We start from the raw sequence: 230,686 nt of genomic DNA, 5'->3' as shown, positions 1-230,686 counted from the left end.
ACTTACTTTCTAGATGAGTACAAGCGCGGGCGTACGCCTAACCCAGACGTTATGTGCAACCGCGAGATTAAATTTGGCGACTTCCTGCAGCGCGCCTTGGAGCTTGGAGCGGATTATTTGGCAACAGGCCATTATGCTCAAGTAGAACGTACCGAGGATGGCACAACGAAGCTCATTCGCGGAGTCGATTCAAATAAAGATCAGACGTACTTCCTTAGTGCTCTTAATCAGAAGCAGCTGGCTAAAGCGATGTTCCCGATTGGGCATCTGCCGAAGCCTGAAGTACGCCGAATTGCTGAAGAAGCTGGCCTTTATACCGCTAAGAAAAAAGACAGCACAGGCGTTTGCTTCATCGGGGAACGCAATTTCAAAACCTTCCTTAGCGGCTATCTTCCCGCTCAAGCCGGCGATATGATTGATATTAGAAACGGCGAGAAAAAAGGTCGTCACGACGGACTGATGTATTACACGCTCGGCCAGCGCCAAGGACTTGGCATTGGCGGATCAGGTTCCGGCGAGCCTTGGTTCGTAGCGGACAAGGATTTGGAGAAAAACATTCTTTATGTTGTACAGGGAGAGCAGCATGCCAGCCTTTACTCTGAGAGCTTGACGGCAACTGGAATGAACTGGATTCTACCAGTAAAAAGCGGAGATACCATTCGCTGCACCGCCAAATTCCGTTATCGCCAGCCCGATCAAGGCGTCAGCGTAACGATTGGCGAAGATGGAAACGCGCATATCGTGTTTGACAAGCCTCAGAAAGCCATTACACCTGGACAAGCTGTCGTACTCTACGACGTCAACGTTTGCCTTGGCGGAGGCACGATCGATAAAGTTAAGAAAGTCGATCCTGCTGCTGATTTTGCAAAGCGAGCATAACAACACGAAAAGCTGCCTGAAGCATCCGCTAATGATGCATTAGGCAGCTTTTTTGATTAAAACGTTCATTTTCAGCCAAAATATTGGCCGTTCTGTCCTTTTTTTCTCTCGCCAATCTTTCGAATCAGAAGCCTGGAGATCCGAAGATGATCCGTCTCTTCAATAATGAATTCATATTCTCCAGCGTGATCGACACGCTGATTATTGACAGGAGGTATGTTTATTTTGGAATACATCCAGCCCCCGATTGTATCATAATCATCCGTTTCGATATCGAGATTGAAGAAGCTGTTGACTTCCTCGATCAGCATGAGACCGCTAATGGAGTAGGTATTGTCGTCTTTTTTCTCAAGAGGCTCTCGTTCCTCGTCAAATTCATCTTGAATTTCGCCGACGATTTCCTCCATAATATCCTCCAGCGTTACTAAGCCGGAAGTGCCGCCGTACTCGTCAATCAAAATAGCAATTTGCGACTTTCGTTTTTGCATCAGCTTCAGTAGTGTACTAATTTGCATCGATTCGGGTACTGTCGTAATCGGTCTCGTAATTTGCCTTATATCCTGCAGATTGTGCATCGTGTCCTTCAGTAAATCCTTGATATGCACGAACCCAATGATATTGTCCTTGTCATTCTCACAAACCGGATAACGCGTCAGCATTTGCTCCAGCGCAATTTTTTTATTGTCGGCTAAAGTGCAGCTTGTATTCAGGCATATCATTTCTGTTCGAGGAATCATAATTTCACGCGCATTCGTCTCGGCAAAATCAAAAATGTTATCAACAAGCGTTAGCTCCATATTATCTATTAAACCGTTTTTGTGGCTCTCCTTCATCAAAATCCGAATTTCATCCTCCGTGTGCGCCGAATCCTTCTCGGTCACAGGCTCAATTCCAATTTTTCTAAGAAGCAAATTGGCTACCCCGTTAAATAACCAAATAAAGGGAAACATAATCTTATAAAAACAAACGAGCGGCAACGCTGTCAATCGCGTAATGGATTCAGCTTTGCGGATTGCAATCGTTTTTGGCGCCAGCTCTCCAAGTACTATTTGCAGCATCGTAATGAGAATAAAGGCAAGCAAAAATGAAAAGGTATGAACAAACCATTCACTGCGAATGCCGATGAAAGCCATAGCAGGCTTGATCACATTTGCAATAGCTGGACCGCCAACCCATCCGAGGCCAAGCGAAGCAAGCGTAATACCAAGCTGGCACGCAGATAAATAAGCATCTAAATTGCCTGTCATATGAGAGGCAAGCTTTGCTCTCGAATCACCATCTGCGATTATTGTATCTAAGCGGCTTCCTCTTACCTTCACCATTGCAAACTCGGCAGCAACAAAAAAACTGTTCATCATGATAAAAACAAAAATAAGCAGCAGAGACAAGCTGGTCGGTAATGGGTCAATCACTGGATTCCTGTCCTCCGCAAGAAATGAAACGGGATGCGATGACAGGTGCACCTCCTTTTGGAACAAAGATACGGCAATCTTTGTGTAGTGTGAGATCTCTCCTAGATGACAAACCGCCGCGTCAAACGGTAAAGCATACGAGCCATACCGCTCTCAAGACTGTAATTATGTCTATTCGCCATAGGCTAGCACTTATACGCGGATTTCCAGTCTTTCTAAGCGTTTTTTATAGGAAGCATCAAACGATCTTCAACAAATGTTCACTAAGCCGCAATGAATTGATCATTTTATTTGGCGCAACAGCGAATTGGAATCTGTTATAATGCAATGAGCTTACTAAGTAGGCTCGTTACAAAAATATGTAGGAGGTTTAAAAATGAAACGAATATTGCTTATTTTTCTTGCCGCTCTATGGCTCGTTCCGGGCGTAGCGATGGCCCATTCCAAACTAGAAAGCGCGGTGCCTGCGCGAGATGCGACGGTCGCTGCCTCACCAGAGCGTATAGAGATGACATTTAACACAAAGATCGAGAAGCTTAGTAATTTTAAAATATTAAATGCTGCTGGCGAGGAAATGGAAAAAGAAAAGGTCGAGGTTGACGGCATGACAATGACCGGATCAGTACCTAATGCTTTGCCTAATGGTATTTATACAGTTAAGTGGGTCATTATCGGAGCGGATGGTCATTCGGTGGAAGGCGATTATTCGTTTACTGTAGAAGCGCCTGTTGTTACTGAACAACCAAGCGAAGAACCAACAGCTACAGCTACTGAAGCACCAGCAGAGACAACGGCTCCTACTCCTTCTCCTGATGCTAGCACTAATACTGACGGAGGAAGCAGTGAAGCTACAACTAATGATGCTGGGACAAACTATACTCCTTATGTCGTTATCGGTGTCATTATCGTAGCAGCAGTTCTCTTATTCATGCGGAGGCGCAAATAATGATCTATATCAGCGAAGGCCTTCTATACATTTGCTTCGCCATTTTAACGGGCACCTTTCTATTGCGGCTTGTACCGGAGGACAGAAGGCCTTCCGTTCATGTACCGCATGGCCTGCTGCTCGCATGCGCAGTAGCAATACCGTTCTTATCCTACGTTCCTATTCATAAGCTTGCTATCGTATTTGCCAAAGATTTTGACATGAGCTACGGCGCTATTTTAAAGAGCATCCTGCTCGATGTTAATACAGGCAAAGCGTGGGTATGGACAACCATCGGATCAGCTGGACTCGCTTTTCTACTAGGGCTTAAAGCATTCCGGGGCGATAAGCATATGCCTAAGGTAGCTTTGTTTGTTACCTTTTTGCTAATTGTGTGGCTGGGTTATGCAGGACATGCTTCATCCTTGTATGGATTTAAAGGTTTAATTACACATTCTGCTCATTTTCTCGCAGTCAGCGTATGGATCGGCATTTTGTTTGTGATCAGTTGGTTTTCCAAAGACGATGCCAATTGGAATGCATTTCTGCGTTGGTTTTCGCCAGTAGCCATCGTTTCTGTTGTTGTAACTCTTCTTGCCGGCATTACGCTTATGTCATTCACAACTCCAGAATATGTAAACTCATGGATGCTTCCCTACGGTCAGATGCTGCTGATTAAACATCTACTGATTTTGCCTCTACTGCTGTTTGCTTTCTCAAATGGCTTCGGATACAAAAAAATAGCAAAAACCAATCCGAATTTCAATCCAAGACGCTGGCTAAAAGCAGAAAGCTTCATTGCTTTGCTCGTGCTTGCAGCCACAGGTGTGCTTGGTCAGCAAGCACCACCGCATAAGGTGAAGGAGACACTGCAATCGGAATCACCTTCTCCATTTTTCACTTCAATTTACAAAGGAAACTTCAGCCCTGACATCAGCTTGAAATTCACGCTGAACATGGAGTGCCTGCTTATGCTTGCGGCAGCTGCACTAATGGCGGTCGGTCTGCTTTGGATGTATCGCGTAAATAAGCTTATGCCAGCTTTTGTAATGGGTATTTTGACAGTGGTATTCGGCTATTTCGGCCTGATGTTTGCGATTGCTTAAAAGAATAACAAGAAAAACTCCTGCTAATATGGAGGTAAGCTTAGGAATGAGCTTACCTCCATCAAATTAGCAGGAGTTTTTTTTATTAATTTTCTTATCATTTACCTTGGCGTTTTTGCTGATTTTGCCTTATTTTATCTTCCATCCCTTGCTCGGTAGCCTTATAAAAGGTCATTCCCCCAAGCGTATTCGGCAAATATTGCTGCTTTACATAATGGTTCGGGAAATCATGCGGATATTGATACCCCTCGTGGCCAAGCTGCTGCGCCCCTTTGTAGTGGGTGTCGCGCAAATGCAGCGGTACCTCTGCACCGCCTGCTCGCTCGATTGCCGCCTCTGCATTGCCGATTGCAATGGCAGTAGCATTCGACTTAGGACTCTCTACCGCGAACAGAATCGCTTGTGAGATGTTATATTTCGCTTCAGGCCAGCCTATCTTATGATAGGCATCCATCGCTGTAACCGCTTGAATCATTGCTTGTGGATTAGCAAGTCCAATATCTTCGCTGCATGCCACAATCAGCCTGCGGATAAACGTCATCGGGTCCATGCCCAGCTTCTCCACAGCATATAAAAACCAAAATAACGCTGCGTCGCTTGAACCTCTTACACTTTTGTGAAACGCCGACAGCACATCATATTGTGTAGATAGGTCTGCGCGAATGGACGGCTTCCTTATGGACTCTTGAGCCACCTCAAGCGTCAACCGGACAGAACCATCCATCTCAGACGGCGTTGTCACCGCAGCCAGCTCAAGCGCATTAAGCGCCCTGCGGATGTCTCCGCCAGCCATTGCAGCGATATGCCGCAGCGCATCCTCATCTACTTGCAAATCCATAAAGCCTAAACCCCGCTCACGATCGGCTAGTGCTCTTATCATCGCCTCATAGGCGTGCTCCTCGCCAAGCGCTTCGAGTTGAAACAAGGTTGAACGTGACAATAGAGCCCCATTCACATGATGAAATGGATTTTCTGTTGTCGCCCCTATAAAAATAATAATGCCCTGCTCGACAGCAGGAAGCAGCGCATCCTGCCTAGCTGTATTAAAGCGATGCACCTCATCTAGAAAAAGCGTCGTCTTCTTGCCGTACATCGCTTTGTTGGTACGAGCCTGCTCGATAACTTCACGTACATCTTTTACCGACGCATCTACCGCGTTCAGCTTCACGAACTCGCCTGCTGTCCGCAAAGATATAATATGTGCAAGCGTCGTTTTACCGCAGCCCGGCGGACCATACAACAAAATTGACGACACTTGATCGCCTTCAATAGCCCGCCGCAGCAGCTTACCCGTTCCTACTATATGCTCTTGCCCGATATATTCGTCTAATGTTTGCGGCCGCATGCGATCTGCAAGCAGCCTGGCGCGAGGCGCTTCTTCCTCTTGATATGAAAATAAATCCATTCTGCTCCCCAACCTTCTGCCATCTGTTACTCCGATCATAGCATACAAGCACATTTGTTCGCCAGAAATGATGTGCTTGTATGCTAATCGCCGAAGCGTCCACGGCTTCGCTGTCTTTTCTGTTGCTATGTAAAGTGTTGAATCGATTTATTTTGTATTTCAGACAAATTGGAAGCAAGTTCATTCCTTTTTATGCTAGCATCATATAAAATAGCCGATTCGTAAAAAAGCTGAATACGCTTTTTTTCAAATCGGCTATTGTTTTGCTTCTTATTTGTCGAGTGGAGATCTATGGCCTCTCACCAGCTTACCGACAGTTATCGTTTACACCTCAATGCCGCCAGCAGCAAGCAAATCCTTCACGACGACACTAACCATGATCAGCCCCGCTACCGGCGGAACAAATGCATTGCTGGCCGGAGGCTGCTTCGCTTTGCGAATGTCAGGCGCATTCTCGGGAACGATTTTTTTCGTAACATCCTCACGCGGCTTCATTGGCAGCTCCGTTGAGAATACTACCTTAACGCCGCGTTTGATGCCTTCCTTACGAAGCTTAGTACGGATAACCCTTGCTAAAGGATCGGTATGTGTCTGCGAAATATCGACAACCTGAAATTTCGTCGGGTCCATCTTATTTGCTGCGCCCATACTAGAAATAATCGAAATTTTTCTTTCGAGACATTGCTTGATCAAATGAATCTTATACGAAATCGTATCGGACGCATCCACAACATAATCAAGCGGGTACTCGAAAAACTGTTCAAATGTTTCTTCCGTATAAAACATACGCAGGGCAATGACATCACATTCAGGATTAATCAGCTTAATCCGATCGCGCATTAGCTCTGATTTTACTTGCCCCACTGTTGTTGTGAGCGCATGTATCTGACGATTAACGTTCGTAATATCTACAACGTCCTTGTCAACGAGTATAATACGTCCAACTCCGGTGCGTGCAAGCGCCTCAGCTGCAATGCCGCCAACGCCTCCGATGCCGAGCACGGCAACCGTGCTCCCCTTCATTAGCGCTAGCCCCTCTGGCCCAATAGCCAGCTCTGTTCGTGAAAATTGGTGAAGCATCCGGCCGCCGCCTCCTTCGTATTGATTGCTTATTTTTCGCTAGTTTCTGTTGCTGCAGTTGCTGCTGCAACTGGTTGCTTCGGTTTAAGAACTGTACGGATATGCAATTGCTCAAGCTGCGAAAGCTCGACCTCGGACGGCGCATCGCAGAGAAGATCTGTTGCGCTTGCCGTTTTTGGGAATGCAATCGTCTCACGCAAATTCGTGCGGCCTGTAAGCAGCATCACCAGACGGTCGAAACCAAAAGCAATACCGCCGTGTGGAGGCGTTCCATATTCAAATGCATCCAGCAAGAAGCCGAATTTCTCTTGTGCTTCTTCCGCGTTAAAGCCAAGCGCTTTGAACATTTGTTCTTGTACTTCACGCTTGTAGATACGCATGGAGCCGCCGCCAACTTCATAACCGTTCAGAACTAGATCGTATGCTTGTGCGCGAATTTGACCTGGATCCGTATCGAAGAAATGAAGGTCGTCTTCATTCGGACGCGTGAACGGATGGTGTTCTGCAACATAACGCTTCGCATCCTCATCCCATCCAAGCAATGGGAAGTCTACAACCCAAGCAAACTTGAATTTCGATTCGTCGATCAAGCCTAGATCTTTACCAAGCTTAGAACGCAGGTTGCCAAGTACATCGCAAACCACTTTTTTCTTATCAGCAGAGAAAGTCAGCAAATCTCCGTCTTCCACTTGCAGACGCTCTGTAAGAGCCGCAATTTCTTCCGGTTTAAGGAATTTAACGATCGGCCCGCGCCATTCGCCATCCTTCACCGTAATCCAAGCTAGCCCTTTACCGCCGTAACGAGCAGCGAACGGCTGCAAGTCATCAAGCTCTTTGCGGCTCCAGCTTGCACAGCCCTTAGCGTTCAACGCTTTAACAACGCCGCCGCCTGCTGCAACGCTTGCGAATACTTTTACATCGCTAGTTGAAACGATATCGGTAATATCTTTAATTTCTAGGTCAAAACGAAGGTCCGGTTTGTCGGAGCCGTATTTGTTCATTGCATCTGCATAAGTGATACGTTGGAACGGAAGCTCAAGCTCTACGCCAACTGTTTCTTTCAGAAGCTTAGCTGTCAGCTCTTCCATCATAGCAAGCAATTGATCTTGCGAAAGGAAAGAAGTCTCGATGTCGACTTGCGTGAATTCCGGTTGACGGTCTGCACGAAGATCCTCATCGCGGAAGCAGCGAGCGATTTGGTAGTAGCGTTCAATACCGCCAACCATTAGAAGCTGCTTAAAGATTTGCGGCGATTGCGGCAATGCAAAAAACTCACCTTCATGCACACGGCTTGGCACCAAGTAATCACGCGCGCCTTCAGGCGTGCTCTTCGTTAAAATTGGTGTTTCTACGTCGATAAAGCCTTCTCCGTCTAGGAAATCGCGGAAAACCTTTGCTGCTTTCGAACGAAGCAACAACGTTTTTTGCATTTCTGGACGACGCAGGTCAAGGTAACGATATTTCAAGCGAAGCGACTCGTCTACTTCTACGCCATCCTCAATTGGGAATGGAGGCGTTTTGGCAGCGTTCAACACTTCAATTTTTGTAACACGAACTTCAATTTCACCGGTAGCAAGGTTAGCGTTGTAAGTTTCAGCATCGCGCTCCACTACTGTTCCTTGAATGGCAAGGACGAACTCATTACGAGCACGGTCAGCGATCGCTAGTGCGTCACCAGAGAAATCTGGGTTGAATACCGTTTGTACAATACCAGAACGGTCACGAAGATCGATAAATAGGACACCGCCAAGATCGCGGCGACGTTGTACCCAGCCGTTTAGAATAACTGATTGACCAACGTCCGCTTTCGTTAAGCGGCCGCAGTGATGTGTTTTTAACAACATTGTGTTCATTCTCCTCGTTTAGTTAGATTTATTTTTGTGTAGCAAACGAACTATTAATTTCTTCAGCGAGCTTATCCAGTGCAACAACACGCTGTTCGCCTTTTGTCATGTCTTTCAAGGAAATCTCGCCGCGCTCAAGCTCATCGTCGCCTAGTATAGCGGTAAAACGGGCTTGAAGACGGTCTGCCGACTTCATTTGCGCCTTCATTTTACGACCAAGATAATCGCGCTCTGCACGTATGCCTTGCTGTCTTAGCTGGTAAACGAGCTTAGTTACCTCACGCTCTGCAGCTTCGCCAAGCGCAACCACATACACATCGATTTGATTAAAAACCGGTAATTCTGTTTCTTGATGCTGAAGCAGCAAAATCGTTCTTTCAAGACCTAAGCCAAGACCGACTCCCGGCTGGTCAGGACCGCCGATTTCTGATACTAGGCCGTTATAGCGACCGCCGCCGCCGACAGTATCGATCGTACCGATACCCTCTGCCTTGTATTCGAAGGCCGTATGGGTATAGTAGTCGAGTCCGCGAACGAGGCGATGATTGATTTCATAAGGAATGCCCATGTCGCTCAAATACATTTTTACTTTATCAAAGTGAATTTGGCATTCCTCGTCCAGGCTGTCCAAAATTGACGGCGCATCCGTAAAATGCTCTTGATCGACCTTGCAATCAAGCACGCGCAGCGGATTGCGATCCATCCGTGATTGGCAATCCTTGCAGAGCAGCTCACGCTTAGGCTCTAAGAAAGCAAGCAGACGCTCGCGGAACACCGCACGTACAGCCGGTGTGCCGACGGAATTAATTTCTACGCGTACACCTTTTAGACCCACCTCTGTATAAAAGGTATAGCCAAGTGCAATGACTTCTGCATCTATAGCTGGATCAACCGAACCGATAGCCTCAACGCCAAATTGATGCAGCTGGCGATAACGGCCTGCCTGCGGGCGCTCATAACGGAACATCGGACCGATATAATACAATTTAGACACGTCTGGCTCGCCGTACAGCTTGTTCTCTACGTAAGACCTTACTACGCCTGCAGTTCCTTCCGGACGAAGCGTCAGACTGCGATTGCCGCGGTCTGTGAAGGTATACATTTCTTTCTCAACGATGTCGGTCGTTTCACCGACGCCCCGTTGAAACAGCTCAGTGGATTCAAATATCGGCGTACGAATTTCTCGGAAATTATAACGCTGACAAATATCCCGAGCCTTCTGCTCCACATACTGCCATCTCTCTACCGCGCCAGGCAAAATATCCTGTGTGCCCGGCATTTTCTGAAATGCCATTGAATAACCCCTCCTGCCCTCATAATAAACGGGTTAAATTTCGGAAAACGCAAAAAACTCCCGTTCCTAATAGCTTGCGCCATAAGGGACGAGAGTGAATCTCCCGTGGTACCACCCACATTTCGAGCCTGCATCCTATGCGTTCGGCTCGCTCAAAGACGGTTAACGTCCGTCATCCGCAGTCCAGCTACTGTGCATTAGCTGCAAGCCTAATTGCTTGCTGCCATCTGCCGTTCACCGTCTGTTCTCCGGGAAGTCTGTTCATTCTGCCAATATAAGGACGCTTGCAGCCAAGTGACGTCCCTCTCTGAATATAAGGCGTAGAATTACTTTGTCCCATCAACGAATCCATATCTATACTGAGGACTAATTTTACCTCTGACTAAGATTAAAGTCAAGATCGAACTGCCCAAGCAACGCCATACTGTTTAAAATAGGCAGAAAAAAACCTACAAAACGTATTTGTAGGTCCAAAAGTAAAATATATTTTAAAAAGGGGGTCGAGTACTATTATAGGTCAATGATATTAAAAAAAAGTTAGAGATTGATTACAGTAATATTACAATTTCGAAAGCGTTTTAATGGATACTTTGTGTAGATGCTATTTTCTCCATTTGTTTATTTCAAAAGATAACCGCCCCAGCTCTCGGCTTGGGCGGCGGTATGCTTATGCTATAGTTGACCCGAATTTTCGCGGCGCGGGTGCTGCGGGAAACCCGCCCACTCCTCCGCTGCTTCCATATCTTCCTCAAGCTCTGCAAAAATTTTAGCTTCTCTGCGATCGGAATGAAGCAGTCTGCGAGATGATCGTTCCATCCCTTGTTCCTTGCGTGATTGGTGCATTCGCGGTTTACCTCCAATATGGCATACTGCTTGTACAAGCTTCTAATGATGCGTGCACAGCCTACACTATATTGTTTCCCGCGTTGCCTTAGTTAAATACGGCTATCCAAAATTAACGTTATAGGCCCGGAATTCACGAGCTCCACGTCCATCATCGCACCAAAACGCCCCGTTTCCACGACCAATCCGGTGGAACGAAGCGTCTCATTAAACAAATCATACAGCTGCTCTGCTTGCTCGGGTCTGGCGGCTGCCATGAAGTTAGGGCGTCTGCCTTTCCGGCAGTCTCCATACAGTGTAAACTGAGAGACCGAAAGCAGCTGCCCGCCAACATCTGAAATAGAATGATTCATTTTGCCTGACTCATCCTCAAAAATACGCAGGTTAGCTACCTTATCAGCCATCCATTTGACATCCGCTTCTGTGTCCTCATGCGTCATGCCTACAAGAAGCACAAGCCCCGAGTCAATTGAACCTACTATTTCACCCTCAATGACTACCTTTGCTTGTTTACTGCGTTGTACGACAACCTTCACTGCTCAAAAACCTCCGATATTCGTTTTGATCTCGATGCCGCAAGAGCAAAACGTTTATTGCATAATCCGTTGAACAGAATAAATATCCTGCACTCGTTTGATTTTCTCAACAACCGAAGTAAGGTGCTCGACATTGCGGATAAGCACCGTCATATGAATATGCGACATTTTGTTTTTTACAGAACGTCCGGTTACAGCTGAAATGTTCGTCTTGCTTTCGGATACCGCCTGCAGCACTTCATTCAGAAGGCCTCTGCGATCGTGTCCGGTTATTTCGATATCGACGCTGTAATTGGCATCAATATTATCTTCCCACTCTACCTCTATTACGCGTTCGCCCTCTTCGCCCTGATCGCCGAAAGGAATGTTCAAACAATCCATTCGGTGGACTGAAACGCCGCGCCCTCGGGTAATGTACCCGATAATCGCGTCTCCCGGTACAGGGTTGCAGCAGCGTGCAAAACGAACGAGCAAATTGTCGATGCCCTTCACAGTCACGCCTTGATTCGGACGTGATTTGCGATTGCCCGGCGATTTTATTTCCTTGATTTCGCTTGTAAGCTCAATCTGGCTTGCCAGTTCGGCCTCTCTGCGCATCTTCTCGGTAAGCTTCGTGCAAATTTGTGCAGCCGTAATTCCGCCAAAGCCGATTGCGGACATCATATCCTCAATATCGTTAAATGCGAACTTCGCGGCAGCCTCCTGCAGCTTATCTTCCTGCAGCCATGCGGAAGGCTCAAGTCCTAAACGCTTCAGCTCACGCTCAAGCAGATCCTTGCCTTTTGCTACATTTTCTTCGCGACGCTCTTTCTTGAACCATTGCCGAATTTTGCTTCTAGCGTGTGAGGACTGCGCAATTTTCACCCAATCCTGACTTGGTCCATAAGAATGTTTCGACGTTAATATTTCAACAATATCCCCGGTTTTGAGCTTATGGTCAAGCGGCACAATTCGACCGTTCAGCTTCGCGCCAATCGTTCGATTGCCCACTTCCGTATGAATCCGGTAGGCGAAATCAAGCGGTACAGAACCAGCTGGCAGTTCAATGACTTCACCGCTAGGCGTAAATACAAATACGAGATCGGCAAAGAAGTCCATTTTTAGCGACTCCATAAACTCCGACGCATCGCGCGCTTCATGCTGAAGCTCTAAGATTTCTCGGAACCATGACATTTTATCTTCAAAGTTGCCGCCTGGTACAAGCGAACCCTCTTTGTAAGCCCAATGTGCCGCAATTCCGTATTCTGAGGTGCGATGCATTTCCCAAGTACGAATCTGTACCTCTGTAGGCTCTCCATTTGGCCCTATAACGGTCGTATGCAGCGATTGATACATATTCGCCTTCGGCATCGCGATATAGTCCTTAAAGCGACCAGGCATCGGTTTCCAGAGCGTATGAATAATTCCGAGCGTAGCATAGCAGTCCTTAATATTATCAACGATTATACGAATAGCAAGCAGATCATAAATCTCCGTAAACTGCTTGTTGCGATCGGTCATTTTTTTGTAAATGCTGTACAAATGCTTAGGGCGACCAGAAATATCACCTTCAATACCCATTTCTTCGAGCTTCTCGGTAATCCGGGAGATGACATCGTCAATAAACTGCTCGCGTTCCGCACGCTTCTTCTTCATCAGATTGGCGATACGGTAATATTGCTGCGGGTTCAAATAACGAAGAGCAATATCTTCCATTTCCCATTTGATAGCTGAAATACCGAGGCGATGAGCAATCGGACAAAATATTTCCAACGTTTCATAAGCGATACGACGCTGTGCTTCTTCCGATTGGAACTTCAGCGTGCGCATGTTATGAAGCCGGTCAGCCAATTTTATCAAAATGACGCGAATGTCCTGAGCCATGGCGACAAACATTTTACGATAGTTTTCGTTTTGCTGCTCTTCTTTAGAACGAAATTGAATTTTTTCGAGCTTCGTTAGACCGTCTACCAGCATCGCACAGGTTTCGCCAAATTTCGCACGCACCGTCTGCAAATCAACAGTTGTATCCTCAACGACATCATGGAGCAATGCTGCGATAATGGACAGCACGTCCATTTGCATATCAACAAGAATATCCGCCACCGCTACGGGGTGCAGAATATATGGCTCTCCCGATTTCCGTACTTGTCCGTGATGGGCTTGCTCCGCAAAGTCATAGGCTTCCTGGATGCGTATAAGGTCCTGCTCTTTCATATAGGCGGATGCCTTCTCGAGTAAATGCTCAATGCCCATGAAACGTCCCTTTCTGATTACACTCCTGGCGGATCCCATTCATGCGTTTTCCGAGTTTTTATAATATTATGCCTGTAATCACAGTACCGCGTCAACTACCAGAGACCTCCAGCAATAAAATAAAACCGCCTGGCCTTCTCGCAAAATGCGAATAAGGGGGATAGGCGGTCATTTTATAGAGCAATCTTGCTGCTTGAATTATGAGTAAGTCATTAGTGAGAATACGTCGATTCCTTTAAGCTTCTCACGGCCAGTTAAGTATGCAAGCTCAATTAGAAAAGCTGCACCTACTACTTCACCGCCAAGCTGCTCAATCAAATTGATCGATGTTGCGATCGTTCCGCCTGTTGCAAGCAGATCGTCAGCAATGAGTACGCGTTGGCCCGGTGTGATTGCATCCTTGTGCATAGCCAGTTTATCCTGTCCATACTCCAAGTCGTAGCTTGCTGTAATCGTCTCGCCCGGCAGCTTGCCGCTTTTGCGAATCGGAGCAAAACCTACGCCTAGCGCAATCGCCAGCGGTGCGCCTACTACGAAGCCGCGAGCTTCTGGTCCTGCAATGACGTCAATTTTCATATCCTGAACAGCAACTCGCATCTCTTCAATCGCAGCACGATATGCTCCTCCGTCTTTCAGAAGCGTCGTAATATCTTTGAAACGGATACCTGGTTGCGGGAAATCAGGAATTACCCGGATGTAATCTTTGAAGTTGTATTGTGTGTTGGACACTTGAGGTCAACCCTTTCCATTTCTAACTATTCATTATAATTTGTGTTGCTTCAAATTGTGCTTTTGCTTCTCGGTAACGTTCAGAAGTAGCTAAATCACGTTTCTGAGGTGAGGGTGCTGCCTGCATCAAACCATTGTCTCGGTTAATAAATTGCAGCTCCTCGAATACTGCCAGCATAAGCTCAACCGTCTCTAAGGATAAACCACTTTGCTTCGATAAGCGAGCATTTAATCCTTGAAGCGGAACTTGCCCCAGCTGTTTCAACAGTTGATACACTTTGCCGAATTGCTCGCGCTCTGGAAATTCGACAGCAGCAGGATCAAAATGCACATCATGCAGTTGAAGCTGAGGTTTGCGCTGCCCATTCCACTCATTAACAGATAATTCACCGACAACATCTATTTTGCTGCCCGGCTTTAATCCTTCTGCTAGTATTCCCATACTGAAGCCGATACCGTCTAATAAACGACGGCCGCTTCCTAGAGATAGCTTTAAGTGTCTTGACTCCTTGCCTATCGTACGACGATCTGCAAGCTCCGTCTTCTGAAACAGCAATCTTGGCGATGGATTTCCCATCCCGAACGGCTCAAGCTGTGAAAGCTCGGTAATCGTATCGAGAGTGGCTTCGCTAACCGAGCATACAAGATCAACAGACGTTTTGGGAATCCAATCGTCAGCGCTCAGCCATTCAGCAGCCAGCTCGCCAAGTTTCTGTTCAAATTCAGATAGTCGATCGCGATGAAGACTCATTCCAGCAGCGGCCTGGTGTCCTCCGTAATGATCGAGCAGCTCGTCGCAAGCTGTAAGGGCTGCATGCAGGTCGAAGCCTTCTATGGAGCGCGCAGAGCCTTTACACATCCCTGTCTGCTCATCTATCCCAAGTATAATAACAGGCTTATAATTGCGTTCAAGCAGTTTGGAGGCAACGATACCGATGACACCAACATTCCAGCCTTCACCTGAGAGCACAATAACTGGCGGAGGTGATGCATTCGCGGCTGCAGCATCGTCGCATTTGGTCTGCCACTGCAGCTCGGCTTCCTTCACGATACTCTCCACTACGCGCTGCCGTTCTTTGTTTAAACTGTCCAGTCCGATTGCAGTCAAAATCGCATTGTCATAATCGTCGGTTGTGAGCAGTTCGACTGCACGTTTCGCATGGTCGAGCCTTCCAGCTGCATTGATGCGCGGTGCCATTCCAAAAGCAATGCCTGTCGCAGTAATGCTGTCCAGCTCAATGCCGCCAGCCTCTGCCAGCGCTCGGAAGCCTACTCCTGCATGATTCTTCAATCGTTCCAAGCCGCAGCGAACAAAAATACGATTCTCGTCTTTAAGCGGCATTAAATCTGCTACTGTTCCAAGACTCACAATGTCGGCCCACTCAAGCGGAGGGCGCTCTAATAACGCATGTGCCAGCTTGAATGCAACGCCTACGCCTGCAAGCCCTTTGAACGGATAAGTGCAGCCTTCTTGCTTCGGATTAACGACTGCTGCAGCATTTGGGATTTGCTCTGGCGGCTCGTGATGATCAGTAACAACAACATCAATCCCGAGCTGCTTCGCATAATCAATTTCTTCAACAGCGCTGATGCCCGTATCAACCGTAACAATTAAACCGATGCCCTCTTCAGCAGCCAGCTCAATCGCTTTTTTGTTTAATCCGTAACCTTCCAAAGCACGATGAGGAATATAATAATCAAATTCATAATTTAATGATCGGAATAAATGTACCAATAAAGATGTGCTTGAAACGCCGTCCGCATCGTAATCGCCATAAATCCTTATTTTCTCATTGCTGGCTGCTGCTCGCTTTATGCGTGCAACGGCAGCCTCCATTCCAAGCAATAAATAGGGATCATGAAAATGCTCCACCCCGCCTCGCAAAAAACGTTCAGCCGCTTCGGTATCATCAAAGCCGCGCTGCACAAGAAGTCTCGCTACTAGCGGCGGCAAACTAAGATTCGCTGCCAAATCCTTCGCTTTTGCTTCGTCGTCCGCAGACCATGGCGCTACAGCCCATCTTGTCTTCCTTTGAATCATGCTGCTTGCTCCTCTCCTGCTGTTTGCTGTTCTTATTGCAGCAGTGTCGGCATCTGCTCCTGATTCGGATCATGATTAGACTTATAAGGATAACCAGGATCATAAGGCTCAACGAAAATCGATACATCCATGACATGTATAAAACGTTTCATGACGAGCTGCTTTACCCTTTTGGCAATCTCTTGACCCTCAAGAACAGAAATGCGTGGATTTACACTAATAACCATTTCTGCAATGACATAATGACCATGCTCTTTCGCTCGCAAGGTTTGCACAGTAATGACTCCATCAACACGTTGAATAAGCTGCATCAGCTCATCCGGATTTTCCTCTGAAGTCTTGCTATGTTCATCTTTTCGCATAAAGACTGTAGCCATTCTGTAGCCGTTTACGATAACAATGACCGCAATAACGATCGCTGCCGCCGGATCAAAATAATAGAGCACCGGCACATTCAGCATTTTGCCAATAATCGCTCCGCTTGCGCCCACTAATGCTGCGACTGAACAATAAAGTCCTGTCATTCGATCCTTCGATGAAAAAAACAGCTGCTGAACGATTAGAGCAAGCGCGATGGCCACTGCCGCACTCCAGTGCGGAGCGGTCGTTACACGATCAGAAAGGTCTCTAATGGCAGATATACCGATTTCGAGCCCAACGATGAGAAGGACGACTGACAACAATATCGTTGTCGCCGTCTCTCCTCTTAAATCTACTGGTACCGCTTTGGCACCCGGGTTTGCCATTTTCCGCTGCCGGCTTGCCCTCAAACCTGAAAGGGCAACAACTCCTGCAGCGACCTCAGCCGCTGTTCGAAATGCATCCGCGAGCAGCGCTTTGCTTCCTGACAACCATCCTATTACACCTTTAAATAGAGCCAGCAGCATGTTTCCCCATAAGCCGGCCCAGCTTGCGGACTCTGCTTTTACATATCGCTGTGTGGTTGACATTTATACCTCCTAAAGGTTTTGCGCATGCAAAACCACTTCGTAAGCATCTACTTAGGTTTTGCGAATGCAAAACCTACTTCGTAAGCATGTACTTAGGTTTTGCGAATGCAAAACCACTTCGTAAGCATCTACTTAGGTTTTGCGCATGCAAAACCACTTCGTAAGCATTCAACTGCTTATAGTTAAGCTGTTTTCTTAACAACAGCCTTTGGCTTTTGTCTGCCTTTAAGCATTAGCCATAGCGGGCTCGCGATACAAATGGACGAGTACGCACCGCTTGTAAGACCAATGATTTTTGCAAGGGCAAATAGCTTGATTGACTCGCTTCCGAAGATGAACAAACAAACTGCAACGATAAGCACTGCTAATACAGTATAGATATTACGCGCCATTGTTTGCCAGATACTTGCGTTAACCATCTCAGCGAGCTGCTCACGGTTTTTATATTGACCAAACCGAAGATTTTCACGAATCCGGTCAAAAATAACGATTTTATCATTGATAGAATAACCGATCGTTGTCAACACCGCCGCAATAAACGGAAGATCAACTTCCAGACGGAATATCGAGAACAACGCGACAACGACAAAGGCGTCATACAAAATCGCAATGTTCGCAGCTAGTGCAAAGCGCCATTCAAAACGAATCATGACATAAATCATAATGGCTACGCTGGCAATCAGTACTGCCCAGATCGTTTTGATCCCAAGCTCCTGCGCCATGTCCGGCGATACGACGTTAACCTCAGCCGATACTTGATCACCATACTTCGCTTTAAATAAGTCTTGAATTTCAGTGATTTTGGTTTGTGTAAGCACTTCGTCAAAACGAGCCGTTACACGTTCTTCACCTGTACCACCAACTGTAGGCGTGATGCCTTCGATTCCTGCTTTCACAAGAATTTCTTTCGCATCCTGTTGGGTTACTGCTTTGCCTACTGAAATATCCATATTCGTACCAGCCTTGAAATCAACACCGAAATTAAGGCTGAAAAAAAGCAAAGACAAGATGCCGATTACGGTTAACGTGATCGAGAACAGAAAGAACTTATTGCGGTTCCCGATGAAATCATAACGAATTTTTGTATTAAAGTTCACGGATTTCTGCCTCCTTCACACCATAGTAGCTTGGTTTTGTAAACAGGTTGCTCTTAATAAGGAGCATAATTAAAAAGCGGGACAAGAAGATGTTTGTCAGCATACTTACCAAAATACTGAAAATCATCGTCAATGCAAAACCACGAATCGCTCCATTACCGATAAAGTACAATACTGCACTTGAAATGATGTTCGTAATGTTCGCATCCATAATGGTACGGAATGAGTTTTTCGATCCAGCTTTAAGCGATGAAAGCAAGCTTTTCCCGCTTCGAATCTCTTCCTTAATCCGCTCATACATGATGATATTCGCATCAACCGCCATACCTATACCTAGCACAAAGGCGGCTATTCCTGGGAGTGTTAGGGTCGCATTCATTAAGTTAAATACTACGATCAAGAGCCAAGTATAAGTAATTACTGTAATACCAGCTACAATGCCTGGAATACGGAACAAAATAACAAGGAATATCAAAATAATGACTGTTCCGATAACACCCGCCTCAACGGTGTCTTTCAAGGAAGCTAGTCCTAGTTTAGCGCCAACGCTTTGCGTATATTTCTCAGTGAGCTTGAGAGGCAATGCTCCGAGATTAATCATATCGGCCATATCTCTCGCTTCATTTACGGTATATTCACCCGTAATTGTAGCTGATCCACCTGAAATCGGTTCTCTTACGGATGGTCTGGAAAGCTCTTTATCATCGAGATAGATCGCTAAATACGAACCGATCAACCGTGTCGTAATTTCCTCGAATTTTTTCGCATCCTTAAGTTCGATTGTAACAAAAGGTTTGCTTAAGTTGTCATAACCAACACCTGCACCATTTTGCTTAAAATCGCTGCCGTCCAGCTCGATCTTGCCGTCAGGTCCGCGGAACGTTAAATTAATTGGTTTGGCAAGAATGTCTCTTACTTCATTCTCGTTCGCAACTCCTGCAAGTCTCAAACGAATGCGGTTTGAGCCTTCAGTTGTAATCTCCGGCTCTACAATACCGAGTTCGTCAATCCGCTTTTCTAAGCTTTTTGCCGTTTCCTTTAGTGATTGCGGTGTTACAGCTTCTCCACCTTCAAGCGGCGTAGCTTCGTACAAAACCTCAAATCCGCCTTTCAAATCAAGGCCTAGCCTTACGTCTTTCACTAGCGATGGGCTTGTCCAAGCGATAACGCCAAACATAATGACTACGATCGCAAGGAAGGCAATTATTCTCTTCCCGAACATACGTCTAAATCCCCCTTATGATCTCAATATTCCTATTATACAGACGGGACAAAATCGAGTCAAAAAAAAAGAAACCGTCAATTTAAAATTGGGTTCCTTTGTATGCGCTTATCGTCATGAAATTCATAAATTTCATAACTTTTAAAGATAAAATATCATTTACTAATTCATGTAGTTCGGGCTGTCCCGACTTGTTATATTTCTGGCTAACGCATTCCCAAACCTCTTGACCCGTTACATGTTCGTAGCCAATGAGATGAAATTCCTCCGCTTTGCTGTTGCATAGCTCCTCGATCATACGATTTAATTCTTCGTCTGCCATGCTGCGCCTCCCAAAAGCTTATGACATAAAGCTGTATCCCATCTATTCGCTGTTCCTCTGCCTTTTTCCTGCCCGCTTCACTGCTAATCTATAAATTCACTGACATGGAACTGGACATGCCGCGCATAAAGATGATAGTACATGCCTGTCTAAAGACTTCGACTCACATCAGTAGAAGGCAGCATTTGGTTATTCCATGATAGAGAAGAGGGTTCATCATAATGACAAAACGATCGGATCAAACAAAGCAAAACTTTATAAAAGGCGCCATGATATTGCTTGCCGCAGGTTTAATTAACAGGCTGCTTGGTTTCATTCCTCGCATTGCACTCCCCCGTATTATGGGGGCAGAGGGTGTAGGATTATACCAGCTGAGCTATCCGTTTCTAACGGTCATGATAACCTTAATCACAGGAGGCATTCCGCTTGCCGTTGCCAAATGGATTGCTGAAGCAGAGTCGCAAGGTGATTCCAAACGAGTAAAGTATATTTTTCGAACAGCTATGCTCCTCGTAACTTCGCTAGGCATATTGTTGACCGCTCTCATGCTTCTTTTTGCACCTTGGATAACGAAGCATGTGCTGCCGGATGCCCGCGTATACCGCACCTTTATGGTTATGACTCCTATGCTGCTCATTATTGGCATATCATCGGTTTATCGAGGTTACTTCCAAGGCAAACAGAACATGATTCCCACCGCTGTATCTCAAATCGTAGAAACCTTGCTGCGCATTGTTGCATCGCTATCATTTTCTTTCATGCTCCTGCCTTATGGTCTTGAATGGGCGGCGGCTGGCGCCATGCTTGGAGCCGTGCTTGGAGAGATCGGGGGCCTCGCCGTACTGCTTTGGAAATACTACAGAGACAAATCCCGCATCAAACAAAAAGCTCTCAATCAGACAAATGAAAAATCAAACAAAAACATTCCTGTATTGCGAAAATTACTTAGCTTATCCATTCCCGTGACAGGCAGTCGATTGGTCGGCTCCTTCTCCTACTTGCTGGAATCCATCTTTACCGTCCGAAGTTTAGCAGCGGCAGGAATTACAACAGGCATCGCCACTGCGCAATACGGAGCATTGCAAGGAATGATCATACCGCTGCTTTTATTGCCAACTGCATTAACCTACTCTCTTGCGGTTTCACTGGTACCCTCCTTATCCGAAGCGGCTGCTCGCGGAGATCATGCGTTAATTCACAAACGACTGCATCAATCGATGAGGCTTGCACTTGTTTCAGGGGCGCCTTTTGTTGTTATTATGGCTTTGTTAGCTGAACCGATTTGCCGTATCGTTTATAACCATGCCGAAATAGCTCCGATGCTCCAGCTCATCGCTCCTGTTGGCATTTTCATCTATCTGCAGGCTCCCCTGCAAGCAGCACTCCAAGCACTAAATAAACCGGGAACGGCATTAATTAACACATTAATTGGTGCGGTGGTCAAGCTATTTCTCATCGTTCAACTTGCATCGAATGCTGATTTTGGAATATACGGTGCTTTAATCGCTATTAATGTCAATATCGTACTCGTCACATTATTGCACGGCATTAGCGTATTGCGGTTCATTGGCTTCCATATGAAAGTGCTTGATTTTGTAAAAGTTGGAACCGCTATGATTATTATGGGAGCTGCCGCCAGGTTTACGATGAATCATAAACCGCTCTCCATGGAATGGGTAAATTTACTTCTTGCATGCGCAGCTAGCGTAATCATTTATTTAATTTTGATGATCGTAATGAAAATCATTGATCGCCACGATATGGCGCGTTTACCATTGTTCGGAGCTTGGTTTAAATAACAATGGTAAGGTCATCGAATGATAAAAACCGCGGTAAAGAAAGGGATACGCCCTCTCTTTAACGCGGTTTTTTATCATGCGTATCAATAAACAACTTCCCTTTATAGTCAATCGTACAAAAAAACACGTCCTTAAAATCGAAGACGCCTCTTTCCTGCAAAACATTTTTTAACCAAAATCTTGTCTTTTCAAGATTTTCTAAGTTTTTGTCCTGCACCTTGCCATCCATAATAAGCGGGACAGGCAATATCTCAAAGCGATATTTCGGTGGAAAAATATTCGTTTGATTGTACTGCTTCAGCTTTTGGTCGGATCGCTCTGATTCCTGACCTTCATTACTGCCCTCTTCAGACTCATCAGCATTTTCCTTGGGTATGACGGACAGCTTGCCGCTCGTCTCCAAAATCGCAAATTCAACATCCGATACAGCACTGATTTTATTTTCCCTTAACTGCAGCATTAGATCATCCAGATTGTACCGCTGCTTGCGCATAACGTCACTATTCAGCTTGCCCTTGTCAATAATTACACTTGGTTTGCCATCAAACAGCAGTCTTAGCTTTCGACTCTTCATCGTCATAAAAGCACTGCCTACTTGAATAATCATCAAAACGACCATCGGTAAGATGCCTTCCCACATCGCCCGCTCCATGTCTTCAATAACAATGACTGCAATCTCAGCAATCATGACTGAAATAACGAGATCGAACACGGAAAGTTTACCGATTTCTCGTTTTCCCATAAAACGCATGATCAGAAATACGACGAAATAAATCATTATCGTCCGGATCAACAGGCCCCAAAATTCCAAAGGAAACCGCCTCCTCGTCTTTATCATTCGAGCTGATGCCAGCTGCGTTTTGTCCGTAAAGCTATTCTGACCTACGTGTTACAACATCATACTCCTGCTGTTTATACGAATATATGGCAATGCGGAATAAGCTGCTCATAAATACATACTGACAAGCTAATTCCTGTACTATTCTACCTAGCTTGACCATATGGATAAGTAATACGTTCATAACGCTGGGGGGAATATGATGAGTTCGGTTAAACAAGCACCTAAGCCGCCTTTAATCGCTTCACCTTTGCTTGCCGGAGTGCTTTTTTCAATCATTTGGCTAGCAGTAGGCGCATTGCTGCTCTCACTGCTTTTGCATTTTACGGCAATGAAGGAAAGCAGTTTGCCCTCTAACGCCATGCTGGTTCACGGTTTCGCAGCACTGGCGGGGGGCTTTACATCAGGAAGACGCTCTGAGAATAAAGGCTGGTATAATGGCGCATTGCTCGGTTTGCTTTATGGCGTAATCGTTATCATTATCAGCTTTCTTGCATCAAATGCTTCCTTATCCGTACATAGCATCCTTCTTCTAGGCGCTGCTCTCCTATCAGGCGCATTTGGCGGTATGATTGGCGTAAATATGAAGAAATGAACATTTACAAAAAAAAAAAAAAAACCGACTGACATGCAAGCATGTCAGTCGGTTTTTTTAATTATTTCTCTAAATCAACCGACGCTGGTGCGGAGTTGATAATTGTATTAATTGCGCTGCGCTCAAATGTCATTTTAGTTGTGTCGTTGACACGAATAACAACCGTATCGTCACTCAGCTCAACGACTGTGCCATGCAATCCACCAATTGTTGAAATTTTATCGCCTTTCTTCAATTGGTTAAGCATGCTTGCACGAGTCTTTTGTTTCTTCTGCTGCGGACGGATAAGCAAGAAATAAAAAACCGCAAACATAAGCACAAAAGGCCAAATCATTTGTAGGATATTTGTTGATCCTGCTTCACCTGCTGCTTGCAACATCGAAATCCCTCCTTTCAAAACCCTTTCTCATTATCGAACAGGCCGTAGCTTGTGAAGAAGGAATCCCGGAAATCCAAAAGCCGGTCATCCATGATCGCTTGCCGAACGTCCCGCATGAGTTGTAGCAAGAAATGCAAATTGTGATAAGTCGTCAGCCTCATACCGAACGTCTCATCCGCTTTAATTAAATGCCGGATATAAGCTCTGGAATAATTTGTGCATGTATAGCATGAGCACTCTGGATCCAGAGGACCATAATCCTCAGCGTACTTCGCGTTACGGATGACGAGTCTGCCTTGGCTTGTCATGGTTGTCCCATTGCGAGCAATACGCGTTGGCAGAACACAATCGAACATATCAATACCGCGGATAGACCCTTCAATTAATGCATCCGGCGATCCAACTCCCATAAGGTAGCGTGGTTTATTCGCTGGCAAAATGGGAACCGTATAGTCGAGCACATCATACATCAGATGTTTAGGCTCTCCAACACTCAGTCCACCAATAGCATACCCCGGGAAATCCATGGAAGTCAAATCATTTGCGCTTTGAATACGCAAATCTTTGTACATCCCCCCCTGAACGATAGCGAACAGCCCTTGGTCATGCGGTCTTGCGTGAGCCTTAAGGCAGCGCTCTGCCCAACGTGTCGTACGCTCCAACGATTTCTTCACATAGTCATGCTCGGCAGGAAATGGCGGACATTCATCAAATGCCATCATAATATCAGAGCCAAGAGCATTCTGAATTTCCATCGCTACTTCTGGTGAAAGAAATTTTTTGTCGCCATTGAGATGGGAACGAAAGTGTACGCCTTCCTCGGTAATCTTACGCATTTCACTAAGACTAAAAACTTGGAATCCGCCGCTGTCTGTTAGAATTGGACGATCCCAGTTCATGAACTTATGCAATCCTCCAGCATTTCTTACAATGTCATGTCCCGGTCTTAGGAACAAATGGTAGGTGTTGCTCAAAATAATTTGAGCATCCATCGCTTTCAGTTCTTCTGGAGCCATCGTTTTCACAGTAGCTTGTGTTCCTACCGGCATAAAGGTAGGCGTCTCAATCACACCATGCGGAGTGTGTACACGTCCTAGTCTTGCTCCTGATTGTTTGCATTGTTTGATTAATTCATATTTTACAGCCACAATTCACGCTTCCTATTCCTAATTAGTAAATAAACATGGCATCGCCAAAGCTGAAAAATCGATATTCATGAGCAATCGCTTCTTCATAGGCGTGCATGACAGCATCTCGTCCAGCCAGCGCACTTACAAGCATAACGAGCGTTGACTTTGGTAGATGAAAATTGGTGAGTAATGCATTGACAAGCTTAAACTCGTAACCTGGGAAAATAAAAATAGATGTCCAGCCGTTGCAAGCTTCGATTGCTTTTCCTTCAAAGCGAGCAGCAACAGTTTCCAGCGTGCGAGATGAGGTTGTCCCTACAGCGATAATACGTGCTCCGCTCCGTTTGGCTTCATTAATTATTGCGGCATTTTGTTCACTCAGCTCATAATACTCTGCATGCATTTCATGATCCTCAACGAGATCAACGGACATTGGACGGAATGTGCCTAGTCCAACATGCAGTGTTACGTAGGCGAGCTTAACGCCCTTCGCTTGCAGACGCTTAAGAAATTCTTCCGTAAAATGCAAGCCAGCCGTTGGTGCTGCAGCTGATCCCGCATGTTTGGAATACACGGTTTGATATCGCTCGCGTTCTTCAAGCCTTTCCTTGATATACGGAGGCAGTGGCATTTCTCCAAGACGGTCAAGCAGCTCCTGGAATATCCCCTCATATTCAAAACGTATCGTACGTCCGCCCATTTCGCCTTCTTGCTCAACAACAGCGCGCAGCAGCGGATTGCCTGCACCGTCATCTCCAAAGGATAGTGCGGTGCCGACCTTTAAACGTTTAGCCGGTTTTCCGAGCGCATCCCAGCTGCCATCCTCGAGCTGCTTCAATAACAACAGCTCAATCTTAGCACCCGTATCGCTCTTCATCCCCGTCAACCTGGCTGGAATAACTCTAGTGTCATTTAGAACTAGAACGTCTCCAGGCTTAACATACTGCTCTAAATCCGTAAATCTATTGTGTGTCAATTCGCCTGTTTGCTTGTTTAATGCAAGCAATTTCGAGGCCGTTCTGTCAAGCAATGGCGTCTGAGCAATTAAATGTTCCGGTAATTCAAAATCAAACCATTCTACGTTCATATCGATTCAATCATTCCTTAGCGATGGTGACATCTTTGTAGTAGTATTTCAAAATATATTGATAGTCATACCCTTGCTGAGCTAGGCTTAATGCTCCGTATTGCGATAATCCGACCCCGTGTCCGTTGCCAGACCCTACAAAACGGAATGAAGGCTCCTTCGTAGCTGCGCGAATATTACCGCTGCCATCTAATATAAACAAGTTAGCGTTAACCGCCTCTGTTTTTGTACCTCCGGCACTAATCATGTAAACAGGATTCGAATCCGACGGCTTCGTACGTGTTGTAGCTCCAGCACCAAGCATAGCAACCTTCGCGGTTTCCTCAATCTGGAACAACGTACTAGGCAAGGACCCTTGTACTCCTAGTGCAGCACGATAATCAATTGGATAAGTAACAGCTAGCTTTTGTCCATTTGCTGTAATTTCTGTCGCACGTCCTGAAGCGCCGCGCTGGCTCACTTCGAGTGATTTGAGCGGACCTGAGACGGGAGTTTTCACTTTGCCGTTAATCGTTGTTAACATTTCTTGTGCGCTGTAAGGACCACGTATCCAAGTCATTGAATTGGATTCTACACTTTTATCCAGCACAACGACCCGTGTTCCATTGTCAACCGTTGCAATGACAGGGATCGTATCCTGTATAAGTGGATGCTTGCGCACTTTTGTTCCGTTTGTATTTACTAGCATGATACGACTTCCTGCTGCTGTCGTTTCTCCTGTCTCGGCTAGTAAATCCTCTCTAATATAACCAATAGCTCCGCTAGGGACAACAACGCGGTACCAATTGTTCAAACCTACCTCCGATGAAGCGTCCGGGCTTTTGACAGCCTGCATATAAGGAACTGCGTTGCCCCATGCTTCTTTGGCATCAGCCGTAAATCCACCACTGTTGGCTGAATAGATCGCATCAATTGCTTTTCCATTGTACAATGCAACTTCGCCTGCTGTCTCTTCGACGGCAGCAATGGTTGATGGCCGCTCTGAGCCTACACCGTAATAAGCTTGGCTTAAAGTCGTATCCACGACATGTGCGATTTGGAAACCAAATCCTCGATTTAAAGCATAAGTGCGTGCAGCAACCGCTTGTGCCTTAAGTGCTTCGATAGGCCATGTAGGGTACATTTCCACACCTACAACGGAATATAAATATTGTTCAAATGGAAGTTCATTTACGACTGCCATCCGTCCATTTAATATACTAAGCTCAAATAGTCCTCTATAGCTGCGAGCGCTCCGCTCGTTTAGCTTAATTGGATCATTCCCGTTTGGAGACACCGTAACCTTCGTATCGTTGCCAGCAAACATATACAGCTCAGTACTGCTTTCTGCTTTGACAGTTACGGTATGATCATTTCTTATGAGCAAGTAAGCCGAACTAGCATCGGCCTCCTTCAACGCCGCTCCGCCTGAAGCATTTGCGGCAGCTGCTTTAACAATTTGCAGCTCAGCAGCTGATACAGCCGCCCCTACCATTACCGAGTAGTACGCTGATCCATTTTGCTGTGAACGAATAGCAACATAGGCATCGAGGCCAACTGCGCCGAAGCCGCTGGCTGCTGCTATTGCATCCGCTTTGCTGGTCAAAGGACCGCTCTCCAAATGAAGTGGGCCTTGAACTACCGAGTTCGAGCCGCCAACTAGCTTAGACAGCTCACTGTCACCCTTCCACTTCGTTTGCGCAGTAACAGCTTCTGCAACTGTTTTGTATGTACCTTCAATGACCTGATAGATGATTGCACCATTTTTTGAAAGGGAGGTTATAAAAGCAGTCCCCTTCAAAGCTTGCAAACGTTTCTGTACAGCTAGAGCTGAAGCAAACGTTGAGCTCTCGTACACTTTGACTTTAAAGCTGTCAACTGCGAATCGAGCTGTAGCTGCTCCATCTACATTAAACCAATTATTGATGCCATCAGGCTGCCTTACACCGATGCTCATTCCACCCGTTGATGAAAATGTGGCAGCTGCTGTCGTATCATCGTATTTCCCAGGCAATTGCATGAACAAAGCAACTCGGATATTGTCGAGCTTTGGTACTGCTGCCTGTGATGGAGAGCCTGTCCATGCTGTAGCAAGCAGTACAATTGCGATCGTCATAATTAAATAACGCTTCATATTCCGTTTAATTGACATTCCTAGTTCTCCTCCCTCTTCTGCGGCAAATCGCAGCCATTAACGGAACAGCTTTGTTCTGTAGATCCAAACCATTCATATCTTCTTTTGGCTACAAATTTGTACATACGATTAGCTATGCTTTTCATACCAGGTATTCGATAAATTACTGACAGCCAGCGAAAGCCCTTTACCGTTCTTAATATACGAACAATTCCATCCGCACCAGCAAAGAGCTGCCCCTGCTCATCAGCAACATGCATTTTCTCATACAACTCATCAAATTTCAACAAACCAACGGAAGGAATTAGCTGTTCCGTACTGCCTGCTGCCTCCAACTGTTGAATTTGAACATAATGCAAATCCGCTTTAGAGTGAAGCTCCTTCAGCTTCGCAATGGAACCCAGGCACAGATTGCAATGGCCATCATAGATAACATAAAGTTTCTCAGCGGCACCTTTGGCTCTGGAACTCATGGCGTACTACCTCCCCGGTATCGGTAGACCTAGGTGACGATAGGCGTTTTCCGTAGCAATCCGGCCTCGCGGCGTTCGCTGTAAAAAACCGATTTGCATTAAATACGGCTCATAGACATCCTCAATCGTTTGGCTTTCCTCGCCTATCGTTGCTGCAATTGTATCAAGGCCAACTGGCCTGCCGGCAAAAGTAGTCATCATCGCTTGCAGCATTTTGAAATCGATGAGATCGAGTCCCATTTTATCTACCTGCAGCAGCTCAAGCGCCGAACGCGCGATGTCATGTGTAATCACTCCGTCGCCGCGCACCTGCGCGAAATCACGCACTCGTTTAAGAAGACGATTCGCAATCCGCGGTGTTCCTCGAGACCGCATTGCAATCTCAGAAGCCGCTTCACCTACAATGCTGACGTTCAATATTTCTGCTGTTCTAGCCACGATAAACGCAAGCTCATCCATTGTATAAAATTCTAATCGGCTCACTACTCCAAAACGATCACGAAGCGGCGCAGATAAAAGCCCTGCCCTTGTAGTCGCGCCAATCAAGGTAAAAGGCGGCAAATCGAGTCGAACCGATCGAGCGCTCGGCCCTTTGCCAATCATAATATCGAGTGCAAAGTCTTCCATTGCCGGGTACAATACTTCTTCTACCGTGCGATGAAGGCGATGAATTTCATCAATAAAGAGTACATCGCCTTCCTGCAGGTTTGTGAGCAGTGCAGCAAGATCACCAGGACGTTCAATCGCAGGTCCGGATGTCGTGCGAAGGCTCACTCCGAGCTCATTGGCAATAATGTTCGACAAAGTCGTTTTACCAAGGCCCGGAGGACCATACAGCAGTACATGATCAAGCGCTTCTTTGCGCAATTTTGCTGCTTCAATATATATTTTCAAGTTTTCCTTGGCTTTTGTTTGCCCAATATATTCGGCTAAATAACGGGGACGCAAGCTGAGCTCAACTGCCTGATCTTCCATCATCAGGTTGGCGGAAATGATTCTATCATCCATCTGCCTTCATCTCCCTACTTTAACCTTTAAATAGCTGCTGCAAAGCCCGCTTCATCAAAGAATCGACTGATTCCTCCGCCGTAACGCTATGCTGCAATCCATTCCATGCTTTATCAAGCTCCGCTGCTGTGTAGCCCAGCGCAGCAAGCCCTTCCCTTGCTTCCTGCCAAGCGGTGCCTGCGCCTTGACCTGAATGCCTGCTCGATGTGAGATCAAGCGCAACACCTGCCGCAGTCAAAAGACCTCCATCCAGCCCCGCCCCGATCAGCTTGTCCTTTAGATCTAAAATCATCCGTTGTGCGGTTTTTTTCCCTATGCCCGGAAGCTTAATGAGAAACGCTATATTTTCCTGCTGAATAGCGGCTATAACCGCATCCGGTCGACCACCTGACAAAATGCCCAAAGCGACGCGCGGACCAATGCCGGATACCTCCAGCAGCTTGCGGAACAGCGTCTGCTCCTCTCTCGTCTCAAAGCCAAACAACAAAACAGCATCCTCGCGTACGTTATGATGAATATAGACGACGACAGGTTCTTCTTTTTTTGCAAATGCATACGGATTAGGAGTAAATACACGATAGCCGGTATCTCTTACGTCCAGAACGATATATTCGGATTCTAGATGGACGACATTGCCTCTTAAAAAATCGATCATGAACGTTTCACCTCATTTATTTTCTGATTGAGTACGACCGAGTGCGCATGACAGATCGCAACAGCGAGCGCATCGGCAACATCATCGGGCTTCGGCACTGCCGAAAGCTTCAAAAAAACCTTAACCATTTCTTGTACTTGTTTCTTCTCCGCTTTGCCATAACCAACAACCGCCTGCTTTACTTGAAGCGGCGTATATTCGCCAATAGGCAATCCGCGCTGCGCAGCAGCCAAAATAATAGCGCCCCTAGCCTGCGCCACATCAAAAGCCGTCGTCACGTTTCGATTAAAAAATAGTTTCTCTATGCCCACAGTATCCGGCTTATATTTATCCATTAAAGCGCCCGCAGACTCGTAAACTTGCAGCAAACGCTGCTCTGAAGGCGTATGAGCTTCCGTCTGAATCGCACCGTATTGCACGGGCGTAAGCTTGTGTCCGATCTTATCTATGAAACCAAATCCAACGATCGCATAACCAGGGTCAATTCCAAGAACGCGCAAACGGTCATCTCCTCAAAATAACTGCTTTCTCCACATACTCACTGAAAGTTGCTTCATCCATTATAGCAAAAGATGGCGTGAATGAGAACGCGCGTTTGATATTTCGGCCTTTAGACATAAAGAAAGGAGACCGCACGATGATGTGCGATCTCCTTTGTCACTTACTCTTGCTGATAGGCTGGGTTCATTACTTTCTGATTTTGCTCAATAGCATAGTCGCTATAGGTGGATAGAACACTATTATATTCTTCCATGTCGGTTATCCGAATCCCTTTGGTAAGCTGGTCCAGCTTATCCTGCGGCAAACTGCTCTCCATATAGCGAACGTCCAGCTGGAAAAAGGTTCGAACAACCTTTTCTTTTTTTGGAGCACCGTCATAAAGGGTAAGATTCCCTTTCTTGTCGACGCCCATATACGCATTCGCTTTACAATGCTCGGACAAATCCTCAATACGCTCTTCAAACTGAACGGTGCCCTGTTCTTGATTCAACATGACCTTCCACTCCGGATGTGCAAGCACTAGCTGAACAATCTCTTTACTCATCAATTGACCCAGAAGCTTCGATTCTTCGCCGCACACATATACGAGGCGCAGCTTTGCAGATAGCGCTCCATCAAGCTTCTCAAGCTCTTGAATAACGCTCGTTTGATTCGCTGATGGCTTGGGTGCAGCTGTGACAACATTTTTATTAGCGATAAAGAGCCAACCTGCTAGCAAGCAAAACATAATAACGCCTAACATCCAAACGGGACGCCGCTTTCTCTTTAAACGTTTCTTTAAGTTTTTCCAAAGGCTGAATTCCATCATAGGGAAGACCCCTTCTTTATATTTTTTGATAGTATGCGCCATAATTACATAAATATTCAAAACGATTTATTTGTAAGAATCCATAGTTTAAGCTGCTTGTCCGATACCTGTTTTTTCAAAAAAATGACTAGCATTATGTATTCATAACAAAGAAAGCCCCAAAGGATAGTAGACCTTTGGGGCAGCATACATTCATTTAACGATTGATCCAAGGCTGATTTCCACGTTTTTTCGGTTTATTAGGCCGTGTGGAAACTGTTCGAATAACTGCTTTTTTGTTCGATTTCTTTGGTACAACTATCTTTGCTGGTTTTTCAATTTGTACGTCAGCCGCCTTTGCAGTGTTTTGATCAGAACGATTTCCTTTGCAGCCGCAATCGTCTTGATTCATATTGCCTACACCGGCTGTTTGAGGCCAGCCTTGATTAGATGGAAACGGCTGTGCGTATGGGGAGAAACCAGCTACAGGATAACCATAACCGCCATCATTTTGCACTTGAACCGGCATTACATTCCCATGCCCGCCATGACCATAGCCGGAGCCATAACCATATTCAGGCTGCATGCTCGATGGGAAAGCCATCCCTTGGTTCGGCTGTGTTGCAAACGGCGATACCATGCCTTGGTTCGGCTGTGTTGCAAATGGCGATACCATGCCTTGGTTCGGCTGTGTTGCAAACGGCGATACCATGCCTTGGTTCGGCTGTGTTGCAAATGGCGATACCATGCCTTGGTTTGGCTGTGTTGCAAACGGCGATACTGCACCTTGGTTTGGCTGTGTCGCAAATGGCGATACCGCACCTTGGTTTGGCTGTGTTGCAAACGGCGATACCGCGCCTTGGTTTGGCTGTGTTGCAAACGGCGATACCGCGCCTTGGTTCGGCTGTGTCGCAAATGGCGATACCGCACCTTGGTTCGGCTGTGCTGCAAATGGCGATACCGCGCCTTGGTTTGGTTGCGTCGCAAATGGCGATACCGCGCCTTGGTTCGGCTGTGTTGCCAGCGGTGATACACTGCCTTGGTTCGGCTGTGTCGCCAGCGGTGATACACTGCCTTGGTTTGGCTGTGTCGCTTGAGGGGACACCTTACCTTTATTCGGCTTTGTTGCCAGCGGCGATACCATGCCTTGGTTCGGCTGTGTTGCCAGCGGTGATACCATGCCTTGGTTCGGCTGTGTTGCCAGCGGCGATACCATGCCTTGGTTCGGCTGTGTTGCCAGCGGCGATACCATGCCTTGGTTCGGCTGTGTTGCCAGCGGCGATACCATGCCTTGGTTCGGCTGTGTTGCCAGCGGCGATACCATGCTTTGGTTCGGGAAAGCAGAAGTTCCGGCTACCATTTGACCACTTTCCTGCATGCCATGGTGGAGTGGATTTATCATGGGATAACCATAACCCCATTCAGGGCCAACGCCCATTGGCATGCTGGATGGAGATGGGTAACTGCCGACAAATACCATCCCCGGCGGACACTCAAATGGCGCCTCGATGCCTTCATGCATTGGGCTTACCGTACTTCCGAATGGCACAGGTTGATGCCAATCTCCGTAACCGTAGCCATGTTCCATGTGAGCAGGCATGGTCATTGGTTGACCAAATCCATACCCCGACTGAATTGGCATGGTCATCGGTTGACCGTAACCATATCCCATCTGTGCCGGCATAGTCATCATTGGCTGATGATGCCCATATCCTCCGTAAGTAGGCTGCTGTGCAGCTGGCGAGATTGCTTCAGGTGCTTTTGGCAAATCATACAAGGATAATGCTTCGGTTGCTGGGATGCCATATTGCTTGAATAAATCAACATTTGGCTTGTATTCGGAATGAATCGGTTTTAGCTTTTTCTCAACAGGCTTTTCGATCGGCAGCGCCTTTTTGGCTGGCTCAACTGCTGCCGCCTTAGGGGCAGGAAGAGGAGCTGGTTCTACTGGCTTCACAATAGGTGCTGTTGGTTTTTTCTCTTGAACAGGTGCAACAGGCGTTTCAGGAGCAGGGGCTACCGGTGCTGGTGCAATAGGCGCAGTTGGCGTCTTGCCTGCAATTGGAGCTGTTGGTGTTTTTCCAATAATAGGCGCAGTAGAAAGCTTTCCGACCCAGCCCTGTACCCCTTGCATGATTGAGCTTGGGTGAAGGGCGTGATGACCTCCTGTGTTTTGTGCCACGCTCTGCCCAGCTTGTTGTCCAGTACCTCCAGTACCTTGGCCACCAGTTCCTTCAGTCATGGTTTCGCCTACTTTAGGGATATTCACAACTTCACCAGTAAGCAATACATTCGGATTTTTGAGCTGCGGATTCGCTTTAATCATATCCGCGAGCGGCACGCCCCAAGCTTTCGAGAGCTTCCAAAGGGTATCACCTTGTTTCACAATATGCTGATGCATGATGTCCATTCCACCTCCTGCGCCGCCCGCGATGCTTGAAGGAATTTTCAGCTTCATGCCAACATCAATGGCGTCCGGATTCGTAATACCCGGGTTCAGCTTCAAAAGCTCTTCGAGCGAAACATTATACTTTTGGCCGATAAAGTATAACGACTCGCCCTTCTTCACAATATGGATTTTCACTCGTTGTTAACCTCCTGTCACGTTCTGAATAACCAGGCACTGCTAATGCCTATTATCAATCCTTACATCCTATGCAGAATATGGGCAGGTGTCTCCACTTTCACAAAAAAAATAGTAAAAAGCCGAGTTCACCCAACAGAGTGAACTCGGCTTTCTATTCCAATATCGATTAAACCTAAGATGTAACGCACAACCAGCTATGCTTATTTCTTGAATTCAGTAAAGCTTGGATAGCTTCCTAATACGCGAACCTGACATCCGATTGCTTCAATTTCTTGAATGGCTGATGGAAGCAAAACGGTATCAAGAGCCATATCAATGTCGATGAAGAAATAATAATTGCCGAGCTTCTTCTTCGTCGGGCGCGATTCAATTCGGGTCAAGTTGATTTTGCGCCATGCAAAAGCAGAAAGAACCTGGTGGAGCGCTCCCGGGTAATCCTCTGGCAATGTAATTAAGATGCTCGTTTTTATTTTATCGGATTTACGATCGGTATAGGGCTCTGATCCGACCAGCAAAAACCGAGTGTAATTATTATCATGATCTGTAATCTCACTTGCGAGAACATCAAGCTTCTCGTTCGCAGCAGCAGTCATCGTGCCAATAGCTGCCAAACCGGCATTCGGATTGTTTTGAACGATTCTAACGCCCTCAGCTGTACTGCTGACATGTTCTGTAACCGCATGCGGAAGATGTGTACGCAGAAATTGCAAGCACTGTGCGATCGCTACAGGATGGCTGATCACTTTAGTAATACGTGAGTAGTCCATTTCCCCATTATCGTTTAACAGTTCAGATTGTCGGCCGATCAAATTTTGAATGGAGGGATAAACCCACTCCGCTTGAATCGGAATATCAACCTCATGTACAAGCCAATCCATATGAAGGCTAACAGAACCCTCAATCGTATTCTCGATCGGAATGATGCTGTAATCACTTATTCCATTGACAGTAGACAGGAACACATCGGATATTAGCCGATGATGCTTCCAGTTTATTTCTTCACCGCGGAATAAATGTCTTGCTGCCTCATCCGATACGGAGCCAGCAGGTAAAACCGCTATCGTCTTCATCGCTTCATATCTCCTTTAATTCGATCCGGAAGAGGAATCGCAGGCTGCGAAGAAATATCCTCTATCGTAATTTGAGGACCTTGAGCGCTTGGCGACAGCCATAGCGTATTTGCTTCAATGCCCTCCTGCTTTAGCGTATCAAGCAGAAATGTTTCAAGCATGGATTCGCCCGAGCTGTGTGCAGCACCGGCTTCCGTATCCTCAACAAATGCAATCAGCGTCGGCCCTGCTCCGCTTAGCGCAGCACCAAGCGCGCCGTGCTCTACCGCACGCTCCAGTATAGTTGCCATGCCGGGAATCAGGGCTGCACGGTAAGGCTGGTGCAGCCGATCCTTCATCGCATGGCGAATCATACCTAGCTCGCCGCCAGCAAGCGCTGCGACGAGCAAAGAGCTGCGGCTGACGTTAAATATGGCGTCAGCCATACTGATTGTAGACGGAAGCGCATGACGCGCCTTCTCCGTCGACAGCTGAAAGGCTGGAATCGCGACAAGCGTCTTCAGCTTGTGATGCGGCTCAATTCTAACATAATCTGCTCGCTCCCCATCCCAAGCCGAGACGACAATGCCGCCGTATAGTGACGCGCCGACATTGTCCGGATGGCCTTCCAGCGCTGTTGCCATTTGAAACAGCTTATCATCCGTGAGCGGACTGCCAATCAATGCGTTCGCAGCAACCAGAGCGCCTACGATTGCAGACGCGCTGCTGCCTAGTCCACGAGTGAGCGGAATATCGCTATGCATCGAAATCGAGAGCTCTGGCACGGATACGCCTGCTTCTTTGAACACAAGCTGCGCAACCTTATAGATTAAATTCGTTTTGTCCTTTGGCAATCCATTCATTTGATCGCCGTAAAACTGGAATTCCGTTCGTTCAGAGATGCTCATTTCAATCCAAGCGTATAGCGAAAGAGCCATCCCCAGCGTATCAAATCCTGGTCCGAGGTTTGCTGTACTTGCTGGTATTTTTACGATTACTCTGCGATTGTTCATAAGATTTATCCTTCTACGCGATAGACGCTTTTCACTTTATGAACGACATCCAGTGAGTCAAACTTAGCAAGCACCTTCTGGATAGCCGCTTTGTTCGCGTCATGAGTGATGATGATGATCTCAGCTTCCGGATTAGACGGTGTCGGCTGCTGCAATACCGACTCCAAGCTGACCTCAAAGTCAGCGAATACTTGCGTTATGCGTGCAAGAACGCCGGCACGATCTGCCACTTTAAGCAGAATGAAATATTTAGATGAGATCTGCTCGTCAGTCTTGAGCTTCTTCTCTTTATAAGCAAGGCTTCCTTGCATGCCGTTCACACCAAGCTTCAGGTTTTTCACAACGGCCACCAAATCGGATACGATCGACGTAGCAGTCGGAAGCTCACCCGCGCCTGCGCCATAGAACATCGTTTCACCAACAGCTTCGCCATATACATAAACCGCGTTAAACACGCCGTTTACCGATGCGATAGGATGCGATTGCTTCACCATCGTTGGTTGAACGCTGATGCTGATCAAATCATCCTGGCGCTCTGCGATACCAAGCAGCTTCACTTCATAGCCAAGACGCTTCGCGTACAAAATATCTTCTTTGGATACCGATGAAATGCCTTGAACGGATACATCCTCAAGCGCAACATTGGCACGGAATCCGATCGTAGCGAGAATTGTCATTTTGCGCGCTGCATCAAGTCCTTCGACATCTGATGTCGGGTCTGACTCCGCATAACCAAGCTCCTGCGCTTCTTTAAGCACATCTAGATACGAAGCGCCTTCTTGACTCATCTTTGTCAAAATAAAATTCGTTGTGCCGTTCACAATGCCCATAATTTTATTAATGCGGTCGGAGGCGAAACCTTCGACAAGTGTACGAATAATCGGAATACCGCCGGCTACGCTTGCTTCATACAAAACATCGCAGCGGTTTTCTTTGGCTTTGGCCAATATTTCAGGACCGTGCATTGCCATCAAATCTTTATTTGCCGTTACGACATGTTTGCCAAGGGACAGCGCTTCTAGTATATATTCTTTCGTAAGCCCAATTCCGCCCATAACCTCAACGATAACATCAATTTCAGGATGGCGGATGACTTCCCAAGGATCCTCAGTTAGCTTGCTTGCATCCACTGCAATATTACGCGATTTGCTTTTATCTTGAACGAGTACCTTTTCAATTACGATCGGCGAACCGACCTGACTTGCCAAATCATCCTGATGTCCCTCAACAATTCGAACTACACCTGTACCAACTGTACCAAGACCTAATAAACCAACTTTAACCGGCTTCATATATACCCTCCATTATCAATTCTGTTATCCTTGTCCGATGACCGAAGCTTTACGCACGCCTGGTTGACTGCGAAGCATTTCAACCAGCGATGACAGTTCTCCGGAAAGCTGCGAAATATCGACCGAAATGACGACATTAGCGAAACCTTGGAGCGGAATGGACTGATTCATCGTCAGCACATTGCCATCTTGGCTCGCCACCATGCTAAGTACGTTGGAGAGTACGCCTGAACGATGCTCCAAATCCATAGAAATGGTCGCAATACGTTCTCGTTCCAGCTCATTTAGCGCGTAGACACCATCTTTATACTTATAAAAAGCGCTTCGGCTAAGTCCAACACGTTCAACCGCCTCATGTACGGTTGCCGCATCTCCTCGGCCAAGCATCTCCTTCACTTGTATCGTCTTCATAATCGCTTCCGGTAAAATATCCTCTCGAACGACATAATAGCGTTTCGTCACTATACGTCCTCCTCAAAAAGACAATTGTTCACCTATAGTGGACATTATATCGAAATATACAGTTTGGGGCAATAGGCAAAACAAGAAAAGACGGCTTTCGCCGTCTTCATTTGTTAATATGTGCGAATGCTCTAGCCATTCGGATTATAGTCGCTGCCCTCGAAGAATTCAAAAGCAAAGTCGCCGATTTGAACCATATCGCCGTCTTTTGCCCCCATCTTGCGAAGCTCGGCATCGACACCCATTTTGCGCATCGTGCGTGCAAAACGCATAACTGCATCATAGGAAGTCAAATTCATCCGTTTCATGTAGTTGCTAATGCCAGCACTAACAATAACGAACACTTCATCTTCCTTATGGATGGTGAAAGTCGTTTCTTCGCGCTTCTCGTACGTATAAACTTTACGCTCAGCAACATCTTTCACATCCGCGATTTCAACTTCCTCTGAAACCGTATCAAGAATATCAGCTGCTTTATATAGTAGCTCCTGTACGCCTTTTTTCGTTAGCGAGGAGATTGGCAAAATTTCATATTGACGATCACCGCTAACTTCTGCGAGCTTTTGCTTGAATAACTCAAGCTGCTCCTCAGAATCCGGCATGTCCATTTTGTTTGCAGCAATAATTTGCGGACGATCTGCTAGCTTCTCATTATAGAGAACAAGCTCCTCGTTGATTTTCACCCAATCATCAAAAGGATCGCGTCCTTCGGACGCTGACATGTCGATGACATGAACGATAACCCTCGTCCGCTCTACGTGACGAAGAAACTCATGACCTAGACCAACGCCTTCATGCGCTCCTTCGATAAGCCCAGGCAAGTCAGCCATTACAAAGCTGCGGCTATCCCCAACGTCAACGACACCTAGATTCGGTGTAATGGTCGTAAAGTGATAAGCGCCAATTTTCGGCTTAGCGCCAGATACGACAGATAGCAGGGTTGATTTGCCTACGCTTGGGAAACCAACAAGACCTACATCTGCCATTACTTTAAGCTCAAGAACAACCCAGCGCTCTTGTCCTTCTTCACCATTCTCCGAAATATAAGGAGCTGGATTGTTTTGCGTAGCGAAGCGAATGTTGCCGCGTCCGCCGCGTCCGCCTTTTGCAATAACGATTTGTTGACCGTGACGAGTCATATCCGCAATAATTTCTTGCGTATCGTCATCAACGATTATTGTACCGGGTGGAATCCGTACGATTGTATCATCAGCACCCGCTCCGTGCATGCTTTTTACTTTTCCGCGCTCGCCGCGATCAGCCTTGAAATGCTTCTGATAGCGGAAGTCCATCAGTGTGCGCAGACCCTCGTCAACTTGAAATATCAAGTCGCCGCCTCGGCCTCCGTCGCCACCTGCAGGACCACCTTGTTCTACATACTTCTCACGGCGAAAAGAAACGATACCATCGCCTCCGTCGCCGCCTTTTACAAATATCTTCGCTTTATCGACAAACATGATGTGCCCCCGTTCATGCGCGCATTTCCGCCCTCAGCAACACCTTTGCATACGGCTGCTCGAAGTTGATCGGCTGCATTGGCGCGCCTTCCAACTGCTGTTGTATTTTTTGCTTCCATTGCTGTTCATTCATTAGTTCGCCATCATAATAGAAGGCTGCATACAGTGCATCCTCATCCAGCGATAGCTCCAGCGTAAGAACAGCAGCATTACCATAGCCAGGCTTAGCCGCAAACCGATATGCGTTAATCGTATGAATGAGCGTTTCGGCTATTTGATCGGCATCTGCCGTTATTTCGTTTAAATGAATGTCACCTTTAATTACAATTTGTAACTCCAGCGAATTCGATATCGTACGAAACGATTGAATATAACTAATCAGTGATGGAACCCCTAGCTTGGATATACTGCTCTCCACAGCCATCCGTTCACTTATTTTCTCCACATACTCGGCGGCTTTATCCAGCTTTTTGAGCCTAATATAGCCAAACACGACTTGCAGGTCGTTCATCCAGTCATGACGATGATGATTGAGAGTTCGTATTGCAGAGTTTTGCAACGATTGAATCGTTCGCGCAGTCCGCTCTGCGTGCTCTTTCCGTTCCGTTCGTATCCAGTAAGTCGCAACAGCTATAAGCCAAACGAGAAAGACAGCAGTTAACCACACTTGATTGGGCCAAATAAGTACAGCGGCGCATGGCAACAAAATGGTTGCCGCCGCGTAATATTTCACCGTTGTTAAGCGTCCCATCGATTAAACCTACTTTCTTCGTATTTCCCGAAAATATAACAACGAATATATTATATTTCCCCGTCAAAGCTGCTTCAGCGTCCAAGACGCCTTAGGCATTTTTGCTTGCTTATCCAGTATATCACGCAGCCGTCCTACGGTCATCAGCCATGGAATAAAAAAACCCGGCCAAGCGATGCAGGCCGGGGCTTGTTGCATATATAAGGTTGTATTAAGCTTCTACTGCTGCAGCTACCGGAGCAAGAACAGCTGGATACACGCTTACTTTTTTGCGGTCGCGTCCCCAACGTTCGAACTTCACTACGCCTTCTACTAATGCAAAAAGCGTATCGTCTTTCCCGATGCCTACGTTAGTTCCTGGGTGAATTTTTGTTCCGCGTTGACGAAACAAGATGCTTCCAGCAGATACGGTTTGACCGTCAGCACGTTTAGCGCCAAGGCGTTTCGACTGTGAGTCACGTCCGTTTCTAGTGGAACCTACACCTTTCTTCGAAGCGAAGAGCTGAAGATTCAGTTTCAACATAGTTATTCCCTCCTTCTAAAGGATTGGTGAGCAAAGCTGCACCGTAAGCATGAACTAGAGGCTTGTAAAACAAACCTGCACCGAATGCTTACGCATTAAGATGTTCATGAATAACGACATGCTTGCCGTATGATTTTGCAATAGTGTCAAGCATAACCGCCATCGATTCCAGCAGCAGCTGCATCCGGCCGTCTGAAGCCTCGTCTGCAAGCGTCGGAATATCCGACGATAGCCAGCCGTTCTTCATCTTGGCAGGGAGCTCCTCTCCCGCTAGAGCTTCGATCGCGTTAACGGTACCAACCGAGATGGCTGATACACCCGCACAAACGATATCTTTGCCGGGCTTCGCATATTTAGCATGTCCTTCGACCGCAAATGATACGATACGTCTGTCAGCGGCTCTTCGTACAAAGGTAACTGTTATCATAGAAATTCCTCTTACGCTTGGATTTTCTCGATTGTTACTTTTGTGAACGGTTGACGATGACCTTGCTTACGACGATAGTTCTTTTTGGCTTTGTATTTGTAAACGATGATTTTTTGGCCTTTGCCTTGTTTCTCGACTTTGCCTGTTACTGTAGCGCCGGAAACAACCGGAGTTCCAGTTACAAGACCGTCACCTTTAGAAACCGCCAAAACACGATCAAACGTTACGCTTTCGCCTGCTTCAGAATCCAGTTTTTCGATGTAGATTACATCGCCTTCCTGAACTTTGTATTGCTTGCCGCCAGTTACGATAATTGCGAACATTGTTGGTGCACCTCCTTATTTTCGAAGACTCGCCTAATTCAGGTGGCTCACGGCATGCGCCGCAAACGCTTGTTTACCCAATCGGAGCGGTACTTGTACGTCCCATTCCAATGAGGTACGAGACACACACCCAAAGATTGTACCATACTATGCAAGCTATATCAATTCATCCAACAAGAAAATTTAAACTATTTATACAACTCTGATCATTTTATGTGCGCTCCGCAGCTCTCACAGCGCTCGATCAGTTGATGGACTGCATTCTCACGAGCCTTTTTACGCGTCATTTCAATTAATCCGAGCTTTGTCCAGCCCAAAATCGTACATTTGGTTTGATCATTGCGCGCTTTCTCTACGAGTCTTTGCATAACCTGCTCGCGATGGTTGTCCTGCTCCATATCAATAAAATCAATAATAATAATGCCGCCTACATCTCGAACTCGGAGCAATCTTGCAATCTCGTCTGCTGCTTCCATATTCGTACGAAACACAGTGTCCTCAAGGCCAGATGTCCCAATAAATCTGCCTGTGTTCACATCAATAACCGTCAGAGCTTCCGTCTCTTCCCATATGAGGTGCCCTCCGCAGGTAAGCTGAATTTTGCGCTCGAACGCTCTCGTTACCTGCTCCGTCACACGATACGTATCAAATAAAGAATTGCCTTGCCTTGATTCAAAACATTTTAACCGCTCACGAAGCTGAGGGGTCATTTCCTCCAGCAGTGCTGACGCTTCCTCAAACCTCTCCGCATTGTCTATCCATATTTCATCCATATCCATCGTAAGCGTGTCTCGTACAGCCCTCCGCATGAGACCTGCCTCTCTGTGCAGCTCGCTTGGCGCACTCGCTTCCACGCTTCGTTCCGAAATGCTTTGCCAAATCTCTCTTAACCCAGCGACATCGGCATGCAAAGACAGCTCGCTTTCAGCTCCAGCCGCCGTTCTTAAAATAATGCCTTCCTCCAGCTCACGCAGCTTCTCGCCTATGGCTCGCAATCTCGACCGCTCGCTTTCGGAACTGATTTTTTTGGAAACGCCAATATAATCGGCATTTGGCATATAAACAAGAAACCGGCCAGGCAGTGAAAAATGTGTAGTGACACGGGCGCCTTTGCCACCCAGCGGCTCCTTCATAACTTGTACGAGCAATTCCTGTCCAGGCTTGACCATATTTTGAATGAGCGGCTTTTCAGCTGGCTGTTTTTCCAAATGAGGGTGGAGCAGCTCATCAATGTACAAAAATGCATTTTTAGCTAGTCCTACATCTACGAAAGCCGCCTGCATGCCAGGCAGCACGTTCACGACACGACCTTTATAAACATTGCCAACCAAACTGCTTGCTTTTGATTTTTCCATAAAAAATTCGACTAGGCGGCCATTTTCCAGTACAGCGGTTTGCAGCATTTCACCGTTAACGTGCATCAACATTTGCTTCATTCCTGAATATCACCTGCCCGTACGCTTTTCATCTATTTTAACTGAAAAGTTCCGACACTGCACGATTCGGATTATTTTCGGACAAACATCCTTCTACAATTTTCTGCTCCGGAAGCACTCTGACCTCCTTGCTGTGCGACTCCACCATGTATATCAAATGATATCGCTCCCTTTGAAAGAGCCTTGCTACCGAGATGATTGACTGCTTGCCGCTTACGATTATAGGACTTGCAATGTGTCCGAGCCTCAGCGCCTGCAGCGTGATCCTTTCCCGGTACATCAGAAAACGATAAAACAAATATGGAACATTACGATAATATGTCCAGTTCGTCATCACAAGAAATATGCCGACAATGAGCAGATTGAGTTGAATGCCATCCTTATACACTAACCATGGAAGCAAGGAGACGATGATCATCAGCACACTAAAAAACAAGCTGATTCGCGCGCTCCAAATAAGCATTTTATAATAGTTAACCGTATAGCTTAATGCCGCCTGCAGCAGCTTCCCTCCGTCTAGCGGGTGAATAGGCAGCAGGTTGAACAAGCCGATCATTAGATTTGCTTTCCATACATACTCCGCCCATGCTAAGTCCCATATGCCAAGCTGCCCGCAGCCCCAAGCAGCTAGTCCCATCCAAACGTTTTGCAAGGGACCCGCAATCGCTACAATTGCTTCTTCTTTTGCAGGTACACCGCCGGCTTCCTCAACCTCTACAACACCGCCAAAGGGCAGCAGCTTTACTTCCTTTATCGTCCAGCCATAGCCCCGAGCTACAATAACATGGCCGATTTCATGGACAAGCACGAGTAAAAACAAGGTAATCAGCTCGGCAAAATATCCTGTCATGACCGACCCAAGCATAATGATAACGAACAACGGATGGACCGACCATAGGATTCCTTTCCATTTAATCAATCGGTATCACGCCCACGGGATCGATATACAAATCATTTTGTTTAACAGCAAAATATAGCAGGCTTGGCTGCGTACCTTCAGCTTTCAGCAGGTTGCCGATAGAATCCCCTGCCTCAACCCAGTCATTTACTTTAACATTCGTTTTCCCAAGCATCCCATATACGGTTACGCGCTGATTGACATGCTGGATAACAATAGTCGAACCTTGCGTGCTCTGATCTGATAATAGCAATACGCGCCCCGTCTCTGCCGCAACAACCTCTGCTTCAGAGCTTCCAGCAAGCTCTATACCATTAAGCATCTCCGCAAACGTTCGAACAAGCGATCCTCCTTCCAATGGGGTTACGATAGGCAGCTTTACCGTTCCATCCGCGCCTACCGCAGGTTCAGGATTGTCCTGAAAAATAGGAATAAAGGATGGAGCCCCGGCAAACGTTTCCTTATACCAAGCAGCCGCAGCTGCAAAATCAATCTCATCCGTAAGCGCTTGTTTCACAAGCGCTTGTCCCTTGAGCGTGTATTCCGTATCATAGCGAAACATAGCCCATACCGCGCCAAATAACAGCAATGCTACTGCTAGCTTCCATTTCAGCTCCTTGCCGAAAGTATAATTATTTTTCCCGCCGCCTGATCTCGGATCGTTCCCATTCGATACAACTGGCCCTTTTACAAATCTTCTATTATCAACATACCCTTTGTCCTCGTTCCAATTTGCCCATGGATTAGGATTGGTTTTCCAAACGACCTCTGGATCAAGCTCCTCCGCCTCGTCTTCATCAAAATATTCGTGCTTGTATGGCATGCGAGGGTCTGAATATATGTCCTCTTCTTGTAAAGGCACAGAGTTCCGATCCCCTGTATTTTGATTTTTATGCTGATTGCGCCGCTTCTCATTATCCTTCATTAACATCTCATTTTTCCCCCGCTTCCATCGTCCTTGGGACAGCTTGTTCCTTTATACATGGATATGTGGGGATTGAGACAAGTATGCGAGCGCAGCTGATCATAAAAAAAAGCCACCCCAAGATCGGATAACATCCGTCTCAGAAGCAGCTTTCTAACTTGGCTAACCTTTAGTCAGCCATCTCATATTTTTCTTGATGTGCCTTAATGCTGAATACAAGTCCGATTGACAACATATTAAGCAGTAGAGATGTGCCTCCATAACTAATAAACGGCAGCGTAATTCCCGTAATTGGCATAATTCCAATCATCATTCCGATGTTTTGGAACACCTGGAACACATACATGGACACGATGCCAATAATAATGTACGAGGCTCGCAAATCATAACACTTAAAAGCAATAATAATCATCCGATATATGAGCAAGAAATACAGAAGCAATAAGATGGCTGCGCCTTGAAAACCAAATTCCTCGCCGATAACAACAAAAATCGAGTCAGAATACGGATAAGGTACAAAACCGCCATTTTTCATATCGCCTTGCATATAACCGTCACCGTTTAAACCGCCTGAACCGATTGCAATTTGTGCATTTTCCGATTGATGTTTATCATCTGCAGTTGCCGTCTCCGGATTAATGAATGTATTAATCCTTTTATGCCAATGTCCCATTTCATTATCTTTCAAGTAATTGTAAATTTCTTGATTGAATGTATTGAACAGAGAAACAAAAAGGACAAGACTTACAACAACGACGGTAATCCCTGTAATGACATGAGAATATTTGACATTCCCAATCCATAACATCCCTAACACGATGACTACGTATATGATCGCATTGCCGAGATCCGGCTGAATCATTACGAGCATAAACGGCAATAAAGCAAATGCTGCAATCGGAAGCAAGTCTTGTGTGAACGTCAGCCGATCGCCTTGCCGTCGTCCCATAATATAAGCGATACCGATAATGAGTATAATTTTGACCATTTCCGCAGGCTGAAACGATAAGGCTCCAAACTGAAACCATCCTCTAGCCCCATTGATTACCGCTCCAAAGAAATAAACAAGAATCAACAATGTAACCCCTATGCCATAAAGGACATGCCAGCTCTTGAGAACGATACGATAATCAAATAAGGTGGCTGCGATAGCTACAAAAAAGCCTAAGCCGTAAAACTTCAGCTGTTTGATCTCATGACCGGCGTACTTTGGATTATTTGCAGTTGCACTATAGACAAGTACGATACTGATAATCATAAGGAAAACTAAGATTATCAAAATTCCCCAATCCAGCTTTTTTAATTTGTTAAGCAAGTCGTAATCATCCTATTCCGAGGAACTTACGGAAACGTTTGAACGCTCCCGCCTTCTCATCAAGCAGCATGAGAGGAACCATGTCGCCAAGTATGCGGCGTGCGATGTTCCGGTAGGCGATTGCGGCACGTGAAGCCGGATTCATAACTGTCGGCTCTCCGCTGTTTGCAGCAGAAATAACTTTCTCATCATCAGGTACGATTCCGATCAAATCGACTGCCAGCACTTGACAAATTTCATCGATATCCAACATTTCCCCGGTTTTCATCATATTTTGACGAATCCGGTTAATGATTAGCTTACTTGGTATTTTCTCCTGCTCCAGCAGTCCGATTACACGATCGGCATCCCGCACTGCAGCGTTCTCAGGTGTAGTAATCACGATAGCCCGATCGGCACCTGCAATTGCGTTTCGAAAGCCATGCTCAATCCCCGCTGGGCAATCAATAATAACATAGTCATGCTCTTTCTTGAGCTCTAAAATCATATTTCGAACTTGTTCAGGCGTAACAGAATCCTTATCCTTCGTCTGTGCGGCAGGAAGCATGTACAGCTCTTCAAAGCGTTTGTCCTTAACGAGCGCCTGATTCAAGCGGCAGCGGCCCTCGGCAACATCAACCAAATCATAAATGATTCGATTCTCAAGTCCCATAACCACGTCCAGATTGCGAAGTCCAATATCTGTATCAACCATGCAAACCTTCTTACCAAGTAAAGCTAGCGCGGTACCCAGGTTCGCCGAAGTGGTCGTCTTGCCGACGCCGCCTTTCCCTGATGTTACAACAATCGCTTCTCCCATATTCTACACTCCTTTAAACATTATAGGATTATGCCGTATGCGGAATAATTGCGCTAGCTTATCAATTTGCATTCTACCTTCACTTAAGAAGGCGAACTCCATAGAGGCATCGCCGGTCATCCATTCCTCTGGCGGTCTGCTGATTACATCCGCAATGCGGAGCTGAGTTGGCCGCATGAGTGAAGTCGCTATAATCACGTCCGTCCTCCCGCCAATCCCAGCATGCGCGGTTCCGCGCAATGCACCCAGCACATATATGTCACCTGTACACATTAAAGTACCGCCTGGATTCAAATCGCCGATTAAAAGTAAATCCCCATCATGCTCATAAGTTTGGCCTGAGCGTATAATAGACGTGAGCACTTGCAGATTAGGTTGCTGTCCGAGCTGAGGATCGATCTTAGGCGCTTCAGACTCAACAGATTGAACCATTAGGTTTCCTTGTGAACGTATCACGTTTTTGATGCGATCTTTATCATCATCAGAAATCTGCCTGGATCCAAGCTTCACCTGAACGTGAACAAGGGGACCTGTGAGCAACTGCTGATGCGTCTTCTCCAGCTTGTATTGCAATTCATCTAGAAGCGTCGCAAATTCACATTTATCGTCGAGAAGGAACACGAGACCTTCTTTTACACCCTTAATAATAATATGCTGCTTATCGGTCACGTTCGTCCCTCCCCAACCTAATGGATTCTTGCTAAGCTGGGCAAAATCCTGCCTGCAGCAATATTTTATTCCTCATCCTTCTCTGCTTTGACCAATGTCTGCCCTTCAAACCATTTTCGCGCCGGTACATAACACAAGAGTGCAAACGCCAGCTGTAAAAATAAACTAGGAAGGATATGATCGATAAGAGCCCATGCATAACTTTCATTCGTAATTCGAAATGCCTTGTAAATGAAATATATGGCGCTGTCATATAGAATGCAGGCAAAACCCACAACAGAAATCGCCATCATAAGCGTTGAACGGCGATGCTCCAGCAATACGCCAGTAAAGTAACCCATTAAACCCATAATAAACGCATTAATTCCAAGCAGATGACCAAAGTATACAATATCCTGAAGCAATCCGAAGCTTATGCCAAGCATGAGTGCAAGATGCCTTCTGCTATATAGACCTGAGAAGATGACCATTACAAATACAAAGTGAGGAATGATCCGTTGACCGAAGCCGGCTGGAATAATCCACGGCATCACTGCTCCCTCGATAACAAACAAGAGCAACATGAGCAGGATGATTCGGTTCAAGCTCATTTCTCGGCTTCCTCCATTTCAGGGACCTGAACAACAAATACCTCAGTCAGATGATCAAAACTTGCTGATAGCTTGACCGATGCTGTATATGTAAGGCCGAAGTCGCCAAGCTGCTTGTTTTCAACCGTTCCGACAACGAGTCCTCTTGGATAAATTCCGCCAAGGCCAGATGTAATAACTGTATCTTGAAATTCCATTTTATCGTCTTCGGCGATTTTCGTCATAACGATTCTTGACGTTTCCTTGTTGTAGCTGCTCAGAACACCAAATGATTCATTCTCACGACCCATAATCGTCACAGCAATGGAGTTGAACGTTGGTGATGCTTCGTCAAGTTCTGTAATTGGAGTAACAGCTGCCGAATTGGGGGTTACTGAACTTACAAGACCGATCAACCCCTCTATGGTTGTTACGGCCATATTCGGTTTGATGCCATCTCTGGAACCTAGGTTAATCGTCATCGTGCGGTTATTCGCATCGTTGCTGATCGATACAACCTGTGCGATCAAATAATTATAATTGTACATCTCTTTCTGACGCTGTGTGAACGAGAGTTCTGCCTTTAAACGTTCATTCTCTTTTTCTACGAAATTGTAATTAATCTTGTCACGAGAATAAGCTGCAGCTGTAAGGCGCAGCTGCTCATTTTCTTCATAAATCGTACGTAAATTACTAATATCCTCGAAGAAGCCCGCTATATAACCAGCGGGCTTGTAGAACCATTGCTGCACGTATGCTGCCGAATCCTTCAAAAATTTCTCCGGCCACGATAATTCCTTGCGGTCGCTTAGCGAGAAGCCGATGACCGCTATGAATAAAATAAACCCGATCATAAGCATAAACATACGCTTATTTCTCATTAGCTTAAACAGCTCGACCACCTGCCCATTTCATATCCGTTTCCCCATCGGACCTAACTTAGCGTCTCGAACGAGATGAGCTTCTTGCTTTAAATAAATGAATATTATCGAGCGAGCGGCCAGTACCGATCGCAACACAATCAAGCGGATTATCGGCAACAATAACAGGCATGCCTGTCTCTCTTTGAAGCAGCTTGTCCAGATTGCGCAGCAAGGCGCCGCCGCCTGTGAGCACGATACCGCGATCCATAATGTCCGCAGACAACTCCGGCGGGCATTTCTCCAGCGTTACTTTCACCGCGTCAACAATGGCATTAACGGTATCTGCTAATGCTTCTGTAATCTCATCGGATGTAATCGCTAGTGTCTTAGGCAATCCCGATACGAGATCGCGTCCACGAATTTCAATCGTTTCTGGACGATCCAGTGGAAGTGCTGAACCAATTTCCATCTTCAGCTGCTCGGATGTACGTTCCCCGATCATGAGATTGTATTGTCTTTTAATATATTGAATAACCGCTTCATCCATCTCGTCACCAGCTACACGAATGGATCTCGCCGTAACGATTCCGCCTAATGAAATAACAGCAACCTCTGTTGTACCTCCGCCAATATCAACTACCATGCTGCCTGTCGGCTCCCATACAGGCAAATCAGCGCCAATCGCTGCTGCGAATGGTTCTTCAATCGTATAGGCCTCACGAGCTCCGGCTTGTTTAGTCGCATCCTCGACCGCGCGTTTCTCAACCGCTGTAATGCCTGACGGCACACAAACCATAACGTTTGGATGACGAGGGAATAAAGAACGCTGCTTTTGAGCTTGGCGAATAAAATATTTAATCATCGTAGCAGTCGTTTCAAAATCAGCGATAACGCCATCTTTCATCGGACGAACAGCACGAATGTTGCCGGGCGTTCTACCGATCATTTTTTTGGCTTGCTCGCCTACTGCTTCAATTGTTTTTGTATCTGTACGAAGGGCCACCACAGAAGGCTCCCTTACCACAATTCCTTTTCCCTTGACGAATACCAACGTATTCGCTGTTCCTAAATCAATACCCAAATCTTTCGAAAAACCACCAAACATGTTCTTGCTCCCTTCTAATTGCCACATCACTTTATTATATTACATATGACCTTGTTCCTTCAAACTTACGAATCTTCCGTCACCGATTACCAAATGGTCAAGAACTTCTATTCCGACTAGCTGTCCAGCCTCCGCTAAACGTCCCGTTAACGCAATGTCTTCTGGGCTTGGCGTAGGATCGCCGCTTGGGTGATTATGAACACAAATGATAGATGCGCTGTTACGTGAAATAGCTGCACGAAATACTTCTCGAGGATGTACTAGCGATGCATTAAGCGTACCGACAGATAAGGTTTCGCGGGCAATAATATGGTTTTTTGTGTTTAAAAACAAACATACGAAGTGCTCCTTCTTCAAATAGCGGAGCTCTTCCATCACATATTCCGCAGCATCCTGCGGCTTGCGCACAATAACCGTCTCACCAAGCTGACTCCGGGAAATTCTTCTTCCCAGTTCAATGCCAGCACGAAGCTGAATCGCCTTTGCCGGACCAATTCCTCGAATGGCTGTTAATTGTTCCATGCTCATATCCATTAAATTACGCAGGCTGCCGCATTGCTTAAGCACCGCTCCTGCCAAATGTACGGCGGATTGCCGCTTCGTACCTGTGCGCAGCAGTATGGCTAACAATTCGGTATGGCTAAGTGCTTCTGCCCCATATTTCATCATGCGCTCTCTTGGACGTTCTTCATGGGGGACTTCACGCAAAATCATAGGTTGCGGCAACATGTCCCAATCCCGCCTCTTCGAAAAAATGAATTATTCATATCCTGCCACATTCATGAAAAAAAATCCGATTGAAATCAATTAAGTTACCTTTTAAAAAACAGCAATGTCATAGGAAGCGAGCATGTCTGAGAGAAGCGATAACGGCAAGCCAACGACATTAAAATAACAGCCGTCAATTTGCTCTACAATCGTCGCTCCAAGTCCTTGTATGCCATAAGAGCCCGCCTTGTCCCTCGGCTCGCCGGTAGCAACGTACCTAGCAATTTGATCCTCACTAAGCGGCTTCATCATTACCTTCGTTTTGCGATGGGCAATCAATGCTTCCCCGCTTGTAGAGAGAACACAAGCAACTCCTGAATACACTTCATGGGAGCGGCCTTGAAGGCGTCTAAGCATAGACTTTGCCTCTTCGTCGTCAGCAGGCTTGCCAAGCACATCTCCGTCAAGCACGACAATGGTGTCCGCACCAATAATTAAAGACGTTGGTACCTCCTGCTTTTGTTGCAGCAGGGGTATGGCTGCTTTTGCTTTGCGCAGGCTGAGCTGCTCTACAACTTCCGATGGCGACCAGCCTGCTTCAATCGTTTCATCCGTATCAGTAGACAAAATATAAACCGGCAAAGAAAGGTCCAGCGATGCGACCAGTTCCTTCCGGCGCGGTGACGAAGAGGCCAGTACTAGCTGGCTAATCGCTTCGTTGCGTAATTTTTTATATTCCATAAATTGAATGCTGCGCTCCTTCATGCTTTCCTTCATGCGTCAATGTCTGCTGCTCTACATTTTGCGGTATAACCATATTGCAATTACGGCTCCAATTAAGCTAAACAAGCTGAATTGCAGATGAAGCGTTAGGTTGAAACTGAGCACATATAGATCGACAGCAGGTGACCATGATGTTTCGATTGGTTTCGTTAAAAAAGAGATGCCTGGAACTGGAGTCAGCCATCGCGCTACTAGAGCACCAGCCAACAATCCAAATATGATAAAAATGAGAAGAATCCAGCCGTTTTTCTTCATCTTTCAACGCCTCTCGCCATGAAATGACACCTAAGACTATTATACGCATGAACCTATTCGTTTACAATGCGCTGATCTTCTCAAACCATTCTTTTTGCGTAATGATCACTTTCATAACTTCCGCTTGTGTCTTCCACAATTGTGCTTGAGAAGGCTTTTTATCGTACTCTGCCATCGTCTTTGCTGCCGCATTCATCGCTTGATTGATTTTATCCAAATATGCCTTACCTTCCGCATCTACTATACCTATTCGCAGCGTTTCCGCGTTTTCTGTCCATTTTTGATGCTCGGATTTCCACGAATTTGCTGCAACATCCCCAAGCGGCGATAAGGTCGGCTGTTCCAGCTGGGCTACTGTTAATTCATCCAACATTTGGACGACTACAGCCGTTTGATCGAAGAAAGATTGTGCTGCTTTTTGATCGCCTTTAAACGGTATTTTTCCTGGATTTACTATATTTACTTCTTTGATATAAAGATCGATTTCCGGCATCATATTCCGAATAACCTGAGCTCCTTTTCGATCTGTACCCATGCCTACATATACGCGATAATCAGCAGCACTTGTCATAGCAGCACCAGCAAGCCCTTTCTCGGCCAATTGCGCCATTGCGGCATCCCTGCCCTCTGTATTGCTAAACACGCCAAATTGCAGCAAATAATAAGAACGATCCAGCCCCTTAAGTGCAGCCATCGCAGTATTCGGATCTGGTTTTGCTGCAGGGTCATTTTTATTTTCAACTCCCGCTTCCTTGCTTTCCTCACCTACACCTGCAACCGGTTCTTTGCCTGTGCCTTCTTGGACAGAATCTCCAATCACGGGCACTGAATCAGGCTTATTGCCAGTTCCTCCCGGCCAAATGCTTGCCCCCGTAAACAATGACAACAATAAATAACCAAACAGCGCTCCAGTAGCAAGCGCAGCCGTCACTGACAAAAATACATTAAACCATGATGGCGCTCCCGCCTTACGTTTCGCTCGCGCATAGTTCACTCTTTTTATACTGATGTCGTCATCAACGAATTCTTCCTCATACGCTTGAATCGGCTCCTGCATATATTCCCTATCTGAGTACCTATCCACATGTGTCTGTAGATCCTCAGGCTGCTCATAGGGATCATCAATAATAGTTGGTTTTATCGTTTTTTTCTTCTCTTTTGGAGGATTGGGCTGAGCCTGTTTTGGAGTGGATACTGGCTTCGAATCAGCATCTCTAATAAGCTGCTCCAATGCGCCAATATCCTCTTGGAACGGACTGTTCCATGGACTCACTTCGCTGACGGAATGCTTCTCTGTAGATGGGTATAGAGGAACAACTTTCTTGGAAATCATTTTATTCGCATTGTTATTAGAGTTGTTGGTTGATGCTGCTTTATGATCGAGAGCCTCTTGTTGATTGTCATTGCTGCGGCTTTCTTCGTTAACGGACTGTCCATTGCCATTGCGGTCAAAACGATAAGTAATACGGTTTTTCTGAGTCATTTCATCCACTCCTTGTCCCTTTCATCTAGTATTAATCTATGAGACATTTGAGAGATTTAGACCCATGCCCTTAGAGGGTTGTCTACCAAACCTTCAAAGGTTTTAAATTAAAGAGATTACAATTTCAAACTTCAATTTCAAACTTAAAAGATTAAAACATTTTCGAACCCACCCAAACCCTCCCTTCCAAGGGAGGGCCCCAAGGGTTGCACCCTCTGGACACCCGCAACTCAACTAACGTACAACCACATCCGGCGTCCAACAGTTCATGCGGCGTTGGAGCGCTTTGTCCCTTTGGGACCCGCTGGAAGCTTCTAAAAACCTTGCTGTATCCTCTGAGACTCCCAATTGAAATATTAAAAGTCTGCAACTAGCGTTAATAAGCAAATGTCGCTTGGAGTGAGCTTCGTCCCTACTTAGACACGCTGGAAGTTTCTACAAACCTTACTGCATCCACTAAGACTCGCAATGGGACTAACAAAAGCCTGTCCCGCTTGGATTCGCTCGGTGCTTCTTAAAACCTTGATGCGTATTCTGAGACCCGTAAACGGATTATTAAGGGTCCGTAATTTTTGATTGTAGAGATTATGAGGTTTAGTGCACTCCGTCCCGCTGGGAGGCTGTGGAGGCTTTTTAAAGCATAGGTTATTGGGTTGTTGAATTATAAGGTTAATGAGCTAGTGCTAGTTTAAGTGGGTTGATTAGATCAGTGAATGAGTGAGTGAATGAGTGAGGTAAAGAGTGAGAGGTTTATTAGGTAGTGAGTACAGGCAATTGAATTGGGGGACAGGGAATTGGATTAGTGAGATTCAACTTTATCGATTTTTGAAGCTAATTTTATGTGGGCTTATTTAGAACCTTTCTTACGAAAAGTCCTATGCTTATACAAAATGCCCGGTGATTCCGATATGGAATCCCGGGCATTAGCTGCTTATTGGTTTGATTTTAACGATTTCGCTAACGAATCCGCTACCTTCCAAATGTCGCCTGCTCCCATGGTGATAACAAGATCGCCTGGTGCGACCCGCTCAGTCAAGTATGCAAGCACTTCTTCTTTGGTTGGAATATACTCGGAGTTCGCGTTGCTGTTGCTTTTGATCAGCTCCACCAGCTTGCGGGATGTTACTCCTTCGATTTGCAGTTCGCCTGCCGGCGAGTAGATGTCGGTAATAATTACCTCATCGGCCTCTGGGAATGCGCGGCTGAATTGCTCGAATAAGAAAAACGTCCGCGTATAACGCTGTGGTTGAAAAACGGCAATAATACGCTTACCTGTTGCTTTTGCAGCGCTGATTGTCGCTCTGATCTCCGTTGGATGATGCGCATAGTCATCAATGACCAATATGTCATTAACTTCCCCAAGCACCTGGAAGCGGCGTTTCGCGCCTCTAAATGATTGAATCGCGACAGCAATTTTGTCAAAAGACAAGCCTGCTTCGAGACAAGTAATTACAGTAGCCATTGCATTGTACACATTATGAAGACCAGGAACAGACAGCTCCACATCTCCAAGCAATGCCCCTTTATGCGTCATTGTAAAGGTTACCTTCCGGTCTCCAAGTACAACATTTTGAGCTTTATAGTCTGCATCGCCGTCAATGCCATAAGTCACTAGCTGCGATGAGTTCATATTGCCTTGATATACTTGCGGTATCAATTCGTTAACCGTCTCGTCATCCGCGCATACAATCGCCTTGCCGTCCGCTTTCACCTGCTGCAAAAACTGCACATAAGCAGCCTTCAGCTTGCCGAAATCGCCATCATAATTTTCAAGATGATCCGGCTCAATATTCGTTACGATAGCAAGCGTAGGGTGATAATGAAGGAATGAACCATCACTCTCGTCCGCTTCCGCTACGACGTATTCACCTTTGCCCGCTTTTGCGTTTGTACCTACATTAACGATTTCGCCACCGATAATATAGGTTGGATCCGCACCGCAAGATTCCATAACAAGCGCGATCATTGAAGAGGTCGTCGTCTTGCCATGTGCGCCGGCTACTGCGATTCCTTTGCCTGCATTCATCAATCTAGCCAGCATTTGCGATCGATGCAAAACTGGGATGTTGAGCTCTTCAGCTGCTTTCCGTTCAACATTATCTTTGGAAAGTGCCGTAGAGTATACGACCAAGTCCGCTCCATTCACATGCTCGGGCTGATGACCGATATAAATGCTGGCACCATTTGCTGCAAGCTTCTCTGTTAATTCTTGACGTGCGACATCGGACCCGGTCACCTTATAGCCCATTTCCAGCATAACGCGGGCAATGGCACTCATTCCGTAACCGCCGATTCCGATGAAATGAACGTGTTCTGCCGTATTCAAAGACGGTTCACCAACCTTTTTCAGAATCCGAGTCATACAAAATGCGGGAGCGAACGTCAGCAATTAAATATAGCGTGCCTGTCACGACTCCAAGGTCTGTTTCCCCGGTTAACTGTTGTAGTTTTTGTAATGCTGCTTGCCAGTTTGATTCCACTACAAGCTCGAAAGCGTACTGATCTGGCTGTTGCTGACGCATTTCACGTACCAAATCAGCCAAAGCAGAGGCATCTTTTTTCATTCGATAGTCAGGCTCGGTCACAATAAGCGTATCCACTATTGGTAGTATATGCTGAAGAACATCCTGATGATTCTTATTCTCCAGCATACCCATCATAAGATGTAACCGATCATATTTGTAAGTATTTTTTAAAGCGTCCACGAGTGACTCTGCACCTTCTGGATTATGTGCGCCATCGACCAAAATACGAGGCTGATCAGAAACCATCTCAAGTCGTCCCGGCCACGCAGCCTTTTGAAGCCCTTCCGCCAGGACATCATCTTCGATGACCAGTGCATTATATTGGCGAAGTATCTCAAGCGTCATGACAGCAACCGCTGCATTCGTCCGTTGATGGGCACCATTTAGCGTGATTGTCAAAGGCTCGATGCTGCGGAATAGATTGTCGAAGCGGAAAGTTTGTTCATTCTCGCGAACCGAGATTGCCGTTTCATGGAACTGTTCGCCTAACAAATAAAGCGTGCTTTTTTTGCCTTCAGCTGCTTGCTTAATAACCTCAATTGCCTCTGGCTGAGTAACCGCACTAATAACCGGTATTCCTGCTTTAATAATGCCAGCTTTTTCGCTCGCAACTGCAGCAATCGTATCACCGAGTTTATCCATATGGTCATGGCCAATATTTGTAATGACGGAAACAACCGGTTGAACGATATTCGTCACATCAAGCCTGCCGCCAAGTCCAGTCTCCCACACGACATAATCGGGATAAGTGACCTTTGCATAAAAAAGAATAGCCAGCGCTGTAGATACTTCAAACATCGTAGGCGAGCCTAGTTCTGTCTGAGCAAGCTCATCAACATGAGGTTTTAGCTCGTTGGCAAGTCTAAGCAGCGTCTCTTCTTCGATATCGATGCCGTTATATTGAAAACGATTCGTAAACTTCGTTATATATGGCGATGTAAATGTGCCTACATCATATCCGCCGCGCAGCAAAACGCTCGTCAAATATGCACAAGTAGACCCTTTCCCATTTGTCCCGGCAATGTGGATAAACTTTAATCTGCGATGCGGATTATCCAGCCGTTCCATCAATTCCTCGATCCGATCAAGACCTGGACGAATACCGAATGGAATTAGCCCAGTAATCCAATCTACCGCTTCCCGGTAGGATTGCAGCGGCCCTGCAGGCCGCTGCTCTATTTGTTGTTCTGCCATACTAATCGTCCTTCTTCCGTTTTGCAGCGTTATCCGCGCAATTCCGCAATTCTAGCTAGTACCTTGTCGCGTTTATCTGCATAATCGTTCATTTTGGCGCGTTCTTCATCGATAACCTTAGCTGGCGCTTTTGCCACAAAGCCTTCATTGCTGAGCTTCTTCTCAATCCGCTCTACCTCGGTATTCAAATGCTGATGTTCCTTCTCTAAACGAGCAATCTCCTGAGCAATATCGATTAAGCCGGCAAGCGGCAAATAAATCTCAGCACCAGTTAAAATCGCAGTCATTGCTTTGTCCGGCGCACTAATGTGCAGGCCAGTCTCCAAACTTGACGTACCGCAGAAACGTTTAATAAATTCTTCGTTGCGGGACATAATAGCAGCTTCAGCCTCGCTAGCAGGCTTAATTAGCATTTCAATCTTTTTGCTCATCGGAACATTTACTTCTGCTCGGATATTGCGCACTGAACGGATCATCTCCATCAGGAGCTCCATCTCTTTCACAGCGTCCGGCGCTTCAAGCGCAGTATCATAAACCGGCCATTCTGCCAAAGTGATCGTATCGCCAACATGAGGCAGATGCTGCCAAATCTCTTCGCTGATATATGGCATGAACGGGTGAATAAGGCGCTGCGTACGGTCTAGCACATAAGCAAGTACCGATTGCGTAGCTTTTTTAGCTGCTTCATCCGTGCTGTAAAGGCTAAGCTTAGCGAATTCAATGTACCAGTCGCAAAGATCGTCCCAAATGAAATTATACAATAGACGTCCAGTTTCACCGAACTCATAGCTGTCAATTAATCGAGTTACATCACGAACCGTTTCATTCAGACGATGCAAAATCCAGCGATCCGCTGTACCGAGGTTAACAGTGATATCAATATCAGCTGCTTCAACCCCTTCAAGATTCATCAGCGCGAAGCGTGATGCATTCCAAATCTTGTTCGCAAAGTTGCGCGATTGCTCAACCTTCTCCCAGCGGAAACGCAAATCCTGTCCTGGCGTGCTGCTTGTCGAGATCATATAACGCATAGCATCTGCACCATATTTCTCGATAACCTCAAGCGGATCGACACCATTGCCCTTCGACTTGGACATCTTTTGTCCTTCGGAGTCACGAACAAGTCCGTGCATCAGCACATCCTTGAACGGAGATTGCTCTGTAAACTCAAGAGCTGTGAAGATCATTCGGGATACCCAGAAATAAATGATGTCATAACCCGTTACGAGTACATCCGTTGGGTAATAACGTTTCAGGTCATTCGTTTCATCCGGCCAGCCTAGTGTAGAGAACGGCCATAATGCGGAGCTAAACCACGTATCAAGCACGTCATTATCTTGGGTAAGGTGATCGCCCTCCATATTCTCACGGGAGACATGTGTTTCACCTGTCGTCTCATCATACCAAGCCGGTATGCGGTGACCCCACCATAGCTGCCTCGAAATACACCAATCGCGTACGTTCTCGATCCAGTGCAAATATATTTTCTCGAATCTCTCAGGTACGAAGTTGACACCTTTGCCAGCCTTTTGAGCTGCGATTGCAGCCTCAGCTAGAGGTTTCATTGCAACGAACCATTGTGTAGACAAATAGGGCTCAACAACGGCGCCGCTGCGCTCACTGTGACCAACTTGATGCACATGATCTTCGATTTCCACGCATACACCTTGCTCCTGCAAATCCTTAACGAGCTGCTTGCGGCAATCCGCACGGTCGAGACCTTGATAAGGACCAGCTTCAGCGTTCATAGTACCTGTCTCATCCATCACAATGATCTGCGGCAGACTGTGGCGCTCGCCAACTTCAAAGTCATTTGGATCATGTGCAGGCGTAATTTTTACGGCACCTGAACCAAATTCCTTATCGACGTACTCATCTGCAATAATCGGAATTTCGCGCCCAACGACTGGAAGCACGATCATTTGCCCAATCAAGTGCTTGTAACGATCATCCTCTGGATGAACCGCTACAGCTGTATCGCCGAGCATCGTCTCTGGACGTGTCGTTGCAACCGTTATAAAGCCTGAACCGTCCTTAAGCGGGTATTTCAAGTGATACAAATGACCATTGATTTCCTTGTGCTCTACCTCAATATCTGAAAGAGCTGTGCGAGCAGCAGGGTCCCAGTTAATGATTTTTTTGCCGCGATAGATCAAGCCCTTATCATACAGCTTAACAAAAACCTCGCGTACAGCCTTGGAGAGGCCTTCATCCAAAGTGAACCGCTCTCTCGAATAATCGAGGGAAAGTCCCATCTTCGACCATTGATCGCGAATCGTACTTGCGTACTCATCCTTCCACTCCCATACTTTCTCTAGGAATGCTTCACGACCTAGGTCGTAGCGCGAAATTCCTTGCTCACGCAGCTTCTGCTCAACTCTTGTTTGCGTCGCGATGCCCGCATGGTCAGTTCCTGGCACCCATAGTGTGTCGAAACCTTGCATACGCTTCGTTCTAATTAAAATATCTTGTAGGGTAAAATCTAACGCATGCCCGATATGCAGCATTCCGGTAACGTTAGGAGGCGGAATAACAATCGTATACGTCTGTGCATCCGGTCGTTTGCCTGCCTCGAAAAATTTTCCCTGCATCCAGTAATCGTACCATTTCTGCTCAGCTGCCTTAGGATCATAAGTTGTCGGCATTGCAGTTGTCGTTTGATTTTCTGACATTCGTCCATCCTCCATAAATCGATCTACAAAAACAAAAAAAACCTGCCGCCCTTATCATAAAGGACGAAAGGTTAAGCTTCCGTGGTACCACCTTTGTTCCACGCGAAATGTATCCGCATGGCACTCAAACAGATAACGGCTGCGGCCGGCCTGACTTCGGTAGAGCACAGGTTGCTCCTACTTGGCTCAGGCAACTCCGGGGCGACTCGTAGCAGTCACTTCCTGCAGAACCTCTCAGCGTAACGGTTCCACTCTCTGAAGGCTTTGCTGCCTACTATTCCCCATCAATGTCGTTATAACACATATATACTTTTATCATACCTTTGTTGCTGACCTGAGTCAACCTCGGCAGAAGCAAGAAATGCCCCTATCGCTCAAATTAATGAGCAATAAGGGCATTTTCGTTACAGAAGCCTCTATGGAATGTATAACAGCTGTCCTTCCGACACACTTGAGTCGTCCAATCGGTTATACATTACAATTTCCCTCGGATTCATGCTATAGCGTGTAGCGATGACATCAAGCGTCTCGTCCCGCTGCACAATACACATCCGAATTTTCTTAAATTCCTTATCTTCCGAGCGTTTGCCCAGAAATAAGTTTTTCCACTCAATCTCATCGCCAGAAGCCTGTACTCTAGCTTCCTCATCTGCCCGCTGCTGAGCGACTACCTGTTCTGCCGCCTGACGTGCTGCTTGTTCACGCCGACTCGTCTGAAGCAGCGTGAGAATGCCGACATCTCCTGCCAAACCAGAACCCTCTTGCGGCTGCTTGTTTGTAATTGCGATACGCGGCTCCTGCTTTTCCTGCTCTGGAACAGGAATCTGCTGCTGCGGGAAAGCCTCTGCTACTGGAGCTATTTGAGCTATTGGAGCATCGATTTGTACCGGCTCTTCACGTTCCTCCGCCAGTACTTGCTCGCTTGCTGCTTCAACTGGTGGAATCACTGCGGAATCATTTGCAAACGGCGAGGATGTTGCTAACCAGCCCTCGTTGCTTGTTTGCTGAGAAGATAGTGAAATTTCTCTCTCATCTTCTTGGCTCTCCACATCCTCTTCCTGCGGAGCAGGAGATGCGAATAACTGCGAAGATGACCAGCCTCCACCTGAAGATGAGGAAGAGATTGTTACGGTTGCTTCCTCAGGCTCATCCGATGCATCGGCTATTTGCTCGTTTGAAATCTCCTCTTGCGCAGCAAGCTCAAGTTCTTCCGCTATGTACGATTGTTCAATAGCGGCATTTTGCCCATTAAAAGCTTCCACGGCTCGTTCATCATAAACTTCCCGTTGATGAATGACAGTAAAAGGTTCTTCTCGCCAAATGTCCTCCGGCTCCTGAATAGGCTGAGCAGAAATACCGCGCAAAGAAAGAACACCCGTAATGTTTAATGTGCGAGCAGACAAAAGATCGACGTCAAAATTGTCAATTTCAATCGAAATATCATCCAGCCGTGATATGCGGTTCATTGGCAGCGTTATTTCGACCGGTATCCAGTGCTCCAGCGTCAGGGAGTTTTCGGAATCAGTTTGACTCCTATATACCCCGCTAAGCAGAAGCTGCCCTCTAAGCACCGCATGGTCCCCTTGATCGATAACTTGAATACGAGGAACAAGCTCAATTTCCTCCAACTCGTCAATTGCCGCAACATCATCGGGCAAGTGGACGCGCTCATACACATCAAAACGTAATCCGTTCGTTTGATCCGACACGCCTAAATCCTCCCCTCTCATACTGAATGCTTGGTCTAACGTTACATTCACTACTTATCTATATGGTAGGTTGGGCAGGAGCATGACTATCATTTTGAACGGAACTCCATCTCTTCTGAAAGCTGCATCAGCCATTGCGGCCAAGGCGAGGCTGCTTCTATTAGCGAGTCGGTCAGAGGATGAGGAAAAACAAGCTTTTCCCCATGCAGCGCTTGATGCTTCAACTGTGCTGTGCTGCCTCCATACAGACCGTCTCCAAGCAGCGGATGTCCAATATGACTTAAGTGAACCCGAATTTGATGCGTTCGTCCCGTCTCAAGCTTTACACGTATTAGTGACGATCGAGAATTTGCTGCCACAACCTCGTAATGGCTAATTGCTAGATCGCCGTTTTCTGAAACTCTGCGCCTTGCCGGGTGATGTCGATCCTTCCCTATTGGCATATTGATCGTACCCGAAAGCTTTGACATTCGGCCTTGAACGACAGCCATATATTGTCTGTCTATCGCTTTCGCTCTCATCGCCTCATCAAGCTTCCACTGGGCCAAATCATTTTTTGCATATAAAACGGGACCAGACGTATCATCATCCAGCCTGTGGATATGACGTATATTCAGCGGATCGCCTTGGCTCAAAAGATGCCATGCCGCCGCCTCATCCAGCGTTCCGCTTTGACCGGGAGATGATCCATGCACTGCCATGCCAGCTGGCTTGTCAAATACGATGCAGAAATCGTCTTCATATAACACATCTGGCATATTTAGTTTAGTATCCCTGCGCAGGTGACGATATGAAGCATCACTGCGCGGATCTACTGGCGGGAAAGCAAGGAGCTGCAGATGCTCCCCGTTCCACTGAATGCCTCCAATTGAAAACAACCGATTAATCCACTTCTGCGGAAAAAAGGAACGGGCCAGCAGCCACTGACGCACAACGTGCGGATGACTGCCAGCCCGCGGCTGCGCAAGCTCCGGCGATGCTGCCGGATCCTTTTCCGATTCAGGATTAATGGTATCAGAGGACGCAGCGCCAAGAGCAAGCCAGTCTAGCTCCAGCCATTGTCCATTCCTCTTCATCTGACCATCAATCATATAACGTTCCTCCCAATCGTAAACGATGCAAAAAACAACTTCGCTTCCTTACGAGCCTCTTGCCTTCATTTCAAAATACAGCAATATTACAAGCGGCTAAACGCAATATCATGCGCTTCGATTGTCGCATCTATGTCCTCATTCGTATGAACCCCGGAAACAAACATGCCTTCAAATTGTGAAGGAGCAATGCTTACACCCAAATCAAGCATCGCCGCAAAATAAGCCTTAAAGCGCTCTAGATCGGATGTTTTTGCCGTTTCGAAATTGATGACAAACGTATCCGTGAAGAACGGACAAACCATCGATCCAACACGGTTAATCGTATTTGCAATGCCATGTTTGCGCGCATTCGCTTCAAAACCAAGCTGCAGCCTAACCGCTTGACGCTCCATATGCTCATACACTTCAGGGGTTAGCAGATTCAATGTTGCATAACCTGCCGCCATCGCAAGCGGATTGCCTGATAAGGTTCCCGCTTGATAGATAGGTCCGCTCGGTGCAATCATCTCCATAAGCTCCCGTTTGCCGCCGTATGCGCCGACTGGCAATCCGCCGCCAATAACTTTGCCGAAGCAAGTAAGGTCTGGCGTAATACCATAAAGTCCTTGCGCGCAGTTATAACCAACACGGAAGCCCGTCATTACCTCGTCAAAAATAAGAACCGTACCGTACTGCGTTGTAATGTCGCGCAACCCTTGCAAGAAACCGGGCAATGGCGGAACAACGCCCATGTTGCCAGCTACCGGTTCAACGATGACACAAGCAATTTCCTCACCGAATTTTTCGAAAGCAAGCTTTACCGATTCAATATCGTTGTATGGTACCGTAATCGTATGCGAAGCTACATGCTCCGGTACACCCGGGCTGTCAGGCAAGCCAAGCGTCGCAACGCCTGAGCCTGCTTTAATGAGCAAGCTATCCGCATGACCATGATATGAGCCTTCGAATTTCAAAATCCTGCTTCGTTTCGTATAACCGCGAGCAAGCCGAATGGCGCTCATCGTCGCTTCCGTACCGGAGTTAACCATGCGAACGATATCAACTGAAGGTACTCGCTCGCAAACAAGCTCAGCCATCAATGTTTCAAGCTCTGTTGGGGCGCCGAAGCTTGTCCCCTTCTCTGCTGTACGTTTAATCGCTTCGATCACTTCAGGATGGGCATGACCCATAATGAGAGGGCCCCATGATGCTACATAATCGATATAGCTGTTGCCATCGATATCATAAATGCGGCTGCCTTCTCCCCGCTCCATATAGACAGGGTTCAAGCCCACTGATTTGAATGCTCTAACCGGGCTGTTTACACCGCCTGGCATTACTTTTTTCGCTCTTTCGAAAGCTTCTACTGAGCGCGCATCATTTCTAAGGTTCGATTGTTCACTCATCTGCTTACCCCTCTCCCTTCAACCAACGTGCCGCATCCTTTGCATGGTACGTAATAATGAGATCAGCACCAGCACGCTTCATGCCTAGCAAGGTTTCTAGAACGATCGATTGCTCATCGATCCAGCCATTAGCTGCAGCGGCTTTCACCATCGAGTATTCGGCGCTGACGTTATAAGCGACAACCGGTAAATTATATTTATCCTTAAGCAGCCTCAAAATATCCAAGTAAGCTAAAGCAGGCTTGACCATTAGCATATCGGCACCCTCAGCAATATCTGACTCTGCTTCACGAAGCGCCTCGCGTACGTTGGCTGGATCCATCTGGTATGTTTTGCGGTCGCCGAATTGTGGAGCCGAATGTGCGGCATCACGGAAAGGGCCATAGTAAGCCGAAGAAAATTTAACAGAGTAAGACATAATCGGAACATCACTAAAGCCAGCATCATCAAGACCTTCACGAATAGCAAGCACAAAGCCGTCCATCATATTGGAAGGTGCGATAATGTCTGCTCCTGCTTCCGCTTGCGATACAGCCGTTTGTACGAGCAGATCAAGCGAGGAGTCATTATCCACTTCCGCTATGCCTGTTTCCTCATGCAAATGTACGATGCCGCAATGACCGTGGTCGGTAAATTGGCATAAACAAGTATCAGCGACAACAACAAGCTCCGGCGCCCACTTCTTCACTGCTTTTATCGCTTGTTGAACGATACCGTTCGCATCATAAGCCGAAGATCCTAAAGCATCTTTATATTCAGGAAGGCCGAACAGCAGCACCGATTGAATGCCGCAAGCCACCACTTCACGAATCTCCTGCTCCAAAAGATCCATGGACAGATGGTATACACCCGGCATAGATGGAATTTCTTCTTTTATATTTACACCATGCGTAACGAAGATCGGATATATAAAATCATTTACACTCAGCACGGTTTCTCTTACCATGCTCCGAAGAGCAGACGTTTTGCGTAATCTGCGATTTCTTACTGTTGGGAAACTCATCACTTAGTATTCCTCCTCGACTAGCTTAGCAAGTTGTTTTTGCTGATAATCAACGATTGCTTTAAGCATACTATCCAGCGTTGAATCTTCTGGCTCAATTGCAACCTTCAAGCCTGCTTCTAGTGCAGTCTTCGTTGTAAGCGGGCCAATACTCGCAATGGGAATGTCCGCTAATAGTTGTACTGGATCTGAAATGCCCTTGCGTCTCAATACCTCAAGCAAATTGGTCACCGTCGATGAACTAGTGAATGTAATCATATGAATTTCTTTTTCGCGAATCCATTCGAGGGCAAGCTCATCCTGCTCATCGACAATGACCGTTTCATAAACATCGATTTCCGTTGGCACAAGTCCCATTGCCTTCAGCACGCGAGGCAATACCTCGCGTGCAAGATCTCCTCGAGGCAGCAGCACTCGCTCTCCGGCCTTCAGCTGCGGCGCCAGCTTGTCCAGCAAGCCTTCCGCATGGAACTTTACAGGCAGCTCATCAACTACTAAGCCGCGCTTTGCAAGCGCCTCAGCTGTCTTAGGACCAACTGCTGCAATTCTCGCACCAAAAAATCTCCTAATATCGATATTAAATTTACGCAGCCATTCAAAAAAGTACTCCACGCCGTTTACGCTCGTAAACATTAGCCACTCATATTGTTCTGCCTGCTCCAACTGTTCCTTCAAGTTAGCTACAACAACGGGGTCCGTTGGTTCAATCGTTTCAATGACTGGAAACTCACAAGGCTCCCCGCCAAGCGTTTCAATCTGTTCAGCTAGCTCGCTTGCCTGTGCTCTAGCTCGTGTAACTAGTATACGCAAGCCAAATAGCGGCTTGTTCTCATACCATTTCAGCTTCTCTCTCTGCAGTACAACGTCGCCTACCACAATGACGGCAGGCGGCTGAAAATTCGCTGCTTTGACAATCCCCTCAATGGTTTCCAGCGTGCCAACAATGGTACGCTGTTCAACTCTCGTTCCCCAGCGAATAAGCGCAACTGGCGTTTGCGGCGGTTTGCCGTGCTTCATGAGCTGATCAGAAATATATCCTATTTTGGCGACACCCATTAGAAAAATAAGGGTTCCCGTAGCATTCGTAACTTTATCCCAATGAATGGAGCGGTCAAGCTTATCCGGACTCTCATGACCCGTAATAATGGACAAGGATGATGCCATATCACGATGTGTGACTGGAATGCCCGCGTAAGCGGGAACTGCGATTGCCGAGGTAATGCCTGGCACGATTTCGAACTCGATTCCGTTATCATAAAGAAGCTCGGCTTCTTCTCCAACTCGTCCAAAAATCGTAGGATCTCCGCCTTTCAGACGTGTAACGATCTTGCCTTGCAGCGCCAAATCGACAAGAAGCTGGTTGATTTCCTCCTGCTTCATCGTATGACGGTCCGGCAGCTTGCCGACGTAGATTCTCTCCGCTCCCGGCTTCACGTACCGGAGCAATCTCGGGCTTGCCAAGCGATCGTAAACGACAACCTCACATTCCTCCAAGCATTGCAGTCCGCGCACAGTAATCAGCTTCGGATCTCCCGGTCCGGCGCCAACTAAGTATACCTTCCCCTTGTCCAAGGCCGTCATCCCCCAATTTCAGCTAAAATACGGTCTGCGCCGCGTGCAATGAGTGCATCCGCAACATCACGGCCAAGCTGTTCAGGATCAATTCCCTTCATCACTTCTTTCAGCAGCGTTGCTCCGTCCGGCGATCCGACCATGCCCGTTAGGATAAGCTCATGTTTCCCGCTTTGGCCCGGGAGCTCATCACCTAATGTGCAATATGCGCCTATCGGCACCTGACATCCACCATTCAGTGAACCAAGGAAGCTTCGCTCAGCTCGTACCGTAACCTCGGTTTCATCATCGTTAAGAAGGGAAAGCAGCTCTCGAACTTGTTCATCATTTTCGCGGCATTCAATGCCAAGTGCGCCTTGTCCTACAGCAGGCAAGCATACATCAACAGGAATGTTCGCAGATATGCGATCTTCCCATCCCATGCGCTTCAGTCCAGCTGCAGCAAGCACAACCGCATCGAAACCTTCGGTTTCTAATTTGCGAATACGGGAATCTATATTGCCCCTTATGGACTCAAGTTGAAGATCAGGTCTCGCGTTTTTAAGCTGGCAGGATCTGCGCAGGCTGCTCGTTCCCACTCTCGCTCCTAGAGGCAATTCAGACAATCCGCCGCCTTCACGAGTGATAAGGCAATCTCTAGGATCGACGCGTCTTGGAATCGCCCCATTTATTAACCCTTCCGGAAGCTCGTAAGGCATGTCCTTCATGCTGTGAACAGCCAAATCAATTACACCGTCTGCAAGTGCTTGTTCGATTTCCTTAACGAACAGCCCTTTTCCACCTACTTTAGACAGCGTAACATCAAGTATGCGATCACCTTTTGTTACTATTTTTTTCACTTCAAACTTATAATCAAACCCATGCTTCTCACTTATGCGTGTCAGTTCATCGATCACTTGTCCCGTTTGTGTAAGCGCAAGTGCGCTTTGCCTTGTTCCTACCACGATAATTCGTTGTCCTTGGTTTGTTGTTGCCATTATGTAAGCCCCCTGTCTATCCGATGAAGCAAGCTTTGCAGCCATTCATCCATATCAATATTGATCCGCTTTAGCGTCGCTGCCTCTTCGGCCGCAAGCTTCAGCACGGATTGTCTCTCCTGTTCATCAAGCAAGCTGTTTAACACTTTCTCCCGAAAGTTTCGCAATACTATAGTTATTTCTTCGTATTCCGGGCCATAAAGCGCTGCAAGCTCTTTCTTTATTTGCTGAGACAACGCCGGGCTTGCGCCTGAAGCAGTAACCGCCAGCAGCAAATCTCCACGCCTGACAATCGAAGGTGAAATAAACGAGCCTTTGTCCGCATCATCCACCGCGTTTACTAAAATGCCAAGCCGATCGGCGGCGGCCGCAATCTCCGCATTTAAACGTTTATCGTTTGTTGCCGCAAACACTAACGATGCTCCAGCAAGATCGCCATCATTGTATTCTCGCTGGAACCAGTTGATTTCCCCGTCTGAAGCCAAACTCACGATTTGAGGAGTTAATGACGGGCTGATGACCCATATTTCATCCGCTCCAGCAGCCAGCAGCCCTTGCAGCTTTCGCTGCGCCACGTTTCCGCCGCCGATAATAACACAGCGTTTGCCTTTAAGCTGCATGAAAATTGGATATAAACCATTCATTGCCGTCCTTGCCTCCAGCAGTCAATTCTCGTTAATGAAAGGAGGAGAAATAATTAGTAAACAAATTCAGAAGCAGCAAACCAAACGAAATAATATAAAAGCGGGCCAATTGCAATCCGGGACGTTTGAGCATCGCTCTCTGGTACACATAAATAATGTACATGACTAAGGTTCCAAAGGAAGACAGTACCTTCCAGTCAATCAACAACGCAAACCGTCTTTCGACAAGTATAGACGTCACCGCAATCGCAAGCGACATTGCAAACAATGGAACGCCAACAATGACTGCTCGATCTCCATAACGCTCAATCATATCGAGGCTTGGCAATCTGCGCACAAAGTTTGACCAGCGCTTTCGTTTCAGCTGATTATGCAAAAACAAATACATGCCGGCGAACAAAGCGCCTATGGTTAATGCAGCATACGCAAGCAAAACGAGACTGATATGAATGTATAATAGCTCTCTTGTTGTTTCCCAAACTTTAAGCGACTCGCCATTTCCAGGGTCACTATACAGGTTAAGCGCCAACACCGCAAAACCAACAACATTTACAAAAAACACAATGAAATCAATTTTAATAAATCGACTGATCACTAGCGAAATGGTAACTAAAAGCCAAGAAAAGCCTAACCAATATTCAAAGGTTGATACTTCCGTCATTTGCAAATGAGATACGATGCGAGTAACAAGGTAACCAGTCTGTAATACCCAAACAAAAATAAGCAGCCCTGTACCCATCCGTTTCGCTCTCCGACTTGCATTCATGAAGTCGGAGAAATAAAACAGCAGGCTCAGGGCGTAAATATAAAGTATCGCATCATATAAAAAGTTTTGCGTCTCCATAGCTCCTCCACCTAGCAGCCCTCTACCTTGTAATAGGTGCTAATACCGCCGCAGCTGCATGGGGTTGAACATTTTTCTTTTTTGCAGCAGCGACAGTATCTGTTGCCGCTTCAAGCTCCGCTTGACGCGCTTTAGCAAGATCTTCCTCGAGTGCAAACAGCTTAACGAACATATCCATCGCTTCGTCTGCCCGCTTCTCGCCAGCCATTTCTTTAATTCGTAAAATAGGATCCTGCATCATTTGGTTAACGATGCTTTTTGTAAGCTTACGGATTACTTTAAGCTCATGCTCGCCGAGATCAGGCAATTTATTCGTCAAGCTGTTCATCGTTTCCTCGTGAATGCCTGCTGCTTTGGATTGCAAAGTTCGAATAAGGGGAACAACGCCAAGCGTTTTGTACCACTGCTCGAACACTTCAATTTCTTCGGTAATCATCGCTTCGATTTTGGCAGCCTCTTGACGCCTATGCGCGAGATTGCTTTCCACGATGCCCTCTAAATCATCAATATCGTACAAGAATACATTATCAACGGCAGCAATCGAAGGGTCCAAATCACGCGGTACCGCAATATCAATCATAAAGAGCGGCTTCGCTTTTCTACGCTGCATAGCTTCTGCAACCTGTTTGCGCGTTAACACGTATTCTTTCGAGCCAGTGGAGCTGATAATAATGTCTGCTTCATGAAGCTTATCCACTGCTTCTTCCATCGACCATGCGATTCCATTAAACTTGTCTGCCAGCTGTGTTGCTCGCTCATAGGTGCGATTTACAACAACGACGCGATCTGCGCCATTCGTGTACAGATGCTTGGCAGTCAGTTCGCCCGTTTCACCCGCACCAATGACCATAACCGTTTTTTTGTTGAATTGTCCGAAAATCCGTTTCCCAAGCTCAACGGCAGCATAGCTCACAGAAACTGCAGATTCACCGATCGACGTTTCGGAATGGGCACGCTTGGCCATCGTAACCGCCTGTTTAAACAGCATATTAAAAACTGTACCTGTCGTCTTCTGCTGCTGCGCGAGCTGAAAAGCTGTTTTTACTTGTCCCAAAATTTGAGTCTCGCCGATGACCATGGAATCAAGTCCGCTCGTTACACGGAATAAATGATCAATCGCCTTCTCGTCCTCATACATATATAAATGGTTGGTGAAGTTCTGCCTAGGCAGCTTAAACCACTTCTCCATAAAGCTTCGAATGTAATGCCCGCATAGATGGTGCCTGTCTACAACTGCATAAAGCTCCGTCCGATTGCAGGTCGCTACTATGACACATTCCATTATGCTTTGTGTCTGAATGAGCTGTATTAATGCTTCCGGCAAATCCCGTTCTGCGAACGCAAATTGTTCTCTTACTTCTACGGGAGCCGTTCGGTAATTCAGTCCTACTGCGATAATGTGCATGCGCGGTCACCTGCCTCCTTCTCTTTAAGCGATCAAGCATTGATGTTATCGATAATTATAGCATAGTAAAACATTCAGATAATGTTCATTTATGAATAATATTTGAAAAGTACAGACTCATTATTCCCTTTTACTACAAAGAAATAACCATGGATACCATCCATGGTTATTTCGCTATGAGCAATAAGTTTTAAAGCTCTTAAACGAGCTCAGTTTGTTTCATTTTTGGCTCTTCTACTTGCAGTTCGCCCATACCGCGTACAAGCTTCTTCGCATACGTCGCTTTTGGCTTCAGTACAGCGAGCATGTAGTCGATCGCAAGCTGAGGATCTACAGTTTCGCCGCAAGTATAACAATCAAGCGCAGCAAAACCTCTCTCAGGATACGTATGAATCGAGAGGTGACTCTCCGACAGCAGCACGAGCACAGTTGCGCCTTGAGGATCGAATTGTTTGGCTTGAACCGACAATACAGTAGCACCACAAGCCTCTGCAGCCTCTACCATGTGTGATTGCAAAAATTCAGCGCTGTTCAGTAGATCAAAGTCTACACCCCAAGTATCAACAGCAACGTGTCTTCCGAAAGTTGAGTATTCCATCTTCCGGTTCCCCCTTCCTAGGAATAAAATGTTTGAAAAATTTCATCCGCTAGGACCTACGTCATTCACTTCTCGAGGGATTAATCTCTCGCAACATAACAATGTCCTGAGTGAATCCTGGTTCCTATTATTAACATCAACAATCTTTTCAACGAGAATAAAAATAACATCTATCCGGGATAATTGCAATACTTTTTTTCTAAAGGATGGAAATAACCTTTCATTGCCAGCCCCGTTTTCAATGTATGACGTTGAAGCTTATCTCGCAATGGGCTGTGCGATCATCCCGCCATATTATTTTTTGCGTCCTGCGGACTGTATACAGAGATGTGATCCACCTTGCCGGTTGCTTCTGCCAAAATAAATTTAAGCTGATATTGTTTATTGACCTCATACGTATAAATGTCATCCGTACCGTTAACCGTTTTTTCATCAGCAGACCCAAGCACGATCTCTATGTCTTTCAATGTAATGCCTTGAAGCTTTTTCGAATAAGATCTCACATCATAAACAAGCATGCCTTTGTTGTATCCAAATGTAATCCCTTTATCTTTGTAGGCAGCGTACATCCCTTTCCCAGCGGATTCGTTGGTATCAGGCTTTCCCCATTTTTTCTCTATATCATCATATAATGCGATATGGGCAGCATAATCGGAGCCTGGAACTTTGCCTTCCTTCGCAAGCGCATAGACTGAGCTGATCGTTTCTCCGGCCTCAGAGCCGCTAGACGGCTCCTCAGCGCCATTGCCGCCTGGTTGCTCATTAGGCTGTTCAGAAGGCGGGACGCTTGGCCTCGTGTCCGGTGAGGCCGGTGTACTTGTCTCTGGCTGATTGCTCGGCATCTCTGTTGCCGGCGGCGGCACTTGATCTGCTCCTGTATCCTTATTGCTGCACGCTGTTAAAGATAAGGCGATCGCAAATGATATTCCGATAGCAAACTGTTTAAATCGTTTGGTTTGATTCATTCCTATTCATCTCCTTGTTGTATAAAAATACTAAGATGCCACTCACTCGCCTTACCCTGATACTAACTGCTTAAACACGCAAAATGTTGCAATGTTCATAGATGCAATATTTTGAAAACAAAAAAAAGAGGCTGCGAAAGCAGCCTCTTTAATCAAGATTTTCTTAATGTTTTAAGCTTCAAGGATGAAGAGTTTGCGAGTCAGATCGGTTAAACGCTCATCGATTTTACTAATCTCTTCAGCATCCTTTGTTTGGTTGCGAAGATCTAGCAATTCATTGACTGCATTGCTTAACAATCCGATTTCCCGCTCGATCAAACGACTTTGGAACACACGCTCCAGTTGGCCAAGTGTATCCTTGAATTCGAATACAATGCGCTCCCCTGTGCTCGAGCTTTCGACAATTTGGTGAACGGAACCATTCTTATAATGATAGATCATCGTATAATGACTGTAGATTCGGTTGACGATCGCGTTGCCACGGAAAGCTGAAAGAGCTTTTCGCATAGCATTGGTCAGCCTCGGTTGCACAAGACGGCAAGATAATACGCACACGTAATAGTCTTGTTGACGTTCAAAGGTCAGTCGGACTTCTTCCCTCCCTGCTACATCTTCGAGAACGAGCTCCTGATTCCCATTGTCAAGCACCAACACCTGAAGGTGTATTTGTTGCTCTTCAAATGAACGGATAAACTCAGCCATCTCTTCATTCGTCAATTGCAGTTTGGCATTTACATACTCTGTGGCTAGCCGCTTAGCCATAAAAATCTCCTCAATTCTTTGAACTTGCACGCTTTGGTCTTTAACTTTGGTCTTGTTGCTTAAGTATATTATACGTGATCTTATCATTTTATTCCTGTCGTTCATCCCCGATATTCTCGCATATTCCACAAAATAACGGTAGAATTCACGAGGAAAGCCGACTATTTCACTAAATCCTCTGCTTTATAGAATAACTTGCTGGTCTTGCTACCTCATGTAGCAATCGCTTCGGTTATGATGTCCCATAGTTGCTCGCGTCCAAGCCCTAATTCAGACGAGAATAATACGACGGAATCGCTTGGGTCGACTTCAAGCGTTTTTTTGATCATTTTAATATGCTTGTCCCATTTCGACTTCGGAATTTTATCCGCCTTGGTCGCAACGACGCATGTTGGGATTTCATAATGCTTCAGCCATTTGTACATTTGCTGATCGAGCAGAGACGGCTCATGGCGAATATCGATGACCAGCAGCTGAAGCTTAAGCGGCTCACGGTCACGGATATAACGTTCGATCATTTCGCCAAACTGCAAGCGCTGAGTTTTCGAAACCTTAGCATAGCCATACCCCGGAAAATCAACCAAATAAATAAGGTCATTCACGCGGTAGTAATTAAGCTGCTGCGTTTTGCCGGGCTGCGAGCTCGTTCTAGCTAAGTTTTTGCGTAAAATAAGTTTATTAATCAATGAAGATTTTCCGACATTCGAACGCCCTGCCAGAGCTATCTCTGGCAAGGCGTCCTCTGGGTATTGATGTGGTTTTACTGCGCTGATGATGAATTCTGCTTGTGTAATTTTCATAAAATCGTTGTACCTGCTTTCTCTTCCGTTTGAACCGGAAGCAACGCATGCTGCAGCACTTCATCCATATGACTGACAGGAAAAAATTGCATATCATGTCGTACGCTATCGGGAATATCCCCTAGATCCCGTTCATTTTCTTTCGGCAACAATATTTTGCGAATGCCTGCACGATGTGCTGCCAGCGACTTTTCCTTCAAACCGCCAATCGGAAGCACGCGGCCTCTGAGCGTAATTTCGCCCGTCATCGCTACTTCCTTATCCACATAGCGGTTTGTAAGCGCGGAGATAAGCGCTGTTGCAATCGTAATGCCGGCTGATGGACCATCCTTTGGAATCGCACCCTCTGGAATATGAATATGAATATCATTTTTCTCATGAAAGCTTGGGTCAATGCCCAGCTCAATCGCTTTCGAGCGAGTGTAACTGAATGCCGCTTGAGCAGATTCCTTCATGACATCACCTAGTTTACCAGTTAACGTTAGTTTTCCGCTACCCGGCATTACTGTGACTTCAATGACAAGCGTATCTCCACCTACCTCAGTCCACGCAAGACCAGTCACCGCTCCGATCTGATTCTCGCTCTCAGCTAGGCCATAACGGAACTTCGAAGGGCCCAGCAATTCCTTGAGCTCCTCACTCGTAACTTCAAATGGCTCGGTGGATTCCGTTTGCTCATTTGCAACAAATCGTTTCGCTGCCTTACGGCACACTGCTGCAATTTGCTGCTCTAAATTACGAACGCCGGACTCCCTCGTATATTCCCTAATCAGCTGGAGCAATACGTCTTCCGAGACAATGAGCTGTTCCTCGGTCAAGCCATGTTCCTTTTTCTGCTTCGGCAATAGATAACGATTACCGATTTGCAGCTTCTCAAGCTCCGTATATCCTGGAATATACAAGACCTCCATCCGATCAAGCAGCGGACGAGGAATATTGTGCATCGCATTCGCGGTCGTTACGAACATCACATTAGATAGATCAAATGGCACTTCTACATAATGATCGCTGAACGTGTTGTTTTGTTCTGGATCGAGCACTTCTAGAAGCGCTGAAGCTGGGTCTCCACGGAAATCCATCGCCATTTTGTCAATCTCATCCAGCAAAAATACAGGATTTGAAGAACCTGCCGTCTTCATGCCTTGAATAATTCTTCCTGGCATAGCGCCTACATAAGTCCGCCTGTGACCGCGGATCTCCGCTTCATCTCGCACCCCGCCAAGCGAGATACGCACAAACTTACGACCAAGCGACTTGGCAATTGAACGGGCAAGCGAGGTTTTACCAACACCCGGCGGGCCTACCAAGCAAAGGATTGGACCCTTTAGCTGCTTGACTAGCTTCTGAACCGCCAAATATTCAAGCACCCGCTCTTTCGGCTTTTCTAGACCATAATGGTCATCATTAAGAATCGCTTCTGCTTTGCTCAAGCTTAAATCATCTTCGGTCGTCTTGCTCCAAGGCAAAGAAAGCAGCCAATCGATATAATTGCGAATGACGCCGCCTTCTGCAGAGGTGGACGGCATTTTCTCGAGTCGATCAATTTCCTTCTCGATCTTCTCTTTCACGAGATCAGGCACGCCTGCCTCGGCCAGCTGCGCACGCAGCTCCTCGACCTCGCCGGCGCGACCTTCCTTCTCTCCGAGCTCCTTCTGGATCGCCTTCATTTGCTCGCGCAAATAATATTCCTTTTGCGTCTTTTCCATCTGTTTCTTGACGCGTTGGTTTATTTTGCGCTCGAGCTCCAGCACTTCGCGCTCGTTGTTCAAGATGTCGAGCAGCTTCTCTAGTCGAGCTCCGACATCTACGGTTTCAAGAATATCCTGCTTATCCTTGATTTTCAGCGAAAGATGGCTCGTAATGACATCCGCAAGGCGGCCCGGATCATCAATGTCGGAAACCGCCGCATAGGTTTCAGGCGTAACCTTCTTCGATAATGAAATATAATGCTCGAATTGGTTCAAGACAGAGCGCATAAGCGCATCGACTTCAGGATCATCCGTCTCCTGCTCCGGCAATTCTTTTACAGATACTTCATAAAACTCGTCGTTCGGCAAATAGTCCAAAATCTCAGCACGCGATACGCCTTCCACCAGCACACGGATCGTGCCGTTAGGCAGCTTCAGCATTTGCCTTACTTTTGCTATGGTGCCAACTTTATATATATCTTCCTCAGTCGGCTCCTCAATGTTCACTTCAGACTGTGAACAAAGCAATATCATATGATCTTCGACCATCGAGCGTTCTAACGCTCGAACCGATTTGTCCCTACCCACATCAAGGTGGAGCACCATGCTGGGATAAACGAGTAGCCCTCTAAGCGGAAGCAAGGGCAGCCGACGACCTTTCGATTTACTAGGTCCCACACCAGCACCTCCAATTGTTAACGTCTACCCTAGTTTATCATTCTACGGAATCAGCCTGCAAATACGGAACGGCTGAAGCGATAAAAAGATCGGTTCCAAGCGGAGCTTCGACCCGCACAGGGGACACTTCAGTATCTGGAAACACAAACTTGAACACTTCTTCCACCTTTTCGACAGGAATGACCTTAAGACCTTCCAAGTCTGCAAAAATCGCTTGCCAGTTCTCCCTCGGAATAATGACTGTTTTAGCGCCAGCTTGGAAAGCTGCCTCAACTTTAGCTAATACGCCGCCAACTGGTTTTACGTTTCCATGTATGCCAACTTCACCTGTCATGGCCAGTTTATTGTCAATTGGAATGCCTTTTATTGCTGATGTAATAGCTGTTGCCATCGCAATACCGGCAGAAGGGCCATCAATCGGCGTACCGCCAGGGAAGTTAATATGCAAGTCAAAATCCTGCGGATTAAGCCCGATACGTCTCAAAACTGTAATTACGTTTTCGACTGAGCCCTTTGCCATACTTTTTCTTCTAAGCGTCCGCGATCCTCCGCCAAGTTCCTCCTCGTCTACAACGCCTGTAATTGTAAACAGACCTTTGCCAGAAGCAGCAGGAATTGCGCTTACTTCGATTTCGAGCAGCGTGCCCATATTTGGACCGTACACAGCAAGGCCATTTACGAAACCGATTTGCGGTGCATCCGGCACCTTGCGATCAGGGCGCGGTGGAATTTGACTGCTGTTTACAACCCATTCAATATCGCCCGCAGCGATGCTGTCCCTTTTTTCGGATAGAGCTACACCCGCAGCTAGCTGAATGACGTTAACCGCTTCTCGTCCGTTCGTCGCATATCGCTTGACGACATCGATCGCTTCAGGACAAGGTGCAAAGCCAATTTTTTTCACTGCGTTTTCTGCTACTAAGCCAATCTCCTCAGCAAGCAGCGGACGAAAAAACACCTCCATGCAGCGCGAACGGATAGCTGGCGGAATTTCCTGCGGCGACCGTGTTGTTGCACCGACTAGACGGAAATCAGCAGGCAGGCCGTTTTGGAAAATATCATGAATATACACTGGTATATTCGAATCCTCCGAATTATAATACGCGCTCTCCAGAAACACTTTACGATCTTCCAGTACCTTTAACAATTTATTCATTTGAATCGGATGCAATTCACCTATTTCGTCAATAAACAAGATCCCGCCATGCGCCTTCGTCACAGCACCTGGCTTAGGTTGAGGAATACCTGCTACACCCATCGCACCTGCACCTTGATAAATAGGATCATGAACCGAGCCGATTAGCGGATCAGCTATTCCGCGCTCATCAAACCTAGCGGTTGTCGCATCGATCTCTGTAAATTTCGCTTCAGGCAAAAACGGCGAGGAAGGATTTTTTTTGGCTTCCTCCAGCACGACACGCGCCGCAGCGGTCTTCCCGACACCTGGAGGGCCATAAATGATAACATGCTGAGGGTTTGCGCTGCACAGCGCCGCCTTTAAGGCACGCAGACCGTCACGCTGGCCAACGATGTCCTGCATCGCTTGCGGCCTTGTCTTCTCCGATAAGGGCTTCGTAAGCGATACACTCCTAAGCTTTCTAAGCTTGTCCATCTCCTTGCGAGACTCGCGATCAACGGCCGAGCGGTTCGTCTTCTGATTGCGCAGCAAATTCCAGAAATACAAGCCGATAACAACTGCAAAAAACACTTGAATCAACATTAATACAACACTTAAACTCATTAGTAATCCGCTCCTTTCAAGCGTAAACGGCTGTAGCCGATGAAATAGTGTAAGCTCGTTTCGCGTAGAAATATAAGATTCTTATGAAAATGATCATCTATTTTCATTCTTATATTTCAAGCGTAAACGGCTGTAGCCGATGAAATAGTGTAAGCTTCGTTTCACGTAGAAATATAAGCTTTTATGAAAATAACATCTATTTTCATTCTTATATTTCAAGCGTAAACGGCTGAAGCCGATGAAATAGTGTAGGCTCATTTCGCGTAGAAATATAAGCTTTTATGAAAATGATCATCTATTTTCATTCTTATATTTCAAGCGTAAACGGCTGTAGCCATTTGAATAGTGACGATCATTTCCGCAGGAATATAATCCTTAAATGGAAATATTAATTAAATACCTTGCTTCATTTTCATACCTTTCTAGCTAATCATGTAACTACAAGAAGGCTTAAGAGAAGAACTTAGACCTGCTTCGTTGATTTCAATGTGCATAGCTATCCTTAATAAACATGCGTATAAAATAGTATTGCCTCTACGATGTGGTAATAACCGTTAATGCTGTTATTTTTCACAAGCAATTCTCTTTATTTTGAAACCTCGGCTTGGGAAAGGGGAAATTACTTTAGCGAAGCTCGTCACTTAGAGGAATATCCAATTATCACGAAAAGTATAAAATACAATATAAGCCTAACATCACATTCATCATAGGAAGCGTTAAAACACGACTTCCCCCCTTTTTATCAACAAAAAAAAGGCTTACTCACGTCTGCAAATGACGTAAATAAACCTTTTCATAAATGATTATGCAGGTGTATGATGCTTGCGGCCAGGTATTTCGCCCGTCGCTTCAAAAACGCGTACGATTTCGTCAATTTCCTTCTTTAGCTCAGACAGCAATTCAGCTTCTGGCACCTTGCGAATGAGCTCCCCATAACGGAAAAGCATGCCCTCGCCTCTAGCGCCAGCGATACCGATATCCGCTTCACGAGCCTCGCCTGGACCATTGACCGCACAACCAAGCACAGAAACCTTGATTGGCACTTTAATTTTTGAAATATAATCTTCTACCTCATTTGCAATCGAAAACAGATCGATATCTAGACGACCGCAAGTAGGGCAGGAAACGAGTGTTGCAGCATTTGTAATTAGACCAAAGGTTTTAAGAAGCTCACGAGCAACCTTGACTTCCTCTACCGTGTCAGCGCTAAGGCTGATACGCAGCGTGTTGCCAATGCCAAGCGCGAGCAAAGCACCAATACCAGCGGAGCTCTTAATCGTGCCTGTGTGCAGCGTTCCAGCTTCTGTAATGCCTAGGTGGAGCGGATACTTAATGACTTTTGCCGCCATCGAGTAAGCAGCAATGGCCATTGGAACATCCGATGCTTTAAGAGATACGATAATATCGTGGAAATCGAGCTCCTCCAAAATACCGATATGGAACAATGCGCTCTCTACCATTGCTTCCGGCGTCGGGTAACCGTACTTTTCTAGCAAATGGTTTTCTAATGAACCGGCGTTGACGCCAATCCGGATCGGGATGCCTTTTTCCTTACAAGCCTTAACAACCGCTTCGATGCGTTCGCGGCGACCGATGTTGCCCGGATTAATCCGCACTTTGTCGATGCCGTTCTCGATAGCTAGCAGTGCCAAGCGATAATCAAAATGAATATCCGCAACTAGCGGAATATGAATGCGTTTCTTGATTTCCTTAATCGCTTCCGCCGCTTCCTTGTTGTTGACAGTAACCCGGACAAGCTGGCAGCCAGCTTCTTCAAGTCCTAGTATTTCCGCAACAGTAGCTTCGACATCAGCAGTCTTCGTCGTACACATACTTTGAATAATCACTTCGTTACTGCCGCCAATCGTTAGATTGCCGACTTTAACCGGTACCGTATCTTGACGTAAGTACATAAGCTTATCTCTCCCATGAACGGCAAAGTCCACCCTTTGACTGGCGGTTTTAGAAACCGCGCGGCTGGGTGGAAACAATGACGGTAGTCAAGCGTAAACGGCTGCTCCCATTCCATTACAATGTAGCGGAAACAGCTCGTTTCGCGGTCATATATAAGTTAAGTTATAAGCCTAGACTTATAGCTTCTTATATTGGAGTGCTGGCTTACGCACTCTCTTCTTTCTTCTTGCTTTTCTTAGCGGTAAGCTCAGGCATGATTTTTTCTTGAACGGTTTGCTCAGTGATTAGGCATGTACTTAGATCATCGCGTGATGGTACCTCGTACATAACTTCCAGCATAATGCTTTCAATAATCGCACGCAAGCCACGAGCTCCGGTGTTGCGCTTAATTGCCTCTTTCGCAATAGCATCAAGTGCAGCCGGTTCGAAATCAAGCTTCACATTGTCCATTTCAAGCAGCTTCTGATATTGCTTTACAAGCGCGTTCTTCGGCTCGGATAAAATCCGAACGAGTGCAGGCTCATCAAGCGGCTCAAGCGTTGAAATGATAGGCAGACGGCCTACAAACTCCGGAATCAAACCGAATTTGAGCAGATCCTCTGGCAATACCATCGTGAGGTATTCACCAGCTTTAAGATCCTTCTGCAATTCGCCTGTAGAGCTAAAGCCGATAACTTTCTTACCGATACGACGTTTGATCAATGATTCGAGGCCATCGAATGCGCCGCCGCAAATGAACAAAATATTCGTTGTATCGATTTGAATGAATTCTTGATGCGGATGCTTGCGCCCACCTTGCGGAGGAACGGATGCAACTGTACCTTCCAATATTTTGAGCAATGCTTGCTGAACACCTTCACCAGAAACATCGCGCGTAATGGATGGGTTTTCCGATTTGCGAGCTACTTTATCGATCTCATCGATATAAATAATGCCGCGTTCCGCTTTTTCCACATCATAATCTGCAGCTTGAATGAGCTTAAGCAAAATGTTCTCAACGTCTTCGCCCACATAACCTGCTTCTGTTAGCGAAGTTGCATCTGCAATTGCAAATGGAACATTCAAAATTTTAGCCATCGTTTGAGCTAGCAGCGTTTTACCTGAGCCCGTAGGACCTAGCAGCAAAATGTTACTCTTTTGCAATTCTACGTCTTCGATTTTGCTTCCGGAATTAATCCGTTTGTAATGGTTATAAACCGCTACAGACAACGATTTTTTCGCAAACTCTTGACCGATGACATAAGAATCCAGAATAGCCCGGATATCTTTCGGTTTCGGAATATCCTTAAGATCAAGCTCTTCCTCATTGCCGAGTTCTTCCTCAACAATTTCGGTACAAAGCTCAATGCACTCATCGCATATATAGACGCCAGGACCGGCAACCAATTTACGTACTTGATCCTGCGATTTGCCGCAGAAAGAACATTTCAACTGGCCTTTTTCGTCGTTGAATTTAAACATGTAATCACCCCTTCGATTAAATCGTCGATACCGGTGCAGTAATCACCTTGTCAATCAAACCGTAGGCAAGAGCCTCTTCCGCGCTCATGAAGTTGTCACGGTCGGTATCTCGGTCGATTTTTTCATAAGGTTGTCCGGTGCGGTCTACGTAAATTTGGTTTAGCTTTTGTTTCGTTTTCAAAATCCAATCAGCATGGATTTTGATATCAGATGCTTGACCGCGTACGCCGCCAAGTGGTTGATGGATCATAACCTCAGCGTTAGGAAGCGCAAAACGCTTGCCCTTCGCGCCCGCTGTAAGAAGCAGCGAACCCATGCTTGCTGCCATGCCCATACAAATCGTGGACACCTCAGGCTTAATATATTGCATCGTATCAAAAATACCCATTCCCGCAGTCACGGAGCCGCCGGGAGAGTTAATGTATAGATGAATGTCTTTCTCTGGGTCGTCGGCCGCCAGAAACAGCAGCTGTGCAATGATGGAGTTTGCAACATCATCATCGATTGCGCTCCCAAGGAAAATGATACGGTCCTTCAGCAAACGGGAGTAAATATCGTAAGAACGTTCCCCGCGATTCGTTTGTTCGACTACGATCGGTACTAGATTCATGCGACCAACCTCTTTTCGTTTATGACTTTGGTTACTTACTTATTGTAACACGTCATCGTATTCATGTCATTTTTCCACTAATACATTATACGACGCCGGCCGTTCGATATGTACGGAGTTTAGCCTCCAAAACAAGCACATTTCCATATGTAGGGTCAAAATAAGGCACGTATCAACGACGTGCCTTATCCTGAGTGAAGCATTTATTCAATTATTCGTATGTGGCTTTTAAACAGCTTTGCTGTTTTCAAGCAAGAACTTAATTGTTTTGCGAAGTGCAATATCTTCCTGCAAGTTGCTAAGATTTCCGTTTTTCTCAAAAATGTCGCGAAGCTCAGCAGAAGGACGGTTGTATGATTTGGACAGCTTCTCAAGCTCTTCGTTCAAATCTTCGTCGTTTGCAACGATGTTTTCTGCTTTAGCAATGGCATCAAGCACAAGGTTGTTGCGAACGCGTTTCTCAGCATCTGCGCGCATTTGATCGCGAAGAACAGATTCGTTTTGACCGGAGAATTGGAAGTATAGGTCCATGTTCATGCCTTGCATTTTAAGACGGTTTTCGAAATCTTTGATCATGTAATCCGTTTCAGTCACGATCATTGGCTCTGGAATTTCAACATCTGCTGCTGCCGTAGCTTTGTCAACAACTGCTGTTTCGCGAGCTTGTTCGCCTTCTTGGTCTTTGCGCTCTTTAAGTTTGCTAACGAGATCCTGCTTGTACTCTTCAAGCGTATCGAACTCACTTACGTCTTTTGCAAACTCATCGTCTAGCGTTGGCAAGGTTTTGCGTTTGATTTCGTGAAGCTTCACTTTGAACACAGCTGGTTTGCCTGCAAGGTGCTCTGCATGGTAGCTCTCAGGGAAATTAACATCAATGTCCTTGAAATCTCCGATTTGCATGCCAACCACTTGCTCTTCGAAACCTGGAATAAAGGAATTCGAACCAAGCTCTAGTGAATAACGCTCGCTTGCTCCGCCTTCGAACGCTTCGCCGTCTACATAACCGTCGAAATCGATAACTGTGATGTCGCCGTTAGCCGCTGCGCCTTCTTCAACAACAGTAAGCTCAGCATGACGCTGTTGCAAACGCTCAAGTTCAGCTGCGATTTCCTCTTCTGTAACTTCAGAAACAACGGATTCAACTTCCAAGCCTTTGTATTCGCCAAGTGTAACTTCTGGCTTAACGATAACTTTTGCTTTGAATTTGAATGTTTCGCCTTTTGCGAATTGCTCAACTTCAATCTCAGGACGGTCAACCGGCTCAAGATTAGTTTCTTTGATTGCATCGGAATAAGCATCTGGCAACAGAATGTCAATTGCATCCTGGTACAGGCTCTCAATACCGAAACGGGATTCGAACATGCCGCGAGGCACTTTACCTTTACGGAATCCAGGTACGTTTACTTTTTGAACGACTTTCTTAAATGCTTGATCAAGAGCAACAGTGACTTTCTCCGCCCCTACCTCCACGTCGATCGACACGATGTTCTTGTCTATTTTTTCCCAAGTTGCTTTCATTTTATGCCTTCCCCTCCGAAAATGCTCATGCATCAGTAGTTATCACGTTTCATAAACCATTCTATTATAAACAAGCTAGCCCAGATTATCAAGACTCTGGCTCATCTTCTCCCGATTGCTGCAAAACGGCAACCTGTCTAAGCGCCTTGCATGCTTGCTCATAACGGAACCTTAAACCTTCGGTAATGCCGTATGTATCACGAATATCGTCATCGTTTGCCGAGCCGTAAACGGTAAGAAGCAGCGTCAAATGCAGCGCAGCTGCAAAATAATCAACTGTATCCTCGTCTTCTCTCAACATCCAATGATAAGCAGCCGTACCATACAAAAACTGTAAACTTTCCTTCCAAAGCTCTCTAGCAAAATGCGGCAATGTGGGATCATCGACCTCGGCAACCTGCTCTGTCCGCTCCATTATCCTAATAATTGGCGAAGGGAATTCATCCATAGAAAGAGGCGTCGCTTCCAAATCAAGCTCTACGGTTTCACCAAGTCTCTCCAGTGTCAGTAAACCGGCAGCACCTCGCTTGCGCAAGCATTGCAGTGCCTTAAACTGAACGACAGGGTGAACCTGCTGGGTTACCAGCCAATTTTTAATGGAATCATCCACTTCTGGAGTCTGAATATAAGCAGCGCGTTCAAGAGCAAGAATTTGCTGATCGATCATCGGATGTTTTTGCATGATGTAGAGCACTTGGTTCACATAAGCTTCATCTTGATCAGGAGGATTAAGAAGCTGCTCGCGCATAGTCGCCTCGTCCTCTTCCTTCTCTCGCTTGGCCGATAGGAATCCCGAATCTTCTCCATCATTTCCTTCTCCAGGAAAAGCCATGTCAAGCCACGTAAGTAAGCTGTCCCACTCTTCATAATGGCGAGCATCCTCGCCCTGGCATTGCAGCAAAAAGCGCAGCAACTCCTTGGCCTCCCCGTATTGTTCCGCTTCCAGCATACGGGTTAACTGTACCTGATAATGGTCCAGCATGCTAGGGAACAAGTAAACGTTATCCTTGTTGTCGCCTTGTGTGTCATTGGGAGTTGTAATGATAACACCGCCTTATGGTCGCGCCTTTTGTTCATTCGGACAATCTTGCGTACGATTATACCATGTACAATCAAAAGAAAAAACAAATGTAGTATTCCGACAACTCATAAATCTTATTTTATAATAAAAAGAATATAAATTCAAAAAAGTGCTTGCAATATTTTAATGATGTGTGCTATATTATTTCTTGTGTCCCGGTAGCTCAGCTGGATAGAGCAACGCCCTTCTAAGGCGTCGGTCGGGAGTTCGAATCTCTTCCGGGACGCCATATTATTATCCATTAACGCCGCCTATTCAGGTGGTTTTTTTATTATATACTGATCTATTTAAAAGAGGCTGATCCCGGTATTTACCAACTGGATCAGCCCTTTTTTTTATTTCTATGACTTCAAAGCAGCTGACTTGGTCGCCAATAATTTCCTATAACCATAAGCGGCAAGCGCGATCAGCACCGCTCCGAATAGGACCGGAGTAAACAGATAGGACCAGCCCGCATGGCTTAGCATAACAACAAGCGGATCAGCACCTGCGGGTGGATGAACTGTTCTTGTGAGCTGCATCAGAAGGATGGACAATCCAACAGATAGTGCAATGAACCATGTTGAATCTCCGAACAGATGCAGCATCACAAGACCTGCTCCAGTGCTGATCAAATGGCCTCCAACAACATTTCTGGCTTTGGCAAGCGGACTATCTGGCAAAACAAACACGATAACACAGCTGGCCCCAAATGGAGCCATCATCAGCGTAATCGACATTAAATCGCCCATGGTCAGCAGCAATGCGATAACAACGGTGCCAACAACCGCCGCCGCCAGCGGCTTCCAATTTTTATTTCTCAGCATTTCTCATTCCCCGTTTCTCTTATTATGACATCATGCTATCATAAGAGAAATCATTCGAGAATTGAATGTTTACAATGGAACCCATTTCAAATTCCGATACCTAAGGGGAGTTAACATGCTGGAGTCTTGGGAAGGTCGTTTTTTTGTTACATTTACTGCTGTGCTGGAGGAGAAAAGCTTCAGCGGTGCCGCTGATCGTCTCGGTTACGTTCAATCGACGGTAACCTCACATATTCGACATTTGGAAACAGCAAGCGGCAAAAAGCTCTTTCACCGTTTGCCGCGCGGCGTAGAGCCAACAGAAGCAGGCTTGCTGCTAGCTCCCTATGCATATCAATTTATCCAGCTTGGACATTCGCTTCAGGATGCGTTCTCGGAGCCTGGCATGCCGTCAGGTATCGTTCGAATCGGAGCTCTAGAGTCGTTTGCCATCTCTCATCTACCGCATTTTTTAACCGGCTTTCTCCAGAAATACACCAAGATCAAGCTGCATTTAACGCCTGGCCTGCAACATGATATTACCGCACATGTCATAAACCATCGCGTTGACCTCGGCATCGTACCCAAGGCTCCGGAACGTGACGACCTTCTATTTGCACCTTTAATAGAAGAGAAGCTCTTGCTGATCTGTGCTCCTGCGCTGGAAGAGCGCTTCGCGCAGCTCGGATGGCAAGCGTTGCACGACAACGCCTTCATTAGCTTCGGGGATCAGTGTATCTACCACACTTATGGACGCGATATGCTGAGAGAAGTTGATGTTGAGCTTGCTGATCATTTGTCTTTCTCCAGTGTTGAGCTCATTAAGCAGACGGTTGCTTGCGGAATGGGCATCTCATTCGTACCAGAATCAAATGTAGCTAATGAGGTAGCCGCAGGTACGCTGCTGTCATTGCCCTTGAACCAAGAGCTCCTATTGACGCATGGCATTATTACACATAAAGCACGTGAGCCTAAAGCTGCAGCACAAGCCTTTATCCAGCAATTGAAATCATTTTTGAAAACCGTTTAATCACAAAACCACAAATAAAAAGGCGGCTTCATAGGGAAATTCCCCAAATGAAGCCGCCTTTTCTTATTATATTAAACGGATAATGTTGTCTGCTTTTCATTAACAAATTGGAATAATTGCTCGGCTTTCTCTTCCGTTAGCTCTCCGCTATTATCAAACACGAGGATGGAGGAGTTAGGAATAACCCAGTTGATTTGCGGAACAAATGCTATCCGTTTCTCAAAGTCGCCCCAGTTGTCCAGTTTCCACTGATCGCGCTCTGTTTGACGCCCGATGATCCGATTTTTTTGCAGCTCCATATCCAGCAGCGTGACAACAACCACCTTAACGTCTACCTCGTTCATCGTGAGGCCTGCTGCTTCAACTACCTCTTCGATCCACTGTTTGTTTTTCAGTTCTGCCGTAAAAGGTGAAATCATAAATACGTTTTGACCAGCAGCCAAATTTTCGATACATACGTCCTTCGCCGTATCATATTCCAAATCACGCAAATGCTTTTTGTAATAATTAGAATCCCGATCTCTTTTATCAAGGCCCTTTAACTCCAATATAGCCTCAACAAAACGACCGCCTATCGTATCCCGGTCAAGAAAAGCAGCTGGAATGCGAGCAGACAACTTTCTAGCTACCGTTGTTTTGCCCGTCCCCGCTACTCCGACAAAAAAAACTAACTTTTGCAAAACGAAAACCCTCCACTATTTTTTGTAGAAGTATATCATTTTTTGCAGCAATATAATAGAAATGATTACGTAAAAGCAGCGATATGATTTGGAAAAAACACTCTTATTCATTTTTATAGTATCAATCGTTTTATATTTATTTTATTGTTTTATAAAAAAACAGGATGTTGCCTCTGCTATTCAGCTTCTGCAACACCCTGTTTATGCTTATTTATCCGCTTATTAAAAAAACTGCATCGATTCGATATGCTGCTTCGTCGTGTCCGTTCCTAACTCATACAATTGCCTGTAAATACGCTCAATCAACTGATCGTAACCAGCATTGATTTCGCCATCGCTTGCTGAGCCAAACGGACTGTACGAGAAATGAAACATCTCCATTTCATCCATGCTAGACAGCTCATCAAACAGCTCTCTAAGCTTCGTATACTCATTTTCGTTCATTATAATCTCAAGCTCATACGCAGCTGCCTGCGGATCCTCTAATATTTGTCCCGCCTGAACAGAAACGAAATAATGCTTGCGTTCTTCACTGCCTGCTTCTTGCTCTGCCATCAATCGCACACTCCTTCCTGCATTTATTACTTTTCTCAGCCACTTCTAGCATCCCCCGTCGGACAGACATTTTATCCCTTATTCTGCATATAACTGATATTATCGCTACTTTGAGACCAGCAAAAGAGAGGAATGAGATCAATGTGTGGAATTACCGGCTGGATCGACTGGAACCGTGATCTGACTAAGCAAAGTGAAAGCTTAGAGAAGATGACAGACACCCTTGCACCGCGCGGTCCCGACGCTTCCGGTACGTGGATATCAGCTCATTGCGCTTTAGGCCATCGACGTTTATCCGTCATTGATCCGGAGAACGGGGCACAGCCAATGATTCGACATACCGGCGACGACAAATATGTCGTTGTCTATAACGGGGAATTGTATAATGCACCAGAACTTCGCAAGGAGCTTGAAAGCAGGGGCAGAATCTTTACGACAAATTGTGATACAGAAGTGCTGCTGGTCGCTTTTATGGAATGGGGCAAGTCTTGCGTAGAGCGTTTTAACGGAATATTTGCTTTTGCCATATGGAACGTATTAGAGCAAGAACTATTTCTGGCACGTGATCGGCTTGGCGTCAAACCGCTGTTCTATAGCACACAGGACGGTTTGTTTATTTTTGGCTCCGAACAAAAATGTATATTGGCACACCCTGCCGTGAAGCCGGAGGTTGGAGCGGAAGGGCTTGCTGAGATTTTTATTATAGGACCAGCACGCACTCCAGGCCATGGTGTATATAAGCAAATCAATGAGCTTAGACCTGGCAAGTGTATGACCGTCAATCACACGGGCGTGAAGACGATTACGTACTGGCAGCTTGAGAGCAGCCCTCATGGGCAAAATATAGAAGAAACAGCTGAACAAGTAGGAGCGCTGCTAAAAGATACCGTTGAGCGGCAGCTCGTTTCAGACGTTCCTGTATGTACCCTGCTGTCTGGCGGGCTTGACTCCAGTGCGCTAACTACACTCGCTGTCAATTATTACAATGAGAACGGGCAAGGGAATGTCCACACGTACTCTGTTGATTATGCGGACAACGATAAACATTTTAAGGCACATGCCTTCCAGCCTAATAGTGATGCGCCATGGATCGAGAGAATGACGACGCATCTGGGCACAATTCATCATCCTATACAGTTTGATACACCTGATTTGGTCGGCGCATTAAAAGCAGCCACCTTTGCTCGCGATCTTCCGGGCATGGCCGATGTGGATGCTTCGTTGCTGCTCTTTTGCCATGAAATAAAAAAAGATGCTACCGTAGCGATATCAGGCGAAGCTGCCGATGAAATTTTTGGCGGCTATCCTTGGTTTCATCGCGAAGAGGCTTTAAATGCCAATACCTTCCCTTGGTCGCTTGCTTCAGTTATGCGTGCTGATCTGCTCGCACCTGACGTTGCCGCATGGATTAAACCGCTTGACTACATTGGTGATCGTTATTCCCAAGCGATAGCAGAGGTTCCTCATCTAGATGGCGAATCTGAGCAGCTGCGGAAGATGCGTCAAATGTCGTATTTGAACATCACCCGCTTCATGCCAACGCTTCTAGACCGCAAGGATCGAATGAGCATGGCAGCGGGCCTTGAGGTCCGTGTCCCTTTCTGTGATCATCGGTTAGTTGAATATGTTTGGAATATCCCATGGGAGATCAAAACATCCGGCGATCGCGAAAAAGGAATATTGCGCAAGGCGCTGCGCGGTGTATTGCCTGAGGACGTATTGACTCGTAAAAAAAGCCCCTATCCTAAAACGCATAATCCGAACTATTTGGCCGCAGTCAAAGGGCTTTTGTTAGATGTACTGAACGATTCCAGCTCTCCGCTCCTTCCATTAATTAATGTGGAAAAGGTTAGAGCGCTAACCGAGTCGGAATCCGCAAGCTCGAATACCCCTTGGTTTGGTCAATTGATGTCTGGTCCGCAGCTATTCGCTTATCTATATCAGGTCAATTTATGGTTAAAGGAATATAAGGTCGTCATATCATAAGCTGACAAGGATAATGTTTTTGTTCTCATCACAAAAAAAGCAACCCCATCCGCTAAAAGCCGCTGCATTCAGCTGCTCTTGGATAGGGTTGCTTTTTCATTTATTATGCTTGCTCAAGCAAGGGAAGGAGCTTTCTTAATGCATCACCGCGATGGCTGATCTGCTGCTTCTCTTCCTTAGACAGCTCGGCCATCCCGCGATTCAAGCTAGGAAGCCAAAACAGCGGATCATAACCGAAGCCTCCATTGCCGTGAGGATTATCCGTGATAACGCCATCCACTGTACCCTCCGATTCCAGAAACAAACCGGTCACAGGATCATACAGCGCTAACGCGCATACGAACTGCGCTTTGCTCAGTATTTTGGACCCGTCTTGCAATTCTTCTCGTTCTGCATGATCAGCTAGTTGATGAAGCTCCTGAATGAGCTTGGCATTGTTTTCACCGTCAGTCGCATTCTCACCTGCATAACGAGCGGAATAGACGCCTGGATCACCATTCAGCGCTGCAACGCGCAAGCCTGAATCATCAGCCAGCACAGGAACGCCAAGAATGTCTCCCGTCGTCTTAGCTTTGATGCGAGCATTGGCGGCAAACGTATCGCCATCTTCCACGATATCCGGAATTTGCGGATAATCCAGCAAGCTTTCTACCGATTTATCAAGCTTCTGAAGCGCATGCGCGAATTCCTTCACCTTACCTGCATTTTTTGTAGCTACAACAATAACAGCATGATTTAATATGGAATTTTTCATCAGAATACTAACCTCCGATTCGCGCCGCCAAAGGACCGAGAACATCCTTTTGCTTGCTGATCAACTCGAGAATACCCTCTTCTCCAAGTTGCAGCAATTGGTTAAGCTCATCGCGCGAAAATGGGGCTTCCTCGCCAGTTCCTTGCACCTCAACAAATTTGCCACTGCCCGTCATAACAACGTTCATATCAACCTTAGCTTTGGAATCTTCCTCGTAGTTTAGATCAAGCAGCGCTCTCTCTTGGATGACGCCTACACTTACCGACGCCAAAAAATCTGTAATCGGATATTTTGCAAATTGAACCTTCTCGGAAATTTTGTTAATTGCAATGGAAAGCGCGATAAACGCACCCGTAATAGATGTCGTGCGAGTACCGCCATCGGCTTGAATGACATCACAATCAAGCGTAATAGTCCGCTCACCTAGTGCTTGCAAATCAATGACCGAACGCAATGCACGACCAATGAGGCGCTGAATTTCCATCGTCCGTCCTGTCAGCTTCCCCTTAGCCGCTTCACGAATATTGCGTGTATGTGTTGCGCGAGGCAGCATTGCATATTCAGCTGTAATCCAGCCTTTGCCTTGCCCTTTCATAAATGGAGGTACTCTATCCTCCACGCTCGCTGTACAAATGACCTTCGTCTCTCCAACCTCGATGAGAACCGATCCTTCTGCGTATTTATTGACACCTGTCGTTATGGTTACCGGCCGAAGCTGGTTCGGTTGCCGACCATCGTTTCTCATTCTAATTTCCTCCTGAGTGCTAGCGTTTTTCGATTAGAAAACAAAAGTATCCCATCCTGCAATCTTTCCTATTTTAACAAAGTAACCTGTGAATTGCATCCGCTGCCCGTGAAAAAGAAAAGTGAAGCGGTCATGAATGTACAAATTCAGCTGATCAGTGGAAGTTTTTTGCATGCTTGCTTCTGCTTAAAATAAACCGTTCAGACCTAATACATGCTAATAAATGCACAAAAGAGGCTTTTCAAAAGCGTTCACTTTTGATCGGCCTCTTTGTACATTCCGGAGTTATCTCTTATGACTTAATAGCATTGACGTGATGCGGTCTGCCTACAGGCTCGCTATAGGAGTTGTTCGCTTCGTCCGTAAAGTTAGATTCTCCATTTACTTTAATTTGAACCGTTGCTGCTTTCGTATTTTCAGTGATTGAAAGAACGAGTGCCTGAAGCATTTCTGACGGAAGCTTCTGACCTTGCTGATACCCTTCATCCTGCAAATCTACAGTGACAACATCACCTTCCTGTACAACATCCTTCACTTGTACATCCGGAATGATTACACTGGTCAACTCTTTTTTGTTAAGCGGACCCGAAATGAGCTGTTCCAGCGCTGCTTTCGTCGGAGTCTCCGAGCGAGCAACTAGTCTAGTAACGGGCACATAATATTGTTCATCGTTTAATGTTTGGGCGGAGAAGTACAGCGTTACAGGCGTTGATTGCGCATAGTTCACACCGTCTGCCGCTTCGATATTAATGCCCACTGAACGTGTCAGCGTATTGTCAAGCGGGAAGCCGTCTTGTGGCATTTCTGGCAGCTTAGCGCCTTCATACCAAATCTCTACGCCTTCAATTCCCGGCATAGCAGTCAGAGTCCATGTGATCGCTTCAACGATGGTACGTTCGTCCTGTGGATTGTAGTCGCTGAACGGCTCAGAAAATTCTACTTTAGCAAGCTTTTGCTCTTTATCGTATTTATACGATTTAATTTGAGTGCCTTGCGGTATAACTGCGCGGAAATCCTCAGGCAGCTGATTCGCGTACGCGCCATTCTCGACCATCATTTCCAGTGCCTTTTGTGCGGCTTGCTCTTTCGCTCCGAGTGAGGTCTGAAGTGAGATTGGAGCCAAATAACCGTTACGATCTTCAAGGTATACTGTCATTTGCGCTTCTTCACCAACTCCGATTGCCTGTCCAGTTTCTGCACCTTCTACTCCATCCTTAACCTCAACCTGCGGCGGATCGATTGATTGGCTTGTCTGCTTGGAAAACAGACCACAACCCGAAGTAAGAATGGGCAGCACGAGAACCCCCGAAAGTACAGCACCCCTAATCCATCTTTTTTGAATCATATTGACCTTTCCTCCCTAATCAAGTTTTGCCTAGCGGCTTTGTACAACTCCTTATTTGTAGTACTATGTATACGAGCCCTTCCCTTTTTTAGACCAGTTTTGTCCATAAAATCCTAAGGGGGAACAAAAACATGTCCAATCCCGAAACTTATAGCCTCAACAGCCGCAAAGTGGCTGAGGCTACAGACGAATGGCTCCTCAAACGCGGAGTAACAAAGCTGGCTATCGCCGAGCTCGTACATTTTTTGCAAAAAGACTATTTCCCTGGCTTAACGCCTGAGGATTGTATCGTCCATATTGATGCCGTCCTATCGAAGCGCGAGGTGCAAAATGCCGTTTTGACCGGCATCCAGCTTGATATCCTCGCCGAGGAAGGCAAGCTTATGGCTCCACTGCAGGATATGATCAAGCATGACGAGAGTCTTTATGGATGCGATGAAATTTTGGCATTGTCCATTGTCAATGTGTATGGAAGCATCGGGTTTACGAATTTCGGATATGTCGATAAGCTGAAGCCAGGCATTTTGGTCAAGCTGAACGACAAAACCGATGGAGAAATCCATACATTTTTGGACGATATCGTTGGGGCTATCGCTGCATCTGCAGCAAGTCGGATGGCTCATCGCAGACAAGCAGAGCGCGAAGGTGTGACACAGCCTCCGCTTGACTAAATTGAATTTACGAAGCGTAGTTTTACATCGCGAACTTGATGCGATGGATGCGAAGCGTAGTTTTACATCGCGAGCTTGATGCGATGGATGCGAAGCGTAGTTTTACATCGCGAGCTTGTTGCGATGGATGCGAAGTAGATATTGCTTAGGTAAAACCTTTGAGGAGGTTAATACATGAACTATGATATTTTTTATAAAGGCGCCTTTGCCATGCTGAAGGTGAGGCTCAATCCCGGCGAGAGCGTAAAAGCCGAAATGGGTGCAATGGTGTCCATGTCCCCTACCATCGATCTTAAAGGGACAACAGACGGCGGGTTTATGCGCGGACTCGGAAGAATGTTAAGCGGAGAGACGTTCTTTTTCCAAGAGATGACAGCTAATCGGGGTCAAGGTGAAGTCCACCTTGCCCCTCCTTCTCTCGGTGATATTGAAGCGATTGAACTCGACGGCTCTTATAAGCTTTATGTGCAAAAGGATGGTTTCTTAGCTGGCACCAGCGGCATAGAGGTCAATACAAAAATGCAAAACCTAGGCAAGGGGCTCTTATCGGGCGAAGGTTTCTTTATTGTAGAAATCAGCGGCCGAGGCACGGTGTTTCTCTCCTCATATGGCGCGATCCATGCTCTAAACTTGAGCCATGGCGAAGAAGTCATCATCGATAACGGTCATTTAGTTGCTTGGCCGGGCTATATGAACTATACGATAGAAAAAGCGTCTAAAGGCTGGTTATCCAGCATTACGAGCGGCGAAGGTCTCGTATGCCGCTTCCGCGGTGAAGGTGTCGTGCTGATTCAAACTCGCAATCCATCCAGCTTTGGAACTTGGTTGAAAAAGTTCATACCAGGCGGCAACTAACGTACTCATAGTCAACATTAGCACTTCTACTTAGCATTTGAGTTACTTTTACGGAAGAAGTCCCATTCAGATGTGAGAGCATTTACAGACAATGAAGCACTAAAAGTAAGCAGCCACCTCACAGGAAAACTAACAGGAAAACCTTCCGCAAATCTCATTAGTGACAGACTTCATATCGGTTAATTTAAAAAAACTCCCGCTTATTCGACAACATCTACTCTAAGGAGAGGATGTACTCGAATTGACGGGAGTTTTTTCAGTAATATGCCACCTCGCTCTTCGAATGATGAGTGACTAGAGTTTACCCAGCATATCATCATCAATATTAGTTTTAGAGGGGTGTTGGGGGGGACGAGTTTGTCTGAGTTAAAGTGGTTAGACTGGTTAAGCTCGCTCGCACCACTAACGGACATAGGTTCCGCTATTATGGTAAATATAGCTCAAATACAATTCTATCGGACATCAGATACGTTATTTACGCGTATTGAAGCACATTTATGGCTTTTGAGACCAAATAAGAGACTGTATGTCCGTTAGCTCTTTAAAAACGGGGATTTCAAGCAAATAACGGATCTGATGTCCGTTAATTCCTAAGCAGATTTGTATTCGCAGTAAAGGTTAGTAGCAGCGTTTCCAGCACGAAATCAATATTAGTTTTAGGTGGGGGTTCGGGGGGCGTTGGGGTCAGGGGGTTAGCGAGATTAGACCAAGTTTGACAGGTTAAGCTCGCCCGCAACACTAACGGACATAGGTTCCGCTATTATGGTGAATACAGCTCAAATTGAATTCTAACGGACATCAGATACGTTATTTATGGCGATTGAAGCGTAAACACGGCTTTTAAAGCCAAATAAGAGACTGTATGTCCGTTAGATCCTTAAAAATAGGGGATTCCAAGCAAATAACTGATCTGATGTCCGTTAATTCCTCTATGAGGAACGCTTTCGCAATAAAGGTTAATAGGAGCGTTTCCAGCTCGAAATCAATATTAGTTTTAGGTGGGGTTGACGGGGTTGACGGGGTTGACGGGGTTGACGGGGTTGACGGGGTTAGACCAAGTTTGACAGGTTAAGCTCGCGCGCATCTCTAACGGACATAGGTTCCGCTATTATGGTAAATATAGCTCAAATACAATTCTATCGGACATCAGATACGTTATTTACGCGTATTGAAGCACATTCATGGCTTTTGAGACCAAATAAGAGACTGTATGTCCGATAGCTCTTTAAATACGGGGATTTCAAGCAAATAACGGATCTGATGTCCGTTAATTTCCAATCAGCTGAATTATATTCTTTCTGCTCATTGCATTATTAGAATGTTATTTCTATGGTGGTCGGCCTAGCGGCCGACCACACCATTCATAGTTATTTATCATTATTTAAAAATGTTTTATTCGGCAAATAGTGCATAGCACGTACGAAACGGATCGTTTTGGTCTTAGCGCGCATTACGATGGAATGCGTTTCTGCCCTCTCGTCAGGAAAATACTGTACTCCGCCCAAAAACTCCCCTGGCGTAACGCCTGTTGCTGCAAAATAAACATCGCCAGTTCCAATCATATCCTCCATCGTAAGCACGCGATACGGATCTTCTATTCCCATTTTCACGCAGCGATTGTACTCATTGCTATCCGCCGGCATCAGCCTTGCTTGCAGCTCGCCGCCTAAACACTTCAGCGCTGCCGCAGCCAGTACACCCTCTGGCGCTCCTCCTGAGCCTACATATAAATCAATACCTGCTTCAGGAAATGCAGGTGCCATCGCGCCTGCAACGTCACCATCCGACAAAAATTTTATACGCACACCCACGCGGCGCAGCACCTTGACGATCGCTTCATGTCGCGTCCTGTCCAAAATCATAACCGTTAAATCCGAAACTTTCTTGTTTAAAGCGTCAGCCGCTTTACGGAGCGTTACATCCATCGGATCAGTTATCGACAGCTTGCCAACAAGAGCAGGACCGAAAGCGAGCTTCTCCATGTACATATCAGGAGCATGCAAAAGCTGGCCTTTTCCTGCGACTGCAAGCACGGACATTGCATTGTTAAGTCCTTTGGCTACGATTTCCGTACCTTCCAGCGGATCAACCGCTACGTCAACCTCGGGGCCGTTCAAGCTTCCTACTTCCTCCCCAATGTACAACATCGGCGCTTCATCCATTTCCCCTTCGCCTATGACGACAGTACCGCGTATGGACACTGAATCAAACATGGAGCGCATCGCAGATGTTGCTGCTCCATCAGCGCTATTCTTATCGCCTCTTCCCATCCAAGGCGCCGATGCGAGCGCAGCCAGTTCCGTTACACGTACAAGCTCTAATGCTAATTCTCTCTCCATGATCCAGTCTCCCTTTGCTTTCATATGACGGAATAAATAATTAGAACACATGTAGAGGTCATTTCCGTTATTTAATATGTAACATATATTTATATATGTCGCAATATATATTTACTATTCTTCATTAAATCATCATTAATAAACAAACGTTTACCTTAAGAGCAACCATCGTACGTCAAAAAGACAAAAGAGCATACTTCACAGGATTCCCTGTAAAAGCATGCTCTCTTTATCACTCTAAATAAAACAGTTATTCATAAACCTCAATCTCAAAAAGTGATGGACCATATGGAGGAAGACCTTTTTCTGTCACTAAAATACGAACATATCTAGCCTCCGCACTGCTTGCAAGGGTGATCGTTTCAACAAAGTCTTCCGCTCTCAATTCTCTGTTCAAGGAATGTACCGTCTTCCAATCTGTGCTTGCTGCCGATAAGTCGCTTCCTGCTGCAGCAACTTGAATATCGATCGCTTTTCCATATGCAGCTTCCCAAGTCAAAATGATTTTATTAATGGAATGAACTTTTTCCAAATCAATATAGAACCATTCTGCATGATACGGAGCTGTATTATTGTCACTCCATTTTGCTTCCCATCGTGTACCCTTATCGCCATCTGTTATCAAATGAGCAGGAAAAACGGTATTAAAGCTTGATGCAACAGCGTGCTTGTTAAGCGCTAAGTTCACTAGCACTGGATTTGGAGTGGTTCCAGGATCCGGATTGCCTCCGTTTCCTCCTCCTTCGCCGCCGCTTACCCATGTGCCATACACTTCAAACTCCCACAGGGAATAACCGTAATTGGTGCCCCTAGCAGATCCAACCATTCGAATATGCCTTGCTTCTTGCCCGTTTAATGTAATGTTATCGAGACCGCCATTGCCTGCGGCTTCTGTAAATACATCCGTCCAGTCGCTTTCTCCAGGCGCTGCCGCCGAGGATACTTGCAGCTTATAGGCTTTTCCATATGCTCCCTCCCAGCTCAGAACAGCACTTTCCAGCTTATAGACTGCGCCTAAATCAATAGAAAGCCACTGAGGATCTGTTGACTCCGACTCCCATCTCGTATTGCCCGCTCCATCTACAGCGTTAGCTGCTGGTTGATTGCCTGATGATGCAGTAGCAGCTTTATGAAGAGCAATGTTTGCGGCAGCCGTCTTCACCTGCTGCTGCACCTCGCCGATGCCGTATCCAGCTGCGGCAACGGTGATGAGATACGTTTTGACACTTGTAAATAAATCTGCATTAAGCATGATTTTTCCTGCCTCAACCGTGTAGCTGCTGCTCTGTACAGCTGCACCGTCAATCGTAAGCTGCGTAATTGCGGCACGCCAAGCAGGGGAGTCTGCAAATGTCAGCTCAATTGTCTGTCCGACTTTGTTTTCAGTCGAATCGGCTGCTAATACCGGTGGTGCTGCCACTTCACGAATAGCGACATTATCAATGTAAATCGTATGCTCACCATCAGGCGTAACAATAGCACCATTTACGACGTTGCCAAGCAAAAACTTAAGAGTCATATCCACGTTGCTATTTGGCCGCAAACTTTTCTTATAAACAGCAGCTGAATCACCAGTCAGATTAAAATGTACGCTTTCAGTGTTGTTATATCCACCAAGCTCCAATGCTATCGGACGATTAACCGATGACCATGCGTTAAAGGAAAGCTCATAGGATTTGCCTGCCTCTAGTTTGATTCCGCTTTGGTTAAACTGTGTGGACCAGCCGACAGGAACATTCCATTCTGGGTGCATCCCCCCATTATAATAGATGTCGATTTGGGCAACACCATCTTTAGGTGTATATTTCGAATCTCCTCCATCACCAAACCAATGCACCCAGTTAGCTGACCCATTCGTCATTCCACCGTTTAGTACAAGGTTTCCATCTGCTGCAAGCATTAATTGATTAACACTTGTATCCGCAAAGCCCGTCGATTTGACATTAATCGTATATAATTGATCGCTTGCAAAAACAGATGGATCAATCATGATGCTGCCAGGCTGAAGCGTATAATTTGCACCAGCAAATACAGCTCCATTCACTTCAATTGCACTAATCGCCGTTCTCCAGGCTTCGTTATCTACAAAACGGATTTCTACCGCGCTCCCTACTAGGTTATCCGTTTTATCTGGTATTAAGGTTGGCGGGCGCAGCATTGGCGCATCCTTCACCTCCAGCACAACATTATCAAAGAAAATGTCATGCGGTGCAGCTGCACTTTTTGGAGTTTTGCCAAGTAAAAATTTAAGAGCGACATTATCATCGGTCATCATCTTAAATGTAAATTCAAAATGCTGCATCGAAGGCGTCAGCATCAAAGGTCCCGTATAAAAACGCCGTGTATAACCAGCATTTTCGAGAGCCGCTTCAATGTCCCGTGCTACCGTCGAACTCGCATCAAAAGAGAGCAAATACGTCATCCCCTTGGAAAGCTTAAGGTTCGACTGGTTAAACATCACGTTCCAGGCTTCCCCTCCTACGTTTGTTACCGCTATTTTTGCAGCTCCATTCGATTCCGTGAATGCTGCTGTACCTCCTTGCGTAAACGGCTCCCAGCCGCTTAGCCCATTGGAGAAATCTCCATTCTTAAGCGGAAACAAATCGACGCCTGTAAAATCAACATTCAAATTTGTTGTGCGAATAAGCTTAATGTTATCCAGCTGAACCCCAGCGTTGCTGCCGCCTAACAAAAACTCAAGCTGCGCTTCCTCGTCTGTTACGTTAGGAGGCATCGTAAATGAGAGCTTATGCGAACTATTCGATGTATCTAGCTGAATCGCGTGTGGACCTGAATAAATCGTTGATCCGTCTTTTCTCTTAAGCTGTACGGTAATGGTCCGAGCGGCCGAAGCTTCTGCATCAAAAGTCAGCTCATACGAATCCTTTTGCAGCAGATTAATGCCCTGTTGGGTTAGTTTTATAGACGAAGCATTAGTACCACCATCAGAAATATTAACGTTTAACCTGCGCAATAATGGATCTACACTGATGTCAGCAGCAGCCGAATCCGTTATTTTTGTGTTCCAATAGAGCAGACGATCCATCGTCCCTAGATCAAAACCTCCATTGTAAATGTGATTGCCGTTATTCAGTGGAGCTTTTGCAGCACTTGGTTCAATTAACTCATCGATTTCCTCTAAATGAACATTTCCGATCCACACATCATTTACGTTTTGACCTAAATTGAATTCCAACCTCGCAGCAGCATTTGTTTTGTCTGACATGAGGAAGCGATACTCATAATTCCCGACCTGATCCTTCAAGGATGCTTCAAAGTTGTCGGAATAAATTCCCCAGCCGCTGTTCGCATCGCCGCCAAACTTCAAGCTCATGCTGCGCGGCGCTGATGCCTTTGCATCAAAGCTAATTTTGTAGGCCTGGCCTTTAACAAGCGTTACATACTGGACAAGCTGCAAGGAATATGGCACATTCCCGCCATTCGAAATGTCTACTTTGGCAAATGGTGACCCGTCAATCGGATCAACCGAAACCTCACCCGCTCCGCCAAATTCAGCCCCATGAAGGAAATTCCAGTAATTCATATCTATTACCGGATTTTCTACTGTGATGTTCTTAACGCCATGAGTATAAGCAGGATCATAAATGAAATTGCCATCTACAGCCGCTTTCCCATTTTGCGGGAACGAATCCTTTACAAGCATCGGTTCAACAGGCACCTTGTAAGGTCTGCCAGTAAGCTCATAAGCACGCACATAGTCAATCTCCATCTGAGCTGACAACAAGGAAGGATCAGGCTTCAACCCGCCGTCATAATTGCCTCCTACAGCTAGATTGAGAATAATGTAAAACTCCTTATCAAATGGTGCTGGAAAAGCATATTTTTCGGGTTGATCTGCTCCCCAGCTATTCCAATCATTAAGCGTTTGAAACAAATTCCCATCCACATACCAGCGCAGCTCACCTGGTTCCCACTCTAAAGAATAAGTATGGTAACCCGTGATGTCCTCACCTTGGGGAAATTCATACTGCGCACCGGTAATTTTGTTATTAGGAGCATTTTTGCCAAAATGAATGGTACCATCAACTTCACCTGGCACTCGTCCTCTAGCTTCCATAATGTCAATTTCACCTGAGGAAGCCCATCCGCCGTATTCACTGTCCTTCGGCATCATCCAAAACGCCGGCCATAAGCCTTGACCCGCAGGGAGCTTAATCCGCGCTTCGAATTTGCCATAAGCTTTGCTGAAGGTTGGACTGGTCCAAAGCCGGCCTGACGTATATTGTTTACCGCCAAAATTCTCTTTTTTGGCTTTGATAATCATTTGGCCATTCTCGATCTTTATATTTTCTTTCTTATAAAACTGCAGCTCGTTATTGCTCCAGTCGCCTACGCCATACTCACTGCCGTTGCCAAGCTGATACGCCCACTTGTCAAGATCGACACCGTTTGTATCCAGATTATCTCCTACGCTGTCAAACTCATCATTCCATACGAGACTCCATATGTTTTTCTCTTGAATACTTTGGATCACTTGAGTAAGCTCATAACCAGTTGACCTAATCGTGATGGTGTATGATTTAACTGCACTGAATTGGGTCTTATCGATTGTTAGCTTTCCTGAGGTAAGCTGATACGCTTCTTTAGGAAGCTTCGATTCATCGACAAATACATCAGTTATCGCATTTCTCCAAGCCTCATTATCATTAAAGGTAATGTCGATATTTTGACCCAATTCATTATCGGATACATCTTTTGAAATTACTGGAGGAAGCAGCAGCATAATATCATTTGAGCTGCGAGCCTTCTCGCCTGCTGCTTCCTTAGCTCCTTTCAATTCAAGATGCACATTGTCGATAAATACGTCATGTGCTGCAGTAGGAGCATCAGGCTGCACTCCAAAAAGCAGTTTAAAGGTTGCGTTGTCATCCTTGGCCATAGTGAACTCGTAGCTGTACTTTTTAGTAACCGTATCAAGCTGCACCTTTTCATTTAAGAAACGATTATAAGCGCTGTTCTCAACAACCGCTTCAATGGTTCGCGGCGAAGTTGCTCTGGCCAAAAAGGTAACGACATACGTTTTGCCTTTAACTAGCGCCAATGAGCCCTGCTGCAAAACAATATCCCACGCATTCAAGCCAGCGTTCGCTATCGCGACTTTCACCGCACCATTGTCATCTGTAATGGCTGCTCTCGAGGGGCCATCATAAATGCCCTGAATATGTGTGCTCCAATCCTGCATTCCTGCATCAAAATATCCATTTTTGACCAAGAAGGCTTTACTTCGTGCATCCTGCTGCTCCACATGTATGTTGTCAACAAATACATCATGCTCGCCTATCACAGTTGCACCGTCCAGTTTACCTAGCAGCAGCTTAAACGTCGGCGTAATGTCGCTCTGAACAAGCAGCTCGTAGCTGAACGTTTGTTTCGTCTGCGTCAATTGCACCTTTTTGGACAAATAACGCGTGCTGCCTACTTCAATAACAATTTCCATTTCACGGTTTTTGGATGAACTTGCATCTAACGTTACCGTATACGTTTTGCCTTTAAATAGATTAATATTATTTTGCATCAGCATGACGTCCCAAGGATTAACACCTTCGCTCGCAATCGCAATCTTCATCTCTTCGTTCTGAGCGTTAAAGTCCGCGCTTGAGCCCCATCCGTCATAACGTCCCTGCACATGCTCGCTCCAACTCACCTTGCCACTCGAGAAGTCGCCATTTTTCACCGGAAATTGATCTGCCAGCGCCAATTCGCCCGTGTTGTTGTTAGTCAATCGAATCATCTTAATATCGTCTAAATAAATGTCAGCCTGATGGCCGCCTAATAAAAATACCAACTGTCCATTACTATCGTTGGACTGCTCCATCGCAAACTGAAATGTATACTCCTTCATCTCGGATGCAAGCGAGATCATCTCTGGAGCGGCATAGGCCGTACCATCTGATTTGTACACACCAATCTGAATGGTGCGTGCAGTAGCTGCTCTAGCCTTAAATGTTACCTTATAATCGTTTTCTTTCAGTAGATTGATACCCGACTGCGTAAGCGAGATCGACTTAGGCTCTGTTTCGCCATCAAGATTCGATATTTTAAGTTCTCTAGTTTCAGCATTCACCGATGCTGCAGCGTTGCCTCCAGCCTTATTGAAATTCCAATAAGTCAGACGATCGATTCGACCTAGGTCGAAGCTGCCGTTATACACATGATTGCCGTTCAACGGCTCTTTAGGGTCGTTATCATGAAACGGATCTGGGGAGGCGGTTTCTTCAACCTTCACATTGCCGATCCAGACCGGATTCGTGCTTAGTCCAAGGTTGAATTCGAGTCTAGCCAGCGTATCCGTCTCGGCACCCATTTGGAATATCATTTCATAGGATTGGATATTGTTTGTCAGCTTTACATCCATAATATCGGAGTAAGTCGTCCAGCCGCGTGTTTCCCCACCGCCAAATTTGACGGTCGCATTTCGATTTGCATTCGATTTAGCGTCAAAAGTAAGCTTATACCATCTGCCTTTACCAAGCGTTACATTCTGAATGAGTTGAACCGCATGTATGGCATTCCCGCTGCTCGTAATATCCGCCTTGGCATAATTTACACCATTTAAAGCTTCAACAGAAATCGAGCCGTTACCTTGGAATGTGCTTACATGTACAAAATTCCAATAATTCGTATCTAAAGCTTGATTCGCCTCAGCAATGGTTGTGAACGGCTTGCTGTAGCTATTATCATGAATAAAATTACCTGCAATCGGTTCTTTATATTGATCTGGATATGGCTCTGAGTCGACGCTAGGCTCTACAGGCGTCTTATACGGTCTGCCAGTTAGTTCATAGACACGAACATAGTCGACTTCCATTTTCACTGGCAGCAGTGATGAGTCGGGTGTTATCCCACCGTCAAAATTACCGCCAACGGCCAAGTTCAAAATCATGTAAAATGGCTTATCAAACGGAGCGGGAAACGCATATTTTGCAGGTTGATCTGCTCCCCAGCTATCCCAATTATTAAGCTTCTGGAATAATTGTCCGTCAACATACCAGCGAATTTCACCAGGCTCCCACTCTACACCGTAAGTGTGATAGTCGGTAATATCCGTTTCTTCTCCAAAAATGTAATCTGCACTTTTTGACTTGTTTGCCGGCCAGTTTTTACCGTAATGAATGGCACCGCCGACTTTTTCCGGTAAGCGGCCGCGCGCTTCCATAATATCGAGTTCTCCAGATGAAGCCCAAACCCCATACTCGCTATCCTTTGGCATCATCCAGAAGGCAGGCCAGATGCCATTGCCTACCGGCAGCTTCATGCGAGCTTCAAATTTTCCATACGTTTTATTAAAGGTAGGCTCTGTATATAGTCTGCCTGATGTATATTTCTTTCCGCCAAAACCATCATCGTCAGCGGTGATCGTTAATTTCCCGTCCGCCACCTTAATATTTTCGGACCGATAATACTGTTCTTCATTGTTCCCCCAGCCATCAAGGCCATATTGAGAGCCCGTGCCTAACTGATAAGCCCATTTGTCGAGGTTAACGCCGTTTGTATCAACGTTGTCGCCACTTCCATCAAATTCATCATTCCATACAAGCTCCCATTCATCCACAGGTGCTGTTGTTGGTGTCGCCGTCGGTTCTGTGGTAGGCGAAGGTGTCGGTGAGTTTGTCGGTGCTGCTGTTGGAGTTGGTTGCGGAGTCGTTTGACCGCCACCACCGCTTTGACCTGAGCCAGTCTGTTGTCCTGTTTTTACAATTCCGTTCTGAACAGTGATATCACTGCTTTTGCCTAAGCTATTGCCATTTAATGTCGTGCTTGAACCTGTATTAACTATTTGATTTACAGTACCATTTACCTGAATTGTCGTTCCTTCAGCTGTATCCGAAATCGTAAGTAATTGACTGCTTGCTCCAGCATCAATTTGTATATTAGATCCCTTTTCCACAATAAGCTGCTGCACCTGCGAAGAGCCTGTGAGTACGACGCGTACTTTTCCAGCAGGTTTATTCACAATAAGCTTATTCAGCTTCGAATTTATAAAATGAATGCTGTTGATTCCGCCCCCATTGATGTAGACCGTTCCTTTCACATCCACATCCGTTAAAAAGACATCGCCTTCGCCAATTCCCTGCGTTAAGAACAAATCCTTATCGATAACAGTTTTGTTGATCTTTACTCCCGCTGTATTTACGACAGCATTTCCGGCTATTTTCAAATTTTCATAGGTGCCGGCTGCATTAATGATTTCACCAGCAATTCGGTCAAGCAATGTGATGGCCTCTGCACGAGTAATCGGTTTTTTCGGCCGAATGGTTTGATCCGGATAACCCGTTATGTATCCTCCTGCCAGCAGCTGCTCTAACGGTGCTTTTGCATAAGCTTGTACTTGATTATAATCTGTAAAGCTAGATAGCTGATTCCCATCTACTTCAGCCTGCTTAAACAGTTCGGCTATTATTTTCGCAGCCTCCTGCCTCGTAAGTGGTGCGTCAGGCTTAAAGCTGCCATCCGGGTAACCGGTAATCACTCCAGCTTCCAACGCAGCAGCAACCTGCTTGCTGTACCATGCGTCAGCGGCTACATCTGTAAAGGTATTCGAGCCTTTAGCTTCAAACTGAAAGATAGCATGGACCAGCTTTGTAAATTCAGATCTCGTCACTTGACGATCAGGCTGCAAGCTCCCATCCGGATATCCGCTAAGCATCCCCTTAGAAATCCATTTTTCCAGCACTTTCTCGCCCCAATGCGCCGTTCCCTTCTCATCTGTGGCTGTCGCCGCACTGACAGCCGGCAAGCTGCTTGTGAGCATCATGAACACCAATATTATGGAGATAAACCGTTTATTCATGCTTCTCCTACATCCTTTCCGGATTATGAAATAAAATGATAACGCTTACTTGTCTTTTCAAGGAAACAGCCTGCCCCTTACAGCTAAATGATAAACTGCAACGTGACAGACTGTTTTCTCTATCTATTATACTTTTACATGATGCCTCAGCTGAAAATAACTCCTTATTTTACGCTGTTGTACCAATCGTTAACTTCTTTTGTAATTTGCTCGCCGCCTGATTTTTTCCAGTTTTCAACCATCGTGTCGAACGAATCTACCGGTTGTTGGCCATATACGATTTTGCTAAACGTTTCATTAAGCAGCTTGTTCAGAAGCTCGTTTTTGCTTTGCATCGTTTCCGTCAAAGGACCCATGTAGTAGTTTTTCATGCGGATCGAATTTTGGTCCATAACCACTTTCATGGCATCTGTATTCTCTTTTAGACGTGTATTAAACTCTTGTTTCTCGTATGGCGTTGCCGGCTCTGCGCCGCCTGCAAGCTTAACATGCGTTTCTGCATAAAGAGTAGGAATACGAGCGCCTTCAAAAGTGAGCGTGTAGTAGAGCGGTGGTGCTGTTTGATCCTTCAAACCAGGGAATAGGTCTGGGTATTTTGCAATATCCGCAGTAATAGAGCCGTCTGGAAGTGTTGCATAATCATAACCTTCTGCGAAGCCCTTCTCGAATTCGCTGCCCGGCTGCGGGTTAGCCATATTATCGAAGAACCAGTTATAGTAGTGCAAAATAGCTTCAGGATTTTTAGCTTTTTTGTTTACAAATACATAACCGTTTGCTGGCGGGTTGCCGCCTGCGGAACCAATTTTGCCGTCTGGACCAGCAGGAATTGGATACGCTTTATATTTTGCGCCAGGAACGTTGTTCAGAAGATCTGGGAAAGGCCATGCTGGAAGCCAGTTTGGTCCAAAAATAATTCCCGCTTCGCCTTTAGTAAACAATTCCGAGCCCGTTGATTCATCAAGCAATGCTGAATCTTGTGAAATGTAACCTTTGTCTAACCATTCTTTTAATTTTGTTAATGCATCTTTAGCTGCTGGATTGATCGAACCATGTGCCAAAGATCCATCCGCTGCTTGATTCCATTGACCAGGCATTGTGCCATAAGCACCAAACACGAAGCCGATATCAGTCATCCAGTTAGCGAAGCCATTTTTGAAGCCCGTTGCAAGGCCAATTGTATCTGCTTTGCTGTCTCCATCTGGATCATTCTTAACGAATGCTTCCATAACCGTTTCCATTTCTGCAAGCGTTGTTGGAGCCTTAAGGTTAAGCTTTGTCAGCCAATCCTCACGAATCCACATGACATGATCTGCATTGTAGGCATAATCTAGAATAGGCAATGCCATTTTGTCAGCGCCCCGGCTAATTGGCAGCCAGATGGTTGGATCAAGATCAAGGCCTGCTTTGTAAGTATCGTTCGCGTATTTGTCGACCAAATCGCCTACCGGCATAAATTGACCGGAGTCGATCAACATATTAACCGTTTCCATATCTCCGCGGTAAGTGACAACATCCGGCATTTCCTCACCTGATGACAGCATAAGGCGAAGCTTTGTTTTGTATGCATCATTCGTATTTGTTACAACCCAGTTGTATTTAATGTCAATGCCAAGTCTTTCTTTGATAAGACGAGTATGAACATTATCCTCAATGGACTCGCCTTCTTTGAAGATTGAACCATTTTGGTTAAGACCCCAAACTGTCGTTAACGTAATTGGTGTCGTATACTTGCCATCCGCAAAGCCTTCAGTGCTTCCTTCTTCAACCTTGGCTGGTTCGTTGCTCGCTTTGTTTGTTGCTGCCGGACTGTTAGTCCCCTTGTTCGTGTTGTTTCCAGAACAAGCTGCGATTGCGAGCATAAATGATAGTACCAATAAGACCGAAAACCACTTCTTCATGCCTTTACCCCCGTAAGTTAATTTTTGTTATTATTAACGATATTTGTAATATCGCTTGTTACCAATATACAGCTCGCTTTACAGCTCCGAAAGACCATAATTTTGTTATTGATGCCTTTTTCTAGCACTATTCTTTGACAGCCCCCATGATGATGCCTTTCACGAAATATCGCTGTAAAAAGGGGTATACAAGCAGTATCGGCAATGTACCAATGAAGATTTGCGCGGATTTAACGGTACGCTGCGAGATATGCTTAAGCTCGTTGACATCGGGATTTATTTTATTAAAATCCTGCTGTACAATAATCGTTTGCAAAAAGGTTGCTAATGGATATTTTCTATAATCTGTAATATATAACAATCCATCAAACCATGAATTCCAATGTGTAACCATGGTAAACAATGAAATCGTAGCTAATGCCGGCATTGAAATGGGTAAAAATATACTCCAAAGCGTTCGGAACTGTCCTGCTCCATCCATGAGCGAAGCTTCCTCCAGCTCCTTCGGTACTGCCCGGAAAAAGTTCATTAGAAGCACCATATTAAATACGTTGATCGCCCCTGGCAGAACAAGCGCCCAAATCGAGTTCATTAAATCCAAGTTGCGAATAAGCATGTACGAAGGAACAATACCACCACTGAACAACATCGTAAAGAGAAAATACCACGTATAGACCGAACGGCTCTTAAATGTCCGTCCATCTTTGGATAATGCATAACCCGCTAGAATCATCAAAGTCATGCCGACGAGCGTGCCGAGCGCCGTACGCTTAAAACCTACAAAAAGAGCATTGTGAAAATTATCGTTATTCAGCGTTTTGGAATAGGCTTCAAAGTTGAAGCCGATCGGCCAAAGCTTGACCAGATTCGCGTTGGCTGGCGAGCTGGCGCTTAAGCTTACAGCTAGAATATGAACGAGCGGAATAATACAAGAAATACAAATGACCGCGAGCAAAATATAGTTAAATACTGAAAAAGCTTTATAACCTGTTGTTTTGTGATACATGCTTTTTCTCGCCCCTCTCTTTCCTAGAAAATTCGATAACCTGCGTATTTGTATGCCATTCGGTAAGAGAAGACGATCATGATCAAACCGATTAGAGATTTAAACAAACCAACAGCTGTTCCAAAGCTGTATTGACCATTCAATATCGCTGTCCGATAGACGAACGTATCGATAATGTCTCCCTTATCGTATACAAGCGAATTGTATAGATTAAAAATTTGATCGAAGCCCCCGTTCAAAATATTGCCGAGGGACAATGTGCCTACGACAACCGCGATTGGAATCATCGACGGAACCGTGATGTGCAGCGTCTGCTTCCAGCGCGTGGCGCCATCCACCTCAGCCGCTTCGTACAATGAAGGATTTACACCCGCCAATGCCGCAAGAAACACGATGGTGTTAAAACCGAAGTTTTGCCAAATATCGCTTACGATAACGGTAAAACGGAACCAATCCCCGTTCCCAAGCCAGAATACAGAATCTATGCCGAGACTGTTGAGCGTCTGATTCACGATTCCTTTACTGCCCAGCATGTCAGTAAGGATCGCACCTAAAATTACCCATGATATAAAATGCGGCAAGTACACCAAAGTTTGTACCACTCGCTTGAACAGCATTTTTCGAACCTCATTAAGCAGAATCGCGAACGTGAACGGCACGATTAAGCCAAAAACGATCTTTAAGCCCGAAATGATTAACGTGTTCCAAATGACCTGTTTGCTGTCTGGATACTCAAACATAAAGCGGAAGTGCTCCAGTCCAACAAGCTTAGAATGAAACATGCCGTTATAAGGTTTAAAATCCTGAAAGGCCATAATTAACCCGCTCATTGGTACATAAGCAAATATAAAGGTAACAATAGCCGCCGGAAGCAGCATGAGATGCAAGGGCCAAGTACGGCTAAATAGTTCTCTCGCTCTTTTATCCTTTTGTTGTCTTTGTTCTGGTTCTTGCTGCAGCGGTTTGTTTAGCGCACTTTCCACTGTTCTGCCCCTTTCCAAACAAAATTTGATTTGAGTTTTTTCATCTCTCCTGTATGATTAATTTTACCAGCAGTCTCTCCTGTTCTATAGACCACGATCTTTGGAAGCATGCCATTTTGTTTACTTATGTATCATTATTTTCATAAAAAGAGAGGACTCCAGCATGCGTTTAAGAGAAAACACATTTGCCAAAATGATTACATTGATCGTCCTTTTGCTTATCCCGATCATTATTTTGTATACGCTTTCTATACGGACAAGCATCGGAGTTATCACGGAAGAAATGAAATCGTTGAAGCAGAAGGACATTACATTTCTAGCGAGCGAGGTTGATAAAAGCGTAACAACGCTATCGACGCTTGGCTTTCTGCTCAGCGAAGATATCCATATCCAGCAGCTGCAAAATTTACATTTAATTGAAAGCACTTACCAGCGAAACGATGAGAAGCTGCGCATTCTCGAGAGGCTTCGCCTGCTCAATGTCGCACAGCGCTGGGACACGCAATACAGCATTACAGCGCCGGCAAGCAAGCAGCTCGTCTCAACAAATACGTATCTCTCGTATGATCTCGAATCGATCAAAAAAATATTGACCCCGACCTGGAAGTACGAGGAAATGACGATTCAAAACATAAAGCAAAATCGTTTCGTACGCCATATCGTCAAGCCAAAAAGCAAAATCACCGATATTGAGAAAGCCGGTATCATCGTTGAGATTTCTTTTCCAGAGGAGCATCTCATAAAGGATTTGGATACGTTCAAGCTGGCAGGCAAAGGCGATCCGTTTCTTGTCCATTCCGATGGGCGCATGATTAAAAATAAAACGGCCGATAAAGAAATGACCAAGAGCATTCAAGCGCTGCTCAAAAAAATGACCGTCCCAGAAGCGTCCAATCAAATTATGACGATAAATGGGGATGATTTTCTCGTCACCTCTGCGCATGTAAAAACGTTGGATTGGTATTTGATTGACTACGTACCGCTCGCAAATGTTTTAAAACCAATCGTCAAAAGCCAAAATTTATTTTACGGCTCCGTCGGTTTGCTGCTCATTATGAGCTTGCTCGCAGGTTATTTGCTTTATCGAAACGTACAGCGCCCAATCGGTTTGCTTATTCGGAGTGTGAAACGGCTGCAGGAAGGCAACTATTCCGCAAGAATAACGGTAAACCCCAAAAATGAATTCACTTATTTATTTCAAAGATTTAACGATATGGCTGCGAATACGGAACAGCTTATTCAGAAGGTTTATGTGGAGGAGCTTCGCAGGCGTGAAGCCAATGTAAAGCAGCTGCAATCCCAGATTAATCCGCATTTTTTATACAATTGTTTCGCGCTCATACGCAGCCTTGCTAGGCTGGATAAGAAGGATTCTGTCATGCGGCTTGCCATGCACTTATCTACTTATTATCGCTATACGACAAGGGTCGAGAAGCTGACCGCAACGCTGAGGGAAGAGCTGCAGCTTGTTGAGAGCTATTTGGAAATTCAACAATTTCATATCCAGCACTTGTCCTACCGCATAGAAGTGCCCGATTCGATGCTTGGTGCTCAGATTCCGCGTCTGCTCCTGCAGCCTGTCGTTGAAAACGCGGTGCTGCACGGAATTGAACGATTTGACGGTGATGGGCTCATCACCATTTCCGGTGAAAGCAATGATCGCTATCACACGATTATAGTAGAAGATAACGGGATGGGGATGACGGACGAAGCCCTTCGAAAGCTGGAGAAAAAAATTATCAATCCGCCTGATGATACGAGCGGCTGCGCGCTGTGGAATATTAGGCAGCGGATGCTGTTCCAATTTGGATCTGAGGCTTCAATCAGCTTCCGAATTCGCGAAGAAGGTGGCGTTGCTGTGTACCTGTCTTGGCCGCATGAAAACTATGCCAACTAGATGAATGAATAGGAGCTGTTCACCATGTATCAACTTTTAATTGTCGATGACCAACCTGATCTTGTAGAGGATTTAGCCAGTAATTTGCCATGGAGCTCAGTTGGCATTGATTCCGTCTATCAGGCACACTCTGGGCGGGAAGCGCTTGATATTATGCAGGCTACGTCTATTGATATCGTCATTACAGATATTCATATGCCCGGCCTCTCCGGCCTTGATTTAATCGAGCAAATCAAAGCATCATGGAGCCATGTGAAATGTATTTTATTGTCCGGCTATAATGATTTTGAGTATGCCCAAAAAGCACTTCAGTTCCAAGCAAGCGACTATTTGCTCAAGCCCGCTGAAGACGAAGAGCTGCTGCAAGCCGTTCGGAAAGCAGCTTCCCAGCTGGAAGAACATTGGAAGGAGGTCAGCTCGCATCAAAGCGCGCTAACCTCTTTGAAAGAAAATGTCCCTATTTTACGAAATCATCTTCTGCTCTCACTTCTGAAGGGACAGGCCTACAGCGACGAAAAATTAAAAGAAAAGCTCGACATTCTGAACCTCGCTTTTCATCCAAAAGAGCCATATTGTATGATGCTTATGCGGATGGAGGACTACTTCTATGAGCAAAGCGAACGTGACAGCTCGCTGCTTGAATACGCCGTGTGCAACATCGCGGAGGAAATATTTACAGAGGAATATAGGTTATGGCATACGAAGGACGAGCATGGCTACTTTGTATTTCTCATTATGGGCAAAGAAAATCAACGCCAAGAGCAAGCTTCCATGCTGCATCTCATTGAGCAAAAAGCAGCACAGCTTCAGCATTATGTGAAATTGTATTTAAAGGGGACCGTATCGTTAGTCATTACGAAGCAGGATGTATTTCCGCTTGAGCTTCGTGAAACCTATGATTTCTCGCTTATCAACTTTAGACAGCGCATTGGCAGTGAACGCGGATTTCTCCTCACACTGACAGAGGAATCACAGCAAGGAGAAGCGAATTCCCTCTCTCATTTATACAATCCGCCGCTGCTTATTCATTTGCTTGAGGCAGGACAATGGGACGCGATCGAGGAGAAACTAAATCTTGCGTTTGAGGAGCTGGAGCTTAAATGGGGCGAGTCGCATGAGCATATTTTGGAAACCTATTTCATGATTGCAAGCTCGTTAAGTTTCTCCATTCATAAAAACAAACTGTGGATGTCCGACATTATGGGATCTGAGTTCAATCAACTGCTTAGCGGTCCCCACTTTCATACGATTAAACAGCTTCGCACTTGGACGTCTGGCATACTTGATAACTATAGAAGCCATATGACTAGCAAAGTACAGCATTCTCGTTCCAGTACGATTCAGAAGGTTCAAGAATATGTTTCAAGCCATTTAGAAGACGCTTCACTGCAATCGATTGCTTCCCATGTATTTCTGAATCCGTCCTACTTGTCAAAAATATATAAGCTGGAAACCGGCGAAGGCATAAGCGACTACTTATCCAGATTGAAAATGGAGACGGCAGCGCATATGCTTCGCACGACAACAGACAAAATTTACGAGATAGCAGCTAAAGTCGGTTATTTGAAAACGAGTTATTTCATAAAGGTGTTCAAAGATCGATACGGCATTACCCCGCAGGAATTCCGTGATCGTTAAGCGGTGATCGCAAAATAATTATAAATGCCATCTTTTTCAGTAGAAGAGATTCGAGCTTGACGCTCCAAATATACCAAATGCGCAAGTGTCTCCGACATTGCAAATCTCAGCTGATGCGCATTCCCGTTCAGACGATTGCCGAATAGAGCCTCGCACATGCCATAGGCGGTGCGGGGCTCTTCTTCGAGCATCCGAACCATTTTGTCTAACCTCCGTATATGATGCTGCTGCAGCTCCAATATCCTGCCATGGAAATCGGTAAAAGGATCCCGATGTCCTGGAAAAGCCAATTGAACCTCATAATGAGCAAGCTCCTGCAAGCTGCCCAGAAATGCTTCCAATGGATCGCCATCCTCACCGGGCACTATGCTCACATTCGGGGTAATATGAGGCATCACCTGATCTCCGCATACCATCCATTTGCGTTCTTTCTGATAGAAACATAGCTGACCATTTGCATGACCAGGCGCGTCAATTAGAAGCCAGCTCATTCCGCCAATTATGATTTGATCTCCCGCTTCGATATAGGTTACCTCTGGTTGAGGGGATACCATCTTCACAAAGGTTTCAAGATTTTGCGCAATAGCCTCTCTATGCTGAATCGGCATACCATGCTTCGCATATAGAGCCTGCAGCTGCTCGCCGAACTCACTTTTTTCTCCCCACAGCCTAATCGTATAGTCATGTGCCCTGCGTGAAATAAATACAGGCGCCCCGCTTCTCTCTTGCACATAACCAGCGAGGCCATAATGATCGGGATGCTGATGCGTCAAAATGATTCTTGTAACATTGCTCCACTCCAGGTTATGATGCTGCAAGACTTTATCCCATACCTGAATGGCTTCGTCCGTTCGCAGTCCCGGATCAATGAGCGTATATCCCTGTTCTTCGGGTATAAGATAGCTATTAACCCACTTGAGGGAAAAGGGAACCGGGACCTTTACCTGCAGCCATCCTTCCTGCCACGAAACCGTATGTAAAGACTCCTGTTCATTTGAAGACGGCATGCTGCTTGAATCCTTGTTTTCAAATATCATCTTTTAGCTCTCCCTGTCATAATCATTCGCGGAGAAGCCTCTGGATCGTATTTCGAACCATCGTAATTGCCGTACAGCTTGTCTATTCTAAGACTGCAAGCATCTAGATTGTTTTCGAACCATTCTAGGTTGTACAGCCTTACCTGTTCTAAATACTGTCTTGGCTTCTCTTCTTTGTCCGGATTGAAAATTGAAATGCCCTTCTGCACCCAACCGTTTGCAATGGATCTTGCCTCTTGTATAAGCAGACCTGTCTCCTCATCAATACGTTCCGATCGGGGCACTAAGGTTTGAGCCACATAAATAGGATTAAGGAAATCGATTAAAAAACAACCGTCTTTACGCAGCACTCTCCGAATATGCCGAAGCACGCTCACATTGTCTTCCTCTGCTGTGAAATAGCCAAATGAGGTAAATAAATTGACAGTCGCGTCAAAACGCTCCGCCTCAAACGGCAGCTCCCGCATATCCCCTTTAACCCATTCAACAAGTCCATCTTCATCATGACGATGAGCTTCATCAAGCAATGCAGTCGATAAATCCATACCTGTAACGGTGTAACCAAGATTTGCTAAAGCGAGTGAATGCCTTCCCATTCCACAGCCTATATCAAGTACATGAGAACCTTCCGCCAGCTCTAGCCAAGCGATCATTTTGGAAGCTTCTTTATTTGCATTTTCCCAATCGCGATGTTTGTAGACAAGCATATAATCGGAGCCGAAGCTCTGTTCGTACCATGGTTTCATATTAATGCTCTCCTTCATCATGGTCATGCGAATTGCTTGCGAATGATGATCACTTTATTGTACTTGAATTCCAACTTACTGGCAAAATCGAATCAAATAAGGATAGTTTTCAAATTATACGTGCAAACTATGGAAGCTTATCCAGATCTTTTTGCAGCTCAGCATCATTTGAAGGGAGGAACCGGCATGAATGAACGTATTCGTTTATTATTTGCAGAAGCCATCGATATCAAATTGGAAAATTTGAAAAATAGCGAAATGAGTATCGAAGTCGCCTATATCGAACCGTTATGCGAAGAGAAAAAAATAAGCGATTTCATTATCGTCCCTTTTATAAAAGAGGAATATTCGTTTCAAGCTCAGCTGGATACAAATCCCGATTATGAAATACTGGAAGATGTCGCTATGTGGCAAAGTCTTCTTCTGCGCGGGCATGTCCTGATTCAAGCAAATGAAGTCGTCTATTCATTCAAAGCTGAACGTGTCATCTGTATTGAGAATTCACAAACACAAGTGGAAAGTGCTATTCAGGGCCCTCAGATCGCATTAAGCGAAAATATAAATATATCACTCAATCTGATCCGCGGCATGTACCCTTCCCCCGATCTTTCGGTAGAAGAGCATACAATTGGAACATTGTCCCAAACACCCGTGTTCGCCTTATTTGATCAGAGACGTGTAGATCCTACCGTTCTTGATAATGTACGTACAAAGTTAACAACGATTAACGTGGAAATGCTTCAATCCGCGGGTGAGCTTGAGAAGCTGTTAGTCGGCAATCGCAAGCATTTGTTTCCAACTATTCTTATTACAGAACGTCCTGACCGCATTACCAGTGCGATTTCCAAAGGGAAAATAATCATTCTCGTAAAGGGAAACATGTTCGCTCTTATTTTGCCGTCCACTTTTTTTGATTTCATGCACGCCGTAGAGGATGATTACGACTCCTATTGGATGACTCGTTTTCTTATCTTCCTTCGTTACACTTCAACTTTGCTCACAATCACTTTGCCTGCTCTCTATATTTCCGTAGTCTCCTATAATCCAGAGCTGTTTCGCGTGCAGCTTGCTTTCTCCATTGCAGGCAGCCGTTCTGCTGTTCCTTATCCATCGTTCATAGAGGTATTTATTATGCTCTTTATGATCGAAACACTAATCGAGGCAAGCATTCGCTTGCCCAGGTACATCGGCTCCACGGCTACTACCGTTGGAGGACTTATTCTTGGACAAGCCGCTCAGCAAGCCGGTCTCGTAAGCAGCATTATGATTATTGTAACGTCAGTCGTAGCTATTTCGAATTTCGTTATTCCTGTCAATTCGCTGTCATTTGCTGTCCGTTTTTTAAAGTATCCGCTAATCGGAATCTCTATTTTCTTTGGCATCACTGGAGTTGCCGTTGGTTTGTTTATCTATATCACTTATTTATGCAGCCTAAGAAGCTTTGGCAAGCCATATATGCGTATTTTCGGAAAACTAAGGCCGTTAGAAGGCGATGTGGGGCAGGTGAAGATTAAATGAACCGTTATTTCTATTACAACTTTATTCTCGTGAGTTTCATTAATCTATTGCTGTATGTCCCACATATCCTTATTCAATATCGCTATACCGGTGCCGTATCTTCTATTGTGGTCGGGATTGTTATTGGTACGATACTCGTCTATATGTATACAAGTGCAATGGCTCGTTATCCGGGAAAAGGATTGCCTGAGATATTAAAACTGCATTCTCCGCAGTGGCTGGTTACGATTTCTATGTTATTTTTTTCAATTATGTGGTGGTTTGCAACGACTATCGTTGTTGTTGCCTACGCCATACTTATTAATCGTTTTTTCAATCCAGACGCGGATGCGAATATTATTCTAGCCATGCTCGTCATTGCCTGCGGTTATGCTGCCACACGTTCAACCCTCTCAGTAATGTTCATCGTTGAAATCGGCATGATCGTAAATGCTCCAATCATCATCTTTATATTGTTTAAAGCCGTACGAAGCAATCAGCTTAATTGGGATGCGATTCATGTCGTAGCCAACTACATAACGGAAATGCCTACATTGACCTGCATTGCAGCCTCTACGTTCATTTTTACCGGTTATATTAATCTTTCATTGTTCAATCGGCTATTTCCACCAAATTTCCGTTTTAAATTCCGCTTTATCTATCCGATAGCCGGCGCTGTTATTTTATTGATTACATTTTTTGTGCCCATTGGTTTTCATGGAACGGAAGGCGTAAACCAATACATTTACATCTGGAGCCAGACCGCTGATTCCCTGCTTATGCAATACGGCTTTATTGAACGTGTGTTGTTTCTTTTTCTAATCGTTTTTTTGAACCTAACTCTCGTTTATACGATGTCCGGCTGGCATCAGGCGATGGAGTTTGTGAAATCTTGTTTTCCAAGCTATAGGCCGGAGTTTGATAGTCTCAAAACACCGATGTCCAACTATGTCATCGTCGGCATTTTTGCATTGCTCTCCATCCTATATCTCATGCTGACGAACGAAAAGATGAACATGATCATTACTACCTATTGGCTCATTGTCCGATTTTTCGTGGAAATATTAATCGTCGTTTGGGTGTTCGTGCTTAGCAAAAGGAGGTCCAAAGCCGTATGAGCATCACCTTTCGAGTCTTTTTGTTAATCCTCTCTCTTGGTTTGCTTGGCGGCTGCGGGTTCAAGGATATCGACAAACGATTCTTCGTGGTCGCTCTTGGCATAGATGCTTCAGATAATGAGAAAAAACCGTTTCGTCTTTCCCTGCTGCTTGCTGTTCCGTCTCCAAAGATCGAGCCTGGCGCATCGAAAACGCAGATCGAGACCATTGATACAGAAACCGTCGCAGAAGGCATTCGAATGTTGAAATCCTACGTCGACAAGGAGCTGGATTTCGGGCATTGCAAAGTGTTTCTCATTGGTGAGAAGATTGCCCGCCAAAACTATACGGAAATATTGCAATGGATGTCGCGGAGAAGAGATATCCAAAGTGTCGCCGATATTGCTATCGGGAAACCGGACGCGGAATCACTGCTGAAAATAAAGCCTGTGTCAGAGCGTTATCCGGGCAACACGCTTTTTTTAAGCTTTGGAGCTGACGGAACCGAGTCATCCTATACTTACGTAGAAACTTTATCAGACTTCGCTAGGCGTGCTTCCGAGGAAGGACTCGATCCGCTGATGCCTGTTATTACAAAGGATGGTAAAAAGAGCTTCGTCATCAACCGAACAGCGCTGCTGGACAAAACAAAGGTCAAGCTTATATTGTCTCCAGCTGAATCGCAGCTTTACAATCAGCTCGCGGAAGATTTCACCAAATCTTCGATGCATGGCATGTTTGAAGGCTTGGATTTAGTCGTTGCGATTACGGATATGCACTCAAATTTCCGACTCGGTAAGCAAAACGGCCAAGACACGATCACGCTTGATGTGAAGATCAGGGTCGTATTTGAGGAAGCGCCAAAAGGCATATATGAAGATCAGTGGCAGCCGATTGAGCAAAATTTAAATAAGGAATATGCTGAATCTTGCCTCGCACTTCTCAAAAAAATCCAAAAAGCAAATGTAGACCCTATAGGTTTCGGTCTGCGCTATCGGGCTACCCATCCTGGTAAGGAGGCTTGGCAGCAGTGGCAGTCCATCTACCCAAACGTTAAATTTATCGTAAATGCCAATATAAAAATTGAAGGTACAGGTATTATCAAATAGGGTTAGCACCACAAACAAAAGAGGTGAGCCAGAAGCTTGTTGCTTCTGGCTCACCTCGAATGATATTTAACTATTATTTTAGGATCAATCGGTTTGTTTGACGCAGCTCATTAACCGTACCAACGCCAATGCCAAACATCGCCGTACGCATTTCAAACTCAATGCGTTCGAATTGCTGCAGCAATTGCTCCTGCGAAATTTCCTTGCTGCTGCTAGCCGCTTGCGGCAGCAATACGCGTCCAAAGCCAGCAAGATTTGCGCCTAGCGCAATTGCTTTCGCAGCATCAACACCCGTACGCAAACCTCCGCTTGCAATAATATTAGCCTCGGGAAGCGCAGCGCGAATTTCCGTCACACTCTCAGCAGTCGGTATGCCCCAATCCGCGAATGCTTCAGCAGCTTGCCTTCTTAAATCATCGGTGGAGCGAAACTTCTCGACTTGGCTCCATGAAGTTCCACCCGCACCAGCAGCATCAATAAAGGAAACGCCTGCACCCACAAGCGCTGCTGCCGTTTCCGCATCAATGCCCCAGCCTACTTCTTTTACCCCAACGGGCACATTAAGCGACCTGCAAACCTGCTCAATCGAAACCAATAAATTGCGGAAATCGGTATCTCCTTCGGGTTGAAACACCTCTTGCATGCTGTTGAGATGCAGGACTAACGCATCCGCTTCAGCAATGTCTACAGCTCTGCGGCATGATTCTACACCAAAACCATAATTCAACTGAACCGCACCAATGTTAGCAATAACCGGTACGGTAGGTGCATCTTTCCGTATGGAGAACGAAGCTGCGAGCTGTTCGTTTTCTATTGCGGCGCGCATGGAGCCTAGCCCAATCGCCCAGCCCCTCGTTTCTGCCACAACCGCCAATCGACGATTAATAGCCCCTGCCTCATCCGTTCCTCCAGTCATGGAGCTAACGAGCAGTGGGGCTCCAAGCTTTTTGCCGAACCAATCTGTATTTAGGCTTACTTCAGCGAAGGAAAGCTCAGGCAGTGCATTATGCTTAAAGCGGTACCGCCCCAAGCCCGTTTCAATGCCAACGCTGTTTACTTGCTCCTGCAAGCAAATACGTATATGTTCTCCTTTACGCTTTGCAGTTGCTGCTTGCTGATCTACTGACATGCTTGTTCCTCCCAAGCTTAAACGGCCAACGCCTTTTATAGCAGCGCCGCTCACGTTTCGCTTCTCTATCTTCTATTCCTGCGTATACAACTTGTGAATTTCCTCATCAATAAGCTGAACATATATGTATCCATTAGGCCTGCTTGCACTTTACACTTCATAACCTTTTCAGCGTAGTAACTATGTACTAGTTTAGCACATTTTTTTGATTCACGCTCTCAACTCCACGACATTGACACATAAGCTGATCCGTCCATTCTGATGCATGCGCTCTGGCGTCTAGAATAGTTCTTCTAATAAATGTGGCATTATAAAGAGACTAACCCCAATCCTAAAAATATGAGCCTGACCGATGAGTTAGAAGCGACGGCTAGCTCAGTAGATAAATGATTTTTACAATCATTTATTTGAATTTTACAATCATTTTATCTTGTTAAACCGTCGAAATTCATATAAAATATAACTAACAAAAGCCTTATAGGGGGACTAAACATGGAAATGATTATATTTGATACACAACAGGAATTAGATGCTTATGCTGCGGAATTATTTGTAGGTATCGTTAAAGAGAAACCAGATGCAGTACTAGGCCTTGCAACAGGATCGACACCCATCGGAATTTATGACAAAATAGTAGAACTGCATAAACAAAACAACGTTAGCTTTAAAGATGTGACAACGTTCAATTTGGATGAATATGTCGGAATCAAGCCTGATAACGACCAAAGCTACGCCTACTACATGAAGCAGCATCTGTTCTCGCACATCGATATTCCCGAGAACCAAATCCATTTGCCAAATGGCATGGCTTCGGATGTTGAGCTGGAATCGAATGCTTACGATGCAATGCTAGAAGCAAGACCAGTAGATATTCAATTGCTTGGTCTAGGCCACAACGGTCATATTGGATTCAATGAGCCTGATGTTAATCTTTCTGGCGGCACTCACGTTGTTAAATTAAAAGAGGAAACGCGTGAAGCAAATGCTCGTTTCTTCGATTCTATGGATGAAGTACCTGAGTATGCAATTACGATGGGTGTTGGCTCTATTTTAAAAGCTAATACGATCGTGCTGGCTGTTCGTGGTGCTGACAAAGCAGAAATTGTAAAAGAAGCATTGACTGGTCCAATTACGACTAACGTACCGGCTTCATTGCTGCAAACTCATGCGCGCGTCATTGTTCTACTAGACCGCGAGGCGGGAAGGATGTTAAGTTAAATGACCCTAAACTCTGCAAACTGGTTCATCCACAACGTAAATATCGTGCTTGAAGATGGGATAGTTAACGGCAGTGTTTTTGTACAAGATGGGAAAATTGCAAAAATTGTTGCCCAAGATGACAAAGAGGCAGCAAACGAGGCTTCAGATGTACAGTTGTCTATAGACGGAAAAGGAGGCTGGCTGCTTCCTGGTTTTATTGATGTGCATGTTCACGGTGGATTTGGTGCGGATTTTATGGATGCTAGCCGTGAAAGCTTTGACACCATTACTAAATTCCATGCCTCACAAGGTACGACAGGCATGCTTGCTACAACGATGACTGCTCCTAAGGAAGCAATTGAAGACGTATTGCATGCCGTTGCAGATTACCGCAGCAGTGAAATGCCTTACGCAGCCTTGTATGGCGTACATTTGGAGGGCCCGTTCATAAGCGAGGCATGGCCAGGCGCTCAAAACCCAGCTTATATTAAAACACCTCAGTTGGAATGGATGCAGCAATGGCATGCCAAGTGGCCCGATCTTCTCCGTCAGCTTACACTGGCTCCTGAGAAAAGCGGTGCGATTGAGACCATCGCTTGGCTTGCTGAGCAAGGGATCGTCACAGCCTGCGGGCATACGGATGCTGTCTATGATGAAGTGATCGCTGCTGCTGATGCTGGCCTTACGCAGGCTGTTCATACCTATAATGCAATGCGTGGTCTGCATCACCGTGAACCCGGAACGCTAGGAGCTGTATTGACCGATGACCGTATTGTGGCCGAGCTCATAGCCGATGGTATTCACGTGCATCCAGCTGCAATTCGTTTGGTGCTCGCTGCTAAACCTTCAGATAAGGTTATACTGATCACAGATGCGATGGCAGCAGCAGGCATGCCGGAAGGCGAATATAGTCTCGGAGGCTTAGCCGTCATCGTAAAAAACGGCGAAGCAAGATTAAAAGATGGCAACGCCCTAGCAGGCAGCTGTTTAACGATGATTGGTGCCGTACGCTTTATCCATGAGCATACCAACCTATCGCTTTCTGAAATTAGTCGGTTGGCTAGCGGCAATGCAGCAAAACAGCTTGGCATCAGTGACCGTACCGGTACAATTACGAGCGGCAAACAAGCTGATCTTGTATGGATTGACTCGCAAATGCAGGTTCAACAGACTTGGGCGCAAGGCCGTTCCATATACGAAGCTAAACAAGCGTAAAAAATGCAAGAGGTTCCGTGCTCAAAGGTTAGAAAACCTTTGAACACGGAACCTCTTTTTATTATTTGTTAATCCGTCACGTATACGGAAATACCGTGCTGCTTCATTTCAGCTGCAAGCTCTTCAGTGAGCGGAACATCCGTAATGACGCCTTTCAGCTCGGATAAGGATGCAATGGAAAATAACGAGGTGCGATCTGTCTTCGTATGATCGAATACGGCATAAGCCGCTTGTGAACGCTTAATGAGTGCTTTAGCAATTTGCGCTTCTTGCTCGGAGTAGGTCGTGATGCCTCCAGCAGCAGATATACCATCAACACCGATAAACATCTTTCCGATATGCAAATGAGCGACCATTCCCTCACCTAGAGGGCCGCAAAGCTCAAAGCTGTTATGGCGCATAATGCCGCCGGTAACGACAACCTGAATATCGCTGCCTGCCAGCTCCATCGCGATATTAACCGCATTGGTTACTACCGTGATGCCTCGCCTCGATTTGATCATCTTAGCAATAAGGAAATTTGTTGTACCGCCAGAGAGACCAATCACATCGCCTTCCAAAATTAAAGAAGCAGCTAATTCCGCGATATGCTCTTTCTCTAGAATCGACAAACCTTCCTTCTCCGCAAAAGGCAAATCCCTAACTGAATTCATTCCATCGTACATCGCACCGCCAATTGTCCGAATAACCGGATAATCAGCTTCCATTTGCTCAAGATCTCTTCGAGCCGTCGCCTCAGAGCAGCCGAAGCGCTCAACCATTTCCAAAATCGTCACCCTGCCCTGCTGCTTCAAAAGCTGCAGAATAGCTTCACGTCGACGCTGACCCTTGTTACCGATCAATTCAGCCATTGTCAGCGCTCCACCCAAGCCTTGGCGGACATCCGCTGTTGGACGACACTCCATTCCGGCAAAGCTTCCCAGTCGCCACGCATTTGAACGACTAATGATCCATTAATACTTGCAAGGCGTACTGCTTCTACAGGGGATAAGCCCTTCATAATTCCTGCCAAGAAACCAGCGCAAAAGCCGTCACCCGCGCCTACAGTATCAACAACCTGCTCAGCCGGATAAAAAGGCAAGCTTTCTTCCTGCCCTTTGTTTAGAACAATCGTCGTGTCGCCTCTGCCTTTAATGATCGACACTGCTTTTAATTGATTTAGCTGGCCTTTAATATGCTCATAATCGTCTGTTTCGTACAATAGCTTAAGCTCGTCCCATCCTGGCAAAAAGTAATCCGCATCTGCTGCAAGCGGCAGCAGTGCTGCACGAGCTTCTTCGATTGACCACAGCTTAAGCCGCAGGTTCGGGTCAAAGCTGACAAGCACCCCAGCTTCCTTCGCAATATCGATAGCGCGACGAACCGTCTTGCGGCAATCCTCGCTAAGTGCAGCTGTGATACCGGTTACATGAAGCAGTTTAGCACCACGAATATAATTCTCGTCAAGATGCTCAGGCAGCATCCGACTAGCTGCCGAATGCTTTCTGAAATAATGAACGGCTGTTCTACCTGCTACATGCTCACGAAACATCATGCCCGTAGGAGCTTCCGAGCTAAGCTGCGCACGAGATACGTCTACACCCTCGCCCCGCAGCGTCTTCAAAATAATTTTGCCAAACGGATCGTCGCCGAGAGCGCCAAACCATCCAACAGAGGAGCCTAGACGTGCAAGTCCTATTGCGACATTGCTTTCCGCTCCGCCAAAGCTTTGTTCCAGCGTAGCGGCGCGTTCGATTGACTTATGCTCCTCTGGCATAAACAAAGCCATTGATTCGCCAAACGTAACAATTTGCGGCGATGATTCTAACACGTAAAAATCCCCCTATAGCGTTATATAATCGGCGTTATCCATATTAGCTTTAGATCATCGGAAACTTCATGAAGTAGATAATAGCGATATATAGCACCAATACGATGATGCTCATCACGCGTGCTTTGTTAATGTGTGCAGTTGCGCTTTTGCCTTCTTGAATGGAAGCTACTACAAGCTTAAGCGGCTTGGAAATAATTCCGCCTAGTGCCGCAATTGCCAGGAACAGCAAAATAATAATGACCATCCATGCCACCTTGTAATCCGCTTGCGACATCAAATATCCACCTGTTAGCAGCTGCAAAACTAGAAAATATTGCGCAATTCGGTTTGCCGAACGCAGGCCGTCAGCTAATCCGCCTTGTCCAACTCCGGCAAGCTTAGTAGCTCTACCCAGCATGATTGGAAGAACGATATAGAAGCCCATACCTACTGCACCAATCACGTGCAAAAATAACATTACTTTAAACATTTTAACTCCTCCTGTTTTGGTGAAGCGTAATCATCCATTCATTGATTCGCAATTGCCAAAATTAATTCTATAAATAGTTTATCAGAAACGAGATTTTTTTCAAATGACTATGCTCCTGAACCGAGGTTTTATACCTTTTTTTGTTGAATTAGCTCCGAATTCGTTCCCTAAATTTTCACACTTTAATTAGAAAGCTCATTTTAATCAATTTTCGCTTGGCTTTAAGCTTTAAAGCCGTATTTACTCATAACCCCATGAATTGCAAAATAAGTAACTTCCTCAGGCAAAGCATCCTTTATGGGACGCAGCTTATCGATTCCTTGCTCGCCAATCGCATGGACGATCAATTGCTCATATTCTGCTGGAATGATTCTGCTCCAATCGATTTCTTCACCTTCATCTGCACACCGTATGATATGTCCTTCAACGGTTACTTTCGTTAATCCGCGTTCCTTCGCTATTTCATCCGGTTCCAGCCCACTTTGAAATAGCTCGAGCGTAGCATAGTGGCTTGGCTGTTCATCATTCGATGCTGCCTTCTTGACGACTGACGGCTCTCTAGCCGCAATTGTAATCATTCCTTCGGCTTGACCTTCGCCTCCGAACGATTGAATAATCGAAAGCAGATCTTCTCCATATTTCTGCGCCTTCGCAGCACCAATTCCCTTCACGCTAAGCAATTGATTCTCGTTTTGCGGACGAGCCATCGCGATTTCTCGCAGCGTTGCATCAAAGAACAACATAAATGGAGGCACACCCTCTGTAGCTGCCTTTTCTTTGCGCCATTGCTTGAGCGCATCGAATAGAGGTGAAGCAGCTGCTGAATCGGAAGAGGCTGCTTGCCGAACCGTTGCTCTAACTCTTTGCATAATTGGTTCGCGGCCTTCCAGTACCGGCAGTGCGCTCGCAGTTAGCGAGACGACTGGATATTGCCCTTCACTAAGCTTTAAGTATCCTTCAGCCACGAGCCAATAAAGCCAATCCGCTATCTCTTTCTCGGGCAAATGCCGCATTAAACCGTAAGTAGTCAAACGATCGAGCCCAAATTCAAGGAGCCGTTTATCACGCGATCCCTTTAGTACCTTAGCTGCCATCGTTACACCGAAACGCCCTCTCATTCGACCAACGCAGGAGAGCGCCATCTTCGCTTCCTCCGTCCGGTTAACCGGCTCGCTCTTATCGAGACAGCTGCTGCATTTCCCGCATGCCACAACATCCGTCTCTCCGAAATAATCAACGATAAATTGCTGCAAACAACGCTGTGTCCGACTATAGTTCATCATGGTATGGAGCTTAGATAGCTGAATCGATTTACGATCTGAATCCCCAGTGCCCTGTTCGATCAGAAAGCGTTGCACCTGCATATCAGCCGGTTCAAACAAGAGAATGCATTCGCTCTCCTCTCCATCACGGCCGGCACGGCCAGCTTCTTGGTAATAGGATTCAATATCGCTAGTCATTTGCCAATGCAGCACATAACGAACGTTTGGTTTATCTATGCCCATTCCAAAAGCGTTCGTTGCAACCATTACACGAATCTCATCGAATCGAAACTTCTCCTGCGTGTCAGCGCGCTCAGCATCCGACAACCCACCGTGGTATTTGCCTGCTTGAATGCCTCTGCGTGTTAATTGCTCATATACATTCTCTACTTCTTTTCTAGTTGCTGCATAGATAATGCCTGATTGATCCTTACGCCCTGATATGAAGCTCTCAAGAAACTTTTTCTTATCCACGCCTGTAACGACGGATAGAGACAAATTCGGTCTCGCAAATCCCGTTACAAAAATGCTAGGTTCACGCAGCTTGAGCATTTCTGAAATATCAAGCGCTACCTCGTTTGTAGCTGTAGCTGTAAACGCCGCAACGAGCGGCCGATCTTTCATTCGAGCAATCCAGCCTGCCAGCTGACGATAGCTGGGACGGAAGTCATGCCCCCACTGCGATACGCAGTGAGCCTCGTCTATCGCAATGAGCGGTATAGTGAGCGTCTCAGATAACGATTGGAACATCGGCGCATCAAGTCGTTCAGGCGCAACATACAGCAGCTTATATTCTCCCATCATCGCGTTTCGCATCACATCTCGATATTCAGCTGCTCCTAGCGAGCTGTTAAGAAACGCTGCAGATACCCCGACTCGCCTCAGCGCATCAACCTGATCCTTCATGAGCGAGATGAGCGGCGAAATAACAAGAGACGTTCCCGGCAAAAGCATGGATGGAATTTGATAACAAATCGATTTTCCGCCGCCGGTCGGCAAAATAGCTAGTGTATCGCGTCCATTCATAATCCCCGATATTATGTCTTCCTGTCCTTTACGGAAAGAATCATAGCCATATACCTGTTTCAAGGCTTGTCTTGCTTGTTCGATCAACCTGTTCCCCTCCCATAGTAAACCTTTTCTTTTGTACCTTGAAAATAAACAAGAGGACCCTGGCAGCATTCTGTCAGGGTCCTCCCAAACGCATTCATTTATAAAAGCAGCAATTGAGCTTGCTTGCTAGCCTGTTACTACTTGGATAACGTTGCGTACGGATTGAGCAGATTTATCAAGTGCAGCCTTCTCTTCAGCAGTCAAATCAAGCTCAAGCACCTTTTCAATGCCGTCACCGCCAATGATTGTTGGCACACCCATGAACAAGTTATTATAACCGTATTCGCCTTCAAGCAAAGCGATAACTGGAATAATACGTTTTTTGTCTTTAAGGATGGCTTCTGTCATTTGAACCAGCGAAGCTGCAGGCGCATAATACGCGCTGCCGTTGCCGAGCAGGTTTACGATTTCGCCGCCGCCAACGCGAGCGCGTTGTACGATTGCTTCAATTCGTTCTGCTGATATAAGCTTCTCAATGGGGATGCCACCAACATTTGAGTAGCGAACGAGTGGGACCATATCGTCGCCATGCCCGCCAAGCACAAAGCCGCGAACATCTTCAACGGATACATTAAGTTCTTGCGCAATAAATGTGCAATAACGAGCTGTATCAAGGACGCCTGATTGACCGATTACACGGTTTTTAGGAAATCCAAGCGTTTGGAATGCTGCATAAGTCATCGCATCCACCGGGTTGCTTAAAATAATAACATAAGCGTTAGGGCTAGTTTCTTTAATGTTTTCGCAAACGGATCTTACGATTCCAGCGTTCGTGCTAACAAGGTCGTCACGGCTCATACCTGGTTTACGAGCGATACCTGCAGTGATGATCACAACATCAGAATCTTTTGTATCTTCGTAGTTGGCAGTACCGATAATGTTTGCATCTACTCCAAGTACCGGTGTCGCTTCAAGCATATCAAGTGCTTTACCTTTAGTTGGGTTTTCAAGCGGTGCGATATCAACAAGAACAACATCGCCTAGTTCTTTTTGAGCTAGCATAAGTGCAGTAGTAGCGCCAGTGAAGCCAGCTCCTACTACAGTAATTTTTTTACGCTTAATCGCCATCTGGTGTAAACCTCCTGTAACTTTAGTTAAAGGGGAGAACCCTTTGACCCCCTGTTTTCACTTCCAACCTCCCAAGAGATGTCGAACCCACCTAAATCCTCCCTTCCAAGGGAGGACCTAAGGGGCGCTGCGCCCTCTGGACACCTGCCAATTGGACTAACGCAGGAGGGATATCGGCGCTCTTGAGCGACTGTTGAGCATGGATCGCTTTCGTCCCTTTGGGACACGCTTTACGCTTATTCGCGAAGAGAATGTGTCCCCTGCGGGACGCCATTCCTCCGTGCGAAAAGCAATAGAATAAAAGATGAGGGGGGCATCTGCCCCCCTACTTTTTATAAAACTACATGTTTTTGATGATTTCGTCTGCGAATGCGGAACATTTTACTTCTGTTGCGCCTTCCATCAAGCGAGCGAAGTCATAAGTTACTGTTTTGTTGTTGATCGAAGCTTCCATACCTTTATAGATAAGGTCAGCCGCTTCTTGCCAGCCTAGGTGCTCAAGAAGCATTACGCCGGAAAGGATTACGGAACCTGGGTTAACTACGTCAAGGTCAGCATATTTCGGAGCTGTACCGTGAGTAGCTTCGAAGATTGCGTGTCCAGTCAAGTAGTTGATGTTCGCGCCCGGAGCAATACCGATACCGCCAACTTGTGCTGCAAGAGCATCGGACAAGTAGTCGCCGTTCAAGTTCAATGTAGCGATAACATCAAAGTCAGTCGGACGAGTAAGTACTTGTTGCAACGCGATATCCGCAATTGCGTCTTTAACGATTAGCTTGCCAGCTGCTTCTGCATCTTTTTGTGCTTTGTTAGCTGCGTCAGTGCCTTCTGCTTCTTTAATGCGGTCGTATTGACCCCATGTGAAAGTCTCGTTAGCGAATTCTTCTTCAGCCACTTCGTAGCCCCAGTTTTTAAACGCGCCTTCTGTGTATTTCATGATGTTGCCTTTGTGTACAAGTGTAACTGATTTTTTGCTGTGTTTGATCGCGTACTCGATCGCTGCGCGAACAAGACGTTTCGAACCTTCTTTCGATACTGGCTTAATGCCGATACCGGAAGTTTCTGGGAAGCGGATTTTGTTAGCTCCCATTTCGTTTTGCAAGAACTCGATTACTTTCTTCACTTCTGCAGAACCTTCTTGGTACTCGATGCCCGCATAGATATCTTCTGTATTTTCACGGAAAATAACCATGTCAACAAGCTCAGGACGTTTTACTGGGGAAGGTACACCAGTGAAGTAACGAACAGGACGCAAGCAAGTGTAAAGATCAAGTTCTTGACGAAGTGCAACGTTCAATGAACGAATGCCGCCGCCGATAGGCGTAGTCAATGGTCCTTTAATTGCAACGATATATTCACGGATTGCTGTCAAAGTATCAGCTGGCAACCACTCGCCGTATGCGTTGAAAGCTTTTTCGCCGGCAAATACTTCGTACCAAGCGATTTTTTTCTCGCCGTTATAAGCTTTTTCTACCGCTGCATCAAGCGCGCGTTTCGAAGCTTTCCAAATGTCGCGGCCAGTGCCGTCGCCTTCGATAAAAGGAATAATTGGGTTGTTAGGTACTTGAAGAACACCGTTGTCAATTGTAATTTGTTCGCCTTCAGTTGGAAGCGCGAATTTTTCGAACTTAGCCATGAATAAAATCCTCCTTAGAATTGTACCTGCTTTATAGCAAGTATAAATGAAATATGATGTCTTTTTTTAAAGAACAGAGAGCGTAGAGCTTATCCGCTCTCTCTATTGTAACTTAAATCACGAATTAACGCTTTTCAATCGGAATGTACTTCGCATTAACCGGACCAACATAGTCGGCACGCGGACGGATCAAACGGTTATCTTGATATTGCTCAAGAATATGCGCACTCCAGCCAGATACCCGGCTGATTGCAAAAATAGGCGTGAACAAGTCGCGTGGAATTTCAAGCGTTGTATAGACAGACGCTGAGTAGAAGTCCACGTTTGGCTTCAAGCCTTTTTGTCCAGTTACCAGCTCTTCAATTTTAACAGACATTTCGTAAAGCTCCATGTTGCCTGTCAGCTTGCCAAGCTCGCGGGACATTTTTTGCAGATGCTTCGCGCGAGGATCGCCGTTTTTGTATACGCGGTGACCAAAGCCCATAATTTTCACTTTGTTTGCAAGCGCGTTGTTAATAAAGCTTTCAACGTTAGCGGTAGAACCGATTTCTTCAAGCATAACCATTACAGCTTCGTTTGCACCGCCATGAAGAGGGCCTTTCAAAGCGCCAATCGCGGACGTTACGCCCGAATAAATGTCCGACAACGTTGCTACGGTTACACGAGCAGCAAATGTCGACGCATTTAATTCGTGATCAGCATGAAGAACGAGCGCTTGATCAAGTGCTTTAACAGCAACTTCAGCCGGCTCGCTGCCAGTAAGCATATACAAGAAATTATAGGCGATGGATACGCCTTTCTTTGGAGCTACAGGCTCTTGTCCTAGGCGGATACGTGAAAAAGCAGCAATAATTGTTGGCAGCTGCGCCTGCAATTTAATTGCTTTCAATTGATTCGCTTCAGGAGACATATCGTTTGCAGATTCATCGTACAATGCTAAGCTGGATACTGCCGTACGAAGCGCAGCCATAGAATTTGTATTTTTTGGATAAAGCTTGATTTGATCAATTACGCCTTCTGGAAGCGCTGCAAATTGATCCAATTGCTTTTGCAGTCCATCAAGCTCAGAACGATTCGGTAGTTTGCCGTACCATAGCAGGTAGGCAACCTCTTCAAAAGTAGCGTTTTCCGCAAGATCATCAATATCAATACCGCGGTATGTCAATACGCCATCAATAATGGAGCTGATGGAGGACGTCGCTGCGACAATTCCTTCCAGACCTTTAGTTGCTGTCATCGTTCTCTCTCCTTTAACATGGTTATCGTAAACAATAAAAAGGGGTCGTTTTTGTACCATCGCCTTTAATCATAAATGATTTCGGCAATTATGTGAACAAATACAGACATAAAAATGCTTTATCAGCGTCATCAATATTTTTTTCGCTTATTATTTCTCCGCTTCACTTCGTATGCTCAAACTGCATTTTTCCCTATTCGCTCCAATTTTAGCCGCAGCATAAACTATTTTTACAGAAACGGATAAAGTGGTAAAATGTCAAAAAGAGAACTTACAGAGCAAATTTTGCCGTATTGGAGGCGCAACATGACAGGACAACGCATCGGAATTATTGACATAGGCTCCAACTCCGTCCGTCTCGTCGTTTACGAGAAGACAGCAAATGGTGCTCATCGTGTGGCGGATAGCAGTAAACGGCCTGCCAGACTAAGCGAACGTATTGATGAAAACGGATGTCTGCCAGGTGCAGCGATCGATGATCTGATCGACACACTGAATCATTTTACCATGATTTGCACACATAATCATACAAGCCATATTCGAGCAGTCGCAACGGCTGCTATTCGAAATGCAAATAATCGTTCAGAAATCCTTGCTCGTATTCATTCGGCCACAGGCTTATCCATCGAATTGCTCACCGGTGAGGATGAAGCCTCGTACGGCTTTCTCGGCATGATTAACTCACTAAATATTCGTGACGGCCTTCTCATTGATATCGGCGGTGGAAGCACCGAGCTTTCATTATTTCGCAACCGCGTTCTCGTTCATTCTGTATCCTTTCCGTTTGGTTGCGTAAGCTTCAACAAACGTTTCGGCACAAAAGGTACGCTCCAAGATGAAGACCTGAAGGCGCTTGAAGCCATCGTTGCAGAAGCGGCTCGAAACGAGACCTGGATTGGAGAAACAGCAGGACTGCCTCTCGTCGGTGTCGGAGGAACGGTGCGTGCATTAGGAAAAATGCATCAAGCCGCATACAAATACCCTTTTCCGCAAACACATAATTATCCGATTACGAGCGAGCACGTTGATGAACTCTTCCATCAAATGCGCAAGCTTCCGCTTGATAAAAGACGTAAACTTCCGGGCTTGTCCAAGGATCGTGCTGATGTAGTTGTACCCGGTGTCGCTATTTTACGCGTATTATTCCGTGCAACCAAAGCAACTTATTACCGAATTTGCGGTGCTGGACTGCGCGATGGCTTGTTCCATGCAACCAGATTCCCAAATCGTCCAAAACTAGATGATGTGCTCAAATATAGCCTAACAAATTTAAGTGCCCTGCACCCAGAAGCTCCAAAGCAGCATGTGCTGCAGGTCAACCGAATCTCTCTAGAGATTTATGATGTCCTGAACTATGTTCATCCATTGACACCTCAATCGCGAGTGCTGCTGGGCACAGCGTCACAGTTGTTCCGAATCGGTGCATCCATTGATTATTACGAATATGCAAGGCATTCCTTCTACCTTATTGTTAATTCCCAGTTGAATGGGCTAACGCATCGCGAAATGATTATGACAGCAGCTATCGCATCTTACAAAAGCAAAGGCCGGGCTCGCCAGCACATTTCCGAGTATAAGGAACTGCTTAACGAATCCGACCTTGAAGTCATTTATAAGCTTGGTTCACTGCTGCAGCTGTCAACAGCGCTTGATCGGGGAGAAACACAAGCCATTGCTCAACTAAATGTCCAATTATCTGGTTATCAGCTGCTGCTTCGCCCGGTTCAGCCGCGAGGAACGCTTGCAGTTGAGCGCCGAGAAGTGGAAGAGCTCGCCAGCGAATTCAAGAAAATTTGGGGATTCACGCCGAGCCTCGACTTTTCGTCTACGCACGTCCCTTCCAAGACGCTATAACCTTTGCCTCGAATTGACTGCGGAACGGCTCTTTATCAGCACTAGTAAGATGCTCATAAGTACCGTTCGGCTGCAATTCACGGGCTTTTACATTATCATCGATATTAAGCTGAAGCATCTTGATCAATATTTGTCTCAAAATTGGATCAAATACGGGACACATAAGCTCGATCCTTCTTGTAAGATTACGAGTCATCCAATCCGCGCTCGACAAATATACCTCTTCTTCCCCGCCATTATGGAAGTACATAATCCGTGCATGCTCCAGAAAACGGTCGACGATACTTATTACCTGAATATTTTCACTGCGCCCAGGAACACCCGGCCGCAAGCAGCAAACGCCGCGAACGATTAATACGATTTTCACTCCCGCTTGAGAGGCTTCATAAAGCTTATCAATCATCTCTTGATTCGATAAAGAATTCATTTTGGCAATAATGCGAGCTGGCTTGCCGGCTGCTGCATTCAATCTTTCCCTATCGATTAACCGATAAAGCTTTTCCTTCAAATCAGAAGGCGCAACGCCAAAAGCTTTCCACTCATAAGGTGATGAATAACCCGTAACCTCGTTGAACAAAGCCGAAGCATCGCCCCCGATTATTGGATGTGACGTAAAAAGTCCAATATCCGTATATAATGTTGCCGTACTGTCATTATAATTCCCTGTCCCTACATGAACGTAGCGGCGCAGCGTGCCATGCTCTCGTCTTACAACTAACAAGATTTTCGCATGTGTCTTCAGACCAACTAGGCCGTAAACGACATGGCAACCAGCCTTCTCCAGCTGACGCGCCCAAGCGATGTTCCTTTCCTCGTCAAACCTCGCCTTTAGCTCTACAACGACCGTTACCTGCTTACCAGCTTCGCCTGCCTTAGCAAGCGCTTGAACGAGCGCAGACTGGCCGCTCACGCGGTATAACGTCATTTTTATCGCTAGCACGTCGGGATCATAAGCAGCCTGCATGACAAAGTCATTAACTGCGTCAAATGATTCATATGGATGGTACATCAAAACATCGCGCTGGCGGATGACCTCAAACATATCGTCAGTGTGATCAAATTCTCTTGGATAAATTGGCTCAAGCTTCTCATACCGCAAATTATCATTGCCCGGTACTGCTCCTGCAAACTTCATCAAAAAGCTTAAATCAAGCGGTCCATCTATTTCAAATAAATTATCTTCGATTTCCAGCTCTTCGGTAAGCATTTCGAGCGCATAAGGGTGCATCCCCTTGGAAACCTCCAGCCTTACAGGAATTCCCCAGCGGCGGCGACGCAGCTCTTTTTCGATCTCCTCAAGCAGATCCTCGGCATCCTCTTCATTCAATGTAATATCCGCATCCCTTGTTAAGCGGAACGGGTTTACTGAGAATGGAATATAGCCGTTGAATAACGTATCGATGAACTTTTCAATTAAATCCTCAAGAAGCACAAACTCCGTTTTCTTGCTGTTAATTCGTCCAGGAACAGGTACAAATCTCGGTAAAATAGAAGGTACCTGAACAATCGCAAATAACGGCTCCTCTTCAGACGGATCACTCTCTTGTCTTAGAAGTACTGCTAAATACAGCTCTTTCGTATGAACAAGCGGGAACGGTCTGCTCTGATCGACAGCCATCGGTGTAAGTACTGGAAATACGATTTCATGAAAATAATCCGAGACTGCTTTCGTTTGCGTTATATTAAGCTCATCCAGCGAACGAATAAAAATGCCCTCACGACTGAGGCTTCGGAACACTTCTCTGTATGTACGATATTGATCATGGACCATTTGGGTTGCTCGCTTAATCAGCCGCTTCCAAAGTCCAGAGGGCGTATAGCCCGTAAAATCAGTTTTGGATAAGCCGGCTCTCATCTGCATCTGGATGCCAGCGACTCGCACGCTCATAAATTCATCCAAATTGCTTGAGACAATTGCCAAAAACTTTGCTCTCTCAAGCAGCGGATTGCTGAGATCCTGCGCCTCTTGAAGAACTCTTCGGTTGAATTCGATCCAACTTAAGTCACGATTTACATAGTTGGACAAAAGCTTGGTCATTTCTCACGCCTCCTGAGTAATTTTGCGAAATAAACCTGCTTTTCTAACATACGCTTCTTGACTCATATCAAGAATGCTAATATAACGACAAGAAACGACTTGTATCTATCTCATTATGAAGCATGACTATTATTGCCATGTTAACCTTTTGTAAATGTCACGTAAATATTAGAATCTTCCGATCTTAAAATTGCCGTTTCGTATTCTTTTCTCTAACTCACGCAGCATGATTAGTCTATAAAAGGTTCTTGTAAATGGAATAAGCAGCGTAATGCCTATGATGTCAGACAGAAACCCTGGCAGCAGCAGCAAAATGCCTCCTGCTAGCACACATAATCCATCTAATAGCGACTGGCCAGGAATTTGTCCAGCTTGCATTTGACGCTGAGCCTCGCCCCATACTTTTCGCCCTTCCATTCGAGCCAAATAAGCGCCTGCCAAACCCATGAGGATCAGTATAAAAAAAGTGTTCCAGCCCCCGATCCAGCCGCTAACTTGAAAGATTCCCCAAAGCTCAACTAATGGAACAACAATTAAAACTGCCAACAGCCATTTATACATGATTGGACCTCCTCCAAAGTTTACGCAGTAAACTTACTTCGTAAGCATAAGCTTGGTTTGCTAAGCAGCATAATATCATCGCAATTTGTACGGCAAACTTACTTCGTAAGCATAAGCTTGGTTTGCGCAGCAAACTTACTTCGAACGCAGCAGTTCATACAATTCAGGCATGACTTTGTTTAAGCGCGCTGGTTGCCATGACTCGTTGACCCACACATGCTTGGTTCCACCCTCCACGAGCAGTTCTCCAGGCAGTGATTCGCTTTCTGATACTACTGACGCATGGAAATCATCCAGTGATACCTTTCTAACCTGTGATTCAAAGGATACGCGCAGAGGGCTGCAATCCGCAATTCGAGTACAAACGACTACAGTATCGTCATAGCGAGCGGGTTGCACATAGCGGCATTGCAAATCTATAACCGGCAGCAGCAATCCATGCTCTTCAATCGTTTTATAGTCATAACCAGCATTTCTTATCCATTCAGTACGTCCAATTTCGAACCAAGTTACATAATTCCCGTGAAAAACGACACCCATTTGATCGGTTTCCTGATAACGAACGCGCAGCGGGTGCAGAACCCAAGTGGAAGCTGACAGCATAAATGTCCCCCCATTTTTTATCAAATCGAATATGCTTTGACGAATTGATTAGCAAAAAGCGACGGTGAGATCACCATCGCTTTTTGTTTTTGTACTATATTGTTGTTAACAAAGGCACTGTTTTATTACAGTACTTTTGATTGGCCGTGATAGATAACGCCTGTTTCGCCATAGATGGTAACTTCCATGCCATCTTGAAGCAATTCAGTTGCATTTTGAATACCAAGAATAACCGGGATTCCAAGATTCAGGCCAACTACAGCGGCATGGCTAGTAATTCCGCCTTGCTCTGTAATAACTGCGCCAGCTTTTTCAAATGCGGGCATATATTCTTTATCTGTGGAGATCGTTACCAAGATTGAACCTTGAGTTGTTTTTGCAATAGCTTCCTCAGGTGTACGAGCTACTACAATTTTACCGATAGCTGTTTGGCTGCCGATACCTTGTCCTTGTGCCAAAAGCTCACCAATGTGGTGGATTTTGATAAGGTTTGTAGTGCCAGCACGGCCAACTGGAACGCCAGCTGTAATAACAACTGTATCTCCCAAGCTTAGGAATCCAGTGCTCATTCCGCCTTTTACAGCATTTTCGAACATTTCATCCGTTGTATCCGCATCTGGACCAAGCACTGCAAATACGCCCCAAATGAGAGATAGACGACGCAATACCTTCTCATCAGTCGTTACAGCAATGATTGGAGCTTTAGGCTTGTACTTCGATACCATGCGAGCTGTAAAGCCGCTTTGCGTCGATGTGATGATCGCTTTTGCACCAAGGTCAAGAGCCGAGTTAGCAACAGCTTGGCTGATTGCTTCTGTAACGGATACTTGTTGTGCATTAGCTTGTTTTGTGAAAATTTCACGGTATTCCAAAGCGGCTTCCGCACGCTCAGCAATACGAGCCATTGTTTGTACGGATTCAGTTGGATATCTTCCCGCAGCTGTTTCGCCGGAAAGCATGATCGCATCTGTACCGTCAAAAATCGCATTTGCAACGTCACTCGCTTCTGCGCGAGTTGGACGCGGGTTGCGCTGCATGGAATCAAGCATTTGTGTTGCTGTAATGACAGGTTTACCTACACGGTTACCTTTTTTGATCATATTTTTTTGAACGAGCGGCACTTCTTCAGCTGGAATTTCAACGCCGAGGTCGCCACGCGCTACCATAAGACCGTCAGAAACCTCAAGAATTTCATCAAGGTTGTCTACGCCTTCTTGGTTCTCAATTTTGGAGATAATTTGAATGTGACCTGCATTATGACGCTCAAGCAATTCACGAATTTCAAGCACGTCGCTCGCTTTACGAACAAAAGATGCTGCGATGAAGTCTACGCCTTGCTCGATACCAAATACGATATCGTTAGCATCCTTTTCCGTAATACCAGGCAATGAAATTTTCACGCCAGGAACGTTAACGCCTTTTTTGCTTTTAATTGGACCGCTGTTTACGATACGGCAAACGATCTCAGTACCTTTAACCTCTTCAACTGTCAATCCGATCAAGCCATCATCAATGAGGATAGTTGAACCAATTGTTACATCGTTTGGAAGGTTGTTGTAAGTAATAGGAACGCGGTTGCGGTCACCCAAAATTTCTTCTGTAGTAAGCGTAACGATTTCACCTTGATTAAGCTCAATAGGCTCTTCTTTAAGCTTGCCAAGACGAATTTCAGGGCCTTTCGTATCAAGCAAAACCGCTACCGAAGTACCAAGTTCTGCATTTGCAATGCGGATGTTTTTAATACGGTTGCCGTGCTCTTCAAAATCTCCGTGTGAGAAGTTAAGACGGGCAACGTTCATACCTGCATTGATTAGCTTTTTTGTGTTTTCCAGTGATTCGCTGGATGGACCGATAGTACAAACAATTTTCGTTTTACGCATGTTAAGTTTCCTCCGTATACTGCCTGATATTCTTTACTATACTGACATGACAACCCACTGCTTGTACAGTGAAATAATCATTTTTACATATTATTCACTATTGAACGGTCGGAGTTGCTTCCGGCGCCTGTTCCTGAGATACATTCACCGCGTCCGCTTTTATACCGATATTTGTATCGGCAACTGCTCCGTCCGCCACATCTCCGGGCTCTTCAACGATCTTGAATTGACCGACTTTACGGAATTTATTATACCGATCTTCGATAAGCTGCTCAGCACTCATTTTCATAAGTTCTTGTAAATGCTGCCACAGCTTTTCCTTAATTTGCTCCGCTTGAAATGCCAAGTCCTTATGTGCGCCGCCCTGCGGCTCTGGAACAATATCCTCAATTACACCAAATTCTAACAAGTCTTTGGCTGTAATCTTCATGGCTTCAGCTGCTTGATCTGCCCTGGAAGCATCTTTCCATAAGATGGATGCCGCTCCATTTGGCGAGATTGCACTATAAATCGCATTTTCCAACATTAATACACGGTTTCCGACGCCTAAAGCGAGTGCTCCCCCACTGCCGCCTTCACCAATAACGATACAAATAATAGGCACGCCGAAGCCGGCCATTTCCCGCAGGTTGCGCGCAATCGCTTCCGATTGACCTCGCTCCTCGGCGGTTTTGCCCGGATAAGCACCCTTCGTATCAATAAACGTGATGATTGGCCGCTTGAATTTGTTCGCTTGCTCCATTAGACGAAGCGCCTTGCGGAAGCCCTCAGGATGAGGACTGCCGAAGAAACGAGCAATATTCTCACGAGTGTCCTTGCCGCGCTGGTGTCCAATAACAGTAACTGGAACACCGTTTATCTTAGCAAGGCCACCAACGATGGCAAGATCATCTGCAAACAGACGATCTCCATGAAGCTCCATATAATCGGTAAATACCGTTTGAATGAAGTCTAACGATGTCGGACGCTGATGATGACGCGCCATATGCATCTTTTGAGCCGGAGTCAGCTCACTATACAATTCTTCTTCCAGCTGCTTGCACTTAAGCTCAAGACCGCGAATTTCTTCCGTGAAGTCGATACCCTTCTCCACGCTTAAGGTCTTAAGCTCAGTTACCTTCTGCCGCAAGTCGTTCAACGGTTTTTCAAAAGGCAGCTCACCCGCCATAGGATGTTTCCTCCCTTACGCAATGCATATCAAGCAGCTTTGCTAACGTAGGTTTCATATCTTTGCGGTGTACGACTTTATCCAATTGGCCATGCTGCAAGTTAAACTCAGCCGTCTGGAAGTCGTCAGGCAGCTTCTGGCGAATCGTTTGTTCGATAACAATTCGTCCGGCAAAACCGATCAACGCGCCAGGCTCGGCCAAATTGTAATCGCCCAAGCTCGCAAAGCTTGCCGAAACCCCGCCCGTAGTAGGATCGGTAAAAATCGAAATAAACAAACCCCCGGCACCTTGAAACTTTGAAAGTGCCGCGCTCGTTTTGGCCATTTGCATTAAGCTAAGAATACTTTCCTGCATCCGGGCGCCGCCCGATGTTGAGAAAATAAGAAGCGGCAGTTTCTTCTCATGAGCCGCTTCGATCGCTCTTGTAATTTTCTCTCCAACTACGGATCCCATACTGCCAGTGAAAAAATCAAAGCTCATGACTGCTACGACGACAGGAAAACCACCAATCGTACCTTCTCCTGTTACGACAGCTTCGCGAAGACTCGACTTGCTCTTCTGCTGCTCTAGCTTGCTCGCGTAACCTGGGAAGTTTAGAGGATCGATGGATTCCATATTGGCATCGTATTCTACCAGATGCCCATCATCAAGCGTTAATGCAATACGCTCCAACGCGCTTAGACGGTAATGATAACCGCAGGATGAGCATACCTTCAAATTCTTTTCCAACTCTTTGCTATACTGAATCGTGCCGCATTTGGAGCACTTATTCATCAAGCCCTCAGGAACTTCACGCTTGCGTGGTTCCGAAGGTATTGTTGCATATTTTTTCTTAGTAAATAAATCTTTTATTTGCACGTGTGACACCTCTCAAGGCGCAATAGTATAGAGCAGTCCATCATAATGGCCGCATAATGGAGTTGAATACTTCTTGAACTTCCTCCAACTCGCCTGACGGAACTAGTATCTCGTATTGCTGTTTGGACAGATTGACGGAGCGGATTTTCACCAGAAACCCTTCATCCGTTAGCCGCTTCTTGATGTTATCTGCAATTTTTGCTGTTGGTGCGATATAAATGACCGTCCACATCATGGTACCTCCTGAAAACTTTGCTTCCACAAAGCTCACTTACTAAGCACAGCTATCCCGGTAACAGGCCATATGATCTCACAATGATACCATAGTTAAGGCGAATCCGGCAAATCATATTGGATCGCTTTCGGGTCCTGATGTGCAATTCGAGCAGACGCGGCAGCGGCTAATCCAGCAACCAGGTCATCTAAAAAAACATGAATTCGTTCACCTTTTATATTTAGTTGACGAATAATACCGGGTTTTACTTTATCTAAATATCCGAAGCTCGTCAATCCAATCATGCCGTAAACATTCGTAATGCCGAGCGCAAGCGTCTCATCCACACCGTAAAGCGACTCATCATTTTCCATAATCGATTGCAAAGGCTCTGGCAATAACTTCCGCTCAGCTAACTCATCAAGGGCCATACCCGTATACATGACATATTGAACCTCTCGTTTGCCAAGCACCGCCCTTACGCTTTCCTCACACTCTTCCATCGTCAAATCACCATTATAGGGACGCTGCAGCGTATAAACGATTTCTGTTACATCATCGATGGATACCCCTCGTTTTAAGAGCCATTTCTCGATTCCTGTCATAGGACTCATCCCTCCCGTAACTGCTTGTACGTTTATCTTGGAAACATAGGCGTGAGCAGATGACATTGTCCTCAGGCGGCGCTCGCACTCTCCGAGCCCCATAGCCATCTTCACATGTATCTCTAAACATATGCACAGATAGGCTCTGATGTGCATACGAAATGCCGTTGCTTGCAAGATAAAGCAGGAGGGTAGAAATCCTATTGCATCAATACCAAATATTCATGGCAAAAGAATAATTTTTCTTCTTATTTTTTTGCATAATCTCACTATCGAAATAATTTCAAACCACGGTTTGCTCAGCTCAAACCTATTCTCGCCATTGCATATTTTCAAGCATAAGATCAGCCTTTAATTTCTGATTTACCCGAAGCGAGAAATAGATTGCAGATGGTTTCGCATCAGCTCGTTTATGCCGTTGTCATTTTACGATGATCGAGCCTTCACCCAAGAGCTGCTCAACGGCTGAGATAAGCTCAGCAGATGGTTTAACGCGATAACTATCGCTGAGAGCAATCGATTTTTGTCCTTGTACATAAAATAACACGGTAGCGAGCTGTCCCACATGACCAGCCAAAACACTTTTTAGCTGTTCAAGGACAGCAGGCTGTTCATTTTCAGCCAAAATTTTTATATATACGCGCTGCGGCTTGCGCTCATCGGATGCAGGTGTCGTGCGGTTATTTCCGGACTGAGGGCCGGGTTTAACGCTACTATTATCAGCAGTCTTAGTCTGGAAAGCTGGCCGATTGCTAGGTGACGTCGTTCGGTTAGCTTGGCCTTGCGTTTTCTGAGTACTGCCCTGAGAAGTATAGCTGCTCCCGCCCGTTCTTGCCGCGCGAGCCTTCGCCTGCTTCTGCAGCCGTCCTACGTGATCCGCAAGCTCCATCTCCGCATGTTCAATCGGTACACAATCTTCAACGATGAGCTTATAGTCATCATCCTGCTGCTGAACCGTTGCTTGTATAATGGCTAAGCCGCCCTTTTTGAGCTTGCTTTCGATTCGCTTCCAGATCGTTGGAAATACGACAGCTTCCACACGCATTATGCGATCTTCAAGCTCGAGGAAACCCATGGACAGACCTTTCTTATTCGTGAAAGGTTTGATGGATACGACCATAATGCCTACAATAGCAATCGCCCCGTCCTTTGCATCAGACAGCTCAACCAACCGATCAAGACCTAGCGCTGACAGCTGCTGCTCGGCAGCATCCAGCGGATGGCCGGATAAATAAAGCCCCAGCAGGTCCCTTTCAAAATCAAGCTGTTGCCCTGTCGTGTACGGACGGATTTCGGGCAGCTCGACATCCCAGTTCTGCACCTCATCTAAACCAAACATTTCAATTTGCAGCTCTTCACGGTCTTTACGCCATTTGATTGCTGTCTCTACCGTCTCCTCCAATGCAGCTAGTAGCTGAGCACGATGTCCTGGCAACGAATCAATAGCTCCCGCCTGAATGAGCGACTCCAGCACCCGCTTGTTCACAACCCGCAGGTCTACACGTTGGCAAAGATCCAGAAGGCTATCGAAGAGCCGATCCTTTCGCTCTTTTAAAATCGCTTCAATGGCTTGTGTGCCGACATTTTTAATCGCTGCCAGCCCGAATCGAACCGCTTTCTCTACAGGTGTAAACGATACGCTGCTTTCATTAACGTCAGGCGGCAGCACAGCAATGCCCATTCGCCGGCATTCATCCACATATTCAGCGGTCTTCCGCTGATTTCCTGTAACTGAAGCGAGCATCGATGCCATAAACGGCACAGGATAGTTAGCTTTAAGCCATGCTGTCTGAAAGGCGAGTACTCCATATGCTGCTGCATGCGCCCGAGGGAACCCATAATCGGCAAATCGAACAATCATGTCGTAGACATGATTGGCATCCGTTTCTGAATACCCTTGTGCAAGACTTCCTTTCACAAAGTGAGCCCGCTCTTCGTCGAGCACCTCACGCTTCTTCTTGGATACTGCTCGGCGCAGCAAATCCGCTTCGCCAAGAGAAAAGCCAGCCATCAAGGAGGCAATTTGCATGATCTGCTCTTGATAAACAATAATGCCGTACGTATCAGAGAGAATAGGCTCTAGCGACGGATGCGGATACTCAACCGTTACGAGCCCGTGTTTGCCTTGAATGTATTTAGGAATAAACTCCATCGGGCCGGGACGGTAGAGTGCAAGGACGGAGACGATATCCTCGAATTCCGTTGGCTTCATTTCCTTCAGCACTCGCCGCACACCAGCAGACTCGAGCTGAAAAATTCCGGTCGTGTCGCCGCGGCTCAGCATGGCATACGTTGCCGGATCACTATCGCTAATGGTATGGAAATCGATCACTCTGCCGTGCTGCTCCTTAACCGCGTGCAGTGCCCGTTCTAGAATGGAGAGTGTACGCAAGCCGAGAAAATCCATTTTTAGAAGCCCGATAGCTTCTAAATGCTCCATTGAATATTGGGTGAGCGGAATTCTCTCGCTTCCTGTCTGTATAGGCGTATAGTGTGTAAGCGGCTCCTGAGAAATCACAACACCCGCAGCATGAGTGGAGGCATGCCTTGGCATGCCCTCAACCTTCAAGGCCATCTTCAGCATAGCCGCCGTCTTCGGCTGACGCTCGCTTGCTTCACGCAGCTCGTTGCTCATGCGAAGCGCTTCCTCAATCGTAATGCCCAGTTGGTTTGGAATAAGCTTAGCTGCTCGATCCACCTCTTGAAACGGAACGTTCATAGCTCTGCCTACATCCCGAACTGCTGCCTTGGCCGCCATCGTTCCGAATGTAATGATTTGAGCAACATGCTCTTCGCCGTATTTAGCTGCCACGTAAGCAATGACCTCGTCACGCCGTTCATCATTGAAGTCAATATCAATATCGGGCATGGAAATTCGCTCAGGATTAAGAAATCGCTCGAACAAAAGCTTATATTTCAGCGGATCAACATCCGTTATTCGAAGCGTATACGCAACAAGGCTGCCCGCGGACGAGCCCCGTCCAGGTCCCGTTCTAATGCCTGAATCATGAGCGAAGCGAATAAAATCCCAAACGATCAGAAAATAATCGCTGAATCCCATTTTCTCGATGACAGACAGCTCATATTCGAGCCGCTGCTCCGCCTTTTGTCTATAATCAGTATCTTGAACCCACTCTGGATTTCCGCCATATCTAGCAACTAATCCGTCGCGGCATAAAGTAATTAAGTAATCGGATGAGCTCATACCCGATGGTACCGGCCGAAAAACAGGAAGCGCAGCGCGTCCAAGCGTCAGCTCAAGCTCACATTTATCCGCGATCTCAACTGTATTCGCAATCGCTTCAGGCACATGTCTGTACAGCAGCGCCATTTCGTCCGCACTCTTCAGATACATCTGATCCGTCAGCATGCGCAATCGATCAGTATCCTCTGTCGTTTTGCCCGTACCGATGCAAATAAGCACATCCTGCATAGCAGCGTCCTCAGCCTGCAAGTAATGCACATCATTTGTAGCGACCAGCTTAATACCTGTTTCCTCTGCAAGCTTTATCATATCAACAGCTACTTTTTTCTGATCCAGAAGACCATGATCCTGCAGCTCTAAATAAAAGTCATCTCCGAAAATATCTTTATAACGCAAAGCGCTGCTTCGCGCTTGCTCCAAGCGGTCATGCAGCAGATGCTGAGAGATCTCGCTCCCCAAACAAGAGCTTAAACAAATCAGCCCTTCAGAGTACTCACGCAGCATCTCCAAATCAACGCGGGGTTTATAGTGAAACCCTTCTAAATGTGCTATGGAGGAGAGCTTCATTAAGTTTCGATAGCCCGCTCCGTTTTTGGCAAGCACAATCAAATGATAGATTGGATTTTCCTTGCGCGACCCTTTCTCAAAGCGAGAACCAGTCGTCATATATAGCTCGCACCCAATAATCGGTTTTATTCCTTGTGCACGGCATGCCCGGTAAAAAGGAATAGCTCCGTACATGACTCCATGATCGGTGAGCGCAAGTGCCTTCATGCCGAGGTCCGCAGCTTTAGCTGTCAAATCTTTAATTCTGGCGGCGCCGTCGAGCAGGCTATATTCGCTGTGGACGTGCAAATGCACGAAAGATTGTTCATTATGGCCGCTCATCGCATCGGTTCCTTTCCGCTTCGTCCAAAAATAAGATAATTCTATTTTATCATAATAGCGATGGACACGCCCATAGAATGGTAGCAGAGCATACAAGCATGCGGTGTTAATCTACAAGACTATATTTTTGGAGGGATACGGGTGAGCTATTTTTTGTCCAAAGCAGGACTTGATTTCTTTATCGCATTTGGCGTTGTTTTAGGTGGATCTACGCTTGCAGCAGTGGGATCGGTGTTTATGCTGATGCCGCCAGCCCATACAATGCTCGATACAGCCATAAAACTGAAAATATGGGCGATCGTCGCAGCAATCGGGGGGTCGATTGATCCCGTTCGAGTCATTGAAAGCAACATTATGGATGGTCAGTTATCGCCGGCAGCCCAGCAAATCTGCTTTATTATTATCGCTTTTCTGGGTGCACATTTAGGCACAGAGCTGGTGCGGCTTATTTGCAAGGGGGCCACCTAAGCGATGCGCGTGCCGCCGTTTAGCCGTTTCACGAGAGGACTGCAAATGGTAGGAGTATTGACACTCGGGATGATCATTGGCGCAATTGTGTACAATTCGCTTTATTTGGCGCAATTTGAGGCTTTAATCACATTGAAGAGTGAGCTGGAGGTTAAGCTGGAGCAATACGAAACGGATTTAAAGCATTTAAATGAATTCAAGAATCAGCATACCGTTATAAAAAGCATCCTGCCCCGTGTAGAGAAAGAAGCCGGCCAAAATACGGGAAGGCCCCATCTTGATCAAGTTACCGAGGCGTTGATTATTAAGCGGATAAAAGGGGATTTGAGCGTCTTCCTTGGGCAAAGCATTTATGAAATTGACTCTGACGCAAAATTCGCACGCAACCTCCTTGAGAAGAAGGTCTATATGGATGTGAACAGCAAGGACTATACCATTGAGGTTAAGACTATTCTTGTCGTTGATAATGTGCTGCATGTCTGGATCAAGGTGCGTGATTATGCAAAGCCTCCTTCTTAAGCATACAGCTGCGATTCGTGATACAATAGAGCCTGTCTATTCACAAGATCGAAGCTGTACATACGTAACTTAAAAGGAGTTGCTTTTCCATGGATCAACTGATGCAATGGCTGCTTATGCCGGGCATCCTAATTACACTCGTGCTTTCGGCTGTATTCAGCTTTAAATCACGCCGCTCCACTGATGCGAGAACCCGGGGCCTCTTCACAGCTAGAATGAATATTAGCATGGGAGCCATGCTGCTTTTTATCGCTCTCGTTCAGTTATTCTTGTCCGGAGAATCTACGCTTCGCATCGTAATTGGCGCTATATTCCTTGTGATCGGTGTATTTAATGTGTTTGCCGGTCTTCGCAATCTCAGCGCGTACAGCTCGACAAGAAATTAAATGTGCAATTAATACGGATCAATCATTTGGGCCGTCAGCATCGCTTTGGCGGCCAAGCCTTGTTTGTCCTTCACTTCGATTTCAAGCTTCGTAAACTTCCGACTCATCTCAAGCGCTTTAGGTATGATCGTAACCTCACTGTCAATTTGAACCGGCCTTACAAAAAAAGTCGTCATACTCTCCAGTAAATAGTCACGCTTCGCCGTTTCTCGAATCATTCTGCGAGCCGCTTGCGTCATTAGCGTAGAGAGAAGTCCTTCCGACACCATCCCAAGCGCACCTGACATTTGCGGTGTAATGATTCCCTTATAAGCAATGCCCAGCTCGTCCTGACCAATGACATTAACATTTGTTGTCGCCATAAAGCCCGTCCACATTAAGTCTTCGAAAGTCTCTCCCGATTCCGGCTGCTTTCCTGCAAATCGCATCGCATCAAGCACTTCTTGCCTCGTCACAACGCCTAACAGCTTGCGATGCCTGTCAACGATAGGCAACAAATCAATACCTTCCGCAGCCATCGTATGAGCAGCCGAAGTGACCGTTATATTGGGTGCCGCTGTAATCGGATTTTTTGTCATCACTTTATCTACCGCGCTATCCTCAGGCGATCCCACAGCATCCTTAGCCGTCATCATGCCAACAACCTTGCCCCTTACATCGACTACTGGAAATCTGGAATAACCCGTTTCCCGCGATATCTTATGGAAGTCCAAAACCGTTTGCCCGATTCGCATCACATCAGCGGGTCTGCTAAAGGTTACGATGTCTTCGATCAGCATGATCTTCCGCTTAATAAGCCGGTCGTACATCGCACGGTTGATCATGGAGGCGACTGTAAACGTATCATGCCGCGATGAGATGATTGGGAGAACGCGCTCGTCAGCAAGCTTGATTACTTCCGCGCTCGGCTCAAAACCGCCTGTAATCAATACGCCTGCTCCCTCCTCAAGCGCGCAGCGATGCGCCCCGATACGGTTGCCGACTATTAGCAAGCTGCCCTCGTCAATGTAGCGCAGCATCGCATCCAGCTCCATTGCACCAATGACAAATTTATGCAGCGTTTTATCAAGGCCGGCTGCTCCGCCGAACAGCTTGCCTTCCACGATCTCGGCAACCTCGCCAAATGTAAGCTGGTCCAGCGCTTCACGCCGTTTCCGATCAATTCGCACCGTTCCGATACGTTCCTTCGTGCTGACAAGCCCTGAGCTTTCCGCTTCTTTAAACGCTTTATAAGCCGTTCCTTCGCTGACGCCTAATTCCTTGGCAATCGCGCGTACGGATATTTTCGTTCCAATCTTCAAGCTTTGTATATAAATCAATATTTGTTCATGCTTCGTGCTAGTCTCGTTGCCTGGTCCGATTGAAGCCACCTTATATCCTCCGTCCACTTGCCTTTGTTTCTCCCTATTATAGGAGAAAGCGAGGAACAAGTCATGCTCACCCTCAATTCGGGCCTAATCTAGAGCTGCCATTGAAGCAGAACTTGATTCGTACGCAGCCTGCCATCGATCAACTGACCCTCCAAGCCTTTAAACCGCCATTTCTTGAACAGCTGCTGTACCGTTTGAACGTTGATGGCATCTTCAGCGCCTGACATAATAAACGCTTGCCAATCATATTCAATCGGAATCGGATATCGCAGTGATTGGATAAGGAATTGATTCATTTCTATCACTTGTGATGGAATTTCATCGTATATGCTAGAGAACAAAAAAGAGCTTTGCTCGCTGTGCGGCCGAGAAATAGGATCTGATTTTAAGTCAAGCACATATTCAACGATTTGGGTATGCGGGTTAACACGACAGCTGAATGAGCCACGTGCTGCCAAAGCCTTATCGACACGGTGAGACAAGCGGTATGTGAACTGAACAAGGAATGGAACATTGTTATAATATGCGCGAACTTTTCTGAAAAATTCGAATTCGTCAACCACTTTGCATCCTCCTCGTGTCCACTGATTTTGCCCTTATATATCCTACCACTTTTATTTAAAATGGTAAATTGATCCTTTAAAGGCAATGATATTATTAGAATGATACTTTTTTACACAATTATAGTAAAGAGACCATCAATTAGYCAATGACTATAGTCACTCTTTTTAATATGCTCTATAGAATGTTGTTGATAGACTAGTAAAGTTTTATCGTTAGGCTGAGGTGAATCAATGAGTGGGATTGCAGGACTTGTAGGAGAGAACATTCGACTGCTGCGCAAAAAAAGAGGGCTTAGTCAAGAACAGCTTGCTCTTCGCGCTGATATAAATGCTTCCTATATGGGACAGGTTGAGCGGGGAGAAAAAAATCCAACGATTGATGTGCTAAGCAAAATCGCGTTTGCCCTTCAAACGCCGCTCGAGAGAATCGTGAACGTTGTTCCAAGCCCCGATGCTGCAGATGATACTGACGATGAAGGATATGCCACGAAGGTTGCCCACCAAATGAACGGCTTAAGCTTAAAGGAGCAGGAAGCGGTATATAAATTCGTTAAGCAGCTTGTTCAATTTAAAGAAATCCAATAAGAAGGTTTCGTCAAATATGGTTATAAACAAGAAAAAGATCCGACGGTATAATACCGACGGATCTTTTTTTTGTTGTATGCTAACCTCGGGCTCTGCGGGCAGTTGTCGCCTTCTGAACAAGCTTCTGTTCCCATAACAGCGCCTTCGCTCGCTTAATGCGCGCGAGCTCCTTCCGTCTCTCATCATTCATAACCAGCGCATTGACATGTGACGTTATGATGATTAAAGAGAACAAAATCCATACTAATCCGAATACACTCATCAAGCTCCAAGGCGCATTCAGCTCGAGACGCGGAATCGCATATACAAGCATCGCCAGCGCAATAAGCAAATACAATACATGACGGCCTTTTCCAGCTAACATTCCCTTCAGCTCCTTCATACGGTCATAAGCGGCTTATATTCTTGTCCGCATAATCATTCTATGAAGGAGGGACAGGGTATATGTCTCCTATTAGTCTACAATGGACTTCAGCACATCGGACATAATGCGGTTAACATCCTCAAACACGACGGCAAACCGGCGCTCCGCATCCATCAATTTGCCTATCAACGGATTAAGCGTAATCACTTCATAGAGCTTGCTCATCTTCTCCATATCTTCGGCAGAAGGCTCTTCACCAGCCATCATTTTTTGCTGTAAAAAGTTTTGCCGCTCGCGAAAATCATCCAGCATTGCCTTTGCATCTGCATCAGCTTCTGCTTCCAGCTTCGCAGCCTTTAATAGCAATGCCTCTTCGCTTTCCTTAAGCGCCTTCGCTAATTCATAAGCTTTGTCATAAATGTTCATTCGTCTCTCTCCCATTCTTATCGCTCTCATTTGGTATTCAATACGTCCAATCATACCCCTTATTCTATACATGAACCAAATCCTTGATGGAAAAGCATGCTAAAACAACACAAGCTTCAGAACCGTTTCTGATTCACAAAGGAATAGATGTCCTCATATGCTGAAGTAATTCGTGTAAAACACCTATAGGCCGCTAACCTCTTATCGTCATCCTCCTGCTTGGAAGGAGATTTATGATGCTCAAATCGAAAGTAGCCGTACAGGTGATCAGCTCCGGTATGCTTCCGGAGGATACGCTCATGCTTGGCGAAGCACAAGTAAAGCAGTGGAAAATCCCTCAAGGCCAGCACATTCTCGTAAAGTTTGGTGCTTTTCGGCAGCATGTAAAGGTTATTCCTGTCGCAAAGTACGACGGAATGAGGATCAGTCAAAGTTTAGCCAGACAGATGGGATTAACAAATGGCACATCGATCCGACTGCAATACAAAGCCAGCACTGCCACACTCGTTTTTGGGCCTTTAATCGGCGTTCTCATTAGCCGAGATTATCCGCATATGCCGGATAAACCCTTTGGTTCCATTACTATGTTTTGCAGGGAGCTTGTTGAAGCCTGTACAGCGCAAGGCGCGTACGTTTATTTTTTCACACCTAATCAGATCGGCACAAGTATCGACAACATTGATGGCTGGATCTATTCCGACGGCTGGCGGAAGCTCTCGATGCCCGTTCCTGACGTCGTTAATAACCGTCTTACCTCACGAAAATTGGAGAACAGACCCAGCGTACAACATTTCATGAAAGAAGTAAAACAGCACCATCAGACTACCGTTTTCAATGAAAAGTTTTTGGATAAAACCGAGGTTTTCGATGCACTTAAGAAAGATGAAAGCTTGGTTCGCTATTTGCCTGAGTCGCATCTGCTGCGCAACTATACGATGCTGAAATCAATGTGCTCTCGGTACAGCAGCGTTTTTCTCAAACCTGTTCGCGGCAGCTTAGGAAAAGGAATCATTCGGATTACTCATCTTGATTCGAGCAATTACCAAGTGATGTATGCGACTTCGGCTGGTACTCGAAGACAGCAGTTTACGAGCTTGGTTAAGCTCTTCTCAACGATATCCGCGAAGATGAAAACCGTGAGATACCAAATTCAACAGGGATTGCAGCTCATTGAAATCCAGAAGCGGCCAGTCGACTTCCGCGCACTCGTCCAAAAAAATTCGAGCGGTAAATGGACGATCACATCCATTGTAGCCCGTACAGCCGGAACTCATCATTTTGTCTCAAACTTAGCGCGCGGCGGCACGCTCAGCACGGTTGGAGAAGCTGTTGCAAAATCAAATCTGCAGGCAGGGGTTAGCAGGCAGGAAGCAGCGAAGCGGCTCCAACAGGCAGCGCTAAATATCGCGCGCGGCGTTGATGCGCAAATACCAGCACATTTCGGTGAGCTCGGCATCGATCTTGCAATGGATACGGCAGGCCGCGTATGGCTGCTGGAAGTCAATTCCAAACCGTCAAAAAATGATAACACACCGCTAAATGACAATAAAATTCGTCCATCCGTCCGCATGATGATTCAATACTCCCGTTTTTTAGCGGGCTTTTAACGGAGGCTTCTATGCAGAATCGAAAGGTCAAACTTGCCATTCTCGTGGCCTCAATCAACGATAATGCCTCAGAGCATGCATCTATTCCGGTAATGCCAGAGCCTTCCTTCTATCGTGCGCTCAGCATTGCCGGCGAGCAGCTTGGCATGGACGTCTATGTATTTACAGCAGAAGACTTTCAGCAGCATACGGAGTCTCTCGTAGGCTATCGATTGGAGAACGAGCATTTTTCTAAACAGACCGTCCCATTTCCTGACATCATCTATGACCGCTGTTTCTTTACTGAAGCCAATCAGCGAATAAACTGCCGCCGCATGCTCAGTTCCCTTGCTCAAGTTAAGCCTTACCAGCTTCTAAACGGAAAACTTCCTGGGAAGCTCGATGTGTATGAAGCACTCAAAGAAGACCATATGCTGAGTAGGCATTTGCCGCTTACTCTTCCCATGCAAACGACACAGCAGCTTCTTGAGCTCGCCGATCGTTTCCGAGGAGGCATCATTCTTAAGCCTTCCTCAGGGATGCAGGGCAGAGGCATCATCCTTGTGAAGCGCTGCCCGTTTGAGCAATCACTGCTCATAAAAGGTCGAAACCGAAGAAACCATCCCTTCTCGGTCTCCTTTAAGGAGGATTTAGCTTTTGAGCGATGGATTCATCGTTTCATAAGTGGAACCTCCTATTTGATTCAGCCCTATCTGGAGCTTAGCGGCAATGACAACAAACCATTTGATTTACGAGTGCTCATTCAAAAGGATGAGAAGAGCAGATGGTCGATCTCTGGAGCCGCTGTGCGCACAGGGCAAGCGGACTCCTTAACATCCAATCTTCATGGCGGGGGCGGCGCCGTCCCGGCGGCAAAGCTGCTGTCAGCCAAATTTGGCGAGTCAAAATCCGAACGTTTGCTAGAGATGATCCATACAATAAGCAAGCAAACGGCAGAACGACTGGAAAGCAAATTCGGCAGATTTGCCGAGCTCGGTTTAGATTATGGCATTGATCAGAGCGGCCGAATATGGCTGCTCGAAGCGAACTCGAAGCCTGGCCGCTCTTCCTTTGGAATCATAAGCGATCATGAGGCCGAGCGGCTTTCCATTGAAAGACCGCTTCTATATGCACGAATGCTGTCTAGGCGACTATCACCGTCCTTTGTAGCCAATGAATTCGCAAATGGCCGTCGTCATCATTCAAGTTCTGACAACCAATTACGGCCTTTCAACGTTCAGGAGGTTCATCGATGAGTTTGACAACTTGTAACGTACATTTCTCACAGCAATCGAATAAAATTGTCTATTTATCCAGCCCACTGCTCAAACATCTCAAGCTCTCAGGCAAAAAATCGGTTCACCTCAAGCTGGGCAAAGAGGTAATCGTAGCTGAAATCAAGCCATTGAAGCGGCCGGGCAATCATCTGTATTTATCAACTGCCATCCGTCAATCGATTAAAGTGCCGAAGTCAGGCAACGTTTACGTGCTTAATTCAGGCGATAATGAGGTTCAGCTCGGACCGCTGGTCGGCATACTGAGCGACAATTCGACACGCTCTGAGAGCAATCCTTTTGGTCCGCGTACCGGATTTATCAAGCAAGTCATTAAAACAGGTGAACATAAAGCTTACCTTTTCGGCTTTACACCAAGCGACATCAACTGGCAGCAAGAAACGGTCAATGGCTATTTCCTTAACCCGCAGGGCGGCTGGTATCGCAAAATCGTTCCGCTCCCGGACGTCGTGTACAATCGTCTTCCGAGCCGCAAAGCGGAGACATCTGCATCCATTAATTCACTGCGCGAACGCTTCGTGCGCCGCAAAATCCCATTTTTTAATTGGAGCTTCTTCAACAAGGCCGATGTCTACAAGCTGCTTGATAATGATCCTGAAGCGCTGACTCATTTGCCTGAATCGGTCTCTGGTCCATCTTCCGAAAAAATTAAGGAAATGCTGGAGAAACATCAATTTCTATATTACAAACCTACGGCAGGCAGCCTTGGAGTAGGAATCTACCGATTGACCTATCACCCGAAGCGCGGGTATTTCGCCCGCTATCGCAAGGGCAGCCAAAATGTGCTGCTTCGATTCACGCAATTCAGCAGCTTAATGCGGATGCTTCAGGCGAAGCATGGCAGCAGCTTGAATCATTATGTCGTTCAGCAAGGCATTCGCTTAGTTGAGATCGACAGCTGCCCGCTCGATTTTCGCTTTCACATGCATAAGAACGGCAGCAACGAGTGGGTTCCTGCTGGAATCGGAGCCAAAAAAGCAGGCCGAGGAAGTGTAACTACGCATGTGAAAAACGGCGGCTCGCTCATGACGCCTGAGCAAGCGCTTGGCAAAACATTCGGCACGCAAGCAGATGCCGTTCTTGAGAAAGCAAAGCTGGCTGCGATTAAACTATCAGAAGCGATCGAACGCAACTACCCTCATAGACTTGGTGAGTTGGGACTGGATCTCGGCATTGATAAGGATGGAGAAGTATGGATGTTCGAAGCGAACGCCAAGCCTGGACGATCAATCTTCAAGCATCCGGCGCTTCGCTCTGAGGGCCGCGCTTCGCTATCTTACATCTTAGAGCATTGCTTGTATCTCAGCCGCTTCAAAGATGAGGGAGGTACCAGCTGATGGATAGCTTACTTCCCGATGATGCAGACGTTAGAGAGCAGCGTGCCGGCCGAACCGTATTGGCGATTTTGACGATCGATGATGATGTTCAGCTCTTTCGCGGCAATCGAAGCAATTTTGTCGATTTGATTAGAACGGGTCAATCGATGGGTTTCATCGTTTATGTCCTCACCGTAAAAAACCTGCTTCTGACCAGAAGCAGCTTAAAGGGATATGTCTTCAATGAAGCTGAGGACAGCTGGCAGCAGAGATTGCTGCCCTTTCCCGACGTGATTTACAACCGAATTCCGCTGCGCGAAGATGAGATCCAACCGGCTGTAAGGCAAAAGATCAACGCCTGCCGCAAGCATCCGCGAGTCACGCTGTTTAATCCGGCTTTTTTCAACAAATGGGATTTATTCGAATGGCTTCGTTTATCAAAACTGACCAAACCTTATATCCCATTAACACGAAAACTCGTTTCGGTTACGAGCCTGGAACGCATGATGCGAAAACATTCCTATCTTTATTTAAAGCCAGAAAGCGGAAAAGCAGGTAAAGGCATAATGACGATCAAGGTTCACGCTGAGAAGCAGCTTCCTTATCGGCTAAGAATTCAAGAAAACAAAAAGAGTACGACTTACAATTGCTCCACCCTTCATAAACTTTGGAGTCGTATTCAGAAACAAAGCGGCAATGAGGCCTATATCGCTCAACAAGGCATCAAGCTCGCCTCCTTCCAGGACCGAAGATTTGACCTTCGTGCGCTTGTTCAAAAAAACCAACGAGGGCAATGGGATATTACTGGAATAGGCGCCCGAATTGCAGGCGCATCCAGCATTACGACCCATGTTCCTCGCGGCGGTATGATTGAAGACCCAGAGAAGCTGCTCATTAATTCATTTAATGAAGAGCAGGCGCGTAAACTGCTTATAAAAGCGAAAAATGCAGCCGTTCTTATCGCTAAGCAGATTGAACGCGCCTCAGGCCAGCAGCTCGGCGAAATGTCGTTGGATTTAGGCGTCGACAGCGTAGGGAATATGTGGTTTTTCGAAGCTAATTCTAAGCCTATGAAATTCGACGAGCCTCATATTCGTCAAAAATCGTTAGAGCGCGTATTTCATTATGGAGCTTATTTAGCTAGAACAAAATTAGAAAAAGCAGGAGGCGCATAACGTGGATCTAGAGCTGCTTACACCGGAAGCATGGTTAGCGGAACAAAAAAGACTCATTGGCTTTGCCATTCGCTTCGGAGATAAGCGGCTTGCAGTTTCGACTATTCATGCGCTCCGAAAGCTTGATCCTTCATTACTACAAGATGAAGTGAGCCGTCCATGCGGCGCGGTTGCTGCTGTTGCTAAGCAGGGCAACCGCGTCGTCGGCTTCGGTTTTGCAGAGGACGGCGGCGAGGCTGCGTGCATGGTCGTCGTCCATCCCGAAGCTCGAAGCCTCGGGATTGGCAGTTCACTCGTTCAAGCCATGATTCAACGTTTAGGGAAACTCACTTGCAATGTGGCAACGGACAATACGGCAAGCATGGCTTTATGTTTTCGTTTAGGCATGACAGCCGTTTCCATGCATAGAGGGCCAACAGGCAAACCGACGCTTCGCTTTGAAAGGGGAACCACGAATGAAACAGCCCGTCCTAGGCATCCTGACTCTATATCTCAATGAAGCCGGACATCTGGAGGAACGTTCCATCTATCAGAAAATGACTTCCGCTGGACGAAAGCTGGGACTAAGCGTCTTCGTGTTTACGCCAATGGACGTCAATTATATTAACAACAAAATTCACGCGCAGTTCTACAATCTTGACACACAAACATGGTCACGAAGGTGGACCTCGTTTCCAAATATGATTTATGATCGATGCCGAATCCAACGTACCTACCGCTTTGACCAGCTCAAAAAGTTTCGTGAACGCTATGGACATCTTACGTTCCTTAATCGCCCGCTTCGCAACAAATGGACCATCCATCGCATCCTCTCGAAAGATTCTCGATATAAAAGCTATTTGCCTGCCACGAAGTATGTCACCGATAATCAAGATATTACCGATATGATCCGAAAACATCAGCTTGTTTATCTCAAACCTATTAATGGAACCGGCGGCAGAGGAATTTTGCGAATCGAACGGCGCAAGGATGGTCAGCTTCACATCCAAGGCCGGGATCAATCAAGAAAAATTATACGACCGCAATATATTTCCACTGCAGGTTTAAACAGCTATTTGGCTCCTTGGAATTTGAAAGGCAATCGCTACATCGCCCAGCAGGGCATTCAAATAAAGCTTGCTAGCGGACGTGTGCACGATTATCGGATGCTTGTTCAAAAAAACGGAGAAGGCAATTGGGAAGTTACCGGTTGCGCTGGACGAATCGGGGCATCCGGCAGCATTACCTCTAATTTACACGGCGGCGGCAATGCTGCTACGATGAGCAGCTTGCTCAAGGAATGGCTTCGCGATGATGCGAAGGTCGCGCAGGTTAAGGAAGAGACAGAGAAGCTGGGGGTCGGCATTGCCGCTTACTTAGAGCAAAATTACGGCAGACTTTGTGAGCTTGCTCTCGATTTGGCAATTGATCGAAAAGGCGGGATCTGGCTGCTGGAGGTAAATCCGAAGCCAGCTAGAGAAGTATTTGCACAGGCTGGAGAGAAAGAGGTTTATCGCAATGCGATTATTAGACCTCTGGAATATGCCATCTGGCTATATAACCAGAAGAAGCGAAAGAAAGGTAAAGAGAAGCAGGCTGCCGTATCAGATGCCCGTGTGGATGAGAACTTCATTTCTGATAAGGAGCTGTGATGCGGCTGAGCATTTGAAATCCATAGCAAAAAAACACACCTGTTAGGGCGGCGCCATCTCTTGGCCTCCCTAACAGGTGTGTTTTTATTCAAACTGCTTATTATTGTTCCAATAAAGGCAGGAGCTCGCGGAAATCATTAATCAGTACATCCGCTCCCTCAATTTCTGAAGCACGACCATATGTAGCATACGCACAGCCGATCGTTTGAAGACCGTTGCCTTTGCCCGCTTCCACATCCGAAGAGCGGTCTCCTACCATCCAAGCCGATTGGATATTGTGATCCTTAAGCAGGCGAGCAACTAAGTCGACTTTGGTTGAAGTCTCATATTCTCCCGCACTGTATAAGCCGTCAAATAGAGGCGCAATGCCTTTGAATTCAGCAACGCCCTTCACATATTCCTCAAGCCCATTGCTGGCTACAAACAGCTTAATCCCACGTGAATGCAGCTCACGCAGCGTTTCCTCGACAAATGGGTACAGCTGGCCTTCGCCTCTTTCCAAGCCTTCGCGCTCGTACTGAAGCAGCAAGACATCAGCCCGCTTCCGAGCAGCCTCTGTACTATCTGGCATAACCTGCCGCCAAATATCCTCCAGCAGCATGCCTAAGCAGCTTAGCAGCCGTTCTACAGGCGGCGTTTCATGCTCGTAAAGCCCTTCTTCCCTTAGCGTCTCAAAAACGCGGTGGTGAACAGGCACCAGCAATTTATCCGTTTCAAACAACGTTCCATCCATATCAAATATGACAGCCTCAGGCTTTCGCAGCTTATGTATGCCCATAGTTGAAACCTCCTTCAAAGTCTGCTCTTATCATAACGGAATATAGGAAATGATCGCAAGGCTTGATGAAGGTTAACCGTTAATCACTTGCTTCGTTGACGACAGAGATTCTTTAGTCAATTTCGCCTATGCATAGCGGAAGACTGCAGCGCTATTCTTGCCAGCGCATAAGGGCCAAGATAAGCGCCGCTTATTAAAAAAACGAAATTTTTGAGTACACGATGCACTTCCGTCATAAACACCGTATCATCCATGAGAGTCTGTGTTATGGCATCCGCTGCGGTTACAAAAAATAAAAAGATGGCCGTAACCGCAAGCCCATCCAAAACTCGACTGACTGTTCCACTCAATCGACTCAACCAGCCCATGAGAACGGCGCCAACAGCTAATGCCGCACCAATTAATATCATCATTTGCCATCACCTCTTGTGATAGGTTCGGTCATTTGATGCATACTTAAACCTCACATTTTTGGATGGAATGAGATTATAGCGAATAAAAGCGACCAAGCTTGTTTACATATGATAAAGAAGTCCAATAAAAGTAACATTTTGGAGGAATGCTGTATGAAAAATCTTATTCGCTGGTTAAATGCTGCCGGTCTCGCCGCCGTGCTTGCAGTTAATGGACTTGCACAGTGGCTTCCTATCAACGGGAAAACGACTGGAGAAATATCCGCTAAGTACCCTGTGCTTATCACTCCTGCACCATATGCCTTCTCCATTTGGTCTATTATTTATTTGCTGCTGATTGGTTTCGTCATTTATCAGTTCAAGCCACGTGCTGGCAAAAGCAAAAATGTACAGAACATCGGCCCATGGTTCATCATAAGCTGCCTGTTCAACGTCGCTTGGATTCTCCTGTGGCACTATGAGAAACTAACCAGCAGCGTATTCATTATGTTCGCTCTGCTGATCTCGCTAATCGTTATTTATAGCGCAATTCGAAAGGATAAGCAGCCTCCTGCTCCTATGGAACAATGGCTTGTACGGCTGCCTTTCAGCATTTACTTAGGTTGGATCTGCGTAGCTTCTATTGTAAATGCAGCTGTCGTTTTGTACGCTGCCGAGTGGAATGGCTTTGGTTTATCTGATGCTGCTTGGACTATTACTTTATTGATTGCAGCCAGTTTGCTTGCTGTTGTCATCGGTTTTAGGTTTGTGGACCCTGCCTTTGTTCTAGTGTTTGTTTGGTCGTTTATTGCTATTGCCGTAAAGCAGGATCAGCAGCCCGAGGTTAGTCTCTCAGCCAGCATCGCTGCTGCTATCTTAATGATTGCTGCCATTGTTATTTGGGTTCAGGCAAGGAAAGGAAAGCAGTTGCATATTGAAAAATAGAACCGGATATGTCACACTGTTTGATGTGTGTGAGGACGAAAGCCTCCTTGCAGGAAAGGACGTGACGGTTCACGTATGATAAAATGGCTGCTTCGTTCCATGACAGAATTAAGCTCGCGCAAATGGATATCTCGCATAACAGGAAAATTCGCTCAATCGGCTGCCAGCCGTCGATTTATTTCCCGTTTTGCTGCGACATATGGCATTAAAACTGAGGAAGCTGAGAAACCTCTAGCCCAATATAAAACGTTAAACGAGTTTTTTACGCGGCGATTAAAACCCGGTCTGCGTGATGTGCATGCAGATGAGGACTCGCTTGTCAGTCCTGTTGATGCTCTCATAACCGGAGCTGGGCCAATAAGCAGCGGCACGATTGTTAACGTAAAGGGGCAGGACTATACGATTGAGGAGCTTCTTAATCGGTCTCCGCGAACTTCCAATTATATGAACGGCTATTATTTCGTTCTTTATTTGAGCCCAACCGATTACCATCGTATACATACGCCAGTCAGCGGTCGTGTTGTAGAGCGTGAGCATATTGAAGGAAAAGTTTATCCGGTTAATGACTTTGGTCTTCGCCATATGCGCAGAGTGCTTAGCCGCAACGAGCGGCTGATTACCTATATGCAGCATCATGCAGGGGAAACGGCCGTTGTCAAAGTTGGCGCAATGAACGTAAGCAGTATTCAGTACGTACAGCCCCTTAAGGAAGAAATGCTCAAGGGTGAAGAGCTCGCCTACTTTGAATTCGGTTCTACTGTAGTGCTGCTGCTTGAAGATGGAACCTTTACTCCACGTGACAACCACATGCTTGGATCGAAGGTGCATATGGGTGAGAAGCTCGGATCACTCCACGAAAACTAACTGAAGCAGACTTAGCTCAAAACGAAAAACCCCAAATTTCTCAGCGATGAGTGAATTCGGGGTTTTTCGTTTATTAGCCTATCTGATCTCCGAGGGGCTTCGCCCCGTATACTGCTTAAACTGCCTGCTGAAAAAAAAGATGTCCCGATAGCCGAGTGCATCTGCTACCTCGGTCACATTCATCCCGGCGTGCATGAGCAAATGCTGCGCCCGTTCAATTCTCGTGCGAATCATGTAGGTTTGCACTGACATGCCGATCAGCTCTTTGAATTTCATTGAAAAATATCGGGGCGACAGCTGCGCCCGCATCGCTAGATCCTCTACACGGTGCGCAATGCTTGGATTTTGCCGAACAAAGTTTGCCACCTCATGAATGGCCTCTGTCAATTGATTGCTTGCCTTCTTCTCGACTGGCAGCTGCTTGTCCTCTCTAAGCAAATGAATCATCAGCTGCTTAAGAACAAGCTGCGCCTCCTCTTCCGCTGCATACGTTTTTACAAGAAACAGCCTTACATAGCGTGAGAGCATATATTCAAAGTCGACCGTGTCATTCAATTGCCTATACCGACTCGGCACAGCATCTATCGTTTCATTAATGGCAAAGTGAATATAGGATAATACGAGCGGACGCTGCGGGTTATGAGTGGAGCTTGTGTAGTCGCCCGGACGAAACAAGAAGCAGCTTCCCGGACCAACCTCATAGTGAGTACCGTTGACTTCAACTTCCCCTTCTCCGCTCCAAACATAAAATAAATCAAAATTGGCCATCGGCTTCTCGCGTCTAGCCCATCTCCAACCCGGCTCACATACGATTTTGGCAAACGCAGGTAACAGGATGAACGAATTAGGCGAAATGTGCAGCATAAGGAAACCTCCTGTACAAATCTATGCCGTCATCATACAACAGGGAGAAACTATTGCGCAAGCCACATGAAGTTACGAAAAAATTTGCTTTGTGAATGGTTTCCATCTCAAAAAAAATGTTATAATAGCACCCGACAAGAATAAACGGCTAACGCCTAATTATACTACATTCAAATGAATGATTTCGGAAGGATGGAATAAAGTCCATGAACCCACTTGCTCAGCAATTAAACGAGACGTTACAAGCAGAAAGCCCTAACGTTTATGCGATGTTGTCAGACTTAGGCAAAGCGATTTATTTCCCGAAGGAGGGCATTCTCAGTCAGTCCGCCGAAGCGAAAACGAAAGCAACTAAATTTAATGCTACTATTGGAATTGCAACAGAAGGCGGACAACCGATGCACCTGAAGGTCATCCAAGATACCCTCTCTGCTTACAATCCGAAAGATATATATGAATATGCGCCTCCTGCAGGAAAGCCTGAGCTTCGTGCTGCTTGGCGTACAAAAATGATCAAAGACAACCCATCCCTTGAATCAAAGGGCTTTGGTACGCCAGTCGTTACAAATGCATTGACCCACGGTCTTAGCATTGTAGCTGACCTTTTCGCTAATGCGGGTGACGCTGTAATCATCCCTAATAAAAACTGGGAAAACTACGAATTGACATTCGGTATCCGCCGCGGTGCTGAAATTGTAGAATACCCGCTGTATAACGACCAAACTCGCTTCAACAGCGCTGGCCTTCGCGAAGCCTTGCTGGCTCAAAAGGACAAAGGGAAAGCCATCGTTGTGCTGAACTTTCCGAACAACCCTACTGGCTACACGCCTGGTCCACAGGAAGGCGATGAAATCATCGCTGCCATTCACGACGCAGCGGAAGCTGGCATCAATGTAGTTGTTGTAACAGACGATGCTTATTTTGGTTTATTTTTCGAAGATTCCATGCAAGAATCACTGTTCTCCAAGCTTGCTGATCTGCATCCGCGTGTGCTTGCCGTTAAAGTTGACGGTGCGACCAAAGAAGAGTACGTATGGGGCTTCCGCGTAGGCTTCATTACGTATGGTTCAACTTCTGCGGCTACTTTGAATGCGTTGGAGCAAAAAACAATTGGTATCATTCGTGCTACGATTTCCAGCGGCCCGCATCCATCACAAACATTCGTATTGCGCGCTTTGACTTCACCTGAATTCGAAGCTCAAAAAGCGGAGAAATACGATATTATGAAACGCCGCGCCAATCGCGTAAAATCGTTGCTCGACAGCGGCCGTTATGGCGATGTATGGGGCTATTACCCATTCAACTCCGGCTACTTTATGTGTCTAACACTAAGCGGCGTTACAGCTGAGTCCGTACGTGCACATCTGTTGAACCAATACGGAATCGGTACGATTGCTCTAGGTAAAACAGATCTTCGCGTTGCTTTCTCTTGCATCGAGGAAGAAAATCTTGAAGAGCTGTTCGATACGATTTTCAAAGCGGTTAACGATTTGATTGCTCAAAAAGTATAATAAACACTCGCACTTCATTCGCGAATAATTGCAAAGAACCCCTGAGTCAGCATTTCTTTACGAATGCTTCTCTCAGGGGTTCTTTTTTGTATTCCGTCTGCCCTGCTTAGTCTTCATCCTCATCTTTCGCAAGCTTCTTGCGCAAACGCGCTGGACGAATGGCGATATACATGGCGGCAAGTACAATAGCTATGAGCGAAGGGACGTAAACGCCGCCCGCCAAAGCCAGCGGCAAAGCAACAAACAGCCACAGCAGCAGCGTGCACAGCACCATCGCCAAACGATCGATTTTCAAATATTGCTCAATTCGCTGTTTTTCCGGCAACGGGTACACATGCTTCCAAACCGAATAACGATGGATATGACGCAAGCCGCCTAATTGAACAGCAATGAGCCCCATAAAAATAAAAAATACGAGAACACTGCCATAACCAGATAGCGATACGGCTTCAGCAAACCAATAGGTGATGAGGCAGCCGAGAATAAGCAGCCTTAGTATAATTCCGCCCATCTCGGTTCTAAGCATAGATGCCGTATAGAGATAAACGAATGTATTGCGATTCGAATACGGTATCGTACGCAGAATCCAGCTTAAATACGATCTTCTTGCTATACTCGATGGGAGTGTAGGTACATCGATAAACAATCCAAAAAAAACATAATACCGTTTGCGTGTCCTTGCTTCCTCTTCAATCAGCCTCTCCCAAGGAAAAGGATGTTTTGTTGGAAGACGATAAAGCAGCATAGACAGTATACCGATGAGCAGCGTAAACCCCGCAGCCTGCCAAGCGGTACAAGTAAGCCAAGCTACCAGCGTCAATGCTGTCATTGCCCAGCGCAGCACACGCATGAGACGTCGCATGCCAGCCCAAGTCATTCGGCGCTCTTTCCATGCTCCCCATACATTGCCCGCCTTCAGAGCGGCAGCCACGACTGCAAGAAGCAATGCGCCGTTAATGGCTGGGCCTTGGTTATAGATCGGCAAATAAAGAAGAAACACAATGGCAGCTAGTATCGAACATGCAATTGAAGTATGACGGAACGATAAGCGCAAATAACCGGCCATCTCTGCCTCACGCGGCATCATAAAGACGACGTCTCCGGCCGCAAGCCACGTACGAAGCGGACTCCAACACAACACCAACGTTAATGCAATCATACCAACAGTCGCAAAGGGAAAGCTGGCTGGCATATGTCGAATTAAATTTATGTATCCAATCGTGGAGGAGATCAAGATTAAAGACATAAAAGCTGGGAAGCCGCTTTGCCCCATATACCGAAAATAAGGCAGCGTTTCCCCGCGGAATGCCTTTGCTCTTTGCTGCCACATCAGCTCCAGCTTACTAATATTGCTCATCAAACATTGCCCCCAGTAACGAGCTTATAGAAGGCATCCTCCAGAGAACCGCTGCGCATGTCCATGCCTGCTGCTTGTCTAATATCATCGAGCGTGCCGATCGCAACGATTTTACCGTGGTGCATGACGATAAAACGATCGCAATATGCTTCCACAGTTGAGAGGATATGCGAGCTCATTAGGATGGCTGCTCCCTTTTGTTTTACTTCAACCAGCCGCTCCAGCAAGGAACGAATGCCAAGCGGGTCAAGCCCTAGAAAAGGCTCATCGATGATGTACAGCGGCGGCTCAGCGAGCAGCGCGTTCATAATCATGACCTTTTGTTTCATGCCTTTGGATAAGTGGGCTGCAAAGGCTTTACGCTTTGGCGTCATTTGGAACTGCTTCAGCAGCTCGTCCTCACGATCACCATACTGCTTGTCCTTTACGCTATAGGCCATCCCCGTTAAGCGCAAGTGCTCCTCAACGGTCAGCTCATCAAATAGAACCGGCGTCTCCGGCACATAAGCAAATGCGCTTCTGTAACGCTCCGTTTCTTCCTCCAGCGTAACGCCATCAACCTTTACTTCCCCCGCCTGCGGCTTCATTAAACCTAAAATATGCTTAATGGTCGTGCTTTTTCCAGCGCCATTCAGACCGATTAATCCTACCATCTCGCCCGCTTTTACCTCAAAGGAGATATCATGCAGTACTGGTCTTCGTGGGCTGTAACCGCCGATTAAACCATTCACCTGTAAAATAGAATCCATCCTATCACCTTCAACTATGTAAATTAGTTTATCTAGTAAACAGCATACCGAATTATCGGACTAATATCAAAGAAAGCAATGATTTGTGTACAAAAGCAAGAAGCATGCACAAAAACGAAAAGAATGGGCAGCCATTGGCCGCCCATTCTTTAAACACTATAATTTGCGTTCATATCGTATTACTTTGAAAGCAGATTATAAAGCACTTGTGCCACTTGAGCTCTCGTAGAAACATCTTTAGGGCTCAGCTTTGAATTGTTCCCCGTAATGATGCCGCCCTCAACTAGCACCTTGAAAGCGTCAGTTGCATAGCTTGCAATTTGAGCGGAATCACTGAAGCTGGACACCGCAACATTTGTCTCTGCTTTAGGCAATTCACCAAACACTTCAAGTGCGCGATACAGAAGTGTAAATAGATCTTGACGTGTAATTTTGCTATTAGGGTCAAACGTATTGCCTTCTACACCTTTCGTAATACCCAGGCGCTTAGCAGCTCCCAAGTAATTCGTATAGTAGGTATTCCCTGCATCATCAAAATTAGCTGTCTCTTTCTGATTTGGCTCGATGCCGTATGCTTTCAATAACAAGACGATGAATTGGCCTCTCGTCACTGACGCATTCGGGCTGTAATGGTCCTCGTCTGTACCTGTTGTAATGCTTCTTGCCGCAAGGAATAAAGCGGCATCCTTATACCAAGCTGCATCCGATACATCTTTAAAGCTTACTTTATTGTATCCTACAATGTACTGGGAGAAATGTGTCGTAACAAAGTTTACCGTTCCTGTACCCGCGTTGTATTTCCCGCGGATCGTTTCCAAGCTGCCGGCATCCGTTACATAGTAGACCACTACAGCATTTGGATCTTCTCCGGCTTTTAAAGTATAAGGCACACTAACTTGCACATTGCTGCCGCCAAAGCTTGTAAGCTGGATAGTTCCTGCGAATACGGAGAAATCATAAACCGGTCTGTCACCCAAAGCTTCCTTGCCCTCGTCAGTCAGCTCTACTTTCGTAATAATAATGCTGATGTCACCCGCTTCAGCCGAATTGCTGATGCTTTCGATTGCTTTTGCATCAAAAACAACAGTGCCAACGCCAAGATTGGCCTTCACACCCGCATTTGTGCTAGATGCTACTTCATTAAACGATTTTCTAGGAATGCTCAGCTCTACAGATTTAGTTTGAGCTGTAGCTTCAACCTTAAGCTCAACGACAGAGGTTTTGCCTGCTGCTTCCGCTTTCTTAGCAAGCTCAACCAGGCTTGTAATAGAAGCTGCGGTTGCTTTCGCTACGGTTGCTCCTGTCGCAGCATCGGTTGTTGCTGTTATCGTTGCTGTTGGTGCTGTACCATCATTATCTCCGCCTGCTGGAGGTGTAGGTGTTGGCGTTGGATTTGGGCCATTGTTACCACCGCTTGGAGGGGATACATAATTAGGTACAATGACATCTAGCACTGCGCCGGCATTATAGCCTTCCTTAGCCGCAAACCTCACGTTGTAAGTGCCTGATGATAAACCAGTAATAGATGGCGCTGTAGCCGCTTGATAGGACTCAGCTCCTGACATCTTGTATTCAAGTGCTGTCGTTGTTCCTGTAATTTGTCCATCATTATTAGCTGAAGAGGTTGGAGCTACACCCGTCAAGCCTGATGGTTCCGGCTGCTCTTGTAGAGCAAACGCATTGATAACGATATCAATTGCTGGGCTTGCACTGAATCCAGGTTTAGCTGCAAATCTGATATTGTAGGTGCCTGCTACGAGACCAGTTATCGCTGGTTCTATTGCCGCTTGATAAGCATCCGTTCCATCTAATCTGTATTCTAGAGCTGCAGTCGTTCCTGTAATTTGTCCATCGTTATTAGCAATCGTTGTCGGTGATACGCCTGTTAAGCCAGTCGGCGCTTCTTGCGCTTCCTCGCCGTAAGCCGGAATAACAACCTCTACTTTAGGGCTTGGGCGATATCCTTCTTTTGCCGCGTAACGAACATCATAAGTACCGTAAACAAGATCTGTAACAGACGGTTCTGTTGCACGAATATAATCGGATAACGAATTAGACAACTTGTATTCAAGCGCTGTCGTCGTTCCTGTAATTTTACCGTCATTGTTAGCTGATGTCGTTGGTGCAACGCCTGCCAGCCCTGTTGGTGCAGCTTGGTCTTGAATATAGGATGGAACCACTACGTTCACAGCTTCGCCCGCTTTGTACGAAACAGCTGCGGGAATTCCTGCTGTATGAGGACCATTGTATCCAAGCTTGGATGCATATCTAACATTGTAAGTGCCTGGCACTAAGTTAGTTATTGCATCACCAGTTACAGCCTTGTAATCCGTTTCACTTTCAAGCTTGTATTCTAGCGCTTTGCCTTTCGTTCCTGTAATTTGACCATCATTTTCATCGGATGAGGTTGGTTTAACCGCTGTCAGCCCTGTAGGTTTGGCCTCAACTCTTGCGAATAGGCTGTTCAAAGCATTCGTATAGTTATTGTAATTCACACCAGTAAGCCCGCTGCTTACATAATCAGGTTGAATATTGGTCCAAGAATACATCAATTCAATATGCCCAAGAATCGGAGCTCTGTTGCCATCAGCATCCTTATTGTCTTTGTTATATTGAAAGAGGTATGGAACCTGAGCTTTGCTTGCGATTACTTCTACGCCGTTCTCATTCGTATACTTTACATTGTTGCTTGCTTTTACATATTGTGTTTTGATATCAGGCAAATATTTGTTAATCAAATCTACATACAGATTGGCATTTGGATGATTCGTATCTCTCGTTTGAAAGAATATGCCGTTATGCGGGTCAGCGTTCGGGTCTTTATTAAGATCCAGGATCGAAATTCCCGAATCCAGCTTGGTGTCCCAGAAATAAACTTTATCAATGTTATTTTTTTTCGCATATTCGTTAATAAACTTAATGGCTGCTTGCGTATTCGGGCACCATGAGCCGCCGAACAAGATCGTATAATTCCCTTCGCTCTCGAGAATCTTCGTCAATTGGTGATAGGTTACATGTTCAAATACGAGCTCTCCATCCGATTCGTCAAAAATAACCGTTTCTTTTTTGTTGATGATTGATCCGTTTCTATTGAAAGCTGCTTTGATAGAATTCGAACGGTTAATCGTATCAAATGAAGTGATTCCTTCAAATACTTGACTCACTTTTGCTTTGTAAGCATCTACTTTGCCCGTGTCCAAAACACCATTTGTTAAATAATCGTTCCATACATTCGTTGATGCCAAAGAGGAAACAATTTTCTTTTTGTTATACACAAACAAGAATGGTGCTTCAATTTTTTTCGCTGAGCCTTCTGAAATTACTGTGCCCTTGCTGTCTTTTTTTGTATAGCTAACGATATCTCCTGCTGGAAGTACTTCATCGAGGTTCGTTAAATATTTTTTGACCAGCTCGACATACGCTTCTGCAAAATCAAAAGTGTTGTTGCCGACTTTGATTTCTTTCGTTTGCGTTTCAGCAATCTCTAGTGATTTGCCATCTAACCTCGTATCAAAGTTATAGATGGTTTTTACGCCATATTGCTTCGCCACCTGATTGATAAAGCCAATATTCGCTTGTGTTTTATCGCTCCAAGCTCCGCCAAACAACACCACATACGTGCCTTCGCTGTCAAAGAGATTAATAATATCTTCATACGTTACCGTTTGAAGAATATGGTTCTCATCATTCAAATGATCATACACATTATTAAAATAGTTATAATGGCTGGCGCCGCTATTTACTAGAGTTTCCGAAGCTGGATTGGCATTAACGATATTGGCAGCCGGCAAAATTAATAACGCAGCCAATATAAGAGCTAACCATCTTTTGGATGTATTCAATTGTAATTTCATGTTCATTCCTCGTTTTCATCAAATTTTGTCGATGTGCCAAGTGTGAAATATGTATTCTCCACTAGTCGCTTCAAGATCTCGTGCAGGGAGCCGGTCATAAGAGGCTGATCTGCCTCTTATGACCACCCCCATTTCATAACTCATGAATACGTATTTCTTGTTTCTAGCAGATTTCTTCTTCCGTCGTCGATGGTGCTGGGTGTTGACCTTCGGAAGACGATGATGATGATGAAGAGGATGAAGCAGGAGCCTCTGAGGATGATGGTGCTTTCGGCTGTACCGTATCTTTTTTCACAAATGAGACCGATTTTGATGGTTTCTTTTCTTTTTTCGCAGCTGGCTCCGCTGGTTTCGATTGTGTTTCTTCTTTCGCAGCAGGTGCTGCTGCTTTTGGCTCTTCTTTCACAACGGCTGCAGCTTTAGGCTGGCTTTCTTCTTTTACGGTCGTTGCTGCTTTAGGCTGGGCAGCTTCTTTCGGCTGTGTCGCTGTTTTTTCAACCGATGTATTTGCTTTAGCCGCAGGCTCTTCCTTTGCTGCTGCCGCTTTAGCTGCAGGCGCCTCTTCCTTCTTATCTACAGCAAGAGTAACTTTGGATTTATCTTCTTGTTTCGCATCTACTTTTTCTGCTTCAGGCTTATTTGCCTCTATCGTGTCCGCCGTTTTTGTTTGCTGTTGTTTTTCGCCTTCTGCTGCAGCTGTGTTTACTTCTGATTTTTTCTCTGTATCAGAAACGGTAATGATTTTGGAATGATTCTCTTCTTTTGCTTCGGTAACAATTGCAGCGTTGTCCTTCACCGCAGGCGCACCTTGCGCCTGTTTGGCAGATACGACAACATAGGTTAGGGCTGAGAAGGCTACTGTTGCAGAAATTAATGTTAGTGTTAGTTTTTTCATGATTGTAAACATCCCTTTCGCTTCGCTCTTTGAGCTTTTTTGTTTTTTTGGATAAAAAAAGGAGACCCAACAAGGCGCAGAACTGCGCTCCTATTGAATCTCTGGTGGTCCAGTAGATTATCTTCTTTTGTCATCCTACAAAATGGTTTTTCAACTCACTTTGAATATATTCCTATATTATTCCTCAAAAACGACCCTGTCAACGATTATTTAAATTTTTCCCATCGTTTTTGTCGGAATTAATTATAGAGACACTAAAACGTCTGATTTTTATTTATTATTTTAAATTCCACCTTACGATCATCGGTATGAATAAACTTCACAAGCAATGAAATTTTATGATCTGCGTTTATGCTGCTCCAGTAAAATTGAGCCGTTTCATCCATTGAATCAAATAAAGGAACCTCCAGCGGTTCACCTTCAAAAGATCTCAAAATACCATTTTCTTCACCTTTATAAGTGTGAATGCAATGACCTATCCCTTTTGTAAAAGAGTCGTAATGAAAGAAATGACGGATGCAAAATGACGGATCGTTTTGCCTTGTTTTCAAAATGGACAAGCTGTACACAGCTGATTCAGTATCAATAATACCGGAAATACGTGGTGTATAATGGGGAGCATCCGGTTCAAACTTTCTGCTTTTTAATGCATCTTCAAACGTTTCTTTTTTGCCATACGCTTCATAGATGGTTTCCGTCTGATCTCCATTGGAAATGATGTGCATCCCATTAATACTCTTTATCGGATTATAAATAATCAATGAAGGGTCTTCCATTTTTGCCGCATCATATGCTCTATTTTTTACAAACTGCTCATTACGCTCAAAGATTCGGTTGCGACTGTTCACGCTTCTGCCCATTATCCAATACACTTGAACATAGTGTTTTCCTGACGGGCTCATCCCCACGATTATCGTTCTACCAGGATACGGATTATTAAATAACTGATCTTCATAGGACTGCAACATACTCACCTCAACCTTTTTATTTTATCTGAAAATAAAAAAAGTATTTGATCATTGATCAAATACTTTGCCCAGGCGCACGACATATGAAATAGGTGCTCCCTCGTGGTCATCCACGTTTACGCCAGTTGCACCTACCTAAAATTTACATTTATTATAGTTCGATATCGCAATTGAAATCAAGCTCTATTACAGACTAACTATGAAAGTTAACGCGTATATTTTCTAACGAATTGTATCGTGCTTATTATGCAGAAAACTAAGCGCTGCTGGATTCGCAAGCTATAATTTTGATTGTTGAGCAATGAAAAAAGGGCTGTTCCAAAAGTAGAAAAATCCACTTTCAGGACAGCCCTTCACTTATATAAACCTTATTTCACTTCAATTGATTTAACTGTACCATTGTCGCCTTTTACTTGTACATATTGACCAGCCTTCAGCTGCGAGGAGTCACCTGTGATGACTACACTTGGATCAATGCTGAATGTTGTGACAACTGCCTGTGAGTTTTCATATCGAGTAATGAGAGAAACCGTCGTCAATTTCGCCTGATTGTTGAACGTTAATGTATTAATAATTCCGTTCTCCGAGAAAGCTGTACTAACAGGAGCCGACTTCGTTACTTCAATAAATACGATACGATTGAGATACGTACGAACGAGTACCTCATCACCTGCTCGGAGTGAGCTCACTGGCGATTTTTTATCATCTCGGAAAATAAACACATTCGAGTCTAATGCTAGTGAAACCTCCGTGTTATCTCCTTTAACAACCGTCAACTTGCCATCAGCAGGAGCTGCTTTTAGCTTGCCTATAATGGCTTGTGCATCATGATTAGGCATTTCCGTATCTGTGCGATCGAGAAGCGCTGCCAGCTCTGCACGGGTTACTGGTTGATTAGGACGGAAAGTTTTTCCATTCTTATCATTGTAGCCGGTAATAATACCTTTCTTCAAAGCAAGAGCAACATAACCTACAGATCCAGCAGGGATCTCTTTTGCATCCTTAAAGTCAAGCTTCGTATTATTGAGCGCCTTCGCTTCGTCTTCCAGTTTAAGCGCTTTTACGAGAAGAATCGTAGACCATAGTCTTGTCGCGTTTGCTTCCGGTTTCACTTCCGATTCAGTCTCAGAGAATAGATCGTTCTCCAGCGCTACTGCAACGTAACCAACAGCCCAAGGGTATTTTTTTGCGATTTTATCCCCATCATTAAATTGCAAGTCCGTTTTCATTTTATCTGCTGATTCCGCTTGTGAGCGAAGACCCATCAATCTGACAGCAGCAGTCAACGTTTCAATACGGTTGATTTTCTGATTAGGCTTAAATGTACCATCCTCGTAGCCAGTAAATACGCCCTTCGACGCTAACCGCATAATGTATTCCATAGCCCACTTCAGATCGTCCTCATCTTGAAATTGCCATGTTACTTTATGTTTATCGTCCTTGTCATACTTGTCATCCTTGTCCTCATGACGGCCTTTATCATCATTACGATCGCCATCATGCCCTTTGCCTTTACCGCCATCTGCAAAAGCTGACGTCGCACCGCCTGCAAGCATTAGCAGCGCAAGCGAAGAAATTGCTGTCTTTTTCCACATGGTTTGTTTCATCAAGAAAGCCACACTCCTTTTTCGATTGCGGGTTTTGCCGCATTTTTTACCTTCGCCCATACGTTTCGGGAGAGGCAGATCGATTTAAGAGGGTGGCTTTCAAAATAAATTTTTATGATTGTTCCTTATCGGCCTCGCGTTTAGCTTTCAACCACTTAGGAGCACCTTTGTTTTTGCCTTCGCGCTTTCGCTCCACTTTCTTAGGAGCAGGCTTCGCTGCTGGCTTTGGTTTCGGCGGAGCAGTTACTGCTTTCGTCTCTACAAGCTTCGTTTGTTTCGGAGCAGCAGCTGCACTTTTATTCTCTGCAGCTCGCTTCGTTTGCAACGCTTCTGAGCGATCTGCAAGCTTCGCTTCATGGCGAGCCGCAAACGGTTTTGTTGCTTCTCGCAGCTCTTCCTCGCTAAGAAGCTTTCCTCTGAACATTGTCCGTTCTGTCAATTCGATGCCCAGCTGCTTGCGGAATTTCTCCATAATAAACAGCTCCTGCGGCGTAACAATGGAGACGACTGTACCAGGACGTCCCATACGGCCCGTTCGTCCTGCACGATGCACATAATGATCCGCATCCGATGCAGGATCAAGCTGAATGACGAGCGGCAGACCTTCAATATCAAGGCCTCTAGCCGCAACATCCGTAGCTAGCAGCAGTTGGCAACGACCCTCGCGAAAACGTGTCAATGTTGCTGCACGGCGCTGTTTATCCGCATCCCCATACAAAGCCTCAACAGTAAAGCCTTCATAACTTAGCTTCGATTCCCAGTTGGAAATGTTGTCGGTATCATTTAGGAAAAGCAGCGCAGAGGTTGGGTTCAGCAAGCGTACAAGTCTTCTTGCCGTATCGGTTTTATCACGCTTGTCGCTAACGATAAAGTAATTATCGATCGTTTGTGATACGGTATGCTCCGGCGTAACCTGAATGCGTTCCGGGTTTTTCATCCAGCGTCCTTCAAAACGAGCCATTTGATCCGGATATGTCGCGGAGAAAAAAGCAATTTGGTGCTCTTTACCGACACTATGCAAAATGATCTCGACCTCTTTTGTCGAGCCGAGCTGAAATACTTGATCCGCTTCATCAACTACAACATTTTTCACATCATTCAGCTTGAGCTTGCGCAGCTTAAGCAATTCGTGAATTCGCCCTGGTGTTCCAATAACCAGCTGCGGGCGCAGCTTCAATTTCTCTACCTGCCGCTTTAATGCAGCTCCGCCAATCAATTGCTGTACGCGAATGTTCAGCGGCTCCGCGTACACTTCTGCTACACGAACAATTTGCATCGCAAGCTCCTGAGTTGGAGCCAAAATAATCGCTTGAATTGCGCTTGAATGCGAATTCAGCTTCTGAAGAAGCGGCAACAAATACGCAAGCGTTTTACCTGTACCCGTCTGCGACCTCGCTGAAACGTCGCTTCCTCCAAGCAATATCGGAATCGTATTTGCCTGTACATCCGTTGGTTCAATAATCCCATTTGCTGTGAGCTTATCCGACAGCAGTTCATTAATTCCTATTTCATACCATGTGTGCTTACTCATTTTTAATCCTCTCTCATTTAAACCTTTATTTTCGATTTAACATACCGCCGAATAGCCGATCAATGGTTCGCGGCAGCAATTGATATAGTTTAATACCAAAAGCTGCGGTTTTCGGCAGGTCAAGCTCGGCTTTTCTCCGCTCGATTAAACGAATGATTTTTTTGACTACATATTCTGGCTTCATCATAAACCAATTGACATTTTTAACGTAAGAGCCGGAAGGATCAGCCAGCGAGAAAAAAGGCGTATCTATTGGACCTGGATTAACCGCAGATACCTGAATTCCCTGCTCCCGAAGCTCCATGCGAAGCGCATTAGTAAAGCCAAGCACAGCATGCTTTGTGGCTGTGTAGCTGGTTGATTTGGCAGTGCCTATTTTGCCTGCTAAAGATGCTATGTTTACAATATGTCCGCTTCCTTGCTTCACCATATGAGGAACAACTGCCTTCGTGCAGCGTACGATGCCTAGGTAGTTCGTGTCCATCATTTGCTCAAAGCTTTCCACATTCATGCTCATAAAATTCTCGAATTTGCCGTAGCCAGCGTTGTTCAGCAATACATCTATTTTACCATATTCCGCAATGACAGCTTCTACTGTTCGCTTCACCTGTTCATTATCGGTCACGTCCATCTGATAGAACGAGCTTTTCCCCTTTATTGCAGCGGAAATCTCCTTTAGCTTCGAGATGTTGCGTCCAGTCAAAACTGGGATCGCCCCCCGCTCAGCCAGCATTTTAGCCATTAACGCTCCGATTCCGCTTGATGCACCGGAGATGAAAATCACTTTGCCTCTTAACATCCATCATCACCCATTTACAATTTTACTTGATTGGTATTGCAGACGCAAAAAAAGCTCCCTAAGGAGCCATTTCTATGCTAAGATGCGATTAAAACTTGGATGTCGAGTTCTCCAATGCCTTCCATTATCAGTGGAATCGTCAACGCTTTTTGTGCGGTGAAGCCAGCTGATTGAGCAGACTGGATAACCTTCGGCGGTGTAATATCTACTCTCACCCCTTGATTAAACAGCATCGTACTCGCATTTCCGCTAATCATATTGCCAAGCTCAGAAATAGCACTCTTCACGATTTCGTCGATTTCAGAAATTACGTATCCGCCCATCATCGCAGAAACCATTTTCATAGCTACCTCTTCGCTAAGCCCGAATACAATGTCACCGTTCATCTGTCCGTTGAGCCCAATTTGAATCCAAATATAGTTCTCTACAAACTTGATATCCTTGAGACCTAGTTCTCCAGTCGCTGGACGTATTTGAACGACTTGCTCAATCACGATTTTTGCAGATTCAAGAAACGGGTTAATGTACTCTGCCTTCATAATGAAGATACGCTCCTTTTCGACAAAATTCGCGCTTTGTCTTGTTTAATTTATATTATACTTAATTCACTAGGACAAGTATACTATAAATAAAATATATGTATCTTTAGAACTATATTTTAAAACGAAATCTGTAGAATATTGATAGGAATGGAGGTCCTCTTCTATGCCTAACGTATGGGCTCACTTCATTTTTGGACAACTTGTATTCGAGCGGCTTGGCGAATGCGCACTAATTGAATCAGATGAGAAAAAAAATATATTTAACATGGGATGCCAAGGACCTGACTTTTTGTTCTATCATCGTTTTTTCCCTTGGCAGCGCAGCATAGCCTTAAATCGTTTAGGAACGGAAATGCATAACCGCAATTGCGGACCGGTACTTGTCGAAATGCTGGATAGTGTCGTCGGCAGACCCGCCTGCCCTAAACGTCCTGATTCTTCTATCCTATACACACTAGGATTCGTATTGCATCACATTCTTGATCGTAATCTTCATCCTTATGTATTTAGCAAATCAGGCTTTCGCAAATGGGATCATCAACGTTTTGAAATTATGATGGATACGATAATAGCGCGTGAGCTTTGGGGAATTGAAACGTGGAAAACTCCAGTCTGGAAGCATATCGATACGAAGGGAGCATTTCCAACAACCGTAGTGGACGCTTTCGAGTCGATAGCTGCCCTTTATTATGAAGAGCTGGCCCCGCTCATTAAACGTGAGGATTGGAACCAAGCGAATCGTGATTTCACTACCGCGCAGCGTTTATTTCATGATCCGACTGGTATGCGAAAAATATTAACATTTGGACAAATCGAGCCTTTTACTTATAAAAGAGGGGCTATGCCCTTTGACGTATTAAATGTAGAAGAGCAGCCTTGGCTTGATCCTGTGGACGGCGCCACCTATCACAATGAGAGCGTTTGGCAGCTATGGAATCAAGCGTTAGATGATGCTGTTGAGGTTGTAAGCGCTATCCTCATTTGGCTAAGAGCCTATGAGCAGCCGCAGTTTACAAAAGAGGAGCGTTATCATGTACGTCTCCTGCGAGAAGACGCCATCGCCCTTATAGACAATCGTTCCTATGAAACTGGACTTCATTGCGACTTTAATACTACGATCCGTTTTGCAGACACGGTTTGGACTGACCAAATCGGAATTATGAAGGCTCCTTGAGTAATGAAGGAGCCTTCTCTTGTCTTTCTTTTCCCAAAAAAAACTATACAGCCTTACTTGTCAGGCTTCTTCTAAAACGCAGCCTTATGAGCCTCAAGCGCTCATAAAGGACATCAACAGGCTTATTCAATTGCGAAGCTTCCAAAGTGCCATATACTTGCTGCAATACCGGCTTCAAATATTTATCGCCGACCAGCGAGAGAGCATCCCAGACCAGCTGCTGCTCATCATCTGGCATCTCTACGAGCTCCCGCGTAATCAGTGATTCCATATCGTAACCCTCTTGTTCTAATTGCTCGATTCGATCCATTAATTCGCGCCTTGACAGCTCTAGCTCCACGCCAAGCTGTTCAAGCGATCCACCCTGCTGTACCGCCGTCAAAATATGTTTTTTTGCCTGTTGGCGATCCATCTGAGATTTATATTTTGTTTCCTTTTGTTTATAAAGCCATTGTGTATAGGCGATTGAGTCTAATTTGTCACTTACCCATTGCAGTGGAAACTCAGTATCACGGTTAGCTTCACTTGTAATCTCCAGCACTTCTAATCCATAGGATGCATGCTTGGCGCTTCCCCAACCGGGAATTTGTGCTAATTCATCTGCCGTCTTCGGAACGAAGGCGCTGATCATCCACAACATGCGATTAGTAGCGACAAGATAAGCCGAACGCTTCTCAGCAATTGCTTTCGTACGCCGCCATTCACGAAGCTTCTGAAAAAGTTCTTGATTGGCATGAAGCTCGCCGTAGCATTGAAGCATAGTTACAAAGCTGCCAGTTGTAGAACGGCGATCGTCCAGCATGCCATCGATAATAGGCGCGTACCCTTCACCCATGACCCTTGCAATGCCATGACGGAATGCCACAATCATTTCCTCCCATGACGTTCCTTCAAACCAAGTGATCGGATCTTCGCTCTCCTCATTCAGCTCCACCCACAGCACTGCCCAAATGCCTTGATTCTCACAGATAGATAGCTGCGCGCTATCAATGCGCTGGCCTTCTCCAAGCTTCTCGAACGTGTTCAAAAATACGATTTGCATGTTTCTCATTCCTCCAATAAATAGATGTGGTCGCGAATCGGTTGAAGGCAAGGAAAGCGTCCGAACAATTAAGGAGAATGTCGGAAAACAACAAAAAGCACCTCCTCTGCCTGCGGCAAAGGAGGTGCTTCCTCACGTTTAATGATTCGATTGCTTTCATGCTATCATATTGATTTCTTTATTACAAGCATTTTGTTGCTGCAAAATCATGCTCTCAAACTTCTTTAATATGACCAATCCTTTAATAATTACAGTACTCTATAAACTTTATAGGGTAGGAACTCTGAACGATACAAGGTAAAGTTTTGGTGAAGTCAATTTCTCAGACATTTCCATGCAGTGAAATTTTAATATAAGGGGAGTAATACAAGATGTCGACGAAGCTGGGAACGGGTGCTTTTTTCACAGGAAACTACCGAAATTTGTTTAAGCTGTACGGTTACAGCCAAGAAGAAATTGAGAGACGTGTCGAGGATACTTGGGACAACCTGTTCGGCGGTAATGAAGATACGCGAATCTATTACGAGGCTGGCAGCGATATGGGGTATCTGTTAGATACCGGAAATATCGATGTTCGCACCGAAGGCATGTCCTATGGCATGATGATGGCTGTGCAGATGAACCGCAAAGATATCTTTGACCGCATATGGAAATGGACGATGACTTACATGTATATGAGCGAAGGTGAGAATGCCGGTTATTTCGCTTGGTCATGCAATACCGATGGCACCAAAAGATCATACGGTCCGGCGCCCGATGGCGAGGAATATTTTGCGCTTGCTCTCTTCTTCGCATCACACCGATGGGGCGATGGCTCTGTTCCTTTTAATTACGGAGCGCAAGCTCGGAACCTGCTTCACAGCTGTGTGCATAAGGGTGAAAATAACGACGGTTACCCGATGTGGGAGCCTGCCAATAAATTAATCAAATTTATTCCAAATTGCGACTATTCCGATCCATCCTACCATTTGCCGCACTTTTATGAGCTGTTTGCGCTGTGGGCTAATCCAGAAGACCGCAAGTTCTGGAAAGAAGCTGCAGCTGCGAGCAGAGATTATTTGAAGCTGTCATGCCATCCGGTTACTGGACTAGCACCCGAGTACGCCTATTACGACGGAACACCAAACAACGAGCGCGGATATGGTCATTTTTACAGCGACTCGTACCGTGTGGCCGCCAATATCGGCCTTGACACGGAATGGTTCGGCGTCGATCCATGGCAGTATGATGAGGCGAACCGGATTCAATCGTTTTTCTCAGGTATTGATCCGTCTGATTATAGACGTTATACGATAGCTGGCGAACCATTTGAGGAAAAATCACTTCATCCCGTCGGGCTGCTTGCCACAAACGCGATGGCTTCGCTTGCCAGTTTCGAAGGACCGCACGCCAGAGCTTGCGTTGATTTATTTTGGAACACGCCACTTCGCACAGGCGACCGCCGCTATTACGACAACTGCCTCTATCTGTTTGCCATGCTTGCGCTTAGCGGCAGCTTTAAAATTTATATGCCAGCTGTATAGCGTTTTTTCTCATCGTAATTGAAAGAGAACGGCCACCACTCCTTAATGGAGGGTAGCCGTTCTTTTTTCTCCTTACGGATTCTCAGCTTTAAACGCTGCTCGCTTCTCTTCCATTACTTCCTTGCCGCCAATTTTCATATAATCCGCTACTTCCTTATCGTAAACCTTGTCAAAATCCGCTGGTTTCGCAGTTAACACTTTAACAAATATTTCGTCGTCCTTTTCCTTCAGCGTTGTAGCATACTTGATCTCCGATTGAATCGGCGTCACCACACGAGGTTTAATGATTCCATCCTTCGATCCAGTCGCGATGCTTTCCACCGTAAAATCCTTGAAATTCGGATCGGACGCATTTGCTGTAATGTTCAGCAGCTCATCGGTTGTACTGACATATTTTCCGTTAAGAATGATACAGTAATCAAAATAGTTATATAAAGTCTGCTTCGCCTGATCGTTATCAAGCGTGATAGGCACGCCATCCTTCATCTCATATGTTACGCCTTCCGTACCGTTCTGAAGGGCAATAATATTGTCCGTTTCAGCCATCCAATTCAAATATTTAATGGCCGCTTCAGCATTTTTACTTGCTTTTGGTACCATGATGTATATGCCATTAGGCGAATAAATAGGTTTTGGTGTCTTGCCATCCGGGCTTGTGAACGGGTCGATTAACGCCAGCTTTGCATTCGGATCATTCTTTTGCAGCTCAGCATAATAGCCCATATAGACCGGCTCGTTGGTATTTGTTGTTGCCGAACCAATATACCCATTCAGCAGGTTCTTCTGAAACTGCTGTGTATCCTTGCCCATATGGAGCGGAAAATCCGGATCCATAAGTCCCTCGTTGTACATCTTATTCAAGAAGCGGTACGCTTCCTTATTGCCCGGAATGAGCCACTCAGCTGATGCATAAAGATCCTCATCTGCGATTTTGTCCCATTCCCAGAACGAATATTGAATCGGATGCATATGGAAATAGTCGATCTGCCCATACGGAATCGCTTTATCACCGGATTTGCCAGGCTTTTTCTCTTTAAAAGCCTTCATCGTCTCATAGAACTGCTCCGTTGTTTTCGGCAGCGGCAACCCGAGCTCATCCAACCAATCCTGCCGGATAAAAGTCGAGCTCTGAGGCTGAAGAACGCGCTTAGCTGGAATCGTATACTGCTTGCCATCGAATACACCGTAGCTGAGCAGCTCCTCACCCAATACTTCCTTCAACTTTTGTCCATGCGCATCCAGAAGCGGACCAAGATCTGTCAGACCGCCGTTTTTTACGTATTGCTGTACCGTCGGCTGGTCATACGTAAATACGATGTCAGGAGCCTGATTCGCAGCCATAAGCACGTTCAGCTTGTCTACCTCCTCTGAGCGAGGAACCGTAACGAATTCGACAGTAATATTATTCGGTTCACCAAAATTTTTCTGAATGTATTTTGTCATGTCGTTATCGGTAATTTTCGGAGCGCCTGCCGGTGTATTGTTTCGGTCAAACAGCTCGATTCGAAGCTTAATTGGATCTCCCTTCGGCTTCTCGGTTGCTTCAGAGCCTGAATTGCTCGGTTTATTGCTTGCAGCTTCCTTTTCTTTGACAGGCTCCTTATTTCCGTTTCCGCTGCTGCACGCAGACAGCATGGATGTGATCAACAGCACTGCCATAAAGATTATCGTGAATTTACGCCTTGCTCTCCTCATCGCATTCAACTCCCTTTTATCATTTTTTTAATCTATAGCAACTCCATGAAACGGGAGCATTCGGCTCCAGCCTGTCCGGGAGTGACTATCAACCTTTGACGGCACCGATCATCATACCCGAAATAAAGTAACGCTGAAGCGCCGGATATACGAGCAAAATGGGAATGGTTGCGAACATGATCGAGGCAGCTTTAAGACTTTCCGGAATCGGTACCGCGGCATTAAGCCCCTCTGCTATCGCCATGTCGTTAACCTGGCTGTTGATGACCATTTCGTACAGCTTCAATTGAAGTGGATAAAGCTCCGATTTGGTAATGTACAACAGGGCATCCATAAATCCGTTCCATCTGCCCACTGCGTAAAACAAGCTAAGTGTGGCCATGACCGGAAGCGACAGCGGCAGGATGACATGCCACAATATTTTAAAATGGTTGGCTCCGTCCATCCGCGCCGACTCTTCCAGCTCTACTGGAATGGAGGAGAAAAAGGTCTTGATGATGAGCAAATAAAAGGCATTAACCATCCCCGGCAAAATGAGCGCCCAGATCGAATCAAGCAAATGCAAATTTTTTACGAGCAAATATTCCGGTATCATTCCTCCGCTGAAAAACATCGTCAGGACGATAAGGAGAAGAAAAAAGTTTCTTCCCTTTAGGTTAGGCTTCGTCAAGGGATAGGCTGCCATAATCGTCATCAGCATCGATATAGCCGTGAACAAAACAACTAGTCCAATAGTAAAAAGTAAGGAATGGATCATCGCTGCATTGCCGAAAACAGCCTCGTAAGCGGAAAAATCGATTTCTACGGGTAGTATCGTAACTTTTCCTGATAGAATCGGCCCGTTGGCGCTTAACGATAAGGCGAAAATATGAAGCAGCGGCAGCAGGCAGAAGAGCCCCGCCGTTATGATTACGACCATGATCATTGCATCTACGATTTTGTCATTTCCATACGCTCTCATATCTGCCCTCCTACCAAATGCCTTGATCATTAACTTTTCTGGAAATATAATCGGCCGACAGCAGGAAGATAAGACCTACAACCGCTTGGAAAAGACCGATAGCCGTTGCTATTGTATACCGTGCGGACTGAATTCCGATTTTGTATACATACGTGCTGATGACCTCAGACACATCGGTGACGAGAGGATTGCTAAGTACAAAAGGTCTATCAAATCCAATGCTGGCCATATGACCAATATTAATAATGAGAAGAATGATAATTGTCGGCTTGATGCCCGGCAGCGTGATGTGCCAGATCTTACGCATTCGGCTTGCACCATCTACATCTGCAGCTTCGTAAAGATCTTTATTAATTCCCGTTAAAGCAGCGAGATAAATGATCGTTCCCCACCCGGCACTCTGCCAAATACCTATGCCTAAATATGTCAGCACCCAGTAAACAGGCTCCGTAAGGAAAGGAATGACCTTCATCCCTAAAGACTTCAGCAGATTGTTGACAATACCGTTATTGGTCGCGAGCAGTTGAATAGCCATCCCGCCGATGATGACCCATGATATAAAATGAGGCAAATAAAGAATCGTCTGTGCGCCTTTTTTGAACCATTTTATACGAAGCTCATTTAACAGTATCGCTAGTGCAATTGGAATCGGAAAACTTACGACAAGATCCAAGAAATTGAGTAGAAAGGTGTTGCGGAGCGCATTGTAAAAACCATCCATCTGAAATACTTCCCGGAACGTTTCGAAACCGACCCAGCGGCTTGCGAAAATGCCTTGAAACATGTTGTAGTCCTTAAATGCAATGACGACGCCCAGCATTGGTGTGTACTTAAAAATAATAAAATACGCCAAGGGCAGAAGCAGCAGCAGGTATAACTGCCAATCCCTGTACAGCGCTTTCATACGAACGCGCGGCACGGTTTTGACCTTCCTCTGGCGTTCCGTTGCAATCTGCATGGATGACCTCCTGACTCTTATTGGAAGCAAATATTTCGGCTTGGTTCCAAATGTAACACGCGATTAAGAAGTCGGATATTAACAAGAATCAGAGGATTAACATAATCGGAAATCCCGCTATTCACGCGGACTTTACCATTTTCCGACGATTAACCTTTACGGAAGTAAAAAGAAAATCTGCCGATTAATTCGGCAGATTTGTTGCCATTCATTCGTTTAACCGATAAATGGTTCGATATTCACCTGGCGGTAGATTGAACAATTTTTTGAAAGCGCGGTGGAAGGAAATGACGTGTGTGTAGCCCACCTGTTCTGCAATCCATTGGATAGGCTCATCTGTTTCAAGCAGCATGTTCTTCGCATGTGTGAATCTTACCTTTAGCAAATAATCGATAAAATTTTCGCCAAGCTCCTCTTTAAACAAATGACTAACGCTTCTCGCGCTTAGACCAAGCTTCTCGCTGACTTGAACGAGAGACAAGCTCGGATCAGTGTAATGCTGGTCGATGTATTCCTTCGTTTGGAGGGCGATCGTATGATTTTTGCCATTCAGCCTTTTCTTATCCCTATCGCCCGCAAGTTCAGTCAAAACAGCCGTAAGCTGAATCTCAAGCTCGTCGATCGTTTCAGCATGCTGGGCGATTTGCCTGAACCTGCTTCGGTATTCGCTGCTCCATATCGTCTCGATATCACTTGGCAATGCTTCCATATCTTTCTCTAGCTGGCGGATTAGATTATGAATGAACGCTTCAATATCCGCGCGCGAGATTAACATGCCTTTCAACTTAAGAAAAATTCGGCTCAGCTTAATCTCCCATTGCCCGTCGTCCATCCGGCAAGAGCGTGACAGCTCCAATATGGATTGAAAGCAAAGAAGTGTCTCTCCAGTTTGTTTTGTACATCTTAACCGGCTATCAATTACGCTGTTTGTGCCAAAAACAGCTTTGTAGGATACATTCTCAGAAGCACTGCGGTAAGCGGCCGCAATATCATGAATGGAATGGACGAAGTTCCCAATTCCACAAGATACGGTTAACTCCAAATGCTCGTTCATCCACTTGCGGAATTCCTCGCATACCTGTACCAGCCTATCTTGAATGGACTCTGAGCTTTGCTGTAGAAGGACAACAAAAGCCATTCGCTGAGGCTCTGTCCATACGTGTTGGATCTGAAATTCCTTCTGCTGCATAAGCTCTCGAAAAGCGGATTCAATAAGAAATTTCAGCAGGTTTTGATCACTGGCTTTATATTTATCAGTAAATGCGGCAAAATGGTCAATTTCTAGAGCAATGACGCCAAGCCATTCATAGGAATGCGGCAAGCCAAGTGCCGATGCCTGCTTTTTCCATTCCTGATCGGTCAGCATGGATCGTCCAACAAGCAGCTCCTGAAGGAGATTCCGTTGACGGAGCAGCAAATCCTCTTTATGCAGATGCTCATAATCAATCGATTTTTTTAATAAATGATCAATGGCGGTTTCGATGAATTTGAACTCGTTTCGGGGCATCTTAATGCCAAGCTCTTGGCTTTTGCGAGCCGCATATCCGTCGATTTTACCCATGATGGTCTGGATCGGCTTGTAAGAGACATGCGTAATAAAAGTAAACCATACTAAGGCAAGTATGATGATGATAAATACGATAATAAACCACATATTGGAAAACAAAGAGAGGGCGGAAAATTCGTTGGCATGCACGCTGTCTGCATAGAATTGCCAACCGGTGTATGGGGAGCTGGCATAAATACCGCCTTCCTTGGCAGAAGGCAGGGTGGACTCAAACGGCTTCTTCTCCCAATCGAGAAGTTGAATCGTGCCGCCGTATCCATTGAATTGATTCATAAAATCGATGATGGAGCTTACATTAAGATTGACGACCACCGCTCCCTGCTTATCAGACGCGAATGGGTAAGCCTTTACCAGTGAAACAACCTTGCGAGTGGAATCGTCTAGGATAGATTGACTATACTCTCTTGGGCTCGTCCAGCCCATTGCAGCCGATCTTGATTGATGCGAATCGAAAAAAGGTTTGTCCTTAAACGCCTCGAGCTTGACCATCCCTGCTTCGGATAATACTTTTCCAGTATGATCACTGTAAATATAAATGGAATTAACGAACGGCAAAGATGAGGATATTTCAACTAACTTTTTTTGAATTACGAAGTAATCATATAGTGACTTGGGCTTTTCATTAAAAAAGGCTTGCAGCGTTTTGTCCGTCTGCATTTCCCTTACCACATTGCGCTCAATCAGTTGCAAGTTGGCGTCCACATTTTGCATCGTCTGCTCCACGATCGCTTGATTCGTTTCTAAATACTTCTTCTCAGACGAATGATTTAACGTTGAAAAAAACAAAAAGATAACTGATGAAATAACAAAGAAAAATATCGGTGTATACGACAGCATCATCCGGTAATACCAGTTCATCTTCAAATGAACCAACCTCCCGTCCATTTATGAAGCGCTTACAATTAGAAAGATGTTTCTATTTTCTGCTTCTAGCCAACCTCTACCTGCAAAGGAAAGAAACCGCGAATACGCGGCCTCCTCCATGCAGTTGTTGATTATGCCTTAGTCCATGAAGCTAGCTGCCGATCATGTTCGGCGTATTCACTGTATCTGTCCTTTACTCCGCCTTTTTCTGTGTTTCCCTCATGAATGTAAATACGGTGCTTCATCGTTATTGCATCTCCACCTGGCAAAAGCTTACCGCCGCAGAAATGGAAATTCGCAGGTGTGAAAGGGCCATAATCACGGACAAACCATTGAGAAGCAAAAGTTTCATTTTCCGGATGGGAGAAAACCGCAATACCTGCCTCGGTGTACTGCTTGACCACTTCATCTCCGTCTCGCTGCATGCTGAGAAACAGTTCACCGCTGTAGTCAACCCATTCCGTCACAGACCCAAAAATTTCGACCTCACCTTTTTTCCCTTCGGCAGACGTGAGGCCACCTCGATGGTGTCCGCTAATTTGCTCGTTAACGCGAATAAATGGAAATCCGCCTTCTTTGGTATCTCCGAAACGGACATCACCGTTCAAGGCATACAACTGTGTCGTTAGATCCATATACCTCGATTCTGGAGGCAGATTATAAATGCGGACACTTCGAGCTTCTGTCAGAAGAAGGCGTCCATTCTCGTCCATCCAGTCGATCAGTGCCGTCATTTGCCCAAAAACAGGACCGCTTGCAAGCACAACAAATGTCCGGTGCACCTGCCTGCCTTCACCGCGAAACTCGTGATACAGCTTATGACTGTTCACATCATCGTGTCCCCACCATAACCCGTGATGATGAAGATGATCGTCCGGCCCATCATGGATCAGTGTCTTTCCATGCGGTCCGATTAAGGGGTAAAAGTAAGGTTTCGCACTCGTAGCCGCATATAGGTACCGAGTAAAAAGTTTACCCTCAATGCTTACGACAACTCTCGCATTATCTTCCTGATGATCGAGATACACCCCAGGCAGCTCGCTCCAAGGATTATGCTTCAGGTCTACTGGAGCAGCAGTTGAAGCAGCTTTTAATTCAAATAACAAATGGGTCTCCAGCGGCAATGAAACGTCCTGTACCAGTATATAAAGCGCACATTCAGCAATTGCACCTTGCGGCCCTGCTGACATGGCATACGGGCTTAACTGACATGCAAACGAAAGACCTGCCGAATGATTAACTGCGAATAGATTACAATTTCCTGACCATTCCAAAAGCCGCTTAAACATTGTTTCTTCCATTTCTACTCGAACAACGGCTGGGAGCGGAGTGCCTGCATGAATGGAAAGCTGCAGCGATTCGTCGAACGTCATATCGGATCCCCTCCTATTTGCTTTCTCCGCTTACCGTAATTTGATTGCTGCTGAACGCTGCAACGGAGTTTTTCTTCTCATAGAAGTGAGTCGCTGACGCCATAATCCCTTCCCGTGTATAAAAAGGGCTGTCTGGTCGAATAGGCAGCTCAACAGTTGTCCCTGTGCTCGAAGCTTGATAAATAGCAGTAATAAGCTCAAGCGTTTTTCTTCCTTCCACTCCCGTTACGAGTACTTCACCGCTGCAGTTTTCTATCGCGGTTATAACATTATCCAGCTGACCTTTGTGCCCTACATAAGTTAAGGAAACTGTACCATCTGCAACAGCTGCAATTTGCCGCTCCAATTCCGGGTTTTCTATAGGAAAACCGTTTTCCTGTGCAGATGAAGCGGTTACCTGCCATGGCATGGATACCCGAGCTTTCTCACCTTGGAAAATAAGCTTTTGCTCTTGTCCGTGATGAACGACGGAGCTTGTGATTTGAGCAATCGCTCGCGGATAGGACAAAATCGCTACCGACAAATCCTCAACTTCCGCATTATCATGGGAAGTATTAGCCATAATGGCCGTCACTTTATCCGGCATACCCATCATCCATTGGAACATATCGATGTGATGTACGGCGTGGTTCAGCGTACAGCCTCCGCCTTCCTTCTCCCAAGTTCCGCGCCACCACAAATCGTAATATGTATATCCTCGCCACCAAAAGGAATCAACCTGCGCATGCACGATTCGTCCTGCAAGCCCAGAATCAAGCACGCTCTTAAGCTTCATGACCGCATCGCCAAATCGATTCTGGCTTACGACAGAAAGAATTTTTCCTGATGCGGCAGCGGCTTCGTTCATTCTATCGCATTCAGCCAGCGAAGATGCCATTGGCTTCTCGACAATGACATGTTTTCCTGCTTGCAGGAAATCTACGGAAAGATCAGCGTGTGTATAGGGCGGTGTGCAAATCGAAACCAAATCGATATCATCACGCGACAGCAATTTTTTGTAATCGTTTATAATTTCACAATTCAATTGAAACTTCTTTTTTTTGTCCTGCGCGCTTGCATCATTAATATCGTATAAAGCAACAATACTGCAGCGGTTCCCAAGTGCCAGATAAGCTTCGATATGAGCAGACGATATAGAGCCGGTTCCAATAATCGCAACACGAATCATATAATTCCATCTCCTTAGTCATTTTCTTAACTGATAATACTAGTATACAATTAATTCAGACAAGTGCATATGCCTTTTTTATATAAGTATATATTGCAAAATCAAAAAAACAGCCGACACCTCCTATGAGGCTGCCTGCCGTTTCATTGTACATGATTACTTAAAATACGCGGGGTGTTTCTCTTTCAGCTCATCCTTCTCCAGTTGAAAACGATTCAAATGCTCATGCATCACTTTTTCCGCCGCATCTGCGTCCTTGTCCTTAATTGCCGCTACGATTGCACGGTGCTGGCTCAAAATGATGTGCCAATCATCGTTTGCAGCAAGGCGCAGCATCCTCACCCTCTGGTAATGGGCGCTAAGCTCTTGAAGCAGCTTCCATGTGCGGAGCTTCCCACATCCGATGATAATCGTTTTGTGAAACTCATCGTCGAGCTCAAACAATCGCTTATAGTTTTTTTCTTCGATACAGAGCTCTTGCAGGGCAATCAAATTTAGCAGCTGCAGCACTTGTTCAGCCTTAAGCTGCTCGCATGCCAGCCTGACGATCGTACTTTCCAGCGTTTCCCGCACAAAGCGTGACTCTTCCACCATATCCAGATCAATAAGAGAAATAAATGAACCTCGCTGGGGTATCGTTTCAATAAGTCCCTCTTGCGAAAGCTTAACGAATGCTTCTCTAATGGGTGTTCTGCTAACCTTCAGCATCTCGATTATATCTTTTTCTGAAATAAAACGGCCCGGCTCCAGTTTCAAATCCAATATATCTGATTTCAGCTTATCGTATACATAGTCACGAATAGATCCTTTTGCATCACGCGACGATTCGGAATTGTAGTTCATATCATTGTATCCCTCCTGATGGCACTGCTATTACTAATGTACCATAGCTTGTATAAACTGCAATAAGCCAAAGTAGAACATAATATTGTATAATGATTGTATTAATGAATTGGAGGCTATACTTTATGCTGTTGCCTGATTTTGATTTTATGTCCGATTCCACGGAAGAAACGTCTACAAGATACGTCACTTTTATTGGACCTAGCTTGAAGCGATTCGACCTTGCTATTACTTCCACTAGCCGTTTTTACGGCAAAAAACTAATTACTGACCTTCAGTTTGGCAAAACAGCGATTATCGGTCCTGATGACCTTGAAGAGGAAGGTTATCTTGAACATACGTTTAAGCTGACAGAAGAAGAGGCGGCTGAGCTCGCTCAATTCTTATACTTTGTTGTTGGCACGGTGCATTTTACCGATTAATCAGGGTACACTGAAATGGTAAACCAATACCATTTGAGAGGAGTCTACTGATGGATCGATTTGTTCCTGAAAATCGCCAGCCCTATACAGATGTATCAACAGTAGAATCGCAGCGCAACGATCTCATTCCGGAGGAGTTTCCGGATGGACCGTATGGCTCTGATCTGCTGATGGAATCGCTAGGAAAAAGTACGCCTTGGAGAGTGGATCAGCGACCATCCAATCGCTTCGCTTATGAGAATCGAGCGCTTCATGCAGGAATGCCTCGTGACTATCCAGGTGAAGATGAATACGACCATGATTTTCCTGAAGTACATGATGAACCTTAAACCAAGCAAAAACGCCTTCGGCGTCCTTAGACGCTGAAGTAGCTTTGACGGTGAAATATAAGATAAGTATGAGAAAATTATATACTTTCTTATATTTAAACAAAGCCCTTGGATAACACGTGATATCACGTGTTTCCAAGGGCTTTTTTCCAAGCTTATTTATACGTTTGTTTATGCAGGATTAAGCTCTAGGTCATCTTCGTCACCGCGATTGAATGCTTCACGATCGAATTCGCCTTCGGAATCTGCTACAAGCAATGCAGTAACCGTAGTACCCGTAGCATTAACAGCCGTACGACCCATATCAATTAGAGATTCAACAGCAACAACGAGTGCAATACCTTCTAGCGGTAAGCCAACTGCTGTCAATACAACTGTTGTCGAAATGGAAGCTGGACCTGGTACGCCTGCTACACCGATTGAAGAGATTACACTAACAAGTACGATAAGTACATAATCTGTTGCAGTAAGCGATACACCGTAAACTTGTGAGATGAATACTGCTACAACAGCCGGCCAAACACCGCCGCAGCCGTTAAAGTTCATTGTAGCGCCAAGCGGTGCTACAAAGCTCGCGATTTTTGGTGAAATGCGAAGGCGCTTCGTAATAACTTCAAGATTGACCGGAAGCGTTGCAAAGCTGCTGCGTGTTGTGAACGCTACCGCTACCGTAGGATATGCTTTTTTGAAAAATTTCAAAGGATTAACCTTAGCGACAAAAGATACAAGGCCGCCAAAGACGAATACAAAATGCAAGAGCAATGCGATATAAGTTACAAGAATTAACATGGCAAGCGGTTCGAGTGTTTCCCAACCATATCTAGCAGCCATAACTGCAATCAAGGCATACACACCATACGGTGTAAAGCGAAGAACGAACTTAACAACCTGGTGCATAATCACTGTTGCCGATTGAATGAACGCTTTGAACGGTTGAACAGAATCCGGATTTTTTGCTCCTACCTTAACGATTGCGATAGCAATGAATAGTGCGAAAATAAGAATTGGCACTACTTTACCCTCTGCAGCATCGTTAATCGGATTCGAAGGCACTTGATCCAATATCACTTTGAAAAAGCTTGGAACTTCACGCGCTTCAAAATTTTCAGGTGTTTTAAGCTCGAAGCCTGCACCCGGATTAATAGCAGATGCTACTAGAAGTCCGATAATTGCGGCTACACCTGTCGTTGCAAGAAACCAACTGATCGTCTTAACGCTAAGCTTGCGTAGAAACTCAAGATTCGTAATCGAGATAATACTGTTAATAACGAGAACAAATACGAGCGGAATAACGATCATCTTAATTAAATTAATGTAGATGGAGCCGATCGTACCTACGCCCTCAGTATCTAGTTTAAAGTTGTTAAAAATGATACCTGCCACAAGGCCAAGGCCAAGTGCGACCAATACCCTCGTTCCGAAGCTTACACGTTTTTTGGCCATAAAATAAAGACCGCCAAGTATTATTGCTGATACAACTAAACTGATCCAGTTTGTTTCAATTGCTGTCAATAAATTATTTTCCATAATACAACAATCATCCTTTCTGTCTACACATTATGATTAATAGCAAAAATTAACTCTTAAAATCAATTTCGTTTTAATTCCGATAAGAATACTCTACTTTGCAGAAACAAATATATCATCGTTCTCAAACTTATGTCAATATGATTTTTCCACAGCTTCCAGAGAAATATTCGTTTAGCTTTTTGAAGTTTCGATACTATAAATATGTAGAGCTCTTTCAAGTATTACTTCGCACAAAAAAGAGACGTATAACAACCTTTTGCATCCGGTTGTATACGTCTCTTAGTGGCGTAACTTCAGTATAATTAGTTACTCCGTAATTTCAAATTTTGGTTTAACATTGTTGAAATCAAGATTTTCTCCACTAACCATAAGGCCCATGCCCCAATCAAAATGAGTATTTACAGAAGGCTTGTCGGCTGCATCACGATATTGGAACAAAACGTTTCTTCTCGTTCTGTCACTGCGGTTAACATCCGATCCATGAATCGTCAAATAGTTGAAGAACAGCACATCCCCTGCTTTCGCCGGGCAAAGCGTTCCAGATGAAATTGGATATTCCTTATGGTTGAGATAATGTCTTCCCACATGATTCAGCGGTCCTTCCAAATGAGAACCTGGGATAACCGCTAAGCAGCCATTTTCTGAATCGGCATCATCAAGATGAACGCTTGCAGCAAGCATCGAATGGTCGTTATGAGGGAAATATGGATAATCTTGATGCATAGGAAATGCTGCTCCATTCGCAGGCGGCTTCACAAGCATTTTGGAGTGATGAAGCTGTACATTGGGACCGATGATTCCATTCAGTACGGATACCATATTCGGATGAATGACTGCCTTAGTAAAGGAGGCATCATGATAATGCACATCATGGAAGCCTTTCAGAACGAGCTTCTTAAGCTGCTCTGGCGGGAGGAAATCTCCTTGCCATGCGTGGTTATGATCTGCCTGAGCAAGCGCCGCTCGTTGAATAACCCGCTCAACAGCCGCTCTCATCTCTACTACTTCTTCATTGTTAAACACGCCTCTAACAAGCAAGTAACCATTTTCTTTATAAAATTGCACATCTTCATTAGTGATCATGTTCATTCCCCTTATCGTATAATTAATGTGAATATGGTTTAATTATAGATAGGATATAGTGCAATCGTATTTACCTGTTAACGACATAATTTTGCATTATTACGCCATAGGAGCTGATCGTTCATATGTACGTTTGGTCAAAAAGCGAGGAACGCTTAAATAGATATGCAAGATTGCTGCAAGGTGAGAGCTTGACCATCCATGTTTATTATTGGGGAGCGGTACCAAAGCTTGTTGCAAATGCTGTTCATAAGCATTCTTTTTTTGAGGTTTGTTACGTGGCTGGAGGTACCGGTATTTATGAGGAAGGCGGAACGGCTTATCCTCTGCATGAAGGCGTGCTTTTTTGCTCGCGGCCAAATATCCGTCATCAAATAAGAGATGTAGATCAATTGGATTTATTATATGTTGCCTACGAGCTCGATGAGAAGCTTTCTAAGCCGGATGAATTCGAATATTACAATCAGTCTTTAAACAGCGGCACGATTTGGATTGAAAACCAGCAGCATTCTCCAACAACTCAAATTTGGAAATCGCTGCTCATTCCAAGCGAAGAAATGTTCGCTGTGCCAATCGCCTTGCTGAATCAGCTGGCACATGCCTTGATCCTAACGTTTCCTACAATTGTAGGTGGGAGGAACAAAAATACAGAAATCATTTTGCCCGCATCCAATGCAGCTATCCTCATTAGCCGCGCAAAGCTGTACATACGCGATAATTTAGGCGCTAATTTGAGCTTATCGGAGGTTGCCCGCTACATTAATGTGTCGGAGCGCCATCTATCTAGGCTTTTTTCTCAAAGCGTTCATGAATCGTTCTCCATGCTTGTTAGACATGAGCGAGTCCGCGTGGCGGAGCAGCTGCTATCACAAACAGCAACGCCGATTAAAACCATCGCTGAGCGCTGCGGCTTCTCATCCGTACATTATTTCTCCCGAACGTTTGCCGAAGCAAAAGGCATTCCTCCAGCTGCCTTTCGCGAGGCAAGCCGCAGAAATACCGATGATGACTAGATGCATCTCTGATTCATTGATTATAGGTCATGAATCGTAATCTCGCTTCTGACCATAAACCTTGCGTTAACGCCTGCTTGACCGATGCCTTTGGAAATGTAAAAGGAGCCATCCTTATTGTGATGAAGGCCTTTGTAGATCCCTTTCACGGACAACGGGCCCTTTGGCTTTAATGCAAAAAAGAACGGCACGTTCAGCTGCTTCCCATGCAGATGACCGGCCATTAAATATTGAAAAGGGCGATTAATTTTTAGAACGACATTAGGATCATGCGTCATAATGACGACAGGCTTGCTATCATCCATACCTCTAAATGAAGGTAAGATTCGGCTATGATGAGAGCAGTCATCGTCGATTCCGACAAGCTGAAAATCATCGAGCATGACATTCTCGTTACGCAGCACCTTAATCCCATAAACGCCAAATAGATCGAGCAATTTCTTTAAACGCGGAAGCTCATAATCATGGTTTCCGAGCACTGCATAGACAGGTATTCCGCTGTCTGCTATAGCTTTAAAGTAATAGCCTACCCGCGTCAAATAGTGTTCTTTATACGTATAATCGCCGGTCAGAAAAATGTAGTCAGGCTGCACGGAGGCAATGACATGCTGAATTCGCTTTGCGCTTATGCGCAGCCTGTCTACATGCAAATCGCTTATTTGCAATATGCGTTTGTTAATGCCAATGGGATGTGTAATTTTTTCGATTTTCAACCACTGGGTTGGGAGGATAAAGAGCAGGTACAAGAGAAGCACGGTTATTCCGAGCGTTAGTATAATAGCCAAATGTGTCCTCCTAATCATTGAAACCAATTCTGAGTTAATCTATCCAAAGGAGTAAATGCCTGTCCCTGTCATGAACTTTACTACTCTAATTAGTATAGTAAAGTTACGACTATAAAGCTACTTGCAGCTGGTTGCCTAACAAACGGCTGAACAGTCCTTTTTTATCCTCAGCGAGCATGATAAAATGGCCCGTTTGCACGATTTTCCCATTTTCCAACACGATAACCTGATCTGAATTCCGAATGGTCGATAAGCGATGAGCAACGACGATAACGGTCATTTTTCCCTTAAGCCGCTCTATGGCTTCTTGAATTTTTGTCTCGTTCAAGCTGTCTAGTGCACTTGTAGCCTCATCCAAAATAAGGATAGATGGCTTTCTTAATATTGCTCTAGCCAAAACGAGTCTCTGACGCTCCCCGCCTGATAAACGTATTCCACGATCACCAATAATCGTATCGATGCCATCCGGAAGCTTGCGAACAAATTCAGCCGCAGAAGAGAACTCCATCGCTTCCCATATTTGATCTTCCGTCGCATTCGGATCGATTAATATTAAGTTATCTCTAATCGTCCCATGGAACAGAAACGGCTCCTGCGGGACATAACTGATTGATCTTCTTAACGACAACAGATCCTCATCTGTAAGCGTCTTACCGTCAATGAGCACAGAACCTTGATCAGGCTTCAACATGCCCATAATCATATCAATTAATGTACTTTTACCTGCACCTGATTGACCAACAATTGCAGTCATACCATTAGCAGGAATACGAAGATTAATAGCTTCTAATGTATAGTCTACCTGATCTTGATCGTAACGGAAATATACTTGACGGCATTCAAGCTGATGCTCGAACTTCATGCTGCCAACATTCTCATCTTCGTATTGAATGATATCTGTTACTTCCTGAACTTGCATGCATTCTTCTTGAAGGTTCATCAATGTTTTGAAAGCGGGTATGGAGGAAGCAATTAGTTCAACATTGGACTGAATTCCTGTGAATCGTGGCCATAGACGAGCGAAAATAGCAATGATAAGCAATAAATACCCGCCTTCTTGTTGGAACATTGTCGCCGAGAACAAAATAAATACAGCGATCATAAGCGAAGAAGTCAACTTGTAAACAAGCTGAGAATTATTACTAACAATACTATTGCTATTCCGCTCTTCCGCTTGTTTTCGAGTCCAGCCCAGCATCCAACGATAACGTGATGTCTCTAAAGAGTTACTCTTAATATCCTTCATTCCATTGAACTGATCCGTAATGCCTGCCATATAACCTTGATAAAGTTCAATAGCTTCACTTCCAAGCTCTTTTGATTGTTTAATAAATCGACGAGATATAAAAATGACAATTAAACCAAAGCCAAGCACAAAAAGCGTCATCTTAGCCGAAATTACAAATGCAATACCTATTTGAATCATTGTAAAAATGATTGATGTCAAAAGTTGAAGAATAAGGTAAGCGCCATTAGTCACACGCCATAATTGATCGGTCAAAGATGAGATGAGATCTGTTTTTCGTTTTTTTAAAAAGAAAGCCCACTGTGTTTGCAATAATGTTCGATATATTTCTAATCTCACACTATTAACATACCCTGTCAAAATTTGCGTTTCGCGTATGCTAAGATTTCGACTTACAAAACTTTGACCGATAACTAATGTTAAATATACGGAAAGGATGATCAATAAGGCTTGCAGTTTAGGCATAACTTGCAAAAATTCAAAAAAGGCGAGGCCAGGTATAGCGTGGATTTGAAAATCAATAATACCGATAATAGATAATAAAGGGATTAATAATAACATTCCAGCGCCCTCTAACAAACCAATGAGCATCATGCCGAATAAATTGAAATAAAGCACCTTGCCAGAGTAACTATGTAGCTTCTTAGTGAAATATATAATGTGACTCATTACCTCATCACTTTCCATTCTTTTTCATTGAATGAACTTAGCGAACATACCCGTTACGGTAAATCTGTTCATTTCTTCAGCACCTGAGACAACCAAAGAACCGCTCCGAAGCCAAGCATGAGCGATTAACTTCCCGTTCTCGTCCTTTGCTGTTCCTAAATACAAGGTGCTTTCAATTTGACGTCTTTCCAGCATCTTCATAGCAGTAATCGCTCGAACTAAACATTTTGTCTCCCAAAACGTATTTCTTCCCATTATTTCTATCGATTGATAAACATTGAAAATTATCTCGTGATTTTGCTGACTATATTCAGAGTCGGTTTCCTTCAAATAAACGCCTAGTGTAGGAGCTATCCGTGAGAATGGAAAATAAAGCAGCTGCATTCTTATCCTTCCCAAATATAAACCTGTCTCGATAAAGAGGAGCAGCGTCTTCATATCCAAAGAAAAAACTGTTTTACATTTTCCTATAATCCCCATTTTCTCACCTTAACGTTATAGACTGTAGTGAATTAATTTTTCTTCTGACAGATGAAGCAGGAACGGCAGCAGTTGCTCTTCACATGTAATCCGATCGACATCATATTGTTCTATCAACTTATCAATTAGTTGCATGACAGGAATAGGCTCCTGTATTAGCTCCCAAATCTGACTACCCATAATGCCAAGATTATAATAGTTCCCGTTTCTGATACTTAAAATAACTTTTTCACCGCCCATATCACTAACGATATTCTCCTGGTCTCGAACAATACTCGCTTGTGCTAGATTTGCCTGATTCAATGTTAGGCTGTTCGTTTCTATTGTCATCATTTATTCCTCCAACGAAATGGTTTTTAATATAAGATCGACTAATTGTGGAGCCGAAAATTCATTTTCCGAACGCCGTAAATGATAGATAGGCAGTCTCTCTCCCAACTTTGAGGAGAAACCGAAATGCCAGCTCACAAGGTTCATTTTTGGAATTAAAAAATGTCTATATGTATGTTGAAATAATAAAGGCAGTCTTTCCAGCTTCTTAACTGCTTGAATATTTATTCCGTCTACATCTGATTTTTCTAATAAGAAAATCCCTGCTAGTGGTATAGGATCCGTATAATATTTATCTTCAACCGAGATGCAGTACTTCGTTTCCCGACCATGAATGGAACGAAGCTCAGCGTTATTCATTCCGAAAGCATCCAAGCTCTGCTGCCATAGCTTCTGCTGCGGATAGGAGGGAGTAACGATAGGGCGATTCTCAGCTGGTAAGAATGAAATAGGAACAATATCATCTGTTACAAGCTTATGTCCCCGTCCTACAAAAGCAGAAGCGAGGGTTGACTTGCCGGCTCCTGATTCACCTATAAAAGCATAGGCATTACCATTAATAACAACTGCACTCCCATGAAGTGGATAAATCGATCTTTGTATAAGTATGATCCCCATACAGGTACCAAGAAGGTACAATCGAATTACATCCTCGTCTGCTTCAGCGCATGGAGACACAATGATCTTATTGCCATTTTGAATACTAAAAACACCGGCATCAGGTAGTCTCATCGTTACTGCTTCTCCATCAACAATAACTTCATAAGGCGATAAATTAAACGCTTCCTTAAAGCTGGGGTCTATCACAACTTCAACATCATTACACACTTGAAGATCATTCATCCTAAGTAGTTCAGGAAATGGAATTTCACTAGATATGTTCAAACCAAATGCTTTATAACCTTCCCTGACCTTTGTAATCAACAGACATCCACTCCATAAAAAGATAATTAACATTCAAGCCCTTATATAACAAACATACAAGGGCATGAAGTTTAACTTACACAATTGCGATTAGCTATAACGGAGGTCTGGAACGGGAGTTCCAGTTGGGAATGTTGCGTCCAAACGAGTACCCACTTTAGGACTAGCTTCAGTCATTTTGACTTCCAGAACTTGTAGTTCTGGCTTGATCCATTGCTTCTTTGACATATGTATCACCTCCTTAATGATGTTTATCACTTTTGTATCCATGAAACCAATCTAGCTTTCCTAGTAAATTAGAGTGATGCTATGAGTAGATGGTTAAAAATGTCGTTTAAGGAATCGATACACAATTACACTTCTCATAAGGGCTCGCAAACCTTCATCCTCTGCTAGATTTGAATCCACCTTTTTTTTAAAACGTAACAATGCTCCTTTAACCAGGTTGCCATCTACAAGAGACATCATTCTATCATCTTTGCTCATAGACTCTGCCTCTTCGATAAACAAATGCCAATCTGGTCTTATACGATGAAGCCAATCCAAACCCTGAACGCCGCGAACACGCTGGTTGAGCCTTACGTCATCCGGTAAATAATTTTCAGTTGCTCTTCGAATAAGAGCTCGATCTAATCCCTTATGAACATATTGATCCTCTGGTACCGATAAGCAAAACTGGATAACTCTACTATCATTTGACGGATCACGACTCCATAAAGCATTAGGTAACGAAAATTTTGATGTAACTGTATTGGTAGCATTCCAGTATAATGGATTCTCAAAATGTTCTCTTCTTATTTTATAAATGTTCTGCTCGACTAACCAACCTGTCTGGTCCATTCCATGCTCGCGAAGTTGATCAAAAACTTTAGTTTTCGTTGCAAAATCGCTATTTATAATAGGTCCAATAGAAGGCTCTTGATTGATATGTAATCTGCTAAGTGCTGGAAAAGCCATTTTACTCAAAACAGAAAGTACTCGTCCACGCCCAGTCCCCATATTTCTGCTAAATGCCTTTACTTCGTTATGTAAATGAATCCATCTGAAACGTTTTAAGAGACGAGAGTAGTTTTCGAAGGCATCACCCCAAGAAATGGACAAGTTACCTCGCGCACCTGTTAGTAATATGCCAATGTCTTTCGCCGCAGCTTGTTCGAATATGCCTCTTATCCAAAAAGAGTTCTCAAAAAATTTATAAGGCATTTCTAATGTCTCCAGAAATGGATCAATATCTGAAAACGAATTTCTATCTTTAAAGTCAAGATAGTTCGCTTGAAACCCACCAACATACTGGACAGTTGAATTAATATAGGGTGATTCATTAGCAATCGTTTGACGAGAGGTATAATCGTCAAAATCGCTTGGAGGAACATAACTGAATGTATGTATTTCTTTATTTATTGGACGAAGGGCTTTAACTGCAAAACTAACTACTGCTCCTGAATCCAACCCCCCACTTAATTGTGAACCTATTTGTTTGTAAGTGCGCAATCGTGCATTTACTGACTGTTGAAATACATCCCTGAATGCTTCAACATATTGTTCGTCCGTTTTGAAGCGAAGTTTCTTATTTGCCGTTAGCTTAAAATATCGCATGACCTTTATTTGACCATTAACCAATGTCATGCAATGAGATGGCGGCAATTGCAAAATATCCTTATACACATTTTGTGTAACGTCAACAACATCAATTACTGTGCTGATAGCTAAAAACTGTGCCATCCATTGCTCATTCAGACGTTTATGAACATCTGGCAGCTCCAGCAATGGCTTCATCGTCGTACACATCGCTAACCGGTTTCCGTTCCAGTGATAATACAATGTTCGACAACCTGAGAAGTCTCTAGCAGCAAACACTCTTTGTTCTCTTTCATCCCATATCATAAAAGCAAAATCACCGATCAGATGCTTGGGTGACTCAACCCCCCATTTTGCATAGGAGAGTAAAATCAGTTCGGCATCAGTGATTTGCACTCTACGGCCAAGCTCTACATTTAATGCTTCAAACAGCTCAATGCGGTTATCAATAATTGCATCGGCACTTATGACTAAGCGTCTTTCCGAATCATAATAGGGATTGCATTCCCCGACAGACTCTGGTGTAATCCATTGATTATGGCATCCAACAAATACATTGTTCTTATTCCATGCTTGAGCTGTATTGCAAGGAAACCGCGATAATTGCTGCATCAGTCTATTCCCCTGATCTAACACATGGGCTGTCTGATCAACTTCATAAACGACTGCTATTGCGCTCATTCGTGCCTCCGATTTAGATAGCCAGCGTGTTCTTCAATCGAACGAGATGCGAGCATCATTGAATGTCTTTTAGTTCTTAATAAAGAACATATTTGAATAATACACTTGAAAACAGACGTTGTCAATCGTTTTTTCACCAAAATATCACAAAATAAAACGAAACATCGTTCTTTTATAAGAACAACATTTCGAAATGGGTTTAACCTTATTTTTTTCTAATTTAGACGTCATTTTATTTTTTATTCGTTAAAACTTACAAGCTTTCGCAATTAAGAATTATTCGTTATAATAGTGTTAGTCTACAACGAAGAGATAACGGGGGAGTTTGCTATGATCGGAGAACGTATTCAGATGCTGCGCAAGAGAAAAGGCCTATCCCTAACGGAGTTGTCGCAACGGGCAGGCGTCGCAAAATCTTACTTAAGCTCTATTGAACGAGGGCTCCAGCAAAATCCTTCGATTCAATTTCTCGAAAAGGTAGGCGCAGTATTAAACGTAACGGTTGAAGAATTTTTAAATAGCGATGAAAACAATGATCGTAAAACTAGCAATCTAGACACCGAGTGGGCCGATCTAGTTCGAGAAGCAATGGCTTCTGGCGTAAGCAAAGATCAATTTAAAGAATTTTTAGAATTCAATAAATGGAAAATAAAGCGCGAGTAGCGCTTTATTCTCTTTTATACGGCTGTTTCTTGTATATCATCTTTCTTGCTTTCTTCAAGACATAGTAATACCTTTCTAACATCTTCCTTGCTAAACCCCAAAGAACGTGCATTCATGATTAATGCTACCCATTCCATATCTAAATCCTGATTATCCTCTGATTTTGTAAGTACCATTTTCCCATGTCCCCCATTCAATTTGGGACGGTTGCACCACTGACTCCATGCGTTTAAGGTGCCCAGATACTAAACGCATTTCAACGTCTCCCTATGCTTGTCATTCGTTTATAGATGTATTATAAATCACTCTAATTGCGTATGCTGTCGCTTCCTGTCTCACAAAAATGAAAGATAATTACATTTTTTGTCGAATTTATTTAATGATTGTTAAAGGGAGCAGGGGAAGGAAATAGAGCCCGCTAGATCAAATTAGGAGCTCAAAATGTTGCTTCATTAACAGAGCTATTCAGTATATTATTTTGCTGCAAGTTCAGATTTCAACAGTGTATCTTCTTCATATCCATTCGGATTTGAAAATTGCCATCTCCACGTATCGCTGCACATTTCTTCTATTCCTTTTGTTGCAAACCAATTCAATTCTTCATTTGCCTTCAGCGTATCTGCATAACAAACAGCAATATCGCCAGGTCTGCGGCTAACGACCTCGTATGGAATGCTTTGCCCAGTTACCTTCTCGAAGGCTGCAATCATCTCTAACACACTGTAACCATTTCCAGTGCCAAGATTATATATATTCACATTTGATGTTCTACTCATGTTTTCCAGTGCCTTTACATGCCCCTTTGCTAGATCTACTACATGAATGTAGTCTCTCACTCCAGTGCCATCCACAGTTGGATAATCATTTCCAAATACATGCAACTGCTTAAGCTTGCCAACAGCTACCTGCGATATGTAAGGCATTAAGTTGTTTGGCACTCCATTTGGATTTTCTCCAATTTGACCACTTTTATGGGCGCCAATAGGGTTGAAATACCTCAGGATCGTTATTCCCCAGCTGTTATCTGAACTAGCTAGATCCAGTAAAATTTGTTCTAGCATGAGCTTAGTCCGGCCATATGGATTTGTTGCTGAGAGCGGTGAATCCTCAATAATCGGAATTTGTTCGGGCCGTCCATAAACAGTAGCCGAGGAACTAAACACTAATTTATGAATACCAAATTTCTTCATGACTCCACAAAGAATTAAAGTGCTCGTTATATTGGTATGATAATAAGATAAAGGCATTTGAACAGACTCTCCGACAGCCTTTAACCCAGCGAAGTGAATAACGGCATCAATAGCATGATTCGAAAATACATGCTCGAGTCCCTTTTGATCCATAAGATCCATTTGATAAAAGGTAAAGGTTTTATTTGTAATCTCTTTTACCCTTTCTAAAGCGATATAGCTGCTATTAGACAAATTATCAACAACTACTAATTCATATCCCGCTTCAAGAAGCTCAATGCAAGTATGACTGCCTATGTACCCCGCTCCGCCTGTTACTAAGATTGCCATTTTATTTACCCCTCTCAATAATTCTTAATAAAGAACAATTAAATCAAAAAAAATACCTCTCCGATGCTAAGCTCACATGCATACCTTTTCGCTGTAATAATTTATCATTGCTACATCTTCTCTTTCATCGAATTTTCTCGCAAAGTATTTATTCGATTTTTCAATAGAATCAATATCTTTAAAGCTTAGGTTTATGGGGTGATTACTATTGTTATATTCTTCTCCCCATTTTAAATAAGTTAAATTATCATTAGTGACCTGATCCGCATATTTCGAGTTCATAACTAAGGTTTGAAAAAACCATTCATCTGGGCACAGCGCGTTTTTGAAATATTGATAATACCATTTGTTCTGGTCAAGAAAATCTATGATAAATCTTGCAACTTCAATTGGTATGCAGAACCATGAGGAGCCATGATACAACAAATAATTGTTAGGCATTAACTGGCGGTTAGGGAAAAGAACTAAACCTTTCTTATACAGCTTCAGCATTATGCTTCTGAAAACTCTAAGCGGGTGGAATGTATTGTATTGTCTTCTTGCTGAATCAAACCATTTCATATTTACATGTGCAGCAGAAATATCACGATCATGAATAAATTTCGCAGACATAAATATTTTATTGGGATTTTCCATTAAATGAACTTTAAGACCATTTTTAACGAGTAAATCCTGACCGCTCCTTAAGCATACAAAGTCATAATCTACTTTTGAGGTTAATACCTTCCTTAGCAGCATGATCGTTGCATCCACTTGGCTAATATCTCCCCATTTCACATTACAGCTTTCTTCCAACACGTTAATGCGTGGGGATCTATTAATTTTAGGTGATACCTCATCGTAATTTTTTTTATCAATATGAACATATACATCTGCCGTATCGGTTGCAGTCAATTGACTAATAAACGTATTTACTTGGGCTGGGTTTTTATGAATTTGCAATATGTAGGCAGTTGAGGGTAAAGCTGACTTCATTAGTTCACTCCCCTTAATTCTTAATAACGAACATTATATTTTAAAATAGTCCCTGCCTCAACTTGTAAGTGACAGGGATCTATTCTTTTTTTAAGGTTAAAAGCTAGCTGCTGCTAAGATCAGTGTTATCAATCAATCGGACATATGGGGCGGTTCCTGTTACTGTTACACCGCTAAATGTAGATTTAGCTATAGTTACGGATTGATTTTGCCGAATCCAATTTAAATTTACTTTCGTGTTTTCAAGATAAGATTGTGAAAATACAGCTTTGTTCGTATTGTCCGACTTGCCAATAGCTGAATTTAAAAAGGTAGTGCCTGAAACGATTGAATTGCCATCCACCGCGATACCAGAGTTTTGAAGCAATGATGATCGCAGCGTAACTTGCCGAGTGAACTTTGCATCGGTCGAACCAAGCTGAACGTCACTTGCTCCCATAACTGTACTTTTAGCTCTAATAAATTCACTATTGCTAATGTGAGAAGCCTCAAATTTTGCGGAGCCTTCAATAACCGTCATGCCGTTAATCATATTTGGGCGTCCTACATAATCTTGAGGTACGTTTATTAAAACATCGTAATTCTTTACCATAACATTTCTAATGACAGCACCAGCTGCTAGAATATTGAAATTTCGTGCTAAAGCATTGTCATTGCGCCAGTCTCTTTCTATTGTAATGTTGGACAAATAACATCTTCCGTAATTAAATCTACTAATGTTAAATCCAGGCTGCCCAGCGTCTTTAATAACAACCGGTGGACCTCCCTTCGTTTCAGATACCTGAAATGCTACGGAAGAGATATTTACTGTGTAATATAATTTATCAATGCTAATTCCTGTCGGAACCTTGCCTACCCATTGTTCAAATGATATTTGTGCACCGTTGCCCATGCCATGTGGAGTGCTATACGTAAAAGTTCCTGTAGTCACATTAACTGCAGGTGTCCCAAAATAGCCATAAACACTGGAGCCACTAACCATTCCATCTTTAATGACACAATTTTGTACGACTGCCCCTCTTACATCATTAAGCTTTAAATTCCCTCTCAGAAATACTGCACCATTCACAAAATTATCACCTTGCACAATTAAATCACAATCCGTAAATGAGTTGTTTATATATGCTACTGATGGATAATTTGAATATGAGCTTATTCCACCAACATTTTTGCCTTCAAAGTTATTTCCAACCAAGTTAATCTCAGTACCATCAACATTAACAAAATGTCCTCTTGCGTTGCTGTAGATATAATTGTCTGTAATATAAATTCTATAATTTAATTCAAATCCTGACGGATTAGTCGCAGACTTAACTGGTATATTGGTTTCACTTACTTGCGATTCAATGTCAATTCCGAACATAGGAGATGTACCATTTCGGAAATTAGACGTTACCCCATCATCATCAAATCCAATATGATGAATATGATTGCGATAGACATGCACATCGTTTGAACCGCACAATGAAATCCCTTGCCTTCGGCAATGATGGATATTGGTATCATGAATAAGGATCTGGTAACCCATCTGCTCCTGCGTGTACAATGATGGATCATCATAATATTGCTCCCAGCTTGAATAAATCCCATCACCTGTACAATTAGAAATTTCAATATTGCTTATCTCTATTTGATTAGAACCGAGAACATTAACCCCGTAACCCTTCTCATGAGTATAAGCTACATTGTCAACCTTACCTCGAAGCGCGCTAATCTGACTATCCGTCAATGGGGTAGGTAATAAGATGGCAAATACCATTTTGTTGTTTTTACTTACATCCTTATCCTCATTTAAAAGCCAACCTCTTCCGGCTGGATTTGCTGGAGCAAAAGCGCCATTTGTCCTAGAACCAACAAAAGTTGCCTTGGACACGGTATCTTTATATTGATAAAACTGATAGCTGGATGCATTTACACCAGTCATGCTCCATAATCTAAAATTAGTTAGAAGTCCTGGATGCTCGTAACGATCAAGTACATCGCTTCTGATCCAGTTAGGATTATCGTTCAATGAACCGTCAGCATTAATGCCGCCTCTAGTAAAATTCACATAAATTTCATATAAATGTGTCTTCTTGTCACCAATTAGTTGCCCTCCTGACAACTTGGCATCACTAATCGCCTTCATTTCAATAATTGAGTAACTCGGTGATGAATTCGTTTCCATTTCAATGGCGCAGCCTTGTTCCAACTCTAGATGAATACCGCTTACTAGTTCAATAGCAACTAAGGAACTAGGATCCATTCTGACGCAATAAGTCCCACTAGGAAGCACGATATGCTGATACCCCTCAGAATTGGCCCATACTATAGCATCATTTATGCCTTTAGTCGTTGTTGCAGCATTCGAATTATCATTGCTTATATTAAAACGGTCAAGCTCAATTCGGTATGACCCATATTGCTGCATAACTTTCACCTCCGTTTTACTCTTAACATATGTAGCTTGTCAGAGAACGGTTACTTAGTTCCGCCAACTTCCATATGACGCTTGCGCTTAATTGTCTTATGGTAAACACTGGTGAAGTGAGGAAGTTTATGCAGCAAAGCAAGTACGACGCCATACAAATATTTAAACTCAGCGGTACGGTGAAAAAATACAATGTATATTATATTTACAAGTACGAAGCAAATGAAACTCTGAATAATTAAACCTATTATGGTAGTTGAAGGTACAATAATAATAGCTCTACTAGCAATCAAACATGAAATCACACCAATACATGTATAGTAAACATAACTACTGTAGTATCTCCTTATAGGCTGATTGAATACCTTCTTATAAACTAACATAGGTGTATACCAAAAAGGGATCGCTAATGCACTTAACACTGATCCTGCAAAAATACCGGCAATCCCCCAGAATTTTACGAAAACCAGTGAAATTCCTAAATTGATTACGGCTTGAAACAAAGGAGAAAACCGATCCTGGTGAAAAATCCCAGCTGTCGTTTTAACTGCGCTTAATGAATTGCGCATACCTCTTTCATAGAATGCGATAACAAGAACAAGAAGTACAATATTGGTCATTTTGTATTCAGAACCAATCCAAATATCAATAAAGGGCTCAACCAATAAATAAAGCATGATTGATAATAATGAATATAACCAGAAATTAAGCAAATAGGTGACTTTGAAAATACGATAAATTGCTTCTGCACTTTCCTTCGCTACTAAATTGCCTAGGCTGTGATACATGTTGCTAAATACCTGATTCAAAAATGTACGGCATATATCTATAAGCATTTTATAATTGGAATATAAACCCACAGCAGCAATACTTATAAATGAGGAAATAAGGATACTATCCACGCCAAAAATAAAGTAATTGCCTACATTTTGGAGAACGATAGCTTTCATATTTTTTATAAAACTAGCTTTTGTTTCATAATCCAACTTGCTTTTTATCTTCTCTTTAAGGAAAGGATACATTTTATCAACGATATAGGCTACTATGATGGAGGTAATTATAGACAGAATACTCTCAACTATTAAATAGAGTATGTAGTTTTCTGTGAAATAGAGGATTGCAATTTTCATACAAGTCGAAATAATAGCAGAAATTGAGAAAACAATCGTTACGATATAGTTTTTCTGGTTTACGTTCAAAAAAGAATTCTTGTACACAAACAAATAAGGTGCAGCTGTATTAATGAGAAAAAGCACATAAATAAAGCTGATATTTTCAACGTTTGTTTCCTTAATAAATAGATGGAGAAATGGCATGAGACCTAAGCCCAGTAGCAAGACAACGCCCGCGATAATCTGATAGGCTTTTTTATACAATTGCATTAATGCTAATATTTTGGGACGATCATTATCCGCTACCGGCTTGTATAGATTATAAATAATGCTTGAACCTATACCCGCCTCAGCTAATGTAAGCATAGAGAGAATGCTTGTGAATAATCCGTTGATGCCTAAATATTCTACTCCTAAGCTGTGAATAAAGACTGTACGCGAAATAAAACTTAATGCAGTTATAATTATTTGATTACCTAAGCCAGCAGAAATATTAAGCAGTGAACTTTTTATTCTCATTTGTATCTCCTATCTTACAAAGCCCATTGTGCCAAGCAAAACATGATACAAAACATCTCTTTGCACGGCTGATATGTTTCTGTTTTGTTGATATCCATTTTTCATCCTTTGTATACAACCCTCGAATGTTTATAATGGTTTATAATCCGAATACAAAACCCTTGTGTAAACGGCAGAACATTAAATAGCATGGAATAAACACCAATATCCTTTGTATCCCCTTGTGAGAAATCCACAGCACCATTTCTTCGAGTTACCTTCATTAAATATTGAATCGCTCGTTCTGTACCTTCGATACATTCCTCTGAAATCTCCTCAATTTGGGAGGCTTGTAGCAAAAACCACCCTAATGTTGCTGTTGCGGAGGAATCTGCTCGTGTCTCACGGCGCGTTACGGTCCAATTCCAATTCCCATCCTTTCCTTGGAAGGTGAGAATGGACTTAGCAAATCTTGTTACAAAATGCTCCAGTCTAGGCTTATATTCATTCCCTTCTGGCAATTCATGCCAGGCATCAATTAGACCTATTGCTAGCCAACCAAGACCCCTACCCCAGCCATAAAGCCCAAGCGGCATCGAGTTATCTAAATGGTAAGCATGACTTGGGATATAGTGTTCATCAAGCATGCCATTTTGTTGATATTGCTCTATCTGTTTTACTGCAAGCTCGACGCATTCCGGTTTATTGTATTTTAAGCCGTATGAAACTAAGAATGGGCAAATAAATCCAATCGTATCAACATAACGATAATTTTTCATAAACTTTCGATATTGAACAGTGCCATCCTCACCAAGATGGGACTGTATTAGTGACCAAGTACTGTCATATGCTGGCTTGAACCTCTCGGTATTAATACCTTCAAGCTTCATGACACCATACGCAAGAATAGCAGAGTCAATATTAGAAGGTACGTTCTTCCAATTACCGCTTGTATCAAACTTTGCATTTAAAAATTGCTCAATACCGATTATCAAGTCTTTATCCGCGCCATTTTTTAGACACTCATTCAAGCCGAGTAATAACGATGCCTCTTGCCAATGCTGGATCACACTCTTGGAATAATTCCCTTTTAGCATGTCAATCGCAATTAGCCTTGTATTGTCGGTTACTTTTATTTTCGGTGTATGATTAAGCCATTTTACGCCCACTTGCGTAATGGATTGATTCCATTCCTGTTTATTCGTATACCTGCCGATATAAATTCTACTTAACCAATCCTTGCTGATCGGCATGATATCTATGGCTACGATGATTATTGTTACAACGATGAACACAATAGCTATAATTTCTAACATCTTATACTCTCCTTCGTACTAACCTAAGTTAATGCATAAAATTTCTCTATCTCCGATTCTGTTCCTAAACTTTCCTTCGACAAACATTCTTTTAATGAGAGTCTTAAAGCATCGCTCTCCATTATTTCAATGATGCCTTCGGATATTGCAGCTGAATTCATTTCTACAATTAATCCATTCTTATAATGTGTAATTTGGTCTTTTGCTGTACTGAAGTTTGTAACTACAATTGGTTTATTCAAGATTTTCGCTTCATCTATTGCTATTGATTTCCCTTCAAAACGAGAAGGCTGGACATAAATGTCTGCTTCTCTGATATAAGGATATGGATTATCCTTAATCCCAATTAGATAAAAATGATCATGAAGTTGGTAATCGTTAATTATTTGCTCAAGCCTATTTCGCTCCTCACCTTCGCCAATCACATACCATCGAATATCATAGTTTTTGTCTACTAAGCTTTTACAGGCTTCTATAGCCATTTCAAAACCTTTCTGTTTGTTCAGTCTACCTATTGAGACAATTGTCGTACTCTTACTGTCGTATAAATTGCTGCTCTCAACAGACATTTGGTGGATAAGCGTAGGTGACACAATATTTTGGATAACTTGCACCTTACTCTTATATTGAGGAAATTTTTGCTCCAAAACATCACCGCAAATATCCGAAACTGTTACAATATGATCCAAAAACTTAAAAAATTTATTATCAATACTTGGATCCATTTGAAGCTTATTGTAATCATTATGAATATAACCTAGCTTCTTAGTAGCCTTCACTTTTTCTATTCCAAAATAAACTGGGTTTTTCTCCAAATAACCTATGGCAGCATCATATGTTCCTGATAATGATGGCAGCGTGTAAGATAAATACTTCCATACGCGTTGCTCCCGCCTTGAAGCATTTTTCTCTGTATAAAAAATGTAACCAGCAAACAGTCTGAACATTGCAACAGAAAATATACCTTTCGATATGCAATCGATAAGAGCAGCTTTTAAGGGCATATCAAAGTATTGATAGTAGGGCGGTTCCTTCAACAAATTCACTTGCATCGGAAGCTTGCTCAGAAAAATCCCCTCATGCTTGAATAAAAATAGATCAACGTCGTATTTCGAGTAATCTATCGTTTGCAGCAAAGACAACAGTGACTTCTCTGCTCCGCCGCAATTCAAATTGTTCATAATAAACAATAGTTTTTTCTTCATGCCAACCACCTATCCAAGCAAGCTATATAGCTTATTTATTTCCTCTTCTGTGCCTAATTGCAGCTGTGATAAATGTTCGCTCATCTGTATGCTTATTCTCTGATTGTGAATAAGCTCGGATATTCCAAGCGCGACTGCTTCTGCATTCATTTCTACAATTAGTCCTTCTACACCATCTACAATTTGATCCATTGCAGTGCTAAAATTAGTAATCAAGATAGGTTTATTTAATATTTTAGCCTCATCAATCGCAATGGACTTACCCTCAAACCTCGAAGTCTGAGCATAAATATCCGCTTGCTTAACATAGGGGTATGGATTTGATTTCAGTCCTAAAAGCCTAACATACTGCTGCAACCCGGCTACTTTAATAAGCTCTGTAAGGCGCTGTCGCTCTTCCCCTTCACCAATAATATTCCATTGAAATTGAATGCCCATGTCTTTCAATAGACTACAGGCTTCAATAGCAAGTTCAAATCCCTTCTGCGTATGAAGCCTTCCAATAGAAAGAATGACGGTCTCTTTTCCTCTCCGTCCGAATACATCATGGGTTCCCTTCTCCGATAGCTGTTTAATTACCTTTGGAGAAACGATATTGTGAATAACCTCAATTTTCTTATCTTGATTTGGAAATCTGCGTTTCAAAATATGTCCGCACTCTTCAGAAACGGTAACAATATGATCCAGCTCCTCAAAATAATTCAAATCGAAAAACGGATCCATTCCTAATTTGTCGTAATCATTATGTACCCAGCCTATTTTTTTGACAGCATCAACCTTTTCTGCGCAGAAATATATTGATGTTTTCTCCAAAAAAGCAATAGCAGCGTCATACTTCGTATTCATTTTCCCAATGGCGCTAGCCATGTATTTCCAGCTCTTTTGTTCTCCGATGCTTACGTTATTGGAAACTTTATTTTTGTAGCTAAACATAATTCTGTTGTAAGCAAGTACAGCCTTTTTATCCATTAAAAATTTTGATACAGAGTAACGTATTGGCATGACAAAACGATTGTAGCTCTCCGGTAAAGGAAGAACATGAACGTCTTCCGGAATTAACTCCATAAATAGACCTTCATGATTAAACATAAATAAATCAACCTCATATTTTTTAAAGTCTAAGATTGCTAGCAGATTAATCAGGCTTCGCTCGGCTCCTCCGGCAGATAAGCTAGGTATTATAAACAATAGTTTTTTTTTCATTTTCACCTCATGCTAATTCGCTTAGATAATTTGCTGCTTTATAAGACATTTTCTTAATTTCAGGAATTGCTTGTTTAAGTCTATTTTTCAGTTCTATCTCTTCTCTAACCATTTCATCGAATTTCCCAATCAAACGATGGCTATCCGAAATTTCTTCGATGCCTAAAACGAGCTTTTCTTCTCCAAAAATATCGCGAGCAATGCCTTTTGATTTAACACTGTAGCCAAGCACCATCGTTGGTACGTAATTGGAGTATGCTGCAATCGTTGCATGAGTCCTTGCACCAATGAAAAATCTCATCCTAGCAATATACCCTTTATATTGAATAGCTGTTAGGTTATCTGGCAAAAGCACCACTCTCCCAGTGTGCTTATAAGTTTCGTAGTAGCTGCTAAGCACCTCGTAATCATTATTACCTTGAATAATGACATGTGGGGTTAAAGCGATCGTCATGTCTGTTGTTTTCAAAATATGCTGAATCAGCTCATCAACTGCAGCTTGAGACTGCTTATTTCTCTTCCACACTAATGGACTAAAGTTTAGTCCCAGCGTATTTCCCTCCTGCCAGCCCTTAGGGAGTGCAAGCTCTTCCTTCTCCATTGTGAAGGCAGGATCAGCACACAACTTCACGTTCCTAAGTCCCTTGCTGACCAGCATATTGTAGGTTAGCGACTCTCGCGAAAGAATCAAATCAAAAAGCTTTAAATCTTCTAATTTTCTTGGAGACATATCCTCTTCACCAATGGAGCAGCCCCAAAGCACCAGCTTCTTGCCTTGTGCTTTAACGCGCTTATCTATTTCATACCAGCCTGGCTGCTCGCCGTAGCAATAATTATCACCACCGATAGATAGACAAACATCCATATCTTTTATTTTTTCAATAATATTATGATGAATGACTCCAAGTGCATAAGACTCATCTTGAAACAGCTTTATTTTTAGAGAAGATAGTAACCAATCATATGAGTATCTTTTTATGGAACGTGTAGAACCATCATAAATGCCGTCCAGCTTGGAAATCACCGTATCAGTTTCCGGCTGCGATGAGGCTAAATATACTTTAGCACCTCCTATTTTCTCCTTTAAAATGGCTGTTGATGAACGAACAATCGCTTCACACCCTCGATTGAGACTGCTCTCATGGGCAAACATCATAATCTTCATAATAAATCCCCCGCTACTTCTTATTTCTGAATCTGCTGTAGGACGTAAGACAATACAAGCCTAATATCGATTGCTTATTCATTAGATGAAGAATTAGTTTCTGATAGCGTCCGAGTACAAGCTCCATTTCCTTCTTGTAAACTGGCAATGCATTTCTTACATCATCATTTGCTATCATTTTACGAACATAGCTAAACTGTTTATTAGTGCTTAGATCTTCTGTTGGCCTTAAGTAAATATGGATATATGCCATTACACTTTGTATTAATTTAATCGACTTCAGTTGTTTAATCGTGTTTCGGTCTAATATTTTCGCATAATATACTGGAGGGTCAGAGACAAAAACCTCCAATGCTCTCTGAAAATAATCCTTTTGAATCACATTTCTAGTTGCACTTCCGCTGACTTCACGGTAATGATAGCCGGTATAATCGAGATATTTCATACTGACCGCAAAACTGAAAAATATCATATTAAACATGCCATCTTCACCGAGAGCTACTCGTTCAGGAAAACGTATAGCATGCTCTTTAATTAATGCATTTCGGTAGAGCTTATTGCATGCTGTATTCAACGTTTCTGTTTTCAGAAAAGCGGGTAAAACCTCTTTTTGAATAAATTCCGTTGTTAGTACTATATCTGTCGGGAAAGAATATCTCGTTATAACATGAGCGCCTTCAATCTCACTCTCGAAATTGGATAACACGACATCACAATTGTCCTGAACAGCTGATGTATAGAGTCGTTTATACATATCTGGATCAATGTAATCATCAGCGTCGACAAATCCGATAAATTGTCCCTTTGCAGCCTCTAAACCAACATTACGTGCAATACTGACACCTTGGTTTTGTTGTTGAATGAGGCTAATACGTGATTCTAAGTTTTGATAGCTTTCTATAATAGCTGCGCTGTTATCCGTAGACCCATCATCTATAAAAATGAGCTCAACTTCTTTAATTGTCTGAGACAGCAGGGAATCAATACATTCCCTTAAATAAGGTTCTGCATTGAATACAGGTACAATTATGCTTACCTTTACGTTCACTTACTGCTCCTCCCTCCAGTCGAGATGAGATCATACAGCTTCTCCATCTCATTTCCATTACTATAATCTGTCTGTACGCAGTTAGCGGCCAGTCTCTCTCTGAGCGTTGTATCATGAAATAACTTTTCAATACCTGTCGCAATGCCTAAAATCGACAAGTCCGTAATGTATCCATCAACCTCATGCTGAACTTGGCTCGGAGCTGTTGGATAATTCGTAATGACAATCGGTTTACCAAGAATTTTGGCTTCCGTAACTGTAACCGCTTTGCCTTCATACCTAGATGGTTGTATATACAAATCGCATTTGTTCATATAGGGATAGGGATTGGTTTGCTTCCCAAGTAAAACAAACTGATCTTCAAGTTTGTTTTCAGCGATAAGCGCTCTAAGCATTGCTTCATCATCACCATAACCAATCACATACCAAACCAGATTGTTATAGCCTCTATCTACAAGCTGCTTAAATGCCATTATTGCCTGGTCAAACCCTTTTGGATGACACAATCTGCCTACAGAAAGCAGCTTGAACCTCGAATCATTATCCATTGGATTACCTATCACTTCTTCTTTTGCCAATGCTCTGACATAATCAGGAGAGATCATATTTTCTATAACTTTTACTTTATTTTTTAAAGACTTATAACTTTCTAGAAATGAGTCCCTGCATGCGTCCGAAACCGCGATTATGTAGTCAAATTTATCCCACATCTTCAAATCCTGCTGACGATTGGTTACAACTGTCGAATAATCTGTATGAATCCAAGCTACCTTCTTTTCCGCCCTCACCTTATCAGCTACATAGTAATGCGGCCATAAGTAACTTATTGCAACGTCGTATTGCTTGTTACATTCAGGCAGAAAAGGAAGAGCATACTTCCACATAAGCTGCATCTGGAAATAGCCCATTTCAGGTATTCCTTTAACTTTGCTTACTACGGTCGAATGCACTTTAGCAAGTAAGCGCGAAGCGCTTATTCTCAGCTGTTTTTCCTTGATTGTTTCATTTATTGATTTACGAAATGTCGCATATTGAGGAATCTCACGGAGTAAATTAGGTTTATCTGACAGCAAGCTCATAAAATCCCCTTTATGTCGGTACAGCATAAGATCAATATCATATAGGCTATAATCGAACTCATCCAACATACCGGCAAGGCTTCTTTCTACCCCTCCAACCTCCATATCATAGGAGGCAATCAATACATTTCTCATCTCGTTCTCCTATTCAATAGCAGCTTTTTCTCGCGGCGCCTTTTCAACATTCGCCAACCCCATATAAGTGGACGAAGCGGAAAATAAAGAAAGTGCAGCGGTTTAGGCAGCGGAAGCGTTTTTGCATCTTCTGGGTAGGGATAAAGGAAACTCGCTATAAAAAAAAACTTTTGTCTCGTTGTAAGTAGCCCAAACAAATATTTTTTATGATAGCGATCTACTTCCTCCGGTATGGGCGGAGTATGTAAGTTTATGATTCGATGAACATAATACATTGCGTCCTCTGCTGACCATTCTGCTTTTCTGTCCGTTATTAGCGGCTTCATTTCTTCACGTAAGGGAGTTGCCATTAATCTAGCTACTAATAGCAGCGCTTGCCCCCCGATATGAGCAAATTGATGCTTCCTCAGCAATCGAATTAATTTCGGCCAATCTACTTTTTGATTTACTAGTTGTTTAATATCTAGCAGCCAACGAAGTCTGGACCAACCATGGCGAGCGCCGTGGGAAACGAGAAACATAAATAAATCTTCTCTACCGAGATAATAGATTGGTCTTGAAATGAGTGAGCTCTGTCTTCTACGCTCCCATAAATCATCAAATTTCGGTTCCTTTGCAGGTGCAGGATTAAGTCGCCAATGAACCTCAACCTTGATCGCTTTGTCTGGATGAACAAAGGCCGTATGATGATGACGCCATTTCCAGTCATTTAAGACCGATTCGATATAATCATCTTTTACATACCCAAGCGATACGAGTAGGGCTTCAGCACGTTCTAGATCCTTGATTGGAATTAGGAAATCCAGATCACACGATGTACGAAGTGATACGTCTCCATATAAGTCAGCAGCAATGACTGGCCCTTTAAGAAAGAGCGAACGAATTCCGTTCTCAGAGAACACCTTAGCCAGCTGTTCCATCTCTCCGCTGAGTGCCAACATCTGTAGAGTGTTGCGATAATAGTCGCGATGAAACATTTGAGTTACAAAAGTAGGGATATCGGTTGATTTCATTTTTTGCAGCTTGAGATTGAGAGTGGGAAAAACACGATGATGTCTTGCTAACTCTATAAATTTGTCCCAATCCGTCTTATGGAGCAGCTCCTGTATATCAAAAGTTATTTTAGCTCCATGATCCATAACAAGGATCGAAAGAAGCAGTCTCAATTCGTCAGACAGTTCTTCCTTTTGGAGTGAGACGTCGTTATTCATGAATTTCTCCTTCATATTGATGAACTCACAGCGAACAAAGAACCTGTTTTTGTTCTATAAAACGAACACAAGTACAGATTATCACCTCTACAGTCGGTTGTCAATCTATTTACCGCCTGACACTGTGAAATTATGAAACGTTAACATTGCTATGTTGATAGGTAATAGACGCTTCAGCATATACAGATTGAATACAATTGATCACTCGCGATTGTTCGTCCTCCGACATACTGGAACCTGAAGGTAAACAAATACCTGTTTCAAATAGCTGCTCCGACACGTTAATGCCTTCTTCATGCGAGTAATAAGTGTTCGCTTTGAATAAAGGCTGCAAGTGCAAGGGTTTCCATACATGACGCGCTTCAATCTTCGCTTTACCAAATGCCTCTAGTAAATAATGCACGGAAATACCTGATTCTTGCAAATTCAAGGTTATCGTAGTTAGCCATCTATTTGACCTGGTGTTCTCTAACTCAGGCATAAACTGTAGCCCTGGCAAATGGCCCAATTCTCTTTTATAACGGTCAAAAATGTTTCTCCTCGCTATTACTCTTTCATCCAGAACTTCTAATTGCGCTCTTCCTACACCAGCAAGCAGGTTGCTTAATCGGTAATTATAACCCATATCACTATGCTGATAATGAGGAGCTGCGTCTCTCGCTTGCGTTGCCAAAAACCGTGCTCTTCGCAGCACTTCTTCATCATCCGATACCAGCATTCCGCCACCCGATGTAGTTATTATTTTGTTGCCGTTAAAAGAGTAAATGCCAAATTTTCCGAATGAGCCGCTCTTTTTCCCCTTATAACTTGATCCAAGAGACTCCGCTGAATCTTCAATGATAGGAACCTCATATTGATTGCATAAAGCGATAATCTCTTCCATTTTGGCACTTTGCCCATACAGATGAACAACGATAACTGCTTTTGGCAAATTCCCTTCCTGATTAGCTTTCTCTAAAGCTCGCTGCAGCGCTTGTGGTGACATATTCCATGTGTCAAACTCCGAATCGATAAATACAGGTTCGGCTCCAACGTACAAAATCGGATTAGCACTCGCTACAAAAGTTAAGCTTGAGCAAAATACGAAATCGCCTTTCTTGACATGCAGCAAACGAAGCGCCAAATGAATCGCTGCCGTTCCGGAGCTTACTGCAACGGCATCTTTAACACCAGCATATGCTGCCATTTCTTTCTCGAAGGCATCAACATGGGGACCGAGCGGTGCTATCCAATTCGTAGCGAATGCTTCGTGGATATATTGTTGTTCAGTTCCACTCATATGTGGCGGGGAAAGATAAATAAATTTTGGCTCAGCTAACATGAACAGATTCACCATCCTTAATAAACATATGTTTGCAAGCGTAAAGATCAGGAAGCTTTCTTAAACTATCAATACGGTAATGTGCCTCATACTCAGGCGTAACATTAGCGTTTGCGTATTCGCCATTTCCCCTTCGAATATGGACCGTGGTCCATCCCAGCTGCTTCGCGGTTACGAAGTCCTTTTTCACATTATCTCCAACATACATGCATTGAGTGTGATCGATCTGCAGTTTCCTGCTGACCTCTTCGTAAACTAATGGGCTTGGCTTCCAATTTTCTCTGCCGTATTCATCTGACAAAACAATGACTTCAAATCTGTCTGCCAGCTTTAAAGCGTGAACCTTTTGCTGTTGAGCATTGAGATATCCGTCAGAAATAAGAGCTAATTTGACCTCTGATGATAGATGCTTCAGCACCCATTTCGCGTCTTCTGCCAAATGAATGTCTGGTATATGAGATCGATAACAGTTGATTAATATTTTTATAGTAGAATCCCCATACTCTACTCCAAGCTGATCAAGAACCTTATTAAAAATCAACTCTCTTTTTCCGGAATGAAATAATTTAACCGCTGATTCAAAAAAACCAGTTACACCGAATTTTTCAATAATATACTGATCTACAGCTTTAAAACCACTGATGACATACTGCTTCTCTTCATACAATGTATCATCCATATCAAACACAATAGCCTTAATGGTCATAGGAGATATCCTTTGTAAAAATGGCCTCATCGTATCGAAGCATCGTCAGTTGATCGCACCAGCTATTATCCTGTCCCTCATCAAGCGTTTCCCCGCGACCCAGCCTAATGGTCCATAAAGGAAAATCTGCCCCTGCTTCAATAGCTAGTGGAACCCCTCCACCAAAACGAGGATTGATTTCTATAAAAGTAATCTCACCGTTTGCTTGTTTAAAACATTGCAGGGTTATACATCCTACTGGACCTGGCAATGCACGTACGACATGCTCGGCTGCATTTATGACATCCTGATTTTTCATCGTAATCCCTTTGCTTACTTCTCCTGCTCTTGTTTCGAGCCGAAGTCTAGGCACAATCGTTTTTATATTACCGAAGAAATCCACCATAACATCGATGGTATACTCCTCGCCGGTTACAAACTCTTGAATCATCGCATTAGGTATGTACTCTTTAAAGAAATGGAGCTCCTTCTCATTTTTAATTTTTGTGACGCCTTGGCTCGAGCTGCCGTTTCTTGGTTTAATCATCAACGGAAACTGATAGTTTTTTTCATGAATCTCATCTTCGCTGTATACTTTAGGCGTTCGAATATCGTTCTCAGAGAAAAACCGATAGGTCTTCTCTTTATCAAACGTAATTTCATTTAATTCACTGCTGGATAAAAGCAATTTCACACCTATTTCTTCAAAAAAAGAACGATTAGCAGCTAGCAGAACGAGCTCTGAATCAATTAATGGAATGAGAAGATGAATATTTTCGTCCACGCAGATCGCAAGGAGTGTCTCCAAGTAATGCTGTTCAACTACTCTAGGGACTAATACATGACGATCACTCATAAAGGCTGTTGGCGCAGTAGTCTTAACATCAGCAGTTACAATTTTCCCATTAATACCGTGAAGGGCGTAAGCCTCTTTAAATTTCTTGATGAGTGATACTCTTCTACCCGAGCTTGTAAATAAAAGATTCAATTCATTAGCCTTCATGATTCGAGACACTCCCTTTAAACATTGGCATCGTTGCATGATTTGCATTACTTATCCCTTCCGGCCGGACAACCTTTAAGAAGGTTTGAAACAGAATTTTTAAATCAAGAAAAATGCTCCAATTCTCTACATACCAAACATCCAGCGCAAACTTCTCTTCCCATGAAATTGCGTTTCTTCCATTAATTTGAGCCCAACCGGTTATACCTGGCCTTACTTGATGCCGCCTTGCTTGTTCCTCTGTATATAACGGTAAATACTCCATAAGAAGCGGTCTTGGACCAACAAGACTTAAATCGCCCCTTACTACATTAATAAGTTGAAGCAATTCATCAAGACTAAACTTCCGTAAGAAGCTCCCAAAAGGAGTCAGCCTTATGTGATCCGGCAGCAACTGACCGAGGCTGTCCTTCTCATCTGTCATCGTTCTAAATTTGTAAACAACAAAAGGGGCACCGTGGAGTCCTGGACGCTGCTGCTTATACACAATTGGTGTTCCTAGCTTAACGCGCACCAATATTGCAGTAATTCCAATGATCGGCAGCATAATGAGTAAGATTATACTCGAAACAAAAATATCAAATAATCGCTTTATCATAGATAGGTGCTCCCGTAGCTCGTTTAACTGCTCTTAGTTTGAAGATAGCAGCTTTCGCATTTTTGAAATAACGGTTGGACCGACGATTCGGCTTGCTGCTCTTTTTAGCTTACTATTTATACGAACATGAATGGGCAGCCACGATTTTGCAAAGTGGTGAATCGTAAAACTATTTCCTGTTATGTAGTTTCCTCCATTAATGTAGTCATAAGGACTGAAAAAGGTTCTTGGATAAAAGGTCACACCATTGGGTAACACTTGATATTCTCCATTCAAAATCAATCCATCTTTTTTACTGAGTTCCGTAATGACAGACGTATTAGTTGTCATGTCAAAATTGCCCCCAGGCAGTAAAAAACTTCTTCTGGCATAATCTATGAGCAGTTCCTTTATCCATGGATGGCCTTTGACCGCCCCCATCGTAGCTGACTGAAGATAAGTTTCATCTTCAAACCCGGAAAAGGCCTCATGTTGAAGAAAAGAATCAAGTGGCTTAAGTACCTCAACATCCGTATCTACATAAATGCCTCCAAGATGAAATAAAGCATGTAGTCGCACATAATCACTTACAAATGCATATTTCCCAGCTACATAAGCCTCTTTCACATAACGGTTTGAGTTGAGATCGAAATTATCCTCATTCCACTCTATTATGGTGTAATCGCTAAGATGCTTTTGCCAACTATCCATGCATTTTTGAATTTTTTTTGATTTCTCTCCACGCCCAAACCAACAGTAATGCAGTATACGAGGGATTTTTTCGATGTCTCCCACAACTGAACCTCCCTTAAAATGGCCATATTAAATATTTACTTGTATAACGAATATCCAATATAAGAACATTCTCGAAATAGAAGTAAATGAAATATAAAACAAGGATAGTTATATACATAAACTTCTGGTCTTTAGGACGAAATAATTTAACTAGCCAGCCTAAAAGAATAATTTGATATAAACAAAAATAGAGGCTCATTCTCGCGAAAATCCAATTTTGCGTAGAAATAATCATAAGCACAAAACCAACCATCGTAAGATTAACGATGACGTCGCTCTTCGGAAAAAGCTGTCTAAGTTTCTCTCTGCCAAAGAAAGCGATTAAGAGTGGCACTGCAAGTACAATAACTCGAAGATAGTTAGCTCCGCCTTGATTAAAGCTCTCATATTTTCCATATTGCGTGTTCTTAATAGTTGCAAATAAAAGCTCAGAAAACTGTTGAAAGCCTATGACGACCAAGACAGCTAACAACAATAAAAAAAAAGTCATTCCAGTCCAAGCCTTACGTCGAACGATAAAGTATAACGGGATCATAACTAAAGCACTTTGATGTAAAAAGGATGCGAAGAGAACAACCAGCATAAATGGTTTCCATTTGCCATCTAAAAGAGATTTAGTAGCTGCAAATATGATTGCAGCAGCTAGAAATTGTCTGACGCCATTCATAGAAACGATAAAGGCTCCAGAAGTAATATAGATGTATAAACTAAGATCCAATAATCTAGAATACTTGTAGAGAACGATAACAATTAATACGTTTGTAAAAAACGCTGTTACAAATATTAATATTTGTGGATCATCTGAGATTTGTTTCAGCAGCATTTGCAAAATATTGAATCCAACATCCTTGCGTTGAACAATAGCATTCCAGCTGAAATCTTCAACCTCATAAGCATGCATATAAAAAAAAGTATCTCCGATGTTGTTTCTCAAACCGGCTACAATCGCGAGTGTTAATGCAGCACCTGCTGCCAATAGCTTATTGGGCTGAATAATGGACGATCCTACACTTGTCGAAGTAGCGAAATAACGTGCAAATAAAGCACAAAGAAATACGACCAGTAAGCTAAGCCATAGGATATTCATTTATTTTTCCTTTTTGAGAGATAATCCCTCTTGTTTTAAATGAGATATAGAAGTAAAGAAGCAGACCCAGTGGAATTGCCAAAATCGAAAGCCCTTTATTAGGAACTTCTTTTAACCAATTTTTATTTTTGGAAATTAAACTGCTTGAAATATAATGAATAGCTTGACGATAGCGAAACGCTAAACTGCTAAATGGCAACTTCATTAGTTCCACACGATAGAAAGCAAATCCCTTAGGATTTTTACGGTACTGAGTCAGCATATTTCTTGTTGAACCATCAGGCATGTATTCAACGACGCACAAAATCTCGTGGAGAATAAGCAGCTCATAACTTTTATCCAAAAGAAGATATTTCCAGTTTAATCCTACATACTTCTCACCCTCGAAGATCGGATATGGATTTTCTCTCATTAGCGATGTACGATATACTAGCTTTTTATCACCGGCTACCCCATGCTTATAATATAAATCGTATAAAGTAGAACTCTTCAAATGCTTAGGTAACTCCGTCCCTATAATCTGCCCGTTTTTATAACAATCAAGGGCAATAAATCCACAGTATTTATCATTTCGGTGTTCCTCCCAAAATGATTCGATGAGTTCTACTGCATTATCAGTTAAGTAATCATCCGAATCGATACAAACATTAAGCTCCGTTTCCATATGCTCATATGCTGTATTATGGGCTCCATGCATACCTTGATTCTGCTGTTTAAAATATCGAATTGGCACTAAATCTTCATTAATCCAATCATTGACGAGTACCTCAGTATTATCTGTTGAACCATCATCAATGATAAGCCATTCGAAATTTTTCGATGTTTGACGCTGCATGCTTTCATACAATTGATGTAAACAATAGGCTCGATTATATGATGGCGTAAATACAGTTAATAATTTCATTTGGCACCTCTTTTACACTAAGGATTACGTTATTGAACTGCTAATTGTAATACCCCTAAGTTATCTTTTGGCTGTTCCATCCATGGCTTATAAATTTCACTTAGTTCATGCGCTACTTGCGGTAATGAATATTTTTTTACAATATCTGCGCTGGTAGCCCCCATCCGCTGCCTCAGCTCCAGCGATTCACTCAGCTTCCTTAACCGGTCAGCAAATAATTCCATATCGGTTGGCTCCAGCACGAATCCATTCTCGCCATCTATAACGAGCTCTGAATGGCCTCTATTCCGCGTGGCAACAATGGGCAGCCCGCAGGCCATGGCCTCCATTAAATTGACGGGCAATCCTTCACGCAGACTGGATGCTACTGCGACGTCGCACATGGGCAGAAGCCGGTCGATATCTGTCCGATAGCCAAGAAAATGGACCATAGATCCAACCCCTAAACGCTCTGCCAGAGCCTGACTTTCCTCAAGCAAAGGCCCTTTACCAGCCAGCAGCAGCCGCCCATGCGGTACCGCCTCTTTAATAGCGGCCAAAGCGTGAATGAGCAGCTGATGGTTTTTGTTTCGGTTAAATTCAGCAGCATAAAACATAAGGAAATCGTCCGTGCGATAATCGAGTTCCTGACGCAATCGCCATTTATCAAGCTTTTGCAAAGGCTTAAAATGTGTTGTATTTACGCCAACACCATGAACATGAGCGATCCGCTTTGCTTTAAATTTTTTGGTGACAGCGAGCTGATAGTCCTCTGTATTGATTGTAATTAAACAGTCCGTCATGCTGGATAGTCTCTTCTCAATTGGATAATAAAGCATCCAGTTCAGGAGCGAGCCACCTTTGCAGAAATGAAAACCATGCGCGGTATAAATAACTTTTGTTCCTTGTTTTCTCGCCGGCTGTGCCGCGAGTCTTGCTAACACGCCGCCCATTGGCGTATGGCAATGAATGATATTATAATCCTGCTGCTGAATAATTGCCTTCAGCTCTCGGTATGCTTTGACATTGTTGGAATGGAACGGTGAGCGCTCAATGGAAATATTAAACTTTCGGTCAACAAAAGGGAGCTCCAGCTCGCCCTTTGCGGCGATATGGACCTCCCACCCTTGCTGCTTAAACCATTCGAGAACAGGCATATGAAATGCCTTGAAATGATAATCAACCGTTGCGCAAAATAAAATTTTATTTGGCATGCTTCTACCATCCTATACTAGAATTATTTTCTAGCAGATTCTCTTTCAACCATTTGCGATAAATAGTTTAATAGCTCATAACGCAAATCCTCACGCTGAAGAGCAAATTCAATTGTCGTCTGGATAAAGCCCATTTTCTCGCCAACATCATGACGCTTGCCTTCGAATTCATAAGCGTATACGGCTTCCATTAGGTTTAAAGCAGCGATCGCATCGGTCAGTTGTATTTCACCGCCCGCTCCAGGCGATTGATTGCCGAGAATGTCGAAGATCGCCGGGTTCAAAATATACCTGCCCATAATCGCCATATTCGATGGCGCCAGCTCCTTGGACGGCTTCTCGACCAAATGTCTAACCCGGTGGAAGGATTCTTCCATAAGAGTGCCATCTACAATTCCGTAGCGAGATACGGCTTCATCCGCCACACGCTGCACGCCGATAATCGAAGTATGATACTCATCATATTTTTCGATCATCTGCTTGATACAAGGCTTCTCCGCTGAGATAATATCATCCCCAAGCAGTACGGCAAACGGCTCATCGCCAATAAATTTGCGAGCGCACCATATGGCGTGCCCAAGCCCCTTCGGCTCCTTTTGCCGAATATAATGAATGTCCACCATATCCGCTGATTTGCGCACTTCACTTAATAAATCGTATTTATGTTTGGCAGTCAAAATTTGCTCCAGCTCAAGTGAGTTATCAAAATGATCCTCGATTGCCCGTTTTCCTTTACCCGTTACAATAATAATGTCCTCGATGCCTGATTCAATCGCTTCTTCCACAATATATTGAATAGTTGGCTTATCGACGATTGGCAGCATTTCTTTTGGCATCGCTTTTGTTGCTGGGAGAAACCTTGTACCCAGACCAGCAGCTGGTATTATCGCTTTTCTAACCTTCATAACTTTTATGCAACTCCTTCTTTTTTTAACCTGTTACTGATGCAAATCCAGGAAGCTCTACGACATTATTCGCTAGATCCAGCAGCCTTGTTCGCAATTCTGCTTTGCTCATTCCCCCGTGCAGGGCAATGATTTCTTCAATATGTTCAAAATAAATCTCGGATGATTTGCCTATGTAGATTTTTGGATAAACCTGCTTTTCATTGATTTCATCATCCTTAAGCATTTCTTCGAATAGCTTCTCGCCTGGGCGAATTCCTGTGTACTCAATGCCGATTTCCTCGACCGAGTACCCCGACATCCGAATGACATTTTGTGCAAGATCGGTAATGTTAACCGGATCACCCATATCGAGGACAAAGATTTCACCGCCTCTGGCAAGTGCACCAGCTTGAATGACTAACCTTGAAGCTTCAGGAATGGTCATAAAATAGCGAACCATGTCCGGATGTGTAACCGTTACGGGTCCTCCCTTCTCTATTTGCTTCTTGAACAGCGGAATAACGCTGCCGCGGCTGCCCAAAACATTGCCGAATCTTACCGCTACAAATTTGGTATTGCTGAACCGGTCCATATGCTGAATGACCATCTCTGCAATCCTTTTTGTCGCACCCATAACGCTGGTTGGATTAACCGCCTTATCGGTCGATACCATGACAAACGTATCCACGCGAGCTTGGCTGGCTGCTCGTGCCGCATTCAAGGTTCCCATTACGTTATTTTTGAACGCTTCCTCTGGATTTCTCTCCATCAGTGGAACATGCTTATGTGCTGCTGCATGATAAACGACCTGCGGACGATGAGCTTGCATAACGGCCAGCATTTTATTTGCATCTTGCATATCGGCGATTTCTGTCACAAATTCTATTTTTGTATGTCCGTAAAGCTCTTTCAGCTCCATCTCAATGGAATAGATGCTGTTCTCTCCATGTCCAAGCAAAATAAGCTTCTCCGGTAAAAACCTCGAAACCTGCCTGCACACCTCAGATCCAATCGAGCCCCCAGCGCCTGTTACCATAACGACCTTCTGAGTGACGTAACCTGAAATACTCTCAATATCGAGCTCTACAGGCTCACGCCCTAATAAATCCTCAACCTGAACATCACGAAATTGACTAACCGACACTCTGCCGGTAGCCAAATCCTCAAGCATAGGAATGATTTGTGTTTTTGCTTTTGTTTTAGCGCATTCGCTAAAAATCGTGTTAAGCTGTTTTTTGCTCAGTGAGGGTATCGCAATAACGATATTGTTAATCTCATAATCAAGCGCCACCTTCGCAATGCTTTCAACCCCGCCCAACACCGGAATGCCCATAATATCTAGATTATGTTTGTTTACATCGTCATCTATGAACGCAGTTGGCAATAGCTCCATTTCATTGTTGCTAAGGAGCTGACGGGCAAGCATCGTACCCGCAGAGCCAGCACCAACAATTAACGTGCTTTTACGCAATCCAGCATTTTTCTGGTAGCTGCCACGGAAAATTCTCCAGCATAGCCTTGATCCTCCGATTAACAGCATATGAATCATCCAGGTCACGGCCAGCAGCCTGAAAAACACATCCTGCATCACAATTTGCTGAATAATCGCTGCTGCAAAGATCGAGAAGGAAACGGCCTTTGTAATAATCAATAGCTCCCCTACACTCGCATATTCCCATGCCTTCTTATACAAATTGTAGTAGAAGGAAAAGAAATGATGGCTTAATAGCAAAGTAATTGAACTAATTACAATGGGTGCAGTCACCACATCAAGTGAAGCACTTAGCAACAACCTGCTAAAAAAAATGGCGGTAAAAACGATAATGGAGTCGATTAAAATCAATAAAGACAATCTTTGTCGATACGTCAAAGAACATTCACCCTTTCTTCAGATATAGAAAAAACAAACGAAATTATTGGCTTAAGAGAATCAAGCTTAATATCTCTGTTACACTCTTAGAGTGTTTAACTAAAAGGCTTTTTACAAAACCATTTAGTTAAAGACTCTAAAATCGAGTCCAGGGGCATCGAACCCCGCCTCACACCACACTCTTGACGACTCGCGTCTAAGGTTTTTTTGCAACCCACAGTATGGCCGAGTGCCTCCATTGATAACGGTGAGGAGACATTACCGAATGAAATTGCCTTTACAAACACTTAATGTGCTTTATAAAGAACAATAGTCCGTAAAAAAAGCGCTATCCGATTGATATCATCAAACGCTCTACTTATTTAGTATGACACCCAATATATTAGCTTTTGCAAACAACAGTGCACGTTTCGCTTCCAGTGCATGCTCCTGCTGTGTTTTCCCATGTTTTAAAAGCAAGAGTACGCCGTCACATTTATTTACCAGCGCATTCGTATCCGGAACGCCAAGAACCGGCGGGCAATCCAGCAGAACCATGTCATAATGCTCATCTGCAAATGCCATTACATCTACCATCAGCTGTGAATCGAGCAGTTCTGTCGAATTATAGAGGCGCTGCCCGCTTGGCAAAATATCGAGTCCTTCGACCTCCGTATTATAAATCGCTTCACGAATTTCGAGCTGCTGCCCTAAAACATTCGACAAGCCTGGCGAGGTTTGTACATTAAAGATTTTGTTTATGATTGGATTGCGAAAATTTGCGTCGATGATCAGCACTCTATCGCCACGTTGTGCCATACAGACTGCTAAGTTGACTGCCGCTGTCGATTTCCCTTCACCCTCTGAGGGCGAAGTGACCAGTAAAGAACGCACCTTGCTGCCGCTCGCTGCATAATGAATATTGTTGCGAATGGTTCGATATTGTTCCGAAACGATGCCATGCGGATTAATATAAGCGAGTAAGCTTTTGTTTACATAAGACTTTGATACCTTTTGCCGCTCACGAACCAATCGTCTCACCTCTTACAGAAATGCTTTTTTGTTTTTTCAAACGACTGCTAGCATAATCTTTTCGTTTAATTTTATTAACTTGACCAAGCATCGTTAGGCCGAGCAGCTCTTCCACTTCTCGTTCTGATTTGATAGAATCATCGAGTGAATCTAGCAGGAATACTAACCCTACGCTCAAAATCATGCCAAGCAAGAAGGCAATGTACACGATACGATTGCTTTTTTCATTAATCGGGAAAGGATTTTCTTCTGCCTTCGTCAACAATCTGATGCTCGTAATTCCAAGCACTTCCGATGCTACTTGCCTGTAGGTTTCCACTGCTGTATTCGCGATCTCAGCTGCAAGCCTTGGATCGGTATCCATAACAGAAACTACGGTAACAAGCGAGGCATCTACACTGTCTACTCTAATTTGGCTTCGTAATGCTGCTGCCGAAAGATTAAGACCGAGCTTCTCAATTACCTGATCCAAAACGATTGGCTCTCTGAACAATACCCTCACTGTGCCCATCATATCCGAGGAAGCAGCCACGATCATCCGCGTGTTTGATACATACATTGGCGTTTCAGGCTTTGAATTAAAGAAGCCTGCAGCGACTGTAAAGAGAATAGTAATGACCATGACTATCCACAGACGTTTTTTTACCGTGAGAAATAACGCTTTGAGATTTATTTCTTTAATCTTTACTCTGTCTTGATCATGATGCAATGCTTGTGAATCCTCCAGCCGTTTACCTTCCATTTGCACACCTGCTTACTATGTTTGTTATAAAGAACAATAACACAATATTAGTTCTTTATATAGAACATGTCAATACACTTTCCCGACTTTTTATTCAAAGTCAGTTATCGATATGAAGAATAATAATATTTGATGATTTCTTTTTGTCAGCAGAGTAGACATTCGTCTCCGTTCTGCTTTCCTTCCACATATTTGAACGGATCAAGTCTTTTAGTGCTTGGAAATCACCCTTGCTCATACCTTCATCAACCGCATTTTTAATAATGACTCGCCATTCCTCATCCAACGTTTCATCCATATGAATCTTTGGTAAATGCTCTTCTCCGAGTAAATATTCAATGTTTGAGTCTAGTGGAGCTGCTATTTTTGCCATTACCTGAAGAGATGGGTTATTCTGCATATTGCGTTCAATGTAGCTCAAGTAGGACTTGGATACGCCCGCTAGGTCAGCAAGCTTCGTGATCGAGTAGCCCTTTTTTTCCCGTAGACTTTTAATCCGTTCCCCAATCATAATATTCTCCTTCGGCCAGTTTAGATCTAAACGTAAAGCTGAACAAAATCAACACAAACTAACACTTTATAACAGACAATATGTATATTTTAGTTCTTTAATGAGAACAGGTCAATAGCATTCCATTTTTTTATATGCAAAGAAGCAGCAAAGATGTACAATTTTTGCAAAAGCAGAAGTTGTAAATATTTATTGAAAGGGAGATTATTTATGATATATTCGCTTAAATCGATAGACTGGATAGCGAAAAATGACCTTATCGATCATCTATTGCAACAAGAAGATAACTTAGCCATTTCTACAATGGATCAAGGTTTTGAAGCTGAGGTGGTAAAGGTCACTTTGGAGCAAACAAGCTATGTATTAAAAATATGGAACAAGGACTCCAGACCTGATGTTAGTTTCCAGTTTCATTTATTGAATGCACTCTTTGACCGTGAATTATCCGTGTCGAAGCCTATTGGCTGGGGGATGAACGCTAATGGCGAAAAGGTATTGTTCACATCGTTTGACGGAGCAGCCGTTAAGAAAGTAAATAAAAAGAAAATGTCCGATCTTGCGCTCCTACTAGCAAGTATCCATCAAACTCCAGTGGAAGAGCTCTTACATGTACAGCTTCCAAAGTATGACTTCATCGACTACTTTTATTCTGCCATAAAAGAACATCCCGATTTATTGCTCGCATTAACACATTTTTTGAGTATGACAGAGATGAATCAAGAACAATTGATACACGGTGATTTTCATTTAGCAAATATACTCGAAAATAATGGAAAGTATACCGTCATTGATTGGACCAATGGGCAGTTAGGCGACATAAGGTATGATTTTGCATGGTCGTTCGTTTTAAAGAGCATTTATGTGTCTGAACAGAATGCTTCTGCATTTCGTACTGCTTATCTAAAAACAAATCCAATTTCACAAAATGACGTTCAGCTTTTTGAAGCGATCGCATGCCTCAGATGGATATTGTACAGTAGGCATGAAAAAGTGCCAAAGGGGACAAATACCCTTGATACAATAATGAGCTTAATCACTAACAACCCTTACTTGAAAGAGCTAGATTTATACGATTTTTCAAAAAAGATATAAAATTTAGTTGCACAAGCCTTCACAAAACACGCAAAACAAGGCTGAACAAGACGAAGCCATGTTCAACCTTTTTTGCTGCCCTTCTTGACTCGCACTTCCTACTGTCCATGCACAAACTTTTTTATTTCATGTACTATTTATTCCTTTCTCGTTCATCCAACTATAATTACCCATTTTTATGAACGTCAATAAAAAAAGATCTCCTCACTACGGTATATAACCGTAAGAGGAGATCCTTTTCATTTATCCAATAAGCGAAATCAAGCTTTTAAATTCCAGCTCTTCAAATTTGAGCAATACGGTTTCGCGTTCATACGCCCAGCAGCAGCCATCAAGCTCTGCGGATACTGGCACATCACAGCGAATTGTCGCTAAATCACGGGATAGATGCAGCATATCAAGATCCGCTTCAATTTTCACTCGGATAGTTTTGGATACCGCCTCCAAATTAGCAAGCAAGCCCTCGATTGAACCATGCTCTTGAATAAGCTTATGTGCTGTTTTTTCTCCGATACCTTTCACGCCTGGATAATTGTCCGCTGTATCTCCCATTAACCCTTTGATGTCGATAATTTGAATAGGCGTAAGTTGGCGTTCTTCCATTAGCGTTTCCGGCGTATACACCATGTAGTTCCCGATGCCCTTCTTCATGATCGCAACCGATACCCGGTCGTCCACCAGCTGAAGCATATCATGGTCACCCGTCACAACAAAAATTTGCGCTTGATCCTTAAGTGCAGCAGCAAGTGTTCCAATGCAGTCATCCGCCTCATATCCTGCGATCCCAATATTCGGTACACCGAAGCTGGCAACAACTTCTTTCACAAGATCAAACTGAGGAATTAGATCCTCTGGCGCAGACGGACGATTGGATTTGTAACCATCATACTGCTCCGTACGAAATGTCGTGCTTCCCATATCCCAGCAGCATACGACATGTGTTGGATTAAACGTATTGATTGCATCCATGAAATACCGAACAAAACCATGTACTGCATTAACAGGTACGCCTGCACTTGTTTTACGAACGCTTCCTCCGAATGAAGTAGCGAAATAAGCCCGAAATAAGATTGCCATCCCATCAACCAAAAGTAAACGTTGTTCACTCATCGTTATAAAACCCCTCTCAAACATATAAAACCATTATTAATATTTATTGCCCACGAATAAATTTTCCAATCCGCCCCGCAGCTTCCTTCAACCGTTCTTCGCTTTCAACCAGCGCTATTCTTACATAACCTTCACCCTCGGAGCCAAAAGCTTCCCCAGGCACAACGACAACGCCTGTTTGACGAAGCATTTCCTGGGAAATTCGCCTGGACGTCCACGGCTCGCTAAGCGACCACTGCATAGGAGGAAGCTGCGCCCAAACGAACATTGTTGCCCGAGGTGCCGCAATATCCCATCCTTCTGCTCGAAGCGCTTCAAGGAATGTATTACGCCGCTGCTCATAAAGCTTTCCTGCCTTTGGCTTCTCTACATTTGCTATCGCTTCCTGAAGTGCAACAATTCCTGCCTCTTGAATAGGATCAAACACGCCGTAGTCAATATTCGCTTTCAGCTCGCGGAGAGCGGCGACTGCTGCTCTATTTCCAGCCAAAAAACCAATTCTGCAGCCAGCCATGTTGAAGCTTTTGGACAAAGAATGGAATTCAACCGCATGGTCGATTGCACCTGGTACCTCAAGAATGCTAGGCGGCTCACAGCCTTCAAATCCCATTTCGGAGTATGCAAGATCATGAACGACCAATACGTTATGACGCTTTGCTTTATCAATCAATCGCTCAAAAAAGGAGATGTCCGCTATAGCAGAAATCGGGTTGTTCGGGTAATTGAGCAAAATAAACGTTGCCTGGTCCCATTCCGAATCCGGTATTGCCTCCAGATCAGGCATAAAGCCATTCTCCTCGCGCAGCGGCATCAATACAGATTCGACTCCCGCGAGCGCTAATGATGCAGCATAAATCGGATACCCCGGATTAGGCAGCAAAACGATATCGCCAGGATCACAAAGCGCCATGGCAAGATGGGCAAGACCGTCTTGTGAGCCAAGCAGTGTTACGATCTCGTCTCCAGCATCCAGCTCCACGTTAAATCGATGCTTCATCCATTTCGCTGCATGCTCTCGAAATGGCAAGCCGCTTTTAATTGCTGGATACGAGTACATATCACTGCGCAATGCCGCTTCACTAAGCGCCTGTCTAACGGCGGGCGAAGGCGGCTGATCCGGATTTCCGATGCCAAGATCAATAATATCAAGACCGCTTTCCACAGCTGACCGCTTCCACGCTGCAACTTCTGCAAATATGGATGATCCTAGCTGCGACAGCCTATTGGAACGCCATTTGGTTTGTGACATACGTCCATTCACCCTTTTCCATTGTTCCAAACTTGTTCGTATTGTTCTTCCTTATATCCAACAGTAACCGTCTTGCCATCCGTCACGATAGGCCGTTTAATCAGCATGCCGTTCGAAGCAAGCAAGTCATATTTCTCATCTTCAGACATGTCAGCCAGCTTGTCCTTCAAACCAAGCTCCCTGTACACATCTCCAGATGTGTTAAAAAACTTTTTCAGCTCCAGACCGCTGTTTTTGACAATCTCCTTCAGCTCCGCAGCTGTAGGTGTTTGCTCAACAATATTTCTGGATACGACATCGTTGCCCTTATTTTGCAGCGATTTAAGCGCTGAGCGGCATGTACCGCATTTTGGATATTGAATGATAGTTAGTTCCTTTTGTTTCGTCATCCTCTTGTTTCCTCCAGCATTGGGCTGACTAGTCCCATTTATTTTGATAGACTCCGTTCTAATCGTTCAAGCTCAGGCGGCAAATCCGCACGCCATTCCATCCATTTTTTTGTAATTGGATGGGTAAAGCCCAGTATCTCGGCATGGAGTGCTTGACGACCGACTGCGTCCTCCCACTCTTCCTCCACACCTTGCTGAGTACCATACATTTTATCTCCGATAAGCGGGCAGCCGATATGCTTCATATGAACGCGAATTTGATGCGTCCGTCCCGTTTCGAGCTTTAAGCGCACTGCCGCTGCGGCAGGCTTGTCCGAAGTAGATTCATAATGTGCAATCGTCTCATAGTGCGTAATAGACGGATAACCCTCTGGCGTGACGATGCGAACATGCGGCTGGTCTGGGTCACGGTCAATCGGCGCATCAACCACTCCCGCAGCTGGCTCAGGGCAGCCATAAACATAAGCACGGTACAGCTTTAAAATACCGTTTGCCTGCATTTGCTCCGAAAGCTGTTGATGTACATATGAGGTTTTTGCAATAGCAACAAGTCCGGATGTTTCTTCATCAAGGCGGTGGACGGGACGGAAACGCACCTTCTCTCCCGCCTCTTGCCAATGGTAGACGATACCATTAGCAAGCGTCCCCGTGTAATGTCCATGGGTCGGATGGACGATCATACCGGCTGGTTTATTTACGATAAGCAGATCCTCATCCTCGAATACGATCTGTACCGGAATAGGTTGCGGCAAAATATCTCCGGAAATTTCCCTCTCCATGCGTACGCGAATGATATCGCCCGCTGCAACGGGAGCTGTTGTATAGGCACGAATCTCGTTAACAGTCAGTCCATGCTCCGTTTGCTTTACTTGCGAGAGCAGCTTGCGTGATACGCCCAGTTGACGCTCCAGCACCCGCCGGACGGTCATTCCATGCTCTGCCTCACTAACCGCAGCCACCAACGGCCGATAATATAATAATTCAAGTCTATCCATCATTTTTTAGGCTTCCGAAATACTTCTGCGCTGCGTACATATTCCGTATCTGATACGCCAAGCTTCGCATTTGCAACTCTAGCAGCGGCGAAGAAAAAATCGGACAATCGATTCAAATACGTTTGTACATCGGCATTAATCGGATGCTCCGCTGCAAGCGTTACAACGCGGCGCTCTGCCCGACGGCATACCGTTCGGCATACATGCAGAACTGCAGAAACAGAGCTTCCTCCCGGCAAAATAAACCTCGTGATTTCCGGCGCCTCTGCTGTATATTGGTCAATCCATTCTTCCAGACGTTTAGACGGCTCTGCTGATATTTTTAGAGGCGCGCCTTCAACGGCGTAAGCAAGATCTGAGCCGCAGTCAAACAATTCCTGCTGAATATCAACGAGCCAAGCTGCCATTTCTGCCAGCTCTTCGTGTTTGGCAGCTTCCGCCGCTGCCTGCCCTACAAAACAATTCAATTCGTCAATGGTACCATATGCCTCAACACGAACATCATCCTTGCGCACGCGGCCGCCAATTAAAGATGTCTGACCGCTATCGCCCGTTCTTGTGTATAGTTTCATCGGCCTTGCCTCCTTTTTTCATCCATTACTCTCTATTCATGCAAACAGCAGGTCGGATAAGCTCCTGACCTGCTGTTTATTAAAGGCGCTAGATTAGCCTTCTTGCTTCAAGCGATGTACAAAGCCGCCAATTCGATCAAGCGCTTCGGTCAGATTCGTGACAGAAGTTGCATAGGAGCAGCGAAGATGGCCTTCGCCTCCGAGACCGAATACATCTCCCGGAACAGCTGCAACATTCGCTTCGTCGAGCAGACGCTGCGCAAACTCCTCACTTGA

At 44.8% G+C, this 230,686-nt stretch carries 202 protein-coding genes, 1 tRNA gene, 2 riboswitches and 1 other annotated feature (2 of these 206 running past the window's edge); of the genes, 38 read left to right on the top strand and 165 right to left on the bottom strand.

The genetic code is table 11. The annotated features are described in order from the left end of the window. On the top strand, window positions 1-879 hold the 3' portion of the coding sequence (gene mnmA, locus AC1DOV_RS09675; RefSeq protein ID WP_441875841.1) for a tRNA 2-thiouridine(34) synthase MnmA. Its footprint begins 255 nt before the window's first position; 879 of the gene's 1,134 nt are visible here — the last part of the coding sequence; its start codon lies off the left edge, out of view; it ends in the stop codon at window positions 877-879. 71 nt (window positions 880-950) lie between these two features. Here the strand turns inward: mnmA and AC1DOV_RS09670 are convergent, their stop codons facing one another. Beyond that, the gene (locus AC1DOV_RS09670) at window positions 951-2,291 is read right to left on the bottom strand and encodes a hemolysin family protein (RefSeq protein ID WP_441875838.1); all 1,341 of its coding nucleotides are present in this window, start codon (window positions 2,289-2,291) and stop codon (window positions 951-953) included. Window positions 2,292-2,667: 376 nt separating this feature from the next. Between AC1DOV_RS09670 and AC1DOV_RS09665 the strand changes: the two genes are divergently transcribed. Together AC1DOV_RS09665 and AC1DOV_RS09660 are read left to right on the top strand one after the other, a co-directional pair. After that, window positions 2,668-3,237 carry a copper resistance CopC family protein gene (locus AC1DOV_RS09665; protein WP_430057775.1) on the top strand — a complete coding sequence of 190 codons (570 nt, stop codon included), beginning with the start codon at window positions 2,668-2,670 and terminating at the stop codon, window positions 3,235-3,237. Next, entirely contained in the window at window positions 3,237-4,322 is a 1,086-nt protein-coding gene (locus AC1DOV_RS09660) for a copper resistance D family protein (RefSeq protein WP_076270821.1), read from the top strand. Before AC1DOV_RS09665 ends, AC1DOV_RS09660 begins: the two co-directional genes overlap by 1 nt. Before the next feature lie 97 nt (window positions 4,323-4,419). Here AC1DOV_RS09660 and AC1DOV_RS09655 read toward each other — a convergent pair whose 3' ends face one another. From AC1DOV_RS09655 to AC1DOV_RS09590, 14 genes are all read right to left on the bottom strand, one after another. Then, window positions 4,420-5,727, bottom strand: a complete 1,308-nt coding sequence (locus tag AC1DOV_RS09655) for a replication-associated recombination protein A (RefSeq protein ID WP_076270822.1) — start codon at window positions 5,725-5,727, stop codon at window positions 4,420-4,422. A gap of 324 nt (window positions 5,728-6,051) precedes the next feature. Further along, complete coding sequence (locus AC1DOV_RS09650; RefSeq protein ID WP_441875835.1) at window positions 6,052-6,807, bottom strand: tRNA threonylcarbamoyladenosine dehydratase; 756 nt, start codon at window positions 6,805-6,807, stop codon at window positions 6,052-6,054. 29 nt (window positions 6,808-6,836) lie between these two features. After that, window positions 6,837-8,651: an aspartate--tRNA ligase gene (aspS, locus tag AC1DOV_RS09645; RefSeq protein ID WP_441875832.1), complete on the bottom strand. Its 1,815-nt coding sequence runs from the start codon at window positions 8,649-8,651 to the stop codon at window positions 6,837-6,839. A 28-nt stretch (window positions 8,652-8,679) separates the two neighbouring features. Next, the gene (gene hisS / locus AC1DOV_RS09640; protein ID WP_339207883.1) at window positions 8,680-9,945 is read right to left on the bottom strand and encodes a histidine--tRNA ligase; all 1,266 of its coding nucleotides are present in this window, start codon (window positions 9,943-9,945) and stop codon (window positions 8,680-8,682) included. Window positions 9,946-10,132: 187 nt separating this feature from the next. Continuing rightward, window positions 10,133-10,285: a hypothetical protein gene (locus tag AC1DOV_RS09635; protein ID WP_179089913.1), complete on the bottom strand. Its 153-nt coding sequence runs from the start codon at window positions 10,283-10,285 to the stop codon at window positions 10,133-10,135. Window positions 10,286-10,617: 332 nt separating this feature from the next. Beyond that, entirely contained in the window at window positions 10,618-10,788 is a 171-nt protein-coding gene (locus AC1DOV_RS09630) for a hypothetical protein (RefSeq protein WP_477511674.1), read from the bottom strand. A 92-nt stretch (window positions 10,789-10,880) separates the two neighbouring features. Next, window positions 10,881-11,324, bottom strand: a complete 444-nt coding sequence (gene dtd / locus AC1DOV_RS09625; RefSeq protein ID WP_477511673.1) for a D-aminoacyl-tRNA deacylase — start codon at window positions 11,322-11,324, stop codon at window positions 10,881-10,883. 54 nt (window positions 11,325-11,378) lie between these two features. Next, window positions 11,379-13,559 (bottom strand): RelA/SpoT family protein, encoded by a 2,181-nt coding sequence (locus AC1DOV_RS09620; protein ID WP_076270827.1) that lies wholly within the window; start codon window positions 13,557-13,559, stop codon window positions 11,379-11,381. A gap of 198 nt (window positions 13,560-13,757) precedes the next feature. Continuing rightward, entirely contained in the window at window positions 13,758-14,288 is a 531-nt protein-coding gene (locus AC1DOV_RS09615) for an adenine phosphoribosyltransferase (protein ID WP_076270828.1), read from the bottom strand. 22 nt (window positions 14,289-14,310) lie between these two features. Next, the gene (gene recJ, locus AC1DOV_RS09610) at window positions 14,311-16,329 is read right to left on the bottom strand and encodes a single-stranded-DNA-specific exonuclease RecJ (protein ID WP_477549781.1); all 2,019 of its coding nucleotides are present in this window, start codon (window positions 16,327-16,329) and stop codon (window positions 14,311-14,313) included. 32 nt (window positions 16,330-16,361) lie between these two features. Beyond that, window positions 16,362-17,279: a cation diffusion facilitator family transporter gene (locus AC1DOV_RS09605; RefSeq protein WP_477511671.1), complete on the bottom strand. Its 918-nt coding sequence runs from the start codon at window positions 17,277-17,279 to the stop codon at window positions 16,362-16,364. Window positions 17,280-17,461: 182 nt separating this feature from the next. Continuing rightward, window positions 17,462-18,376, bottom strand: a complete 915-nt coding sequence (gene secF, locus AC1DOV_RS09600; RefSeq protein ID WP_339207880.1) for a protein translocase subunit SecF — start codon at window positions 18,374-18,376, stop codon at window positions 17,462-17,464. Beyond that, the gene (gene secD / locus AC1DOV_RS09595) at window positions 18,366-19,598 is read right to left on the bottom strand and encodes a protein translocase subunit SecD (protein WP_441912583.1); all 1,233 of its coding nucleotides are present in this window, start codon (window positions 19,596-19,598) and stop codon (window positions 18,366-18,368) included. Before secD ends, secF begins: the two co-directional genes overlap by 11 nt. Window positions 19,599-19,680: 82 nt before the next feature. After that, the gene (locus tag AC1DOV_RS09590; RefSeq protein ID WP_076270832.1) at window positions 19,681-19,920 is read right to left on the bottom strand and encodes a post-transcriptional regulator; all 240 of its coding nucleotides are present in this window, start codon (window positions 19,918-19,920) and stop codon (window positions 19,681-19,683) included. Between the two features lie 221 nt (window positions 19,921-20,141). On the opposite strand from AC1DOV_RS09590, the gene spoVB reads away from it, so the two are divergent. Beyond that, a complete protein-coding gene (gene spoVB / locus AC1DOV_RS09585) occupies window positions 20,142-21,719 on the top strand; it encodes a stage V sporulation protein B (RefSeq protein WP_477549780.1) in 1,578 nt (525 codons plus the stop codon). 58 nt (window positions 21,720-21,777) lie between these two features. On the opposite strand, the gene AC1DOV_RS09580 is transcribed toward spoVB, so the two are convergent. Then, window positions 21,778-22,497: a YetF domain-containing protein gene (locus AC1DOV_RS09580; protein ID WP_430057844.1), complete on the bottom strand. Its 720-nt coding sequence runs from the start codon at window positions 22,495-22,497 to the stop codon at window positions 21,778-21,780. 262 nt (window positions 22,498-22,759) lie between these two features. Between AC1DOV_RS09580 and AC1DOV_RS09575 the strand changes: the two genes are divergently transcribed. Continuing rightward, window positions 22,760-23,152: a TIGR04086 family membrane protein gene (locus AC1DOV_RS09575; RefSeq protein ID WP_076270835.1), complete on the top strand. Its 393-nt coding sequence runs from the start codon at window positions 22,760-22,762 to the stop codon at window positions 23,150-23,152. A 61-nt stretch (window positions 23,153-23,213) separates the two neighbouring features. On the opposite strand, the gene yajC is transcribed toward AC1DOV_RS09575, so the two are convergent. The 55 genes from yajC to AC1DOV_RS09300 all read right to left on the bottom strand — a co-directional run bounded on the left by yajC (window position 23,214) and on the right by AC1DOV_RS09300 (window position 83,730). Continuing rightward, window positions 23,214-23,531 carry a preprotein translocase subunit YajC gene (yajC, locus tag AC1DOV_RS09570; protein ID WP_076270836.1) on the bottom strand — a complete coding sequence of 106 codons (318 nt, stop codon included), beginning with the start codon at window positions 23,529-23,531 and terminating at the stop codon, window positions 23,214-23,216. 14 nt (window positions 23,532-23,545) lie between these two features. Further along, window positions 23,546-24,679, bottom strand: coding sequence for a tRNA guanosine(34) transglycosylase Tgt (gene tgt, locus AC1DOV_RS09565; RefSeq protein ID WP_179089915.1), 1,134 nt, complete (start codon window positions 24,677-24,679; stop codon window positions 23,546-23,548). A gap of 22 nt (window positions 24,680-24,701) precedes the next feature. Continuing rightward, window positions 24,702-25,748 carry a tRNA preQ1(34) S-adenosylmethionine ribosyltransferase-isomerase QueA gene (gene queA, locus AC1DOV_RS09560; protein ID WP_441875803.1) on the bottom strand — a complete coding sequence of 349 codons (1,047 nt, stop codon included), beginning with the start codon at window positions 25,746-25,748 and terminating at the stop codon, window positions 24,702-24,704. Between the two features lie 10 nt (window positions 25,749-25,758). Next, on the bottom strand, window positions 25,759-27,879 hold the full coding sequence (locus tag AC1DOV_RS09555) for a SpoIID/LytB domain-containing protein (RefSeq protein WP_477549779.1): 2,121 nt from the start codon (window positions 27,877-27,879) through the stop codon (window positions 25,759-25,761). A 2-nt stretch (window positions 27,880-27,881) separates the two neighbouring features. After that, window positions 27,882-28,334, bottom strand: a complete 453-nt coding sequence (locus AC1DOV_RS09550) for a thiol-disulfide oxidoreductase DCC family protein (RefSeq protein WP_477549778.1) — start codon at window positions 28,332-28,334, stop codon at window positions 27,882-27,884. 6 nt (window positions 28,335-28,340) lie between these two features. Continuing rightward, window positions 28,341-29,342 (bottom strand): Holliday junction branch migration DNA helicase RuvB, encoded by a 1,002-nt coding sequence (ruvB, locus tag AC1DOV_RS09545; protein ID WP_076270841.1) that lies wholly within the window; start codon window positions 29,340-29,342, stop codon window positions 28,341-28,343. Between the two features lie 19 nt (window positions 29,343-29,361). After that, entirely contained in the window at window positions 29,362-29,997 is a 636-nt protein-coding gene (gene ruvA / locus AC1DOV_RS09540; protein ID WP_054027250.1) for a Holliday junction branch migration protein RuvA, read from the bottom strand. Beyond that, window positions 29,994-30,497: a crossover junction endodeoxyribonuclease RuvC gene (gene ruvC / locus AC1DOV_RS09535; protein WP_076270842.1), complete on the bottom strand. Its 504-nt coding sequence runs from the start codon at window positions 30,495-30,497 to the stop codon at window positions 29,994-29,996. Before ruvC ends, ruvA begins: the two co-directional genes overlap by 4 nt. 161 nt (window positions 30,498-30,658) lie before the next feature. Then, on the bottom strand, window positions 30,659-31,306 hold the full coding sequence (locus AC1DOV_RS09530) for a BofC C-terminal domain-containing protein (protein ID WP_339207873.1): 648 nt from the start codon (window positions 31,304-31,306) through the stop codon (window positions 30,659-30,661). Window positions 31,307-31,502: 196 nt separating this feature from the next. Continuing rightward, complete coding sequence (locus AC1DOV_RS09525; RefSeq protein ID WP_477549777.1) at window positions 31,503-33,869, bottom strand: LysM peptidoglycan-binding domain-containing protein; 2,367 nt, start codon at window positions 33,867-33,869, stop codon at window positions 31,503-31,505. Between the two features lie 203 nt (window positions 33,870-34,072). Then, entirely contained in the window at window positions 34,073-34,942 is an 870-nt protein-coding gene (gene pheA, locus AC1DOV_RS09520) for a prephenate dehydratase (protein WP_430057746.1), read from the bottom strand. Then, window positions 34,939-35,934: a homoserine kinase gene (gene thrB, locus AC1DOV_RS09515; protein WP_477511929.1), complete on the bottom strand. Its 996-nt coding sequence runs from the start codon at window positions 35,932-35,934 to the stop codon at window positions 34,939-34,941. Before thrB ends, pheA begins: the two co-directional genes overlap by 4 nt. Window positions 35,935-35,939: 5 nt before the next feature. Continuing rightward, window positions 35,940-37,226: a homoserine dehydrogenase gene (locus tag AC1DOV_RS09510; protein WP_076270847.1), complete on the bottom strand. Its 1,287-nt coding sequence runs from the start codon at window positions 37,224-37,226 to the stop codon at window positions 35,940-35,942. 24 nt (window positions 37,227-37,250) lie between these two features. Beyond that, window positions 37,251-37,688 (bottom strand): ACT domain-containing protein, encoded by a 438-nt coding sequence (locus tag AC1DOV_RS09505; RefSeq protein ID WP_076270848.1) that lies wholly within the window; start codon window positions 37,686-37,688, stop codon window positions 37,251-37,253. Between the two features lie 131 nt (window positions 37,689-37,819). Then, entirely contained in the window at window positions 37,820-39,145 is a 1,326-nt protein-coding gene (gene obgE / locus AC1DOV_RS09500; RefSeq protein WP_477549776.1) for a GTPase ObgE, read from the bottom strand. Window positions 39,146-39,158: 13 nt separating this feature from the next. Beyond that, window positions 39,159-39,896 carry a Spo0B domain-containing protein gene (locus AC1DOV_RS09495; RefSeq protein ID WP_076270850.1) on the bottom strand — a complete coding sequence of 246 codons (738 nt, stop codon included), beginning with the start codon at window positions 39,894-39,896 and terminating at the stop codon, window positions 39,159-39,161. A gap of 211 nt (window positions 39,897-40,107) precedes the next feature. Then, complete coding sequence (gene rpmA, locus AC1DOV_RS09490) at window positions 40,108-40,419, bottom strand: 50S ribosomal protein L27 (RefSeq protein WP_076270851.1); 312 nt, start codon at window positions 40,417-40,419, stop codon at window positions 40,108-40,110. 88 nt (window positions 40,420-40,507) lie between these two features. Next, a complete protein-coding gene (locus AC1DOV_RS09485; protein WP_054027239.1) occupies window positions 40,508-40,846 on the bottom strand; it encodes a ribosomal-processing cysteine protease Prp in 339 nt (112 codons plus the stop codon). Between the two features lie 11 nt (window positions 40,847-40,857). Further along, window positions 40,858-41,169 (bottom strand): 50S ribosomal protein L21, encoded by a 312-nt coding sequence (gene rplU / locus AC1DOV_RS09480; protein WP_053374798.1) that lies wholly within the window; start codon window positions 41,167-41,169, stop codon window positions 40,858-40,860. A gap of 206 nt (window positions 41,170-41,375) precedes the next feature. Then, entirely contained in the window at window positions 41,376-42,605 is a 1,230-nt protein-coding gene (locus AC1DOV_RS09475) for an Rne/Rng family ribonuclease (protein WP_441875773.1), read from the bottom strand. 37 nt (window positions 42,606-42,642) lie between these two features. Beyond that, on the bottom strand, window positions 42,643-43,524 hold the full coding sequence (locus tag AC1DOV_RS09470) for a M50 family metallopeptidase (RefSeq protein ID WP_441875770.1): 882 nt from the start codon (window positions 43,522-43,524) through the stop codon (window positions 42,643-42,645). After that, window positions 43,517-44,434: a peptidoglycan DD-metalloendopeptidase family protein gene (locus tag AC1DOV_RS09465; RefSeq protein ID WP_477549775.1), complete on the bottom strand. Its 918-nt coding sequence runs from the start codon at window positions 44,432-44,434 to the stop codon at window positions 43,517-43,519. Before AC1DOV_RS09465 ends, AC1DOV_RS09470 begins: the two co-directional genes overlap by 8 nt. A 163-nt stretch (window positions 44,435-44,597) precedes the next feature. Next, the gene (locus AC1DOV_RS09460; protein WP_477549774.1) at window positions 44,598-45,743 is read right to left on the bottom strand and encodes an FtsW/RodA/SpoVE family cell cycle protein; all 1,146 of its coding nucleotides are present in this window, start codon (window positions 45,741-45,743) and stop codon (window positions 44,598-44,600) included. 7 nt (window positions 45,744-45,750) lie between these two features. Beyond that, a complete protein-coding gene (gene minD / locus AC1DOV_RS09455) occupies window positions 45,751-46,542 on the bottom strand; it encodes a septum site-determining protein MinD (protein WP_054027234.1) in 792 nt (263 codons plus the stop codon). 3 nt (window positions 46,543-46,545) lie between these two features. Then, the gene (locus tag AC1DOV_RS09450) at window positions 46,546-47,211 is read right to left on the bottom strand and encodes a septum site-determining protein MinC (protein ID WP_076270856.1); all 666 of its coding nucleotides are present in this window, start codon (window positions 47,209-47,211) and stop codon (window positions 46,546-46,548) included. A gap of 65 nt (window positions 47,212-47,276) precedes the next feature. Next, window positions 47,277-47,801, bottom strand: a complete 525-nt coding sequence (mreD, locus tag AC1DOV_RS09445; RefSeq protein WP_076270857.1) for a rod shape-determining protein MreD — start codon at window positions 47,799-47,801, stop codon at window positions 47,277-47,279. Then, on the bottom strand, window positions 47,798-48,646 hold the full coding sequence (mreC, locus tag AC1DOV_RS09440; RefSeq protein ID WP_430057735.1) for a rod shape-determining protein MreC: 849 nt from the start codon (window positions 48,644-48,646) through the stop codon (window positions 47,798-47,800). Before mreC ends, mreD begins: the two co-directional genes overlap by 4 nt. Before the next feature lie 73 nt (window positions 48,647-48,719). Further along, entirely contained in the window at window positions 48,720-49,748 is a 1,029-nt protein-coding gene (locus AC1DOV_RS09435) for a rod shape-determining protein (RefSeq protein WP_076270859.1), read from the bottom strand. Window positions 49,749-49,787: 39 nt separating this feature from the next. Next, complete coding sequence (gene radC / locus AC1DOV_RS09430; protein ID WP_076270860.1) at window positions 49,788-50,477, bottom strand: RadC family protein; 690 nt, start codon at window positions 50,475-50,477, stop codon at window positions 49,788-49,790. Between the two features lie 90 nt (window positions 50,478-50,567). Next, window positions 50,568-51,197, bottom strand: coding sequence for a Maf family protein (locus tag AC1DOV_RS09425; RefSeq protein WP_477549811.1), 630 nt, complete (start codon window positions 51,195-51,197; stop codon window positions 50,568-50,570). 54 nt (window positions 51,198-51,251) lie between these two features. Beyond that, window positions 51,252-51,494 (bottom strand): DUF4321 domain-containing protein, encoded by a 243-nt coding sequence (locus AC1DOV_RS09420; protein ID WP_076270861.1) that lies wholly within the window; start codon window positions 51,492-51,494, stop codon window positions 51,252-51,254. A 61-nt stretch (window positions 51,495-51,555) separates the two neighbouring features. Then, window positions 51,556-52,977: an SPOR domain-containing protein gene (locus AC1DOV_RS09415; protein WP_477549773.1), complete on the bottom strand. Its 1,422-nt coding sequence runs from the start codon at window positions 52,975-52,977 to the stop codon at window positions 51,556-51,558. 931 nt (window positions 52,978-53,908) lie between these two features. Next, window positions 53,909-55,303 carry a UDP-N-acetylmuramate--L-alanine ligase gene (gene murC / locus AC1DOV_RS09410; protein WP_339207856.1) on the bottom strand — a complete coding sequence of 465 codons (1,395 nt, stop codon included), beginning with the start codon at window positions 55,301-55,303 and terminating at the stop codon, window positions 53,909-53,911. A 7-nt stretch (window positions 55,304-55,310) separates the two neighbouring features. Then, window positions 55,311-56,696 carry a bifunctional folylpolyglutamate synthase/dihydrofolate synthase gene (locus AC1DOV_RS09405; protein WP_441875753.1) on the bottom strand — a complete coding sequence of 462 codons (1,386 nt, stop codon included), beginning with the start codon at window positions 56,694-56,696 and terminating at the stop codon, window positions 55,311-55,313. Window positions 56,697-56,725: 29 nt separating this feature from the next. After that, window positions 56,726-59,368 carry a valine--tRNA ligase gene (locus AC1DOV_RS09400; RefSeq protein WP_076271664.1) on the bottom strand — a complete coding sequence of 881 codons (2,643 nt, stop codon included), beginning with the start codon at window positions 59,366-59,368 and terminating at the stop codon, window positions 56,726-56,728. 56 nt (window positions 59,369-59,424) lie between these two features. Beyond that, window positions 59,425-59,665 (bottom strand) — a binding site (T-box leader). A gap of 119 nt (window positions 59,666-59,784) precedes the next feature. After that, complete coding sequence (locus AC1DOV_RS09395) at window positions 59,785-61,077, bottom strand: LysM peptidoglycan-binding domain-containing protein (protein WP_441875749.1); 1,293 nt, start codon at window positions 61,075-61,077, stop codon at window positions 59,785-59,787. Window positions 61,078-61,166: 89 nt separating this feature from the next. Next, window positions 61,167-62,168 (bottom strand): RluA family pseudouridine synthase, encoded by a 1,002-nt coding sequence (locus AC1DOV_RS09390; RefSeq protein ID WP_477549772.1) that lies wholly within the window; start codon window positions 62,166-62,168, stop codon window positions 61,167-61,169. A gap of 86 nt (window positions 62,169-62,254) precedes the next feature. Further along, entirely contained in the window at window positions 62,255-63,556 is a 1,302-nt protein-coding gene (hemL, locus tag AC1DOV_RS09385; RefSeq protein ID WP_076271661.1) for a glutamate-1-semialdehyde 2,1-aminomutase, read from the bottom strand. A gap of 4 nt (window positions 63,557-63,560) precedes the next feature. After that, window positions 63,561-64,559, bottom strand: a complete 999-nt coding sequence (hemB, locus tag AC1DOV_RS09380; RefSeq protein WP_076271668.1) for a porphobilinogen synthase — start codon at window positions 64,557-64,559, stop codon at window positions 63,561-63,563. Window positions 64,560-64,562: 3 nt separating this feature from the next. Then, complete coding sequence (gene cobA, locus AC1DOV_RS09375) at window positions 64,563-66,131, bottom strand: uroporphyrinogen-III C-methyltransferase (RefSeq protein WP_477549771.1); 1,569 nt, start codon at window positions 66,129-66,131, stop codon at window positions 64,563-64,565. A 5-nt stretch (window positions 66,132-66,136) separates the two neighbouring features. Then, complete coding sequence (gene hemC, locus AC1DOV_RS09370; RefSeq protein WP_339207845.1) at window positions 66,137-67,108, bottom strand: hydroxymethylbilane synthase; 972 nt, start codon at window positions 67,106-67,108, stop codon at window positions 66,137-66,139. Beyond that, window positions 67,108-67,752 carry a precorrin-2 dehydrogenase/sirohydrochlorin ferrochelatase family protein gene (locus AC1DOV_RS09365; protein WP_477549770.1) on the bottom strand — a complete coding sequence of 215 codons (645 nt, stop codon included), beginning with the start codon at window positions 67,750-67,752 and terminating at the stop codon, window positions 67,108-67,110. The genes hemC and AC1DOV_RS09365 overlap by 1 nt, the downstream gene beginning before the upstream one ends. Window positions 67,753-67,783: 31 nt before the next feature. Further along, the gene (locus AC1DOV_RS09360; protein WP_076271657.1) at window positions 67,784-68,596 is read right to left on the bottom strand and encodes a cytochrome C assembly family protein; all 813 of its coding nucleotides are present in this window, start codon (window positions 68,594-68,596) and stop codon (window positions 67,784-67,786) included. Window positions 68,597-68,618: 22 nt separating this feature from the next. After that, on the bottom strand, window positions 68,619-70,001 hold the full coding sequence (gene hemA / locus AC1DOV_RS09355) for a glutamyl-tRNA reductase (protein WP_076271656.1): 1,383 nt from the start codon (window positions 69,999-70,001) through the stop codon (window positions 68,619-68,621). A gap of 199 nt (window positions 70,002-70,200) precedes the next feature. After that, a complete protein-coding gene (gene speD / locus AC1DOV_RS09350) occupies window positions 70,201-70,599 on the bottom strand; it encodes an adenosylmethionine decarboxylase (protein ID WP_054027216.1) in 399 nt (132 codons plus the stop codon). Between the two features lie 281 nt (window positions 70,600-70,880). After that, window positions 70,881-71,564, bottom strand: coding sequence for a YjgB family protein (locus tag AC1DOV_RS09345; protein WP_477549769.1), 684 nt, complete (start codon window positions 71,562-71,564; stop codon window positions 70,881-70,883). Window positions 71,565-71,735: 171 nt separating this feature from the next. Next, on the bottom strand, window positions 71,736-72,326 hold the full coding sequence (locus AC1DOV_RS09340) for a non-ribosomal peptide synthetase module (RefSeq protein ID WP_339207840.1): 591 nt from the start codon (window positions 72,324-72,326) through the stop codon (window positions 71,736-71,738). 212 nt (window positions 72,327-72,538) lie between these two features. After that, the gene (gene yihA, locus AC1DOV_RS09335) at window positions 72,539-73,126 is read right to left on the bottom strand and encodes a ribosome biogenesis GTP-binding protein YihA/YsxC (protein WP_076271653.1); all 588 of its coding nucleotides are present in this window, start codon (window positions 73,124-73,126) and stop codon (window positions 72,539-72,541) included. Next, the gene (lon, locus tag AC1DOV_RS09330) at window positions 73,123-75,492 is read right to left on the bottom strand and encodes an endopeptidase La (protein WP_076271652.1); all 2,370 of its coding nucleotides are present in this window, start codon (window positions 75,490-75,492) and stop codon (window positions 73,123-73,125) included. Before lon ends, yihA begins: the two co-directional genes overlap by 4 nt. Before the next feature lie 37 nt (window positions 75,493-75,529). Then, complete coding sequence (lonB, locus tag AC1DOV_RS09325) at window positions 75,530-77,233, bottom strand: ATP-dependent protease LonB (RefSeq protein ID WP_339207835.1); 1,704 nt, start codon at window positions 77,231-77,233, stop codon at window positions 75,530-75,532. A gap of 803 nt (window positions 77,234-78,036) precedes the next feature. Then, the gene (gene ispG, locus AC1DOV_RS09320; RefSeq protein WP_054027210.1) at window positions 78,037-79,146 is read right to left on the bottom strand and encodes a flavodoxin-dependent (E)-4-hydroxy-3-methylbut-2-enyl-diphosphate synthase; all 1,110 of its coding nucleotides are present in this window, start codon (window positions 79,144-79,146) and stop codon (window positions 78,037-78,039) included. A gap of 205 nt (window positions 79,147-79,351) precedes the next feature. Further along, window positions 79,352-80,608 (bottom strand): ATP-dependent protease ATP-binding subunit ClpX, encoded by a 1,257-nt coding sequence (gene clpX, locus AC1DOV_RS09315; protein ID WP_076271649.1) that lies wholly within the window; start codon window positions 80,606-80,608, stop codon window positions 79,352-79,354. A gap of 16 nt (window positions 80,609-80,624) precedes the next feature. Then, window positions 80,625-81,218: an ATP-dependent Clp endopeptidase proteolytic subunit ClpP gene (gene clpP / locus AC1DOV_RS09310; protein ID WP_053374767.1), complete on the bottom strand. Its 594-nt coding sequence runs from the start codon at window positions 81,216-81,218 to the stop codon at window positions 80,625-80,627. Window positions 81,219-81,446: 228 nt separating this feature from the next. Further along, window positions 81,447-82,736, bottom strand: a complete 1,290-nt coding sequence (gene tig / locus AC1DOV_RS09305) for a trigger factor (RefSeq protein WP_477549768.1) — start codon at window positions 82,734-82,736, stop codon at window positions 81,447-81,449. A gap of 88 nt (window positions 82,737-82,824) precedes the next feature. Further along, window positions 82,825-83,730, bottom strand: coding sequence for a hypothetical protein (locus AC1DOV_RS09300; protein ID WP_477549767.1), 906 nt, complete (start codon window positions 83,728-83,730; stop codon window positions 82,825-82,827). A gap of 239 nt (window positions 83,731-83,969) precedes the next feature. Here AC1DOV_RS09300 and AC1DOV_RS09295 point away from each other — a divergent pair. Beyond that, window positions 83,970-84,046 (top strand) — tRNA-Arg (locus tag AC1DOV_RS09295). 112 nt (window positions 84,047-84,158) lie between these two features. Here AC1DOV_RS09295 and AC1DOV_RS09290 read toward each other — a convergent pair. Further along, on the bottom strand, window positions 84,159-84,623 hold the full coding sequence (locus tag AC1DOV_RS09290) for an HPP family protein (RefSeq protein WP_441875715.1): 465 nt from the start codon (window positions 84,621-84,623) through the stop codon (window positions 84,159-84,161). A 115-nt stretch (window positions 84,624-84,738) separates the two neighbouring features. Between AC1DOV_RS09290 and AC1DOV_RS09285 the strand changes: the two genes are divergently transcribed. Continuing rightward, window positions 84,739-85,632, top strand: a complete 894-nt coding sequence (locus AC1DOV_RS09285) for a LysR family transcriptional regulator (RefSeq protein WP_477549766.1) — start codon at window positions 84,739-84,741, stop codon at window positions 85,630-85,632. A 71-nt stretch (window positions 85,633-85,703) separates the two neighbouring features. Here the strand turns inward: AC1DOV_RS09285 and AC1DOV_RS09280 are convergent, their stop codons facing one another. Continuing rightward, a complete protein-coding gene (locus AC1DOV_RS09280; protein WP_477549765.1) occupies window positions 85,704-86,312 on the bottom strand; it encodes a P-loop nucleotide/nucleoside kinase family protein in 609 nt (202 codons plus the stop codon). A 222-nt stretch (window positions 86,313-86,534) separates the two neighbouring features. Then, the gene (locus tag AC1DOV_RS09275; RefSeq protein WP_477549764.1) at window positions 86,535-86,867 is read right to left on the bottom strand and encodes a hypothetical protein; all 333 of its coding nucleotides are present in this window, start codon (window positions 86,865-86,867) and stop codon (window positions 86,535-86,537) included. 141 nt (window positions 86,868-87,008) lie between these two features. Between AC1DOV_RS09275 and asnB the strand changes: the two genes are divergently transcribed. Further along, a complete protein-coding gene (gene asnB / locus AC1DOV_RS09270) occupies window positions 87,009-88,853 on the top strand; it encodes an asparagine synthase (glutamine-hydrolyzing) (RefSeq protein ID WP_477549763.1) in 1,845 nt (614 codons plus the stop codon). Between the two features lie 103 nt (window positions 88,854-88,956). Here asnB and rdgB read toward each other — a convergent pair whose 3' ends face one another. The 3 genes from rdgB to AC1DOV_RS09255 all read right to left on the bottom strand — a co-directional run bounded on the left by rdgB (window position 88,957) and on the right by AC1DOV_RS09255 (window position 91,697). After that, window positions 88,957-89,607, bottom strand: a complete 651-nt coding sequence (gene rdgB, locus AC1DOV_RS09265; RefSeq protein ID WP_477549762.1) for an RdgB/HAM1 family non-canonical purine NTP pyrophosphatase — start codon at window positions 89,605-89,607, stop codon at window positions 88,957-88,959. A 7-nt stretch (window positions 89,608-89,614) separates the two neighbouring features. Beyond that, window positions 89,615-90,352, bottom strand: a complete 738-nt coding sequence (gene rph, locus AC1DOV_RS09260; RefSeq protein WP_441875701.1) for a ribonuclease PH — start codon at window positions 90,350-90,352, stop codon at window positions 89,615-89,617. A gap of 292 nt (window positions 90,353-90,644) precedes the next feature. Beyond that, window positions 90,645-91,697 carry a GerMN domain-containing protein gene (locus AC1DOV_RS09255; RefSeq protein ID WP_477549761.1) on the bottom strand — a complete coding sequence of 351 codons (1,053 nt, stop codon included), beginning with the start codon at window positions 91,695-91,697 and terminating at the stop codon, window positions 90,645-90,647. 131 nt (window positions 91,698-91,828) lie between these two features. Between AC1DOV_RS09255 and AC1DOV_RS09250 the strand changes: the two genes are divergently transcribed. Both AC1DOV_RS09250 and AC1DOV_RS09245 read left to right on the top strand, forming a co-directional pair. Then, window positions 91,829-92,368 carry a phosphatidylglycerophosphatase A family protein gene (locus AC1DOV_RS09250; RefSeq protein ID WP_076271639.1) on the top strand — a complete coding sequence of 180 codons (540 nt, stop codon included), beginning with the start codon at window positions 91,829-91,831 and terminating at the stop codon, window positions 92,366-92,368. Between the two features lie 174 nt (window positions 92,369-92,542). Continuing rightward, complete coding sequence (locus tag AC1DOV_RS09245) at window positions 92,543-93,223, top strand: TIGR00266 family protein (protein WP_076271638.1); 681 nt, start codon at window positions 92,543-92,545, stop codon at window positions 93,221-93,223. A 1,367-nt stretch (window positions 93,224-94,590) separates the two neighbouring features. On the opposite strand, the gene glpX is transcribed toward AC1DOV_RS09245, so the two are convergent. The 5 genes from glpX to AC1DOV_RS09220 all read right to left on the bottom strand — a co-directional run bounded on the left by glpX (window position 94,591) and on the right by AC1DOV_RS09220 (window position 108,156). Beyond that, window positions 94,591-95,562 (bottom strand): class II fructose-bisphosphatase, encoded by a 972-nt coding sequence (glpX, locus tag AC1DOV_RS09240; RefSeq protein ID WP_339207824.1) that lies wholly within the window; start codon window positions 95,560-95,562, stop codon window positions 94,591-94,593. Window positions 95,563-95,812: 250 nt separating this feature from the next. Then, window positions 95,813-104,374 carry a carbohydrate binding domain-containing protein gene (locus AC1DOV_RS09235; RefSeq protein WP_477549760.1) on the bottom strand — a complete coding sequence of 2,854 codons (8,562 nt, stop codon included), beginning with the start codon at window positions 104,372-104,374 and terminating at the stop codon, window positions 95,813-95,815. 164 nt (window positions 104,375-104,538) lie between these two features. Beyond that, a complete protein-coding gene (locus AC1DOV_RS09230) occupies window positions 104,539-106,272 on the bottom strand; it encodes an extracellular solute-binding protein (RefSeq protein WP_477549759.1) in 1,734 nt (577 codons plus the stop codon). A 127-nt stretch (window positions 106,273-106,399) separates the two neighbouring features. Further along, window positions 106,400-107,278 carry a carbohydrate ABC transporter permease gene (locus AC1DOV_RS09225; protein WP_441875685.1) on the bottom strand — a complete coding sequence of 293 codons (879 nt, stop codon included), beginning with the start codon at window positions 107,276-107,278 and terminating at the stop codon, window positions 106,400-106,402. Window positions 107,279-107,301: 23 nt separating this feature from the next. Beyond that, window positions 107,302-108,156: an ABC transporter permease gene (locus tag AC1DOV_RS09220; RefSeq protein ID WP_076268055.1), complete on the bottom strand. Its 855-nt coding sequence runs from the start codon at window positions 108,154-108,156 to the stop codon at window positions 107,302-107,304. 268 nt (window positions 108,157-108,424) lie between these two features. On the opposite strand from AC1DOV_RS09220, the gene AC1DOV_RS09215 reads away from it, so the two are divergent. Together AC1DOV_RS09215 and AC1DOV_RS09210 are read left to right on the top strand one after the other, a co-directional pair. Then, window positions 108,425-110,158, top strand: a complete 1,734-nt coding sequence (locus AC1DOV_RS09215) for a sensor histidine kinase (protein ID WP_477549758.1) — start codon at window positions 108,425-108,427, stop codon at window positions 110,156-110,158. Window positions 110,159-110,182: 24 nt separating this feature from the next. Next, a complete protein-coding gene (locus tag AC1DOV_RS09210; RefSeq protein WP_477549757.1) occupies window positions 110,183-111,796 on the top strand; it encodes a response regulator in 1,614 nt (537 codons plus the stop codon). Here AC1DOV_RS09210 and AC1DOV_RS09205 read toward each other — a convergent pair. Both AC1DOV_RS09205 and AC1DOV_RS09200 read right to left on the bottom strand, forming a co-directional pair. Then, window positions 111,793-112,833, bottom strand: coding sequence for an MBL fold metallo-hydrolase (locus tag AC1DOV_RS09205; RefSeq protein WP_477549756.1), 1,041 nt, complete (start codon window positions 112,831-112,833; stop codon window positions 111,793-111,795). The genes AC1DOV_RS09210 and AC1DOV_RS09205 overlap by 4 nt on opposite strands. After that, window positions 112,830-113,579, bottom strand: a complete 750-nt coding sequence (locus AC1DOV_RS09200) for a class I SAM-dependent methyltransferase (protein ID WP_477549755.1) — start codon at window positions 113,577-113,579, stop codon at window positions 112,830-112,832. Before AC1DOV_RS09200 ends, AC1DOV_RS09205 begins: the two co-directional genes overlap by 4 nt. A gap of 186 nt (window positions 113,580-113,765) precedes the next feature. On the opposite strand from AC1DOV_RS09200, the gene AC1DOV_RS09195 reads away from it, so the two are divergent. The 3 genes from AC1DOV_RS09195 to AC1DOV_RS09185 are packed head-to-tail and all read left to right on the top strand — an operon-like array spanning window position 113,766 to window position 117,282. After that, a complete protein-coding gene (locus AC1DOV_RS09195; protein WP_441875670.1) occupies window positions 113,766-115,097 on the top strand; it encodes a spore germination protein in 1,332 nt (443 codons plus the stop codon). After that, window positions 115,094-116,194, top strand: a complete 1,101-nt coding sequence (locus tag AC1DOV_RS09190; protein WP_441875667.1) for a GerAB/ArcD/ProY family transporter — start codon at window positions 115,094-115,096, stop codon at window positions 116,192-116,194. The genes AC1DOV_RS09195 and AC1DOV_RS09190 overlap by 4 nt, the downstream gene beginning before the upstream one ends. Next, window positions 116,191-117,282: a Ger(x)C family spore germination protein gene (locus AC1DOV_RS09185; RefSeq protein WP_477511003.1), complete on the top strand. Its 1,092-nt coding sequence runs from the start codon at window positions 116,191-116,193 to the stop codon at window positions 117,280-117,282. Before AC1DOV_RS09190 ends, AC1DOV_RS09185 begins: the two co-directional genes overlap by 4 nt. A gap of 73 nt (window positions 117,283-117,355) precedes the next feature. On the opposite strand, the gene fni is transcribed toward AC1DOV_RS09185, so the two are convergent. Continuing rightward, entirely contained in the window at window positions 117,356-118,411 is a 1,056-nt protein-coding gene (fni, locus tag AC1DOV_RS09180; protein ID WP_477511004.1) for a type 2 isopentenyl-diphosphate Delta-isomerase, read from the bottom strand. Window positions 118,412-118,903: 492 nt separating this feature from the next. On the opposite strand from fni, the gene nagB reads away from it, so the two are divergent. Together nagB and nagA are read left to right on the top strand one after the other, a co-directional pair. Beyond that, on the top strand, window positions 118,904-119,629 hold the full coding sequence (nagB, locus tag AC1DOV_RS09175; RefSeq protein ID WP_076267784.1) for a glucosamine-6-phosphate deaminase: 726 nt from the start codon (window positions 118,904-118,906) through the stop codon (window positions 119,627-119,629). After that, window positions 119,630-120,826, top strand: a complete 1,197-nt coding sequence (gene nagA / locus AC1DOV_RS09170) for an N-acetylglucosamine-6-phosphate deacetylase (protein WP_477549754.1) — start codon at window positions 119,630-119,632, stop codon at window positions 120,824-120,826. 68 nt (window positions 120,827-120,894) lie between these two features. Here the strand turns inward: nagA and AC1DOV_RS09165 are convergent, their stop codons facing one another. The 7 genes from AC1DOV_RS09165 to citZ form a co-directional block, all read right to left on the bottom strand. Continuing rightward, a complete protein-coding gene (locus AC1DOV_RS09165) occupies window positions 120,895-121,677 on the bottom strand; it encodes a DeoR/GlpR family DNA-binding transcription regulator (protein ID WP_076267786.1) in 783 nt (260 codons plus the stop codon). 2 nt (window positions 121,678-121,679) lie between these two features. Continuing rightward, complete coding sequence (locus AC1DOV_RS09160) at window positions 121,680-122,636, bottom strand: sugar kinase (RefSeq protein WP_076267787.1); 957 nt, start codon at window positions 122,634-122,636, stop codon at window positions 121,680-121,682. Window positions 122,637-122,685: 49 nt separating this feature from the next. After that, window positions 122,686-123,108, bottom strand: a complete 423-nt coding sequence (locus tag AC1DOV_RS09155; RefSeq protein WP_076267788.1) for a hypothetical protein — start codon at window positions 123,106-123,108, stop codon at window positions 122,686-122,688. A 221-nt stretch (window positions 123,109-123,329) separates the two neighbouring features. After that, window positions 123,330-125,483, bottom strand: a complete 2,154-nt coding sequence (gene recQ, locus AC1DOV_RS09150) for a DNA helicase RecQ (RefSeq protein WP_477549753.1) — start codon at window positions 125,481-125,483, stop codon at window positions 123,330-123,332. 126 nt (window positions 125,484-125,609) lie between these two features. Continuing rightward, window positions 125,610-126,551 carry a malate dehydrogenase gene (gene mdh / locus AC1DOV_RS09145; RefSeq protein ID WP_076267790.1) on the bottom strand — a complete coding sequence of 314 codons (942 nt, stop codon included), beginning with the start codon at window positions 126,549-126,551 and terminating at the stop codon, window positions 125,610-125,612. 340 nt (window positions 126,552-126,891) lie between these two features. Then, window positions 126,892-128,187 carry an NADP-dependent isocitrate dehydrogenase gene (icd, locus tag AC1DOV_RS09140; protein ID WP_054028579.1) on the bottom strand — a complete coding sequence of 432 codons (1,296 nt, stop codon included), beginning with the start codon at window positions 128,185-128,187 and terminating at the stop codon, window positions 126,892-126,894. 124 nt (window positions 128,188-128,311) lie between these two features. Next, window positions 128,312-129,424 (bottom strand): citrate synthase, encoded by a 1,113-nt coding sequence (gene citZ, locus AC1DOV_RS09135; RefSeq protein ID WP_441875643.1) that lies wholly within the window; start codon window positions 129,422-129,424, stop codon window positions 128,312-128,314. A 306-nt stretch (window positions 129,425-129,730) separates the two neighbouring features. Between citZ and AC1DOV_RS09130 the strand changes: the two genes are divergently transcribed. After that, window positions 129,731-131,278, top strand: coding sequence for a Ppx/GppA phosphatase family protein (locus tag AC1DOV_RS09130; RefSeq protein ID WP_477549752.1), 1,548 nt, complete (start codon window positions 129,731-129,733; stop codon window positions 131,276-131,278). On the opposite strand, the gene ppk1 is transcribed toward AC1DOV_RS09130, so the two are convergent. The 9 genes from ppk1 to AC1DOV_RS09085 all read right to left on the bottom strand — a co-directional run bounded on the left by ppk1 (window position 131,250) and on the right by AC1DOV_RS09085 (window position 143,299). Further along, window positions 131,250-133,316, bottom strand: coding sequence for a polyphosphate kinase 1 (ppk1, locus tag AC1DOV_RS09125; RefSeq protein WP_477511008.1), 2,067 nt, complete (start codon window positions 133,314-133,316; stop codon window positions 131,250-131,252). The genes AC1DOV_RS09130 and ppk1 overlap by 29 nt on opposite strands. Window positions 133,317-133,484: 168 nt before the next feature. After that, window positions 133,485-133,877 (bottom strand): FxsA family protein, encoded by a 393-nt coding sequence (locus AC1DOV_RS09120; RefSeq protein WP_076267795.1) that lies wholly within the window; start codon window positions 133,875-133,877, stop codon window positions 133,485-133,487. A gap of 135 nt (window positions 133,878-134,012) precedes the next feature. Next, window positions 134,013-134,480, bottom strand: coding sequence for an acyl-CoA thioesterase (locus AC1DOV_RS09115; RefSeq protein ID WP_477549751.1), 468 nt, complete (start codon window positions 134,478-134,480; stop codon window positions 134,013-134,015). 125 nt (window positions 134,481-134,605) lie between these two features. Continuing rightward, the gene (gene pyk / locus AC1DOV_RS09110) at window positions 134,606-136,360 is read right to left on the bottom strand and encodes a pyruvate kinase (RefSeq protein ID WP_076267797.1); all 1,755 of its coding nucleotides are present in this window, start codon (window positions 136,358-136,360) and stop codon (window positions 134,606-134,608) included. A gap of 97 nt (window positions 136,361-136,457) precedes the next feature. Beyond that, window positions 136,458-137,528, bottom strand: coding sequence for an acetyl-CoA carboxylase carboxyltransferase subunit alpha (locus AC1DOV_RS09105; protein WP_076267798.1), 1,071 nt, complete (start codon window positions 137,526-137,528; stop codon window positions 136,458-136,460). Continuing rightward, window positions 137,518-138,387 (bottom strand): acetyl-CoA carboxylase, carboxyltransferase subunit beta, encoded by an 870-nt coding sequence (gene accD, locus AC1DOV_RS09100; RefSeq protein WP_076267799.1) that lies wholly within the window; start codon window positions 138,385-138,387, stop codon window positions 137,518-137,520. Before accD ends, AC1DOV_RS09105 begins: the two co-directional genes overlap by 11 nt. A gap of 40 nt (window positions 138,388-138,427) precedes the next feature. After that, window positions 138,428-138,619: a glutamate decarboxylase gene (locus AC1DOV_RS09095; RefSeq protein WP_076267800.1), complete on the bottom strand. Its 192-nt coding sequence runs from the start codon at window positions 138,617-138,619 to the stop codon at window positions 138,428-138,430. 95 nt (window positions 138,620-138,714) lie between these two features. Further along, entirely contained in the window at window positions 138,715-139,206 is a 492-nt protein-coding gene (locus tag AC1DOV_RS09090) for a phosphatidylglycerophosphatase A family protein (protein ID WP_076267801.1), read from the bottom strand. Window positions 139,207-139,627: 421 nt separating this feature from the next. Then, window positions 139,628-143,299 carry a DNA polymerase III subunit alpha gene (locus AC1DOV_RS09085; protein ID WP_477549750.1) on the bottom strand — a complete coding sequence of 1,224 codons (3,672 nt, stop codon included), beginning with the start codon at window positions 143,297-143,299 and terminating at the stop codon, window positions 139,628-139,630. 141 nt (window positions 143,300-143,440) lie between these two features. On the opposite strand from AC1DOV_RS09085, the gene AC1DOV_RS09080 reads away from it, so the two are divergent. The 3 genes from AC1DOV_RS09080 to AC1DOV_RS09070 all read left to right on the top strand — a co-directional run bounded on the left by AC1DOV_RS09080 (window position 143,441) and on the right by AC1DOV_RS09070 (window position 144,672). Then, window positions 143,441-143,767 (top strand): YtrH family sporulation protein, encoded by a 327-nt coding sequence (locus tag AC1DOV_RS09080; RefSeq protein ID WP_076267803.1) that lies wholly within the window; start codon window positions 143,441-143,443, stop codon window positions 143,765-143,767. 3 nt (window positions 143,768-143,770) lie between these two features. Next, window positions 143,771-144,286 (top strand): sporulation membrane protein YtrI, encoded by a 516-nt coding sequence (locus AC1DOV_RS09075; RefSeq protein WP_477527917.1) that lies wholly within the window; start codon window positions 143,771-143,773, stop codon window positions 144,284-144,286. Window positions 144,287-144,375: 89 nt separating this feature from the next. Beyond that, a complete protein-coding gene (locus AC1DOV_RS09070; RefSeq protein ID WP_477549749.1) occupies window positions 144,376-144,672 on the top strand; it encodes a YtpI family protein in 297 nt (98 codons plus the stop codon). A gap of 8 nt (window positions 144,673-144,680) precedes the next feature. Here AC1DOV_RS09070 and AC1DOV_RS09065 read toward each other — a convergent pair whose 3' ends face one another. Both AC1DOV_RS09065 and AC1DOV_RS09060 read right to left on the bottom strand, forming a co-directional pair. Then, window positions 144,681-146,060: a DRTGG domain-containing protein gene (locus AC1DOV_RS09065; protein WP_339207802.1), complete on the bottom strand. Its 1,380-nt coding sequence runs from the start codon at window positions 146,058-146,060 to the stop codon at window positions 144,681-144,683. 71 nt (window positions 146,061-146,131) lie between these two features. Continuing rightward, window positions 146,132-146,605 (bottom strand): hypothetical protein, encoded by a 474-nt coding sequence (locus AC1DOV_RS09060; protein WP_076267806.1) that lies wholly within the window; start codon window positions 146,603-146,605, stop codon window positions 146,132-146,134. A gap of 231 nt (window positions 146,606-146,836) precedes the next feature. Between AC1DOV_RS09060 and AC1DOV_RS09055 the strand changes: the two genes are divergently transcribed. After that, window positions 146,837-147,190 carry a helix-turn-helix domain-containing protein gene (locus tag AC1DOV_RS09055; protein WP_339207801.1) on the top strand — a complete coding sequence of 118 codons (354 nt, stop codon included), beginning with the start codon at window positions 146,837-146,839 and terminating at the stop codon, window positions 147,188-147,190. 79 nt (window positions 147,191-147,269) lie between these two features. On the opposite strand, the gene AC1DOV_RS09050 is transcribed toward AC1DOV_RS09055, so the two are convergent. Further along, on the bottom strand, window positions 147,270-147,554 hold the full coding sequence (locus AC1DOV_RS09050) for a hypothetical protein (RefSeq protein WP_339207799.1): 285 nt from the start codon (window positions 147,552-147,554) through the stop codon (window positions 147,270-147,272). A gap of 90 nt (window positions 147,555-147,644) precedes the next feature. Further along, complete coding sequence (locus AC1DOV_RS09045) at window positions 147,645-147,980, bottom strand: YlbF family regulator (RefSeq protein ID WP_441909043.1); 336 nt, start codon at window positions 147,978-147,980, stop codon at window positions 147,645-147,647. A gap of 236 nt (window positions 147,981-148,216) precedes the next feature. On the opposite strand from AC1DOV_RS09045, the gene AC1DOV_RS09040 reads away from it, so the two are divergent. From AC1DOV_RS09040 to AC1DOV_RS09015, 6 genes are read left to right on the top strand one after another with little or no spacing between them, the layout of a single operon-like run. Next, window positions 148,217-149,587, top strand: a complete 1,371-nt coding sequence (locus tag AC1DOV_RS09040; RefSeq protein WP_441875617.1) for a YheC/YheD family endospore coat-associated protein — start codon at window positions 148,217-148,219, stop codon at window positions 149,585-149,587. A gap of 11 nt (window positions 149,588-149,598) precedes the next feature. Continuing rightward, on the top strand, window positions 149,599-150,822 hold the full coding sequence (locus AC1DOV_RS09035) for a YheC/YheD family endospore coat-associated protein (protein WP_477549748.1): 1,224 nt from the start codon (window positions 149,599-149,601) through the stop codon (window positions 150,820-150,822). After that, window positions 150,819-152,198, top strand: a complete 1,380-nt coding sequence (locus tag AC1DOV_RS09030) for a YheC/YheD family endospore coat-associated protein (RefSeq protein ID WP_441875610.1) — start codon at window positions 150,819-150,821, stop codon at window positions 152,196-152,198. The genes AC1DOV_RS09035 and AC1DOV_RS09030 overlap by 4 nt, the downstream gene beginning before the upstream one ends. Continuing rightward, window positions 152,198-153,352: a YheC/YheD family endospore coat-associated protein gene (locus AC1DOV_RS09025; protein WP_441875607.1), complete on the top strand. Its 1,155-nt coding sequence runs from the start codon at window positions 152,198-152,200 to the stop codon at window positions 153,350-153,352. The genes AC1DOV_RS09030 and AC1DOV_RS09025 overlap by 1 nt, the downstream gene beginning before the upstream one ends. A gap of 1 nt (window position 153,353) precedes the next feature. Beyond that, the gene (locus AC1DOV_RS09020) at window positions 153,354-153,851 is read left to right on the top strand and encodes a GNAT family N-acetyltransferase (RefSeq protein WP_477511013.1); all 498 of its coding nucleotides are present in this window, start codon (window positions 153,354-153,356) and stop codon (window positions 153,849-153,851) included. Continuing rightward, window positions 153,808-154,983 carry a YheC/YheD family endospore coat-associated protein gene (locus tag AC1DOV_RS09015; RefSeq protein WP_441875601.1) on the top strand — a complete coding sequence of 392 codons (1,176 nt, stop codon included), beginning with the start codon at window positions 153,808-153,810 and terminating at the stop codon, window positions 154,981-154,983. The genes AC1DOV_RS09020 and AC1DOV_RS09015 overlap by 44 nt, the downstream gene beginning before the upstream one ends. Window positions 154,984-155,083: 100 nt before the next feature. Here the strand turns inward: AC1DOV_RS09015 and AC1DOV_RS09010 are convergent, their stop codons facing one another. Both AC1DOV_RS09010 and AC1DOV_RS09005 read right to left on the bottom strand, forming a co-directional pair. Then, the gene (locus AC1DOV_RS09010; RefSeq protein ID WP_477511014.1) at window positions 155,084-155,761 is read right to left on the bottom strand and encodes an HAD family hydrolase; all 678 of its coding nucleotides are present in this window, start codon (window positions 155,759-155,761) and stop codon (window positions 155,084-155,086) included. A 116-nt stretch (window positions 155,762-155,877) separates the two neighbouring features. Then, window positions 155,878-156,174 carry a hypothetical protein gene (locus AC1DOV_RS09005; protein ID WP_477511015.1) on the bottom strand — a complete coding sequence of 99 codons (297 nt, stop codon included), beginning with the start codon at window positions 156,172-156,174 and terminating at the stop codon, window positions 155,878-155,880. A 153-nt stretch (window positions 156,175-156,327) separates the two neighbouring features. On the opposite strand from AC1DOV_RS09005, the gene AC1DOV_RS09000 reads away from it, so the two are divergent. Together AC1DOV_RS09000 and asd are read left to right on the top strand one after the other, a co-directional pair. Beyond that, window positions 156,328-157,098, top strand: a complete 771-nt coding sequence (locus AC1DOV_RS09000; RefSeq protein ID WP_477511016.1) for a TspO/MBR family protein — start codon at window positions 156,328-156,330, stop codon at window positions 157,096-157,098. A 75-nt stretch (window positions 157,099-157,173) separates the two neighbouring features. Next, complete coding sequence (gene asd / locus AC1DOV_RS08995) at window positions 157,174-157,962, top strand: archaetidylserine decarboxylase (RefSeq protein ID WP_477511017.1); 789 nt, start codon at window positions 157,174-157,176, stop codon at window positions 157,960-157,962. Between the two features lie 78 nt (window positions 157,963-158,040). Here asd and AC1DOV_RS08990 read toward each other — a convergent pair whose 3' ends face one another. Next, a complete protein-coding gene (locus tag AC1DOV_RS08990) occupies window positions 158,041-158,826 on the bottom strand; it encodes a helix-turn-helix domain-containing protein (protein ID WP_076267819.1) in 786 nt (261 codons plus the stop codon). 206 nt (window positions 158,827-159,032) lie between these two features. Between AC1DOV_RS08990 and AC1DOV_RS08985 the strand changes: the two genes are divergently transcribed. After that, complete coding sequence (locus AC1DOV_RS08985) at window positions 159,033-160,337, top strand: aminotransferase class I/II-fold pyridoxal phosphate-dependent enzyme (protein WP_477549747.1); 1,305 nt, start codon at window positions 159,033-159,035, stop codon at window positions 160,335-160,337. Window positions 160,338-160,443: 106 nt separating this feature from the next. On the opposite strand, the gene AC1DOV_RS08980 is transcribed toward AC1DOV_RS08985, so the two are convergent. From AC1DOV_RS08980 to AC1DOV_RS08940, 9 genes are all read right to left on the bottom strand, one after another. Further along, window positions 160,444-161,694 (bottom strand): ABC transporter permease, encoded by a 1,251-nt coding sequence (locus AC1DOV_RS08980; RefSeq protein WP_477549746.1) that lies wholly within the window; start codon window positions 161,692-161,694, stop codon window positions 160,444-160,446. Continuing rightward, window positions 161,694-162,443 (bottom strand): ABC transporter ATP-binding protein, encoded by a 750-nt coding sequence (locus tag AC1DOV_RS08975; protein WP_339207781.1) that lies wholly within the window; start codon window positions 162,441-162,443, stop codon window positions 161,694-161,696. The genes AC1DOV_RS08980 and AC1DOV_RS08975 overlap by 1 nt, the downstream gene beginning before the upstream one ends. Window positions 162,444-162,622: 179 nt before the next feature. After that, a complete protein-coding gene (locus tag AC1DOV_RS08970) occupies window positions 162,623-166,297 on the bottom strand; it encodes an S-layer homology domain-containing protein (protein WP_477549745.1) in 3,675 nt (1,224 codons plus the stop codon). A 163-nt stretch (window positions 166,298-166,460) separates the two neighbouring features. Then, a complete protein-coding gene (locus AC1DOV_RS08965; RefSeq protein ID WP_477549744.1) occupies window positions 166,461-167,192 on the bottom strand; it encodes a hypothetical protein in 732 nt (243 codons plus the stop codon). Window positions 167,193-167,446: 254 nt separating this feature from the next. Then, window positions 167,447-168,160, bottom strand: coding sequence for an IMP cyclohydrolase (locus AC1DOV_RS08960; protein ID WP_477549743.1), 714 nt, complete (start codon window positions 168,158-168,160; stop codon window positions 167,447-167,449). A gap of 59 nt (window positions 168,161-168,219) precedes the next feature. Then, window positions 168,220-168,299: riboswitch (ZMP/ZTP riboswitch) on the bottom strand. Window positions 168,300-168,528: 229 nt separating this feature from the next. Further along, the gene (locus AC1DOV_RS08955; RefSeq protein WP_477549810.1) at window positions 168,529-169,767 is read right to left on the bottom strand and encodes an S-layer homology domain-containing protein; all 1,239 of its coding nucleotides are present in this window, start codon (window positions 169,765-169,767) and stop codon (window positions 168,529-168,531) included. A 112-nt stretch (window positions 169,768-169,879) separates the two neighbouring features. Then, entirely contained in the window at window positions 169,880-171,298 is a 1,419-nt protein-coding gene (locus AC1DOV_RS08950) for a DEAD/DEAH box helicase (protein WP_477549742.1), read from the bottom strand. A 25-nt stretch (window positions 171,299-171,323) separates the two neighbouring features. Beyond that, window positions 171,324-172,097: an SDR family NAD(P)-dependent oxidoreductase gene (locus tag AC1DOV_RS08945; protein ID WP_076267828.1), complete on the bottom strand. Its 774-nt coding sequence runs from the start codon at window positions 172,095-172,097 to the stop codon at window positions 171,324-171,326. A 77-nt stretch (window positions 172,098-172,174) separates the two neighbouring features. Beyond that, window positions 172,175-172,636 carry a chemotaxis protein CheX gene (locus AC1DOV_RS08940; protein ID WP_054028542.1) on the bottom strand — a complete coding sequence of 154 codons (462 nt, stop codon included), beginning with the start codon at window positions 172,634-172,636 and terminating at the stop codon, window positions 172,175-172,177. A gap of 166 nt (window positions 172,637-172,802) precedes the next feature. On the opposite strand from AC1DOV_RS08940, the gene AC1DOV_RS08935 reads away from it, so the two are divergent. Then, window positions 172,803-173,813 (top strand): zinc dependent phospholipase C family protein, encoded by a 1,011-nt coding sequence (locus AC1DOV_RS08935; RefSeq protein ID WP_441878915.1) that lies wholly within the window; start codon window positions 172,803-172,805, stop codon window positions 173,811-173,813. 43 nt (window positions 173,814-173,856) lie between these two features. On the opposite strand, the gene AC1DOV_RS08930 is transcribed toward AC1DOV_RS08935, so the two are convergent. After that, window positions 173,857-174,855 carry an HRDC domain-containing protein gene (locus AC1DOV_RS08930; RefSeq protein WP_430057671.1) on the bottom strand — a complete coding sequence of 333 codons (999 nt, stop codon included), beginning with the start codon at window positions 174,853-174,855 and terminating at the stop codon, window positions 173,857-173,859. Between the two features lie 371 nt (window positions 174,856-175,226). Here AC1DOV_RS08930 and AC1DOV_RS08925 point away from each other — a divergent pair, with 371 nt between their 5' ends. Beyond that, the gene (locus AC1DOV_RS08925; RefSeq protein ID WP_477549741.1) at window positions 175,227-176,378 is read left to right on the top strand and encodes a family 8 glycosyl hydrolase; all 1,152 of its coding nucleotides are present in this window, start codon (window positions 175,227-175,229) and stop codon (window positions 176,376-176,378) included. A 72-nt stretch (window positions 176,379-176,450) separates the two neighbouring features. On the opposite strand, the gene AC1DOV_RS08920 is transcribed toward AC1DOV_RS08925, so the two are convergent. From AC1DOV_RS08920 to AC1DOV_RS08890, 7 genes are all read right to left on the bottom strand, one after another. Then, entirely contained in the window at window positions 176,451-178,073 is a 1,623-nt protein-coding gene (locus tag AC1DOV_RS08920) for an extracellular solute-binding protein (RefSeq protein ID WP_477549740.1), read from the bottom strand. A gap of 88 nt (window positions 178,074-178,161) precedes the next feature. Further along, window positions 178,162-179,034, bottom strand: coding sequence for a carbohydrate ABC transporter permease (locus AC1DOV_RS08915; RefSeq protein ID WP_477549739.1), 873 nt, complete (start codon window positions 179,032-179,034; stop codon window positions 178,162-178,164). A gap of 10 nt (window positions 179,035-179,044) precedes the next feature. Continuing rightward, window positions 179,045-179,992, bottom strand: coding sequence for an ABC transporter permease (locus AC1DOV_RS08910; protein WP_477549738.1), 948 nt, complete (start codon window positions 179,990-179,992; stop codon window positions 179,045-179,047). Between the two features lie 208 nt (window positions 179,993-180,200). Next, on the bottom strand, window positions 180,201-182,417 hold the full coding sequence (locus AC1DOV_RS08905; RefSeq protein WP_477549809.1) for a helix-turn-helix domain-containing protein: 2,217 nt from the start codon (window positions 182,415-182,417) through the stop codon (window positions 180,201-180,203). Between the two features lie 137 nt (window positions 182,418-182,554). Then, window positions 182,555-183,796 (bottom strand): DUF6807 domain-containing protein, encoded by a 1,242-nt coding sequence (locus AC1DOV_RS08900; protein WP_477549737.1) that lies wholly within the window; start codon window positions 183,794-183,796, stop codon window positions 182,555-182,557. A gap of 13 nt (window positions 183,797-183,809) precedes the next feature. After that, window positions 183,810-184,964: a Gfo/Idh/MocA family protein gene (locus AC1DOV_RS08895; protein WP_477549736.1), complete on the bottom strand. Its 1,155-nt coding sequence runs from the start codon at window positions 184,962-184,964 to the stop codon at window positions 183,810-183,812. Between the two features lie 156 nt (window positions 184,965-185,120). After that, window positions 185,121-185,807 (bottom strand): GntR family transcriptional regulator, encoded by a 687-nt coding sequence (locus AC1DOV_RS08890; protein ID WP_475447300.1) that lies wholly within the window; start codon window positions 185,805-185,807, stop codon window positions 185,121-185,123. Window positions 185,808-185,932: 125 nt separating this feature from the next. On the opposite strand from AC1DOV_RS08890, the gene AC1DOV_RS08885 reads away from it, so the two are divergent. Further along, window positions 185,933-186,229 carry a DUF3055 domain-containing protein gene (locus tag AC1DOV_RS08885; protein ID WP_179089790.1) on the top strand — a complete coding sequence of 99 codons (297 nt, stop codon included), beginning with the start codon at window positions 185,933-185,935 and terminating at the stop codon, window positions 186,227-186,229. A 50-nt stretch (window positions 186,230-186,279) separates the two neighbouring features. After that, window positions 186,280-186,558 (top strand): hypothetical protein, encoded by a 279-nt coding sequence (locus AC1DOV_RS08880; RefSeq protein ID WP_339207766.1) that lies wholly within the window; start codon window positions 186,280-186,282, stop codon window positions 186,556-186,558. Between the two features lie 171 nt (window positions 186,559-186,729). Here AC1DOV_RS08880 and AC1DOV_RS08875 read toward each other — a convergent pair whose 3' ends face one another. Together AC1DOV_RS08875 and AC1DOV_RS08870 are read right to left on the bottom strand one after the other, a co-directional pair. Then, window positions 186,730-188,085 carry a dicarboxylate/amino acid:cation symporter gene (locus tag AC1DOV_RS08875; protein WP_076267838.1) on the bottom strand — a complete coding sequence of 452 codons (1,356 nt, stop codon included), beginning with the start codon at window positions 188,083-188,085 and terminating at the stop codon, window positions 186,730-186,732. A 309-nt stretch (window positions 188,086-188,394) separates the two neighbouring features. Further along, window positions 188,395-189,171, bottom strand: coding sequence for a phytanoyl-CoA dioxygenase family protein (locus AC1DOV_RS08870; RefSeq protein WP_441878929.1), 777 nt, complete (start codon window positions 189,169-189,171; stop codon window positions 188,395-188,397). A gap of 125 nt (window positions 189,172-189,296) precedes the next feature. Between AC1DOV_RS08870 and AC1DOV_RS08865 the strand changes: the two genes are divergently transcribed. Beyond that, window positions 189,297-190,184, top strand: a complete 888-nt coding sequence (locus tag AC1DOV_RS08865) for a helix-turn-helix domain-containing protein (RefSeq protein ID WP_477549735.1) — start codon at window positions 189,297-189,299, stop codon at window positions 190,182-190,184. 20 nt (window positions 190,185-190,204) lie between these two features. Here the strand turns inward: AC1DOV_RS08865 and AC1DOV_RS08860 are convergent, their stop codons facing one another. The 7 genes from AC1DOV_RS08860 to AC1DOV_RS08830 all read right to left on the bottom strand — a co-directional run bounded on the left by AC1DOV_RS08860 (window position 190,205) and on the right by AC1DOV_RS08830 (window position 196,877). Next, the gene (locus AC1DOV_RS08860; RefSeq protein ID WP_477511030.1) at window positions 190,205-190,969 is read right to left on the bottom strand and encodes a metallophosphoesterase; all 765 of its coding nucleotides are present in this window, start codon (window positions 190,967-190,969) and stop codon (window positions 190,205-190,207) included. Window positions 190,970-191,078: 109 nt separating this feature from the next. Beyond that, entirely contained in the window at window positions 191,079-192,884 is a 1,806-nt protein-coding gene (locus AC1DOV_RS08855; protein ID WP_477549734.1) for an ABC transporter ATP-binding protein, read from the bottom strand. A gap of 24 nt (window positions 192,885-192,908) precedes the next feature. Next, window positions 192,909-193,364, bottom strand: coding sequence for a lasso peptide biosynthesis B2 protein (locus AC1DOV_RS08850; RefSeq protein WP_339207758.1), 456 nt, complete (start codon window positions 193,362-193,364; stop codon window positions 192,909-192,911). A gap of 15 nt (window positions 193,365-193,379) precedes the next feature. After that, complete coding sequence (locus tag AC1DOV_RS08845) at window positions 193,380-193,697, bottom strand: lasso peptide biosynthesis PqqD family chaperone (protein WP_477549733.1); 318 nt, start codon at window positions 193,695-193,697, stop codon at window positions 193,380-193,382. Continuing rightward, window positions 193,698-194,618, bottom strand: a complete 921-nt coding sequence (locus AC1DOV_RS08840) for an aldolase (protein WP_477549732.1) — start codon at window positions 194,616-194,618, stop codon at window positions 193,698-193,700. It abuts the gene before it with no gap. Between the two features lie 90 nt (window positions 194,619-194,708). Beyond that, the gene (locus AC1DOV_RS08835; RefSeq protein ID WP_339207755.1) at window positions 194,709-194,846 is read right to left on the bottom strand and encodes a paeninodin family lasso peptide; all 138 of its coding nucleotides are present in this window, start codon (window positions 194,844-194,846) and stop codon (window positions 194,709-194,711) included. Window positions 194,847-194,939: 93 nt separating this feature from the next. After that, complete coding sequence (locus AC1DOV_RS08830; RefSeq protein WP_477549731.1) at window positions 194,940-196,877, bottom strand: asparagine synthase-related protein; 1,938 nt, start codon at window positions 196,875-196,877, stop codon at window positions 194,940-194,942. A 330-nt stretch (window positions 196,878-197,207) separates the two neighbouring features. Here AC1DOV_RS08830 and AC1DOV_RS08825 point away from each other — a divergent pair, with 330 nt between their 5' ends. Then, window positions 197,208-197,540, top strand: a complete 333-nt coding sequence (locus AC1DOV_RS08825; RefSeq protein ID WP_339207752.1) for a helix-turn-helix domain-containing protein — start codon at window positions 197,208-197,210, stop codon at window positions 197,538-197,540. A gap of 14 nt (window positions 197,541-197,554) precedes the next feature. Here the strand turns inward: AC1DOV_RS08825 and AC1DOV_RS08820 are convergent, their stop codons facing one another. The 25 genes from AC1DOV_RS08820 to AC1DOV_RS08700 all read right to left on the bottom strand — a co-directional run bounded on the left by AC1DOV_RS08820 (window position 197,555) and on the right by AC1DOV_RS08700 (window position 225,003). Next, window positions 197,555-197,716, bottom strand: a complete 162-nt coding sequence (locus tag AC1DOV_RS08820; protein WP_339207751.1) for an anti-repressor SinI family protein — start codon at window positions 197,714-197,716, stop codon at window positions 197,555-197,557. Between the two features lie 18 nt (window positions 197,717-197,734). Further along, window positions 197,735-197,816: riboswitch (cyclic di-GMP riboswitch) on the bottom strand. 197 nt (window positions 197,817-198,013) lie between these two features. Then, a complete protein-coding gene (galE, locus tag AC1DOV_RS08815; RefSeq protein ID WP_477549730.1) occupies window positions 198,014-199,060 on the bottom strand; it encodes a UDP-glucose 4-epimerase GalE in 1,047 nt (348 codons plus the stop codon). A 72-nt stretch (window positions 199,061-199,132) separates the two neighbouring features. Then, window positions 199,133-200,035, bottom strand: coding sequence for a beta-1,6-N-acetylglucosaminyltransferase (locus tag AC1DOV_RS08810; protein ID WP_477549729.1), 903 nt, complete (start codon window positions 200,033-200,035; stop codon window positions 199,133-199,135). Window positions 200,036-200,138: 103 nt separating this feature from the next. Further along, complete coding sequence (locus AC1DOV_RS08805; protein ID WP_477549728.1) at window positions 200,139-202,445, bottom strand: right-handed parallel beta-helix repeat-containing protein; 2,307 nt, start codon at window positions 202,443-202,445, stop codon at window positions 200,139-200,141. Between the two features lie 50 nt (window positions 202,446-202,495). Then, window positions 202,496-204,076, bottom strand: a complete 1,581-nt coding sequence (locus tag AC1DOV_RS08800; protein ID WP_477549727.1) for a lipopolysaccharide biosynthesis protein — start codon at window positions 204,074-204,076, stop codon at window positions 202,496-202,498. 101 nt (window positions 204,077-204,177) lie between these two features. Then, entirely contained in the window at window positions 204,178-205,371 is a 1,194-nt protein-coding gene (locus AC1DOV_RS08795) for a glycoside hydrolase family 88 protein (protein WP_477549726.1), read from the bottom strand. A 23-nt stretch (window positions 205,372-205,394) separates the two neighbouring features. After that, window positions 205,395-206,576 (bottom strand): glycosyltransferase, encoded by a 1,182-nt coding sequence (locus AC1DOV_RS08790; protein WP_477549725.1) that lies wholly within the window; start codon window positions 206,574-206,576, stop codon window positions 205,395-205,397. 9 nt (window positions 206,577-206,585) lie between these two features. Beyond that, window positions 206,586-207,779, bottom strand: a complete 1,194-nt coding sequence (locus AC1DOV_RS08785) for a glycosyltransferase (RefSeq protein ID WP_477549724.1) — start codon at window positions 207,777-207,779, stop codon at window positions 206,586-206,588. A 7-nt stretch (window positions 207,780-207,786) separates the two neighbouring features. Next, complete coding sequence (locus AC1DOV_RS08780) at window positions 207,787-208,944, bottom strand: polysaccharide pyruvyl transferase family protein (RefSeq protein ID WP_477549723.1); 1,158 nt, start codon at window positions 208,942-208,944, stop codon at window positions 207,787-207,789. Between the two features lie 13 nt (window positions 208,945-208,957). Further along, window positions 208,958-209,992 (bottom strand): glycosyltransferase, encoded by a 1,035-nt coding sequence (locus AC1DOV_RS08775; RefSeq protein WP_477549722.1) that lies wholly within the window; start codon window positions 209,990-209,992, stop codon window positions 208,958-208,960. Further along, window positions 209,989-211,206 carry a glycosyltransferase gene (locus AC1DOV_RS08770; RefSeq protein WP_477549721.1) on the bottom strand — a complete coding sequence of 406 codons (1,218 nt, stop codon included), beginning with the start codon at window positions 211,204-211,206 and terminating at the stop codon, window positions 209,989-209,991. The genes AC1DOV_RS08775 and AC1DOV_RS08770 overlap by 4 nt, the downstream gene beginning before the upstream one ends. Further along, the gene (locus AC1DOV_RS08765; protein ID WP_441878966.1) at window positions 211,203-212,417 is read right to left on the bottom strand and encodes a nucleotidyltransferase domain-containing protein; all 1,215 of its coding nucleotides are present in this window, start codon (window positions 212,415-212,417) and stop codon (window positions 211,203-211,205) included. The genes AC1DOV_RS08770 and AC1DOV_RS08765 overlap by 4 nt, the downstream gene beginning before the upstream one ends. Window positions 212,418-212,547: 130 nt before the next feature. Then, entirely contained in the window at window positions 212,548-213,738 is a 1,191-nt protein-coding gene (locus tag AC1DOV_RS08760) for a DegT/DnrJ/EryC1/StrS family aminotransferase (protein ID WP_477549720.1), read from the bottom strand. Further along, window positions 213,728-214,444, bottom strand: a complete 717-nt coding sequence (locus tag AC1DOV_RS08755) for an HAD family hydrolase (protein ID WP_477549719.1) — start codon at window positions 214,442-214,444, stop codon at window positions 213,728-213,730. The genes AC1DOV_RS08760 and AC1DOV_RS08755 overlap by 11 nt, the downstream gene beginning before the upstream one ends. Then, the gene (locus tag AC1DOV_RS08750; RefSeq protein WP_477549718.1) at window positions 214,434-215,426 is read right to left on the bottom strand and encodes an ATP-grasp domain-containing protein; all 993 of its coding nucleotides are present in this window, start codon (window positions 215,424-215,426) and stop codon (window positions 214,434-214,436) included. Before AC1DOV_RS08750 ends, AC1DOV_RS08755 begins: the two co-directional genes overlap by 11 nt. Continuing rightward, entirely contained in the window at window positions 215,416-216,021 is a 606-nt protein-coding gene (locus AC1DOV_RS08745; protein WP_477549808.1) for a sugar transferase, read from the bottom strand. Before AC1DOV_RS08745 ends, AC1DOV_RS08750 begins: the two co-directional genes overlap by 11 nt. Window positions 216,022-216,057: 36 nt before the next feature. Further along, window positions 216,058-216,798 (bottom strand): glycosyltransferase family 32 protein, encoded by a 741-nt coding sequence (locus AC1DOV_RS08740; protein WP_477549717.1) that lies wholly within the window; start codon window positions 216,796-216,798, stop codon window positions 216,058-216,060. A gap of 13 nt (window positions 216,799-216,811) precedes the next feature. After that, window positions 216,812-217,885: an EpsG family protein gene (locus AC1DOV_RS08735; RefSeq protein WP_477549716.1), complete on the bottom strand. Its 1,074-nt coding sequence runs from the start codon at window positions 217,883-217,885 to the stop codon at window positions 216,812-216,814. Next, window positions 217,866-218,789, bottom strand: a complete 924-nt coding sequence (locus AC1DOV_RS08730; protein WP_477549715.1) for a glycosyltransferase family 2 protein — start codon at window positions 218,787-218,789, stop codon at window positions 217,866-217,868. The genes AC1DOV_RS08735 and AC1DOV_RS08730 overlap by 20 nt, the downstream gene beginning before the upstream one ends. 29 nt (window positions 218,790-218,818) lie before the next feature. After that, window positions 218,819-219,982: a glycosyltransferase family 4 protein gene (locus AC1DOV_RS08725; protein ID WP_441878982.1), complete on the bottom strand. Its 1,164-nt coding sequence runs from the start codon at window positions 219,980-219,982 to the stop codon at window positions 218,819-218,821. 23 nt (window positions 219,983-220,005) lie between these two features. Then, window positions 220,006-220,887: a UTP--glucose-1-phosphate uridylyltransferase GalU gene (galU, locus tag AC1DOV_RS08720; protein WP_076267867.1), complete on the bottom strand. Its 882-nt coding sequence runs from the start codon at window positions 220,885-220,887 to the stop codon at window positions 220,006-220,008. 25 nt (window positions 220,888-220,912) lie between these two features. Continuing rightward, a complete protein-coding gene (locus AC1DOV_RS08715; RefSeq protein WP_477549714.1) occupies window positions 220,913-222,739 on the bottom strand; it encodes a polysaccharide biosynthesis protein in 1,827 nt (608 codons plus the stop codon). Window positions 222,740-223,093: 354 nt separating this feature from the next. Further along, window positions 223,094-223,750, bottom strand: coding sequence for a CpsD/CapB family tyrosine-protein kinase (locus AC1DOV_RS08710; RefSeq protein ID WP_477549713.1), 657 nt, complete (start codon window positions 223,748-223,750; stop codon window positions 223,094-223,096). Then, window positions 223,740-224,492 carry a YveK family protein gene (locus tag AC1DOV_RS08705; protein ID WP_477549712.1) on the bottom strand — a complete coding sequence of 251 codons (753 nt, stop codon included), beginning with the start codon at window positions 224,490-224,492 and terminating at the stop codon, window positions 223,740-223,742. The genes AC1DOV_RS08710 and AC1DOV_RS08705 overlap by 11 nt, the downstream gene beginning before the upstream one ends. Before the next feature lie 100 nt (window positions 224,493-224,592). Continuing rightward, the gene (locus AC1DOV_RS08700; RefSeq protein ID WP_076267870.1) at window positions 224,593-225,003 is read right to left on the bottom strand and encodes a helix-turn-helix domain-containing protein; all 411 of its coding nucleotides are present in this window, start codon (window positions 225,001-225,003) and stop codon (window positions 224,593-224,595) included. 210 nt (window positions 225,004-225,213) lie between these two features. On the opposite strand from AC1DOV_RS08700, the gene AC1DOV_RS08695 reads away from it, so the two are divergent. Beyond that, window positions 225,214-226,095: a phosphotransferase enzyme family protein gene (locus AC1DOV_RS08695; protein WP_477549711.1), complete on the top strand. Its 882-nt coding sequence runs from the start codon at window positions 225,214-225,216 to the stop codon at window positions 226,093-226,095. Window positions 226,096-226,338: 243 nt separating this feature from the next. Here the strand turns inward: AC1DOV_RS08695 and AC1DOV_RS08690 are convergent, their stop codons facing one another. The 6 genes from AC1DOV_RS08690 to AC1DOV_RS08665 form a co-directional block, all read right to left on the bottom strand. Further along, a complete protein-coding gene (locus AC1DOV_RS08690) occupies window positions 226,339-227,205 on the bottom strand; it encodes a 5'-3' exonuclease (protein WP_430057621.1) in 867 nt (288 codons plus the stop codon). Window positions 227,206-227,248: 43 nt separating this feature from the next. Continuing rightward, complete coding sequence (locus tag AC1DOV_RS08685) at window positions 227,249-228,454, bottom strand: aminotransferase class I/II-fold pyridoxal phosphate-dependent enzyme (RefSeq protein ID WP_477509343.1); 1,206 nt, start codon at window positions 228,452-228,454, stop codon at window positions 227,249-227,251. 8 nt (window positions 228,455-228,462) lie between these two features. After that, complete coding sequence (locus tag AC1DOV_RS08680; protein ID WP_076267876.1) at window positions 228,463-228,843, bottom strand: arsenate reductase family protein; 381 nt, start codon at window positions 228,841-228,843, stop codon at window positions 228,463-228,465. 38 nt (window positions 228,844-228,881) lie between these two features. Further along, the gene (locus AC1DOV_RS08675; protein WP_477549710.1) at window positions 228,882-229,841 is read right to left on the bottom strand and encodes an RluA family pseudouridine synthase; all 960 of its coding nucleotides are present in this window, start codon (window positions 229,839-229,841) and stop codon (window positions 228,882-228,884) included. Continuing rightward, window positions 229,838-230,410, bottom strand: coding sequence for a cob(I)yrinic acid a,c-diamide adenosyltransferase (locus tag AC1DOV_RS08670; protein ID WP_441908963.1), 573 nt, complete (start codon window positions 230,408-230,410; stop codon window positions 229,838-229,840). The genes AC1DOV_RS08675 and AC1DOV_RS08670 overlap by 4 nt, the downstream gene beginning before the upstream one ends. Window positions 230,411-230,503: 93 nt before the next feature. Further along, window positions 230,504-230,686, bottom strand: partial view of an aminotransferase class I/II-fold pyridoxal phosphate-dependent enzyme gene (locus AC1DOV_RS08665; RefSeq protein WP_430057616.1) — the 3' portion only. Its footprint extends 1,038 nt past the window's final position; the window shows 183 of its 1,221 coding nt (coding positions 1,039-1,221); its start codon lies off the right edge, out of view; the stop codon is at window positions 230,504-230,506.

This window comes from Paenibacillus sp. 01T47, from assembly GCF_056398245.1.
Note: the sequence above shows the minus strand (reverse complement) of the source record. Positions and strands in the feature narration are given on the sequence as shown.

What these genes read in the sequence shown, in the direction of transcription:
- AC1DOV_RS08900 (WP_477549737.1), bottom strand. Translation starts at nt 183,796, where the DNA reads ATGACGTTCGACGAATCGCTGCAGCTTTCCATTCATGCAGGCACTCCG.
- AC1DOV_RS09200 (WP_477549755.1), bottom strand. Translation starts at nt 113,579, where the DNA reads ATGAAACCATGGTACGAACAGAGCTTCGGCTCCGATTATATGCTTGTC.
- AC1DOV_RS09620 (WP_076270827.1), bottom strand. Translation starts at nt 13,559, where the DNA reads ATGGGCATTGAGCATTTACTCGAGAAGGCATCCGCCTATATGAAAGAG.
- AC1DOV_RS09000 (WP_477511016.1), top strand. Translation starts at nt 156,328, where the DNA reads ATGAAAAATCTTATTCGCTGGTTAAATGCTGCCGGTCTCGCCGCCGTG.
- AC1DOV_RS09405 (WP_441875753.1), bottom strand. Translation starts at nt 56,696, where the DNA reads ATGGCAGAACAACAAATAGAGCAGCGGCCTGCAGGGCCGCTGCAATCC.
- AC1DOV_RS08795 (WP_477549726.1), bottom strand. Translation starts at nt 205,371, where the DNA reads ATGTTAGAAATTATAGCTATTGTGTTCATCGTTGTAACAATAATCATC.
- AC1DOV_RS09010 (WP_477511014.1), bottom strand. Translation starts at nt 155,761, where the DNA reads ATGGGCATACATAAGCTGCGAAAGCCTGAGGCTGTCATATTTGATATG.
- AC1DOV_RS09220 (WP_076268055.1), bottom strand. Translation starts at nt 108,156, where the DNA reads ATGCTGCTTCCGGCGGCTATTGTTACCTTTATATTTGCTTATGTACCA.
- AC1DOV_RS08685 (WP_477509343.1), bottom strand. Translation starts at nt 228,454, where the DNA reads ATGTCACAAACCAAATGGCGTTCCAATAGGCTGTCGCAGCTAGGATCA.
- AC1DOV_RS09630 (WP_477511674.1), bottom strand. Translation starts at nt 10,788, where the DNA reads ATGCACCAATCACGCAAGGAACAAGGGATGGAACGATCATCTCGCAGA.
- AC1DOV_RS09555 (WP_477549779.1), bottom strand. Translation starts at nt 27,879, where the DNA reads ATGTCAATTAAACGGAATATGAAGCGTTATTTAATTATGACGATCGCA.
- AC1DOV_RS08915 (WP_477549739.1), bottom strand. Translation starts at nt 179,034, where the DNA reads ATGAGAGCGTATGGAAATGACAAAATCGTAGATGCAATGATCATGGTC.
- AC1DOV_RS08975 (WP_339207781.1), bottom strand. Translation starts at nt 162,443, where the DNA reads ATGGATTCTATTTTACAGGTGAATGGTTTAATCGGCGGTTACAGCCCA.
- AC1DOV_RS08965 (WP_477549744.1), bottom strand. Translation starts at nt 167,192, where the DNA reads ATGAAAAAACTAACACTAACATTAATTTCTGCAACAGTAGCCTTCTCA.
- AC1DOV_RS08935 (WP_441878915.1), top strand. Translation starts at nt 172,803, where the DNA reads ATGCCTAACGTATGGGCTCACTTCATTTTTGGACAACTTGTATTCGAG.
- AC1DOV_RS08940 (WP_054028542.1), bottom strand. Translation starts at nt 172,636, where the DNA reads ATGAAGGCAGAGTACATTAACCCGTTTCTTGAATCTGCAAAAATCGTG.
- AC1DOV_RS09365 (WP_477549770.1), bottom strand. Translation starts at nt 67,752, where the DNA reads ATGAATGGTTTATATCCAATTTTCATGCAGCTTAAAGGCAAACGCTGT.
- AC1DOV_RS08705 (WP_477549712.1), bottom strand. Translation starts at nt 224,492, where the DNA reads ATGGAAGGTAAACGGCTGGAGGATTCACAAGCATTGCATCATGATCAA.
- AC1DOV_RS09055 (WP_339207801.1), top strand. Translation starts at nt 146,837, where the DNA reads ATGAGTGGGATTGCAGGACTTGTAGGAGAGAACATTCGACTGCTGCGC.
- yihA (WP_076271653.1), bottom strand. Translation starts at nt 73,126, where the DNA reads ATGAAAATTACACAAGCAGAATTCATCATCAGCGCAGTAAAACCACAT.
- AC1DOV_RS09120 (WP_076267795.1), bottom strand. Translation starts at nt 133,877, where the DNA reads ATGTATAAATGGCTGTTGGCAGTTTTAATTGTTGTTCCATTAGTTGAG.
- rplU (WP_053374798.1), bottom strand. Translation starts at nt 41,169, where the DNA reads ATGTTCGCAATTATCGTAACTGGCGGCAAGCAATACAAAGTTCAGGAA.
- pheA (WP_430057746.1), bottom strand. Translation starts at nt 34,942, where the DNA reads ATGAAGACGATAGCGGTTTTACCTGCTGGCTCCGTATCGGATGAGGCA.
- AC1DOV_RS09085 (WP_477549750.1), bottom strand. Translation starts at nt 143,299, where the DNA reads ATGAGCGGCCATAATGAACAATCTTTCGTGCATTTGCACGTCCACAGC.
- hemA (WP_076271656.1), bottom strand. Translation starts at nt 70,001, where the DNA reads ATGCACATTATCGCAGTAGGACTGAATTACCGAACGGCTCCCGTAGAA.
- AC1DOV_RS09250 (WP_076271639.1), top strand. Translation starts at nt 91,829, where the DNA reads ATGTCCAATCCCGAAACTTATAGCCTCAACAGCCGCAAAGTGGCTGAG.
- AC1DOV_RS08905 (WP_477549809.1), bottom strand. Translation starts at nt 182,417, where the DNA reads ATGAACTGGTATTACCGGATGATGCTGTCGTATACACCGATATTTTTC.
- yajC (WP_076270836.1), bottom strand. Translation starts at nt 23,531, where the DNA reads ATGTTGCAAGCAGCAGGTGAAGCAGGATCAACAAATATCCTACAAATG.
- minD (WP_054027234.1), bottom strand. Translation starts at nt 46,542, where the DNA reads ATGGGAGAAGCGATTGTTGTAACATCAGGGAAAGGCGGCGTCGGCAAG.
- AC1DOV_RS09095 (WP_076267800.1), bottom strand. Translation starts at nt 138,619, where the DNA reads ATGTGGACGGTCATTTATATCGCACCAACAGCAAAAATTGCAGATAAC.
- AC1DOV_RS08835 (WP_339207755.1), bottom strand. Translation starts at nt 194,846, where the DNA reads ATGTCAAAGAAGCAATGGATCAAGCCAGAACTACAAGTTCTGGAAGTC.
- AC1DOV_RS08895 (WP_477549736.1), bottom strand. Translation starts at nt 184,964, where the DNA reads ATGATTCGTGTTGCGATTATTGGAACCGGCTCTATATCGTCTGCTCAT.
- AC1DOV_RS09390 (WP_477549772.1), bottom strand. Translation starts at nt 62,168, where the DNA reads ATGATTGATGGTCAGATGAAGAGGAATGGACAATGGCTGGAGCTAGAC.
- AC1DOV_RS08690 (WP_430057621.1), bottom strand. Translation starts at nt 227,205, where the DNA reads ATGAGTGAACAACGTTTACTTTTGGTTGATGGGATGGCAATCTTATTT.
- mdh (WP_076267790.1), bottom strand. Translation starts at nt 126,551, where the DNA reads ATGGCGATTAAGCGTAAAAAAATTACTGTAGTAGGAGCTGGCTTCACT.
- AC1DOV_RS09660 (WP_076270821.1), top strand. Translation starts at nt 3,237, where the DNA reads ATGATCTATATCAGCGAAGGCCTTCTATACATTTGCTTCGCCATTTTA.
- AC1DOV_RS08885 (WP_179089790.1), top strand. Translation starts at nt 185,933, where the DNA reads ATGCTGTTGCCTGATTTTGATTTTATGTCCGATTCCACGGAAGAAACG.
- AC1DOV_RS09005 (WP_477511015.1), bottom strand. Translation starts at nt 156,174, where the DNA reads ATGATGATATTAATTGGTGCGGCATTAGCTGTTGGCGCCGTTCTCATG.
- AC1DOV_RS09245 (WP_076271638.1), top strand. Translation starts at nt 92,543, where the DNA reads ATGAACTATGATATTTTTTATAAAGGCGCCTTTGCCATGCTGAAGGTG.
- AC1DOV_RS09195 (WP_441875670.1), top strand. Translation starts at nt 113,766, where the DNA reads ATGAATGAACGTATTCGTTTATTATTTGCAGAAGCCATCGATATCAAA.
- AC1DOV_RS09655 (WP_076270822.1), bottom strand. Translation starts at nt 5,727, where the DNA reads ATGGATTTATTTTCATATCAAGAGGAAGAAGCGCCTCGCGCCAGGCTG.
- rph (WP_441875701.1), bottom strand. Translation starts at nt 90,352, where the DNA reads ATGAGAAACGATGGTCGGCAACCGAACCAGCTTCGGCCGGTAACCATA.
- AC1DOV_RS09425 (WP_477549811.1), bottom strand. Translation starts at nt 51,197, where the DNA reads ATGGAATATAAAAAATTACGCAACGAAGCGATTAGCCAGCTAGTACTG.
- fni (WP_477511004.1), bottom strand. Translation starts at nt 118,411, where the DNA reads ATGTCAGTAGATCAGCAAGCAGCAACTGCAAAGCGTAAAGGAGAACAT.
- AC1DOV_RS08955 (WP_477549810.1), bottom strand. Translation starts at nt 169,767, where the DNA reads ATGAAACAAACCATGTGGAAAAAGACAGCAATTTCTTCGCTTGCGCTG.
- AC1DOV_RS09015 (WP_441875601.1), top strand. Translation starts at nt 153,808, where the DNA reads ATGAAACAGCCCGTCCTAGGCATCCTGACTCTATATCTCAATGAAGCC.
- AC1DOV_RS08890 (WP_475447300.1), bottom strand. Translation starts at nt 185,807, where the DNA reads ATGAACTACAATTCCGAATCGTCGCGTGATGCAAAAGGATCTATTCGT.
- ispG (WP_054027210.1), bottom strand. Translation starts at nt 79,146, where the DNA reads ATGTACTTACGTCAAGATACGGTACCGGTTAAAGTCGGCAATCTAACG.
- AC1DOV_RS09105 (WP_076267798.1), bottom strand. Translation starts at nt 137,528, where the DNA reads ATGGCGGGTGAGCTGCCTTTTGAAAAACCGTTGAACGACTTGCGGCAG.
- asd (WP_477511017.1), top strand. Translation starts at nt 157,174, where the DNA reads ATGATAAAATGGCTGCTTCGTTCCATGACAGAATTAAGCTCGCGCAAA.
- AC1DOV_RS08730 (WP_477549715.1), bottom strand. Translation starts at nt 218,789, where the DNA reads ATGAAATTATTAACTGTATTTACGCCATCATATAATCGAGCCTATTGT.
- AC1DOV_RS08880 (WP_339207766.1), top strand. Translation starts at nt 186,280, where the DNA reads ATGGATCGATTTGTTCCTGAAAATCGCCAGCCCTATACAGATGTATCA.
- AC1DOV_RS09530 (WP_339207873.1), bottom strand. Translation starts at nt 31,306, where the DNA reads ATGATGGAATTCAGCCTTTGGAAAAACTTAAAGAAACGTTTAAAGAGA.
- AC1DOV_RS08930 (WP_430057671.1), bottom strand. Translation starts at nt 174,855, where the DNA reads ATGCAAATCGTATTTTTGAACACGTTCGAGAAGCTTGGAGAAGGCCAG.
- AC1DOV_RS09360 (WP_076271657.1), bottom strand. Translation starts at nt 68,596, where the DNA reads ATGGAGACGCAAAACTTTTTATATGATGCGATACTTTATATTTACGCC.
- AC1DOV_RS08765 (WP_441878966.1), bottom strand. Translation starts at nt 212,417, where the DNA reads ATGAATAACGACGTCTCACTCCAAAAGGAAGAACTGTCTGACGAATTG.
- lonB (WP_339207835.1), bottom strand. Translation starts at nt 77,233, where the DNA reads ATGAGTTTAAGTGTTGTATTAATGTTGATTCAAGTGTTTTTTGCAGTT.
- AC1DOV_RS08910 (WP_477549738.1), bottom strand. Translation starts at nt 179,992, where the DNA reads ATGCAGATTGCAACGGAACGCCAGAGGAAGGTCAAAACCGTGCCGCGC.
- AC1DOV_RS09090 (WP_076267801.1), bottom strand. Translation starts at nt 139,206, where the DNA reads ATGACAGGAATCGAGAAATGGCTCTTAAAACGAGGGGTATCCATCGAT.
- citZ (WP_441875643.1), bottom strand. Translation starts at nt 129,424, where the DNA reads ATGACAGCAACTAAAGGTCTGGAAGGAATTGTCGCAGCGACGTCCTCC.
- AC1DOV_RS09605 (WP_477511671.1), bottom strand. Translation starts at nt 17,279, where the DNA reads ATGTCAACCACACAGCGATATGTAAAAGCAGAGTCCGCAAGCTGGGCC.
- AC1DOV_RS09290 (WP_441875715.1), bottom strand. Translation starts at nt 84,623, where the DNA reads ATGCTGAGAAATAAAAATTGGAAGCCGCTGGCGGCGGCGGTTGTTGGC.
- AC1DOV_RS09580 (WP_430057844.1), bottom strand. Translation starts at nt 22,497, where the DNA reads ATGATTTATTTCGTCGTATTTCTGATCATGCGTTTTATGGGAAAACGA.
- speD (WP_054027216.1), bottom strand. Translation starts at nt 70,599, where the DNA reads ATGGAATACTCAACTTTCGGAAGACACGTTGCTGTTGATACTTGGGGT.
- AC1DOV_RS09210 (WP_477549757.1), top strand. Translation starts at nt 110,183, where the DNA reads ATGTATCAACTTTTAATTGTCGATGACCAACCTGATCTTGTAGAGGAT.
- AC1DOV_RS08725 (WP_441878982.1), bottom strand. Translation starts at nt 219,982, where the DNA reads ATGCCAAATAAAATTTTATTTTGCGCAACGGTTGATTATCATTTCAAG.
- AC1DOV_RS08870 (WP_441878929.1), bottom strand. Translation starts at nt 189,171, where the DNA reads ATGATCACTAATGAAGATGTGCAATTTTATAAAGAAAATGGTTACTTG.
- AC1DOV_RS08770 (WP_477549721.1), bottom strand. Translation starts at nt 211,206, where the DNA reads ATGAGAAATGTATTGATTGCCTCCTATGATATGGAGGTTGGAGGGGTA.
- AC1DOV_RS09130 (WP_477549752.1), top strand. Translation starts at nt 129,731, where the DNA reads ATGACAGGACAACGCATCGGAATTATTGACATAGGCTCCAACTCCGTC.
- AC1DOV_RS09035 (WP_477549748.1), top strand. Translation starts at nt 149,599, where the DNA reads ATGCAGAATCGAAAGGTCAAACTTGCCATTCTCGTGGCCTCAATCAAC.
- AC1DOV_RS09190 (WP_441875667.1), top strand. Translation starts at nt 115,094, where the DNA reads ATGAACCGTTATTTCTATTACAACTTTATTCTCGTGAGTTTCATTAAT.
- asnB (WP_477549763.1), top strand. Translation starts at nt 87,009, where the DNA reads ATGTGTGGAATTACCGGCTGGATCGACTGGAACCGTGATCTGACTAAG.
- AC1DOV_RS09420 (WP_076270861.1), bottom strand. Translation starts at nt 51,494, where the DNA reads ATGAAGAAAAACGGCTGGATTCTTCTCATTTTTATCATATTTGGATTG.
- clpX (WP_076271649.1), bottom strand. Translation starts at nt 80,608, where the DNA reads ATGTTTAAATTCAACGACGAAAAAGGCCAGTTGAAATGTTCTTTCTGC.
- AC1DOV_RS09510 (WP_076270847.1), bottom strand. Translation starts at nt 37,226, where the DNA reads ATGAAGCCGGTTAAAGTTGGTTTATTAGGTCTTGGTACAGTTGGTACA.
- queA (WP_441875803.1), bottom strand. Translation starts at nt 25,748, where the DNA reads ATGAACGTAGAATGGTTTGATTTTGAATTACCGGAACATTTAATTGCT.
- AC1DOV_RS09415 (WP_477549773.1), bottom strand. Translation starts at nt 52,977, where the DNA reads ATGACTCAGAAAAACCGTATTACTTATCGTTTTGACCGCAATGGCAAT.
- AC1DOV_RS09345 (WP_477549769.1), bottom strand. Translation starts at nt 71,564, where the DNA reads ATGAATCAAACCAAACGATTTAAACAGTTTGCTATCGGAATATCATTT.
- galU (WP_076267867.1), bottom strand. Translation starts at nt 220,887, where the DNA reads ATGAAGGTTAGAAAAGCGATAATACCAGCTGCTGGTCTGGGTACAAGG.
- radC (WP_076270860.1), bottom strand. Translation starts at nt 50,477, where the DNA reads ATGTTGCCGCAACCTATGATTTTGCGTGAAGTCCCCCATGAAGAACGT.
- AC1DOV_RS09275 (WP_477549764.1), bottom strand. Translation starts at nt 86,867, where the DNA reads ATGGCAGAGCAAGAAGCAGGCAGTGAAGAACGCAAGCATTATTTCGTT.
- AC1DOV_RS09495 (WP_076270850.1), bottom strand. Translation starts at nt 39,896, where the DNA reads ATGGGACGCTTAACAACGGTGAAATATTACGCGGCGGCAACCATTTTG.
- obgE (WP_477549776.1), bottom strand. Translation starts at nt 39,145, where the DNA reads ATGTTTGTCGATAAAGCGAAGATATTTGTAAAAGGCGGCGACGGAGGC.
- glpX (WP_339207824.1), bottom strand. Translation starts at nt 95,562, where the DNA reads ATGGAGAGAGAATTAGCATTAGAGCTTGTACGTGTAACGGAACTGGCT.
- spoVB (WP_477549780.1), top strand. Translation starts at nt 20,142, where the DNA reads ATGACAAAACGATCGGATCAAACAAAGCAAAACTTTATAAAAGGCGCC.
- AC1DOV_RS08820 (WP_339207751.1), bottom strand. Translation starts at nt 197,716, where the DNA reads ATGGTACTTACAAAATCAGAGGATAATCAGGATTTAGATATGGAATGG.
- icd (WP_054028579.1), bottom strand. Translation starts at nt 128,187, where the DNA reads ATGGCTAAGTTCGAAAAATTCGCGCTTCCAACTGAAGGCGAACAAATT.
- thrB (WP_477511929.1), bottom strand. Translation starts at nt 35,934, where the DNA reads ATGAACAATCGCAGAGTAATCGTAAAAATACCAGCAAGTACAGCAAAC.
- AC1DOV_RS09255 (WP_477549761.1), bottom strand. Translation starts at nt 91,697, where the DNA reads ATGATTCAAAAAAGATGGATTAGGGGTGCTGTACTTTCGGGGGTTCTC.
- AC1DOV_RS08855 (WP_477549734.1), bottom strand. Translation starts at nt 192,884, where the DNA reads ATGAGTCACATTATATATTTCACTAAGAAGCTACATAGTTACTCTGGC.
- AC1DOV_RS09575 (WP_076270835.1), top strand. Translation starts at nt 22,760, where the DNA reads ATGAGTTCGGTTAAACAAGCACCTAAGCCGCCTTTAATCGCTTCACCT.
- hemL (WP_076271661.1), bottom strand. Translation starts at nt 63,556, where the DNA reads ATGAGTGAACAATCGAACCTTAGAAATGATGCGCGCTCAGTAGAAGCT.
- AC1DOV_RS08825 (WP_339207752.1), top strand. Translation starts at nt 197,208, where the DNA reads ATGATCGGAGAACGTATTCAGATGCTGCGCAAGAGAAAAGGCCTATCC.
- AC1DOV_RS08785 (WP_477549724.1), bottom strand. Translation starts at nt 207,779, where the DNA reads ATGAAAAAAAAACTATTGTTTATAATACCTAGCTTATCTGCCGGAGGA.
- AC1DOV_RS09590 (WP_076270832.1), bottom strand. Translation starts at nt 19,920, where the DNA reads ATGGCAGACGAAGAATTAAATCGTATGATCGAGGAGCTATGCAACAGC.
- AC1DOV_RS08780 (WP_477549723.1), bottom strand. Translation starts at nt 208,944, where the DNA reads ATGAAGATTATGATGTTTGCCCATGAGAGCAGTCTCAATCGAGGGTGT.
- AC1DOV_RS09235 (WP_477549760.1), bottom strand. Translation starts at nt 104,374, where the DNA reads ATGAATAAACGGTTTATCTCCATAATATTGGTGTTCATGATGCTCACA.
- galE (WP_477549730.1), bottom strand. Translation starts at nt 199,060, where the DNA reads ATGGCAATCTTAGTAACAGGCGGAGCGGGGTACATAGGCAGTCATACT.
- AC1DOV_RS08800 (WP_477549727.1), bottom strand. Translation starts at nt 204,076, where the DNA reads ATGAGAATAAAAAGTTCACTGCTTAATATTTCTGCTGGCTTAGGTAAT.
- mreC (WP_430057735.1), bottom strand. Translation starts at nt 48,646, where the DNA reads ATGTTTATGCTTATGATCGGGTTTATTTTATTCATAGCGGTCATCGGC.
- AC1DOV_RS08950 (WP_477549742.1), bottom strand. Translation starts at nt 171,298, where the DNA reads ATGAGTAAGCACACATGGTATGAAATAGGAATTAATGAACTGCTGTCG.
- AC1DOV_RS09230 (WP_477549759.1), bottom strand. Translation starts at nt 106,272, where the DNA reads ATGAAGAAGTGGTTTTCGGTCTTATTGGTACTATCATTTATGCTCGCA.
- AC1DOV_RS08700 (WP_076267870.1), bottom strand. Translation starts at nt 225,003, where the DNA reads ATGATTGGGGAACGGATTAAAAGTCTACGGGAAAAAAAGGGCTACTCG.
- AC1DOV_RS08920 (WP_477549740.1), bottom strand. Translation starts at nt 178,073, where the DNA reads ATGAGGAGAGCAAGGCGTAAATTCACGATAATCTTTATGGCAGTGCTG.
- mreD (WP_076270857.1), bottom strand. Translation starts at nt 47,801, where the DNA reads ATGAGCTTGAACCGAATCATCCTGCTCATGTTGCTCTTGTTTGTTATC.
- ppk1 (WP_477511008.1), bottom strand. Translation starts at nt 133,316, where the DNA reads ATGACCAAGCTTTTGTCCAACTATGTAAATCGTGACTTAAGTTGGATC.
- AC1DOV_RS09475 (WP_441875773.1), bottom strand. Translation starts at nt 42,605, where the DNA reads ATGAAGCAAATGTTGATGCACGTTAACGGTGAAATGCTGCAAACCGCT.
- AC1DOV_RS09225 (WP_441875685.1), bottom strand. Translation starts at nt 107,278, where the DNA reads ATGTATCACAAAACAACAGGTTATAAAGCTTTTTCAGTATTTAACTAT.
- rdgB (WP_477549762.1), bottom strand. Translation starts at nt 89,607, where the DNA reads ATGAAAAATTCCATATTAAATCATGCTGTTATTGTTGTAGCTACAAAA.
- AC1DOV_RS09665 (WP_430057775.1), top strand. Translation starts at nt 2,668, where the DNA reads ATGAAACGAATATTGCTTATTTTTCTTGCCGCTCTATGGCTCGTTCCG.
- AC1DOV_RS09025 (WP_441875607.1), top strand. Translation starts at nt 152,198, where the DNA reads ATGGATAGCTTACTTCCCGATGATGCAGACGTTAGAGAGCAGCGTGCC.
- AC1DOV_RS08970 (WP_477549745.1), bottom strand. Translation starts at nt 166,297, where the DNA reads ATGAAATTACAATTGAATACATCCAAAAGATGGTTAGCTCTTATATTG.
- AC1DOV_RS08750 (WP_477549718.1), bottom strand. Translation starts at nt 215,426, where the DNA reads ATGAAGGCTAATGAATTGAATCTTTTATTTACAAGCTCGGGTAGAAGA.
- AC1DOV_RS09155 (WP_076267788.1), bottom strand. Translation starts at nt 123,108, where the DNA reads ATGTTTAAAGTAATGTTATTTTTGCACGTGATTGGTGCAGTAGGTATG.
- AC1DOV_RS09045 (WP_441909043.1), bottom strand. Translation starts at nt 147,980, where the DNA reads ATGAACATTTATGACAAAGCTTATGAATTAGCGAAGGCGCTTAAGGAA.
- AC1DOV_RS09215 (WP_477549758.1), top strand. Translation starts at nt 108,425, where the DNA reads ATGCGTTTAAGAGAAAACACATTTGCCAAAATGATTACATTGATCGTC.
- hemB (WP_076271668.1), bottom strand. Translation starts at nt 64,559, where the DNA reads ATGAGTTTCCCAACAGTAAGAAATCGCAGATTACGCAAAACGTCTGCT.
- AC1DOV_RS08945 (WP_076267828.1), bottom strand. Translation starts at nt 172,097, where the DNA reads ATGTTAAGAGGCAAAGTGATTTTCATCTCCGGTGCATCAAGCGGAATC.
- AC1DOV_RS08755 (WP_477549719.1), bottom strand. Translation starts at nt 214,444, where the DNA reads ATGACCATTAAGGCTATTGTGTTTGATATGGATGATACATTGTATGAA.
- AC1DOV_RS08925 (WP_477549741.1), top strand. Translation starts at nt 175,227, where the DNA reads ATGTCGACGAAGCTGGGAACGGGTGCTTTTTTCACAGGAAACTACCGA.
- AC1DOV_RS08830 (WP_477549731.1), bottom strand. Translation starts at nt 196,877, where the DNA reads ATGAGCGCAATAGCAGTCGTTTATGAAGTTGATCAGACAGCCCATGTG.
- AC1DOV_RS09285 (WP_477549766.1), top strand. Translation starts at nt 84,739, where the DNA reads ATGCTGGAGTCTTGGGAAGGTCGTTTTTTTGTTACATTTACTGCTGTG.
- aspS (WP_441875832.1), bottom strand. Translation starts at nt 8,651, where the DNA reads ATGTTGTTAAAAACACATCACTGCGGCCGCTTAACGAAAGCGGACGTT.
- AC1DOV_RS08680 (WP_076267876.1), bottom strand. Translation starts at nt 228,843, where the DNA reads ATGACGAAACAAAAGGAACTAACTATCATTCAATATCCAAAATGCGGT.
- tig (WP_477549768.1), bottom strand. Translation starts at nt 82,736, where the DNA reads ATGAAAGCAACTTGGGAAAAAATAGACAAGAACATCGTGTCGATCGAC.
- AC1DOV_RS09650 (WP_441875835.1), bottom strand. Translation starts at nt 6,807, where the DNA reads ATGCTTCACCAATTTTCACGAACAGAGCTGGCTATTGGGCCAGAGGGG.
- hisS (WP_339207883.1), bottom strand. Translation starts at nt 9,945, where the DNA reads ATGGCATTTCAGAAAATGCCGGGCACACAGGATATTTTGCCTGGCGCG.
- AC1DOV_RS08865 (WP_477549735.1), top strand. Translation starts at nt 189,297, where the DNA reads ATGTACGTTTGGTCAAAAAGCGAGGAACGCTTAAATAGATATGCAAGA.
- AC1DOV_RS08875 (WP_076267838.1), bottom strand. Translation starts at nt 188,085, where the DNA reads ATGGAAAATAATTTATTGACAGCAATTGAAACAAACTGGATCAGTTTA.
- AC1DOV_RS08985 (WP_477549747.1), top strand. Translation starts at nt 159,033, where the DNA reads ATGAACCCACTTGCTCAGCAATTAAACGAGACGTTACAAGCAGAAAGC.
- AC1DOV_RS09550 (WP_477549778.1), bottom strand. Translation starts at nt 28,334, where the DNA reads ATGAGTTCCAGAGCCAAAGGTGCCGCTGAGAAACTTTATGTTATCTAT.
- AC1DOV_RS09435 (WP_076270859.1), bottom strand. Translation starts at nt 49,748, where the DNA reads ATGTTTGGTGGTTTTTCGAAAGATTTGGGTATTGATTTAGGAACAGCG.
- AC1DOV_RS08735 (WP_477549716.1), bottom strand. Translation starts at nt 217,885, where the DNA reads ATGAATATCCTATGGCTTAGCTTACTGGTCGTATTTCTTTGTGCTTTA.
- AC1DOV_RS09485 (WP_054027239.1), bottom strand. Translation starts at nt 40,846, where the DNA reads ATGATAACAGTTACCTTTGTACGAAGAGCCGCTGACAGACGTATCGTA.
- AC1DOV_RS08990 (WP_076267819.1), bottom strand. Translation starts at nt 158,826, where the DNA reads ATGCTGCACATTTCGCCTAATTCGTTCATCCTGTTACCTGCGTTTGCC.
- AC1DOV_RS09340 (WP_339207840.1), bottom strand. Translation starts at nt 72,326, where the DNA reads ATGGCTAAGCGGCTAGCCACAGAGTATGTAAATGCCAAACTGCAATTG.
- AC1DOV_RS09205 (WP_477549756.1), bottom strand. Translation starts at nt 112,833, where the DNA reads ATGATATTTGAAAACAAGGATTCAAGCAGCATGCCGTCTTCAAATGAA.
- hemC (WP_339207845.1), bottom strand. Translation starts at nt 67,108, where the DNA reads ATGGCAACAACAAACCAAGGACAACGAATTATCGTGGTAGGAACAAGG.
- nagA (WP_477549754.1), top strand. Translation starts at nt 119,630, where the DNA reads ATGACCCTAAACTCTGCAAACTGGTTCATCCACAACGTAAATATCGTG.
- AC1DOV_RS09185 (WP_477511003.1), top strand. Translation starts at nt 116,191, where the DNA reads ATGAGCATCACCTTTCGAGTCTTTTTGTTAATCCTCTCTCTTGGTTTG.
- AC1DOV_RS09040 (WP_441875617.1), top strand. Translation starts at nt 148,217, where the DNA reads ATGCTCAAATCGAAAGTAGCCGTACAGGTGATCAGCTCCGGTATGCTT.
- AC1DOV_RS08845 (WP_477549733.1), bottom strand. Translation starts at nt 193,697, where the DNA reads ATGATGACAATAGAAACGAACAGCCTAACATTGAATCAGGCAAATCTA.
- AC1DOV_RS09400 (WP_076271664.1), bottom strand. Translation starts at nt 59,368, where the DNA reads ATGTCAGAAAATCAAACGACAACTGCAATGCCGACAACTTATGATCCT.
- AC1DOV_RS08675 (WP_477549710.1), bottom strand. Translation starts at nt 229,841, where the DNA reads ATGATGGATAGACTTGAATTATTATATTATCGGCCGTTGGTGGCTGCG.
- AC1DOV_RS09030 (WP_441875610.1), top strand. Translation starts at nt 150,819, where the DNA reads ATGAGTTTGACAACTTGTAACGTACATTTCTCACAGCAATCGAATAAA.
- AC1DOV_RS08760 (WP_477549720.1), bottom strand. Translation starts at nt 213,738, where the DNA reads ATGTTAGCTGAGCCAAAATTTATTTATCTTTCCCCGCCACATATGAGT.
- AC1DOV_RS09050 (WP_339207799.1), bottom strand. Translation starts at nt 147,554, where the DNA reads ATGTTAGCTGGAAAAGGCCGTCATGTATTGTATTTGCTTATTGCGCTG.
- clpP (WP_053374767.1), bottom strand. Translation starts at nt 81,218, where the DNA reads ATGAATCTAGTACCGATCGTAGTCGAACAAACGAATCGCGGGGAACGT.
- AC1DOV_RS09635 (WP_179089913.1), bottom strand. Translation starts at nt 10,285, where the DNA reads ATGGGACAAAGTAATTCTACGCCTTATATTCAGAGAGGGACGTCACTT.
- AC1DOV_RS08695 (WP_477549711.1), top strand. Translation starts at nt 225,214, where the DNA reads ATGATATATTCGCTTAAATCGATAGACTGGATAGCGAAAAATGACCTT.
- AC1DOV_RS09070 (WP_477549749.1), top strand. Translation starts at nt 144,376, where the DNA reads ATGGATCAACTGATGCAATGGCTGCTTATGCCGGGCATCCTAATTACA.
- rpmA (WP_076270851.1), bottom strand. Translation starts at nt 40,419, where the DNA reads ATGTTGAAACTGAATCTTCAGCTCTTCGCTTCGAAGAAAGGTGTAGGT.
- ruvA (WP_054027250.1), bottom strand. Translation starts at nt 29,997, where the DNA reads ATGATCGATTTTTTAAGAGGCAATGTCGTCCATCTAGAATCCGAATAT.
- AC1DOV_RS08805 (WP_477549728.1), bottom strand. Translation starts at nt 202,445, where the DNA reads ATGCAGCAATATGGGTCATACCGAATTGAGCTTGACCGTTTTAATATA.
- AC1DOV_RS09165 (WP_076267786.1), bottom strand. Translation starts at nt 121,677, where the DNA reads ATGGCTGAATTGATCGGTAACAAGGGTCAGCGTCGACGTGAAGCTATT.
- AC1DOV_RS09115 (WP_477549751.1), bottom strand. Translation starts at nt 134,480, where the DNA reads ATGCTGTCAGCTTCCACTTGGGTTCTGCACCCGCTGCGCGTTCGTTAT.
- AC1DOV_RS08790 (WP_477549725.1), bottom strand. Translation starts at nt 206,576, where the DNA reads ATGAAGAAAAAACTATTGTTTATTATGAACAATTTGAATTGCGGCGGA.
- AC1DOV_RS09075 (WP_477527917.1), top strand. Translation starts at nt 143,771, where the DNA reads ATGCGCGTGCCGCCGTTTAGCCGTTTCACGAGAGGACTGCAAATGGTA.
- pyk (WP_076267797.1), bottom strand. Translation starts at nt 136,360, where the DNA reads ATGCGTAAAACGAAAATTGTTTGTACTATCGGTCCATCCAGCGAATCA.
- AC1DOV_RS08670 (WP_441908963.1), bottom strand. Translation starts at nt 230,410, where the DNA reads ATGAAACTATACACAAGAACGGGCGATAGCGGTCAGACATCTTTAATT.
- AC1DOV_RS08960 (WP_477549743.1), bottom strand. Translation starts at nt 168,160, where the DNA reads ATGTTGCAGTCCTATGAAGATCAGTTATTTAATAATCCGTATCCTGGT.
- nagB (WP_076267784.1), top strand. Translation starts at nt 118,904, where the DNA reads ATGGAAATGATTATATTTGATACACAACAGGAATTAGATGCTTATGCT.
- AC1DOV_RS09465 (WP_477549775.1), bottom strand. Translation starts at nt 44,434, where the DNA reads ATGTTAATGAAGGATAATGAGAAGCGGCGCAATCAGCATAAAAATCAA.
- recJ (WP_477549781.1), bottom strand. Translation starts at nt 16,329, where the DNA reads ATGATTCAAAGGAAGACAAGATGGGCTGTAGCGCCATGGTCTGCGGAC.
- AC1DOV_RS08810 (WP_477549729.1), bottom strand. Translation starts at nt 200,035, where the DNA reads ATGAAGTCAGCTTTACCCTCAACTGCCTACATATTGCAAATTCATAAA.
- AC1DOV_RS08980 (WP_477549746.1), bottom strand. Translation starts at nt 161,694, where the DNA reads ATGAGCAATATTAGTAAGCTGGAGCTGATGTGGCAGCAAAGAGCAAAG.
- ruvB (WP_076270841.1), bottom strand. Translation starts at nt 29,342, where the DNA reads ATGGATGATAGAATCATTTCCGCCAACCTGATGATGGAAGATCAGGCA.
- secD (WP_441912583.1), bottom strand. Translation starts at nt 19,598, where the DNA reads ATGTTCGGGAAGAGAATAATTGCCTTCCTTGCGATCGTAGTCATTATG.
- AC1DOV_RS08850 (WP_339207758.1), bottom strand. Translation starts at nt 193,364, where the DNA reads ATGGGGATTATAGGAAAATGTAAAACAGTTTTTTCTTTGGATATGAAG.